This window comes from Labrenzia sp. CP4, assembly GCF_001579905.1.
In the GTDB taxonomy this organism is placed as follows: domain Bacteria; phylum Pseudomonadota; class Alphaproteobacteria; order Rhizobiales; family Stappiaceae; genus Roseibium; species Roseibium algicola.
Genome location: NZ_CP011927.1, coordinates 2,597,303 through 2,826,262, shown reverse-complemented (window position 1 = coordinate 2,826,262; position 228,960 = coordinate 2,597,303). Strand labels below are relative to the sequence as shown.

224 protein-coding genes, 5 tRNA genes, 3 pseudogenes and 1 riboswitch (1 of these 233 running past the window's edge) are annotated in these 228,960 nt (G+C 57.7%); of the genes and pseudogenes, 79 read left to right on the top strand and 153 right to left on the bottom strand.

Going from position 1 to position 228,960, the window contains the following annotated elements:
* The first annotated feature begins 63 nt into the window (after positions 1-63).
* Together ACP90_RS13230 and ACP90_RS28000 are read left to right on the top strand one after the other, a co-directional pair.
* Positions 64-606, top strand: coding sequence for a hypothetical protein (locus ACP90_RS13230; protein ID WP_145915768.1), 543 nt, complete (start codon positions 64-66; stop codon positions 604-606).
* 519 nt (positions 607-1,125) lie between these two features.
* Positions 1,126-1,881, top strand: a complete 756-nt coding sequence (locus ACP90_RS28000) for a DUF599 family protein (protein ID WP_075282964.1) — start codon at positions 1,126-1,128, stop codon at positions 1,879-1,881.
* Here ACP90_RS28000 and ACP90_RS13215 read toward each other — a convergent pair.
* Positions 1,767-3,014 (bottom strand): adenylate/guanylate cyclase domain-containing protein, encoded by a 1,248-nt coding sequence (locus ACP90_RS13215; RefSeq protein ID WP_062488605.1) that lies wholly within the window; start codon positions 3,012-3,014, stop codon positions 1,767-1,769. The two genes, ACP90_RS28000 and ACP90_RS13215, sit on opposite strands and share 115 nt — an antisense overlap.
* A gap of 112 nt (positions 3,015-3,126) precedes the next feature.
* The gene (locus tag ACP90_RS13210) at positions 3,127-3,924 is read right to left on the bottom strand and encodes a YdcF family protein (RefSeq protein WP_062488604.1); all 798 of its coding nucleotides are present in this window, start codon (positions 3,922-3,924) and stop codon (positions 3,127-3,129) included.
* A gap of 310 nt (positions 3,925-4,234) precedes the next feature.
* Here ACP90_RS13210 and ACP90_RS13205 point away from each other — a divergent pair, with 310 nt between their 5' ends.
* The 3 genes from ACP90_RS13205 (at position 4,235) to ACP90_RS13195 (ending at position 6,548) form a co-directional block, all read left to right on the top strand.
* Positions 4,235-4,780: a methanogen output domain 1-containing protein gene (locus ACP90_RS13205; protein ID WP_062488603.1), complete on the top strand. Its 546-nt coding sequence runs from the start codon at positions 4,235-4,237 to the stop codon at positions 4,778-4,780.
* A 2-nt stretch (positions 4,781-4,782) separates the two neighbouring features.
* Positions 4,783-5,778, top strand: coding sequence for a sensor domain-containing diguanylate cyclase (locus ACP90_RS13200; RefSeq protein ID WP_062488602.1), 996 nt, complete (start codon positions 4,783-4,785; stop codon positions 5,776-5,778).
* A 365-nt stretch (positions 5,779-6,143) separates the two neighbouring features.
* The gene (locus ACP90_RS13195) at positions 6,144-6,548 is read left to right on the top strand and encodes a Clp protease ClpP (protein WP_062491596.1); all 405 of its coding nucleotides are present in this window, start codon (positions 6,144-6,146) and stop codon (positions 6,546-6,548) included.
* Positions 6,549-6,615: 67 nt separating this feature from the next.
* Here ACP90_RS13195 and ACP90_RS13190 read toward each other — a convergent pair whose 3' ends face one another.
* The 16 genes from ACP90_RS13190 to ACP90_RS13110 form a co-directional block, all read right to left on the bottom strand.
* Positions 6,616-7,230, bottom strand: coding sequence for an ATP-dependent Clp protease proteolytic subunit (locus ACP90_RS13190; protein ID WP_022998310.1), 615 nt, complete (start codon positions 7,228-7,230; stop codon positions 6,616-6,618).
* Positions 7,231-7,413: 183 nt separating this feature from the next.
* Complete coding sequence (locus ACP90_RS13185) at positions 7,414-8,238, bottom strand: adenylate/guanylate cyclase domain-containing protein (protein WP_286145757.1); 825 nt, start codon at positions 8,236-8,238, stop codon at positions 7,414-7,416.
* Between the two features lie 147 nt (positions 8,239-8,385).
* Positions 8,386-8,790, bottom strand: a complete 405-nt coding sequence (locus tag ACP90_RS13180) for an ACT domain-containing protein (protein ID WP_022998308.1) — start codon at positions 8,788-8,790, stop codon at positions 8,386-8,388.
* A gap of 13 nt (positions 8,791-8,803) precedes the next feature.
* Positions 8,804-9,394 (bottom strand): GNAT family N-acetyltransferase, encoded by a 591-nt coding sequence (locus ACP90_RS13175; protein ID WP_062488600.1) that lies wholly within the window; start codon positions 9,392-9,394, stop codon positions 8,804-8,806.
* A gap of 172 nt (positions 9,395-9,566) precedes the next feature.
* A complete protein-coding gene (locus tag ACP90_RS28770; protein WP_286145756.1) occupies positions 9,567-10,529 on the bottom strand; it encodes a VOC family protein in 963 nt (320 codons plus the stop codon).
* Positions 10,526-11,161 carry a TetR/AcrR family transcriptional regulator gene (locus tag ACP90_RS13160; RefSeq protein WP_062488599.1) on the bottom strand — a complete coding sequence of 212 codons (636 nt, stop codon included), beginning with the start codon at positions 11,159-11,161 and terminating at the stop codon, positions 10,526-10,528. The genes ACP90_RS28770 and ACP90_RS13160 overlap by 4 nt, the downstream gene beginning before the upstream one ends.
* A gap of 225 nt (positions 11,162-11,386) precedes the next feature.
* A complete protein-coding gene (locus ACP90_RS13155) occupies positions 11,387-12,076 on the bottom strand; it encodes an SDR family NAD(P)-dependent oxidoreductase (protein ID WP_062488598.1) in 690 nt (229 codons plus the stop codon).
* Positions 12,077-12,146: 70 nt separating this feature from the next.
* Entirely contained in the window at positions 12,147-12,539 is a 393-nt protein-coding gene (locus tag ACP90_RS13150; RefSeq protein ID WP_062488597.1) for a cupin domain-containing protein, read from the bottom strand.
* A 21-nt stretch (positions 12,540-12,560) separates the two neighbouring features.
* Complete coding sequence (locus ACP90_RS13145; protein WP_062488596.1) at positions 12,561-13,733, bottom strand: isovaleryl-CoA dehydrogenase; 1,173 nt, start codon at positions 13,731-13,733, stop codon at positions 12,561-12,563.
* Positions 13,734-13,754: 21 nt separating this feature from the next.
* Positions 13,755-14,201 carry a GNAT family N-acetyltransferase gene (locus ACP90_RS13140; protein WP_062488595.1) on the bottom strand — a complete coding sequence of 149 codons (447 nt, stop codon included), beginning with the start codon at positions 14,199-14,201 and terminating at the stop codon, positions 13,755-13,757.
* Between the two features lie 3 nt (positions 14,202-14,204).
* Positions 14,205-14,648 (bottom strand): PaaI family thioesterase, encoded by a 444-nt coding sequence (locus tag ACP90_RS13135; RefSeq protein WP_062488594.1) that lies wholly within the window; start codon positions 14,646-14,648, stop codon positions 14,205-14,207.
* Positions 14,648-15,073: a MerR family DNA-binding transcriptional regulator gene (locus ACP90_RS13130; protein WP_055654646.1), complete on the bottom strand. Its 426-nt coding sequence runs from the start codon at positions 15,071-15,073 to the stop codon at positions 14,648-14,650. Before ACP90_RS13130 ends, ACP90_RS13135 begins: the two co-directional genes overlap by 1 nt.
* An 89-nt stretch (positions 15,074-15,162) precedes the next feature.
* A complete protein-coding gene (locus ACP90_RS13125) occupies positions 15,163-15,873 on the bottom strand; it encodes a GH25 family lysozyme (protein WP_022998298.1) in 711 nt (236 codons plus the stop codon).
* A 56-nt stretch (positions 15,874-15,929) separates the two neighbouring features.
* Positions 15,930-16,352 (bottom strand): VOC family protein, encoded by a 423-nt coding sequence (locus tag ACP90_RS13120; protein WP_062488593.1) that lies wholly within the window; start codon positions 16,350-16,352, stop codon positions 15,930-15,932.
* Positions 16,353-16,509: 157 nt separating this feature from the next.
* Positions 16,510-16,794: a YciI family protein gene (locus ACP90_RS13115; protein WP_062491591.1), complete on the bottom strand. Its 285-nt coding sequence runs from the start codon at positions 16,792-16,794 to the stop codon at positions 16,510-16,512.
* A 76-nt stretch (positions 16,795-16,870) separates the two neighbouring features.
* Positions 16,871-17,296 carry an organic hydroperoxide resistance protein gene (locus ACP90_RS13110; protein WP_055654655.1) on the bottom strand — a complete coding sequence of 142 codons (426 nt, stop codon included), beginning with the start codon at positions 17,294-17,296 and terminating at the stop codon, positions 16,871-16,873.
* A 149-nt stretch (positions 17,297-17,445) separates the two neighbouring features.
* Between ACP90_RS13110 and ACP90_RS28765 the strand changes: the two genes are divergently transcribed.
* A complete protein-coding gene (locus ACP90_RS28765; protein WP_082809737.1) occupies positions 17,446-18,249 on the top strand; it encodes a MarR family transcriptional regulator in 804 nt (267 codons plus the stop codon).
* Between the two features lie 315 nt (positions 18,250-18,564).
* Here the strand turns inward: ACP90_RS28765 and ACP90_RS13100 are convergent, their stop codons facing one another.
* On the bottom strand, positions 18,565-19,158 hold the full coding sequence (locus tag ACP90_RS13100; RefSeq protein WP_158514177.1) for a TetR/AcrR family transcriptional regulator: 594 nt from the start codon (positions 19,156-19,158) through the stop codon (positions 18,565-18,567).
* Between the two features lie 49 nt (positions 19,159-19,207).
* Here ACP90_RS13100 and ACP90_RS13095 point away from each other — a divergent pair, with 49 nt between their 5' ends.
* The gene (locus ACP90_RS13095; RefSeq protein WP_062488591.1) at positions 19,208-19,648 is read left to right on the top strand and encodes a DUF1330 domain-containing protein; all 441 of its coding nucleotides are present in this window, start codon (positions 19,208-19,210) and stop codon (positions 19,646-19,648) included.
* A 28-nt stretch (positions 19,649-19,676) separates the two neighbouring features.
* Here the strand turns inward: ACP90_RS13095 and mgtE (ACP90_RS13090) are convergent, their stop codons facing one another.
* The 4 genes from mgtE (ACP90_RS13090) to ACP90_RS13075 all read right to left on the bottom strand — a co-directional run bounded on the left by mgtE (ACP90_RS13090) (position 19,677) and on the right by ACP90_RS13075 (position 22,827).
* Positions 19,677-21,092, bottom strand: a complete 1,416-nt coding sequence (gene mgtE / locus ACP90_RS13090) for a magnesium transporter (protein WP_062488590.1) — start codon at positions 21,090-21,092, stop codon at positions 19,677-19,679.
* 174 nt (positions 21,093-21,266) lie between these two features.
* A complete protein-coding gene (locus ACP90_RS13085) occupies positions 21,267-21,635 on the bottom strand; it encodes a hypothetical protein (protein ID WP_062488589.1) in 369 nt (122 codons plus the stop codon).
* Positions 21,628-22,116 carry a hypothetical protein gene (locus ACP90_RS13080; RefSeq protein WP_062488588.1) on the bottom strand — a complete coding sequence of 163 codons (489 nt, stop codon included), beginning with the start codon at positions 22,114-22,116 and terminating at the stop codon, positions 21,628-21,630. Before ACP90_RS13080 ends, ACP90_RS13085 begins: the two co-directional genes overlap by 8 nt.
* 111 nt (positions 22,117-22,227) lie before the next feature.
* Positions 22,228-22,827: a hypothetical protein gene (locus ACP90_RS13075; RefSeq protein WP_145915766.1), complete on the bottom strand. Its 600-nt coding sequence runs from the start codon at positions 22,825-22,827 to the stop codon at positions 22,228-22,230.
* A gap of 412 nt (positions 22,828-23,239) precedes the next feature.
* Here ACP90_RS13075 and ACP90_RS13070 point away from each other — a divergent pair, with 412 nt between their 5' ends.
* The 6 genes from ACP90_RS13070 to ACP90_RS13045 all read left to right on the top strand — a co-directional run bounded on the left by ACP90_RS13070 (position 23,240) and on the right by ACP90_RS13045 (position 27,995).
* Positions 23,240-23,584: a hypothetical protein gene (locus tag ACP90_RS13070; protein WP_208993522.1), complete on the top strand. Its 345-nt coding sequence runs from the start codon at positions 23,240-23,242 to the stop codon at positions 23,582-23,584.
* Between the two features lie 4 nt (positions 23,585-23,588).
* The gene (locus tag ACP90_RS13065) at positions 23,589-24,872 is read left to right on the top strand and encodes a relaxase/mobilization nuclease domain-containing protein (RefSeq protein ID WP_062488585.1); all 1,284 of its coding nucleotides are present in this window, start codon (positions 23,589-23,591) and stop codon (positions 24,870-24,872) included.
* Positions 24,873-24,901: 29 nt separating this feature from the next.
* Positions 24,902-26,749: a type IV secretory system conjugative DNA transfer family protein gene (locus ACP90_RS13060; RefSeq protein ID WP_062488584.1), complete on the top strand. Its 1,848-nt coding sequence runs from the start codon at positions 24,902-24,904 to the stop codon at positions 26,747-26,749.
* A 58-nt stretch (positions 26,750-26,807) separates the two neighbouring features.
* Positions 26,808-27,089, top strand: coding sequence for a hypothetical protein (locus tag ACP90_RS13055; RefSeq protein ID WP_145915765.1), 282 nt, complete (start codon positions 26,808-26,810; stop codon positions 27,087-27,089).
* Positions 27,086-27,628, top strand: a complete 543-nt coding sequence (locus tag ACP90_RS13050) for a hypothetical protein (RefSeq protein ID WP_062488582.1) — start codon at positions 27,086-27,088, stop codon at positions 27,626-27,628. Before ACP90_RS13055 ends, ACP90_RS13050 begins: the two co-directional genes overlap by 4 nt.
* Positions 27,629-27,758: 130 nt before the next feature.
* Entirely contained in the window at positions 27,759-27,995 is a 237-nt protein-coding gene (locus tag ACP90_RS13045) for a hypothetical protein (RefSeq protein ID WP_145915764.1), read from the top strand.
* 12 nt (positions 27,996-28,007) lie between these two features.
* Here ACP90_RS13045 and ACP90_RS13040 read toward each other — a convergent pair whose 3' ends face one another.
* The 13 genes from ACP90_RS13040 to ACP90_RS12985 form a co-directional block, all read right to left on the bottom strand.
* Positions 28,008-28,439 carry a hypothetical protein gene (locus ACP90_RS13040; RefSeq protein WP_145915763.1) on the bottom strand — a complete coding sequence of 144 codons (432 nt, stop codon included), beginning with the start codon at positions 28,437-28,439 and terminating at the stop codon, positions 28,008-28,010.
* Positions 28,440-28,450: 11 nt separating this feature from the next.
* A complete protein-coding gene (locus ACP90_RS13035; protein WP_145915762.1) occupies positions 28,451-28,933 on the bottom strand; it encodes an antirestriction protein ArdA in 483 nt (160 codons plus the stop codon).
* Entirely contained in the window at positions 28,909-30,459 is a 1,551-nt protein-coding gene (locus ACP90_RS13030) for an IS66 family transposase (protein ID WP_062488578.1), read from the bottom strand. The genes ACP90_RS13035 and ACP90_RS13030 overlap by 25 nt, the downstream gene beginning before the upstream one ends.
* A 54-nt stretch (positions 30,460-30,513) precedes the next feature.
* The gene (tnpB, locus tag ACP90_RS13025; protein ID WP_023001579.1) at positions 30,514-30,867 is read right to left on the bottom strand and encodes an IS66 family insertion sequence element accessory protein TnpB; all 354 of its coding nucleotides are present in this window, start codon (positions 30,865-30,867) and stop codon (positions 30,514-30,516) included.
* Complete coding sequence (locus ACP90_RS13020) at positions 30,864-31,247, bottom strand: transposase (protein ID WP_023014559.1); 384 nt, start codon at positions 31,245-31,247, stop codon at positions 30,864-30,866. The genes tnpB and ACP90_RS13020 overlap by 4 nt, the downstream gene beginning before the upstream one ends.
* A 553-nt stretch (positions 31,248-31,800) precedes the next feature.
* Positions 31,801-35,040 carry a DEAD/DEAH box helicase gene (locus tag ACP90_RS13015; RefSeq protein ID WP_062491587.1) on the bottom strand — a complete coding sequence of 1,080 codons (3,240 nt, stop codon included), beginning with the start codon at positions 35,038-35,040 and terminating at the stop codon, positions 31,801-31,803.
* Positions 35,033-35,914: a hypothetical protein gene (locus ACP90_RS13010; protein WP_201030467.1), complete on the bottom strand. Its 882-nt coding sequence runs from the start codon at positions 35,912-35,914 to the stop codon at positions 35,033-35,035. Before ACP90_RS13010 ends, ACP90_RS13015 begins: the two co-directional genes overlap by 8 nt.
* Positions 35,914-38,925 (bottom strand): type I restriction endonuclease, encoded by a 3,012-nt coding sequence (locus ACP90_RS13005; protein ID WP_062488577.1) that lies wholly within the window; start codon positions 38,923-38,925, stop codon positions 35,914-35,916. Before ACP90_RS13005 ends, ACP90_RS13010 begins: the two co-directional genes overlap by 1 nt.
* Complete coding sequence (locus ACP90_RS13000) at positions 38,922-40,769, bottom strand: DUF262 domain-containing protein (RefSeq protein WP_062488576.1); 1,848 nt, start codon at positions 40,767-40,769, stop codon at positions 38,922-38,924. Before ACP90_RS13000 ends, ACP90_RS13005 begins: the two co-directional genes overlap by 4 nt.
* Positions 40,766-42,037 carry a restriction endonuclease subunit S gene (locus ACP90_RS12995; protein ID WP_062488575.1) on the bottom strand — a complete coding sequence of 424 codons (1,272 nt, stop codon included), beginning with the start codon at positions 42,035-42,037 and terminating at the stop codon, positions 40,766-40,768. The genes ACP90_RS13000 and ACP90_RS12995 overlap by 4 nt, the downstream gene beginning before the upstream one ends.
* On the bottom strand, positions 42,034-43,893 hold the full coding sequence (locus ACP90_RS12990; protein WP_201030466.1) for a class I SAM-dependent DNA methyltransferase: 1,860 nt from the start codon (positions 43,891-43,893) through the stop codon (positions 42,034-42,036). Before ACP90_RS12990 ends, ACP90_RS12995 begins: the two co-directional genes overlap by 4 nt.
* On the bottom strand, positions 43,868-44,047 hold the full coding sequence (locus ACP90_RS27990) for a type I restriction-modification system subunit M N-terminal domain-containing protein (RefSeq protein WP_082809735.1): 180 nt from the start codon (positions 44,045-44,047) through the stop codon (positions 43,868-43,870). The genes ACP90_RS12990 and ACP90_RS27990 overlap by 26 nt, the downstream gene beginning before the upstream one ends.
* The gene (locus ACP90_RS12985) at positions 44,044-44,232 is read right to left on the bottom strand and encodes a hypothetical protein (protein ID WP_062488574.1); all 189 of its coding nucleotides are present in this window, start codon (positions 44,230-44,232) and stop codon (positions 44,044-44,046) included. Before ACP90_RS12985 ends, ACP90_RS27990 begins: the two co-directional genes overlap by 4 nt.
* Before the next feature lie 565 nt (positions 44,233-44,797).
* On the opposite strand from ACP90_RS12985, the gene ACP90_RS12980 reads away from it, so the two are divergent.
* From ACP90_RS12980 to ACP90_RS28905, 4 genes and pseudogenes are all read left to right on the top strand, one after another.
* On the top strand, positions 44,798-45,712 hold the full coding sequence (locus tag ACP90_RS12980; protein WP_062488573.1) for a hypothetical protein: 915 nt from the start codon (positions 44,798-44,800) through the stop codon (positions 45,710-45,712).
* 82 nt (positions 45,713-45,794) lie between these two features.
* Positions 45,795-45,923, top strand: coding sequence for a hypothetical protein (locus tag ACP90_RS28760; RefSeq protein ID WP_286145755.1), 129 nt, complete (start codon positions 45,795-45,797; stop codon positions 45,921-45,923).
* Positions 45,924-46,143: 220 nt separating this feature from the next.
* Complete coding sequence (locus ACP90_RS12975; RefSeq protein WP_145915761.1) at positions 46,144-46,413, top strand: hypothetical protein; 270 nt, start codon at positions 46,144-46,146, stop codon at positions 46,411-46,413.
* Positions 46,410-47,447: pseudogene (locus ACP90_RS28905) on the top strand (recombinase family protein); the annotation flags it as partial. The gene ACP90_RS12975 and the pseudogene ACP90_RS28905, both read left to right, overlap by 4 nt.
* 499 nt (positions 47,448-47,946) lie before the next feature.
* Here ACP90_RS28905 and ACP90_RS12960 read toward each other — a convergent pair.
* Positions 47,947-48,033, bottom strand: a tRNA-Leu gene (locus ACP90_RS12960).
* A 132-nt stretch (positions 48,034-48,165) separates the two neighbouring features.
* Entirely contained in the window at positions 48,166-48,432 is a 267-nt protein-coding gene (locus ACP90_RS12955; protein WP_022998287.1) for a FliM/FliN family flagellar motor switch protein, read from the bottom strand.
* A 98-nt stretch (positions 48,433-48,530) separates the two neighbouring features.
* Here ACP90_RS12955 and lipB point away from each other — a divergent pair, with 98 nt between their 5' ends.
* Positions 48,531-49,238, top strand: coding sequence for a lipoyl(octanoyl) transferase LipB (lipB, locus tag ACP90_RS12950; protein WP_022998286.1), 708 nt, complete (start codon positions 48,531-48,533; stop codon positions 49,236-49,238).
* Between the two features lie 291 nt (positions 49,239-49,529).
* Positions 49,530-51,452, top strand: a complete 1,923-nt coding sequence (locus ACP90_RS12945; RefSeq protein WP_158514176.1) for a methyl-accepting chemotaxis protein — start codon at positions 49,530-49,532, stop codon at positions 51,450-51,452.
* 91 nt (positions 51,453-51,543) lie between these two features.
* On the opposite strand, the gene ACP90_RS12940 is transcribed toward ACP90_RS12945, so the two are convergent.
* From ACP90_RS12940 to ACP90_RS12905, 8 genes are all read right to left on the bottom strand, one after another.
* Positions 51,544-52,428 carry an NAD-dependent epimerase/dehydratase family protein gene (locus tag ACP90_RS12940; protein WP_062491581.1) on the bottom strand — a complete coding sequence of 295 codons (885 nt, stop codon included), beginning with the start codon at positions 52,426-52,428 and terminating at the stop codon, positions 51,544-51,546.
* A complete protein-coding gene (locus tag ACP90_RS12935; protein WP_062488569.1) occupies positions 52,428-53,294 on the bottom strand; it encodes a glycosyltransferase in 867 nt (288 codons plus the stop codon). The genes ACP90_RS12940 and ACP90_RS12935 overlap by 1 nt, the downstream gene beginning before the upstream one ends.
* An 8-nt stretch (positions 53,295-53,302) precedes the next feature.
* Complete coding sequence (locus ACP90_RS12930; RefSeq protein ID WP_062488568.1) at positions 53,303-54,523, bottom strand: NAD-dependent epimerase/dehydratase family protein; 1,221 nt, start codon at positions 54,521-54,523, stop codon at positions 53,303-53,305.
* A gap of 144 nt (positions 54,524-54,667) precedes the next feature.
* Complete coding sequence (locus ACP90_RS12925; RefSeq protein ID WP_062488567.1) at positions 54,668-54,955, bottom strand: acylphosphatase; 288 nt, start codon at positions 54,953-54,955, stop codon at positions 54,668-54,670.
* Between the two features lie 73 nt (positions 54,956-55,028).
* Entirely contained in the window at positions 55,029-55,919 is an 891-nt protein-coding gene (locus ACP90_RS12920; RefSeq protein WP_055656600.1) for a DMT family transporter, read from the bottom strand.
* An 86-nt stretch (positions 55,920-56,005) separates the two neighbouring features.
* Positions 56,006-56,179, bottom strand: a riboswitch (FMN riboswitch).
* Between the two features lie 77 nt (positions 56,180-56,256).
* Positions 56,257-57,549 (bottom strand): diguanylate cyclase, encoded by a 1,293-nt coding sequence (locus tag ACP90_RS12915; RefSeq protein ID WP_208993521.1) that lies wholly within the window; start codon positions 57,547-57,549, stop codon positions 56,257-56,259.
* A 110-nt stretch (positions 57,550-57,659) separates the two neighbouring features.
* Positions 57,660-58,313, bottom strand: a complete 654-nt coding sequence (locus ACP90_RS12910) for an HAD family hydrolase (RefSeq protein ID WP_062491579.1) — start codon at positions 58,311-58,313, stop codon at positions 57,660-57,662.
* Between the two features lie 116 nt (positions 58,314-58,429).
* Positions 58,430-60,442, bottom strand: coding sequence for an acetyl/propionyl/methylcrotonyl-CoA carboxylase subunit alpha (locus ACP90_RS12905; protein WP_062488566.1), 2,013 nt, complete (start codon positions 60,440-60,442; stop codon positions 58,430-58,432).
* Between the two features lie 224 nt (positions 60,443-60,666).
* Here ACP90_RS12905 and ACP90_RS12900 point away from each other — a divergent pair, with 224 nt between their 5' ends.
* The 3 genes from ACP90_RS12900 (at position 60,667) to ACP90_RS12890 (ending at position 62,209) form a co-directional block, all read left to right on the top strand.
* Positions 60,667-61,143 (top strand): hypothetical protein, encoded by a 477-nt coding sequence (locus tag ACP90_RS12900; protein ID WP_022998276.1) that lies wholly within the window; start codon positions 60,667-60,669, stop codon positions 61,141-61,143.
* A gap of 120 nt (positions 61,144-61,263) precedes the next feature.
* Complete coding sequence (locus tag ACP90_RS12895; RefSeq protein WP_062488565.1) at positions 61,264-61,734, top strand: hypothetical protein; 471 nt, start codon at positions 61,264-61,266, stop codon at positions 61,732-61,734.
* A gap of 163 nt (positions 61,735-61,897) precedes the next feature.
* Positions 61,898-62,209, top strand: a complete 312-nt coding sequence (locus ACP90_RS12890) for a hypothetical protein (protein ID WP_022998274.1) — start codon at positions 61,898-61,900, stop codon at positions 62,207-62,209.
* 117 nt (positions 62,210-62,326) lie between these two features.
* Here ACP90_RS12890 and ACP90_RS12885 read toward each other — a convergent pair whose 3' ends face one another.
* Positions 62,327-63,859, bottom strand: coding sequence for an acyl-CoA carboxylase subunit beta (locus ACP90_RS12885; protein WP_062488564.1), 1,533 nt, complete (start codon positions 63,857-63,859; stop codon positions 62,327-62,329).
* Between the two features lie 308 nt (positions 63,860-64,167).
* Between ACP90_RS12885 and ACP90_RS12880 the strand changes: the two genes are divergently transcribed.
* From ACP90_RS12880 to mgtE (ACP90_RS12850), 6 genes are all read left to right on the top strand, one after another.
* Positions 64,168-65,118 carry an OmpA family protein gene (locus ACP90_RS12880; protein ID WP_062488563.1) on the top strand — a complete coding sequence of 317 codons (951 nt, stop codon included), beginning with the start codon at positions 64,168-64,170 and terminating at the stop codon, positions 65,116-65,118.
* 468 nt (positions 65,119-65,586) lie between these two features.
* Positions 65,587-67,011 carry a circularly permuted type 2 ATP-grasp protein gene (locus ACP90_RS12870; protein WP_062491577.1) on the top strand — a complete coding sequence of 475 codons (1,425 nt, stop codon included), beginning with the start codon at positions 65,587-65,589 and terminating at the stop codon, positions 67,009-67,011.
* Between the two features lie 9 nt (positions 67,012-67,020).
* On the top strand, positions 67,021-67,971 hold the full coding sequence (locus ACP90_RS12865; RefSeq protein WP_022998270.1) for an alpha-E domain-containing protein: 951 nt from the start codon (positions 67,021-67,023) through the stop codon (positions 67,969-67,971).
* Positions 67,972-67,999: 28 nt separating this feature from the next.
* Positions 68,000-68,818 carry a transglutaminase family protein gene (locus tag ACP90_RS12860; RefSeq protein ID WP_022998269.1) on the top strand — a complete coding sequence of 273 codons (819 nt, stop codon included), beginning with the start codon at positions 68,000-68,002 and terminating at the stop codon, positions 68,816-68,818.
* Between the two features lie 132 nt (positions 68,819-68,950).
* Positions 68,951-69,682, top strand: a complete 732-nt coding sequence (locus ACP90_RS12855; protein WP_022998268.1) for a proteasome-type protease — start codon at positions 68,951-68,953, stop codon at positions 69,680-69,682.
* Between the two features lie 77 nt (positions 69,683-69,759).
* Entirely contained in the window at positions 69,760-71,184 is a 1,425-nt protein-coding gene (gene mgtE / locus ACP90_RS12850) for a magnesium transporter (RefSeq protein ID WP_062488560.1), read from the top strand.
* 36 nt (positions 71,185-71,220) lie between these two features.
* On the opposite strand, the gene ACP90_RS12845 is transcribed toward mgtE (ACP90_RS12850), so the two are convergent.
* Positions 71,221-71,994 (bottom strand): ATP12 family protein, encoded by a 774-nt coding sequence (locus tag ACP90_RS12845; protein ID WP_062488558.1) that lies wholly within the window; start codon positions 71,992-71,994, stop codon positions 71,221-71,223.
* Positions 71,994-72,674, bottom strand: a complete 681-nt coding sequence (locus ACP90_RS12840; RefSeq protein WP_062488556.1) for an HAD-IA family hydrolase — start codon at positions 72,672-72,674, stop codon at positions 71,994-71,996. The genes ACP90_RS12845 and ACP90_RS12840 overlap by 1 nt, the downstream gene beginning before the upstream one ends.
* A gap of 401 nt (positions 72,675-73,075) precedes the next feature.
* Here ACP90_RS12840 and ACP90_RS12830 point away from each other — a divergent pair, with 401 nt between their 5' ends.
* From ACP90_RS12830 to ACP90_RS12825, 3 genes are all read left to right on the top strand, one after another.
* A complete protein-coding gene (locus ACP90_RS12830; protein ID WP_062488551.1) occupies positions 73,076-74,365 on the top strand; it encodes a DUF2778 domain-containing protein in 1,290 nt (429 codons plus the stop codon).
* Between the two features lie 162 nt (positions 74,366-74,527).
* Positions 74,528-74,698 carry a hypothetical protein gene (locus ACP90_RS28535; RefSeq protein ID WP_167579595.1) on the top strand — a complete coding sequence of 57 codons (171 nt, stop codon included), beginning with the start codon at positions 74,528-74,530 and terminating at the stop codon, positions 74,696-74,698.
* A 46-nt stretch (positions 74,699-74,744) separates the two neighbouring features.
* A complete protein-coding gene (locus ACP90_RS12825) occupies positions 74,745-75,251 on the top strand; it encodes an ATP-binding protein (RefSeq protein ID WP_062488549.1) in 507 nt (168 codons plus the stop codon).
* Between the two features lie 26 nt (positions 75,252-75,277).
* Here ACP90_RS12825 and ACP90_RS12820 read toward each other — a convergent pair whose 3' ends face one another.
* The 6 genes from ACP90_RS12820 to ACP90_RS12795 all read right to left on the bottom strand — a co-directional run bounded on the left by ACP90_RS12820 (position 75,278) and on the right by ACP90_RS12795 (position 81,812).
* Positions 75,278-76,297, bottom strand: a complete 1,020-nt coding sequence (locus tag ACP90_RS12820) for an RluA family pseudouridine synthase (RefSeq protein ID WP_035909367.1) — start codon at positions 76,295-76,297, stop codon at positions 75,278-75,280.
* Between the two features lie 123 nt (positions 76,298-76,420).
* Positions 76,421-76,804 (bottom strand): fluoride efflux transporter CrcB, encoded by a 384-nt coding sequence (gene crcB / locus ACP90_RS12815; RefSeq protein ID WP_055654707.1) that lies wholly within the window; start codon positions 76,802-76,804, stop codon positions 76,421-76,423.
* 102 nt (positions 76,805-76,906) lie between these two features.
* Positions 76,907-77,695 (bottom strand): sterol desaturase family protein, encoded by a 789-nt coding sequence (locus ACP90_RS12810; RefSeq protein WP_062488547.1) that lies wholly within the window; start codon positions 77,693-77,695, stop codon positions 76,907-76,909.
* A gap of 56 nt (positions 77,696-77,751) precedes the next feature.
* A complete protein-coding gene (locus tag ACP90_RS12805) occupies positions 77,752-78,534 on the bottom strand; it encodes a sterol desaturase family protein (protein WP_208993520.1) in 783 nt (260 codons plus the stop codon).
* The gene (locus tag ACP90_RS12800; RefSeq protein WP_055654709.1) at positions 78,531-79,316 is read right to left on the bottom strand and encodes a sterol desaturase family protein; all 786 of its coding nucleotides are present in this window, start codon (positions 79,314-79,316) and stop codon (positions 78,531-78,533) included. Before ACP90_RS12800 ends, ACP90_RS12805 begins: the two co-directional genes overlap by 4 nt.
* Before the next feature lie 102 nt (positions 79,317-79,418).
* Positions 79,419-81,812, bottom strand: a complete 2,394-nt coding sequence (locus ACP90_RS12795; RefSeq protein WP_062488543.1) for a patatin-like protein — start codon at positions 81,810-81,812, stop codon at positions 79,419-79,421.
* Between the two features lie 476 nt (positions 81,813-82,288).
* Between ACP90_RS12795 and ACP90_RS12790 the strand changes: the two are divergent.
* Positions 82,289-83,122: pseudogene (locus tag ACP90_RS12790) on the top strand (adenylate/guanylate cyclase domain-containing protein); the annotation flags it as partial.
* 18 nt (positions 83,123-83,140) lie between these two features.
* Here the strand turns inward: ACP90_RS12790 and ACP90_RS12785 are convergent.
* The 47 genes from ACP90_RS12785 to ACP90_RS12555 form a co-directional block, all read right to left on the bottom strand.
* Positions 83,141-84,382 (bottom strand): replication-associated recombination protein A, encoded by a 1,242-nt coding sequence (locus tag ACP90_RS12785; protein ID WP_208993578.1) that lies wholly within the window; start codon positions 84,380-84,382, stop codon positions 83,141-83,143.
* Positions 84,383-84,453: 71 nt separating this feature from the next.
* Complete coding sequence (locus tag ACP90_RS12780) at positions 84,454-85,905, bottom strand: DegQ family serine endoprotease (RefSeq protein WP_062491575.1); 1,452 nt, start codon at positions 85,903-85,905, stop codon at positions 84,454-84,456.
* 127 nt (positions 85,906-86,032) lie between these two features.
* Positions 86,033-88,135 carry a methyl-accepting chemotaxis protein gene (locus tag ACP90_RS12775; protein ID WP_022998252.1) on the bottom strand — a complete coding sequence of 701 codons (2,103 nt, stop codon included), beginning with the start codon at positions 88,133-88,135 and terminating at the stop codon, positions 86,033-86,035.
* Positions 88,136-88,396: 261 nt separating this feature from the next.
* Positions 88,397-88,822, bottom strand: a complete 426-nt coding sequence (rplQ, locus tag ACP90_RS12770) for a 50S ribosomal protein L17 (protein WP_055654713.1) — start codon at positions 88,820-88,822, stop codon at positions 88,397-88,399.
* An 81-nt stretch (positions 88,823-88,903) separates the two neighbouring features.
* The gene (locus tag ACP90_RS12765; RefSeq protein WP_006936426.1) at positions 88,904-89,926 is read right to left on the bottom strand and encodes a DNA-directed RNA polymerase subunit alpha; all 1,023 of its coding nucleotides are present in this window, start codon (positions 89,924-89,926) and stop codon (positions 88,904-88,906) included.
* A gap of 90 nt (positions 89,927-90,016) precedes the next feature.
* Complete coding sequence (gene rpsK, locus ACP90_RS12760) at positions 90,017-90,406, bottom strand: 30S ribosomal protein S11 (protein ID WP_006936427.1); 390 nt, start codon at positions 90,404-90,406, stop codon at positions 90,017-90,019.
* Between the two features lie 71 nt (positions 90,407-90,477).
* Positions 90,478-90,846, bottom strand: coding sequence for a 30S ribosomal protein S13 (gene rpsM / locus ACP90_RS12755; RefSeq protein WP_031268319.1), 369 nt, complete (start codon positions 90,844-90,846; stop codon positions 90,478-90,480).
* 179 nt (positions 90,847-91,025) lie between these two features.
* The gene (locus ACP90_RS12750; RefSeq protein WP_022998251.1) at positions 91,026-91,622 is read right to left on the bottom strand and encodes an adenylate kinase; all 597 of its coding nucleotides are present in this window, start codon (positions 91,620-91,622) and stop codon (positions 91,026-91,028) included.
* The gene (gene secY / locus ACP90_RS12745; RefSeq protein ID WP_022998250.1) at positions 91,619-92,950 is read right to left on the bottom strand and encodes a preprotein translocase subunit SecY; all 1,332 of its coding nucleotides are present in this window, start codon (positions 92,948-92,950) and stop codon (positions 91,619-91,621) included. The genes ACP90_RS12750 and secY overlap by 4 nt, the downstream gene beginning before the upstream one ends.
* A 47-nt stretch (positions 92,951-92,997) precedes the next feature.
* Positions 92,998-93,465, bottom strand: a complete 468-nt coding sequence (gene rplO / locus ACP90_RS12740) for a 50S ribosomal protein L15 (RefSeq protein WP_062488536.1) — start codon at positions 93,463-93,465, stop codon at positions 92,998-93,000.
* 23 nt (positions 93,466-93,488) lie between these two features.
* Positions 93,489-93,686 (bottom strand): 50S ribosomal protein L30, encoded by a 198-nt coding sequence (rpmD, locus tag ACP90_RS12735; protein ID WP_006936433.1) that lies wholly within the window; start codon positions 93,684-93,686, stop codon positions 93,489-93,491.
* A gap of 41 nt (positions 93,687-93,727) precedes the next feature.
* Positions 93,728-94,294 carry a 30S ribosomal protein S5 gene (gene rpsE / locus ACP90_RS12730; protein WP_006936434.1) on the bottom strand — a complete coding sequence of 189 codons (567 nt, stop codon included), beginning with the start codon at positions 94,292-94,294 and terminating at the stop codon, positions 93,728-93,730.
* Positions 94,295-94,335: 41 nt separating this feature from the next.
* Positions 94,336-94,698 (bottom strand): 50S ribosomal protein L18, encoded by a 363-nt coding sequence (rplR, locus tag ACP90_RS12725; RefSeq protein ID WP_022998248.1) that lies wholly within the window; start codon positions 94,696-94,698, stop codon positions 94,336-94,338.
* Between the two features lie 12 nt (positions 94,699-94,710).
* Positions 94,711-95,244, bottom strand: a complete 534-nt coding sequence (rplF, locus tag ACP90_RS12720; RefSeq protein WP_022998247.1) for a 50S ribosomal protein L6 — start codon at positions 95,242-95,244, stop codon at positions 94,711-94,713.
* 41 nt (positions 95,245-95,285) lie between these two features.
* The gene (gene rpsH, locus ACP90_RS12715) at positions 95,286-95,684 is read right to left on the bottom strand and encodes a 30S ribosomal protein S8 (RefSeq protein ID WP_006936438.1); all 399 of its coding nucleotides are present in this window, start codon (positions 95,682-95,684) and stop codon (positions 95,286-95,288) included.
* A 12-nt stretch (positions 95,685-95,696) separates the two neighbouring features.
* Entirely contained in the window at positions 95,697-96,002 is a 306-nt protein-coding gene (rpsN, locus tag ACP90_RS12710) for a 30S ribosomal protein S14 (RefSeq protein ID WP_006936439.1), read from the bottom strand.
* Between the two features lie 21 nt (positions 96,003-96,023).
* Positions 96,024-96,581 (bottom strand): 50S ribosomal protein L5, encoded by a 558-nt coding sequence (gene rplE / locus ACP90_RS12705; RefSeq protein ID WP_022998246.1) that lies wholly within the window; start codon positions 96,579-96,581, stop codon positions 96,024-96,026.
* The gene (gene rplX, locus ACP90_RS12700) at positions 96,574-96,891 is read right to left on the bottom strand and encodes a 50S ribosomal protein L24 (protein ID WP_006936441.1); all 318 of its coding nucleotides are present in this window, start codon (positions 96,889-96,891) and stop codon (positions 96,574-96,576) included. Before rplX ends, rplE begins: the two co-directional genes overlap by 8 nt.
* On the bottom strand, positions 96,891-97,259 hold the full coding sequence (gene rplN, locus ACP90_RS12695) for a 50S ribosomal protein L14 (RefSeq protein WP_006936443.1): 369 nt from the start codon (positions 97,257-97,259) through the stop codon (positions 96,891-96,893). The genes rplX and rplN overlap by 1 nt, the downstream gene beginning before the upstream one ends.
* Positions 97,260-97,328: 69 nt before the next feature.
* A complete protein-coding gene (gene rpsQ / locus ACP90_RS12690; RefSeq protein ID WP_022998245.1) occupies positions 97,329-97,559 on the bottom strand; it encodes a 30S ribosomal protein S17 in 231 nt (76 codons plus the stop codon).
* A gap of 10 nt (positions 97,560-97,569) precedes the next feature.
* On the bottom strand, positions 97,570-97,770 hold the full coding sequence (gene rpmC / locus ACP90_RS12685) for a 50S ribosomal protein L29 (RefSeq protein WP_006936445.1): 201 nt from the start codon (positions 97,768-97,770) through the stop codon (positions 97,570-97,572).
* A 21-nt stretch (positions 97,771-97,791) separates the two neighbouring features.
* Complete coding sequence (rplP, locus tag ACP90_RS12680; protein WP_022998244.1) at positions 97,792-98,205, bottom strand: 50S ribosomal protein L16; 414 nt, start codon at positions 98,203-98,205, stop codon at positions 97,792-97,794.
* A 47-nt stretch (positions 98,206-98,252) separates the two neighbouring features.
* The gene (gene rpsC, locus ACP90_RS12675; protein ID WP_006936448.1) at positions 98,253-98,981 is read right to left on the bottom strand and encodes a 30S ribosomal protein S3; all 729 of its coding nucleotides are present in this window, start codon (positions 98,979-98,981) and stop codon (positions 98,253-98,255) included.
* The gene (gene rplV, locus ACP90_RS12670; RefSeq protein ID WP_006936449.1) at positions 98,981-99,361 is read right to left on the bottom strand and encodes a 50S ribosomal protein L22; all 381 of its coding nucleotides are present in this window, start codon (positions 99,359-99,361) and stop codon (positions 98,981-98,983) included. The genes rpsC and rplV overlap by 1 nt, the downstream gene beginning before the upstream one ends.
* A 2-nt stretch (positions 99,362-99,363) precedes the next feature.
* A complete protein-coding gene (gene rpsS, locus ACP90_RS12665; protein ID WP_022998243.1) occupies positions 99,364-99,642 on the bottom strand; it encodes a 30S ribosomal protein S19 in 279 nt (92 codons plus the stop codon).
* A 12-nt stretch (positions 99,643-99,654) separates the two neighbouring features.
* Positions 99,655-100,485: a 50S ribosomal protein L2 gene (gene rplB, locus ACP90_RS12660; RefSeq protein ID WP_055654715.1), complete on the bottom strand. Its 831-nt coding sequence runs from the start codon at positions 100,483-100,485 to the stop codon at positions 99,655-99,657.
* An 18-nt stretch (positions 100,486-100,503) separates the two neighbouring features.
* A complete protein-coding gene (locus ACP90_RS12655) occupies positions 100,504-100,797 on the bottom strand; it encodes a 50S ribosomal protein L23 (RefSeq protein ID WP_006936452.1) in 294 nt (97 codons plus the stop codon).
* Positions 100,794-101,414, bottom strand: coding sequence for a 50S ribosomal protein L4 (rplD, locus tag ACP90_RS12650; RefSeq protein WP_055654717.1), 621 nt, complete (start codon positions 101,412-101,414; stop codon positions 100,794-100,796). The genes ACP90_RS12655 and rplD overlap by 4 nt, the downstream gene beginning before the upstream one ends.
* Entirely contained in the window at positions 101,414-102,124 is a 711-nt protein-coding gene (gene rplC / locus ACP90_RS12645; RefSeq protein ID WP_031268311.1) for a 50S ribosomal protein L3, read from the bottom strand. The genes rplD and rplC overlap by 1 nt, the downstream gene beginning before the upstream one ends.
* Positions 102,125-102,147: 23 nt before the next feature.
* On the bottom strand, positions 102,148-102,456 hold the full coding sequence (gene rpsJ, locus ACP90_RS12640) for a 30S ribosomal protein S10 (protein ID WP_006936455.1): 309 nt from the start codon (positions 102,454-102,456) through the stop codon (positions 102,148-102,150).
* Positions 102,457-102,529: 73 nt separating this feature from the next.
* Positions 102,530-103,720: an elongation factor Tu gene (tuf, locus tag ACP90_RS12635; protein WP_006936456.1), complete on the bottom strand. Its 1,191-nt coding sequence runs from the start codon at positions 103,718-103,720 to the stop codon at positions 102,530-102,532.
* A gap of 47 nt (positions 103,721-103,767) precedes the next feature.
* Positions 103,768-105,843, bottom strand: a complete 2,076-nt coding sequence (gene fusA, locus ACP90_RS12630; RefSeq protein ID WP_055654719.1) for an elongation factor G — start codon at positions 105,841-105,843, stop codon at positions 103,768-103,770.
* Between the two features lie 25 nt (positions 105,844-105,868).
* Positions 105,869-106,339, bottom strand: coding sequence for a 30S ribosomal protein S7 (gene rpsG, locus ACP90_RS12625; RefSeq protein WP_023001588.1), 471 nt, complete (start codon positions 106,337-106,339; stop codon positions 105,869-105,871).
* A 12-nt stretch (positions 106,340-106,351) separates the two neighbouring features.
* Entirely contained in the window at positions 106,352-106,723 is a 372-nt protein-coding gene (rpsL, locus tag ACP90_RS12620) for a 30S ribosomal protein S12 (protein WP_006936459.1), read from the bottom strand.
* Positions 106,724-107,400: 677 nt separating this feature from the next.
* Positions 107,401-107,694, bottom strand: coding sequence for a hypothetical protein (locus ACP90_RS12615; protein ID WP_023001587.1), 294 nt, complete (start codon positions 107,692-107,694; stop codon positions 107,401-107,403).
* Positions 107,695-107,772: 78 nt separating this feature from the next.
* Complete coding sequence (rpoC, locus tag ACP90_RS12610; protein WP_055654721.1) at positions 107,773-111,972, bottom strand: DNA-directed RNA polymerase subunit beta'; 4,200 nt, start codon at positions 111,970-111,972, stop codon at positions 107,773-107,775.
* Positions 111,973-112,064: 92 nt separating this feature from the next.
* On the bottom strand, positions 112,065-116,204 hold the full coding sequence (rpoB, locus tag ACP90_RS12605; protein ID WP_031269576.1) for a DNA-directed RNA polymerase subunit beta: 4,140 nt from the start codon (positions 116,202-116,204) through the stop codon (positions 112,065-112,067).
* Positions 116,205-116,493: 289 nt separating this feature from the next.
* Positions 116,494-116,871, bottom strand: coding sequence for a 50S ribosomal protein L7/L12 (gene rplL / locus ACP90_RS12600; protein ID WP_023001584.1), 378 nt, complete (start codon positions 116,869-116,871; stop codon positions 116,494-116,496).
* 60 nt (positions 116,872-116,931) lie between these two features.
* The gene (gene rplJ, locus ACP90_RS12595) at positions 116,932-117,450 is read right to left on the bottom strand and encodes a 50S ribosomal protein L10 (RefSeq protein ID WP_023001583.1); all 519 of its coding nucleotides are present in this window, start codon (positions 117,448-117,450) and stop codon (positions 116,932-116,934) included.
* 323 nt (positions 117,451-117,773) lie between these two features.
* Positions 117,774-118,472 carry a 50S ribosomal protein L1 gene (rplA, locus tag ACP90_RS12590; RefSeq protein ID WP_055654723.1) on the bottom strand — a complete coding sequence of 233 codons (699 nt, stop codon included), beginning with the start codon at positions 118,470-118,472 and terminating at the stop codon, positions 117,774-117,776.
* Positions 118,473-118,476: 4 nt separating this feature from the next.
* On the bottom strand, positions 118,477-118,905 hold the full coding sequence (gene rplK / locus ACP90_RS12585) for a 50S ribosomal protein L11 (protein WP_062488535.1): 429 nt from the start codon (positions 118,903-118,905) through the stop codon (positions 118,477-118,479).
* Positions 118,906-119,080: 175 nt separating this feature from the next.
* Entirely contained in the window at positions 119,081-119,611 is a 531-nt protein-coding gene (nusG, locus tag ACP90_RS12580) for a transcription termination/antitermination protein NusG (protein ID WP_006936469.1), read from the bottom strand.
* Between the two features lie 66 nt (positions 119,612-119,677).
* Positions 119,678-119,875, bottom strand: coding sequence for a preprotein translocase subunit SecE (gene secE, locus ACP90_RS12575; RefSeq protein WP_006936470.1), 198 nt, complete (start codon positions 119,873-119,875; stop codon positions 119,678-119,680).
* A gap of 103 nt (positions 119,876-119,978) precedes the next feature.
* Positions 119,979-120,054: transfer RNA gene (locus ACP90_RS12570), tRNA-Trp, on the bottom strand.
* Between the two features lie 108 nt (positions 120,055-120,162).
* Positions 120,163-121,353 carry an elongation factor Tu gene (tuf, locus tag ACP90_RS12565; RefSeq protein WP_006936456.1) on the bottom strand — a complete coding sequence of 397 codons (1,191 nt, stop codon included), beginning with the start codon at positions 121,351-121,353 and terminating at the stop codon, positions 120,163-120,165.
* A 170-nt stretch (positions 121,354-121,523) separates the two neighbouring features.
* Positions 121,524-121,597 (bottom strand) — tRNA-Gly (locus ACP90_RS12560).
* A gap of 22 nt (positions 121,598-121,619) precedes the next feature.
* Positions 121,620-121,704 (bottom strand) — tRNA-Tyr (locus ACP90_RS12555).
* Positions 121,705-122,230: 526 nt separating this feature from the next.
* Here ACP90_RS12555 and ACP90_RS12550 point away from each other — a divergent pair.
* The 3 genes from ACP90_RS12550 (at position 122,231) to ACP90_RS12540 (ending at position 124,041) form a co-directional block, all read left to right on the top strand.
* Positions 122,231-122,647, top strand: coding sequence for a MarR family winged helix-turn-helix transcriptional regulator (locus tag ACP90_RS12550; RefSeq protein ID WP_062488534.1), 417 nt, complete (start codon positions 122,231-122,233; stop codon positions 122,645-122,647).
* 2 nt (positions 122,648-122,649) lie between these two features.
* A complete protein-coding gene (locus tag ACP90_RS12545; protein ID WP_062488533.1) occupies positions 122,650-123,153 on the top strand; it encodes a PaaI family thioesterase in 504 nt (167 codons plus the stop codon).
* A 72-nt stretch (positions 123,154-123,225) separates the two neighbouring features.
* The gene (locus ACP90_RS12540; protein ID WP_062488532.1) at positions 123,226-124,041 is read left to right on the top strand and encodes an RNA methyltransferase; all 816 of its coding nucleotides are present in this window, start codon (positions 123,226-123,228) and stop codon (positions 124,039-124,041) included.
* A gap of 25 nt (positions 124,042-124,066) precedes the next feature.
* On the opposite strand, the gene ACP90_RS12535 is transcribed toward ACP90_RS12540, so the two are convergent.
* The gene (locus ACP90_RS12535) at positions 124,067-125,257 is read right to left on the bottom strand and encodes an MFS transporter (protein WP_062488531.1); all 1,191 of its coding nucleotides are present in this window, start codon (positions 125,255-125,257) and stop codon (positions 124,067-124,069) included.
* 680 nt (positions 125,258-125,937) lie between these two features.
* Between ACP90_RS12535 and ACP90_RS12530 the strand changes: the two genes are divergently transcribed.
* Positions 125,938-126,013, top strand: a tRNA-Thr gene (locus tag ACP90_RS12530).
* Between the two features lie 52 nt (positions 126,014-126,065).
* Here ACP90_RS12530 and ACP90_RS12525 read toward each other — a convergent pair.
* The 8 genes from ACP90_RS12525 to ACP90_RS12490 all read right to left on the bottom strand — a co-directional run bounded on the left by ACP90_RS12525 (position 126,066) and on the right by ACP90_RS12490 (position 134,024).
* Positions 126,066-127,058, bottom strand: coding sequence for a glycosyltransferase family A protein (locus ACP90_RS12525; protein ID WP_062488530.1), 993 nt, complete (start codon positions 127,056-127,058; stop codon positions 126,066-126,068).
* Positions 127,055-128,263 carry an FAD-dependent oxidoreductase gene (locus tag ACP90_RS12520; protein ID WP_062488529.1) on the bottom strand — a complete coding sequence of 403 codons (1,209 nt, stop codon included), beginning with the start codon at positions 128,261-128,263 and terminating at the stop codon, positions 127,055-127,057. Before ACP90_RS12520 ends, ACP90_RS12525 begins: the two co-directional genes overlap by 4 nt.
* 129 nt (positions 128,264-128,392) lie before the next feature.
* Positions 128,393-128,662 (bottom strand): hypothetical protein, encoded by a 270-nt coding sequence (locus tag ACP90_RS12515; RefSeq protein WP_062488528.1) that lies wholly within the window; start codon positions 128,660-128,662, stop codon positions 128,393-128,395.
* Between the two features lie 67 nt (positions 128,663-128,729).
* Entirely contained in the window at positions 128,730-129,035 is a 306-nt protein-coding gene (gene cyoD / locus ACP90_RS12510; protein ID WP_023001144.1) for a cytochrome o ubiquinol oxidase subunit IV, read from the bottom strand.
* 9 nt (positions 129,036-129,044) lie between these two features.
* Positions 129,045-129,638 (bottom strand): cytochrome o ubiquinol oxidase subunit III, encoded by a 594-nt coding sequence (gene cyoC / locus ACP90_RS12505; protein WP_062488527.1) that lies wholly within the window; start codon positions 129,636-129,638, stop codon positions 129,045-129,047.
* A gap of 11 nt (positions 129,639-129,649) precedes the next feature.
* The gene (cyoB, locus tag ACP90_RS12500; protein WP_062488526.1) at positions 129,650-131,689 is read right to left on the bottom strand and encodes a cytochrome o ubiquinol oxidase subunit I; all 2,040 of its coding nucleotides are present in this window, start codon (positions 131,687-131,689) and stop codon (positions 129,650-129,652) included.
* Positions 131,667-132,623 (bottom strand): ubiquinol oxidase subunit II, encoded by a 957-nt coding sequence (gene cyoA, locus ACP90_RS12495; protein ID WP_062488525.1) that lies wholly within the window; start codon positions 132,621-132,623, stop codon positions 131,667-131,669. Before cyoA ends, cyoB begins: the two co-directional genes overlap by 23 nt.
* 159 nt (positions 132,624-132,782) lie before the next feature.
* On the bottom strand, positions 132,783-134,024 hold the full coding sequence (locus tag ACP90_RS12490) for a Zn-dependent hydrolase (RefSeq protein WP_062488524.1): 1,242 nt from the start codon (positions 134,022-134,024) through the stop codon (positions 132,783-132,785).
* Between the two features lie 147 nt (positions 134,025-134,171).
* Here ACP90_RS12490 and ACP90_RS12485 point away from each other — a divergent pair, with 147 nt between their 5' ends.
* The 5 genes from ACP90_RS12485 (at position 134,172) to ACP90_RS12465 (ending at position 140,729) form a co-directional block, all read left to right on the top strand.
* Positions 134,172-135,731, top strand: a complete 1,560-nt coding sequence (locus ACP90_RS12485; protein ID WP_035908743.1) for an ABC transporter substrate-binding protein — start codon at positions 134,172-134,174, stop codon at positions 135,729-135,731.
* Positions 135,732-136,011: 280 nt separating this feature from the next.
* A complete protein-coding gene (locus ACP90_RS12480) occupies positions 136,012-136,956 on the top strand; it encodes an ABC transporter permease (protein WP_023001138.1) in 945 nt (314 codons plus the stop codon).
* Positions 136,956-138,893 carry a dipeptide/oligopeptide/nickel ABC transporter permease/ATP-binding protein gene (locus tag ACP90_RS12475; protein ID WP_062488523.1) on the top strand — a complete coding sequence of 646 codons (1,938 nt, stop codon included), beginning with the start codon at positions 136,956-136,958 and terminating at the stop codon, positions 138,891-138,893. Before ACP90_RS12480 ends, ACP90_RS12475 begins: the two co-directional genes overlap by 1 nt.
* Positions 138,890-139,897, top strand: coding sequence for an oligopeptide/dipeptide ABC transporter ATP-binding protein (locus ACP90_RS12470; RefSeq protein WP_062488522.1), 1,008 nt, complete (start codon positions 138,890-138,892; stop codon positions 139,895-139,897). Before ACP90_RS12475 ends, ACP90_RS12470 begins: the two co-directional genes overlap by 4 nt.
* A 37-nt stretch (positions 139,898-139,934) precedes the next feature.
* Positions 139,935-140,729, top strand: a complete 795-nt coding sequence (locus ACP90_RS12465) for an FCD domain-containing protein (protein WP_062488521.1) — start codon at positions 139,935-139,937, stop codon at positions 140,727-140,729.
* Here ACP90_RS12465 and ACP90_RS12460 read toward each other — a convergent pair.
* From ACP90_RS12460 to ACP90_RS12445, 4 genes are all read right to left on the bottom strand, one after another.
* Entirely contained in the window at positions 140,726-141,994 is a 1,269-nt protein-coding gene (locus ACP90_RS12460) for an amidohydrolase family protein (RefSeq protein WP_062488520.1), read from the bottom strand. The genes ACP90_RS12465 and ACP90_RS12460 overlap by 4 nt on opposite strands.
* Complete coding sequence (locus ACP90_RS12455; RefSeq protein WP_082809920.1) at positions 141,991-144,441, bottom strand: branched-chain amino acid ABC transporter ATP-binding protein/permease; 2,451 nt, start codon at positions 144,439-144,441, stop codon at positions 141,991-141,993. The genes ACP90_RS12460 and ACP90_RS12455 overlap by 4 nt, the downstream gene beginning before the upstream one ends.
* A gap of 78 nt (positions 144,442-144,519) precedes the next feature.
* The gene (locus ACP90_RS12450; protein WP_023001132.1) at positions 144,520-145,395 is read right to left on the bottom strand and encodes a branched-chain amino acid ABC transporter permease; all 876 of its coding nucleotides are present in this window, start codon (positions 145,393-145,395) and stop codon (positions 144,520-144,522) included.
* A gap of 85 nt (positions 145,396-145,480) precedes the next feature.
* A complete protein-coding gene (locus tag ACP90_RS12445) occupies positions 145,481-146,668 on the bottom strand; it encodes an ABC transporter substrate-binding protein (RefSeq protein ID WP_062491573.1) in 1,188 nt (395 codons plus the stop codon).
* 234 nt (positions 146,669-146,902) lie between these two features.
* Here ACP90_RS12445 and ACP90_RS12440 point away from each other — a divergent pair, with 234 nt between their 5' ends.
* Positions 146,903-147,316 carry a nuclear transport factor 2 family protein gene (locus ACP90_RS12440; RefSeq protein WP_055654780.1) on the top strand — a complete coding sequence of 138 codons (414 nt, stop codon included), beginning with the start codon at positions 146,903-146,905 and terminating at the stop codon, positions 147,314-147,316.
* Here the strand turns inward: ACP90_RS12440 and ACP90_RS12435 are convergent.
* The 13 genes from ACP90_RS12435 to ACP90_RS12375 form a co-directional block, all read right to left on the bottom strand.
* A complete protein-coding gene (locus tag ACP90_RS12435; protein WP_023001129.1) occupies positions 147,313-148,002 on the bottom strand; it encodes a GntR family transcriptional regulator in 690 nt (229 codons plus the stop codon). The two genes, ACP90_RS12440 and ACP90_RS12435, sit on opposite strands and share 4 nt — an antisense overlap.
* A 40-nt stretch (positions 148,003-148,042) precedes the next feature.
* Positions 148,043-149,587 carry a siroheme synthase CysG gene (gene cysG, locus ACP90_RS12430; protein WP_082809919.1) on the bottom strand — a complete coding sequence of 515 codons (1,545 nt, stop codon included), beginning with the start codon at positions 149,585-149,587 and terminating at the stop codon, positions 148,043-148,045.
* Positions 149,562-152,243, bottom strand: a complete 2,682-nt coding sequence (locus ACP90_RS12425) for a nitrate reductase (RefSeq protein ID WP_062488518.1) — start codon at positions 152,241-152,243, stop codon at positions 149,562-149,564. Before ACP90_RS12425 ends, cysG begins: the two co-directional genes overlap by 26 nt.
* A gap of 22 nt (positions 152,244-152,265) precedes the next feature.
* Entirely contained in the window at positions 152,266-152,715 is a 450-nt protein-coding gene (gene cynS / locus ACP90_RS12420; RefSeq protein WP_023001126.1) for a cyanase, read from the bottom strand.
* A 9-nt stretch (positions 152,716-152,724) separates the two neighbouring features.
* Entirely contained in the window at positions 152,725-154,458 is a 1,734-nt protein-coding gene (locus ACP90_RS12415; protein ID WP_062488517.1) for a bifunctional protein-serine/threonine kinase/phosphatase, read from the bottom strand.
* Positions 154,459-154,521: 63 nt separating this feature from the next.
* A complete protein-coding gene (locus tag ACP90_RS12410; protein WP_062488516.1) occupies positions 154,522-155,367 on the bottom strand; it encodes a formate/nitrite transporter family protein in 846 nt (281 codons plus the stop codon).
* Positions 155,368-155,398: 31 nt separating this feature from the next.
* The gene (gene nirD / locus ACP90_RS12405; protein WP_173013879.1) at positions 155,399-155,740 is read right to left on the bottom strand and encodes a nitrite reductase small subunit NirD; all 342 of its coding nucleotides are present in this window, start codon (positions 155,738-155,740) and stop codon (positions 155,399-155,401) included.
* Positions 155,737-158,190 carry a nitrite reductase large subunit NirB gene (gene nirB, locus ACP90_RS12400; protein ID WP_062491569.1) on the bottom strand — a complete coding sequence of 818 codons (2,454 nt, stop codon included), beginning with the start codon at positions 158,188-158,190 and terminating at the stop codon, positions 155,737-155,739. Before nirB ends, nirD begins: the two co-directional genes overlap by 4 nt.
* Before the next feature lie 17 nt (positions 158,191-158,207).
* Positions 158,208-159,968 carry a nitrate ABC transporter ATP-binding protein gene (locus tag ACP90_RS12395; protein WP_062488515.1) on the bottom strand — a complete coding sequence of 587 codons (1,761 nt, stop codon included), beginning with the start codon at positions 159,966-159,968 and terminating at the stop codon, positions 158,208-158,210.
* A gap of 10 nt (positions 159,969-159,978) precedes the next feature.
* Positions 159,979-161,061: an ABC transporter permease gene (locus tag ACP90_RS12390; RefSeq protein ID WP_023001120.1), complete on the bottom strand. Its 1,083-nt coding sequence runs from the start codon at positions 161,059-161,061 to the stop codon at positions 159,979-159,981.
* Between the two features lie 91 nt (positions 161,062-161,152).
* Entirely contained in the window at positions 161,153-162,553 is a 1,401-nt protein-coding gene (locus ACP90_RS12385; RefSeq protein ID WP_023001119.1) for a CmpA/NrtA family ABC transporter substrate-binding protein, read from the bottom strand.
* A 365-nt stretch (positions 162,554-162,918) separates the two neighbouring features.
* Positions 162,919-164,028: a CmpA/NrtA family ABC transporter substrate-binding protein gene (locus ACP90_RS12380; protein ID WP_062488514.1), complete on the bottom strand. Its 1,110-nt coding sequence runs from the start codon at positions 164,026-164,028 to the stop codon at positions 162,919-162,921.
* 60 nt (positions 164,029-164,088) lie between these two features.
* Positions 164,089-164,676, bottom strand: a complete 588-nt coding sequence (locus ACP90_RS12375) for an ANTAR domain-containing protein (protein WP_062488513.1) — start codon at positions 164,674-164,676, stop codon at positions 164,089-164,091.
* 206 nt (positions 164,677-164,882) lie between these two features.
* Here ACP90_RS12375 and ACP90_RS28235 point away from each other — a divergent pair, with 206 nt between their 5' ends.
* From ACP90_RS28235 to ACP90_RS12310, 13 genes are all read left to right on the top strand, one after another.
* Positions 164,883-165,068 (top strand): DUF4089 domain-containing protein, encoded by a 186-nt coding sequence (locus ACP90_RS28235; protein WP_200863770.1) that lies wholly within the window; start codon positions 164,883-164,885, stop codon positions 165,066-165,068.
* Positions 165,065-166,477 (top strand): AtzE family amidohydrolase, encoded by a 1,413-nt coding sequence (locus ACP90_RS12365; RefSeq protein ID WP_062488512.1) that lies wholly within the window; start codon positions 165,065-165,067, stop codon positions 166,475-166,477. Before ACP90_RS28235 ends, ACP90_RS12365 begins: the two co-directional genes overlap by 4 nt.
* Positions 166,478-166,483: 6 nt before the next feature.
* Positions 166,484-167,377 carry a LysR substrate-binding domain-containing protein gene (locus ACP90_RS12360; RefSeq protein ID WP_062488511.1) on the top strand — a complete coding sequence of 298 codons (894 nt, stop codon included), beginning with the start codon at positions 166,484-166,486 and terminating at the stop codon, positions 167,375-167,377.
* 191 nt (positions 167,378-167,568) lie between these two features.
* Positions 167,569-168,696, top strand: coding sequence for a TIGR03364 family FAD-dependent oxidoreductase (locus ACP90_RS12355; RefSeq protein WP_062488510.1), 1,128 nt, complete (start codon positions 167,569-167,571; stop codon positions 168,694-168,696).
* Between the two features lie 9 nt (positions 168,697-168,705).
* Positions 168,706-169,488, top strand: a complete 783-nt coding sequence (gene phnX / locus ACP90_RS12350) for a phosphonoacetaldehyde hydrolase (protein WP_062488509.1) — start codon at positions 168,706-168,708, stop codon at positions 169,486-169,488.
* The gene (locus ACP90_RS12345; RefSeq protein WP_062488508.1) at positions 169,485-170,981 is read left to right on the top strand and encodes a sulfatase-like hydrolase/transferase; all 1,497 of its coding nucleotides are present in this window, start codon (positions 169,485-169,487) and stop codon (positions 170,979-170,981) included. The genes phnX and ACP90_RS12345 overlap by 4 nt, the downstream gene beginning before the upstream one ends.
* Positions 170,982-171,122: 141 nt before the next feature.
* On the top strand, positions 171,123-171,887 hold the full coding sequence (locus ACP90_RS12340) for a trypsin-like serine protease (RefSeq protein WP_208993519.1): 765 nt from the start codon (positions 171,123-171,125) through the stop codon (positions 171,885-171,887).
* Positions 171,888-172,053: 166 nt separating this feature from the next.
* Positions 172,054-172,863 (top strand): NAD kinase, encoded by an 810-nt coding sequence (locus ACP90_RS12335; protein ID WP_031269325.1) that lies wholly within the window; start codon positions 172,054-172,056, stop codon positions 172,861-172,863.
* Positions 172,864-173,007: 144 nt separating this feature from the next.
* On the top strand, positions 173,008-173,532 hold the full coding sequence (locus ACP90_RS12330) for an Hpt domain-containing protein (protein ID WP_023001108.1): 525 nt from the start codon (positions 173,008-173,010) through the stop codon (positions 173,530-173,532).
* 107 nt (positions 173,533-173,639) lie between these two features.
* The gene (locus ACP90_RS12325; protein WP_208993518.1) at positions 173,640-175,394 is read left to right on the top strand and encodes a caspase domain-containing protein; all 1,755 of its coding nucleotides are present in this window, start codon (positions 173,640-173,642) and stop codon (positions 175,392-175,394) included.
* Positions 175,395-175,553: 159 nt separating this feature from the next.
* Positions 175,554-177,287, top strand: coding sequence for a caspase family protein (locus ACP90_RS12320; protein WP_062488505.1), 1,734 nt, complete (start codon positions 175,554-175,556; stop codon positions 177,285-177,287).
* Between the two features lie 161 nt (positions 177,288-177,448).
* Positions 177,449-179,203, top strand: coding sequence for a caspase domain-containing protein (locus tag ACP90_RS12315; protein ID WP_062488504.1), 1,755 nt, complete (start codon positions 177,449-177,451; stop codon positions 179,201-179,203).
* A 57-nt stretch (positions 179,204-179,260) separates the two neighbouring features.
* Entirely contained in the window at positions 179,261-181,120 is a 1,860-nt protein-coding gene (locus ACP90_RS12310; protein WP_062488503.1) for a caspase family protein, read from the top strand.
* Between the two features lie 33 nt (positions 181,121-181,153).
* Here the strand turns inward: ACP90_RS12310 and ACP90_RS12305 are convergent, their stop codons facing one another.
* From ACP90_RS12305 to ACP90_RS12290, 4 genes are all read right to left on the bottom strand, one after another.
* On the bottom strand, positions 181,154-182,308 hold the full coding sequence (locus ACP90_RS12305; protein ID WP_062488502.1) for a DUF2336 domain-containing protein: 1,155 nt from the start codon (positions 182,306-182,308) through the stop codon (positions 181,154-181,156).
* Between the two features lie 164 nt (positions 182,309-182,472).
* Positions 182,473-183,780, bottom strand: a complete 1,308-nt coding sequence (locus ACP90_RS12300) for a transglycosylase SLT domain-containing protein (protein WP_062488501.1) — start codon at positions 183,778-183,780, stop codon at positions 182,473-182,475.
* Between the two features lie 339 nt (positions 183,781-184,119).
* Positions 184,120-184,722: a flavin reductase family protein gene (locus tag ACP90_RS12295; protein WP_062488500.1), complete on the bottom strand. Its 603-nt coding sequence runs from the start codon at positions 184,720-184,722 to the stop codon at positions 184,120-184,122.
* Between the two features lie 3 nt (positions 184,723-184,725).
* On the bottom strand, positions 184,726-185,322 hold the full coding sequence (locus ACP90_RS12290) for a nitroreductase (RefSeq protein WP_062488499.1): 597 nt from the start codon (positions 185,320-185,322) through the stop codon (positions 184,726-184,728).
* A 413-nt stretch (positions 185,323-185,735) separates the two neighbouring features.
* Here ACP90_RS12290 and ACP90_RS12285 point away from each other — a divergent pair, with 413 nt between their 5' ends.
* Complete coding sequence (locus ACP90_RS12285) at positions 185,736-186,764, top strand: hypothetical protein (RefSeq protein ID WP_023001099.1); 1,029 nt, start codon at positions 185,736-185,738, stop codon at positions 186,762-186,764.
* Between the two features lie 48 nt (positions 186,765-186,812).
* Here the strand turns inward: ACP90_RS12285 and ACP90_RS12280 are convergent, their stop codons facing one another.
* The 5 genes from ACP90_RS12280 to ACP90_RS12260 form a co-directional block, all read right to left on the bottom strand.
* Positions 186,813-187,661, bottom strand: coding sequence for a lysophospholipid acyltransferase family protein (locus ACP90_RS12280; protein WP_023001098.1), 849 nt, complete (start codon positions 187,659-187,661; stop codon positions 186,813-186,815).
* Positions 187,662-187,804: 143 nt separating this feature from the next.
* Positions 187,805-189,775: a threonine--tRNA ligase gene (gene thrS, locus ACP90_RS12275; protein WP_062488498.1), complete on the bottom strand. Its 1,971-nt coding sequence runs from the start codon at positions 189,773-189,775 to the stop codon at positions 187,805-187,807.
* Positions 189,776-189,913: 138 nt separating this feature from the next.
* On the bottom strand, positions 189,914-191,380 hold the full coding sequence (locus ACP90_RS12270; RefSeq protein ID WP_023001096.1) for a RimK family protein: 1,467 nt from the start codon (positions 191,378-191,380) through the stop codon (positions 189,914-189,916).
* Between the two features lie 4 nt (positions 191,381-191,384).
* Positions 191,385-192,569, bottom strand: coding sequence for a peptidase C39 family protein (locus ACP90_RS12265; protein ID WP_208993517.1), 1,185 nt, complete (start codon positions 192,567-192,569; stop codon positions 191,385-191,387).
* A 147-nt stretch (positions 192,570-192,716) separates the two neighbouring features.
* Positions 192,717-193,169, bottom strand: a complete 453-nt coding sequence (locus ACP90_RS12260) for an Lrp/AsnC family transcriptional regulator (RefSeq protein ID WP_031269318.1) — start codon at positions 193,167-193,169, stop codon at positions 192,717-192,719.
* 135 nt (positions 193,170-193,304) lie between these two features.
* On the opposite strand from ACP90_RS12260, the gene ACP90_RS12255 reads away from it, so the two are divergent.
* On the top strand, positions 193,305-194,201 hold the full coding sequence (locus ACP90_RS12255; protein ID WP_062491565.1) for a DMT family transporter: 897 nt from the start codon (positions 193,305-193,307) through the stop codon (positions 194,199-194,201).
* Here the strand turns inward: ACP90_RS12255 and ACP90_RS12250 are convergent.
* From ACP90_RS12250 to ACP90_RS12245, 3 genes and pseudogenes are all read right to left on the bottom strand, one after another.
* Positions 194,196-195,987, bottom strand: a pseudogene (locus tag ACP90_RS12250) (radical SAM protein). The gene ACP90_RS12255 and the pseudogene ACP90_RS12250 overlap by 6 nt on opposite strands.
* A gap of 78 nt (positions 195,988-196,065) precedes the next feature.
* A complete protein-coding gene (yidD, locus tag ACP90_RS27980) occupies positions 196,066-196,416 on the bottom strand; it encodes a membrane protein insertion efficiency factor YidD (protein ID WP_208984189.1) in 351 nt (116 codons plus the stop codon).
* Between the two features lie 17 nt (positions 196,417-196,433).
* Complete coding sequence (locus tag ACP90_RS12245; protein WP_023001091.1) at positions 196,434-196,886, bottom strand: iron-sulfur cluster assembly scaffold protein; 453 nt, start codon at positions 196,884-196,886, stop codon at positions 196,434-196,436.
* A 288-nt stretch (positions 196,887-197,174) separates the two neighbouring features.
* On the opposite strand from ACP90_RS12245, the gene folE reads away from it, so the two are divergent.
* The 8 genes from folE (at position 197,175) to ACP90_RS12205 (ending at position 203,092) form a co-directional block, all read left to right on the top strand.
* A complete protein-coding gene (folE, locus tag ACP90_RS12240) occupies positions 197,175-197,810 on the top strand; it encodes a GTP cyclohydrolase I FolE (protein WP_023001090.1) in 636 nt (211 codons plus the stop codon).
* 45 nt (positions 197,811-197,855) lie between these two features.
* Positions 197,856-198,311, top strand: coding sequence for a phosphoribosyl-AMP cyclohydrolase (hisI, locus tag ACP90_RS12235; protein ID WP_031269315.1), 456 nt, complete (start codon positions 197,856-197,858; stop codon positions 198,309-198,311).
* A 206-nt stretch (positions 198,312-198,517) separates the two neighbouring features.
* The gene (gene napE / locus ACP90_RS12230) at positions 198,518-198,673 is read left to right on the top strand and encodes a periplasmic nitrate reductase, NapE protein (protein WP_023001088.1); all 156 of its coding nucleotides are present in this window, start codon (positions 198,518-198,520) and stop codon (positions 198,671-198,673) included.
* A 4-nt stretch (positions 198,674-198,677) separates the two neighbouring features.
* Positions 198,678-199,193, top strand: coding sequence for a ferredoxin-type protein NapF (gene napF / locus ACP90_RS27975; RefSeq protein ID WP_082809732.1), 516 nt, complete (start codon positions 198,678-198,680; stop codon positions 199,191-199,193).
* Positions 199,190-199,474 carry a chaperone NapD gene (locus ACP90_RS12220; protein WP_062488496.1) on the top strand — a complete coding sequence of 95 codons (285 nt, stop codon included), beginning with the start codon at positions 199,190-199,192 and terminating at the stop codon, positions 199,472-199,474. The genes napF and ACP90_RS12220 overlap by 4 nt, the downstream gene beginning before the upstream one ends.
* Positions 199,471-201,966: a periplasmic nitrate reductase subunit alpha gene (gene napA, locus ACP90_RS12215; RefSeq protein ID WP_062488495.1), complete on the top strand. Its 2,496-nt coding sequence runs from the start codon at positions 199,471-199,473 to the stop codon at positions 201,964-201,966. Before ACP90_RS12220 ends, napA begins: the two co-directional genes overlap by 4 nt.
* A gap of 8 nt (positions 201,967-201,974) precedes the next feature.
* Positions 201,975-202,445, top strand: coding sequence for a nitrate reductase cytochrome c-type subunit (locus ACP90_RS12210; RefSeq protein ID WP_023001084.1), 471 nt, complete (start codon positions 201,975-201,977; stop codon positions 202,443-202,445).
* Entirely contained in the window at positions 202,445-203,092 is a 648-nt protein-coding gene (locus ACP90_RS12205) for a cytochrome c3 family protein (RefSeq protein ID WP_062491563.1), read from the top strand. The genes ACP90_RS12210 and ACP90_RS12205 overlap by 1 nt, the downstream gene beginning before the upstream one ends.
* A gap of 52 nt (positions 203,093-203,144) precedes the next feature.
* On the opposite strand, the gene ACP90_RS12200 is transcribed toward ACP90_RS12205, so the two are convergent.
* Both ACP90_RS12200 and ACP90_RS12195 read right to left on the bottom strand, forming a co-directional pair.
* Positions 203,145-203,576: a CBS domain-containing protein gene (locus tag ACP90_RS12200; protein WP_023001082.1), complete on the bottom strand. Its 432-nt coding sequence runs from the start codon at positions 203,574-203,576 to the stop codon at positions 203,145-203,147.
* Positions 203,577-203,856: 280 nt separating this feature from the next.
* Positions 203,857-204,645, bottom strand: coding sequence for a rhomboid family intramembrane serine protease (locus tag ACP90_RS12195; protein ID WP_062488494.1), 789 nt, complete (start codon positions 204,643-204,645; stop codon positions 203,857-203,859).
* A 555-nt stretch (positions 204,646-205,200) separates the two neighbouring features.
* Between ACP90_RS12195 and ACP90_RS12190 the strand changes: the two genes are divergently transcribed.
* From ACP90_RS12190 to ACP90_RS12180, 3 genes are all read left to right on the top strand, one after another.
* Positions 205,201-205,848 (top strand): PAS domain-containing protein, encoded by a 648-nt coding sequence (locus tag ACP90_RS12190; protein WP_062491561.1) that lies wholly within the window; start codon positions 205,201-205,203, stop codon positions 205,846-205,848.
* A gap of 368 nt (positions 205,849-206,216) precedes the next feature.
* Positions 206,217-206,852, top strand: coding sequence for a PilZ domain-containing protein (locus ACP90_RS12185; RefSeq protein ID WP_055654833.1), 636 nt, complete (start codon positions 206,217-206,219; stop codon positions 206,850-206,852).
* A gap of 545 nt (positions 206,853-207,397) precedes the next feature.
* Positions 207,398-207,907, top strand: coding sequence for a transglutaminase-like cysteine peptidase (locus tag ACP90_RS12180; protein ID WP_208993515.1), 510 nt, complete (start codon positions 207,398-207,400; stop codon positions 207,905-207,907).
* Between the two features lie 175 nt (positions 207,908-208,082).
* Here the strand turns inward: ACP90_RS12180 and ACP90_RS12175 are convergent, their stop codons facing one another.
* Together ACP90_RS12175 and ACP90_RS12170 are read right to left on the bottom strand one after the other, a co-directional pair.
* Positions 208,083-208,610: a gamma carbonic anhydrase family protein gene (locus ACP90_RS12175; RefSeq protein WP_023001077.1), complete on the bottom strand. Its 528-nt coding sequence runs from the start codon at positions 208,608-208,610 to the stop codon at positions 208,083-208,085.
* 6 nt (positions 208,611-208,616) lie between these two features.
* On the bottom strand, positions 208,617-208,943 hold the full coding sequence (locus ACP90_RS12170; RefSeq protein WP_023001076.1) for a hypothetical protein: 327 nt from the start codon (positions 208,941-208,943) through the stop codon (positions 208,617-208,619).
* Positions 208,944-209,156: 213 nt separating this feature from the next.
* Here ACP90_RS12170 and ACP90_RS12165 point away from each other — a divergent pair, with 213 nt between their 5' ends.
* Positions 209,157-209,855 (top strand): hypothetical protein, encoded by a 699-nt coding sequence (locus ACP90_RS12165; RefSeq protein WP_145915760.1) that lies wholly within the window; start codon positions 209,157-209,159, stop codon positions 209,853-209,855.
* A gap of 86 nt (positions 209,856-209,941) precedes the next feature.
* On the opposite strand, the gene ACP90_RS12160 is transcribed toward ACP90_RS12165, so the two are convergent.
* Both ACP90_RS12160 and cysE read right to left on the bottom strand, forming a co-directional pair.
* The gene (locus ACP90_RS12160) at positions 209,942-210,157 is read right to left on the bottom strand and encodes a DUF3126 family protein (protein ID WP_006940479.1); all 216 of its coding nucleotides are present in this window, start codon (positions 210,155-210,157) and stop codon (positions 209,942-209,944) included.
* Between the two features lie 112 nt (positions 210,158-210,269).
* The gene (gene cysE / locus ACP90_RS12155) at positions 210,270-211,106 is read right to left on the bottom strand and encodes a serine O-acetyltransferase (protein WP_023001074.1); all 837 of its coding nucleotides are present in this window, start codon (positions 211,104-211,106) and stop codon (positions 210,270-210,272) included.
* Positions 211,107-211,272: 166 nt separating this feature from the next.
* Here cysE and ACP90_RS12150 point away from each other — a divergent pair, with 166 nt between their 5' ends.
* Complete coding sequence (locus ACP90_RS12150) at positions 211,273-212,085, top strand: enoyl-CoA hydratase (RefSeq protein WP_062488493.1); 813 nt, start codon at positions 211,273-211,275, stop codon at positions 212,083-212,085.
* Positions 212,086-212,215: 130 nt separating this feature from the next.
* Here ACP90_RS12150 and ACP90_RS12145 read toward each other — a convergent pair whose 3' ends face one another.
* Both ACP90_RS12145 and ACP90_RS12140 read right to left on the bottom strand, forming a co-directional pair.
* Positions 212,216-213,100 (bottom strand): alpha/beta hydrolase, encoded by an 885-nt coding sequence (locus tag ACP90_RS12145; RefSeq protein WP_062488492.1) that lies wholly within the window; start codon positions 213,098-213,100, stop codon positions 212,216-212,218.
* A 65-nt stretch (positions 213,101-213,165) separates the two neighbouring features.
* Positions 213,166-213,921, bottom strand: a complete 756-nt coding sequence (locus ACP90_RS12140; protein ID WP_055654839.1) for an alpha/beta hydrolase — start codon at positions 213,919-213,921, stop codon at positions 213,166-213,168.
* 214 nt (positions 213,922-214,135) lie between these two features.
* Here ACP90_RS12140 and ACP90_RS12135 point away from each other — a divergent pair, with 214 nt between their 5' ends.
* From ACP90_RS12135 to ACP90_RS12115, 5 genes are all read left to right on the top strand, one after another.
* Complete coding sequence (locus ACP90_RS12135; protein ID WP_023001070.1) at positions 214,136-214,381, top strand: zinc-finger domain-containing protein; 246 nt, start codon at positions 214,136-214,138, stop codon at positions 214,379-214,381.
* A 15-nt stretch (positions 214,382-214,396) separates the two neighbouring features.
* Positions 214,397-215,599 carry an FAD-dependent monooxygenase gene (locus ACP90_RS12130; RefSeq protein ID WP_062488491.1) on the top strand — a complete coding sequence of 401 codons (1,203 nt, stop codon included), beginning with the start codon at positions 214,397-214,399 and terminating at the stop codon, positions 215,597-215,599.
* A 73-nt stretch (positions 215,600-215,672) separates the two neighbouring features.
* Positions 215,673-216,416, top strand: coding sequence for a molybdopterin-binding protein (locus tag ACP90_RS12125; protein ID WP_023001068.1), 744 nt, complete (start codon positions 215,673-215,675; stop codon positions 216,414-216,416).
* Between the two features lie 15 nt (positions 216,417-216,431).
* Positions 216,432-216,941 carry a xanthine phosphoribosyltransferase gene (gene gpt, locus ACP90_RS12120; protein ID WP_023001067.1) on the top strand — a complete coding sequence of 170 codons (510 nt, stop codon included), beginning with the start codon at positions 216,432-216,434 and terminating at the stop codon, positions 216,939-216,941.
* 247 nt (positions 216,942-217,188) lie between these two features.
* A complete protein-coding gene (locus ACP90_RS12115; RefSeq protein WP_062488490.1) occupies positions 217,189-217,869 on the top strand; it encodes a L,D-transpeptidase in 681 nt (226 codons plus the stop codon).
* A gap of 65 nt (positions 217,870-217,934) precedes the next feature.
* Here the strand turns inward: ACP90_RS12115 and sfsA are convergent, their stop codons facing one another.
* Positions 217,935-218,639, bottom strand: a complete 705-nt coding sequence (sfsA, locus tag ACP90_RS12110; protein WP_062488489.1) for a DNA/RNA nuclease SfsA — start codon at positions 218,637-218,639, stop codon at positions 217,935-217,937.
* Between the two features lie 62 nt (positions 218,640-218,701).
* Positions 218,702-220,126 carry a TrkH family potassium uptake protein gene (locus ACP90_RS12105; RefSeq protein ID WP_023001064.1) on the bottom strand — a complete coding sequence of 475 codons (1,425 nt, stop codon included), beginning with the start codon at positions 220,124-220,126 and terminating at the stop codon, positions 218,702-218,704.
* A 452-nt stretch (positions 220,127-220,578) separates the two neighbouring features.
* Between ACP90_RS12105 and ACP90_RS12100 the strand changes: the two genes are divergently transcribed.
* Positions 220,579-222,720 carry an EAL domain-containing protein gene (locus ACP90_RS12100; protein WP_062488488.1) on the top strand — a complete coding sequence of 714 codons (2,142 nt, stop codon included), beginning with the start codon at positions 220,579-220,581 and terminating at the stop codon, positions 222,718-222,720.
* A gap of 14 nt (positions 222,721-222,734) precedes the next feature.
* Here ACP90_RS12100 and ACP90_RS12095 read toward each other — a convergent pair whose 3' ends face one another.
* Entirely contained in the window at positions 222,735-223,211 is a 477-nt protein-coding gene (locus ACP90_RS12095; protein ID WP_023001062.1) for a MarR family transcriptional regulator, read from the bottom strand.
* Positions 223,212-223,295: 84 nt separating this feature from the next.
* On the opposite strand from ACP90_RS12095, the gene ACP90_RS12090 reads away from it, so the two are divergent.
* The 3 genes from ACP90_RS12090 to ACP90_RS12080 are packed head-to-tail and all read left to right on the top strand — an operon-like array spanning position 223,296 to position 228,024.
* Positions 223,296-225,071: an N-acetylglutaminylglutamine amidotransferase gene (locus tag ACP90_RS12090; protein ID WP_062488487.1), complete on the top strand. Its 1,776-nt coding sequence runs from the start codon at positions 223,296-223,298 to the stop codon at positions 225,069-225,071.
* 2 nt (positions 225,072-225,073) lie between these two features.
* Complete coding sequence (ngg, locus tag ACP90_RS12085) at positions 225,074-226,855, top strand: N-acetylglutaminylglutamine synthetase (protein WP_062488486.1); 1,782 nt, start codon at positions 225,074-225,076, stop codon at positions 226,853-226,855.
* Positions 226,852-228,024, top strand: coding sequence for an osmoprotectant NAGGN system M42 family peptidase (locus tag ACP90_RS12080; RefSeq protein ID WP_055654850.1), 1,173 nt, complete (start codon positions 226,852-226,854; stop codon positions 228,022-228,024). The genes ngg and ACP90_RS12080 overlap by 4 nt, the downstream gene beginning before the upstream one ends.
* 24 nt (positions 228,025-228,048) lie before the next feature.
* Here the strand turns inward: ACP90_RS12080 and ACP90_RS12075 are convergent, their stop codons facing one another.
* Together ACP90_RS12075 and phnE are read right to left on the bottom strand one after the other, a co-directional pair.
* Entirely contained in the window at positions 228,049-228,723 is a 675-nt protein-coding gene (locus ACP90_RS12075; RefSeq protein WP_062488485.1) for a class I SAM-dependent methyltransferase, read from the bottom strand.
* Positions 228,720-228,960: the 3' portion of a phosphonate ABC transporter, permease protein PhnE gene (gene phnE / locus ACP90_RS12070; protein WP_062488484.1), read on the bottom strand. The gene runs 593 nt beyond the window's last position; 241 of the gene's 834 nt are visible here — the last part of the coding sequence; its start codon lies beyond the right edge, outside the window — the gene reads right to left on this strand; its stop codon occupies positions 228,720-228,722. The genes ACP90_RS12075 and phnE overlap by 4 nt, the downstream gene beginning before the upstream one ends.

Genomic DNA, 228,960 nt, shown 5'->3' with positions numbered 1-228,960 from the left:
CAAAGACTTTCTAAAGTTTTGAAGGTGTATGATCCGGACAAAAGCTCAATACAGGGTCCGGGCGTGTTACGTACACTCACATCGTTGCTGGTCTTTCTCGTTTCCGTTTTGCCACTTCAGGCGGAAAGCATCCCCGTTGGCATATTCAAGGTGGTAAACACAGAAGGGTTCGTTCAAAGCAACGGGGAGCGCATCGCGCTGGCAACCGACATGAACGAAGGCACGGCCCTAATCGAAAGGGATGCCACCAACCGTCTTGATGTCGAGATCAACGGCGCCAAACTCACCCTGTTTCCGCTGGAACAAGGCCTGGCCGCGCTGACCTGGGACGCCAATGGAACGTCCCTGCTTCATGGCATCGACATTCAGGCATTGTTCGGGAAAGACAATCCGGAAGATGTTCCGGCCTGGGGCGCGGAACTGGACTGGCCAGGATCCGGCACCGTTCAACTTGTACTGCTGCCTCTGGGTGAAAGAGCCTATACCGCATTCCTCATCAGCCATCCCGGCAACAGGACAGTGGTGCGGCAAATGGAATTCAGGCAGTCCTACGGGCCATCGGACAGACCCGAGATTTCGTTCTCAACCAGTTCTGCCGGAAACTGACACGCCCGAAGTTCGAGCGACGCCTTCTCAGCTCGGAGAATACCGAGCTCGCATAAAATGTCCGCTAAAACGACAAAAGGCGCAGCCTCACGCTGCGCCTTTGTTTTCCTTGCGTCCCGCTGGCTTATTTGGCGGCGGCGACGGCTTGTTGTGCACTTTCAACATCGTTGAACAGAAGTACCATCGTCAATGCGAGGCCCACTGCAGCGACAGTCCAGAGAGTGACGCTCCAACAAGATTTCTGCACGTTTTCGTCCATAAAAACCCTACATATTGTTGTGCGGCGCCGGGTCCCACCGACCTCAAATATGGCGCCATTGAGGCGAGGAGGTAAACGATCCATTACCATTTCGCAAGCGCAAAAAAAGAGCAGCTGATCCCGCATTTTTGCATTCCTCGTTTCGCATCAGAAAATTCAGCCACTTAGTCCTCTCGGTGCTGCCTGTTAGGGACCAGGAAAAAGTCTGGTAAGACAGACCATGGCCGGATTCGGCCACCGGAGAATCAAAAGGGATCAGGATGCACGCGCTCTCGAATATGGACCTGGCAGCAGCCGCCTGGTTTCTGTTTGCCTGGCTCGGTTTCAATTTGCTGATCGATGTCAGTCCGCTGCGTAAAAAGACATTGTCCAGCGCTATGGAAACCTACAGACGCGGCTGGATGCGTGCCATGAGCCTGCGGGAAGTCCGCATCATGGACACGTCTATCATGTCCGGTCTGCAACAAGGCACTGCGTTCTTCGCGTCAACGTCCCTACTGGCGATCGGCGGCGGCTTTGCGCTGCTGGATGCAACGGAACGCATCGTTCAGGTCGCCGGTGACCTGTCCATCCCGGTGGCCGACAGCCGCGCGCTCTGGGAAATCAAGGTGCTCGCCCTGATGCTGATCTTTGCCTATGGATTTTTCAAATTCGGCTGGGCATACCGGCTCTTCAATTATGCCAGCATCGTCATGGGCGCAGTCCCGCAACAAGGTCAGGCACCTGACGAAGTGATCGCGAAAATGGCTGCGCAGGCGGGGGAGCTGGGCGTTCTCGCAGGCCGCCATTTCAATCGCGGCCAGCGAGCGCTGTTCTTTTCGATCGGCTTCCTTGGGTGGTTCGCCGGGCCTTATGTATTTGCCGCAACCACCCTCGCCGTTCTCCTGGTCCTGCTACGTCGTCAGTTCGTTTCCAAGGCCAGAGCCGCCGTGCTCTTGGGGCAATATCCGAACTTGGGATCCGCGGACAAATCCGGCGAATACACCGATACGGGTTCATCAAACCCCTTCACCTGATAGCGGCCAAAAAGGCCCGACCGGCACCCCATGATATCGGCCAGGGCATCCGAGACCAGAAGCTGGCGCTGCAGATCCTTTGCAAGCTCTGCAATACGGGCCGCAAGATTGACCACTGGGCCGACGACCGTGAAGTCCAGCCGCGTTTCACTGCCGACATTGCCGTAGAAGACATCGCCCGCGTGAAGGGCAATTCCAACGCTCAGGTCAGGTGTGACCGAACAGGTTCGGGCCGTGTTGATCGCCTCGATCCGCGTCAGCGTTTCACGTGCTGCCATCAGCGCACGCACCGAGGCGTCCCTGGCTTCCTCTTCGGTTTCATACGGAAAGATCGCCATCACTTCATCGCCAATGAACTTCAGCACCTCGCCACCGTGGGCTTCGACAGCTGCTGTCATCGCTCCGAAATACTTGTTCAGAAACAATACGATCTTGTCCGCCGGAAGTGTGTTGGAAAGACGCGTGAACCCACGGATGTCGGCGAAGCTGACAACCGCCTTGATCCACTCGCCTTCTCCACGCCGCGTGGTGCCGTCCAGAACCTTCGATCCTGCCCGCGGGCCGACATAGGTGTCCAGAACGGTTTCTGCGGTGCGACGCAGTGTTTTTAATTCACACACGAGGGCAAGCGGCTGGATCAGCGATTCAAAAACGCCGATATGCGACCCTGAAAACCCGCCAGGTGTCTTGGTGGCGAAACTCGCAACCTTCACCGAGCCGTCGGAGAACCGCATGGGCAAAGCGATATAGTCGGTATAGCCTTCCTGGCGCAGCTCTGCGGTAATCGGAAATTCGTCGGCGACAGCCGGCTTCTTGCCGATTTCCACTCGAACGGCCTTCTGCGTTTCATGCACGCGCTTGATCGGACTTTTCTGGTACTCGTCCTGCGATTTGTTCTCCGCAGTGTGAAGACGCAATTCCGGTGCCTGGCCGTTGACCCAGATCGAGCTTTCCGCGCGCACGTTCGGATGCACCACCCAGATCCCTGTGGTGACACGATCGACCGGAACTTTTCCGGCGCGCAGACGTTTCGCCATCTCAGTGACGATTTCCAGCGTCCCCTTCAATTGGGGCGCATCGCTGTAGAGCCATTGTACGACGTCTGCCGCAACGATCGGCGCTTCGAGGACCATCAGCCCACGTCCTTTCAAATCCCTGATTGAGCCCAGTATATGGGAACACGCTCCGCACAGTAAAAGAGGTTCGATTTCAAAAGTCGCTGACAGTCGAAAGGGTTTTGCAAATTCATGGACCAGGGAAGAATTCCGTGCTCCTGCCAAGCATCCAGTAGACAGCCAGACCAACCCATTCCCGGTAGGCGATATCAAAGCGCCGCAGGCCTTTTGAAGCACCGTCGAAGCCGAGCGACTTGTCCTGCGGTCCACGCGTACGATAGTCGACCGGATATGCCGTCACCCCGGTCCAACCGGCCTTTTCAAACACTCCCATGGCGCGCGGCATGTGATAGGCCGAAGTGACAAGAAGCCACTGCTGTCCGGGCTGTGGTTGCACAATATCCTTTGCGTAGACTGCGTTTTGCCAGGTGTTCTGGGACTTGTCTTCCAGAATGACGCGATCGGCAGAGATGCCGAAATCTCGAAACAGTCGCGCAGCCCCTTCGGCTTCTGTTGCCTGGTCCGACACGATCATGCCCTGCCCACCGGTGTGGATGATCTTCGCCTCCGGCAGCGCTTTGGCCAGCCGCGCAGTGATGGTGATGCGCTCGGCGGACATTGTCAGGGCGGTGTCGCCCCGCACGCCGGTCACCACCGTGTCCACGGCACCACCCAGAACGATGATCCCGTCATAATTCTCCAAAGTGCCGGGACGCTGAAAACGGTCCTCGAGGGGCACAATCAACCAGTTGGCTGCCGGTGAGAAAGCGCAAACCACCAATCCAAGAAAACCGGCAAAAGTCAGAAACCGTCCACTGCGCCGCCACTTTGACGTAAGGCTGAGCACCAATCCCAAAGCCATCAGAACAACGAGAAAATTGGATGGCAGGATCAGAAATCCGCCGATCTTGGATAGGTAAACATACATCTGAAAAATCCGAATCGTTGCGGGCCCGATGCGTGACAAAGATACGGTGAAACCGACAATATTGAGACTTGAAGCTGAAGTGAGCACACATCCTGACAGCTTTGAGCCAAAATGGTTTTCACGGTCTTGGTCCGGATTTTCCAGTCGTTCTCCCGATCGACAATTTCGACAATATTCGAGAAACAGACGTCCGCCCACGCATTGTCACAAATCTCCAGGTTGCATCATTATTGTCTCTTTATTTCAACGATTTAATTGATTCGAAAGAAAATTCACCCAACGTTAGATTGCAACCCTAGGAGGATCGATCATGAGCCTGCCGATTGAAGTGGACCAGCAGCAGCCGGAAATCACCAAGGCTCAGATCCCTCTGGAGACAACCGACTTCTTCAATCAGATCATTCGAGAGCTTAGCGGAGCACTGCAGGAAATTGTCGGAGTGAACGAGGCGGAGGGGTTCATCGCACTGGTAGCCAACCGCATCGGTGAAAAGATCAATTCCGATTACAAGTCTGCCCTGCATCTTGAACAGATCCCTAGGCCTTTGCTCGCAGACGTCCTGGCTGACCTGAAACGACGGATCGGCGGCCAGTTCAGTGTCGAATATGAAGACGACAAGGTCTTGATCCTCAAGAACGCCCGCTGCCCGTTCGGAGATCGCGTCAAGGACCGCCCGTCCCTCTGCATGATGACGACAAACGTCTTCGGAAGAATTGCTGCAGATTGCCATGGCTACGCCAGGGTCCAGATCGACAGGTCAATTGCCCGCGGTGATACTGACTGTCGTGTTGTCGTCCATCTGGCTCCGACCGTAGAGAACGACGTCAACGGCAAAGAATTCTACAGGGTTCGATAGCCGTGCCCAGGTCCACTGCCATCATATCGGCCCTTGTGCAGACCATGCCCCAGCCTATTCTGCTGCTGGACGATTATGGCCGTGTGGTTCTCGCAAATAAGGCAGCCAAATCTCTTGCCGGAATTGGCGTGGGTGAACAACTTTCGGACAAGGTCAGGGATACAGCGCAGGTGGATGACTACCTGTCGATGTGCAGGTCTTCAACCACTCCCGTTCCGGTGCGCCTGAAACTTCTGTCCGGATATGAAAGCGTTGCCTTTGGCCACAGATTGTCTGTGCCGGGCACCGGAATTGATGGAGCCGTTCTTGTCCGCTTCGACGAGAACATGAACCTTTCCAGCAAGTTTGCCGCGCTCAACGCCGATATTTCGTCGCTCAACAACAAGATCTTGCATTTCGGCCAGGAGCGGACCGAACTTGAAAACCTGGCACTCACGGATCCGCTTACCGGTATCGCCAACCGCCGCGGGTTCGACCAGGAACTGGACAAGGAATACAACCGATCTGCTCGCTATGACCACGACTTCTGCATCTCCCTGATCGACCTGGACCATTTCAAGTCGATCAACGATGCCCATGGCCACCAGCTTGGAGATGAAATCCTCGTTCATTTTGCGCAAAGGTGTCTGGAACATCTTCGCCAGACGGATGTCGTTTGCCGTGTGGGTGGTGAAGAATTCGCGCTGATCCTGCCGGAAACAAATCTGGAGCAAGCAACGATTGTCGTCAGCCGCATGCTTGATCTGTTGAACGCGACACCAATGTTCGCGCGCGGCAAGAGATACGCCTATACCGCAAGCGCGGGCCTGGCGGAAAAAAGGTCAGAAGACACCCCTTCCTCGCTTTATGAACGGGCTGACAGAAATCTTTATTTGGCAAAGGAAACCGGCAGAGCCCGCCTCATCGCCGGGGAGGCCGTCCCCACGGCAGCGGCCATCGAGACCGGAAAATCCGGCGAATGCCGGAAGTCAGGGCGCATCGATTCGCAGCATTTCTGAAATTGATCCGAACTTTGGTTATTGCTGACAGGCTTCGATTTGGTCAGGCTTTTCGCCGATCCGACCACCGCGCGCATTCCTTAGTTGCCTCACTATTTTTAACAATGTGGACGCCGATGCCTCCGCGGGGCCTGACTGACCGCTGATTACGGGTCCTGTAACGCGCCTGTCACATTTTACCGACATCTTCCTGCTCAAACCGTTGAAAACGGCGACTTTGGGGCTGTTTTCACCGCACCAATTCGCCATTAGCGGGCACTGGTGATTTTGACAAAGGGTTTATCCGTGATCGGAGTCACAGGGCTGGCACGCTTTCTGAGTCATCTTGGCGACATCGAAATGAAGGATCAATGAGGGTTAGCCAGATGACACTCTATATGAAACTAGGCGGTCGCACGGCGATCATGCGGGCAATGCCTCGCCTCAAAGCGAGACTGGAACAGGACCCGTGTTTCGACGTGACCAGCTTTCTGCCGGAATTCGAACACTCGGACGATCTGACCGAGTTCCTGATCTTCCTTGCCGGTGGAGCGCCATTTTACGACGGCAAGCCCGTCTGTGAACTGCTGGCGCCGATCTGCACCTGCAACAACATCTACGAACGCTTCGTGGATCACCTTGTCGCAGTCATCTTCGACGGCGCCCCTGCCCCCGGAGACGAAGAGCACCTGCGTGAGCTCATGTCCCGACTTCGGCCGCATGTGCTCAACCCCAAGCCGGTTGCACCGGTAATGGTCTATTCCGTCGAACCCGAACCGATCTGCCTCTGATCGGTTCGGATAGAAAAAACGCCGGCATTTGCCGGCGTTTCTACGTTTGCAGTCAGGTCAGTCGGGATCAACCCAGTTCGTCCACGCTCGTGACGATCTTGCCGACCAGACCGTAGTCGATACCCTCTTCCGGGCTCATCCAGTAGTCGCGATCGGTGTCTTTTTCGATCCGTTCGATCGGCTGGCCTGTCGCCGCCGCGAAGATCTTGTTCAGTCGATCGCGCATCTTGATGATTTCCTTGGCCTGGATCTCGATATCCGTAGCCATGCCGCCGGCACCACCGGACGGTTGATGAAGCAGGAAGCGAGTGTTCGGCGTGCAGAAACGCTTGTCCTTGGGAACCGACACGTAGATCAGCGCACCGGCGCTGGCCACCCAGCCCATGCCGAGGATACGGACCTCGGGTGCAATGAACTTGATGGTGTCGTGAATCATGTCACCGGATTCGACATGACCGCCCGGAGACGAAACAATGACCGTGATCGGGTCGTTGGAAACCTGCGCCAGCGCCAGAAGCCGGGCGCACACGTCGCGGGCCATGTCCTGTGTCACCGGACCGGTGATCAGAACTGTGCGCGCTTCGAACAGATGCTTGTCGACCTGGATCGACGGCTGGCTCTTGGGCTTATCCTCGTCTTCATCGTCGAGGCGTGCAGGCACCGTGGTCGAATAGTTTTTCATGCGCAGGATTAAGCTCCCTTTGCTGTTGGGCCGGCCTGGCCGGCATTTTCGATGGGCTGACGGAATGTTTCGCCGCCCCGCGTTGGTCCATGTGTAAGCGAAGTCAGTTGCACTCGCAAATCATCAGACCCTGATTAGCGTGAAAAGAGTTATCAGATCGGCAACAGGTGACATTGCCCTTTCTCAATCACCCGGTCCTGTCGTCTCGCCGAAGCGCTTTTCCTGTCGCCCGACAAGCAAATACCAAACCAGCATGGCTGCGAAAGGCAGGGACGGCCAGACGAACCACAATGTGGACAAGCCAGAAGTCAGCAGGTTGATCATGAAAAACAGGCCGATCATGAAAACGCAGCTTCGCACCCGCTTTGGCTGAGCCCTCAACCAACGGCGCGCCTGTTCAAACCCGGAGGCGACCGCCTGGGTGTCCCGTTCCCATTCCGGTCTTGGAATTTCGGTCTGGCGTCGCTCTGCAGTTCCGTTCGTCTCCTGCCCGGACCGTTTTTCCTCCGGCGCATTGCGACCGCCAATACGCACGCAATAGGTTTCAACGGGATCGGTAACGTTCTTGACGTGCTGAGGGCCTAGCGGCTCAAAGCCCAGCGCCATCTTGGTCTTGACCTGGTCATAGACCGATTGGGAGAGCATGATCCCGCCCCTCGGTGCGATTTCCTGCAAACGGGCAGCAACATTCACACCGTCGCCGTAGATATCCTCGCCCTCGACCATGATGTCGCCGAGATTGATACCGATGCGAAACTCCATCCTGTTCAGGTCCGGAAGGTCCGCATTGCGAACGGAAAGCTCGTTCTGAATGTCGACGGCGCATTGAACGGCATCCATCACCGAGGCGAACTCGATGATGACAGCATCACCCCATGTGTTGACGATACGTCCATTGTGACGCTCGGTCAGCGCAGACATCACCAACCGATAGGCCTTGAGCCGGTCCAGCGTTCCGTCTTCATCCCGCTCCATGAGCTTGGAATATTGCGCAACGTCTGCGCACATAACTGCCGCCAGACGCCGCTTGACCCGTTGCATGCTCTTACCCCGCTTGCTCCCGCTTAGGAATGGGAAGGCAAACCGGAAATTGCAAGGGAAAATCCACCGAATTCGCCACCCAGCCCGAAGTTCGGCCAACCCGGAAAAGCACTGTCAGATGTCTCCGGCGAGTTTGCGCAGTGCTGCCAGGGCATCATCGGCGCGCTCTTCGGGCACAAAAACATGATCGTGAAAATAGGCTGCGACCACATTTGCCGAAATACCCTCAGCGGCCAATGCAGCCGAGATCGACGCCGTCAGACCCACGGCTTCAAGTGAGGAGTGCACCGTCAGGGTTATCCGGCGAAACCATTCGGCCTCGGCCAAACCCAGTTCGCGCGCACGCTCCACCGGCAGGATGGCTGTCAGGCCTTCCGTTTCCGCAAAAAGCCCGATCGGGTCGTATTCCGCTAGGTCCGTCATGGATTTCGAAGCGAAGGTGCAGAATACATAGGGCTCCGGATCCAGCATCGGACGCATCTGGGAGATCAAGGTGGCAAGGTCGGTTTCACCGGTCATTCGGATAATCCAATCAAAGAAGTTTGCGCATCAGCGGCCGCCGCGGGCTTCTGCGTGCGATTTCGACAAAACCGGCTCTACGGAAGACGTCTGCTATACCCACGAAGCCTTCTCCCCATTGAAGGGGCTTTTCCGATTCCATTGGACAAGCATCCAGTTGATGCGCTCCTTGCGCTTTGGCGTGGTCGATGCCTGCATCGAGCAACACGGACATCAACCCGGTTTTGCGATGTCCGTTTCTGATAAAGAAACAGGTGACGGCATATGTCGCCGCCAGCGCTTGTTCGCTGTCATCCGGCAGCGGCTGGGTGGTTTTTCCAAGCTGAAAACGCAGATACTGCATGCGTGGACCCAGTGCGATCCAGCCCACGGCCAGATCACCGCGATAGGCCAGAAGCCCTGGCACCGGACCCGCGTCCACTTTCTGCTGGAATGCATCGCGCCGTTCATCACGGGTCATCGCTTTCCAGTCTCTGCCCCGCAAGAACGGCCACATGCACCAGCAACCGCCAGACGCCCCCCTCTCCGGTCCGAACAGATCCACCAGATCTGCCCAGCGCTCCGGGGTTGCAAGCTGAATGTGGACGGGATCGTTATGTGTCATATCCACTCCTCCGGATTGCAAAGTTGCACGGAAAGAACGGGGACGGCAATCCCGGTGAAAGTGTCTGTTCCACAAAAGCAAAACGCCGCACAACAGGCGGCGTTTCGGATTTTCCTTCTTCGCTCAAGCCTCGTTGGGCTCTCAAGACAACGGGCTGCGTGAAAGCTCCAATTCAGGCAGCGGCTTCCAGCCCGGCAATGTCGATCTTCCTCATCTTCATCAGGGCAGCACTGACACGGCCAGCCCGTTCCGGATTGCTAGCATGCATCAGCCGAGGCAACGCCTTCGGTACGATCTGCCAGTGAACACCGTAGCGGTCTTTCAACCAGCCGCACTGCCCTTCTTCCCCGCCATCGGCAAGGAGCGCCTGCCAAAGCCTGTCCGTTTCCGCCTGATCTTCCGTCAGTATGGAAATCGAGGTCAGATAACTTGGCTGCATATCCGGGTTGCCGTTCAGTATCATGAAAGGTGAGCCCGCCAGGGTGAACTCGGCAACAAGCACAGGTCCATTCGGATCCGGCCGGAAGACCGAACCCATCACACTATCCGGCAATAGGGACGTATAGTATTTGGCGGCTTCTTCGCCCTTCTCACTGAAGAACAGGCAAGTGCGTACCTTGGCGGAAAACGCAGGAGTTGTTTGCAAGCCCTCAATGGCAATCGACCTAGCAAGCTCATCAAGCTGAGTGGAAGCGGCCTTCCAGCCTTCCTCAAAACCCATTTCCAGGTGCTTTTTCCTGTCTGCTTCCGAAGTGTGGCGAGCCCCCCATGTGAAGCGCGTACCAACACCCGGTACATCTGCCAGCTCCACATACCCGGTCATGAACGCGTTTTCTCGCGGCACATATCCTTCCGAATAGGCATCCGTGAACGTTAGCTTCTCACCGTCGACAACTTCCAGAAACATTCCGACCTTCTCGAACAGCTCCCCTTCCGGACCGGCCATCACTGTATTGAAACGCCCTCCCGGACGGACGTCCATATCGGCCTTCGGTACGAACCAGGGCTTCGGGCAAAACCACTGCTTCAATAATTCAGGATTGGTCCAGCATTGCCAGACCGCCTCACGCGGCGCGGCAATGACGCGGCTGAGTTCCAGTGTCAGACCTTCCTTGCGAATTTCGACTTCACTCATTGCGCTCTCCCGTTTCTAGACCGGCCGAACAACAGTTCGACGTAACGTTTCAGATGATCGATGCTGTCAATTGCTATCGACGGCGCATTGCCTGCCTTTGCCAGCACGAATGCCCCCTGGATCACGACCTGTGTGTGAAGCGCCAGACTTTCCGCACCACCTGGAACTTCAACGCCCCGGGCTTCAGCTGCTTCTGCGATATCGGAAACCAGCGTTGCGGCGTGCCCCGTTATGCTGCGGTTGCAGGCATCGCGGATGGAGGGGTTCGTGTCATAGACTTCCTGGACCATGGTTCCGACCAGACAAGTGAACTCCGGCACATCGCCCTGCACCAGTGCCTTGCGGAAATCGAGATAGCCGAGCACCCGGTCCAACGGATCTTCGGGATCGTGATACGTCGCCTTCTCGAACAGAGCCCCGGTCGTTTCAGACCAATAGTCAGCAGCGGCTACTGCCAGATCGTCCTTCGAACGAAAGTGGTGGAAGAAGGCCCCCTTGGTAACCCCCGCCTCCCGGCACAAATCATCGACGGTGGTGGCCGTGTAGCCCTTCATACGGATCACACGCAGTGCCGAATCCAGCAGCTTGCTCCGCGCATCCGGCCGTTTGGTCTTTTGAGGTTTCTCTGTCATGCGCTATTCATACCGACCAGTTGGTATGCTGTCAATCAACTTGCTTTACGACCGTGCTGCAACTCCCTGTCACCGGCTAGCAAGGATGCGCCAAATGCGCTTGAGCGAGCAGGGTTTCTGAAATTGAGGCATTGAAAAACGAAAGGGTCCCTGCCAACACCTGAATTGAGCGGACGAAGAACGCTTGGTGATCGCAACACGCCGGGATTTAAGCCCACGCCAAGCCTACCAGGGGATCGGCCTGCCGGTTTGATCGAAAAATCCACCGGTGTCTGCAGGCGTAAGACTGGTCAGCACATTGACAAGACGCTCTGCTGCAACAGCCGGTTCCTGTACGTCGAGCCCGGTTTTCGCAAAGTTCTCGGTCAAGGGTGTTTTCACCGTGCCGGGATGAAGCGCAATACAGATAGCAGCGGGATTTTTGCGTGCCAGCTCGATAGACGCCGTACGGACCAGTTGATTGAGCCCAGCCTTCGCGGCCCGGTAAGCAAACCATCCGCCCAGACCGTTGTCGCCGATCGAACCGACCCGGGCCGAAAGCGTCGCAAAGACGCTTCTGCCCTCTTTCGGGAGCAGCGGCAAAAAGTGCTTCATCAGCAGTGCCGGTCCAATGGCGTTGATCGCGTATGAACGGGCAAGGACCTCAGGATCTAGTTCGCGCAGGCTCTTCTCCGGACGGGCACTGCCCAAGGTGAGAGCTCCGGTGGCATCGAACAGCAATCGAACATCCCCCTCCTCCTCCCTAACCCTGTCGGCACAGGCCTGGATCATGCGTTCGTTGAGCAGGTCGAGAGGTGGTGACGACGTTCGATGGAGGGCGATGACCTTGTCATAGCCGCTGCCCGCTTCAAGGTGGTCTCTCATGGCTGAGCCAATTCCGCCGCTGGCCCCAAAGATTACCGCAATTGACGTCATTCGCTGCCTCACTTTCGTCGTGACAGCGATACGCAGAAAAAGCCAGATCGGTTCGGTAGCAGGATTGGTCTCAGGTGCTGCCGAGCGTCGCTTCCCAGGGCCCGTCAACAAATTCGGCTTCGTCATCCCCTGGCCAGGGAGGCATGGAGATACAGATGAACTGCAGAACGCTTTCACCGGTGTTGCGGTACTGGAAAGCTGTTCCAGCCGGGATATCGATTGAGACACCGGCTTCCAGGTCGACAACGCGCTGGCTGGAATCGTCGGACCTCCAGATCTGTCCATGGCCGGAAAGCACATGCCAGAACTCGTGCACGGTCCTGTGCCGTGTTGCGCGGTTGGTCTGGCCGACAGGAACAGTCGAATGAATCATGTTTCCTGTCGGCCCATCCATGATGAAACGGATATCGGCCCCCGCCGGAGATTTCGCGTCGGGCTTTTCGGGAAGCCGGGTCTGTTTCATGCCATACTCCGAATTCGGTGATCAGGCGGTCTTGTTAAAGATCTCACGACCGATCAGCATCCGCCGAATTTCGGAAGTTCCCGCACCAATCTCGTACAGCTTGGCGTCACGCAGCAAACGCCCGGTCGGATATTCGTTGATGTAGCCATTGCCACCAAGCAGCTGTATTGCATCAAGTGCCAGTTTGGTTGCATTTTCGGCAGCGTAGAGGATTGCACCAGCGGCGTCTTCGCGCGTGGTCTCGCCCCGGTCGCACGCCTTGGCAACCGCATAGACATAGGACTTGGTGGCGTTCATGGTCACATACATGTCCGCGACCTTGCCCTGAACAAGCTGGAACGTGCCGATCGGTTGGCCGAACTGCTCGCGCTCGTGGACATAGGGAATGACCACGTCCATGGCTGCCTGCATGATGCCGACGGCCCCTGCAGCCAGAACGGCGCGCTCGTAGTCCAGACCCGACATCAGTACGTTGACGCCCTTGCCAACCTGGCCGAGAACGTTTTCTTCCGGCACTTCGCAATCCTGGAACACCAGTTCACCGGTTTCGGACCCGCGCATGCCGAGCTTGTCGAGTTTCTGCGCGACGGAAAAACCTGGGAAGCTCTTCTCGACCAGAAACGCGGTAATGCCCTTCGGCCCGGCTTCCGGATCGGTCTTGGCATAGATGATCATCGTATCGGCGGACGGACCGTTGGTGATCCACATCTTGGAACCGTTGAGGACGTACCGATCGCCCTTCTTTTCCGCCTTCAGTTTCATGGAAACGACGTCTGAGCCAGCGCCCGGTTCCGACATGGCCAGCGCGCCCAGATGTTCACCGGTCACGAGCTTGTTCAGATAGCGCTTCTTCTGGTCGTCACTTCCCCAGCGGCGAAGCTGGTTGACACACAGGTTTGAATGGGCGCCATAGCTGAGGCCGATGGATGCGGACGCCCGGCTGACCTCTTCCATGGCAATGCAGTGCTCCAGGTAGCCCAGACCCGAACCGCCCCATTCTTCCTCCACTGTGATCCCGTGAAGGCCAAGGTCTCCCATTTCCGGCCAGAGCTCCCGCGGGAACCAGTCCTCGCGGTCGATCTTTTCTGCCAGTGGCGCAATCCGGTCCTGACTGTAGGACCGAACGGTGTCGCGCAGCATGTCGGCGGTTTCGCCGAGATCGAAATTGAAACCCGGAAAATCGTTACGGATCATCTTGATTACCTCCCAGAGTTCTTAAGGCCTGTCGTATCGGACAAAATCGCTCAAAACGCCGATCCGGTCGTAAAGCTGCCGGGCGCGTGTATTGTGATCATGTGTGTGCCAGTAGACTTTGCCGCTGGCAGACGGTTCTTCGGTCGCGGCCCTGTAGACCGCCTCGATCAGCTTGCGGCCGGCTCCGCCGCCACGAAGCTTCTCGCTGACATACAGATCTTCCAGATAGCAGGTGGACGAACTGGCCCAGGTGCTATCGTGAAAAAGGTAATGGACCAGTCCAACCAGCTCATTCTCCTGAACTGCCACGAACGCGCGGTGGCCTGCATCGGAATGCAGTCGCTCAAAGAGGGTTTCCGTCACTCCCGGCGCCAGATCCTGCTCGTAGAATGCAAGATAGGCCTTCCAGAGTTTGAGCCAGCCCGGCTTGTCGGTTCGTTCCAGCGGCCTGATGGTGATATCGGTCATTCTTCAGTCCTTGACGCCGGCAACGCTCATGAGCGTGAACAGCCCCGTTGCGACATGCACCTGTTCGCCGTCATCCAGTCCGTAGACATCCGCCTTGGCTATGGTCAGCGTTCGTCCCGGTTTGACGACCCGGCCACGCGCAAGAAGCACCGGCTGTTTCGCCGGATTGAGCAGGTTGATCTTGTATTCGCTGGTCAACACCCCGAAGCCGGCGGAAAACAGCGTCAGAGCTGCATAGCCTGCCGCACTGTCCGCAATAGAAGACGTCGCACCGGCATGAAAAAAGCCGTGTTGCTGTGTCAGTTCCGGAAGCATCGTCAATTCCAGATCGACCGCGCCGGGCGAGACGTGAACCATCTTCGCCCCCAGATGGGTCATGAATTTCTGCGCGGCAAAACTGGCCCGGACACGGGGTTCCCAGTTTTCGTCGCGAGGCGAAAGATCCATCACTTGTCCTCCGAGGTCGTAACGGCGCCAGACAGTTGGTCCGGGCCTGTTTCAAGCTCGACCATGCGCGCCTTTGCACCGGCCTCGACATCGTCGAGCTCGACCAGGGTCAATTCGATATCGCGCTGTTTTTCGAGAAGTTCTGCCCGGCGGGCGGCGATCCTGTCGAGGAGCAGCCGCAGCTGGCCGGTTTCACCGGGCGCACTGCCGTACATCTCGATCATTTCCTTGATTTCGTTCAGGGAAAATCCGAGACGCTTGCCACGAAGGATCAGTTTGATGCGGGTACGATCACCAGGTGTGTAAAGGCGTTGACGCCCCCGGCGCGTCGGCGACACCAGCCCCTGCGCTTCGTAGAACCGCAGGGTTCGGGTGGTAATGTCGAACTCCTGCGTCAGCTGGGTGATGGTGTAATAACGCTGCATGCCCACTCCTTGTTGGGCGCACAGTTCCGTCTTTTTACGTTAAAGTCAACACGTCAATTTTAAGGCTTATATTTCATACACTTGATCAATCAGGATTTCAGGTTATCCAAGCTCTTCTCTGGATGAAGGACATTCAGATCAACATCGCCGGAAATGCCTTTGATCGTGCCCCGGTCATGGTACTGCCAGAGCGACCAGTCTGACACATAGCCGGGGGAATGCCAGATCGACTGCGTCCAGAGACGGCGGTTCAGGCCCTTGCCTTTCAGATAGTCCAGATAGAAATCCTCCGGCACATAAAGGATGACCTGCTTGCCGCGCCCCTGCTCGACCAGAGCAACGAAATCACTGATTTCCTGCAGCACTTCCTCGGCCGGCGGACGGCGCGCGCAGTTCCCGGTGAATTCCAGATCCACCACCGGTGCCAGCATGTCGCTGTCCTGCGGCAGAACCGACAGGAAGTTTTGCGCCTGCTCGCGGCCGGATTTGCACAAACTGAAGAAATGATAGGCACCACGCGCCAGACCCGCGCCTCCTGCTCCGGCCCAGTTGCGGGCAAAGGCGCGGTCCTTGAAGTCTCCGCCCTCGGTTGCCTTCATGTAGACGAAGGCAATATCGTCCGCCGCCACCTGCGCCCAGTCGATATCACCCTGGTGGTGCGAAATATCGATGCCGCGGATCGTGTATTGGTTCCGGTCAGGCTCCCAGTTCATGAAGAAAAACGCCGCTCCGACAATCGAAATCACCCCGCCGACGGCAACGTAGAACAATGTCCGCAGGACCGCTTGCAAGAAATTCATTGCGCCACCTGTTATGACTTTCAAACGCCGTCACCCTGCCGCAAAACTGTTAAGAATCACGATAGGTAATTCGGCCAGAGCGGGGCTGCCGCCAGCTCCAGGACATTGCCGTCCGGGTCGTTGAAATAAAGGCTGGTGCCACCTGCCGGCCATACGACCTCGCTGACAATTTCCACGCCCATCTCGCCCAGGTAAGCCCGCCAGGGTTCCAGTTGGTCGGACCCAACGCGAAACGCGAAATGACTGTGCCCCGACGTATCGTGCCCGGGAACGACACCTCCCGGCGTCTCAACGTCCTCCCCGGTATGGCCGCGATGAAACACCAGAAGCGTCTGCGCGGGGCCGGCATCATAGGCAAACAGCCTTTCTCCAGCGACCATGCGCCTCAATCCCAGGATTTCGGAATAAAAGGAGTGAGCCGTCTCCATGTCGTCGACATAAACGGCGGTTTCCAGGATGCCATCAAGCTTCGGCCGCATGTTCTTAATTCTCCGCGTGAGACAGGTCGGACCTTCTTAACACCCATCCGCTGGGAATTTCAGGTTACCCGGCAAGGTTTTCTTTCAAATCGCCATCGCCAATTGGAATTCTCGTTGGCGGCTGCATTCCGCACAGAGGTGATCGCCCGTGATTGCGTCAAATCGGGAAGTTCCGTGGGTGCATGACCGGCTTGAATTCCGTAACGGTATATTCCGCAACGCCCGCCGACTTGAACGGGTCCTCGTTGATCGCCAGGTCAACTTCGACACGGTCTGCTGCGCGCGCCAGGATCACACCACCGGTTCGCGGCAGTTTCGGACCGGATGCCAGGAGCAGGCTGGCCTCATACTGATCCCGCAGGTAGGACCTGTGTTCTTCCGCCAGAGCGTCTATTTCCCGCAGATCAGCAGTGTAGTGAAGATCGATAACAAAGAGGCTCACGAAAGCTCCTTTCCACCAACAGAAGCCCAAAAAGAGGTCCGGCTCGACCACAAAAGGTCGAACCGGACAATCTGTGTCAGACGACAGTCAGCTTGACGTCAATGTTGTTCCGGGTGGCGTTTGAATAGGGGCAAACCTGGTGTGCCTTGGCAACGAGGTCTTCAGCTACAGCCTTGTCCAGACCCGGCAGGGACACTTCCAGCGCGACCGCCAGACCGAACCCGCCTTCAGAACGCGGACCGATGCCAACCGTCGAGGTGATGGACGTATCAGCCGGGACTGCAATCTTTTCCTGCCCGCCGACGAATTTCATCGCGCCAATAAAGCAGGCTGCATATCCGGCTGCGAACAGCTCTTCCGGGTTATTGCCTTCGCCGCCTGCGCCGCCGAGTTCTTTCGGCGTCGCCAGCTTGACCTTGAAGGATCCGCTCAACGTTTCCGCCGCACCATCGCGGCCGCCGGTGGCCTTTGCCTTGGTTTCATATTTCACATCAACAGCCATCTGCAGGCTCCTTTTTCTCAAATAACAAGTCATTCAGCCATATATATCTCATACGTTTTAATCGTACACGATATAAATTACCCACATATACACACGCTTCCAATTCGTCAACAGTTGCGACCATATCGCGCGCGATTTATAAGAGGCGAATGAGCGAGACCACAAACCAGATGTCCCTGCTGGACGCGATTGGATTTTCCGCGCCGGAAGCGACTGAAAAACAAAAAAAAGACAAGCCGGCAAAAGCCGAAAAGTCTGAGAAGAAACAGCGCAAGAAGGCCGCTGCCAAGCCTGAGGCGGAAACGGCTTCCGGCGCTGAAAGCAATGACGCACGCGAAGCGGAAGTTGCCGTCGCCGAAACGCCTTCCAGCCAGGAGATAGCTGATACCGGGCAGACGCCTGACGTTTCTGCGGAAACGCAGGCTGGCGAAGATACCGGCACCGAGCAGGCCGCATCTGCATCCGCTGCCAATGACCTTGCCAGCGACCAGGACGACGACAGTCAGAAAATCCATGATGGCAGCTTGCCGCTCGACCGGCACTTGTGTTTTGCGCTGTATTCCGCCAACCACGCGATGCACGGCGTCTACAAGGCGTTGCTCAAGGAAGTCGGGCTCACCTACCCGCAGTTCCTGGCCATGACGGTGCTCTGGGAAACAAACAACGTTCCGGTCGGTGCAATCACGTCCAAGCTGCAGCTCGACACCAACACGCTGACGCCACTGTTAAAGCGGCTTGAGGCCATGGGGCATGTAACGCGCACGCGCAACATCAAGGACGAGCGCCAGGTTATCCTGAAACTGACCCGCAAGGGCCGCGCCTTGCAGAAGAAAACGGAACATTTCAGCACCTGCATCATGTCTTCGACCGGACTGAAACTGGAAGAAGTCATCGACCTTCAGGCAAAGGTCATGACGCTTCGGGACAATTTGCGTAAAGCTGGCCTGGAGTGATACCTGGCATTGATCGGCGGGCAAAATGAGTAGCCATCAAACAGGCTCCGGGAGATTGCTGAACCAGCACAAATCTCGGGGCCTTTTGCTTTGGCAATAATGGGTCTGCGTGACCTTTTGCAGCGCAGCTCAAGTCTTGGTCGACCGGCATCCGCCTCCATGGCGTCGTGTTTGTTGAATTCGACAACAAAACTTTCGACAGGAAGCAGCCATAGCCCAGGCATGGCCTGCCCGCCGAACCTTTGAACCAGGGCTATTCCACTCCGCGTCAGGTGTGTTTGCTTTTAGTGACCCACATTCACGACCTCCGCGGCATCATTTTTCCGTCAGCAATGCTTGCCGCAGTGTTCTCGTCAGGACAGCTTCCGCCTCGCCCTCATCCCAGCCGCAGTCCTGTGTCAACAGACCCCAGGCCTGCACACTGAACGACGCCCAGAGAAATTCTGAAGCCGACTTCGCTGTCCAGACGGATTGCAGCGCACCGTCGCGTTCCAGCGATCCGGTCAACACAAGCAACCATTGCCTCAGCTCCGACATCCGGTCTTCCCACGCCGCCGATGCGTCCGCATCGGTGGTTCGCAGGCGGATAAGATCCGAGGCAACCGGGTAGATTTCCTTCACGAAACCGATCCAGACGGCAACAGTAGCATTCAGCCGTTCATGCGGCTGTGGCCTGTCAAAGGCTGCAAACAGTTTCGCCCGTATGTCGAGACGTTCATCAGCCCGCCGGACGAGCGCCAGAATCAGCCCCCCACGCGAACCAAAGTGATCGTAGACGGACTGCCGGCTGATTTTTGCGGCCTTGGCGATTTCCGCCAGCGACACGTCCGCTCCCCGCTGCGAGATGAGCGTCCAGGCACTATCGAGAATTTCCGCGCGCGTGCGTTGCACCCTAGCTTGACTTGACACGTGTAAACTTTCCTGCAATTTGACACGTGTAAAGTTATGGAGAAGCCTCATGGACGTCAAGCAACAGTCAGCCCAATTCGTAACCTGGTACGGCCCGGGAACCGACGGCACCAGCCCGACGGAAAGCCAATGGACGCAGATCCTCAGCCGGGCGAACGACAAACCCGTAACCCTGATCAATTTCTTCAAGCTGAATGCCGCCGCGAAATATGCGGACGGAACGACGGGCCAGACGGGCCAGGAAGCCTTTGCCAGTTATGCGGCTGCAAGCATGCCGGCCATGGAGCGGGCTGGTGGACGGTTCCTTTATGTCGGACCGTTTCAGGGCATGTTCCTGGGGCAGGACGAGGATTGGGATCTGGTCGCTATCGGCGCCTATCCCGATTTAACCGCGTTGGTCGCACTCTATTCGGACAGCGCCTATCGCGAGGCCTTCCATCACCGCACGGCCGCGTGTCTGCGACAGAAGGTTCTGGTATGCGGTGACTGACCTTTAAACGAGGCCTGCCGATTGGAGGCTAGAACGGCAGGCCGAACCAAAGCGCTGCGATGCCGAGAAAGGCGAAGAAACCGACCACATCTGTTACCGTCGTCACGAAGACGCTCGAGGCGATCGCCGGATCGACGTTCATCTTGTCGAGCGCGATCGGGATCAAAAGGCCGGAGAGACCCGCGAACAGCAGATTGATCACGATCGCACCACCAATCACTACGCCGAGCCCCGGACTGCCAAACCACATCCAGGCAGTCACCCCGATGAGGATGGCCAGGGCAACACCGTTGAACACACTCACCAGAATTTCGCGGTTGAGAACGCGCAAAAGATTGCGTGCACCCAGTTCCTGGGTGGCAATACCACGCACGGCAACGGTCATCGTCTGGGTGCCGGCGTTGCCCCCCATGGAAGCGACGATCGGCATCAGCACCGCCAGCGCCACCATGGCCTCGATCGTGTCCTCGAACAGCGCAATCACCACCGAGGCAAGCACGGCAGTGCCAAGGTTGACGACCAGCCAGGTCAGCCGCGAGCGCGCAATGGTCATCACATTATCGGAAATCTCTTCGTCACCGACACCGGCCAGGGCACGCAGGTCTTCTTCCGCTTCTTCCTGGATGACGTCGACGATGTCATCAACCGTCAGAACACCGACCAGGCGGTCGTTCTCGTCCACAACAGCGGAGGAAACGAGGTTGTAGCGCTCAAACCGGCGGGCGACCTCTTCCTGATCTTCCGTCGCGAGCACCGCCTGGCGAGTCTCCTCCATGATGGAAGTGACCTTCTCGTCCCGCTTGGTGCGCAGGATCTTGTCCAGGTGAACGGATCCGAGCAGTTTGAACGTCGGATCGACCACGTAGATTTCGTAGAAGCTGTCCGGAAGGTCGCGGGCCTCGCGCATGTAGTCGATTGTCTGACCGATGGTCCAGAACGGGGCAACCGCAATGAATTCGGTCTGCATGCGCCGGCCGGCGCTTTCTTCCGGGTAATCCAGAGCCTTTTGCAGCTGGGCCCTGTCCGCATAAGGCAGCTCTTCCAGAATAGCAGCCTGGTCGTCCTCATCGAGGTCTTCCAGAATGTAGACCGCATCATCCGAATCGAGATCGCCCAGACCTTCGGCGATGACTTCCGTCGGCAGGTCTTCCAGAACCTGCAGACGCACTGCCTCATCGATCTCGGTCAGCGCGGTATAGTCGAAGTCCTCGCCCAGAAGCCGGATAAAGGACGCCCGATCCTCCGGATCCAGCGTCTCGAGAAGGTCACCGGTGTCGGCTTCGTGAAGATCGGCGGCAAGGTGTCTCAGGCCATCCTGATCGTTCGCCTCGATTGCCGCTTCAACAGCCGCAATGAATTCGCGATTGAGATGCTCATCCTCGTCGCGCACCGGAATGTCAGGAACGGGAGAGGCGGTGACATCAAGCTCGGATGCTTCACTCATCTGGCGCCTCCCCTCAAAACGCAACGAACTCTTCCGGCGAAAGGCACCGGACACTCCTCACCAGATCTAGCGTTTGCGGCGGCAAAGCGCCACCGGAAAAGCGAAACCGGTCCACAGACTTAACTCGGAAATGCCGCTCTGGTTCAAATGCCTGCCAACTTTCCTTGAAGCCCTTCAGCGCCTCTCGGGGCCGCTGCACCCCTTGTCCGCTGCAACGCTTCGCAAGTGATCGAGATAGTCACGGGTGTCCTGTGGCAGAATGGCCTCGTCATCGGATATGCATCGCTCCGCACGGCGGAACGCGCGGCGCGCTCTCTCGCTGGCAAGACACACTCTGCCCGCAGCCAGCACCTCCTGCTCGACATACCAAAGCTGCTGGCACGTCATCGCGCCAAACCTGCCTGGGTCAACGGCAGGATAAACGGAAAGCGACTGCGCAAATGCCGCGGGCGACACAAATGCAATCGCCAGCCACACGAGAACGAACCTAGTCCGGAGGGCTTTCAGTCGCTCCGCAATGCCCTGTCTCACACCTTCACGCATGGGCGGGAAGCTGCCGATTGGTTGGCGCTGTGTCCGACGTGAGCGCGAGTGCATAGAGCAGCGCAAGCGTGACGCCATAGCGGAACGATGAATAGAGACTGCCAGCCAAGACCATGAGCAGCGTGCTGTTCGGCATTGCGGGAAGGACGTAGGTAAAAAACAGGATTGCCGAGACGGCAGTCAAGGCGACGCAGACCAGATACGCTTTCCAGGCAATCAGCGGACGAAACACCACAAGAAACAGCACGACGATCATCGCAGCACCTTCCGCGCTCGTCACGAGAAGTTTCCAGAGCCCCGGCTCGCTCAAGAGACGCGACAAGAAGCTGCCCCATAAGGCGCCACTCGGCACAGTGACAAGCCAGAAATCCTTTACGGCGTAAATTTCGGGGAAGAGCTGTATCAGCAACAGGCAGATGACGAGCGTCAGAATCATGCCGCGGATCACCCAGCGCCAATCCGGCCTTGCGATATCGGACATGTCATCCCTCCCGTGTTTTCTCAATGACGGACAACAACACGACAAAGCGTCATCAAGAGCCCTTCAGAACCGCTTCTACAGCCAGTGCGGACACTCGCCGCAAAGGCCGCATCACTCGACCTCGCACTCCGGCGGCCGCGTATCCATGGTCCAATCCTGTACAGGCAGGGCACCGAGTGAAGTCTTGAAGTTCTTCCCGTTCAGGACTCCCTTGCCCGTCAGAAGGTTGACGTCACACTGCCCGTTCGCATCCGGATCCAGCGTATCGTAGTAGGAATAGGTGTATCCGGCGACCCGGAAGACGCCGTTACGATAGGCAATGGTCAGGACCTGTTCCCAACGGTTGCGTCCGACAGCCGAATTTTCCGAATAGATTTTCAACGAACCGTGTTCGGTTGCCTCCATCCAGGGCTCCTGGCCATACATGCCGCCACGCCACACAATGTCTTTCGCATGGGCAACCTGTTTCCAGCCCTCTCCTGCGTCCGTAAAGACGTAGAGATCGGCGCCTTCTTCCGTTTCAACGAGGATTGCACGAAAGCGATTGATATCGCCGTCGACGGGAGACGTCACAGCACCGGCAATGGCGCTGGCCGGGACCATTGCCTCCTGCACTTTCTCTTGCTCTTGCGCCTGAAGCGGACCTGCCAGCAAGCTCAGGGTCATCATTGCGGCACAGGACGAAGTATTGATGGAACGGAAATTGAACACGTGCGGCTTCCTTCGATTTCGCATGAATGTGCCGGACCGGTTTTTGCCAGTAGCCCGCTGAGGCTGTTCAATGCAGAAAAGCACATCGCAACAAACCCAAAAAGCCGGTATCTGAATTTTCCCAGAGCAATCAGGTATTTTGCAGGCAATGCGGAAAAGCAAAAAGGCCGCCCGGAGGGGCAGCCTTTTGAGGAAGCATCGGTAGAAATGCTTCGAATATGGTGCGCCTCGAAAGACAAACCTTCGAGGAATGTTGCACCGTTTTAGAAGACTGGCATGAGTGCCTAAAGCCCTATGCCAATGAGTTGCGAGGGCCTCGGCCATGAGCAACTCAGCCAATTCCAAAACCCAAACTTTTGGGATTCGCCTGACAGCAGATGAACGTTCGGAACTGCAACGCCGCGCGGGCGCGATGGCTGTTGGGGCGTATATCAAAACTGTCCTGTTTGCCGATGGCGAGAAGAACCGGCATCGCGGTGCCCGTGCTCCTGTCAAAGACCACACGGCTCTGGCTCAGGTTCTCGCCTGCCTTGGATCAAGTGGTCTGGTCGAAAGCCTGGATCGACTGGCGAAGGCCGCCGAAACCGGTGTTCTGCAATGGGATGCTGATGCTCCCGCCGCTGTACGGAAAGCCTGCGAAGAAATTGTGACCATGCGCCTGCTTTTGATGCGGGCTCTTGGTTTTCAGATCGATGAGGCTGAGCTGGCGCAGTCCTTGCGACAGACCTTCGCCCAAGCCGTTGCCTGCGAGGATTGATCCCATGATCCTCAAGGGCTCTCAGCGCAGCGGTGCAAAGAACCTCGCAGATCACCTGATGAATGATCAGGATAACGATCATGTCACGCTTTTCGAGGTGCGTGGCTTTGTGGCGCGTGACCTGCACGGGGCGCTGGCCGAGGCCTATGCAATTTCCAAGGGCACAAAGTGCGAGCAGTTCCTGTTCTCACTCTCCCTCAATCCACCGCAAGAGATCGTCGCCTCCGAGCAGGATTTGAAAGATGCCGCTGACCGTGCCGAACAGGCACTCGGTCTGGACGGCCAACCGCGCGCCATTGTCTTTCACGAAAAGGAAGGCAGACGGCATGCCCATGTGGTGTGGTCGCGGATTGATGCCGCCACCATGACGGCGATCAACCTCCCCCACTTCAAGAACAGGCTGATGAGCCTCGCCCGCGAGCTGTATCTCGATCACGGCTGGGAGATGCCAGACGGCTTACGCCGTGATGGCGGAAAATCGCCCCTCAACTTCACCCTGGCCGAATGGCAGCAGGCCAAACGCCTGAAGCTCGACCCCCGCGAGATCAAACAGAGCTTTCAGGATGCGTGGAACAGGTCGGATAGCGCCAAAGCCTTCAAGCATGCCTTGGAGGATAAAGGCTACTTTCTCGCTCGTGGTGACCGGCGCGGCTTCGTCGCCATCGATATCCACGGCGAAGTCTTTTCCGTCCCGCGTATGCTGGGGATCAAGACCAAAGAGGTGAAAGCCAAGCTTGGTCATCCCTCGGCATTCGACTCCGTCGATCAAACAAAACAGATCATCGCGAACAAACTGACCAATCATATCCAGACCTATATCGGCCAGGTCGATGCCAAGCATGATCAGGACATGGCTCCACTTGCCGAAGAACGGCAACGGATGAAGCAGGCGCATCGCGCCGAACGTCTCTCCCTCAAGTCCAAACAAAGACAACGCGAGCGGGAAGAAACACGCGCGCGCAATGCCCGCATGACGAAAGGGCTACGCGGTCTCTGGGATCGCGTGTCGGGTAATCGTCTCAAGGTTCAACGTCAGAACGAAAAAGAAGCCTGGGACGCCGCCATGCGTGACCAGTGGCAACGGGACGAGCTGGTCAAAGCGCAGATGATCGAGCGTCGCAAACTCCAAGCCGACATTCAAAAGCTTCGTCGCAAGCACATCAAAGATCGCCAAATCCTCACCCGCGATATCGCTCAGGCCATGCGCATGAGCGAGCAGATTGAGCGGATGCAGGACCAGACACGGCAGCAAACCCGAAGCCGGTCTGATCTCAACCTCACCCTCTAACCACCAAGCAATCCTGGAAAGGATCGATTATGACGAAACAAGTTTCCACTCCACCCGCTGGCAACAGCTGGGTTGCTGTCGAGGAGTTCTTCGCCAGCAAAACCGGACTGTTTTTGGGCGGGGCTGTCCTCGGCCTTCTTGGTATGGCAATGGCCGGACAGGCGTCGGTCTTTGACTACTGGCTCTATCTTGAGCCACCACGATACTCACCCAATCTGGCTCTCTATCGCATCGGCTTTGCCGTCGCGCCGGGGCTGTTCGGATTTGTTCTGGGATGGTTTTTCTCACGCAATAACAGCACGGCACGCATGGTGATCACTGGCGTTCTCGTCAGCATGATGGGATACCTGATCGCCTTCGATCATGGCCCTGTGGGCTGGGGAACCGCAACCTTTGTTGCGTTCTTCTCCTTCTTTGCTGGCCTTGGCTACTGGTTCCGCGGTGTGGTCGAGCGGATCACAGAACGTCCAACCACCTTTGGCTCTGCTTGTTGGGCGACAACCCGCGAGATGATGCTGGCAGGCATCGTCACCGCTCAAGGCTTCCGTCTGGGTTTTACGTCCACAAGTGCAAACGGTCTTGAACCGCTCTCCTACGTCGATGACCGGCATATGCTCACCGTTGCGCCGAACCGCTCGGGCAAAGGCACCTGCACGATCATTCCGAACCTGCTCACGCGTGAAAGTTCCGTCGTGGTCATCGATCCCAAAGGAGAAAACTCTATGATCACAGCAGGGCACCGCAAGGAAATGGGGCAAGAGGTTTTTGTCTTTGACCCATGGGGCATCACTGGCCTTGAGACGGCATGCTTCAACCCGCTTGATTGGCTAGAGCCAGGTGACGTCGATATCGGCGAGAACTCTCTCCTGCTGGCTGATGCCATCATCATGATGGAAAGCAAGAGCGAGCCCTTCTTCGACAATTCATCCAAGGCGACACTGGACGGCCTGATCCTCTATGTCGCAACCGATCCTGCGGAAGACGGTCAGCGGAATCTCGGTCGTGTGCGCGACCTGTTGATGCTCGATGGCGACGATCTGCAAGCACTCTTCAAGCGGATGCTCAAATCACCGCATCACAAGGTGCGGGCAACGGGTGCCTCCATGTTGCAAAAAGACCCGAAGCTCCTCTCCAACATCCTTGCCTCAATGCAAGCCCAGACCGCGTTTCTGGATTCGGCACGCGTGCGGGAAAGCCTGTCGCGCTCGGACTTCAGCTTCGCTGATCTGAAGACCAAGCCGATGACCATCTATTTGGTTCTCCCATCTGACCGGCTCGAAGCCTATGGGCGGCTGTTGCGCCTGTTGATCCAACAGGCATTGACGGTCAATGCGCGGAACATCGAGCAGAAGCCCGACAAGTCAGTCCTGTTCATTCTGGACGAGATGCCTGCTCTTGGCCGGCTCTCGATGGTCGAACAGGCCTTCGGGCTCATGGCAGGGTACGGAATCCAGATCCATGGCATCGCCCAGGATCTCAGCCAGGTACGTAGGAATTACGGCGATGGCTGGGAGACCTTCGTCGCCAATGCCGGTGTGCTGCAATATTTCGGGTCAAGAGACAGCTTCACGGCTGAGTATTTCTCGAAGCTGTGTGGTGAGACCACGGTCTGGAATTTCTCGACGGCGATTGCCCGCGCATTCGGCATCACACGTGGCAAAGAAATCTCAGAGTCCGATACCACCACAACCACGGACACGGCCACCGGAACACAGCGCAAGCTCGCCTATCCGGATGAGCTGATGCGCATGCCGTCAGATCGCCAGTTGCTTCTGATCGGGAACATGAACCCGATCATGGCGAACAAGGTGCCGTGGTTTGAAGACCCCGAGCTGAAAGACCGTGGCGTCAATCTCTACGCCAAGGACAACGCCTGAGACCTCGCGAGGGGCACATGCCCCTCGTTCCCCTTTCCAATCCATCTTGGAGATGATCATGCGTCAACGCGATCACCGTGAAATCCTGAACATCGAACTCGACCTTCCCACCTTGTGCCGCGCCGCCCGCCTTGGCGGTCTGCCCATCGCACTTGATGACACCGCCATCCGTGAGACCGACGGGTCAATGGATTTAGTGCGCTTCTTTGCAAGGCGGGGCATCACCAACGCCATCCATGGCCTGTTCGATCTGCGCTATCCGCCCCGCTATCCCGACGATCTGCATGGCAAAGACAATCACACGACCATTGCAGGCCTGTTGAGAGGACCGAACACATGACTGAGCACCCGAAAAAGCCGTTCAACGACGGCGTAGCAAACAAAGCCAAAGAAGGTAGCGAAAAGGCCCAGAAGCTGGATAACATCCACGATAAAGGCGACACGGGCCATGCCCCCAAACCACCGCAATACGCGCTAGGAGGTACGAGCAATACCGCGCCTCGCGGTACAAGTGGAACCAAGGTTGGTCTCACGACACCCGAAAGCCAGAAGTCCATGCCTGACCTGATAAAAGATCATCCCGAGCAGGAAGGCTGGACGCATGGCGGGATCGTCACCATGCGGGGCTATCAGTTCTCGGTGAAGCTCTCGGACTTGCCGTCCGAACGCAATCTGGAGCATGGCAAGATCGAGCGTCTGGTGATGTATAGGGACAAAACGCCTGTTGCCAACTTCGACCGTGGCTGGAATGTCGAGCCTAAAAATGCGCGTGACAAGCAGGCCGTTGAGAAGGTGCGCGAGGTGTTTGATCCGCCTGGACGGGAGTTCAAACCCCTCATCACACAATCGCCCGAGAAGGATCAGGGGCACGAGCGGTAGACGGCTTTAGGAATATGTTCAAATAGCAGGGCGAGCCATCGTCCTGCTATTCTGCCCTATGGATCAATATAATTTCGAAAAATACCTAGACCAACAACCAAAATTAAGCGGAACCGAGTCCGAAGGACGGATGGTCAAAAACGCCTTCGACGTTGAAGAGCGTGTCGTTCTGCCCGCCAGCTATTGGCGTTACGTCGATTGGGTCGCGAATGATCAGGGAGAAGACATGGAAGCATGGATCAAGAAATGCGACATGTACCGTGAAGATAAGACCCTCTCAGAGAACCTGATGGAATGGCTGTATTGGGATATGACGGAGCGTGAAAAAAACAATCACCCGTTGCCTAACTGGCTCAAGATCATTTAAGGCCAATTGGCGCTAGCCTTTCCCAAACAAATCTCCCTGCCTGTTCAGCAGATCGTCAATCGTGATCAGATGGGCAAAATCATTGACCAGATGATTATGCTTGAGACTGATGGCCGTATGCACATCGGAACTGCTGAGGGCATCGACGGAGACTGGATTATCTCTCCGATAGCGATGCAGGCGCAAGGCTGACCGCCGATAGCCGGACAGATCGCTACGCAAGTCCTGCACGGCCTTTGAGCGTAGTGTGCGCAAGGCCATGCTTCGTGCGGGTTCTGCTTTGCTGTCAGCATCGGCGATTTCATCGCGCAGATAGCCTTTGTAGCCTGACGCCTTGGTCATCGCTTTGATGACCTTCGGACGGAGGACGGAACCGCCAAGGAAATAATACCAAGGGTGACCAGTGCCATAATCGCGGTATGAGAGTTGGGATCGCTGTTTCATCGCATCCTCCCTCACGCCAGCCGATAAACATAGTGGTCACCGCAAATGCAGGTCTCGGCATAATCATGACCAAGATCGCGAGCGATAGCCTGATAATCCAGATAGAAGGACAGCCGTTCAGGAATCTCGCCAAACAGCCCTTCATCGACAAACTGATAGGCCAAATCCTCCAGCGTCATATCGCTGTAGAGATCAATCTCGATATCATCGGGATCATCGGCCATGATGTCGAATGACGCCCCGCCTTCACCAACGGCGATGATCACTTTCAGCTTTTGCTCTTCTGTCCATGTCTCCATGGCTTCCATCATGGCAATGATGTTGCACTGGCTCGGCTCGATGGCACGGGCAAGCTTGCTGTCCAGCACAAAGCCGTTGATGAACTGAATCTCGAACTCCTCCACTGGCTGGCCATAGGCATTGACCCTGCCTGTGATGTTCGTAAGCGCCGTCTGCGGCCCACCGGGTTTCATCTTGACGGGGTGAAGTTCCACGGCAGGAGTTCGTCGATCCTGCTTTTCGGATGACCGCCAGCAATGGCTTCGAGGGTGGCCTTGAGATAGGCGAAGGGTTCGACGTTGTTGATTTTCGCGGTCTCGATGAGCGATGCGATGCGGCCCCAGGTGCGGCCGCCCTCGTCATGGCCGGCGAACAATGCATTTTTCCTGTTCAATGCAATTGGCCGGATCAAATTCTCGACACTGTTGCTATCAATCTCGACACGGCCGTCGTGGAGGAAGGTCTGCAAACCGTCCCAGTGACGATGGATGTAGGCAAGCTTCTCGCCGAGACGGGACTTGGCGGAGACCCGGCGGCGTTGCTCTTGCAGCCATTCGCCAAAGGCGGCGACCAGAGGCGCGGTGCGGGCCTGCCGGGCCGAGAGCCGCTGCCCGGGCGCCGTTCCGCGGATATCGGCCTCGACCCTGTAGAAGTCGGCGATCCGGCGCAAGCCTTCGGCGGCGATCTCGGAGCCGTCTCTATCGAACACCTCCTTCAGTTTCCGCCGTGCGTGCGCCCAGCAATGGGCCACGCGGATCGGATCGCCACCCTTGCGGGACGGGCGCGTCAGGCAGTTGTAGCCCTGGTAGCCGTCGAGTTGCAGGACCCCGTCGAAGCCACGAAGGATTTTCTCCGCGTTCTCTCCGCGGCGGTCAGGCGCATAGAAGAAGACCACGCCGGGTGGATCGTCCCCGCCCCAGGCCCGGTCGTCTCGGGCCAAGGCCCATAGATATCCGGTTTTCGTCTTGCCGCGGCCCGGATCCAGCACCGGCGCCGTGGTCTCGTCCATGAACAGCTTGGTCGACACCTTCAGATGCTCGGCCAGCCGGTCGAACACCGGGGCGAGGTGGAACGCGGCGGTGCCGACCCAATCCGCCAGCGTGCTGCGATGGATATCGATGCCCGACCGGGCAAGGATCTGGCTCTGCCGGTGCAAGGGCAAATGGTCTGCGTACTTGGCAACCAGAACATGCGCAATGGCGCCTTCCGTCGGCAGACCGCCTTCGATGAGATGCGCCGGTGCCGGCATCTGGGTGACGCCGTCGGTACAGGCGCGGCAGGCGTATTTGGGGCGGACGGTGACGATCACGCGCAGCTGTGCGGGCACGATGTCGAGCCGCTCCGTGCGATCCTCGCCAATCTTGTGCATCTCACCACAGCCGCAGGGACATTGCAGGTTGTCGGGCTCGATCACACGCTCGATGCGCGGTAGGTCCTTCGGCAGGTTGCCCCGGTTGCGACGGGCCGGACGGCGGGTTTTGCCCTCGGAAGGGATCTGCGTGTCCTGGCTTTCCTCAACCTCGGCGATGGCAGTCTCGAGGTCTTCGAAAGCCAATTGCCGTTCATCTTCGCTGAGTTTCTCCGACCTTTTGCCGTGAACCGCGTGGTTCAACTCCGCGACCAGGTGCTCCAGGCGCCTGTTGATCTCCTTGAGCGCATCCCTTTCGCGCAAGAGCGCGGCGACAGCATCACGCTGGTCGGCGGGGATCGCGGAAAGGTCGATGGCGACAGTGGAAGGCATGGGCCGAGAATAGCCCGAGGCGGCTGCGGATGCCCGCCATTTCCGGCACCTGATTCATTCTGCCGCAGCCGGAGAACGAGCCTCCAATGCCTTCACCTTGCGCCAGTCCAGGCCCGAGAACAGTGCCTCGAACTGAGCATGGTTCAGCGACATCATACCATCCCGAACGGCGGGCCAGGTGAAGGTCGTATCTTCCAGCCGCTTGTAAGCCATGACCAGGCCGGTGCCGTCAAAATACAGGAGCTTCAAGCGGTCGGCTCGCCTGGACCGGAACACAAAAACCGTGCCGGTGAACGGGTCCTTGCGCAAAACGGACTGGACCAGGGCGCTTAGCCCATCATGTCCTTTTCTGAAGTCGACTGGCTTTGTCGCCACCAGGATACGCACCCGGTTCGAGGGGAAAATCATGATCCACGCCCAAGGGCGCACACGATATCGGCAATCCTGTCCGGGCTCACGGAAGCGTCCAGCCGGATTGTGGTTCCGCCGTGAATGATCTCCACCGCGGCCAGCGGCTTCGCATCCTCTTCAATGGACACAGGGGGCGGTTCCAGAACGGCCGGTACAAACTCGGCTCCCGGAAGATCCGGCACCACAAGTTTGCCCTCCCGTGCCAAACGCCGCCATGCCGAGAGATGGTTGGGCTTCATGCCGACACGCCGGGCGACCTCGTTCACTGTCACCCCGGGAAGATAGGTCTCCGCGACAAGCTGCCCCTTCACTTCATTGGGCCAACGGCGCATTCCCGTGTCGCGCGGCAAAATCTCATAACCGCATACGGACTCCATATGGAGCTCTCTATGGACTCCCAAACCCGCCTCCATTCCCAAATCAACAATGGGTATGGATTCCTGCATCACGACGGAAGTGAATAGGTGGGGGACAGCCGCCGCTTACTGATGTTCTCGCGGTAGCTTTGTTGGTTTGTAAAATAGAACCCTGTCGCACTGATATCGTAGGGCTGGGCGTAAAAGGTCACTGTCATTTTGTCCTCCTTTGAAAGTGGGTTGCGCTCCTGCAACCCTGCTTCCGGCCGAGGACGGAGATGGGAGGGGTAAAGGACAATCAATGCCGAGTGGTGCGGGCGCAATGCAATGAGCCACGGTCGGTGTTTATTGTCCTTTCGGGGAGATAAGAGGCAGAGCCTCTTAGGCTTCCCCGATCAACGGGAAAGGGCTGTAAGACAGCTCAATATGCCCTGCGCTAGGGATGGAAGCCGAATGGCCGAGACTGCAGGCTCGGTTCACGACAGCCCAACCCATTTACGCACCTTTCGCAGAAATATTCATTGAATTCCAAAAACTTAAAATAATGACTCATAATACAAAATCTTAAACTCTTCTATGTCGCGCCAAAGAGCTCTTGCCCGCGATTTTTCCAAGCTTCATGGATCTGAACCCGACAAATTAAGTCTTTTTTCTCCGAGGCAAAAAACAGCATCGCAACTTCATTGAGCCCTTTTCTCACAGCTGTACCAAGACACTCAATCAACTGGCGGTCGAGATCCTCTTGTTTGTCGAAAGGGTCCACATCCTCAAGCATGTGCGCAATCAGCCCTACGGCAAAAGAAATACCTCGCGGGACAATCGTGCCCACGAGCTCACGTGCTCGCGGGCATATTTTCTTAGTAGGTGTAGCACTATCGGGCTCCCCTCCAAGAATTGCCTCAATCTCCCGAAGTGACTTTCCTTCAACCCAAGCTATCAGCGCAGCTAAAAGAAGGTCGAGATGTTCTTTTGTTAGTTCGGCATTCTTGGCTTCGCCGCATGCAGATAAGATGCTTCCGCTTATATCTCCGAGAAGCGCTGACCGGGCGTCCTCATGCTCTTGCAGCCATTTGATCATCCATTCCAACCAACCGCTAACATTCGTTGGAAGCGAACCAATATCGGCTATGATCCGGCCCCTTAGATCAACTAGCAATTTTGCAGGCAAACCGCTCTGTGAGGACAGAACCGCAACATTGTGATCTACCTCTTCGACCTCTTCGCTTGTGACGACTTTCCTTAAAGCTTCAATCTTGTCGTCAAACTCTTTTTCTTCTTCTCTTCGTTTTGCTGCAAAAGAGCCCAAGGACTTACGCAGATCAAATAGGTGAGTAGCTTCGCTGGATTCATCCACACTCCGAAGGATCGCCATCCGATTAATTGTGTAATTGACATCGGGATCGGTAGCTTGACCTTGGATTAGGCGATCAAGAACGATTTCAAGAGGATCGGTAACTGTCACACAATGATCATCTTCGGGCAAAATGGCTTGAAGTTTGTCGACTACATCATTTTCCAGCGGCTCTTCTTTCTTAAAGGTGATGATCGGCTCAGGAATAAGGAGCACTAGTCCATTCGCGAGATGCCCCGCGCGCCCAGCTCTAGCCGCCGCATTTAGGATTTCATGGGCTTCGAGATTTTCACGACCACCTTTAACAGGGTCAGCACGCTTGTCTCCGGCCAAAACTGCGAGTTGGGCCGGCAAGTTTAGGCCCTGAGCCAAAGTTGGCGTGGCGACAATTACTTGGGCGCCGTCAGAACGCTTAAACATTCGTTCGGCGATATCACGCTCAAGTCTGAGCATTGCTGAGTTATGTGGTACCGCAGTAGCTGGCCCAGAGAGAAGAGAATGGTCTAAACTGCCAAGTTCTAATTCAAGTGCATCCCAACGCACCTGCTCGATTGGAGTTATTTCGACCTCTTGTGACAGCAAGCTTGATATTTGTTTTGCAACCGAAACCGCGTCCCGCTTAGTGTTGACGAAGACAATAGTCTTGAGACCTTGCTTGGCAGCAGCTGCAGCAAGTTCGACAGCTACGTGATTAGCGTTGGGCGTGAGCTGAAGTCGGCCAAATCTAATATTCCCGGTAAGCGTAACTTGATCTTCAAGTAGTTGTGTTGTGACGCAATGCGCTATCGATTCCTCTTGGGATAGCCAATTGTGCTGAAGCCCCCAGATTGCATAGGGGGTTGCCGTTAGCTGCCTTGCAGCCGGTGCTCGCAAATTCCTCGCCACGCTATTATTTTTCTTGTCTTCTGCGATCTGAACTTCAAGAGCTTGAGTGCTGGCTCTATTGAGTTGGTCGTCTTCATAAATGATTACACCGCGAGCCTGACGACTTGGTTTCCACAGCAGGTCAACGGCTATGGATTTTCGGCCTGTGAGCTCTTGGAGCCATTGTGCCAACTCATCGCCGTTTTTTAGCATGGCGGACAGGAAGAGGAAATCAGCTTCCGGCGCGACGTGGCTGAACCCCAAAACGCACAGCATAGCATCGAGGGCACGGCGTATTTTTCCACTCTCGGGGCTAAGCAGATGGCACTCGTCAAAAACAAGCAAGCCTACATCTTTGAACGCATCCGGCGCAAACGAGAGCATGGCCAAACACCGTTCAGGTGTCATGACCTCGATGTCACGAAAGACAGCAGCATCCTGCATGAGAAGGTCGAAATCGCTTGAAACGACTGATCCAAGCAATTCGCTCGGAAACATTTCTTGCAGGTCTTCGGTTAGCTGATCAACGAGTGCGTGAGTGGGAGCGAGAAAGGCAACTTTCTTGCCCCGAGCAAGGACGCCAGCAATCTTCAGAGAGGAAACGGTCGTCTTCCCAGCACCCGTGGGGAGAACCACAACTGAGGAAACGCCGGTTTGATGGAATTCGTTGGCGATTGCCTCGCGGTGATTAGACCAAACATATGGGAACTTTGCGGCGCGAAACCGGAGCCATCTCTCCCAGACTTCGGCGTTTGAATCGAATGGCGCTGGAGTATTAAGCAGACTAGCCTCAGAGATCGAGTTCGCCACAGCGAGCAAAAGGGACGCGAGATGGTACGGACCGGCGTATAAAATGTTGAGCCCTTGAGGGGCACCGATTGCGATGTCATAATTGGATGAAGAAAGTTCGAGTACGCGTTGGAAGGCTTGCTGAGGTCCAACAAATCGAGTGCCAGTCTGTTCGGGAGCGTCCACCCGAAGCATTTGTGCGGCCAGCATTTCGATACCGGTGGAAAGTGCCTCAAGCAGCGCTGCAAGCGCGCGAATGTCTAAGTCAATGTAATCAATAGGCCGACGCCATCTTGCGGCCCGCTTCAGGATTTGATTTAGCCGTCCCTTTGCAAGATCTTGGATATGCTCTGAGAGAATCGTGGCCTCATAGAGTTGTCCTGCTCGATTTGTCTCGATATTAACCGCAGCCTCATTGGCATCGGCATACTGTTCTGACGCAAGAAATAGGATCGCTGCCGCCACACTAGGATCAAGCCGATCCCGGTCAATGTTGGGTGGTAACTCGTCTCCATCATTCGCAGTAAGTTGCCTTCTGGCGAGGATTTGCTGGGCCGTTCCGGCAACAAACGCAGCTGCAGCGCGTGCCGAACTCTCAGGTTGCAGCGAAACGGCAAGTTCATATGAGTCTGCGATTCGTTCGAGGCTCCAATCGCCCTCTTCGCTACTGGATTCCACTTCAGCACCCCTAAGACGCATTGATGCTAATTCCGCATAATGGGAGGTGAGAATGGCAGGCAGCTCACTGGGATCTAGACCTGGTAGCTCCGGCGCTGACCGCAATAGACTGGCTGTCGCTGCATCAAACATCAACGGCTCCATCGTCGAGAGCATCGATATACGCGACCGCTTGTTCCGCCAACTGATCGAACCAGCCTCTCAGCTCAGGGGGAACGACCAAGCATGCTCCTAATCTCTGGACTTTATCGATACCGCTGATTTCATTGTAACCGGCGAAGAGCGCTTTTCGTCCGTCATCACTGTCGAGTTTGGTTGTTACTGCAAATGCAGCACGGTAACGCCGTTTAGCTCGATCAGTGACCGCCGCAGCAAGCTTAGCTGCCATGCCATCATCAATGCCAGCCTTTCCAAGTAAAGCGGTCGCAGCAGCGATTATCTCCGCGCTTCTCTTATTTTCGTGCCTATCACGGAAAGCTGGAATCACTTTATTTTTGAAAGTCGCAACTGGATCGTCGCTGCACTTGTCTTCAAAGACAGTGGTTCTATCGATTTGTGTTTTATCGCTCGACAACTCCAGCATCAGTCCATCAAGCCCTTGTGAAGTTGCGCTAACATGAGGGTCTTTCATATAAGCAGTTTCTCCATGGGTCTGACGTGCTGCAATCCACGAGATTGCTTCGAAAATAAATCCATCACGCTGCCAGCAAGGATAGCCCGTTCGCGGCGTTTGCTTCTCTTCTTGAACAGTGAGCCTAATTTTGGCCTCAGCTTTGAGTTCGGGAATAGTAAAGGCTGGCTTTGCCGGGATGAGCTCGGAAAGAATATGGCTTGCCTGGGCAGCCTGTCCCATCGCAATAATTGCGATTAAACGTGCAAGTTGGTCGCTATCCTGAACCTGCCATCGTTCTCCGGTACAGTTGTCGTCAATTGGGCAAGACATTGCTGCAAGTGGAAGCGCTGACGCCTGATTATCATTCTCGGCAGCAGCCTCTTGCTCGCTCATCAGCTTCTCGCTTCCCTGAGAGCACGATTGAAGAAGTGCCGTGTTGCTTTGTCTCGGGCTTCCGCATCAGTGAGCACGATATTCTTCATCTCGTTGTCACGCTGGAACATACGGATTGCGCCTTGGAAGAAGGCGTCACGAAACGCGGCATAGACAACATCGGGTGGGTTGTTGCGCAGCATCTCGGTCATGTCCTCATCCATGATATCGCGGTTGACCTGTTCGAAGCGGATCATGTCGGCTTCTGAGAAGTCTGTGCCGTGACGGTCATTGAACGCCTGAACGATCTCGGAAAGCTCTTTCTTTTCATCCTCTGTGTACGGCTTAGCGCCAAACTCGCTAATAGCCTTCAACGCTTCAGTATCGCCAGCACCGAGCGATGCGCTGCCCGCCTCTTTCTTCACGACTTTAAAAGCCTGTAGACGCAGCATGTCGTCGGTGATTTCGATCTCGGGCGGCACTTCACGGTTGGGCAGAAGTCGCGAGAGCCAGTTGCCGTAGGTCGCAAGCTTCTCAAGGCTCGTGTCTTCAAGACGCATGATCTGCGCTATAAAACTGTAGAAACGCCCGTAGCTCTTCAAAAGTTGCCGGAACTCTTCCTGCCGCCCCTCATCGTCATCCGCTTCAAAGCGCGCTACCGCGTGTTTTACGAGACCTTCGAGCTGCGCACGGTCAGCGCCGCTAAGTGGTCCTTTGAAGTATGTCCGCGCGAAGCGTTCGATCTCTTCCTTGTCAAGATAACCAAAGCGATAGAGACGTCCTTCAAGGTCATAGACCATGTTCGGATCAGACATTGCTTCCACGGATGTGACTTCGAAGAAGGGTTTGAACGCAGTCTGAATGTCCTCAATTGTGTTTTGAAAATCGAGGATGAACGTTTTGTCTTTGCCTGCGCGAGTTCGGTTTAATCGAGAGAGTGTCTGAACCGCCTGAAGGCCTGCAAGCTTGCGGTCTACGTACATCGCGCAAAGCTTGGGCTGATCGAAGCCGGTCTGATACTTCTCGGCGACAATCAGGATTTGGTATTTCTCAGGGTAAGGCGTACCGTCCGGTTTGAAGCCGTCGAAGCGGCCCGGCAGTTCTGTCTCGGAGAAATCATTCAAGTCAGCTTCTGTATAGGTTTCTCCATCAAGTTCTAGGTCACCGGAAAAAGCAACAAGCGCTTTTAGATCATCGTATCTTTGTTCCCGGATATACTTCTTCACCCCGAAATAATATCGCAGGGCATGCTCGCGGCTTTGTGTGACAATCATGGCCTTGGCCTGACCATCCAGCATGTCCATGACATGGCGGCGGTAATGCTCGACAATGATCTCGACCTTTTGGCCGATAGCCGTCGCGTGAAGGTTCGCATACCGAGCGACTTTGCGTTGGCCACGCCGCCCGCTCAGCTCGGGATCATCGTCGATAGTTTTCTCAAGTTGATAATAGGCCTTGTAGGTCATGTAGTTCTGGAGCACGTCCAGAATAAAACCCTCTTCGATAGCCTGCCGCATCGAATACAGATGGAACGGATGGGGTAGACCGTTGGGGCCTTTCATCCCGAACCGCTCAAGCGTGACATTGCGAGGGGTAGCCGTGAAGGCGAAGAAGCTTATGTTGGATTGTGGCCCGCGAGCCTTCTGATATTCTGCAATCAAGTCCTCAATGTCGTCACTCGACGAAGCTTCACGCGTAAGCGCATCTGTCATTGACTGCGCAGCCTTGCCAGACTGGCTTGAATGGGCTTCGTCGATGATGACAGCAAAGTTTCGCTTGCTCTGACCCGAGAGAGCCTTGAGGTGATCGGTCGAAAACTTCTGGATGGTCGTGACGATGATCCGCGCACCTTTGGCGATAGCGTCCTTGAGCTGACGGGATGTACCGTCGATCTTCTTCACGACGCCTTGCGTCTGTTCGAACTGCGAGACCGTGCTTTGAAGCTGGCGGTCGAGAACGATGCGATCCGTGACAATGATCGCTGTGTGGAACACCTGGGCGTCATCTACATCGTGCAGATTGATCGCATGGTGAGCGAGCCAGCCAATCGTGTTGGACTTACCGGAACCCGCCGAGTGCTGAACAAGATAGTTCTGCCCTGCGCCGTTCGCACGGGCATGAACCATGATTTTCCTAACCGCGTCGAGCTGCTGAAAGCGCGGGAAGATCATCACTTCGTTCTTGCCGCTCACCTCCAACGTCATGAACTGGCCGATGATGTCGATTAGGACCGAGCGGGAGAAGATGGCCGAACCCCAATCGCCATCGGCATAGAGATAGGCGATGCGGTGTTCTCCCTCCACATCGGGATTGCCTGCGCCACCGTTGCGGCCCCGATTGAACGGAAGAAAACGAGTCTTGCCGTTTTGCAGACGCGTGGTCATCGACACGTTGTCTTCATCGATGGCGAAGTGAACGAGTGCGCCCCGCTTGAACGTCAGCAACGGCTCATTCGCAGGCGAGCGATCAGTGCGATATTGCTTTTCTGCATGCCTGAACGTCGTGCCTGTCAGAAGGTTTTTGGTCTCAATCGTTGCAACGGGCAGCCCGTTTAGGCAAAGTACGACATCAATTCGGTTGCCGTGTTTCTGACTGTAGACGACCTCATCCATAACGCTGAGGATGTTCGCCTCATATTCGGCTATGCGTTTGGGTTCCAAGCCGCTCGCTGGACGGAAAAAGCAGAACACGAACGGAATGCCGGGGACGATCTTTAGGCCCTGACGGAGCACATCCAGCAGACCGCGATCCTTAAGCGCCTTGTCGAGCTGTTTGAACAGAACATCTTCGGCTAAACCCGAATAATGCTGCTCAAGCTTTTCCCATGATTCCGCCTGCGTATCTTTCAGAAACAGAACGACAAGTTCACGGTCCATCGCCAGCGGCTTGTCGAAGTGGATTTCACCTACATAGCCACGGCTTTTCTCGGAACCGATGCGACGAAGATAGCCTTGGGTTGAAACAAGGCATTCGATTAAATGCTCTTGAAGTACGTCTTCTTTATGAACGTTCGATGCAGTATGTTGGATCATTGGGACACCTCCTCCAGCAAGCTGGCCGGGTTCCAAACACACTTTGCAATCTGGCGGTAAAGTTCCCCCCGAGCATCAATGCTCGCCTTCTTAAATTCAGTTATTGGTTCAAATGGTAGTTCGCGTTCGCCGACAAAACGCACAAAGCCGGGATTATGCTTGTAGCAATTGGGATTAAGTGATTTCGCCAAAAGGTTCTGCGAGAAATAGTGCCCCAGCTTGTCTACATAGGGTTTGTCGCCGTAGCTGGCATTAAAAGACTTTGGCAGGAGTAGCAGGCCGCCAATCCGGTTCCGATGTTCGGCAAAATCAGCGGGGTGTTCAAACTCATCCGTATGGCGCTCAAAATGGTCCGCCCAGATATGCTCGACTTCATAAGTAACCCCACCACCTCCGACATATTCTTCGAAGCGTGAAGCCATGCCAGATTCCACTTCGATGTAGTCGATCATTCTGGCGAGTATCCGGTGGAGAACTTTCCGGTTCTGTTGATGCAAATAGAGGCCGATCCCTTGGCGATGGTATTCACTATTCGCGTCAAAGTTCTCTTCTTCGGCCTGCAGCTTCTCGTAAAGCAGCTTAGCAAGCGCTGCTGAATCCAGCCCTCGAATATCGCGCATGACGAGGAACATTGCATACTGCATTGTCGAGTAGGCAATGCTCCGGAAATTCCACAGTCGCCAAGTGAGCAGAATATCGAGAAATTTCGCGGTGATGCGGATTTTGCGGTCAATCTCTGCTGTCGTATCGGTCGGTCTTAGTGGTGCCAGCAGAATCTGATACTGCTGAGTGAAGCCGTTTCTAGCATTGTAGCAAACGTGCTCAAGCCCAGGCGTTGTCTTGGCAGAAGCATTCAACAAGCGAAGATACTGTTTCGAATAGAAATCGAAATCGGTGTTCACGAACCTCAGAAAGTCAGACGGTTTTTCTAAGCCTACCTGACGGCGTGAATCCCTCAGCCAGCGGTGATACTCTGTACCAATCCGGTCGAAATCCTCTTGCTTTGCGCCCTTTTTGCGCTCGCGAATTTTCGTCGCGTATTGGCTGCGAAGCCATGCCTTAAAAAAGTCGGCATCACCTTCCTTGTCCCAATCGACAAGATTGCGAATCCGGGCCTTCCAGCGGCTATTCACATCAACGCGAGCATCCTCATCGATATTCGCCAGCAAGTAACCTTTCAACATGTCAGTCGGGCTAAGAGAAAGGCCCCGATCATTCATTGTCTCGAATATTGTATAGGCATCGTCATCAGAGTAAGCGGTGATCTCGACCAAGTGGACGTTTTCTAGCATCCAATCGATAAAATAGGGCAAGGCCTTGTCGCGCAGTTCTTCGGGGAACGCCGCATCAATGTCCTGATACCGGTCATAGAGATTTTGGACAGACTCCAGCGCGTCAGTGGTGTCGAACGCCTCTCCTTCAAATAATGCTTCCATGCATGGCGACCGCTCAGCAACATCGAGATTGAAGGATTTTTCGCCAAAGCGTTCTGAAAAAATGAGTTCGTCGATCTGAACTTTGTCTTCACGACCACGCTGGAGGTTGTGCAGTAAGATTAGAAATAGGGAAAGGCTCGTTAACCGCTGTTGGCCATCAACAATATAGTTCGCGCTCTCTTTCTTGCTGATGATGATTGAGCCAAGGAAATAGTGGGGATAATCAGCAACTTTCTTTCTTTCGTGCGAATCGTCGTAATCTTCAAGGAATTTTGTGACGAGGTCATTCACAAGCTCAGCGGCTTGTTTTTCACCCCATTTGTACTCTCGCTGATAATAATCAATCGAATATTTAACGCCCTTCAACAGCTCACGAACGGTCTTCGCTTTTCCGAGAATTTCTCTCATGCGCGCACCTCCCGAAGAGCCATATCCTCTTCAATCTGATCTAGTCGGCGGTCGGTGTGGCCAGACTTTCCCCAGGTAGCGACGTCGATCTCGCCAGACACCGCATTTTTTATCAGGGCGGTGCGAAATTCTTTGAGGCGATCAATAGATAATTGATTTTTCTTTTGAAGCTCGTTTATCTGCTTGGTGCGGACTTCAACATAGCGAGATATTTCTCTTTGCTCTTCAAATTCAGGGACGGCAACTCGTATTCTTCCGAAATTGTCTGAATTAAGCCTCATAAAACCTGAGTGACCTGTTCCCAATCCTTTCGAAAGCAATCGAAATGCAGCTTTCATCGGTTCAGTCTTAAACAAGCGAAGAAAGTATCCAGCATGTGCTGAGGCGCCAACATCGAAAATTGAGTAGTCAGGGCTTACGATGCCTTCAAAGTCCGAAAGGCCAAAAAGACCAATTGCCGCTCGCATACGGTTCATGACGATCTGCCCAGGGAACACTTTTTTGTAACCAATCAAATCACTGGGTAGAAGTTCCTTGTCAGAAACATCATTATGAGGAACCAGCCCTTCCTTCATCCTTAAGGAGAGAAGCATTTCTTCGCCATTGGCGCTGTACTGCGTTTTTTCACTGAAAAAATATTTTAGCCGAACAATCTTCCAGTGTTTTGGTCGGGAAACTGTCCATTCTAACTCGCTTGATGGCACAAGCTCTGCACTACCATCAATACCAAGTGTAACGGCGTTTAGAGTTTCATCTGCGAGTTTCTCATCAAGAATTCCAGAAAGGCGCTGCTTCTTTTCAATCATCTGATCGAGGAGGGAAATTTCTCGATCCAAGAAATCGACGACACTTTTTTGGGTATCAAGATCAGGTATCCATACTTTGTTTGACAAGCTTTCCTTTTTAATGTGACGCATGGTGCTTCCGTGTGCATCGTCGTCTGCCCACCTCGGAGCGTGCGCTTTGATCACGTAATATAAGTACTTCTTCAAAGCATTCTTCTTCGGTAAAACCTTGAAGATGTGCTGGTTCAAAATCGCGTCGCCGCGATCCCAAATAAAGGCATCGATGGTAGCAGACCAAGAAAACAATAGATCGCCGTTACAAATGAGATGACCTCTGTTTATCGATCCGTCAAAATAGTTATCGAACTCTCCGCCAGTTAACTGAGCGATTCGTAGTATCGGAAGACCAGCGTCTCCCCAATCTGATGGCTTGAATGCTGCTCCGTTTAGAAATGTGGCCGCATGTTTGATGGGCATCATCATGCCGCGACCTCCTTTAGCAGACCGGCGATCTCAGTTTCGAGTTCTCGTAACTCCGCATCGATTTCCTCAAGCGGGCGCGGCGGTGTATACTGGTAAAAATAGCGATTGAAGTTAATCTCGTACCCGACACGGCCAACCTTCTTGTCGCTTGTGTCTGCGTAGCTCTCATCGACCCAAGCATCGGGCACGAACGGCAAAACCTCACGCCTCACATATTCGCGCCAATCTTCCGTCAGTGGCACAAGCTCATGGTCTCTCAGATCAGTATCTGGCTCTGGCTTGCCGTTCTTGTCGGTACAGATGTCGGCGTATTCGTCACGCTCCGATAGCGCCGCTAAGATTGCTTTCTTGATAGCTGCACCAATCTTTAACCCAGTCGCCTTTAACGCCTTGGACAGTGCTTTCTCGAAGGCATCACGATTGGTGAATAGCTGCTCACCAATTGTCTGAAGTGCGGCCTCGATAGTGGCCCTTTCAGATTCATCCAGACGTGCAAATGGCTTTTGCACTGCCAAACGAGCCAGTCGTTCATCGGACACTTGAAAACCTAATTTCAATGGACGCTCGACGCGAATCTCTCGGTAGCCAAAGTCGGTGGTATCAAAAATCTTGGAAACATCGTCCTGACCACTCTCGCCGTTGAGGAAATCTGCATAGAGGCGGACGATCTCTGCTCGGGCTTCATCAGTAATTTCGCGGCGCTTAGAGCCGAGGGATTTTCTCATAGATTTCCAGAAGCGCTCGCCTGATGCATCGATCAGCTGAACCTTACCCTGACGGTTTTTAGGCTTCCGGTTGGTGAGCAACCAAACATAGGTTTGGATTCCCGTATTGTAGAAAAGGTCTGTCGGCAGAGCGACAATTGCTTCGACCCAATCGTTTTCGAGCATCCAACGGCGGATTTCGCTTTCGCCAGACTGCGCGCCGCCTGTGAAGAGCGGCGAACCGTTCATGACTATGCCGATGCGCGAACCGTCTTCGTCATCGCGCATCTTGGAAATCATGTGCTGAAGGAAGAGAAGTTGCCCGTCCGAGATACGGGGCGTGCCAGCTCCGAAGCGACCTTCCATTCCCATGTTCTCGGCTTCCGCCTTAATCGGGTCCTGATACTTCTTCCAGTCCACGCCATAGGGTGGATTAGATAGCATGTAGTGGAACTTCTTGCCCGCATGCGCATCCTGCGTGAGCGTGTTGCCAAAGGCGATTTGCTCAGGGTCGTGACCTGTAACCAGCATGTCGGATTTGCAGATACCAAAGGATTCGTCGTTCAGCTCTTGCCCAAACAGCTCAACGCGGATCGACGGGTTAAATTCGTTCAGCGCTTCCTCGGTCAGCGCCAGCATGCCGCCCGTTCCACAGGCGGGGTCGTAGACCTGACGGATGATACCTCGCCCCGTTAGCTTCACATCGTCATTGGCAATGAGCAGATCGACGATCAGTCTGATAACTTCACGAGGGGTGAAGTGCTCTCCCGCTGTCTCATTTGATATTTCCGAGAAACGACGGATCAGTTCCTCAAAGAGATACCCCATCTCAAGATTCGAGATTATCTCGGGGTGCAGATCGACTTCGCAAAAACGCTCGAATACGTTCCATAGGATGCCGCCATCTTTTAGGCGCTTAAGCTGATCGGAGAACCGGAACTTATCAAGAAAAATATCGCGGACGTTCGGAGAGAACTTAGTAATGTAGTCGATAAGGTTCTGGTGGAGCTGACCAGGGTCCTGCCCCTTCAGGCTCTCAAAGGTGAAACGCGAAAGATTATAGACCTTCACGTTGCCGCCGACTGCACCAAAAAGGATCATGTCGCGGGTTGCTTCATCGGCATTTTCAGGGAGCGTTTTTTTCTGCCTCAAGAACGGCCAGCTTACTGCTCTCTAAGAGGCAATCAAGGCGACGCAGGACGACGAACGGCAGCACAACCTTGCCGTATTCGGATTGCTTAAAATCACCTCTTAGAATTTCCGCAATTGACCAAACAAAACCGCCTAGACTCTTAATGTCGCTCACGAATTACCTTTCTTCCTTTTTGTCGCGCCTACATCGTTCGCAACAGTATTTTCTTCAATATACAGCCTCATGAAGTCACGAATGACCTGCGCGGCGGGACGGTCTTTCGCCCGACACATCTCGATAAATTTTTCTCGAAGGTCGCGCTCCACTCGGATGCGAAACCCGGCGTCCTTACCCGTCATGACCTAAGTGTATCCAATGTGATCACAAAGGGAAAGAATAAACCCAAGATTGTTGAAGGCAAAGTCATCAACTTAACAATCTAAAGACGGGTTCTTGGTCGTATCCAAACGTGAAAGTTTGGACGTAGGTATAGGGTTTCGAAAAACCTGATCGGCATTAAATCGGCGCACGGTTTGTCAGGGCTCCAAGGGGCAGAAGGCTCATTGGTCGATGGGATGGTTCCAAGGAAGGGCAGGAACGCCCTCCAAGTCGATGGGTGCAGGGAAAGCGAAGTCTCCCGCGAGTGGTCAAACGACGATACGTTTGTATGGCGCTGATTGGCTCAATGCCGGATCAGTGCCACAGGCCGGCGGGGATGCAACGGGGACGCGCAGCGGGTCCCCTTGCCAAGATGTGCTGTGCAACAGCACACATCTTGCATTCCATTTTAAAAGTCAGTGCGGAGCGCCAACCTCCAACAAAGTCTCGACCGACAGCCTCATAGGTGTTGAATCGAAAACTGGTTATTGCCTAACAGAAGGACTAAATTTGCGTTGGAACGAATTGGCACTGTAGGAATAGCTGATGGCATCAGGCCGCAAAACTTCGAATGACGATGCAGAGAAAGCTCTGCTTGAAGCACTAATCGATGAGTTGTCGGACAAGCAACTTTCTTCGCGCGATCTGGACGACGTTATTAATCAGCATCTTCTTGGAGCGCCCCCAGAGCCTGAACACACCTCCCCCGACCAGGAAAATCAAGAGCAAGATAGCCGCCCTTTGATAGCGGACATCATCGCTCGCAGGCGACCAAAACTCATTAAATCGCCGTCAGGAAGGGTCATAAAAAACCCCGATATTAGTGCGTCTTCAAAAATGGGAGATGCTACGCGAACAATCAATCCTTTGAAGCTCAAGGCAAAGGTATTGGCGCTAGCAACTGCAGAGCTTTCCAAAATTAAATCTACAAAACTGTTGCAAGAAATCGGAGAAATATTAGAAGATAAAGACTTGGGAAGGAAATTAGACGCATTAACAAAACAACACATAAGGGAACAGATATCTGAACTGTTCTCTACAGCGTCTAAATCTATATTCACATCAGAAGCTGAGTTCCATGACTTCGTCCGGGAAATAGCTAGCGAATTCCTCGCCCCAATGGGGAGGGCTGAATTGCCTACTGAAGCACCTGCGTTGTGGGCTGACCGAACCACAGGTCGAGAGGTGACACCCGTCGATTTCATCAAGGAATATTACGGCAAGTTTGTCGCTGCCGATCTCCCCCAGCAACATCGACTGCCCCGCCCACTCCTGCGCGAATTAGATATGCCACTCTACAACGCCTACGCAGCATGGATTAAAAGACATCCTGAGGATGACTTGCACCTCCCTACCCGCTCTCAGCTAGTCGATCTCGAGCTATCAAATCTTGATGAGGCTACCCTCAGACGGGCGGGCCGTCTTAAGTCGACCGCATATCGGCGGAAAAATGATTTGTAAATTTTAAGTCTCAAACATTGACAATTTATGTCTCGTTCACTATGTTTATCTTGTCAAACGGATGAACAGAGAGGACTAGTTCATGACTTTGAGCACAGAGCAAGAGAACCGTATCGCCGAGATCGCACGCAAAGGTGGCACTATCCCGACAACTGGGTTGCCATCGAAAACTAAAGAAAAGATCGACGCCATCGTCAACAAAAACAAGTAGTCACGGACGTTCGAGCGAAAATCTCTGACCCGGCGACCTCTGTTGCCGGGCTTTTCGTTTTTAAATCAGTAAAACGAAAGAAAATTACGTCGTTTTTACTTGGGGCTATAGGATTTTTGTCCTAACATACTTGTTCTTGTTTTGTTCTTATTCTTTGAAAGAGACAAAAAAGAGAAGCCCAAGCAACAAAAGGCTCAGGAGGGCCGAGGAGAAAAAGACATTGACCGGCACGTCACACGACTATGAAATCGACAAGGAAGGCATGCCCACCTTGTCTATCGATTGGGAGCTCTATGCAGAACTCCTCAGCGAATCCGACCTTACGGACGAAGAGAAGCGCGAATTCATCGAGACCTTGTGGTCTCTGGTCATAAGCTTCGTTGACCTGGGCTTTGGGATCAGCTCGGAAAGCCGGATCACGAACCTATTGCCCGATGGCGTGCCTGAGATGTTGAACACCCACATAAACGACGAAAGGAGGTCGCCATGAACAAGTACCTACGCAATCAAAATCCCGTCAAACTAGATAAGGCCATTATCTATTGCCGCGTATCTAGCCCTAAACAAGTACGCGAGGGTCATGGCCTTGACTCCCAGGAGCGGCGATGCCGCGAATACGCGTCCTTTCGTGCGTATGAAGTGGTGGACGTTTTTCGAGATGACATGACAGGTGGAGAAGAAAAACGCCCTGGCATGGACAGTCTGATCGCCTTTCTCAGAAAGCATAGAACTAAAGAGCAACACGTCGTGCTGATCGACGATATTTCGAGATTCGCAAGGGGCATGGAAGCACATGTGGACTTGAGAAAAATTCTCCGAGAAGCGGGCGGCAAACTGGAAAGCCCGACGCTGGAGTTTAACGATGATGCAGATTCCATCCTTGTTGAACACCTGCTCGCCTCTGTTGCTCAGCACCAACGCGAGAAGAACGCCGAACAGACATTCAATCGGATGCGCGCGCGCATGATGAACGGTTACTGGGTGTTCCAAGCCCCTGTCGGCTATCGCTACGAGCGCCAAGGTCATCACGGTAAGTTACTGGTGCCCGACCAACCTGTCGCCGGCATATTAAAAGAAGCGCTGGAGGGCTATGCTGCGGGGCGCTTTGATAGCCAGGCGGAAATTCGCCAATTTCTTGAAAGCCAGCCCCTCTACCCAAAAAACAAGCAGGGTAAGGTCGTCCAACAACGCGTGACCGATATTCTCGACCAGCCGCTTTACGCGGGCCACATTACGAAAGCCGATTGGAAGTTGAAATTGATAGAAGGCAAGCATGAACCGATAGTGTCGCTTGAGACCTGGTTCAAGATTCAAGCTCGCCGCAACGGGGCTTTAAAGGCCCCTACACGCAGAGACATTAGCGCGGACTTCCCTCTACGCGGTTTCGTCCTTTGCGCCGACTGTGGCAAGCCTTACACGGCCTGCTGGTCACATGGGATGACGAAGCAGTATCCTTATTATCTTTGCGACACAAAAGGCTGCCCGAGCTACCGCAAGTCGATCAAACGCACTGCCCTCGAAGGAGCGTTTGAAGAGATTGTGCAGAACCTCCAGCCAGGAGAGAAACTCTTCGCTCTGGTACGCGCGATGTTCACCGACGCATGGAAGCAAAGACAAGCTCAAGCAAGCTCGCTTACGGACGGCTTGAAGCGGGAACTCACGAAGCTGGAAAATCAGATTGATGGCTTTCTAAATCGCATCGTCGATGCGTCGAGCCCATCAGTCATCACTGCCTATGAAAAGAAGATCGAATCTTTGGAAACGCAGAAGCTTTTAATCGAAGATAAGCTGCAAAATGGATCACAGCCTCGCTACACCTTCGACGAGCTTATCGAACTCACCTGTGATTTTTTGGCAAGCCCTTGGAATCTATGGCGTTCTGGCCAACTGCACCTGCGTAGACTGGTGCTAAAACTGGCCTTTGCCGAACGCATGATCTACTGCCGTAAAAACGGTTATCGAACTGCAAAATTATCTTTGCCGTTCAAGGTGTTAGACCAGATTCAAAACCATCCGGAAGGGATGGTGCGGTCGAGAAGACTCGAACTTCCACGGGTTTTACCCCACAGCGACCTCAACGCTGCGCGTCTACCAATTCCGCCACGACCGCATATTCGATTGTTCCCGGCGCCTCTCAGCGTCGAGGCGCTCCATGTAGCAAAAGGAATTTGGGGGCGCAAGAGGCCTTTTTGCATTAATTCACAGGCACGCGATTTTTCTTATGCAGAAATGCTTTAGTCCCTCACAGAGGGCCATCGGTGCGCATCGGCCGGATGTCCGGCGGACGCATCAGAACTTCCGTGATCGAGATGCCTATCCGCTCGCCGAGCAAAACCACCTGCCCCTTGGCGACCAGCGTATTGTTGGCATAGATCTTCACATCGTCGTCTTCGGCCACATCAAGGTCGATAACGGCGCCACGCCCCATGCGGAGCAACTGGTGGACAGGCATCTCGTTCTCCCCGAGAACGACGGAAATATCGACTTTGATTTCATCGAAGGTAGTCATCGGACGCCTTGATCCTTAAATAGGGCTACTGACCCGCCAGCGCTTAACCATACCACGGCATGGCAAGCCAGCTCAAAAAACAATGAAGTGTCATCCACATGTCACCCGCCGATAGAGACGCTCTTTCCCTTAGTTTTCTGCCAGTTTCCGGCTCGCGGCCGGTCGAATGGCGGATTTCCGACGAACTGGTCGATTATGAGACCGCTCTTCGGGAAATGGATGAAAGGGTCCAGAGAATCATTGCCGGCGAAGCCGACGAACAGGTCTGGCTGCTGGAGCATCCCCCTCTCTACACCGCCGGCACCAGTGCCAAGGACAGCGATCTTGTCGCTCCCGACCGCTTTCCGGTCTACCGGACAGGGCGCGGTGGACAGCACACCTACCATGGGCCCGGGCAACGCGTAGCCTATGTCATGCTCGATCTGAAGCGGCGTCAGCAGGATGTGCGGGCTTTTGTTTCCGCACTTGAAGCCTGGCTCATCAGCACGCTCTGGCACTATCACATTCGCGGCGAACGCCGGGAAGACCGCGTCGGCGTCTGGGTGCGCCGGCCAGACCGCGGGGCGACGGTCGAGGACAAGATCGCCGCAATCGGCATCCGCCTGCGCAAATGGGTCACGTTCCACGGCATCAGCTTCAACGTGGAGCCTGAACTGGATCATTTTGACGGCATCGTGCCCTGCGGCATTACCGAACATGGCGTGACCAGTCTCGTGGATCTCGGCCTGCCCGTTACCATGGCCGAAAACGACAGCGTCCTTCGGGCCGAATTTGAAAAGATATTTGGCCCCACGGTTTCCGTGTGAAGCCACTCGCGCGGTGGAGGCTTCAAACAGGCGCATTGAACTCTAGGTAATATCGAGTTCAAACTTGAGTTGTGCCAAAAACCAAAAAGCAACCTCAAGAAATTCCATTGTTATTTTTGCGAGTAACATTCAAAATCGCATGAAGTTTTCATTTTTTTAGTTCAAAGACGGCTTGGAAACCGGTCGGATTTAGTATTCCTTCATTCAGATGAGCGAATACAGACACAAACCTTCTCAACTATGGGAATGAAGTTTGTGACCCAGGCTCTCTCAGTTCGCTCCCGCCGGAGCGTGATCACCAAAATCCTGCTGGCAGCCGCCGGCGTCATTGTTCTGATCTTCGCCGGCTTCGGCCTCTTCAACGACACCCTTCAGCGCAACGCAAAGACGGACGAAGTTCGCGACTACATGACCGGTGTCGGCCAGTCGGAAGTCAATATCGTCACAAACTGGTTCGAAGCGCGCATGCTGCTCATCGAGGCGTTGTCCGAACGCATTGCCAAGCAGCCCGAGGTAACGCCCGAGTTCTTCGACCTCAAGACCCTAACCAGCAATTTCAGCGCGACCTATTTTGGTGTGGAAGCAGACGGCGCCTTCAACATGTGGCCGCCGGCAGATCTACCCGAAGGCTACGATCCGCGCGTGCGCCCCTGGTACAAGGATGCCGTCGCGAAAGGCGGACCCGTGATCACCGCCCCCTATCAGGACGCCTCAACCGGCAATCTCATCGTGACGGCTGCAACACCGGTAAAAACCGGTGGCACCCTTTCCGGTGTGGTCGGTGGTGACTTTGACATCACCACCCTGGCGAACATGCTCGCCTCGTCGAACATGAGCGGCCTCGGATACGTCTTTGTGGCAGACTCCAAGGGCACCATCCTGGTGCACCCGGACAGCAACATGATTTCCAAGCCGCTCAGTGAGCTGTTTCCCAACGAGCCGGTCAAGGTCAGTGCAGAACCGCAATACGCGTCCAGTGTGAATGGCGACCGTATCGTCCAGTTCGTTCCGGTCACCGGTTTGCCGGTCGACTGGCAGATTGGCCTCTCCGTTGATCGAAACGCCGCTTTTGCGAGCCTGACGAGCTTTCGATATTCGGCACTCTTTGCGACTGTGATCGCAACCGTGCTGATGCTTGCCATCCTCGGTACCCTGTTCCAGACACTGCTGGCCCGTCCGCTCGCGTCCGTGACCAGTTCAATGGCCCAGATTGCGGAAGGCGATCTGGAAACCCCGGTCCTGGGCCTGGAGCGGAACGACGAGATCGGCTCTATCGCCAATGCCGTGGAGGTGTTCAAGACCAACGGCAAGGAACAGCGTCGCCTGGAAGCCGAACGCGCTACCGAGCAGGAAGCAAAGCATCGCAGGGCAGCAACCGTCGACCAGTTGCTTGGAGGTTTCAACCAGGAAATCCGCAGCGTTCTGGAAACCGTTTCCAACGCCACAGAAGAACTGGAACGCACTGCCCGCGAGTTGGCTCAAACTTCCGAACAAAGCTCGACCGATGCGGAATCGGCTGCCCGGACCACCGGCGATACTGCCGCCAATGTCCGTTCGGTTGCCGCAGCATCCGAGGAACTGACGTCCTCTATCGCCGAAATCGCCCGGCGTGTCGAAGAGCAGGCCGGCATTTCCGAACGGGCCTCCAGCGCGGCTTCACAGACGGATCAGACCGTACAGAGCCTGGTGGCGACCACCGACCGGATTAGCCAGATCGTCAGTCTGATCAACGACATTGCCGCCCAGACCAACCTTCTGGCGCTGAATGCCACCATTGAGGCGGCCCGCGCCGGTGAAGCCGGCAAAGGCTTTGCGGTTGTTGCATCGGAGGTGAAATCCCTGGCCAACCAGACTGCACAGGCGACAGAGGAAATCGCAACGCAGATCCAGGCGATGCAGACCGTTTCGAACCGCGCTGCTGAAGCCATCCGCGATATCAGCAACGTCATTGCGGAAATGTCCGAGATCTCCAAGGATATCTCTGTGTCGGTCGAACAGCAGAGCCTGGCGACCAACGAGATTTCGCGAAACGTCAACGAAGTCTCTACGGGTACGGACGCCATCTCCGAGACGATTATCCAGGTCTCCAGCGGCGCTCAGTCAACCGGCCGAAACGCTGCGGATGTTCTGTCTACAGCAGAGGCACTGACTAGCGAATCCGCCAACCTCAGCTCGAAAGTCGACCGCTTCTTCGACGACATCCGCGCTGCCTGATCTGGCACAAAGGCAACTGGAAAAGGCGGGCCATTGAGCCCGCCTTTTTTGTTGCCATACCGGCAAACAAAGCTCGCTCAAAAGCTGAGGGTCAGGTGCCGGCCGCACCGCGCCCGGCTATTGAGCGCAGAAACACTTTCAGCTTTTCAGTTCCACCCGGCGACCACCCAAGTTCCCGCAGCCGGTCTGTCGTCATTTCGCCTGGCGCCTGGTCCGATGCTGCCGGCACCTCAAGGTTCAAACCTGCTTCGGCCGCATAAAGTGCCAGAAGGTCCTGGCGGTCGAGCAGAAGATCCGAGACGTTGTAGATCAGAAATGCTTCTTCATTTACCCGTCGCTCTTCCAGAACCAGGGCAACGGCAGCAGCAAGGTCGTCCCCGTGAACTTCCGTTCCCCTGCGCGGGGCAATCGGAATACCGGCTGCAAAATCCCTGAAAAGCCCCGACCATTTGTGGTCTGCCGAGCCTGACCCAGGGCCGTAAACACCGGTCGCGCGCAAAACGATGCCACGCATTCTCTGGCCGCAAAAAACCTTGAGTGCCCTCTCCCCTGCAAGCTTCACGTCGCCATAAAGCGTATCGGGTGCTGGTGCATCCGTTTCCGTAAGCTTTTCGCCTTTTCGGTGATCACCGTAAATAGCCCTGCTGGAGAGGAAAACGACTGTCCGGCAGCCCGCCTTCGCGGCCGCTTCAAAAAGACGTCGGGTACCGTCGACATTCAGCTTCCTGAACCGCTCTGGATCGTCCCCCTCACCGCCCCGGAACTTGCCGGGCTCGTGGACCAGCGCACAATGAACGAGTGCATCGGCTTGCGGGAGTTGAGGATCCGGGTCAGCAAGGTCATAGGTTCGAAAGGCCGCTGCGACGCCTTCAACCGGACGTCTGCCAAGAACCGTGACCGTGCAGCCATCGTCAAGCAGCCGCTTCAGGATGAACCGGCCAACTACCCCGCTTGCCCCCGTCAGAAGAACATGCATCAGGATGCCTGCTTTGCCACCCACTCCAGAGGACCGGGCAGACCGGTCACATCGTCCGGAATGTCGACACCGGTCGCAAAAGCCTGCCAGAGATCGATCAGAGGACGCAACTTGGCGGTCTTTTCATGCCCCTCCTGCCAGGGCTTTTCATACTGGTAATGCAGCACATGGATCTGCTTCCAGTTCCAGAGTTCCGGCAGGTTGAACCAGACATACTGGAGCGTGTTGAAGAGCACCGGCAACCCGTGCCAGTCGGGAAAATAGTCTTCCAGAAACGTCTGGTCCGTGCGCCGCCAGAAGGCCTCCGGCCTGTCCAGACGCGCCAGCATGGCCTCGAACGTGGCCATATTTGGCCGGGCGGTAAAGACACCGCTGTTCAACCGATGAAAATCCTGCAGGCTTTCGTAGACATTGGGCGCTGCGCAGAACTCGGGATAGTCAAATAGCTTGTCGCAGTTCTGCAGCACAATGGCATCAGCATCGATGAAGATGACCCGGTCATATTCCTCGAGTTGCCACAGCCGCAGCTTGACGAAGTTGTCCAGAGGCGTGTGAAAGACCGGCTTGCCGCCCTTTGTGAACGGGGCCGCCTTGTGAATGCGGCCGCGTTCATGGCGCGCGTTGAAGCTTTCGCTCGTTGGCAGGCGCTCACAACGGCCAAGCCGCGGACCGAATTCCGCAAGGGCGGCAAGATCCGCCTCACCGACCCCGGGCGTGTAGAGGACCACGAGGTCGGCTTCGGTTCCCGAATGCCGGAGCGAGCGCAGAAGCGCCGTCGCCCCGAGCACATAGTCCCGGTTCGTCACCAGTGTCACATAGGCAAATGTGCTTCCAGGTGCCCTGTCGAACTGAGGAGCGTCTTGCATTCCCGGCCTCAGGAGACGGACTTCAGACGCGGATGTTCCGGATCCCGCTCGATCTCGTCGGCAATTTCCTTGGTCCAGGCGGACACTGCCGGTACTCGGCTGCGGTCGACGCGGTAAGCGAAGTTCTTCGCGACGTCCACCACCTCGCTCAACAGGCCTTCTTCCAGCGTGATCGGATTGAGGCCCAGTTCCAAGAACTGCTTGTTCTCGACGACCAGATCGTTTTCTGCCGCTTCCTTCCGCGGGTTTGGCAGATAGGCAACCTTCGCGCCGGTAAGGCGGGAGATCAGCTCTGCCAGATCCCGCACCCGGTGGGTCTCGGTCATCTGGTTGAACACCTTGACGCGGTCGCCCTTTTTCGGCGGGTTCTTCAATGCCAGTTCAATGCAGCGAACCGAATCCTGGATATGGATGAAAGCCCGTGTCTGGCCACCGGTGCCATGAACCGTCAGCGGATAGCCGATGGCTGCCTGGATCAGGAACCGGTTCAGAACCGTGCCATAGTCACCGTCATAGTCGAACCGGTTGATCAGCTGTTTGTGGCGAAGGGTCTGTTCGGTATGCGTACCCCAGACGATCCCCTGGTGCAGGTCGGTGACCTTTAGCCCGTCGTTCTTTGCGTAGAACTGGAACAACAGCTGATCCAGGCACTTGGTCATGTGATAGATCGAGCCGGGGTTGGCCGGATAAAGGATTTCCTGAGCCGCTTTGGAGCCGTTCAGGGTCTCGACGTCAACCGACAGATAGCCTTCCGGAATTGCCGCGCCGACACTGGAATAGCCGTAGACGCCCATGGTGCCGAGGTGGACAAGATGCGCATCAAGATCCAGTTCCACCATCGCGTTGAGCAGATGGTGCGTGGCGTTGACGTTGTTGTTGACAGTGTAGTTCTTGTGCTGATCCGATTTCATCGAATAGGGCGCAGCGCGCTGTTCGGCGAAGTGAATGATGGCATCCGGCCGGTTGTCTGCAAGCCAGGCCTTGAACACTTCGTAGTCGCGGGCAATATCGATCAGGTGGAACCGGATTGTATTGCCGGTTTCCTGCTTCCAGATCCGGGTGCGTTCCTGGATCGAATCCATGGGTGTCAGCGATTGCACGCCTAGTTCGGCATCGATCCAGCGACGGCTCAGATTGTCGATGATATGAACTTCATGGCCCTGATCCGACAAATGCAAGGATGTGGGCCAGCCGACAAAACCATCACCGCCAAGTATCGCAATCTTCACTGAAAATCTCCCGGTTTCACGTTTCGGCACCGACCGTGTGGCACCGATTGCTTCATCTGAAAGATCAGATCATTGCGATATTTCCGTGACAACTCAACTTCGAATGTCGCGATTGATATAGAAACGACGATTGGCCACAGCCGGTTAAGCCGTATCGCGCACCTCAAAGGCACCCGAGCAGGGCTCTACCGGCTCAAGGTCCTTGACCAGGTTTACCCTTGCGAGGGACGGCCCATGCCAGAGCACATCCAGCATGTCGACAACGGTATCGGACGGGCCTGAAAACACGGCTTCGACCCCACCGGCGCTGAGATTGCGCACCCAGCCGGCCAGTGCCCTGTCTTCAGCTTCACCCGCACACCAGGCGCGGTACCCAACACCCTGGACCCTGCCCTCAATCAGCACGTGAACGGTCAATGGATCGGCGGTCATTCAGGTCTCCGAAGTTCGCGATGCTGCAAAAGCTTAGTGCAAACCTGCCTGTTCGCAAACGCCTGCTTGTGCTTCAGGCTGTGGACACTTGCGTGTCGCGCTTTTGCTCGTCAAGCATGACCAGCAGCGACGCACCGACAATCACCAGCGCTCCCGGCCAGAATGCACCGCTCGGGGCAAAGCCGAAAGCGAAGAAGCCGACCGCGATATTCAGCGGAAGCTTCAGGTGGTCGAAAGGCTGCACGAAGGCCGCATCGGCCTTCTGATAGGCAAGGGTCAACAGGTAGTTCGCCAGCACCGTCAGGGCGCCGGCACCCACGAGCAGCCACAGCGCCGGACCGGTTGGCACGATACCGCCCTCTCCCAGCGCAAGCAGTGCATTGACCGGTGTCAGGAGCAGCAGCAGGTAGATGGTGATGGAATCAGCATCTTCAGTTGCAGTCAGCTTTTTGGTGACGAGCGAAGTTCCTGCCCAGAATGCAGCTGCCCCGACCGGCAAAAGTGCTGCCAGGCTGAAGCCTTCCGTCCAGGGCTCCAGAATCACCATGCCGCCGGAAAAGCCCGCCAACGTCGCGAGCCACCGGATCAGACCAACCCGTTCCCTGAAGAACAGCTTGGCGCCAATGATAACGAAAAACGGCGAAGTCATCACCAAGGCGATTGCCTGCCAGATCTCGACCCGCGCGAGACCGGCGACCCACAACTGGATCCCGATCACCGCAAGAACACCCCGCGCCAGATGCCATCCGATCTGATGTGTCTTCAAGGCGGAAAAGCCGCGCCGCAGGACGAATGGCAGGCCAACGAGAAGGCCCAGTGCATATTGCCAGAAGGCCGCGGACGTTGACGGCACGCCCAGTTGCATGGTCGAGGCCTGCAGGGCGCCGTTCACGATGGCAAACGAAGCCCCTGCCCCGATCATGGCAAGCGCGGCAAATATGGGCTTCTTCGAATTGTTTGACATGGGCGTCCTATCTGCGATCCGTTCCGTCATCGTTCAGAACAGTCTCAAAAGACACACGCCCACCGGCCATCATCAAATGGCGGCGGTCAAGTTCTCTCTCATCCGGACTTTCGGGCGGCTTCGCTTGACGCCACCTCAACCGTCGGCTCCGGCATCTCACCGGATCTGCTGACCTTCGAACATTTTATCCGAAGCGCTCGCGGGCTCCGGGTTTCCCCGATACCGCCGGTGGGGAATTTCACCCCGCCCCGAGAACTGCTCTCCAAGAGCTTTCAGTATCCCTGAAATAGACAGGATGCAATAGTGGAAGCATGCCGAAAGGCACGTCAACGGCACATCAGGCCACGCAAACCCGATTTCTGCCAGCTTGCTTGGCGCTGTATAGCGCTTCATCAGCCCTGGCGATGGTCTGGCTGATTTTCTCGCCGTCACGAACGGTGGCAGCCCCTATGCTGACCCGCATCGAGATGAGCTGCTGATCGTGCAAGTGGGGCACGGTTTCGACGGCCTTTCGAATGCGCTCGGCGATTTCGAACGCTTCATTGAGGTCGCACCCTTCCAGCAGGCAATAGAACTCCTCACCGCCTGCCCTTGCAAAGATATGCGGCTCTTGAAGTTCACGTTTCAGCAGGCCGACAAGATGATTGAGCGCTGCGTCGCCGCAAGCATGGCCGTATCGATCGTTGATAAGTTTGAAATGGTCGACGTCCAGCACAAGGATGGACAGGCTGGCTGACGTCTTTTGTGCCCGTTCCTTTGCTGCAGCTGCCAGCTCGAAAAACCTGCGACGGTTGTAGGCCTCTGTCAGGGCATCGCGCTCTGCTGCCCACTTGAGCTGCTCTTCCAGACGTTTGCGTTCAGTGATGTCGAGCATGGATCCAGCAAGGCCGTTCACTTCGCCGGAGACCCGGTCACGGGTAACAGCCTTATGGAAGGTCACCGTTCGGCGCTCACCATCAGCATAGCAAACGTCCGCCTCATAGATCTGAACACCCCCCTGCTGCATCAGCTCTTCGTCGGCCGCTTCATAGACCTTTGCCAATTCAGCTGGTGCCACGTCATAAACACTGGCGCCGTTCACCTTGCTGGCCGGCAATCCGATAAACGCTTCAAAAGCCTTGTTGCAGCCGCTGTAAATGCCGGCCCGGTTCTTGAAGAAGATCGGAGAAGGCAGGTTGTCGATTGCTGACTGAAGGTTATCCCTCTCAATGGCGAGATCGCGGCATTTGCGGAATAGCCCACCCTGCCGCGCGATCACGAGTTCCGCGCGTTTAAGGGCAAGCAGCAGAAGGTCCGTGTCGTCGGCGTCGACAACATCATCCACACCGCCTTCCAGCAATGTCAGCTGAGTTTTTGCTGCCAGTTCTCCCGACGAACAAGCGATGATGAGGGTCGTATCCCGTATTCTGTGAAAATCGCAGGTCGGCAATTCCCCCGTCGCCCCGACATCCAGAAGACAGACCTGAAACGGGCAAGAGGATAGCGGCTGGACAGTCACCTGGTGCAGCACGTAACCGGCTGGAAGCGACGGCGGCGGTCTGTTGGCAGGCGAATAATACCCGACGTCAACCGCCTTTTCAGACGGTACCGACGTATTTTGGGTATCCGTTGCATGCATCCGTTCTGCCAAGGCGCACTCCTTTGAGCTTAACCTACGGGAAAATCGATAAATTCGGAGTTAAGAAAGTTTGCCGGCAACAAGAAGCCACTCTCATTGCCACCATGTCGGAATGGACGCCATTAGCGGGTCGCGAAATACGCGGCTATGTCTTGAGGTCTATCTGCTATCAATACCGGATTTTCGGCGGCCAATTCTTCACGGCTACCGTAGCCCCACAAAACGCCAATGCCTGCCACTGCGTTGGCGTTTGCCCCGACAAGGTCATGCTTGCGATCACCAACCATGACCGTCTCCGACGCCTGGATGTTTTCCTCGCTCAGGACATGCGCGATCAGCTCGGCCTTCGCGGACCGCGTACCGTCCAACTCCGCACCGTAGACCTTTCCGAAAAAGTCCATCAGGCCGAAATGCTCAACGATCCGACCTGCGTAACTATGGGGTTTTGAGGTACAGACGTGAAGAAGAAACCCGTCTTTCCTGAGTGTTGTCAGCAGTTCGGGAATACCCTCGATCAGCGAATTCTCGAACAGTCCCGTTACCGTGTAGCGCTCGCGATAAAAGGCTACGGCCTGATCCAGCACAGCCTTGTCTTCCGATCCCAGAAGAACCTTGAAGCTGTCCCAGAGCGGCGGCCCGATGCACCAGCGCAGCTCTTCCACATCAGGTGCCTGCCCACCCATCTTTTCAACCGCATACCCGATTGAACGGGTGATGCCTTCAAAGGGGTCAGTCAGGGTTCCGTCCAGATCGAACAGAATGGTCGAAGTCGTCATGATGCCCCGCAACGTATTGAAAAAGAAAGCGGCCTGGACCGGATGGTCGCAGGCCGCTGAATATCGGCAGTATCCGATGCCTGTCAATCAGGCTGCGTTAGGCGCATCACCCCGGATCAGGAAAACTCCATGATCACGGCGTCAACGGCAAGGCTGTCACCGGGCGTTGCCTTGATGGCGCTCACGACGCAGTCGCGCTCCGCTCTCAGCACGTTTTCCATCTTCATGGCCTCAACGACGGCAAGCTGCTCACCTGCCTTGACTTCCTGTCCTTCGGCCACCGCGATGGACACCACCAGACCAGGCATCGGGCACAGCAGCATCTTCGACGTGTCCGGCGGCAGCTTCTCCGGCATCAGGGCATCCAGCTCGGCAATCCGCGGTGTCATCACTTTCGCGACCACGGAATAGCCCTGCCAGTCGAGGCGGTAGCCACCGCGCAGGGTCCGGACCTGTACAGTCACATCCTTCGTGCCGACTTTTCCGGACCAGAGCGGATCACCTGGCGCCCAGTCAGCTTCCACATTGACAACGGGGCCATCGCCGATCGCGACATCAATTTCGACGGGCGTCCCCGGATACCCGGCAGCAAGCCGGATCGGAACATAGGTCTTGTCGAGCTTGATCACCCAATCTTCGCGGATGGCACCGGAATGGGCCCGCAACCGCCCGGGCAGGTGGTCCAGACGCTCGCGCTGCAACGCCCCCATGGACAGGGCAACGGCTGCAAGAACCGCATAGGCCTCGTCATCGGGAACCGCCGGCTCGAAGCCGTCCGGGTATTCGTCTGCGATGAAACTGGTAGCCAACTCGCCCGACCGCCAGCGCGGATGGTTCATCAGCGCAGTCAGAAACGGCACATTGTGCTGAATACCGTCGACGTAAAACGCATCCAGAGCTGAACTCATCGCATCGATCGCCTCCGCCCGTGTCGGCGCATGGGTGATCAGCTTTGCGATCATCGGGTCGTAGAACATCGAAATTTCCGAGCCCTCGACAACGCCGGTATCGTTACGGACGGTAATCCCGTTGCTGGCTTCTTCCGCCGGCGGCCGGTAACGCACAAGCCGGCCAATGGACGGCAGGAAATTGCGGTAGGGATCTTCCGCATAAATTCGGCTTTCGACCGCCCAGCCGTTCAGCTTGACGTCTTCCTGGGCAAGGTCCAGTTTTTCACCGGCGGCAACGCGGATCATCTGCTCGACGAGATCGATGCCGGTGATCAATTCGGTCACCGGGTGCTCAACCTGCAGACGCGTGTTCATTTCCAGGAAGAAGAAACTCTTGTCCTGCCCGGCGACGAACTCGACCGTGCCGGCGCTGTCGTAGTCGACGGCCTTTGCAAGCGCGACGGCCTGCTCACCCATCTTGCGGCGCGTTTCCTCATCGAGCAGAGGCGACGGCGCCTCTTCGATGACCTTCTGGTTGCGCCGCTGGATCGAGCATTCACGCTCGCCCAGGTAAATCGCATTGCCGTGCTTGTCGCCCAGGACCTGGATTTCAATATGGCGCGGGTTTTCGATGAATTTCTCGATGAAAACCCGATCGTCGCCGAAGGAAGATGCCGCCTCGGATTTCGAGCGGGTGTAGCCATCCCGCACCTCGTCCGCATTCCAGGCGATGCGCATGCCCTTGCCGCCACCACCCGCGGACGCCTTGATCATGACCGGGTAGCCAATGTCCGCTGCAATTTCGACGGCCTGCTCCGGGCTTTCTATGACGCCAAGATAACCCGGCACCGTGCTGACCTTCGCCTCATTGGCGAATTTCTTGGATTCGATCTTGTCGCCCATCGCCATGATGGCGCGCGGGTTCGGGCCGATCCAGACAATGCCTTCCTTCGCCAGCGCTTCGGGAAAGCTGGCGCGTTCGGACAGGAAGCCATAGCCCGGATGCACGGCTTCAGCCCCGGTCTCCTTGCAGGCCGCGATGATCTTGTCGGCGATCAGATAGGATTCCGACGCCGCCGCGGGACCGATGTGAACCGCTTCGTCTGCCATTTCCACATGAAGGGCATCGCGATCGGCATCGGAATAGACCGCAACTGTCTTTATGCCCATGCGGCGGGCCGTCTTGATGACGCGACAGGCAATCTCACCACGGTTGGCGACTAGTATTTTGGAGAACATGAATTTCCACCCAGCTGGACGATTTTCCATTTTGTAGGCTGCGCCACTTTGGCACGCAACTTATCCAAAGGGCGAGACGTGATTTTGCGGATAGTTGCCCAAACACTCAAAAACCGCATGCCGCGACAAGGACCGGCCAAAGGTAGTTCCGCGGAAAAGCGTCTATTTATCCGAATTTTAATAAACTTATTGCAGGAATTACCAAGGCAATGGGGAACAAATAAATGAAACGCATCCTTTCAGCGGCAATCATTGCGAGTGCTTTACTACCAACTTCCGCACTGGCGGAGACCGCAGGCAAGTGGAAGAGCGGCGAAATCAATGGCTTTACACGTTATTGGACCACCAACAACCTTGGCGCGAACTTCGTAGTCTGGTGTCATCCGAAACGCCGGATCAACGGCACCCTGCTTCATATTGATATCGACGGAAAAATGCCGCCACCACGCAGCAGGATCAAATTGATCATGGACCGCGAGATCCTGGAGCTGCCAATCAACGAGCAGGGATACGTGGAAACGGGTTGCGCCGCGTGTTCCGACAGCTTCGGCTATGTCTGGCACCGTTTGCGGTCATCCCATTCCCTTGCGGTGAAATTCCAGGACGACAGCTACGCTGGATTTTCCCTGCGCGGCGCCCAGAAAATCATTCCCGGAAACGTTTGCCCGACCGACTGGCAGAAGCAACACCCCAGGTCCTGAGGCATGGCGGCCTGGCCAAGACCTTGTGGCACGCCAGGCCGCTAGATTGCTTTCTTGATTGAAGGGCTTTTAACAGGGCACCTGTAATTTTCGTCGGTGACAGATTACGGAAACGGCTCGATGCGCACCGCCCTCTTTTCTTTTTTCTACCTGACACTTGCCACGAGCTTGCCGGCAATCGCAGCCGATTACGGCAAGTGGCATACCGACACGGCGTATGGCTACGAGCGCTACTGGACCGAAAGCTCATCAGGAGCACGGTTCACGATCTGGTGCCCGCCCAATCATGCCGTCAGGAACACCCTTATCGGCGTGCGCATCAAGGGTCGCAGGCCGGACCCCGGATCAACTGTCCTGGTCGAACTGGATCACAAGCTTATCAAGTTCAGGGCCGGAAACGACGGTTACATTTACAACGATTGCCCGGCCTGTTCCGACAACATGACCTATTTCTGGCACCGGTTGCGCTCTTCGGTAAAATTCGCGGTGCAACTGGAAGACAGACGCTATTCAGGCTTTTCCTTGAACGGCGTGCGAGAAGCCATGGCGGGGTCTGTCTGCTCAAGCCAGATGGCCCAGAATACGCGGTAAATTCCCGGTAGAGTTCTGACCGATGCGATTTATGTGCTCGCAATCACATTTGCGCGCCACAAGTTGGTGCACACTTCTCCTGTCACCAACTTTCCGGACCGTTCTGTTAGACTAAACCTTCAGAGCGTTCTTTCCGGTGGCAACGGCACGTCAGGAGACTTTCATGCGGAAAATGCTTCTTTGCGCAGCAGCGCTTGCCCTTCCCGGCCTTGTCATGTCGACGGCGGCCGAGGCACGTCCAGACCTTCGCAAGATGACCTGTGCCCAGGCGCAGAACATGGTGCGCCAACACGGTGCCGTGGTCTTCACCACGGGGCAGTACACCTATTCGATGTTTGTTTCGAACCGTAGCTACTGCGACCGTAACCAGGTCCTGTTCACGCAGTTCGGCCAGACGCGGGATACACCACGTTGCCCTGTCGCGTTCGAATGCAAGGAACCGCTGTTCCCGCGCGGTCTTTCGCGTTGGGACTGACCTGACAGACAGCAAACAGGCCGGAAAATCCGGCCTGATACAATCTCGTGTGTCACTGCTGCGGACCAGCGATCGTCTTCCGGAACCGAGCGAATGTATGCAAATCGGCTCTTCTTGCTAGAGCGGAATATTGTCGTGCTTTTTCCACGGCATATCCGCCTGCTTGGACCTGAGCAGGGCCAGAGCCTTGGACACACGCCGGCGAGTGGAATGCGGACGAATGACATCATCTATATAGCCGCGTTCCGCAGCGACGAACGGGTTGGCGAAACGGTCTTCGTAATCCTTCGTCCGCTTGGCGATCTTCTCCTTGTCGCCGAGTTCGGATCTGTAGAGGATTTCGACCGCCCCTTTTGCACCCATCACCGCGATTTCAGCAGACGGCCAGGCGTAGTTGATGTCGCCGCGGATGTGCTTGGAGCTCATCACGTCATAAGCACCGCCGTAGGCCTTGCGGGTGATGACGGTGATCTTCGGCACCGTAGCTTCCGCGTAGGCAAACAGCAGCTTGGCGCCGTGCTTGATCAGGCCGCCATATTCTTGCGACGTGCCGGGCAGGAAGCCTGGAACATCGACGAAGGTCACGATCGGAATGCTGAAACAGTCACAGAAGCGGACAAACCTTGCAGCCTTGCGGCTGGCGTCGGAATCCAGCACGCCGGCCAGAACCATCGGCTGGTTGGCAACGATGCCGACAGTGCGACCCTCGATCCGTCCGAAACCGGTAATGATGTTACCCGCGAAACTGCCCTGAATTTCGAAGAAGTCGCCCTCGTCGACTGTCTTCAGAACAAGTTCCTTCATGTCGTAGGGCTTGTTCGGATTGTCCGGAATGAGCGTGTCGAGGCTGGTGTCGATCCGCTCCGGGTCGTCATAGTTCGTCAGCTCCGGCAGGTCCGCACGATTGTTCATCGGCAGATAGTCGATCAGTCGGCGCATTTCCTGCAGGGCTTCGACGTCGTTGTCGAAGGCACCGTCCGCAATCGAAGACTTGATGGTGTGGATCGACGCGCCGCCCAGTTCCTCGGCCGTCACCGTCTCGTTCGTCACGGTCTTCACCACGTCTGGTCCGGTGACGAACATGTACGACGTGTCACGCACCATGAAGATGAAGTCCGTCATGGCCGGGGAATAGACGTCGCCTCCGGCACAAGGACCCATGATGAGCGAAATCTGCGGAATGACACCGGATGCCAGAACGTTGCGCTGGAACACTTCGCCGTAACCGCCAAGGGCCGCGACACCTTCCTGAATGCGGGCGCCACCTGCGTCGAACAGGCCGATGATCGGTGCCCGGTTCTGCAGGGCCATGTCCTGGAGCTTGGTGATCTTTTCCGCATGCGTTTCGGAAAGAGACCCGCCGAAGACCGTGAAATCCTTGGAGAACACGTAAACGGTCCGACCGTTGACCGTTCCCCAGCCGGTGATCACGCCGTCGCCGGGGATATGCTGCTCTTCCATGCCGAAATCGGTACAGCGGTGCTGTTTGAACATGTCGAACTCTTCAAAGGACCCTTCGTCCAGAAGAATTTCAATACGTTCACGCGCAGTCAGTTTGCCCTTGGCATGCTGCGCATCGATGCGGCGTTGCCCGCCGCCCAGCCGCGCGGTTTCGCGGCGTTGTTCCAATTCGGCCAGAACTTCTTTCATCCGGTCCTCCCAAAACTTGAGCTTGGATCACGCCGTAGCATGATCCCCCGACAGAGCCTAGTCAGCACATGGGCTTATGGGGAAACTACGCCCCATGAACCTTCCCTGCCAAACGCCCACAGAAGCTGGACGAATGTCAGGCAAAAGCCTTTATGGCCACGCTTTGCCCGATCCCAAACCTGCCCTGCCGTTTCCGCGCGCCGGGACAGACCAGGATCACTTCAATACGTGCCCTTTTTCGAAGCACGATTTTCAAACTCGAGAAATCTCATTTCAGGTCCAGGACCCATTCTTAACGGAGTACATTAATGTCAGGAAATTATGTTGTTGATCATCGTGACGGCGTCATCACGCTCGCGCGCCTGCAATATTTCGACGTCAGCCAGGCGAACCTCAAGGAAGATCACAAGAACTGGCTTCGCAGAAACGTCGTACCGCTGCTGAAGGGCAACGGCAGCATCAGTATCGTCGGACTTTCCAGCCGCAGCGGCAAGGCAGCCTTCAACAAGGCCCTGTCGATGAAGCGGGCAAATGCCGTTAAATCATTTCTGGAAGAATGCCTTCTGTCCAGCTTCCCATTCGATCTGGTCGACGGCCTTGGCGAATCCCTGGCTGAAGAAATGGGTCAGGAAGACGGCGTTGAAGACGGACAGTTCCGTGCCGTGATGATTTACGTGCATTCCCTGCCAACGCCGCCCAATCCGAAGGTCATCAAAACCCCGAAAAAGATGAAGCCCAAACCAAAGGCGGCTTCCACATTGTGGGTCGGCATCGGTGAAAGCCATTCAGGCGACCTTGTTGCCGTCGGGCGGTACAACTGGAATGGACGCCTTTACCGGGCCAGCGCCGATGACAACGGCTATGTCGATTACGTTGACCTTATGGCGGACGGCTGGAAAATCGGCGGCGGCCTGGGGGGCAGTGTCGGCGGCATCGTCATCGTGGCGCATGGTGTCAAGACGCCTAGCGAGTTCAACAAGAAGGGCGAATGGTCTGATTGGGACCTCGACCTGGCGATTGCCGGAAAGCTGGGGGACGTGCTCAAAGGCATCAAGGGCATCGGCAAGATCGTCAATACGATGGAGAAATACGAGGAACTGAGCCATGCCGCGATCGAACTCACCAAGAACAAGGGGTTCGTCAAGAAAGGTCTCTACACAATTCCGATGCTTGGCGTCGGTGCAGGCCTCCACGTTTGGACCGGGCGCAAATACGGCGACGTCTCGGTGATCTCGGTCGGCAGGACACTCATGCGCTAGCACCCTGTCTCCGGCCACCCATCCGCACACGCATCGGGCAGCAAATCAGATTTCGATCATGCTGCCCGACCTGCTCATCGACTGTGCATATTGGATTGAACACAGCTTCTGCCTGACTGAACAAGCAGATGTTACCACTCCGGTCTGGCAGGTTTTGACGGGCAGCAGACGCCCCCGATCCGTCCCCTCGTCTTTCCCGGTGAAGCCAGGCAGCAGGGATGCCGTTACGTTCATTTGAACCCGTCATTTTGGCGAAATTTGCACGCGCAAGCGGCGAAAAACACCGCCTTCAAATCCTTTTTCAGTGGTCGAAAAAAATATATTCAACCTGAGGGAACCTCAGGATTTTTCGATGAATTTCAGCTCGTTGCCTAATTTGCAGGCACTGTCGCCGCGACATTGAACTTTGACACCTTTCAGAATTTTGCCATGATTGCCCAAGAACGAAGCATCGGCAAAGGGGAGGCAATGGCGGACGAACGCACTTTCTTCAATGAAATGCTCGACGAGGCCAACAAGCCGCGCCAGCCATACGTCCGGCTCGCCAAATGGCTGGAAGATAAACCAGCCAACTTTCTGACCAAGAAGGGCCGCGACGCTGAAACCATTTTCCGCAGACTTGGCATCACCTTCGCGGTTTATGGAGCGGAAGAAGCTACCGAACGGCTGATCCCGTTTGATCCCATCCCGCGCATCATCTCGGCTCCGGAGTGGCGGCGCCTGTCTGCCGGCATCGACCAGCGTGTGCGGGCTCTGAACGCCTTCTTGCACGACATCTACCATCGCCAGGAAATCCTGCGCGCAGGCAGGATCCCGGCGGAGCTCGTACTGCAGAACGAGGCATTCCTGCCTGAAATGGCCGGGTTCACCCCTGCCCGCAAGGTCTATGCCCACATCATCGGAACCGATCTGGTCCGCGTGTCGGAAAACGAATTCTACGTGCTGGAAGACAACACGCGCACGCCTTCAGGTGTCTCCTACATGATGGAGAACCGGGAGACGATGATGCGTCTCTTCCCCGAGCTCTTTCAGAGTCACCGGGTCGCCGCCGTGGAGCAATATCCCGAGAACCTCCTGCAGACGCTGGAAAGCGTCGCACCGGATCCCTCGAAGTCTTCGCAGACGATCGTTGTCCTGACCCCGGGCATCTATAACTCCGCCTATTTCGAACACGCTTTCCTGGCTGATTCCATGGGCGTGGAACTGGTGGAAGGCCGGGATCTTTTCGTGGATGCCGGACATGTCTACATGCGCACAACGCGCGAACCGAAGCAGGTCGACGTCATCTATCGGCGTATCGACGATGCCTTCCTCGATCCGTTGACCTTCAATCCGGGCAGCATGCTCGGAGTGCCGGGCCTCTTCGATGCCTATCGCGCCGGCAACGTCACCATCTGCAATGCGCCGGGAACGGGTATTGCCGACGACAAGGCGATCTATGCCTATGTCCCGGACATCATCGAGTTCTACACGGGCCAGAAACCGATCCTGAACAACGTTCCGACGTGGAACTGCTCACGGCCGAATGACCTCGCCTATGTTCTGGATAATCTTGAGGACATTGTCGTCAAGGAGGTCCATGGTTCGGGCGGCTACGGCATGCTGATCGGTCCGACCGCATCGAAGCGGGAAATCGCGGAATTCCGGAAAGTCCTGGAAACCAACCCTTCCAACTATATTGCCCAGCCGACCCTGGCGCTGTCGGCCTGCCCGACGCACGTCGCTTCGGGTGTCGCCCCGCGTCACGTCGATCTGCGCCCCTACGTGCTGATCGGTGATCAGGTCCGCATCACGCCAGGTGGCCTGACACGGGTTGCCCTCAAGAAAGGCTCGCTCGTCGTCAACTCCAGCCAGGGTGGCGGCACAAAAGACACCTGGGTACTTGAGGACTGAGAGAACCAGATGCTCGGAAGAACCGCCTCTTCGCTGTTTTGGATGTCGCGCTACCATGAGCGTGCCCAGAATGTTTCCCGTCTCCTTGAGGTCGCCTGTCGTGGCGCCATCATCTCCCATTCGGGTCAGGAGGACGGAACCCACTGGACCTTCGCCCTCGCCTGCTCGGGGTGCGAGACCGGGTACAAGCAGAAATACGAGGAACTGAACGGCCGCAACGTGGCGGCCCACATGATCTTTTCCAAGGAAAACACCTCAAGCGTCCGCAGCTGCCTGGAACTTGCCAGGAACAACGCTCGTGCCGTTCGAACAGGCATCACGGCTGAACTCTGGGAAGCCATCAACACCACATGGATCGAGTTCACTGACGTGAACCCGCAATCCATCACCCAGGAAAAACTGCCGGACTTTCTTGCCTGGGTTAATCAGCGGGCGCACCTGTTCCGGGGCGCGCTGCTGAACACGATCCTGCGCGACGACGGTTATTTCTTCAGCCAGATGGGCAATTTCGTGGAACGGTCGGACAACACGGCCCGCATCCTCGACACCTACTACTGGACCCTGCTGCCGGACAGCGACATCATCGATGACGGCTCTCTGGAGCACTATCAGTGGTCCGCGATCCTGCGTGCCCTGTCCGGGCGGAGAAGCTACCGGTTTGCGTATCCGAATGCCCGACTGAAAGCGTTCAACATTGCCGAGTTTCTGATCCTCAGAACGGAAATGCCCCGGTCCCTTGCCCATTGCTACGACTGGATGGCCGATACCGCGGAAGACCTGGCCCAGTTCTATGGTTCGCGCGAACCAAGCCTGGACATGGCAGCGGACATGGCAAAAGACCTGGCTGAAAAGCAGATGCATGAAATCTATCAGCAGGGACTGCATGATTTCCTCTCGGATTTCATCAACAAAAACAATCTTTTCGCCCATCAGCTTTGCGAAGACTACAATTTCGCCTGACCCTGGAACCCCGCAGAACCGGTGCAGCATGCGACTGACTGTCAGACACACGACCCGATACCGTTACGAGACGCCACTCGCCAACGCCATGCAGCAGTTGCGCCTGACGCCCGAGGATGGCCCGAGCCAGAGAGTTGTCGAATGGTCCATCGAAGCACCCGGCATTGAACGGGCGACGACCTACAAGGACGCCTTCGGCAACCAGGTTCACATGGTTTCGCGCAGCGAGCCGATCGAGGACGTCGAGATCACCGCCAGCGGTATTGTCGAGACGACGGACACCAACGGAATTCTCGGCCACGAACCGGATGCCGGCATCCCACCGCGGATCTACACAAGGGTTACTCCGCTTACGCAATCCAACCAGGCGATCCGCAGATTGGCGGCCAATGCGGAGGGACATGACAAGATTGCCGGTTTCCATGCTCTGATGCATGCCATCCGCGACAAGGTCGACTACAAGGTGGGCGTCACCGAGACGCACGCTCCGGCCACTGCCGTGCTGGCCGCCGGAGAAGGCGTCTGCCAGGATCACGCGCATATTTTCATCGCCGCCGCACGTTCCATCGGCGTTCCGGCAAGGTACGTTTCCGGCTATCTGCTGCTGGAAGACGAACAGGCTTCGGAAGCCCATCATGCCTGGGCCGAAGTGATGATAAACGGTCTTGGCTGGACCGGATTCGACATATCCAACGCAATGTGTCCGACCGATCGCTATATCCGCTTGACGGTGGGCCTGGATTCCCGTTCAGCTGCCCCTATCAGGGGGATCCGTTTTGGCGGGCTTGAGGAAAACCTGCATGTTGAGGTCGATGTGGCCCAGGCCGCGTTCCAGCAACAGCAGTAAGTGTCCTTTCAAACCGCCCGAACAGGCTCACTCCAGCAAAAGATATTAAAGGGCAACCTGCGCCCTGCCTGATGGATGCTTGCCCTTTGGGGGCTCCAGCAACGGGTCTTGGCGCAGTCTGAGGGCTTGGGAATGACCTATTGCGTTGGCTTGAAACTGGATCGCGGGCTGGTGTTCGCCGCGGACACACGCACCAACGCCGGTGTCGACAACATTGCCACCTTCAAGAAACTCCACGTATGGGAAGAGCCAGGCGAGCGGGTGATCACCCTGCTCTCTGCCGGCAACCTTGCCGTCACCCAGGCCGTCGTATCGCTTTTGAGTGAGCACATCACGTCCGCGGAAAGCGACCGGGCGACGCTGATGACCGCAAAAACCATGTTCCAGGTTGCCCGCCTCGTCGGCAGTGCGGTTCGTGAGGTCAAGGCGATCGACGGCGAAGCCCTTGCAACAAGTGCGGAAAACTTCTTCGTCACCTTCATTCTGGGCGGCCAGATCAAGGGTGAGGAACCGCGCATGTTCCAGATCTATGCGGCCGGCAACTTCATCGAGGTTTGTGAAGACACGCCCTATCTGCAGATCGGCGAGCACAAATACGGCAAGCCGATCCTGGACCGGGTCACGCGTGCGGACATGCGCCTCGGTGAAGCGGCCAAGCTGGTGCTGCTGTCCTTTGACAGCACGCTGAGGTCGAACCTGTCTGTCGGCATGCCCATCGACATGTTGCTCTACAACACCGACAGCTTTTCCACCGACCGTCAGGTGCGCATCCAGCAGGACGACCCGTATTTCCAGAAACTGTCCCGGGGCTGGTCAGACAAGCTGCGGCAGGCCTTTGCCGATATTGAGGAATTTGAGGTCTGATCCCGCAGGAAACTGTCAGGCGGACGTCACAATCGATCAGTAGAAGCGGACCGGACCCTTCCGGAAAGTGAGTATCCATGTGCAATTCCAGCGACGTCGCCGAGCTTGATCCAACCGCATGGACCAGGGAGCCGGCTAACGAACCGCTGGAAATCAATGATGCTGCGCTCAGGGCCGTGCGCGAGATGATCAAGTCGGGCCAGCGCACGCAGCTGGTCGAACTGCTCAAGCGCTGGGACCCCGTCGACGTCATGCAATTGTTGACGCGGCTGCGCCTGAAACAAGCCCGCAAATTGTTCCAGTGGTTGCCGGCCAACCCGTCGATCAAGGTCATTGCCGAGCTTCGACCGGAATTCCGTTCGATTCTGATGGAAGAATCCACCCTTGAGCAGTTTCGGGATATTCTCGCCGGTCTCGATCCGGAAGACGCCATCGAAATTCTCAACGAGTTTCCGGACGATGTAGCGGACGAACTGATCGCCCGCTTGCCGGATGTGGAAGACATCGCAACGCGCGGTTCCTATGCCGACGACACGGCGGGCCGCGTGATGGCCCGCAAGTTCGTCGCCCTTCCCGAAACCTGCACCGCCGGCGAAGCCGTCGCGCAGATGCGCGCGGAAGCCAGCCGCATTCGCAAGGTCTTTACCGTTTATGTGACCGATGCCGACGGCAAGCTGACCGGAACTGTGGAAGTCGGCAAGCTTCTGCTCGCGCCGGCGGACGCCCCCTTATCCAGCTTCATGAACCGCGACGTCATTGCCGTGTCCACGGACACCGACCAGGAAGAAGTGCTGCGGCTCGCCCGAAAACGCGACATGCGCACCGTGCCGGTCGTCAGCGGAGAAGGCCACCTGATCGGCCGGATCACGCCCAAGCAGTTGACACGCATCGCCTCGGACGAAGCCAACGAAGACATGCTGCTGATGAGCGGCGTTTCCTCAGAAGCCAGGTCGGATGACACGGTGCTGCGTATAGTACGCGGCCGCCTCCCCTGGCTGCTCGCCGGTCTGGTGGGGGCCAGCGTTGCTGCAACGGTGGTCGGTTCCTATGAAGACCAGTTGGCGGAAGCCGCCATCCTGGCCGCTTTCATTCCCGTCACCATGTCGATGGCCGGAAACGCGGGCCTGCAGGCCTCCGCTGTGGCGGTACAAGGCATTGCGACCGGAGCCTTGTGGTCCGGCGATATCTTCTACCGCCTGCTGAAGGAACTGGTGGCGGCGCTCTTCAATGGCGCTATCGCCGGCACGATCCTAGGCTGTCTCGTGCTCGTGGCTTCGCTGATCGTGCCGCTGGAAGACCCGCTGCACCTTGCCCTAGCCACATCGCTGTCACTGCTGTGCGTCACCACGCTCGCGGCCATGGTAGGCGCCACCATACCAATCATTCTGGACAAGATCGGCATCGACCCGGCCATGGCCATCGGTGTCTTCATCACCTCGTCCAACGATGTCCTCGGCGTGCTCATTTTCTTTCTGATGGCAACGACGTTCTACTTGGGGTGAAGCCAATACGCTCCACACCATATCGCAGAGAAATTGTTACGCTTCTTGCAGGATCAGAACCGCCGCGTCGAATTCCTTGCGCTTGTAGGCCCGGACGAGAGCAGCTTCCGCGTCTTCGCCCCAGCGCTCGATGTTGAAGTCCTCTTCCACATGAGCGGCCGTCCAGGCGGCATCGGCGTCGAGGTAGTCTTCCAGCAGACCAAGCCCCAGGAGCGCGGAGCCTGTCAGGCTGGTGATCGTATGGAGCGCTGCGAGGCGCATCGGCGTCAGGTCGGAAAGTCGGGCCCGATAGGCGACAAGCAGCGGTTCCGGCTGGGCAGCGTGAATGACACTTTCGATCAGCACGAAACGGCCGCCGAGCAACCCGCCTGCCCAGTCCACGACCGGATCCCACAAGCGCCTTTGGGTGTCGATAAGGCTTTGCGGATCGTCCGCGCGGTAGCACAGCGCATCATTGCCGGCAAACCGGGTGATATCGTCAGCCACTTCGCCAAACCGGATGCTGACTGCATCAAGCGCTGAATTGGAAATCCGGGTCAACGGCATGGTGGCCGGATTGATTTCCTTCTGCTGTGCCTGCCATTCGGCGGCAACCGCTGCAGCAAGCGCCTCACTCGGCAGCAACAAGGCCGCCTTGCCCGGTGTCTTGACGGGCCTTCCGTCCAGATGGATCGCGAAACCGCCGTCCACGGCAACATGGCTTGCTTCCTTGTAGAAACGCTTAGGCAATTCGCGCCGGGAGAGTTCGCGCGCCCGCTGCTCCGGATCCTTGGCCGCATCTTCCTGCAAGGTTTCAAGAAAGTCGCGCATCACATTGTTTCCTTGTCGAAATCCAGAAGTTCACCAAGTGCCAAATCCAGCTCGGCATAGATCTGGATGATCTTGTCTGCACCATCAGCACTCAGCCGGTCATGATCATGATAACCCCAGGCTACGCCCAAGGCATGTGTGCCGGCGGCCTTGGCCATCGCCATGTCAAAACCGGTATCACCGATCATGATGGTTCGTGTCCTGTCCGCTCCGGTCTCCGCCATTGCCCGCAGCACCATGTCCGGATGAGGCTTGGAGGGCGAGGTATCAGCTGTCTGGACGGTCACGAAGCGACCATGCAGATCATGGGTATCCAGCATGTGCGTGACCCCACGCATTGCTTTGCCGGTGGCAATTCCAAGAAGGACATCGTCACGCGCATTCAACCGGATGATAGCCTCGCGAGCACCCGGATAAAGCGGGTCGAGATCCAGCCCTTCCCTCCTGCGGGACCACTTGGCCTGTTTATAGGCGTTGGACATCACCGGGATCTTGTCCTGGTGTTCAGGTCCAACGAGATCCAGAAAAGCCTCGTCCAGCGACCGTCCGACGATTGAGAGCGCCGTTTCCCGGTCAGGCATGGGCAGGCCCACAGCCTCGAAACCGACCTGCAGCCCCTGCAAAATGGTTTTCTGACTGTCCACCAGCGTGCCGTCGACGTCGAAGATGATCAGATACATGGGCATCCTGTGCCAAGCGAACGGAAAGTAGCCCGCATGTGCCGGGTTTTCCCCCGGGGGTCAAGAGCACATTTGACACTGCCCCGGACTGGAAGTTTTACCGACATCTACGTCATTGATTGGTAAATTCAACAATAGGCAAAGACTTCCACAATCTGCGGCAAATTGACGTTCAATCTTTGGATATCGCCATTTTTGAAAAACCGCCCGAAAATTGCCTCTTTAGAGTGATTACCGGTCTCTTGGCCGCTTGCATATTTATCGTAAAGAACTTGGTTACCATGATCGACGATACTGCTGCAGGCGGGTGGGCATGAACGTTTGGGGCAAGATTGTCACCAAAGGATACGAATTTGGAGCGCGGTCGAACAAGACCGGCGTAACAGAGTGGTTTTGTCTGAATGATTCAGAAGAAACAAAAGGTCGGCCTGAAGGGGCAAGCAACATCCCGGAAGACCAGCCGGACTTTTTATACGATCCTCGCGGGGGCAACTTTGGTGATATCCGGCTTGGCCGGAACCGCCACTTATCTTGGAACCTCGATCGCCCAGTCTCAATTTGTCGCTGCCGGCACTGAGCCGCAGGAGAAATTGACGCTTGCGCAGACAACCCCTGCCACAGCTTCTCTTGGTCTGGCCCCGATTGCGCTGACAACGAAAAAACGACAAAGCGCCGAAGCGGAAGCCGCTCTTGCAGCGGAAAAAGCCGCTGAACAGGCAGCAGCAATAGCTGAGAAAGCAGAAGCTGCCCTCAAGGCGGAAGCGGCGGCACTCGAGGCCGAGGCTAAAAAGGCTGCGAAGGTGGCCCTTGCCGCCAAGCTCGCAAGGCTGAAACTCGCCCAGACACTTCTGGCCCATCAAGCTGCTTCAGAAACCACAAGTGTTGCCGCGCTCGATGTACCGGCAGCCGATGACACTGCGCCGAATGTCGAGGTCGCAGCGTTACAAAGCGTCGGCACCACGGCTGAAGCAGAGACAAATGTTGCTGCAAAACCTGAACAGACGGCCGTGAACATTACCATGGCTGCAGGTAATCCGGCCAAACCCGGCGCCATTCTGCCGCCGACCCCGGACATGAAACCCGAACCGCCGCGCCGCAGCGCGCCTGTGGTTGCAGAAAACCGTCCTGAAGGCAGGGAAAAGCCTGAACAAGCTTCTCCCGTTCTGGCCTATGCAACGCCAGGAAATCCCGAAGAAGATGAAAACGGAGTGTTCGGCGGTCTCGGCAAATTGTTCGGCAGCGCCAAGCCCGGACTTCCCGGTGCAGGCAGCAAGATCGCCGTCTATGACATCAGCGCCGCAACCGTTCACATGCCGGACGGCACCAAGCTGGAGGCTCATTCCGGCATTGGACACCGGATGGACAATCCGAAGTTTTCGCACGTGAAGATGCTCGGCCCGACGCCGCCCAACATCTACAACTTGAGAATGCGCGAGCGGCGCTTCCATGGCGTGGAGGCCATTCGCATGCTGCCGCAGGACCGTGCTGCCATGAAAGGCCGTGACGGCATGCTGACCCATACGCGTCTGCTGCGCCGCTCCATCGGGTCCCATGGCTGTGTTGCCTTCAAGGACTACAACAAGTTCCTGAACGCATTCAAACGCGGCCACGTAAAGACCTTGATCGTCGTTCCGTCGATGGAAAAGCTGCCGACCTACATGGCAAAACTTCAGCGGAGCACCGGAGCCTGACCTTGCAGGCAACTGCCGGATTGGATATGCCTTCTAAACATCCCGTTTTCAGTCGAAAGCGGGATGTTTCATCGTTTTGAGGCCGCCAGCACATTCTGGTCTGACGGCCTCAATCAGGCAACTGCCGTTGTAGCATAGCGCCCTGCCCGCCCGGAGCTTTTCTTGACCAAGATCATCCTGTTGCTGCTGTTCATGATTGCCGCGATCCAGGTGATCAAACCGCTTGGCTGGCCTGGTCTCAAGAAACGCTCGGATGCCTGGAAACTGGTGGCGGGAGTTGTGTGCATCACCTTTGCGTCGGTGATCCTGGGTGCACTGTTTCAGGGCGTTTGATTACGTCCACCAGGTTTGCAAACATCCGACAGTGAGCTCCCATCAAATGCTACGATCTGACGACGCTCCAACTCTACATCTGTTTTGCGGCAAGGTTGCTTCCGGCAAGTCGACATTGGCGGATCGCTTTGCCGAGCGTCCCGGCAACATTCTCCTGCGGGAAGACGTCTGGCTATCCGGTCTCTACGCTGACCAGATGTCCAGCCTCGCAGATTTTGTCCGCTGTTCGTCACTCTTGAGAAAAACGATAACGCCGCATGTGGCTGCCCTGCTGGAAAGCGGTCTTTCCGTGGTACTGGACTTTCATGCCAACACGAAAGAAAGCCGGCAATGGATGCGCGCCATTGCCGACAAGGTCGAGTGCAAGCATCAGCTTCATTTTCTCAATGTGCCGGATGAAGTCTGCAAGGAACGGCTTCGCCAGCGCAATGCCGCAGGCAAGCACGAGTTCTCGGTGTCCGAGGCCGAGTTCGACCTGATCTCAAGCCACTTTCAGCCACCGGCGGAAGATGAGAACTTCAATCTGAAGATCTATCCCGCAGCCGGCACCTAGGCTTCTGGCAAAGCAGAGAAGCGCTATCAGCGCTTGTTGAGCGCGTCGTCCGGATCATCCACTTCCGGATCATAGTCCGTTGCATCAAATCCGAGCAGATTCCAGGTCTGCTGCATGTGTGGCGGCAGCGGTGCCGAAACATCGATCGTGCCATGGCCCGACGGATGCGGGATCACGATCCGGCGCGCCAGCAGATGCAGGCGGTTCTGGATACCACCCGGCAGCTCCCAGTTCTCGATATTGAAATACTTGTCGTCACCGATGATCGGATGGCCGATATGAGCCGCATGTGCGCGCAACTGGTGCGTTCGGCCCGTCACCGGCTTCATCGTCACCCAGGAAAGCTTCTGGCCGGACTTTTCGAAGACGGAATAGAGCGACACGGCGTGCTGTGCCTCATCGTCGCCCTGACGCACGATCTGCATGCGTTCTTCGCCGTCATTTCTGGCCAGGAAGGTGGAAATGCGGCCCTGAAACGGCTTCGGAACACCCGCCAGGATTGCCCAGTAGATCTTCTGGGTATTCCGGTGACGGAAGGCCTTTGTCAGTTCCTGCGCGGCCTGACGCGTACGGGCAACCAGAATGATGCCGGAGGTCTCACGGTCAAGACGGTGCACCAGACGCGGCTTGTTGCCCTTGCGGTCGGTATAGGCGTCCAGCATGCCATCCAGATGGCGCTTGAGGCCTGAACCGCCCTGAACAGCAAGACCTGCCGGCTTGTTGAGCACCATTACCTGGCTGTCTTCAAACAGCAGCATGTCCTCAATGGCCTTGCGGTCGTCAGCAATCAGCTTGGTGGATTTCGGCTTGGCATTCTTCTTGTCGTCCGCCGGAAGTTCCACCCCGAGAGGTGGAATACGGATCATCTGCCCCTTGGCGATACGGGTGTTGGTCTCGGCACGCTTGCCGTCGACGCGGACCTGCCCCGTACGCAGCAGTTTCTGCAGATGACCAAATCCAAGGCCCGGGTAATGGGACTTGAACCAACGGTCGAGGCGCATGCCCGCCTCATCAGCGGACACTTGTTTCTGTTCAATCGCGGACATGTTTTTCTCAAATTCGGCATCCGGCCTGCCGCCGTGACGCGCATCCATCATCCCTGCATCAAGGCGGGGGGAAAATTCGTTCCGCAGCGTATAGGCGGAATCGGCCCGAAAGGGAAGGAATTCTTAAGTTGCGACCTGACGCATGATCATCAGTCCGGCAAACACGGCAAGAATGGACAAGGCGACAGAGGCAAGAACATACATGAGAGCCAGATGCGTGTCGCCGCGCTCCCACAGCACTGAGGTGTCGAGCGAAAACGCTGAGAACGTCGTGAAGCCACCGAGGAAGCCGGTCGCCACGAAATAGCGCAATGACTGCAGGTTGCCGGTCTCATGGCGAACCAGCCAACCGATGAAAAGCCCCATGGCCAGTGAGCCGACGACATTGACAGTAAGAGTTCCGACAGGAAAACCCGGCCCAAACAAACGGAGCGTCGCAAGCGACACCAGATGCCGTCCGCCCGCACCCAGACCACCGCCCAGCATCACCAGCAAAAGATGTTTCAAACCATCGCCCCGCTTCTAACTGGTCCCAGCCGTCCCTGAATACGCCGGGTTCAATCCATGCATGGGTGAACCATCACGGAATCTGCCGGGCCAGGGAAAGCCCTATTCGCCGGGAGCCGCCGGCTTTGCAGCCGATTTTTCGCCCATCTGTTCAAACACCTTGACCTGTTCATCGTACTTCGGGTCGATGGTGCCGCAGACACGGTCCCAGAACGAAAAGAAATTGGCGTAATTGTAGCGGAAGCGCGAATGGTGCTGATCGTGGAAAGTCACGCAGACCATCGGCGAAGGCATGCGTGACATCGGCGACGCCCAGAATTCGAAACCGGAATGGCCGATTGTACCGTTGAAATGGTCCCACAGCCGGTGAACGATCAGCACGGGGATCGGGATCGGCAGGAAGATGACCGCCCACAGATAATAGCTCTGCATGACAAAGGCATCGACCAGATCGTCGGAATAGGTGCTCCAGACAGTCGGCGCGACCGAGCGGTGATGCTCGGCATGAAAGCGGTACATCGCCTTCGTATGCATGAACCGGTGGCCCCAGTAGAACCAGGTGTCGAAGGCAAGGATGGAAACGACAAACATCAGGATTGCCGACCACCAGGTCAGCTCCAGCGGCGCGACCAGGGTCCAGCCCTTCATCGAAAGGAAGATGCCGCCGGCAAGACAGCCCGCGGTCACGGTCAACGAATAGACGCTGGCCCGGATTTCCTTCCACATGCGCTTTTCACCACGCCGGTTCTGCTGAATACGCCGCTCCGGGTGCCGGTTCTGTATCTTCACCAGCACCCAGCCGGTCGCAAAATACAGGAACACGTTCACAGCGTAGCACGCTGCGTAAATCGGCAGGAATTCAAGCAATATCGTCAGCGCCTGATCGAGCATATCTCTTCATACATCCATTTGGTCGGTTGGCTGACACATGTGAGTACTGTGCGGGCTTACCCGGTTGCCTTGACTTTCGTTTCTTCCGAATCCGGAATTTCGCCGGTCTCTTCCATGGAACGCACCAGCACATCGTACTTCGGATGCACCGTTCCGCAGATCCGGTCCCAGAACGAGAAGAAGTTACCGTAATTGTAGTGAAACTGCGAATGATGCAGATCATGGAACGTCGTGCAAATCAGCGGCGAAGGGAATCGCGACGACTTGGACGCGAAATATTCAAAGCCCGAATGGCCGACCATGCCTGAAATCTGGTCGAACAACCGCAGGGCAAAAACGCTCAAGGCCGGCACCGGCAGCACGAACCAGACCAGAAAATAGAAAAAATGCTCGATCAGGGTGTCGACCGTGGTCGAGCTGTCGTTGCTCCAGACCGTCGGTGCAATCGAGCGGTGATGAGGCACATGGAACTTGTAGAGCGACGGCCAGTGAAGAATCCGGTGCCCCCAATAGAACCAGGCATCAAACAGGACGAAGCAAACGGCGAACATCAGCGGAAACGACCACCAGCTGAGTTCCAGCGGAGCGAACAGTGTCCAGCCCTGGGTCTGAGCGAAATATCCGGACGACAGCAGGACGGAAGATGTCGCCAACGCCTTCATGGAGGCGCGGATTTCCTCCGCCTGGCGCTTCATGCCGTCACGGTGTTTCTGGATCCGCCGGTCAGGATGACGGGCATTTATCGCGATCATTGTGAACCCGGTCGCGAAATAGACCGCCACCATGGCCGCGTAGGTGAGCACCAGAACGATGAGGTAATCGACAAGAAGCCCCATCATGATTTTTCCTGTTTGCCGGTGCCGGCATAAAGCGCCTCAAACCCTTCCACCCGTTCGTCATAGGTCGGATGGATGGTGCCGCAGAACCGGTCCCAGAAGGAAAAGTAGTTGGCGTAGTTGTAGACGAAATACTGGTGATGCTGGTCGTGGTAGAGCGTGCACAGCAGTGGCCAGGGTTTGCGTGCGCTCGGGCTTGCGAAATGTTCATAGCCGCAATGGCCAATGGCGGCCGACACCTGGTCGAACAACCGATGGCCCAGGAAAACCAGCGGCGGAATTGGCACAACGAATAGCACAAGCGCATAATAGGAATGGGCGAACAGCGTATCCACACTGGAGCCTGCATCATTGGACCACACTGTCGGTGTCACCGTCATGTGGTGCGGCTTGTGGAACCGGTAGAACATCTTGGTGTGCAGGATCCGGTGCCCCCAGTAGAACCAGGTATCGTGCAGGGCCAACGAGATGACGAAGAACAACGGCACAGACCACCAGGACAACGCGACGGGGTCGAACAGCGTCCAGCCACGCAGCTGGGCATAAAGGCCGATGGAAAGGCAGCAGCTCGTGATCGACAGCTGCCCCATGGAAGATTTGATATCGCGCAGGGCATCGTGGGTCGGCTGGCGCTTCTGGATCTTGCGGTCAGGGTGACGCCTGTTCATCACCGTCATGGTCAGGCCGGTCGTGAACAGCACGATCAAGCTGGAAGCGTAAAGCACCAGAAAGAACCCCAGAAACACCTCCGGGCCGGTCCCAAAATGTTCGGCAATAAAAGTCATCAACTCAAATATCCACATGCAATTCCCTAGCCACTTTTGTGCGTAGCGAAAGAGCGGACCTCACGTCAAGGAATGACTTGCCAAATTATGAATATTACCCGGTCAGACGCTTTCCGTCACATGAGCGAAATCGGGATAGATCGACCGGACCAGCTTGTCGACCCGGTCTATTTCCTCTGGAATATCAGAAAGTTTGCCACGTTCTTCTTCCAGAACCGCCAGAAAGATCCGTGCGCGTGCCTGGTTTACCTGGATCTGCGGCAAAGTGCCCTCACCTGCCGCAGACAGAACGATGCTGACCAGCCTGTCGGCAGCGTTGAGACGTCCCCACAGATAATCATGTTCCCGCCAGCCGCGATTGAAGAAGGCACCGAACGTATTCAGGGACTTGCCCTTTAGGTCGAAACCTTCCGTATAAAGGCTTGCGGCGTCGGTCGGGCTGATGCGGTCGACCAGGATTTCCGTCACCTCCGAGAAGTCGTTGCGCTGCAACACGGGAAAGGTGATCAGATCGAAAAAACCGAACCCGATATAGGTTCCCATCAGGGATGTGTGACGGCTCTTGTCGAGTAGATTTCGGGCCGTCTCGGCAAAGAGTTCGTCCTGAAGCCTGTCCAGATCGGCAAGCCCCATCATCTGTGTCAGGGATTTCAGCATTGGCTGGACATGCTCGGCAGCGTCCGGACCACCCGCCTCCGCTGCCCGAACGAACGTTTCGGCGAGTTCCCGGCTGCGGCCACCGAAAAACCGGTCATTCCAGCGCCAACCCAGATGATCGATCTGCTCGTAGAGCAATCCCTTCATCTGATCGAGCGCCTCGAAATTGGGCGGCGGTAAGTCGGAGCCCGGACGATAGTGATAGAAGCCGTTGAGCTTGCGCACCGCAAAGCGAAGCCGGCGTATCCGGTAGTCGACATCCAGCCCGCGCAACAAGGCAACAACATGCGGGTCCGTGCGCCCCAGGATGTCCTTGCTCTCGGCTGTCAGGCGGCTGGTATGACGCGAGTACAGTCCCAGAAGGGCTTCTTCCTGGCCACGTGCACTGTCCAGCCCACTGAGCCGCGCCGTCAGACCAGCCAACCGCTCAGCCAGGGAATGAAGTTTCAGGGACTGATAATTGAGAAAGGCGAACCCTGCCTGCTCGAATGCGGCCACGGTTGCCTGCTTGCGGCATAACGAAAGAATGTCAGGTGTCACCCGGCGCCGCTTTGGCAAAATGCCCGCCACCGCCTTTTCCACCATAGGCCCCGCATCATCGATCAGTTGCGAGAGCCAGCGGCTGCGCCGGTTGTTCTGTTCAAGCTCTTTCAGATCATCGCCGATGGGCTCATTGCGCGGAATATGAGCGAGCGAAGCCAGGATCACGCGGAAGAACCCGGGCAGCTCCGAAACGGTGCTATCCGTTTCGACCGAAACCACTGGTGACGGATCCACATAGATCAGCCGCCGGGCAACTTCGCGCACCGCCGGCCGATCCTGAATAACGTCAATCACCGGCGCAAAGGGCTTGTTCATGACGACGCTGCCATCGACAAAACAATGCTGACCGGCTGTTTCGGACGTCAGGTTCAGTCCTCTTGCAAGAAACGCATCCCGGTTGTGCCACGTCAGGTCGTGATCGACCAGCACCCGCTCCATTTCCGCAACCGTTGCAGGAGGGAACGCCCCTGGAAACGAGGACGTCGCACGAGCCGCAAAGACAATTTCCGGAATGCTGTCGGCATCGAACTGGCTTTCGATATCTCCTGGCATTCTGTGCGCGGCATGGAAACTCAGGATCCGGCGATGATCCCACTCCTCGACATAGTCCGGATCGTCCAGGTGAATGCGTCGCTTGATGCCGTTGTAATCGGTGATCGTCACGAACAGGTCGAGCGTCTGACCACGCGGGATCAGACTGCGGCCGGGCACGGCACCGTCCTCCATCTTCTGGCAGGCATCCAGCATCCAGCTGATGAACCGTTCACCGGAAAATGGCGGTGTGAACCAACGAGCCTGCATGAACAGTCGCAGCTTCTCGCGCGTTTCCGCGCTTTCTATCTGCTTTGTCAGCCGTGTGGAAATCAGCTGATCCAGCACCGGCGAAATGGAAATCTTCAGGTACCGGGACAAACCGGCCTGTGGCCGGGCCAAACGGGTAACATCGGCATTTTCCAGCCACATCTCGCTGTGGCTGTCGAGCGGCAGGTCGTGGGTGATGGCCCGTGCAAGCATGATGCCGTTGACGCCACCTGCAGACGCACCGGCAATTGCGTCAACCACCACCCGGATGTCGGCAACGGAGGACAACAGATCGAGCAGATCCTTGTAGGCGCTTTGAACCGGCGGAAGCTCCTGAACGGGTACTTCCTGGGCAGAACCGTTCGATTTGCGGTCGAGGCGAACGCTCGACGCCCGAACAAGATTGAGGATTTCCCGGCTTACGCCATGCATGTAGATGGCAAGCGAAACGCCGCCATAAAACACCAGCGCCAATCTGAGTTCGATTTCCTTCATGAGGTCACCGTGGGGAACATATTGAAGTCCTAACACGAAAGAATGGCTACTATCTTTATGCGGCGGACCTTTCCATTCGCCAATCAAGACATGGCGGAACTTTGCTCTCGCCCGATCACTTCTGTGCAAACATGGTTTGACGACGAGGCTTGCCGGGAACTTGGCGCTCTGAAGCCTGCTACGATTTTCCCCCGCCTGACCTGTATATTCCGCTAAGATAGTTCATGGATCCGACAGTGATTCTTTAAAGTTCAGCATTATAAAACAGACAATGAGACCAGACCTTTTCGACGCGGAATGAAATGGCCAAGAGTGTAGATACAGCTGCCCAAAGCTCCGATGAAACCGGGCAAGCCGACCAGACGACCTCGCTGCAATCCCTGCAGGAAGAGAACGACTATCTGCGATCCGAGTTGGAAGATCTGCGCCTCCTGTACGAGGCGACCATCGAGCATGGCGAAGCGGTCGAGGACCAGCTGGCGGATCAATCCACCAAGCTCGAGGCACTTTCGCGGCAGCTCGCCAAATACCTTTCGCCTCAGGTCTATCAATCCATTTTCGAAGGCCGACAGGAAGTCAAGATTGCGTCCACACGCAAGAAACTGACGGTTTTCTTCTCCGATATCGCCGACTTCACCGAAACGGCAGACCGGCTTGAATCAGAAGAACTCACGGCAATCCTCAACCAGTATCTGACGGAGATGTCGAATATCGCGCTGCGCTACGGCGCGACCATCGACAAATACGTCGGCGACGCCATCCTGATCTTTTTCGGTGACCCGGAAACACGTGGTGTGACCGAGGACGCGCTTGCCTGCGTACGCATGGCCATCGACATGCAGGACCGGATGAAGGCGCTCCAGGGTGCCTGGCGGGAAGCCGGTATCTCCAAACCGATGAAATGCCGCATGGGGATCCATACGGACTATTGCACCGTGGGCAATTTCGGCAGCGAAGATCGGTTGGACTACACCATCATCGGACGTGGCGTGAACACGGCCTCCCGCCTGGAAAGCCTTGCCACACCGGGCTCTATCCTGATCTCCTTCGAAACCTATTCGCAGGTGAAAGAGCAGATCAAATGCGCTGAAAATGGTGAAGTCAACGTCAAGGGGATTGCCTATCCGGTCTCCACCTACGAGGTAATCGGCCTGAAGGAACCCGTTCCGGTCAAGGATGATCTGGAGGTCGACCTGGTGTCCCGCCAGCTGGACAAGATTTCCGACACGATGGCACCGGAAGACCGGGACAGGCTGATCGCCACACTCAAGAGCGCCCTCGATCGTCTGACATCCACCGAAACCGCCTGATCTTTCAGGCTACTCGGATCAGCCTCGTTCCTTGCGCCGCTTGTCCCAGAACTCCAGACGTTTTCTCAGTTCCCGCTCAAACCCTCTCTGGGGTGGGTCGTAATAGGTCTTGCGGCCCAACTGCTCTGGAAAATAATCCTGACCGGAAAAGCCGTCGGGAGCATCGTGATCGTATTGATAGCCGTCGCCGTACCCTTCCTGCTTCATCAGCTTGGTGGGCGCGTTGAGGATATGCTTGGGCGGCAGTAGAGAGCCGCTGGATTTGGCATCCCGCATCGCCGCCTTGTAGGCCACGTAAGCACCGTTCGATTTCGGCGCCGTTGCAAGATAGATCACCGACTGCGCAAGCGCCAATTCCCCTTCGGGCGACCCTAACATCTGGTAAGCGTCACGGGCTGCGTTGGCTTGCACCAGTGCATTAGGGTCGGCCAGCCCGATGTCCTCAACCGCCATGCGGATAAGACGCCGGGCAAGATAGAGCGGGTCCTCCCCGCCATCCAGCATCCGGCAGAACCAGTAGAGGGCGGCATCGGGATCGGAACCCCGCACGGACTTGTGCAGTGCGGAAATCAGATTGTAATGGCCGTCGGCACTCTTGTCGTAGATCGGCGCCCGCCTCTGGACAATTTCCTGCAGGCGCTCAGCATCGAAGACCCCGTCCTCTCCTGCGGCGCGCCAGACATCCTCGGCCAGGGTCAGAGAAGAGCGGCCGTCGCCATCGGCCATGCGGATCAGCACCCGTCGGGCTTCCTCGTCAAGCGGCAGCTTACGCTCTTCCACCTCCTCTGCCCGCGCCAGCAGTTTTTCGATGGCGTCCGCGGAAAGGGAATGGAACGTCATGACGTGAGAGCGCGACAGCAAGGCCGCGTTAAGCTCAAAGGACGGGTTTTCCGTGGTCGCACCAACCAGCGTGATCGTGCCGTCCTCCATCACCGGAAGGAAGCTGTCCTGCTGCGCCCGGTTGAACCGATGGATCTCGTCTACGAAGAGCAGCGTTGCCCTGCCGCTCATGCGCCGGGCGCGAGCCGTTTCGAACACCTTCTTCAGGTCCGAAACACCGGAAAAGATCGCCGAGATCTGTTCGAACGCAAGGTCCGTTTCATTGGCCAGCAACCGGGCAATGGTTGTCTTGCCGGTACCCGGTGGCCCCCAGAAGATCAACGAACCAAGCGTCCGCGTCTTCAGCATGCGCGACAGCGTGCCTTCCGGCCCGAGCAGGTGATCCTGCCCAACCACATCCGCAAGTTTGGTCGGTCGCATCCGGTCCGCCAGTGGCCGCGGGCCGGACTGGCTTAGTCCGGAAGCTTCGAACAGATCGCTCACACTGTCTCCTAACCGCGCAGGATGAGCTGTGAAACCTTGCCGTCCCGCTCGATATCGAGCTGCCAAACACGCGGTGGCTTCTTGGTGATACCTTCCAGCATTTCGGTGGTCTCGACGGTTTGCCGGTTGATGCCCCGGATGATGTCGCCCGGGCGAAGCCCCACACGGTCCGCGGTGCTGCCGCGCTTCACTTCGGCAATCACGACACCGTCGAAAATCCCTTCCATTCCCAGTTCCTCGGAAACGGCAGGCGAAAGGTTCATGACCGTCGCGCCTTCGAAGGGCGAATAGTCGACAAGTTCACGCGTATCCCGTGGAATGGTTTCGGGAGCCGGCTGCAGTGACACGGTCACATGCTGTTCCGCACCGTCCCTCAGGACAACAAAATCGGTCTGTTCGCCAATCATCTTTGTTGCAAAACGATAGCCGAAGGAATTGGGATCGGTCACTTCCTTGCCGTCAACCGCAATCACCAGATCGCTGACCCGAAGCCCGGCCTCAAAGGCAGGTGACCCATCAAAGACTGCCGTCACAAGCACACCGCGTGGCCGGTCGAGAGACAGTGCTTCAGCGATTTCGGCATTTACCAGCTGCACGGTCGCGCCCAGCCAGGGCCGCTGCACCTTGCCGCCATGATCGGCAGCTTTCGCAACGAAACGCGCCATATGCGCCGGAATGGCAAAGCCGATACCGTTGGAGCCGCCGGAGCGAGAATAGATGGCCGAGTTGATGCCAACCAGCTTGCCGGTCATATCGACAAGCGCACCGCCCGAGTTGCCCGGGTTGATTGCAGCGTCGGTCTGGATGAAGAACTGAAAGTCCGTCACGCCGACCTGCGTGCGAGCCGTGGCCGAGACAATGCCCTGGGTAACCGTCTGGCCGACACCGAACGGGTTACCGATGGCAAGCACGATGTCGCCGACTTCAAGGCTGTCGGAATCCGCAAAGTCGATGCTTTCGAAAGGTCCATCACCCCGGATCTTCAGCACCGCGAGGTCGGTACGTTCGTCCATGAGAACGATATCGGCATCGAATTCACGACGGTCGTTCAGGGCTACACGAACGTCGTCCGCGTCCTTGATCACATGATGGTTGGTGATCACCGTACCATCACTCGAAATGATGACGCCGGATCCAAGGGACGATTCAACCCGCTGCCGTGGCCTGTCGTTCCCGCCGGGCTGGCCGAAGAACCGGCGAAAGAAGGGATCGTCCATGAAGGGCGACACTTGCCGACGCTGGACCACCTTACGGCTGGCATAGACGTTGACCACCGCCGGCGCGACCTTTTTCACGATTGGCGCGAAGGAGAGTTTGATCTGCGCATCGCTTTGCGGAACAAGCCGAAGATCGGCCGGAGACGGCTGCACAGTCTGCGAAAGCGCAGCAGACATACCCATCAGGCCGATCAGGCCCGCTATGACAAGGGAACGCGTAAAGCTGGTCAGAACCAGGCGCATGGCGGGTGCCTCTTTTTCGAATCTTCTCATATCCATCGCGATACATGGCAGATAGGGAGGAAAAGAGGCAAATACAAAAGGGGCCGCCGGATTTCCGGCGGCCCCTTTTTCATCATGCAGGCTTACTTCAGGCCGAACGAACCTGCGCAAGGAAGCTGCGCACTTCGTGATCCAGTTCTTCAGCTTTCGATGCCATGTCCGCTGCTTCTTCGGAGAAGTTCTGTGCAGCCATGTTGGTATCATTCGATAGAGATGAAACGTTGCGGATGTCCTCGGTAACCTTGGAGGTTCCACCGGCGGCCCGCTGAGTGTTCTCTGCAATGCCCTGCGTCGCATAGCTCTGCTCGGTAACGGCTGCTGCAACTTCGCTCACCGACTTTGTAATCTCGTCGATGGTCTTCTGGATGTCGCCGATGGCATCAACCGCATCGTCGGTCGCCCCGCGGATGGCATCGATCTGTTGCTGGATTTCGCCGGTTGCCTTGCCGGTCTGGGACGCAAGATCCTTGACCTCGGAGGCAACCACCGCGAAGCCCTTGCCGGCTTCACCGGCACGTGCGGCTTCGATGGTGGCGTTAAGGGCCAGAAGGTTGGTCTGGTCGGCGATATCGGAAATCAACGTGACGACTTCTCCGATCCGGTTGGCAGCTTCCGCAAGCGAGCGCACCGTATCGTTGGTCGTTTCCGCACGTTTGGTTGCTTCGGCAGCAACGCTGGAAGAGCGTTCGATCAGCGTCGAGATTTCCTGGATCGAACTGGAAAGCTGATCGGAAGCTGCTGCGATCGATTCCACTTCGGCCAGAGTTTCTTCCGACATAGTGGCCGCATTGGCAGATGTTTCGCCTGCCATGTCGGTCATGCTGCGCATCTTGTTGGCCGATTCGCGCAAGGTTGCAGCGGTATGGGCAACCTTGTCCACGACGGTGCCGACGGTCGCTTCGAAGTCGCCGGCAAGGCTTGCCAGCATTTCCTGGCGCTGTTCGGCCTGACGTCTCGCATCATCGGCTTCCTCGGCTGCACGACGCTCGTTTTCTTCAGCCGCGTTCTGGCGGATCTGAAGAACGGCCCGGCCGATGTCGCCGATTTCGTCCTTGCGGTTCGCAGCCTTGATCTCCGCGCCAAGATCACCGGAGGCAATCGCGTTGAGAGCCCCTACAAGCGTGGTGAGAGGACGGGTGATCGACTGGGAGAAGAACAGGGCAATGACGGCTGCAACGGCAATTGTTGCAAGCGACCAGAGGAACATCTGATCGCGCATGCGAATGACGGCAGACAGCGTTTCTTCAACGCTCTTCTCCGCAACGATGGCCCAGTTCTGCCCCTGGAAGGCTAGCGGACGGGCAACGACAAGATCATCAACGCCATCAGCCCCCTGAACGATACCGGCTGAAGCGGTGCCTGCGGCAGCTTCAATCGCCGGTCCGCTGGAAACGCTGGTGCTGAGCGCGGTTGGCGCACCTGCAAGCGGCATGTCGCTGAGCGCGAGGCCGTCCTGGTTGATTACGTAAACCTGACCGGTTTCCCCGAGGTCTTCACGGTTCGCGACAACTTCACTCAGGAAATCGGAATCGATCCGCATGACGGCAACACCGCTGAGGCTGATCGTACCAAACGAATTCATGAACACGGGCGATGCCAGGAACAGAGAGCCCTTGCCTCCGGCAGGGGTATAGGGTGCAAAGACACTGGCAGCAATCTCCCCCTCACCCAGCTCCTTGGCGGCATTATAGACCATCTCCAGGCCGGTCCCTTCGGCAACACTGCCTTCACCAAGCTTGGACAGGAATTCGTCACCCTTGGTGACCGAATAAAGAATGAGACCGGCGTTATCGAGCAGATAAAGATCTGCGAATCCGCCGTTCTTCCAGACATTGTAGAACGCCGGGTGCGCCTCGGTGTGGCGCCAGGCATACATTGTCTTCTGTTCCTTGCCTGTGACCGCTGCACGTTCTTCAGGGCTCTGCGGCGCCTGGAACAGGCCGAGAATTTCGTCCTTTTCCTTGGCAAGGTTCATGGTCGCGTTGCCGAGGTTGCTCAACGGATCCGACACGCTGGACGCAAGGTTCACGATCTGGGATTCAGCTGCGTGCAGGCGCGACTGCAGGAGCGCGTTACGCGCTGTGATGACCATGCCAAGTTCGGCTTCTGCCGCTTGTTGCAATCCGTCGCGACCGGTCATGTAGCCGATGACACCCACCGCCGCACATGCGGCGACTGTAATCACGATCATCAGAGCCGGAATAACAAAAGAAAGTCGAAGAGAAGGCGACCTCTTCTTAGAAGCGGAATTCGTTTTGGCTATCACAGTAAATCTCCCCAGCCTCTCCCACTAGTCCAGGAGGCATGGCTAGAAGCTAGGCAGTTTTCCTTAAATCATTGATAATTGCGGTCTCATTATTCGAAACGAATACGTTTGGGTGCACAGTCACGAAGACAACAAAAAAAGGCGGGCAAATCTGCCCGCCTTTCCCGATTGCCATCGAGGCAATTATTACGCTGCGTTTTCAGCTGCTTCTTCAGCTTCAACGCGAGCACGGTCTTCAGCACCGCGTGCTTCCGGATCACGGTCAACCAGCTCGATGACAGCCATCGGAGCGTTGTCGCCATAGCGGAAGCCGGCTTTCAGCACGCGGGAGTAACCGCCGCTGCGGTCCTTGTAACGCTCACCGAGCGTTTCGAACAGCTTGGCAACCATTGCCGCATCGCGAATCTGCGAAATGGCCTGGCGGCGTGCATGCAGGTCACCGCGCTTGCCCAGGGTGATGAGCTTGTCGATGATCGGCTTCATTTCTTTAGCCTTCGGCAGGGTCGTTACGATCTGTTCGTGCTTGATCAGCGACGCTGCCATGTTCGCGAACATAGCCTTACGGTGGCTAGAGGTCCGGTTGAGCTTGCGGCCGGATTTACCGTGGCGCATGGCCCTCTCCTTTTTCTTTCAGGCAGTCAGTTCTTCTGGTTGAACTCTTGCCCGGTTGATCCTCACAGGACGCGTACGCCCTTAGTACTGATGGTCTTCGTAGCGCTTGGCGAGATCATCGATGTTCTCAGGCGGCCAGTTGGCAACTTCCATGCCGAGATGGAGACCCATCTGGGCGAGAACTTCCTTGATTTCGTTCAGCGACTTGCGGCCGAAATTCGGGGTCCGCAGCATTTCCGCTTCGGTCTTCTGAATGAGATCGCCAATATACACGATATTGTCGTTCTTCAGGCAGTTTGCAGACCGTACAGACAGTTCCAGCTCGTCGACCTTCTTCAGAAGCGCAGGGTTGAAAGCCAGTTCCGGGACGCTGTCCTCGGCGACTTCACGCTGCGGCTCTTCGAAGTTGACGAAGATGGAGAGCTGATCCTGCAGAATGCGTGCAGCGAATGCCACGGCGTCTTCCGGCTTGACGGAACCATCGGTTTCGACAGTCAGGGTCAGCTTGTCATAGTCAAGAACCTGGCCTTCACGGGTGTTTTCCACCTTGTAGGAGACCTTCTTGACCGGAGAGTAGAGGCTGTCGACCGGGATCAGGCCAATCGGCGCATCTTCCGGACGGTTCCGATCGGAAGAATGGTAGCCCTTGCCGGTGTTGACGGTGAATTCCATGCGGATTTCAGCGCCTTCATCCAGCGTGCAGAGCACCAGTTCCGGATTGAGAACCTCGACGTCGCCAACAGTCTGAATATCGCCGGCGGTGACAACACCCGGACCCTGTTTGCGCACGACCATGCGCTTGGGACCCTCGCCTTCCATGCGGATGGCGATTTCCTTGATATTCAGCACGATGTCGGTGACATCTTCCCGGACACCCGGGATCGACGAGAACTCATGCAGAACGCCATCGATCTGAACGGCAGTCACGGCGGCACCCTGCAGAGAAGACAGCAGGATACGGCGCAGCGCGTTGCCAAGGGTCAGACCGTAGCCACGCTCGAGCGGCTCGGCAACGACGGTTGCCAAGAAGCGCGGGTCTTCACCCGGCTTGATCTCGAGTTTGGTCGGCTTGATCAGTTCTTGCCAGTTTTTTTGAATGGTCACGTTTTCGTCCCTTCGGCTATCCCGCCCGGCGGATCAGCGCCAGGCCATTCTTTGCCATTTGGAGAAACAAGTACCTAAAGCTGGGAAGCCTTAGACGCGGCGACGCTTGCGCGGACGGCAGCCGTTGTGCGGAATCGGCGTCACGTCACGGATGGACGTGATCAGGAAACCGGCGGCCTGCAGGGCACGCAGAGCAGATTCACGACCGGAACCCGGACCGCGCACTTCCACTTCCAGGGTGCGCATGCCGTGCTCGGCAGCTTTTTTCGCAGCGTCTTCCGCAGCAACCTGGGCAGCATACGGAGTGGACTTACGGGAACCTTTGAAACCGAGTGCACCGGCGGACGACCAGGAGATCGCGTTGCCCTGTGCGTCGGTGATCGTGATCATGGTGTTGTTGAACGTGGAGTTCACATGCGCGACGCCAGAAGAGATGTTCTTGCGTTCGCGGCGACGCACGCGCGTCGTGTCTTTAGCCATTCTCTTATCCTTGTTTTGATCTCGTCACTGCCGTAATGCCGGCAGCTCCACCACCAATCGAGGCAGGGTAATTATTTCTTCTTACCAGCGATCGGTTTAGCCGGACCCTTGCGGGTACGTGCGTTCGTGTGCGTCCGCTGACCGCGAACCGGCAGGCCGCGACGGTGACGCAGGCCGCGGTAGCAGCCAAGGTCCATCAGACGCTTGATGTTCATCGCGGTCTCACGACGCAGGTCACCTTCAACGAGGTAATCGCGGTCAATGGTTTCGCGGATGGACAGAACTTCTGCGTCGGAAAGCTCGTTCACACGGCGGGCAGCATCGATGTTGTTCTTTTCGATGATTTCCTGCGCGAACTTCGCGCCGATGCCGTGAATGTACTGAAGCGCGATGACAACGCGCTTGTTCGTCGGGATGTTAACGCCAGCAATACGTGCCACGTTCGTCTCCATGATTACGCAGCGAGACCATGGTCTTGCCGCAGGTTGTAATGCCCGCGTCCGGTGGAGTCCGGCCCTTGCGGGTACGAAAATGCCGGGGTAACCCCGGCACAGAGAATGCCGGCCCCACTTACATGGAACCGGCTTAACTGTAAGGTAGAGCGGGTCGTTTAACGGCTCTAAACCTTTTCGTCAAGTCCTTGAAGAACGGAATCTATTGAAGCCGTCACTTCATCAATGGACTGCATGCCGTCAATCACGGAAAGAAGACCTGTCTTCTCGTAATACGGCACAACAACTGCGGTATCGCGGTTGTAGGCTTCAAGGCGTTGCTTGAAGACTTCCGGATCATCGTCCTTGCGCACCGGCTGACCCGCAGCCTGTGCATCAGCAGCGCGCTTGATGATCCGATCGACCAGCTTCGACTGGTCAACACGCAGTTCGATAACGGCGTTCAGCTTGAGGCTGTTTGCTTCCAGCATCTCGTCAAGCGCTTCGGCCTGGGCGAGCGTGCGGGGAAAACCATCAAGAATGAATCCGTTCCTGGCATCTTCTTCGGCGATCCGGTCGCGGATGATACCGACAACGATCTCATCCGACACGAGCCCACCTGCGTCCATGACTTCCTTGGCTTTAACGCCTACCGGGGTCTGGGCGGCCACTGCGGCCCGCAGCATGTCTCCGGTGGAGAGCTGCGGGATCGCGTATTTCGCAACGAGGTGCGCGGCCTGTGTCCCCTTCCCCGCTCCTGGCGGTCCAACCAGAATAAGCCTCATCGACGCCTCCCACTTAATTTCGCTTTTTTCACCAGACCCTCATATTGGTGCGCAAGCAAATGCCCCTGGATCTGTGACACGGTATCCATCGTCACGCTTACGACAATCAACAAAGAGGTGCCACCGAAATAGAACGGAACGCCTGTCGCCGAAATAAGGAATTCGGGTAATAGACAAACGACGGTGATGTAAATTGCACCGACCACCGTAATGCGCGTCAGAACGTAGTCAATATACTGCGCTGTACGCTCGCCGGGACGGATCCCGGGAATGAAACCGCCGTGTTTCTTCAGGTTGTCCGCAGTGTCGCTCGGATTGAAAACGATCGCGGTATAGAAGAAACAGAAGAACACGATCATCGCTGCGTAGAACACCATGAACAACGGCTGGCCGTGACCAAGCGCCGCAGTGATATAAGTCAGCCACTCATTGCCCGAACCCTGACTGAAGCCGCCGATGGTGGCAGGAACCAGCAAGAGGGAAGAAGCGAAGATCGGCGGAATCACACCGGCAGTGTTGAGCTTGAGCGGCAGGAACGAGGTGTTGCCCTCGAACATGCGGTTGCCCATCTGGCGCTTAGGATACTGAATCAGCAGTCTGCGCTGAGCCCGTTCCATGAACACGATCAGTGCGATCACCACGACAGCCAGTATCAGGATGCCGAGAATCAGGATCGTCGACATCGAACCCTGGCGGCCGAGTTCAAGCACGTTGACCAGCGCGACCGGCAGACCGGCGACAATGCCGGCAAAGATGATCAGCGAAATACCGTTACCGATACCGCGCGATGTGATCTGCTCACCGAGCCACATCAGGAACATGGTTCCGCCGACAAGCGTCAGGACAGTTGACGCGCGGAAGAACCAGCCCGGATCGGCGACCACATTGGTCGCTCCTTCCAGACCGACTGCAATACCGTAAGCCTGGAAAGCCGCCAGGATAACAGTGCCGTAGCGCGTGTACTGATTGATGACCTTGCGGCCCTGCTCGCCTTCCTTCTTCATCTGCTCGAGCGTCGGTACGACGGTCGTCATGAGCTGCATGATAATGGAGGCGGAAATATACGGCATAATGCCGAGAGCGAAGATCGCCATGCGCTCGACAGCACCGCCGGCAAACATGTTGAACATGCCGATGATGCCGGACTGGGCCTGATTGAAGGCCTGCGCAAAGGCGTCCGGATTGATGCCGGGCAAGGGAATGTAAGTGCCCAGTCGATAAACCAAAAGCGCCCCCAGTGTGAACCAGATGCGCTTTTTGAGTTCTTCAGCCTTGGCGAAAGCTGAGAAATTGAGATTTGACGCCAGTTGCTCGGCGGCCGATGCCATGCCCTACTCCGGAATGCTTGCCCAAGAAATGGGTGAAGCCCAGGCTGTTAAGCCTGAGCTCCCAGAACGGCAACCTTGCCGCCTGCTTTTTCGATCGCTGCAACAGCGCCCTTGGAGGCACCGGCAACTTCAAAGGTCACTGCAGCGGTGAGTTCACCGTTGGCAACGATGCGCACACCGTCACGGACCCGCTTGACAACGCCTGCTGCCTTCAGCGCTTCGACGGTTACCGTCTCGGACACATTCAGCTTGCCTGCATCAATCGCCTTCTGAACACGGCCAACGGACACAGTGTTGTAGTCCTTGGCAAAAATGTTCGTAAAGCCGCGCTTCGGCAGACGGCGGTGAAGCGGCATCTGACCGCCTTCAAAGCCTTTGATGGCAACGCCGGAACGGGACTTCTGACCTTTGACACCACGGCCACCAGTCTTGCCCTTGCCGGACCCGATGCCGCGAGCCACACGCATGCGGTCTTTTACGGCACCTTCGTTGTCACGAAGTTCATTGAGCTTCATGTTCGTTTCTCCTCACCCCGTTCTTACGCGTTGTCTTCGACGACGCGAACGAGATGCTGGACCTTATTGATCATGCCGCGTACTTCAGGAGTATCCTTCAGCGTGGAACGGCGGTGCATCTTGTTCAGGCCGAGACCGACGAGCGTCGCGCGCTGGTCCTTAGGACGGCGCAGCGGGCTGCCGATCTGTTCGACCGTGACAGTCTTTTCGGTGTTCGCCATGGAACATACCCTCTCTCAGCTGGGGACCGGAGCCGCTAAGGTCAAGCCTCAGCGGCAGCCGAAGCCGCCTCATCGTTGTTGTCACGACGGCGGGACTGCAGCACAGAGACCTTCAGGCCACGGCGGGCAGCGACGGAACGCGGGCTGTCTTCCTTGGTCAGCGCAGCAAAAGTTGCACGCACCATGTTGTAGGGGTTGGAAGTCCCCAGAGACTTGGCCACAACGTCCTGGACGCCGAGCGTTTCGAAAACGGCACGCATCGGGCCGCCAGCGATGATACCGGTACCGGCCGGAGCTGCACGAAGCAGAACCTTGCCAGCGCCGTGACGGCCTTCCACATCGTGGTGGAGGGTCCGGCCTTCGCGAAGCGGTACACGGATCATCGTGCGCTTTGCTGCTTCAGTTGCCTTACGGATGGCTTCCGGCACTTCACGCGCCTTGCCATGACCGAAGCCGACGCGGCCCTTCTGGTCACCAACCACAACGAGTGCTGCGAAGCCGAAACGACGGCCACCCTTGACCACTTTCGCAACGCGGTTGATGTGAACGAGCTTGTCGACGAATTCGCTGTCTCGCTCGTCGCGATCGCGATTTTCTTGTCTCGCCATATTATACGTCTTCCGTTCTTAAGAGCGCCAACGGGCGCTGGTCAGAATTCAAGTCCACCTTCACGGGCTGCATCAGCAAGCGCTTTTACGCGCCCATGATACTGGTACCCGCCACGGTCGAACACGACCTGCTTTACGCCAGCGGCAGCAGCACGCTCGGCGACAAGCTTGCCAACGGCTGCGGCTGCAGCGACGTCGGCGCCCGTTTTCAGGCTGCTCTTGAGATCTGTTTCGATCGTTGAAGCAGAGACAATCGTATGTCCCTTCGCATCGTCGATGATCTGGGCGTAGATCTGCTTCGACGAGCGGAAGACAGAAAGGCGCGGACGACCGTTCGCGGCTTTCTGAATCGAACGGCGCACGCGATCGCGGCGGCGCTCGAAAGCTTGTTTGCTGTTCGCCATGATCTGGGTCCGTTACTTCTTCTTGCCTTCTTTGCGGACGATGAACTCGCCTGCATAACGAACGCCTTTGCCCTTGTAGGGCTCCGGCGGGCGGAATTCACGAATTTCAGCAGCAACCTGACCGACGCGCTGTTTGTCGGTACCGGTGATGTTGATTTCCGTGGGTTTCGGGCACACGATATCGATACCATCCGGGATCGGATAGACAACGTCATGAGAGAAACCGAGCGCCAGCTGAAGGTTCTTGCCCTGGACCTGAGCGCGATAACCGACACCGGTGATGGCGAGGTCTTTCTTGAAGCCCTCGGTTACGCCAGTGATCAGGTTCGCGACCATGGTGCGGCTCATACCCCACATGGAGCGAGCCGGCTTGGAGCTGTTGCACGGATCGATTTTGATCCCATCATCCGTCATTTCGGCCAGAACAAGATCATTGAGCACGAAAGACTTTTCGCCTTTCGGGCCCTTGATCGTAACCGTCTGACCGTCGATCGATGCCGTTACCCCGCTTGGCACGGGGACTGGCTTTTTGCCAATACGAGACATATGACCAACCTTGTCGTTGTTTTAAAAGTGAGGATGCCGCATCAGAAGACGCGGCAAAGAACCTCACCACCTACGTTTTCGTCCCGCGCCTGATGGTCGCTCATGACACCACGCGGAGTCGAAATGATCGACACGCCCAGGCCATTAGAGACATGCGGGATGTTTTTCACCGACGAGTACACGCGGCGGCCCGGCTTGGACACACGTTCGATCGTGCGGATAACCGGTTCACCGTCGAAATACTTCAGTTCGATTTCCAACTCGGACTTACCGCCCTCGTATTCAACCGTGGTGTAGCCACGGATGTACCCCTCTTTTGCGAGCACATCAAGTACATGTGCGCGCAATTTGGAATTTGGTGAACTGACCTTGTTCTTGCGACGCATCTGCGCGTTGCGAATGCGGGTCAGCATATCCCCCAACGGATCAGAAATTGCCATCGGAGTTTCTCCTTACCAGCTCGACTTGACCAGGCCCGGGATCTTACCCAGGGAGCCCAGTTCACGAAGCGCAATACGCGACATCTTCAGCTTGCGGTAAAAACCGCGCGGACGGCCGGACACTTCGCAACGGTTGCGAACGCGGTTCGGCGCGGAATTCCGCGGCAATTTTGCCAGCTTCAGGCGTGCGTTGTACCGCTCTTCCAGGGACAGGCTTTCATCTTTAGCCAGTGCCTTCAGGGCAGCGCGCTTCTCAGCGTATTTCTTTACAAGCTTCTCGCGGCGCTTGTTCTTCTCGATTGCGCTTTTCTTCGCCATCGTCGATCCCTTCCTTGCCCGTTACTTCGTGAACGGGAAGTTGAACGCGCGCAGAAGCTCGCGTGCTTCATCGTCATTCGGCGCCGTGGTGCAGATGATCACGTCCATGCCCCAGATCTGGTCGACCTTGTCGTACTCGATTTCCGGGAACACGATGTGTTCTTTGATGCCCATGGCGTAGTTGCCGCGACCGTCGAAGCTCTTCGGGTTCAGACCACGGAAGTCACGTACGCGCGGCAGCGCGATGGTGATCAGACGGTCCAGGAATTCGAACATCTGCTGGCGGCGCAGGGTAACCTTTGCACCAAGCGGCATGCCTTCGCGAACCTTGAAGGTTGCGATCGACTTTTTCGCCTTGGTGATCACCGGCTTCTGACCGGCAATCAGTGCCAGGTCGTCAGCTGCGATACGCGCCTTCTTGGAATCGCTGACCGCTTCGCCGACACCGACGTTGAGGACAATCTTTTCCAGCTGCGGAACCTGCATGACGTTCTTGTACTGGAACTTCTCCAGAAGCTGCTTGCGCACAACTTCGTCATAATGCGTCTTGAGACGCGGCACGTTAGTGGTCTCAGCCATCGATCAGGTCTCCCGAACGCTTGGCCACACGGACCTTGGTGCCATCGTCCTGCACTTTGAAGCCGACGCGGGTCGCCTTGCCGTCCTTCGGATCGGCCAGTGCAACGTTGGATAGGTGAATCGGGGCTTCCTTGGCCACGATGCCTGCTTCCTGCGTCTGGGTCTGCTTCTGGTGGCGGCGAACCATGTTGATGCCGCGGACCAGGGCCTTGTTGTCAGCCGGCAGCATCTGGATGACTTCGCCGGACTTACCCTTGTCACGGCCGGTCAGCACAACCACCGTGTCGCCTTTTTTAATTTTCGCAGCCATCAGAGCACCTCCGGCGCGAGCGAAATGATTTTCATATGGTTCTTTGCACGGAGTTCACGCGGTACCGGTCCGAAGATACGGGTGCCGATCGGCTCCTTGTTGTTGTTGACCAGCACGGCCGCATTGCGGTCGAACCGGATCACGCTGCCATCGGGACGGCGGATATCCTTTGCCGTGCGCACGACGACAGCCTTCATCACGTCGCCCTTCTTAACGCGGCCCCGCGGAATTGCCTCTTTCACGGAGACGACGATGATGTCGCCTACCTGGGCATATTTACGCTTGGAGCCGCCGAGCACTTTGATGCACATGACACGACGAGCGCCGGAATTATCCGCGACGTCGAGGTTTGTTTGCATCTGAATCATGACTGGCTGCCTTGTTCTTCTGATGGCGCTCGGGTCACGGGCGCCTGATGCTCACTGAATGGAGCGCGGTCACTGAGCGACCACGGTCCAACGCTTGTTTTTAGAGATCGGCGCGCATTCTTCGATCTGAACAATGTCGCCAACCTTGTACTGGTTGGTTTCGTCGTGTGCGCGGTACTTCTTGGTCCGGCGCACAGTCTTCTTCAGCAGCGGGTGCGTGAAGCGACGCTCCACATTCACCGTCACCGTCTTGTCATTGGCGTCGCTGACAACGGTGCCCTGCAGGATACGCTTCGGCATGGCCGTCTCCTTACGCGTTCGCCGACACGCGCTTTTCGCGCATGATCGTCTGGATACGCGCGATATCACGGCGGATCTGCCGGACACGCGCAGTGTTTTCAAGCTGACCCGTAGCCCGCTGGAAGCGCAGGTTGAACTGCTCTTTCTTCAAGCCTTCAAGCTCACTACGGAGCTCGTCGAGGGTCTTAGCCCGTACATCGGTAGCCTTCATGGCTCTAACTCCTCGCCTGCCCTACTCGCCGATACGCTGAACGAAGCGGCACTTGATCGGCAGTTTGGCTGCAGCAAGACGCATGGCTTCACGCGCAATGTCTTCCGGCACACCGTCGATTTCGAACATGATCCGGCCTGGCTTGACACGGCAAGCCCAGTAATCCGGAGAACCCTTACCTTTACCCATGCGGACTTCAGCAGGTTTCGAGGAAACCGGGACGTCCGGGAAGATGCGGATCCAAACACGACCCGCACGCTTCATGTGGCGGGTCATAGCACGGCGGGCCGCTTCGATCTGACGTGCCGTAACACGCTCCGGCTCAATCGCCTTCAGACCGAATGCGCCGAAGTTGAGGTCAGTGCCTCCCTTCGACAAGCCGTGGATGCGGCCCTTGTGCTGCTTGCGGAACTTTGTGCGCTTCGGTTGCAGCATCGTTCTTCTCTCGTCTTTCTTAAGTTACGAGCGGCAGGCAGCTTGAATTAAGCTGCGCGCTCGCGGCCCCGATCCCGGCGTCCGCCGCGATCACCCTGGTTGCCTTCGGAAGCAGCGGTCGCACGGCGCTCAGACGCCATCGGATCGTGTTCCAGAATTTCACCCTTGAAGATCCAGACCTTCACACCGCACACGCCGTAAGCCGTGTGAGCGCTTGCAACACCGTAGTCGATGTCTGCACGCAGCGTGTGAAGCGGGACGCGGCCTTCGCGGTACCATTCGATACGCGCAATTTCCGCACCGCCGAGACGGCCACCGCAGTTGATACGGATGCCCTGTGCACCGAGACGCATGGCGGACTGAACGGCCCGCTTCATGGCGCGACGGAAAGCAACGCGGCGTTCCAGCTGCTGGGCAATCGACTGGGCGACCAGGGTCGCGTCGATTTCCGGCTTGCGCACTTCAACGATGTTGAGATGCACTTCGGAATTGGTGATGTCGGCGATCTTCTTGCGAAGACGCTCGATATCGGCACCCTTTTTACCGATGACCACACCCGGACGACCGGAGTGAATGGACACACGGCACTTCTTGTGCGGGCGTTCGATAACAACCTTGGACACGGCAGCCTGCTTCAGTTCCTTCAGCAGGAGCTCACGGATGCGGAAATCTTCGTGCAGAAGATCGCCGTATTCGTTCTTGTTCGCGTACCAGCGGCTGTCCCAGGTGCGGTTGATCCCGAGGCGCATGCCGATCGGGTTTGTCTTATGTCCCATCAGGCAGTCTCCTCAACTTCGCGCACGACGATGGTCAGGTTCGAGAACGGCTTCTCGATCCGGCCAACACGACCGCGTGCACGTGCCTGGAACCGCTTGATCACAAATGCCTTGCCGACATGTGCTTCAGCAACCACCAGGTTGTCGATGTCCAGGTCATGGTTGTTTTCCGCGTTGGCAATGGCCGACATCAAGGTTTTCTTGACGTCCTGCGCAATGCGCTTGCGGGAGAATGTCAGGTCCGCGATCGCGGAACCGACTTTTTTGCCACGGATCGAAGCCGCAACGAGGTTCAGCTTGCGCGGGGAAACGCGCAGCATGCGGGTCATTGCCCGGGCCTCATTGTCAGCGAGCGTCCGCTCACGCTTCGGCTTGCCCATCGTTACTTCCTCTTCGCCTTCTTGTCGGCGCCGTGTCCATAATAGGTCCGGCTCGGCGAGAACTCACCGAACTTGTGACCGATCATTTCCTCAGACACCAGCACCGGAACGTGCTTTTGACCGTTATAGACGCCGAAGGTCAAACCGACGAACTGCGGCAGGATGGTAGAGCGGCGGCTCCAGGTCTTGATGACCTCGTTCCGGCCGGACTCACGGACCTTGTCCGCTTTCTTCAGCAGATACCCGTCGACAAACGGACCTTTCCAGATCGAACGTGCCACGATCCTTGCCCTTTACTTCTTCGCGTGACGGCTGCGGACGATAAACTTATCAGTCTGCTTATTGCGCCGCGTACGCTTACCTTTGGTCGGTTTACCCCAAGGAGTAACCGGATGACGACCGCCGGAGGTCCTGCCTTCACCACCACCGTGCGGGTGGTCGATCGGGTTCATGGCAACACCGCGAGTATGCGGACGAATGCCAAGCCAGCGGGAACGGCCTGCTTTACCCAGGTTAACGTTGGCGTGGTCCGGGTTGGACACGGCGCCAATGGAAGCCATGCAGGTTCCGAGCACACGGCGCTGCTCGCCAGACATCAGGCGCAGCGTGGTGTAGCCCTGGTCGCGGCCGACGATCTGAACGAACGCACCTGCCGAACGAGCGATCTGGGCGCCTTTGCCCGGCTTCAGCTCGACATTGTGCACGATCGTACCAACCGGAATGCGAGCCAGCGGCGCGGCATTGCCCGGTTTCACGTCGACGGATTCACCGGCGATGACGGTATCGCCAGCAGCCAGGCGCTGCGGCGCCAGGATGTAGCTCAGTTCACCGTCTTCGTAACGGATGAGTGCAATGAATGCGGTCCGGTTCGGATCGTATTCAAGGCGCTCGACCGTTGCCGGAACGTCCCATTTACGGCGCTTGAAGTCGACAAGACGGTAAGACCGCTTGTGACCGCCACCGCGGTTCGGAGACGTCAGGCGGCCGGCGTTGTTGCGGCCACCGGACTTGGACAGGCCTTCGGTCAGGGTCTTGACCGGCTTGCCTTTCCACAGACCAGAGCGATCAACTTGAACCAGCTGACGGCGGCCTGGGGACGTCGGGTTGAATGTCTTAAGTGCCATTTTTCTTAAGTCCCCGTCTTAGAGCCCGGTGGTCACGTCGATTGCGTGACCTTCCTGCAGCGTAACGACGGCCTTCTTGTAGTCGGACTGACGGCCGATGCGACCGCGGAAGCGCTTGACCTTGCCCTTGCGGACCAGGGTGTTCACTGCCGTGACCTTTACACCGAACAGCGCTTCGACTGCGGCCTTGATTTCCGGCTTCGTTGCATCGTTAGCAACTTTGAAGACAACCTTGTTCTCTTCGGAAGCCATCGTCGACTTTTCGGTGATTACCGGGCCGACGATTTTGTCGTAGTGAGGAAGTTTGCTCATTTAAAGCGCTCCTCAAGTGCGGACACCGCAGCCTTCGTCAACACCAGGGTGTTGGCACGCAGGATGTCGTAAACGTTGATGCCCTGAACCGGCAGCACATCCAGATGCGGAATGTTGCGGGACGCCAGAGCGAAGTTTGCATCGACCTCGGCGCCGTCAATGATCAGGGCGCTGGTCAGGCCGAGCTTGGTCAGCTGTGCCTTGAGCGCCTTGGTCTTTGCTTCGGCTGCCTTTGCGTCTTCGACAATAACGATGCTGTCTGTCTTGGCTTTCGCCGACAGGGCATGCTTCAGGCCGAGGGCGCGAACCTTCTTCGGCAGGTCATGGCTGTGATCGCGAACGATCGGGCCGAATGCCTTACCACCACCGCGGAACTGCGGGGCCTTCTTGTTGCCGTGACGTGCACCGCCGGAACCTTTCTGACGGACGAATTTCTTCGTCGTGCCGGAAACTTCCGAACGGCCCAGTGCCTTGTGGGTACCTGCCTGGCGCTTGGCCAGCTGCCAACGCACCACACGGTGGATCAAATCGGTGCGCGGCTCGAGACCGAAGATCTCGTCAGACACCGTGATCGAACCGGCCGCCCCACCTTCGAGGGTCTTGACCTGGAGTTCCATCACTCACTCTCCTTCCCGGCGGCCGCAGTCGCTTCGGTTGCTTTGAAAGCACCCGGAACCGGAACGTTTTCCGGCAGCGCCTTTTTGATCGCGTCGCGGACCAGGATCCAGCCGCCCTTGGCGCCCGGAACAGAGCCCTCGACCATGATCAGGCCACGCTCAACATCAGTGCGCACAACCTTCAGGTTCTGCGTGGTCACGCGGGCATCACCCATGTGACCGGCCATTTTCTTGCCCTTGAACACGCGGCCCGGGTCCTGACACTGACCGGTAGAACCGTGCGAACGGTGCGAGATCGAGTTACCGTGCGACGCACGGCCACCACCGAAGTTGTGACGCTTCATGGCACCGGCAAAACCCTTACCGATAGAAGTGCCGGTCACGTCGACAAACTGGCCTTCGACGTAGTGGTCAGCGGTCAGTTCCGCGCCAACGTCGATCAGGTTTTCCGCGGAAACGCGGAATTCGGCCACGGTCCGCTTCGGCTCAACCTTCGCAACAGCAAAGTGGCCACGCAGTGCCTTCGGCGTATTTTTTACTTTACGGGTACCTGCACCGAGCTGCAGCGCAGTGTAACCATTTTTTTCGTCAGTGCGGTGGGCAACCACCTGGCAATTTTCCAGCCGCAGAACGGTGACCGGAACATGCTCGCCTGCATCGTTATAGATGCGGGTCATGCCCACTTTCTGAGCGATCACTCCAGAACGCATGGATGTGTCCCCTTCGACCCGGCTTAGAGCTTGATCTCGACGTCGACACCAGCGGCGAGGTCGAGCTTCATGAGCGCGTCCACCGTCTGGGGCGTCGGATCAACGATATCGAGAAGGCGCTTATGCGTACGCATCTCGAACTGATCGCGGCTTTTCTTATCGATATGCGGCCCGCGAAGCACCGTGTACTTCTCGATCCGCGTCGGCAGCGGCACGGGACCCCGTACCTGAGCACCGGTCCGCTTGGCCGTATTGACGATCTCCTTGGTGGAGGCGTCGAGAATACGGTGGTCAAACGCCTTCAGGCGGATCCGGATATTCTGACCGTTCATTGTTGTTGTTCCCAATAAGACTGCGGGCCTGCCCGCGTTTCACTTGAAAGTCACCGGCAGGCCCGGCTGTCGATTATTCGATGATGGATGCGACGACGCCAGCGCCGACGGTACGGCCACCTTCGCGGATAGCGAAGCGCAGGCCTTCTTCCATGGCGATCGGCACGATCAGCTCAACCTCGACGGAGACGTTGTCGCCCGGCATCACCATTTCCGTGCCTTCCGGCAGGGACACCACACCGGTCACGTCCGTCGTACGGAAGTAGAACTGCGGGCGGTAGTTGGTGAAGAACGGGGTGTGACGACCACCTTCTTCCTTGGTGAGGATGTAAGCCTCGGCCTTGAACTTCGTGTGCGGGGTAACAGTACCCGGCTTGCAAAGAACCTGGCCACGCTCAACGTCTTCACGTGCAATACCGCGGATCAGCGCGCCGATGTTGTCGCCTGCTTCGCCGCTGTCCAGCAGCTTGCGGAACATTTCAACGCCGGTGACCGTGGTCTTCTGCGTGTCCTTGATGCCGACGATTTCGACTTCTTCGCCAACCTTCACGATACCGCGCTCAACACGACCGGTCACAACCGTACCACGGCCGGAGATCGAGAAGACGTCTTCGATCGGCATCAGGAACGGAAGGTCCTTCGGACGCTCCGGGGTCGGGATGTACGCGTCGACCTGAGCCATCAGCTCACGGATCGCATCGCGGCCGATGGCCGGATCGCGGTTTTCAACGGCTGCCAGTGCAGAACCCTTGACGATCGGAATGTCGTCGCCCGGGAATTCGTAGGAAGACAGCAGTTCGCGGATTTCCATTTCGACGAGCTCGAGAAGCTCTTCGTCGTCGACCTGGTCAACCTTGTTCATGAACACGACCAGAGCCGGAACACCAACCTGGCGAGCCAGGAGGATGTGTTCACGGGTCTGCGGCATCGGGCCGTCAGCGGCAGAACAGACCAGGATCGCGCCGTCCATCTGCGCTGCACCGGTGATCATGTTCTTGACGTAGTCGGCGTGACCAGGGCAGTCGACGTGTGCGTAGTGACGGTTTTCCGTCTCATACTCAACGTGTGCCGTGGAGATGGTGATGCCGCGAGCCTTTTCTTCAGGCGCGCCGTCGATTTCGTCGTAAGCTTTTGCAGTCGCACCGCCGGTTTCAGCCAGCGTCATGGTGATTGCTGCGGTCAGCGTCGTCTTGCCGTGGTCAACGTGGCCAATCGTGCCAATGTTAACGTGCGGCTTGTTGCGCTCAAATTTTTCTTTCGCCATCGGATTACTCCGTTTCTCTAGTTCTTCTTGACGTTAAGAGGATGGGCTCAGGCGTATTTCGCCTGAACCTCTTCGGCGACAGCCTGCGGCACCTGCTCGTAGTGATCGAACACCATCGAGTACTGTGCGCGGCCCTGAGACATGGAACGCAGGTTGTTCACGTAACCAAACATGTTGGCCAGCGGGACCATTGCGGTGATGACAGTAACGACGCCCCGGTTCTCCGTACCTGCGATCTGGCCGCGGCGGGAGTTCAGGTCACCAATCACGTCACCCATGTAGTCTTCCGGTGTGACAACCTCGACCTTCATGATCGGCTCGAGCAGTTTCGGGCCGGCCTTGGCAATACCTTCGCGGAAACCGGCACGGCCGGCGATTTCGAAGGCGAGAACCGAGGAGTCAACGTCGTGGTAGGCACCATCGATCAGGGTTGCCTTGATATCGAGCATCGGGAAGCCTGCCAGCGGACCGGAAGACATGACGCTTTCGATACCTTTGGTAACGCCCGGGATGTATTCCTTCGGAATGGACCCGCCGACGATCTTGCTTTCGAAGACGTAGCCTTCGTTCGGCTCGGCCGGCTCGATGACCAGCTTGACGCGAGCGAACTGACCGGAACCACCAGACTGCTTCTTGTGGGTGTAATCCACTTCAGAAACCTTGGTGATGGTTTCGCGGTAAGCCACCTGCGGCGCACCGATGTTGGCTTCGACCTTGAATTCGCGCTTCATGCGGTCGACGATAATGTCCAGGTGCAGCTCGCCCATGCCGGCGATGATGGTCTGACCGGATTCTTCGTCGGTTTTGACGCGGAAGGACGGATCTTCAGCAGCCAGGCGGTTGAGCGCGAGGCCCATCTTTTCCTGGTCGCCCTTGGTCTTCGGCTCGACAGCGATTTCGATGACCGGCTCCGGAAATTCCATGCGCTCCAGGATCACCGGCTTCAGCGGATCACACAGGGTGTCGCCAGTCGTGGTGTCCTTCAGGCCTGCGATAGCAACGATATCGCCTGCATAGGCTACATCGATGTCTTCGCGGGAGTTGGAGTGCATCTGCATCATCCGGCCGACGCGCTCACGCTTGTCTTTCACGGTGTTCAGCAGGGACACGCCCTTGTTCAGAACGCCGGAATAGATGCGGCAGAACGTCAGGGAACCAACAAACGGGTCGTTGGCGATCTTGAACGCCAGCAGGCCGAGCGGCTCTTCGTCGGAAGACTTGCGAATGATTTCGCTTTCGGTCTTCGGGTCGATACCCTTGATGTCCGGAACTTCAACCGGGCTCGGCAGGTAGTCGACAACTGCGTCGAGAAGCGGCTGAACGCCTTTGTTCTTGAACGCGGAACCGCAGAAGACCGGAACGAATTCGGTGCTGATCGTACCCTTGCGGATAAGCTTCTTGAGCGTCTCGATGGAGGGCTCTTCGCCTTCCAGATAAGCTTCCATGACAGCTTCGTCGACTTCGACAACAGTCTCGATCAGAGCGTCGCGAGCTTCCTGAGCGCGATCTACGAGATCGGCCGGGATGTCGACAACGTCCCAGGCAGCGCCAAGGTTTTCGGACTGCCAGATCAGAGCCTTCATTTCCAGAAGGTCGATACAGCCAGCGAATTCGCTTTCAGCGCCAACCGGAAGCTGCATGACCAGCGGAGTTGCGCCGAGGCGTTCCTTGATCATCTTGACGCAGCGATCGAAATCGGCGCCCAGCTTGTCCATCTTGTTGACGAAGATCATCCGCGGGACATGATACTTGTCGGCCTGGCGCCAAACAGTTTCAGTCTGCGGCTCAACGCCAGCGTTTGCATCCAGAAGGGCGACGGCACCGTCGAGCACGCGCAGGGAACGTTCAACTTCAATGGTGAAGTCAACGTGGCCTGGGGTGTCGATAATGTTCAGACGCTTTTCTTTCCAGAAAGCGGTGGTTGCAGCAGAGGTGATCGTGATGCCACGCTCCTGCTCCTGCTCCATCCAGTCCATGGTGGCTGCGCCGTCATGAACTTCGCCGATCTTGTGGCTCTTACCAGTGTAGAAGAGGATCCGCTCAGTCGTAGTGGTCTTTCCAGCATCGATGTGAGCCATGATGCCGAAGTTGCGGTAGTCCTCGATTTTATGCGTGCGCGCCATTGCGTCAGCCCTTCGAAGTCACAAATTACCAGCGATAGTGCGAGAATGCGCGGTTGGCGTCTGCCATCCGGTGCGTGTCTTCGCGCTTCTTGACTGCGGTACCACGGTTGTTTGCTGCGTCGAGCAGCTCGCCGGAAAGACGGTCAACCATCGTGGTTTCGTTACGATTGCGAGCCGCAGTGATCAGCCAGCGAATTGCCAGCGCCTGACGGCGGTCGGTACGAACCTCGACCGGGACCTGGTAGGTCGCACCACCAACACGGCGGGAGCGAACTTCCACTTGCGGCATAACGTTTTCAAGAGCAGCGTGGAACACTTCGATCGGGTTCTCGCGGGTCTTGTTTTCGACGACGTCGAAAGCACCGTAAACGATGCGCTCGGCAGTCGACTTCTTACCGTCGTACATGATGGAGTTCATGAACTTCGTTACGACGATATCCCCGAACTTCGGATCCGGGTTAATTTCGCGTTTTTCAGCGCGGTGACGACGGGACATCTGATGTGCTCCTTACTTCGGCCGCTTCGCGCCGTACTTCGAACGGCGCTGCTTACGATCCTTGACGCCCTGGGTATCGAGCACACCACGGATGATGTGGTAGCGCACACCCGGCAAGTCCTTTACGCGACCGCCGCGGATCATAACCACCGAGTGCTCCTGAAGGTTGTGACCTTCACCCGGGATGTAGCCAATGACTTCGAAGCCGTTGGTCAGGCGGATTTTGGCCACCTTACGCAGAGCCGAGTTCGGCTTCTTCGGCGTCGTCGTGTAAACGCGGGTGCAAACACCACGCTTCTGGGGGCAGGCCTCCATGGCCGGCACCTTGTTCCGCTTCGGCGGATCTTTCCGCGGCTTGCGGATCAACTGGTTGATGGTCGGCATTCTTTGCCCTTTACCTTGTCCATCCAAAAATTCGTATGCAACTGCAGTCCCCCGCTGACCTTGACCCCTCCTCGGCCTGAGCCGTGAAGACATGCAAAATCGCGCCCGCGCGCTCAATGAAGAGCGGCCGGCGCTGCGAAAAACCAGAGGACCACGAGTTACCCCGCGGTCATGCAATCGACGCGTATTCGCCTATATAACCCGGCAGCGTTTAAGTGGACTGGGTCCTGCGCCTTGGTGGCGCTGGACGGGTTCGCACTTACCGCCTGCCCTTGGGATGCGCGGAAACTACTCATATGCACCCATTGCGTCAAGTGCTTTGTCGAAAAAAACAGCGTTTGTGCGGGTTACAGATCCGCCATCTGAATTTCCGACATGATTTCCGCTACTTACCAGCGCCAAACGATAGTTTTCAGCACCTTTTCGGTAATATTATTGCGCTGGCGGATTCCGCATTCCGGCGGAATTCTGAATCAACTCTAACCGGAATGACTCAAATCAGGTCAGATGGGTGGCGTTTGCCAGGTGATCGGGCAACGCAGGCCCTTGATTCATGGGACCGATTCCAGACGGACCCGCCATAAACGCATTCCGGATTCGCCGGCAATAGCCCCTCACCCGCCGATATGCGCCTGATGCACGGCAGGTATTTGCGGGCGAGTGTTCTTCCAGCCTCCTCAGGCCGTGAAAGTCACGATTGCAACGTTTCCGGCAAGCGCATCCTGGTAGGCACCTTCGTAAACCGGATCATCCGGTTCGCCATCCATCACGCCGATCTGGTCGAGCTCGGCTTCCGCAAACCCCTGAGCAGAGAGCGATTCAAGCGTCTTGCGAACCGCGTCGTCGTCATCCGGCGCTGTCAGCAGCGCGTGAATGGTGATGGCGTCATCCGGCGAAGCGTCTTCGTTTTCCCAGACCCTGCCAATGACGATGTAGACCACCGGGTCCAGTTCAAGTTCATTGTCGTTCATATCATCAGGCCTCTTTTGCCTCATTATACAAGAAAGGCCGCCCGAGGGCGGCCTTTCGACAGTTCGACGGGAAACCGATTACTCGGCTGCACCGGTCATATCTTCCAGAAGGCCTTCCGCTGCACTGTCCGAAGACTGCTGACGTTGAGCTTCCTGGATCAGGTCGTCGCGATGCGTCGCGATCTGACGGATCCGCTTCATCACCCCACCGGTACCGGCCGGGATCAGACGGCCGACGATGACGTTCTCCTTGAGGCCGACCAACGGGTCGGTCTTGCCGTTGACAGCCGCATCGGTAAGGACGCGGGTCGTCTCCTGGAAGGAGGCGGCGGAGAAGAACGAACGCGTCTGCAGCGATGCCTTGGTGATGCCGAGCAGAACCGGCACCCCCTTGGCAGGATCGCGTGCATTGTCGATCGCCCGGCGGTTGGCTTCCTCGAAGTCGATCTTGTCGATCTGTTCGCCGGAGAAGAACTCCGTATCGCCCGGATCGGTGATCTCGACCTTCTGCAGCATCTGGCGGACAATCACTTCAATGTGCTTGTCGTTGATGGTCACGCCCTGCAGGCGGTAGACTTCCTGGATCTCGTTGACGAGGTAAGCCGCAAGAGCCTCCACGCCTTTAACTGCCAGGATGTCGTGTGGAGCCGGGTTGCCGTCGAGGATGTACTCACCCTTTTCAATGGCATCGCCTTCCTGAAGATGGAAGTGCTTGCCTTTCGGGATGAGGTATTCGACGGGCTCGACACCTTCTTCCGCCGGCTCGATGATGACGCGACGCTTGTTCTTGTAATCGCGACCGAAGCGGATCGTACCATCGATTTCGGCGATGATCGCATGATCCTTCGGACGGCGAGCCTCGAACAGTTCCGCAACACGCGGCAGACCACCGGTGATGTCCTTGGTCTTGGCACTTTCCAGCGGAATACGGGCCAGAACGTCACCAGCCTTGACCGAAGCTCCCGGCTGAACGGACAAAACCGCGTCAACGGAAAGCATCAGACGGGCATCGGAGCCACGATCGGTCTTGGAAATGCTGCCTTTTTCGTCCTTGACGACGATAGCCGGCTTGAGATCCTGACCACGCTGCGAAGAACGCCAGTCAATGACGACACGCTTGGTGATGCCGGTCGCTTCGTCGGCCGTTTCCTGAACGGACGCACCATCGACCAGATCCTCGAAGTCCACGATACCATCGACTTCAGCAAGCATCGGACGGGTATACGGATCCCATTCGGCAATCCGCTGACCGCGCTTGACCGCATCGCCTTCATCGACATGCAGCTTGGAACCGTAGGCCACACGATGCACGGCACGCTCGTTGCCGTCGCTGTCGATGACAACGATGGACATGTTGCGAACCATGGCAATCAGGTTGCCGTCGCTGTCGCGATTGACCGAACGGTTCCGGATCTTGATCGTGCCGTCGACGTTGGACTCGATGAACGAGCTGTCGACAACCTGTGCGGTACCACCAATGTGGAAGGTACGCATGGTCAGCTGCGTGCCAGGCTCACCGATCGACTGTGCGGCGATGACGCCGACAGCTTCACCCATGTTCACGGGCGTACCGCGAGCAAGGTCACGACCATAGCAGGTCGCGCAGACGCCGGTTTCGGTTTCACAGGTAAGAACCGAGCGGATCTTGATCTGCTGAACCTTGGCAGCCTCGATGGCATCAACATCCTTCTCGTCGATCAGCGTGCCCTTGGGGACAAGCAGTTCGCCGGTCTGGTTGTTGTAGACATCTTCCGCAGTCGTACGGCCCAGAACGCGCATGCCGAGCGAAGCGATGACGTTACCGGCATCGACGATCGGAGCAACGGTGATGCCGCGTGTTGATCCGCAATCCGGTTCCAGGATGATGGAATCCTGGGCGACGTCCACCAGGCGGCGGGTCAGGTAACCGGAGTTTGCGGTCTTCAGAGCGGTATCGGCCAGACCCTTACGGGCACCGTGGGTGGAGTTGAAGTACTCCAGAACCGACAGGCCTTCCTTGAAGTTCGAGATGATCGGGTTCTCGATGATGGAACCGTCCGGCTTGGCCATCAGGCCGCGCATGCCGGCCAGCTGCTTCATCTGCTGGGGCGAACCACGAGCACCGGAGTGCGACATCATGTAGACCGAGTTCATCGGCTTCTGACGACCGGTTTCCTCATCGATCTGGACCGCCTTGATGCGAGCCATCATCTCGTCAGCAATCTTGTCGGTACATTTCGCCCAGGCGTCGACAACCTTGTTGTACTTTTCGCCCTGGGTGATCAGACCGTCGTTGTACTGCTGCTCGTATTCGGTCGCGAGCGACGAGGTTTCGGCCACCAGCTTGTGCTTGGTGTCCGGAATGACCATGTCGTCCATGCCGAAGGAGATGCCGGCGTTACAGGCGTTCTTGAAACCAAGCTGCATGATCCGGTCACAGAAGATAACCGTCTCCTTCTGACCGCAGGCACGGTAAACCGTGTCGATCATCTTGGAGATGTCCTTCTTGGTCATCAGCTTGTTGCAGACCTCGAACGGCACTTCGTGGTGCTTCGGCAGAAGCTCCGCGATGAGCATGCGGCCCGGAGTGGTCTCGATGATTTCGGAAGTCGGATTGCCTTCCGCATCGATGGACCGATACCGGCCTTTCACCTTGGTGTGCAGCGTGATGACCTTGTTGGCCAGCGCATGATGGATCTCACCAGTGTTGCCGAAGACCATGCCTTCGCCCGGCTCACCTTCTGCCATGATGGACAGATAGTAGAGACCCAGAACGATATCCTGCGAAGGAACGATGATCGGGCCACCGTTTGCCGGATGCAGAATGTTGTTGGTCGACATCATCAGCGTACGCGCTTCGAGCTGGGCTTCCAGAGAAAGCGGTACGTGAACAGCCATCTGGTCACCGTCGAAGTCGGCGTTGAAGGCCGAGCAGACGAGCGGATGCAGCTGGATGGCCTTGCCTTCGATCAGGGTCGGTTCGAAGGCCTGGATACCAAGACGGTGCAGCGTCGGCGCGCGGTTCAGGAGAACCGGGTGCTCACGGATGACTTCGTCGAGGATGTCCCAGACTTCCGGACGTTCCTTTTCAACCAGCTTCTTGGCCTGCTTGACGGTCGAGGAGAAACCCTTGGCGTCGAGGCGCGAATAGATGAACGGCTTGAACAGCTCGAGCGCCATCTTCTTCGGCAGGCCGCACTGGTGCAGCTTCAGTTCCGGACCCACGGTAATAACCGAACGACCGGAATAGTCGACGCGCTTGCCGAGCAGGTTCTGACGGAATCGGCCCTGCTTGCCCTTCAGCATGTCGGACAGCGACTTCAGCGGACGCTTGTTGGCGCCGGTGATGACGCGGCCGCGGCGGCCGTTGTCGAACAGGGCGTCAACGGACTCCTGAAGCATGCGCTTTTCGTTCCGGATGATGATATCCGGAGCACGCAGTTCCATCAGGCGGCGCAGACGGTTGTTACGGTTGATCACGCGGCGGTAGAGATCGTTCAGATCGGACGTCGCGAAACGGCCACCGTCAAGCGGTACCAGCGGGCGCAGATCCGGCGGGATAACCGGAACCACGGTCATGATCATCCACTCCGGGCGGTTGCCCGATTCCATGAATGCTTCGATGACCTTCAGGCGCTTGGCAAGCTTCTTCGGCTTCAGTTCGGTGGTCGCCTCGGCGATTTCCTGACGCAGCTTCTCGCTCTCGCGCTCCAGATCCATGCTCATCAGGATCTCGCGGATCGCCTCGGCACCGATCATGGCGGTGAAGGCATCTTCGCCATACTCGTCCTGAGCGGCGATGAAGTCTTCTTCCGACAGAAGCTGGTGCTGCTTGAGCGGGGTCAGGCCCGGCTCGAGAACAACATAGTTCTCGAAATACAGAACGCGTTCCAGGTCCTTCAGCGTCATGTCGAGCAGAAGGCCGATACGGCTCGGCAGGGACTTCAGGAACCAGATGTGCGCAACAGGCGCAGCCAGTTCGATGTGGCCCATGCGTTCACGGCGAACCCGCGACAGGGTGACTTCAACGCCACACTTTTCGCAGATGACGCCTTTGTATTTCATGCGCTTGTATTTGCCGCAAAGACATTCGTAGTCCTTGATCGGGCCAAAGATACGCGCGCAGAACAGACCGTCGCGCTCAGGCTTGAACGTACGGTAGTTGATGGTCTCCGGCTTTTTGATTTCGCCGAAAGACCAGGACAAGATCTTTTCCGGGCTCGCAAGCGAAATCCGGATATTGTCGAAGGTCTGTGCGGGAGCCTGCTGATTGAACAGGTTCATGACCTCATGATTCATGATCCATCTCCTTCGATGCGCGGTGGGGGAGCGAGCTCTTGCGCCCCTCCCCGCAACCGGCATTCCAAGTCATTTGTGGTCCGTAGGCGGGGTTATTCTGCGGCGTCCGCAGTTTCTTCCTCGCCGATCACGGGGACATCGGTTCGTTGCAGTTCAACGTTGAGACCCAGGGACCGCATTTCCTTCACAAGCACGTTGAAGCTTTCCGGAATGCCTGCCTCGAAGGTGTCGTCGCCACGAACGATGGCCTCATAGACCTTCGTACGGCCGGCAACGTCATCCGACTTGACGGTGAGCATTTCCTGCAGCGTGTAGGCTGCACCGTAAGCTTCAAGCGCCCAGACCTCCATTTCCCCGAAGCGCTGGCCACCGAACTGTGCCTTACCACCGAGCGGCTGCTGGGTGACGAGCGAGTACGGGCCAATGGAACGGGCATGGATCTTGTCGTCGACAAGGTGGTGGAGCTTCAGCATGTAGATGTAGCCCACGGTTACCTTGCGGTCGAACTCTTCACCGGTCCGGCCATCGTACAGAACGGACTGGCCGCTCGGGTCGTAGCCGGCAATGTTGAGCGCCTCGACGACATCGGGTTCACGAGCACCGTCGAAGACCGGCGTCGCGATGCTGACGCCTTTCTTCAGCTGCTCCGCCAGGCGTACGATACCTTCGTCATCGTATTCCTTGACGTTGTCGCCCTTCATGTTGTCGCCGTAGATCTCGACAATCTTGCCGCGCAATTCGCCGATCTCACCTGACTTCCTGTACTCGTCGTACATTTCGCCGATCCGGTTACCCATGCCGCGGCAGGCCCAACCCAGGTGGGTTTCAAGGATCTGACCGACGTTCATGCGCGACGGAACGCCGAGCGGGTTCAGCACGATATCGACATGCGTGCCGTCTTCAAGGAACGGCATGTCTTCGCACGGGTTGATCTTGGAGACGACGCCCTTGTTGCCGTGACGGCCGGCCATCTTGTCGCCCGGCTGAAGCTTGCGCTTCACGGCAACGAAGACCTTGACCATCTTCATGACGCCCGGCGGCAGTTCGTCACCGCGCTGCAGTTTCTCGACCTTGTCGATGAAACGCTGCTCGAGACGCTTGCGGCTGTCGTCATACTGACCACGCAGAGCTTCGATTTCGGACATGAACTTCTCGTCGTCGGTGGCAAACTGCCACCACTGCGAGCGCGGGAAGTCGTTGAGAACGTCCCCGGTCAGTACGGTGTCCTTCTTGGAGCCCTTCGGGCCGGCAATGGCGGTCTTGTCCATCAGCATCTCGGCCAGACGGCCATAGACGTTGCGGTCGAGGATCGCCTGTTCGTCGTCGCGGTCCTTTGCGAGACGCTCGATTTCCTCGCGCTCGATCGCCATTGCGCGTTCGTCTTTTTCAACGCCGTGGCGGTTGAAGACGCGCACTTCGACAACAGTACCGGAAACCCCCGGCGGCAGGCGCAGGGAAGTATCGCGAACGTCGGATGCCTTTTCACCGAAGATGGCGCGCAGAAGCTTTTCTTCCGGCGTCATCGGGCTTTCGCCCTTCGGAGTGATCTTGCCGACCAGGATGTCGCCCGGGTTCAGTTCGGCACCGATGTAGACGATACCGGCTTCGTCGAGGTTCTTCAGCGCTTCTTCCGAAACGTTCGGAATGTCGCGGGTGATTTCTTCCGGCCCAAGCTTGGTGTCACGCGCCATCACTTCGAATTCCTCGAGGTGGATGGAGGTGAACACGTCATCGGAGACGATGCGTTCGGACAGGAGGATGGAATCCTCGAAGTTGTAGCCGTTCCAGGGCATGAACGCGACGAGCACGTTCCGGCCGAGCGCCAGATCACCGAGATCGGTCGACGGACCGTCGGCAATGATGTCGCCCTTGTGGATCCGATCACCGACACGCACCAGCGGACGCTGGTTGATGCAGGTGTTCTGGTTGGACCGCTGGAACTTCTGCAGCCGGTAGATATCGACGCCGGACTTGCCCGGATCGAGGTCTTCGGTCGCACGGATAACGATACGGGTCGCATCCACCTGGTCGACAACGCCAGCGCGGCGGGCACCGATGGCAGCACCGGAATCGCGTGCCACGATCGGCTCCATGCCTGTACCGACGAACGGTGCTTCGGCACGAACCAGCGGAACGGCCTGACGCTGCATGTTCGAGCCCATCAGTGCGCGGTTGGCGTCATCGTTCTCAAGGAACGGAATGAGCGCGGCCGCGACGGACACGAGCTGTTTCGGCGAAACGTCCATGAGGTCGACCTTGTCGGACGGAACCATCATGTTTTCACCGGCGTGACGGCAGGTGATCAGCTCTTCCGTGAACCGGCCCTCGTCGTCGTAGACGGCGTTGGACTGGGCCACGTAGTGCTTGGCTTCTTCCATGGCGGAAAGATAAACGACTTCGTTGGTAACGGCGCCGTCTTTCACTTTCCGGTACGGGCTTTCGATGAAGCCGTACTTGTTCACACGGGCAAAGGTTGCCAGCGAGTTGATCAGACCGATGTTCGGGCCTTCCGGCGTTTCAATCGGGCAGATACGGCCGTAGTGCGTCGGGTGAACGTCGCGGACTTCGAAGCCTGCGCGTTCGCGGGTCAGACCGCCCGGGCCAAGCGCCGACAGGCGGCGTTTGTGGGTGACTTCCGACAGCGGGTTGGTCTGGTCCATGAACTGCGACAGCTGCGAGGAGCCGAAGAATTCACGAACGGCAGCAGCAGCCGGCTTCGCGTTGATCAGGTCCTGAGGCATGACCGTGTCGATTTCGACAGAGCTCATGCGTTCCTTGATCGCGCGTTCCATGCGCAGCAGACCGACGCGGTACTGATTTTCCATCAGCTCGCCGACAGAACGAACACGGCGGTTGCCGAGGTTGTCGATGTCGTCGATTTCGCCCTTGCCATCGCGCAGTTCAAGAAGAACCCGGATGACTTCCAGGATGTCGTCCTTGCGCAGCGTGCGAACGGTGTCGGCACACTCCACGTCGAGACGCATGTTCATCTTCACGCGGCCAACGGCGGACAGGTCATAGCGCTCTTCGTCGAAGAACAGCGACTGGAACATCGCCTCGGCGGTATCAATGGTGGGCGGCTCGCCCGGACGCATCACGCGGTAGATGTCAAACAGAGCATCTTCGCGAGACTCGTTCTTGTCGACCGACAGGGTGTTGCGGATATACGGACCGGTGTTGACATGATCGATGTCGAGCATCGGCAGCTCGTGGTAACCACGATCGACCAGTTCTTCCAGCAGCTTGCCGGAAATCTCGTCGCCTGCTTCAGCGTAGATTTCACCGCTCTTCATGTCGACGATGTCTTCAGCCAGGTACTGGCCATGAAGGTCTTCGTCGGTCACTTTCAGGGCGGTGACGCCTTTTTCCTCAAGCTGCTTGATGGTGCGCTGAGTGATCTTGCGTCCACCCTCGATCACCACTTCGCCGCTGTCGGCGTCGATCAGGTCGTAGGACGCCTTGGTGCCCTTCAGACGATTGCCGTCAAACGGCATGCGCCAGGAGCCGTCCTTCTGACGGGTGTAATCGATACGCTTGTAGAACGTGTTGAGGATTTCCTCACCATCGAGACCAAGCGCCATCAGAAGGGACGTAACCGGGATCTTGCGGCGACGGTCGATGCGCGCATGCACGATGTCCTTGGCGTCGAATTCGATATCGAGCCAGGAACCGCGATACGGGATCACGCGTGCTGCGAACAGCAACTTGCCGGAAGAATGGGTCTTGCCCTTGTCATGGTCGAAGAACACACCCGGAGAACGGTGCATCTGGGAAACGATGACGCGCTCGGTGCCGTTGACGATGAAAGTGCCGTTGTCGGTCATGAACGGCATGTCGCCCATGTAGACATCTTGTTCCTTGATGTCTTTCACGGACTTCGCGCCGGTGTCTTCATCGACATCGAACACGATCAGGCGCAGGGTAACCTTCAGCGGAGCCGCGAAGGTCATGTCGCGCTGGCGGCACTCATCGACGTCGTATTTGGGAGCTTCAAATTCGAAGGAAACAAATTCCAGAAGGGAAGTGCCCGCAAAATCGGAGATCGGAAATACGGACTGGAAGACCGCTTCAAGGCCTTCATTCTTGCGGCCACCGCCCGGCATCTCGTCGACCTGCAGAAACTGGTCGTAGGATGCTTTTTGAACCTCGATGAGATTAGGCATAGCCGCGACATCGCGGATCGATCCGAAATATTTACGGACCTTTTTGCGACCGTTGAACGTTTGGGTCATTGTCGCTCCTCGTATCGGCCGGGTAACGGCTTCCCGAAACGCCCCTTTTCCAATCGGGCGAGCGCCCGGGCGCTTCGGAAAACCGTCCCCCCTGGATCAACCTGCTTCAGGTGCCCTCACCTGAAACCAGACAAGTTGACCGGTCTTAGGGGCCTAGAACATCTTCATCTGCCGTCTTGCGAAAGCAGGATGCCCTAGTGGTACGTTTGCCCCGGAAACGGGAAAATCCCGCCGGGGCTAGGTACGGTCCCGGTTTCCCGGGACCGTTCAAAAGGCCGGTAGGCCTTTATTATTTCAGCTCGACAGATGCGCCAGCTTCTTCGAGCTTCTTCTTCAGCTCTTCTGCTTCGTCTTTGCCAACGCCTTCCTTGACCGGCTTCGGAGCGCCTTCGACGAGCTCCTTAGCTTCTTTCAGGCCAAGACCGGTGATTGCGCGGACTTCCTTGATGACGTTGATTTTCTTGTCGCCGGCAGAAGCCAGGATAACGTCAAATTCGGTCTTTTCTTCAGCAGCAGCTGCATCGCCACCACCAGCAGCAACAGCAGCAACTGCGACCGGAGCAGCAGCAGAAACGCCCCACTTTTCTTCCAGAAGCTTGCTGAGTTCAGCAGCTTCCATAACGGTCAGTGCGGACAGTTCTTCAACGAGCTTTTCAAGATCAGCCATTTTTCAGTACCTTAAGTTCGAACCAGTTTTGGTTACGTGAGACAGTGTGTTTTGGACGCCTTATGCGGCCTCGTCCTTCTTGGCGTAAGCGCCGAAGACGCGGGCAAGCTGCCCGGCCGGAGCGTTGACAACCTGTGCAATCCGGGAAGCCGGGGTCTGGATCATGCCAACCAGTTTCGCACGCAGCTCATCGAGCGACGGCATGGTTGCCAGAGACTTGACCCCATCCGGGTTCAGGTTGGTCGAGCCAAGAGCACCACCAAGGATCGCAAACTTTTCGTTTGCCTTGGCGAAATCGACGGCTGCTTTCGGAGCGGCTACCGGATCGTCGGAATGGACGATAACGGTCGGGCCCTGAAACAGGTCGGAGATGTGCTCAAGGTCGGTGCCTTGAAGGGCGAGTTTGACAAGGCGGTTTTTTGCGACTTTTACAGTGCCGCCGGCTTCGCGCACGGATGCCCGCAGTGCGGTCATCTGAGCTACCGAAAGGCCTGCATAGTGCGCGACGACGACAACACCGGTGTTACCCAGCTCGGCGTTGAGGGCCGACACGAACTCGTGCTTTTCCGCTCTTTCCACTTGCCTTCTCCATTTGGCGGCTGTGACGCCGCCGGTTTACCTTGCCGCCTGGCAGATGGTCCCGAACCCGGTACCGCCTAACCTGGCGACGCTCAGGGTCCTGTCCCCTCACCTTCGCGCTAGAAGCGCTCGGCAAGGTCTGGTTCGAACCAGGTTTTCCACCGGATCGGTGGGAAATTCGGTTCTCACCCATCTATGCAGGCCTTGTTTGGCTTAAGCCGGTTTCCCGGCACCTGCAGTCTCGGACAGGGCAACCCGGCAGCAAGCCGCCGGGTCTATTCGGCCTTTCAGCCGAAATCTCGTATCAATCCGGAAAGACCGGATTATTCGCCAGCAACGGTGGCGAGATCGACCTTTACGCCCGGGCCCATCGTGGAGGACACGGCGATGCGCTTCAGGTAGGTGCCTTTTGCGCCAGTCGGTTTGGCTTTCTGAACGGCGTCCAGCAGAGCCTTGACGTTCTGGGTGATCGCCTCTTCAGAAAAGGACACCTTGCCAACGCCAGCGTGAACGATACCGGCCTTTTCGACGCGGAACTGAACAGCGCCGCCCTTGGCGTCGTTGACGGCGGACTTGACGTCCGGGGTCACGGTACCAACCTTCGGGTTCGGCATCAGGCCGCGCGGGCCGAGAACCTTACCGAGACGACCGACGAGCGGCATCATGTCCGGAGTTGCAATGCAGCGATCGAAGTCGATCTTGCCGCCCTGAACTTCCTGAACCAGCTCTTCTGCACCGACGATATCGGCACCAGCAGCCTTGGCTTCTTCGGCCTTGTCGCCGCGAGCAAACACAGCAACGCGAACAGTCTTGCCGGTGCCGTTCGGCAGGATGCACACGCCACGGACCATCTGGTCTGCGTGACGCGGATCAACGCCGAGATTGATCGCAACTTCAACGGTTTCGTCGAACTTGGTCTTGGAACGGTCCTTCACGAGGCCGATGGCTTCGTTCAGGGAATACAGCTTGTTGCGGTCGATACCTTCACGAGCTGCCTGGATGCGCTTTCCAACCTTCGCCATGATCTTACTCCGTTACCTCGAGGCCCATGGAGCGGGCGGAGCCTTCGACCATCAGCATCGCAGCTTCGATGTCGTTGGCGTTCAGGTCCTTCATCTTGGCTTCGGCGATTTCCTTCACCTGCGCCTTGGTTACAGAACCAACCGTGCCACGGCCCGGGGTCTGGGAGCCCTTCGGCAGCTTGGCAGCTTTCTTCAGGAAGAAGCTGACCGGAGCCGTCTTCACTTCGAACGTGAAGGACTTGTCGGAGTAGTAGGTGATCACGGTCGGGCACGGTGCGCCCTTTTCAGCATCCTGCGTGGCGGCGTTGAAGGCCTTGCAGAATTCCATGATGTTCAGACCACGCTGACCGAGCGCCGGACCAATGGGCGGCGACGGAGTAGCGGAACCTGCCGGCACCTGAAGCTTCAGGAAACCTTCGATTTTTTTCGCCATGTTTCTCTCCAGTCATTAACAGCTGAATGGCTCTTCAGCTGATTGGGAGTTGGTGGTTCGGCCCTGTTGGAACCCGGCGAAGAGTTCCGGAACCTTCCACCCTTTCATCCCGGATGCCGCATCCTTGTGGACACTGCGACCGGGCTCTCAAGCCACCCCTCGGGGCAGCAAACGATCAGAGCTTGTCGACCTGACCGAATTCCAGTTCCACCGGCGTTGCACGGCCGAAGATGGACACGGCCACCTTCAAACGCGCACGCTCGTCATCCACTTCCTCGACAAGGCCGGAGAAGGACGCGAACGGACCGTCGGAAACACGCACCTGCTCGCCAACCTCGAAAGTCACGGACGGCTTCGGCCGGTCCACGCCTTCCTGCACCTGGTTGATGATGCGCATTGCTTCTTTTTCCGGGATCGGCATCGGCTTCTGATCCGCGCCCAGGAACCCGGTTACCTTCGGCGTATCCTTGATGAGGTGGAAAGCCTCGTTGGTCATTTCCATCTTCACCAGGACGTAGCCCGGGAAGAACTTGCGCTCTGCATCGACCTTGCGGCCACGGCGCACTTCAACGACCTTTTCCATCGGAACGAGAATCTCTTCGAACAGGTCGGACAGACCCTTCTGCTCGGCCTTTTCGCGGATGGACTCGGCGACCTTCTTCTCGAAATTGGAGTAGGCGTGCACAATGTACCAGCGCTTGGCCATGGATCTCAGTTCCGTTTCTTGTTCTTTGTCTTCAAACCGGACAGTCGCCCGGGCGGCTGACTGAAATTAGCCGCCGACACCCAGAAGATAGCCGATCCCGAAGCCCATCAACTGATCTGCCACGAGAAAAAAGATCGCCGCGATCACAACCATGATGAAAACCATGACAGTGGTCACTGCTGTTTCTTTGCGCGTCGGCCAAGTTACCTTGGACGTTTCCGCGCGTACTTCCTGGATGAATTTAAAGGGATTGGTCTTCGCCATTCCGATTCCGGTCTGTTAAATACGAGTGGGCGCGCGAAAAACTTCGCGCGCCTCACTCGAGGAAACTCTTTAAGCCCTCGAGGCAGATTAATCAAGAGCAAATTGGCAGGGGCAGCAGGGTTCGAACCCGCGACCTACGGTTTTGGAGACCGTCGCTCTACCAGCTGAGCTATACCCCTTCAGAAGTCCGCCTAGGCGAACTTGCTCCTGATACCCTCTGAAGCCGCACATCGCAAGACTTAAGAGGCGGGACTGCCGGGCACAAGGCCCGGCAGCCCGAAATCATCTTATTCGATGATGGATGCGACGACGCCAGCGCCGACGGTACGGCCACCTTCGCGGATAGCGAAGCGCAGGCCTTCTTCCATGGCGATCGGCACGATCAGCTCAACCTCGACGGAGACGTTGTCGCCCGGCATCACCATTTCCGTGCCTTCCGGCAGGGACACCACACCGGTCACGTCCGTCGTACGGAAGTAGAACTGCGGGCGGTAGTTGGTGAAGAACGGGGTGTGACGACCACCTTCTTCCTTGGTGAGGATGTAAGCCTCGGCCTTGAACTTCGTGTGCGGGGTAACAGTACCCGGCTTGCAAAGAACCTGGCCACGCTCAACGTCTTCACGTGCAATACCGCGGATCAGCGCGCCGATGTTGTCGCCTGCTTCGCCGCTATCCAGCAGCTTGCGGAACATTTCAACGCCGGTGACCGTGGTCTTCTGCGTGTCCTTGATGCCGACGATTTCGACTTCTTCGCCAACCTTCACGATGCCGCGCTCAACACGACCGGTCACAACCGTACCACGGCCGGAGATCGAGAAGACGTCTTCGATCGGCATCAGGAACGGAAGGTCCTTCGGACGCTCCGGGGTCGGGATGTACGCGTCGACCTGAGCCATCAGCTCACGGATCGCATCGCGGCCGATGGCCGGATCGCGGTTTTCAACGGCTGCCAGTGCAGAACCCTTGACGATCGGAATGTCGTCGCCCGGGAATTCGTAGGAAGACAGCAGTTCGCGGATTTCCATTTCGACGAGCTCGAGAAGCTCTTCGTCGTCGACCTGGTCAACCTTGTTCATGAACACGACCAGAGCCGGAACACCAACCTGGCGAGCCAGGAGGATGTGTTCGCGGGTCTGCGGCATCGGGCCGTCAGCGGCAGAACAGACCAGGATCGCGCCGTCCATCTGCGCTGCACCGGTGATCATGTTCTTGACGTAGTCGGCGTGACCAGGGCAGTCGACGTGTGCGTAGTGACGGTTTTCCGTCTCGTACTCAACGTGTGCCGTGGAGATGGTGATGCCGCGAGCCTTTTCTTCAGGCGCGCCGTCGATTTCGTCGTAAGCTTTTGCAGTCGCACCGCCGGTTTCAGCCAGCGTCATGGTGATTGCTGCGGTCAGCGTCGTCTTGCCGTGGTCAACGTGGCCAATCGTGCCAATGTTAACGTGCGGCTTGTTGCGCTCAAATTTTTCCTTCGCCATCGGCGTCGCTCTCTGTCCAATACTCGGTTCGGTCGAATTAGGTCGAGGCGGGACGCGTTCCGGCGCCTTGGACAGATCCGCGAGCGACGAATTGCTTCCCGTTGAACTTCTTGTCAGGATTTCCGGGCGAAAGAGCCTTCCGTTCCGGACACTCCGATCAGCACCCATGATGGAGCGGGTGAAGGGAATCGAACCCTCGTCGTCAGCTTGGAAGGCTGCTGCTCTACCATTGAGCTACACCCGCACAACGAGAGAACCAGGAACGATGGTGGAGGAGGTTGGATTCGAACCAACGTAGGCATAGCCAACGGATTTACAGTCCGTCCCCTTTAGCCACTCGGGCACTCCTCCATCTCGTCCTGCTTCACGCCGAAGCGATCAGGATGGCTTACCGAAGAGCCCGCCCGGAAGGGGCGAGCAATCCCGTGGCGCGTGTTATGCAGATAGGGCCCCGCCCTGTCAACGTCGATTTTGCAAAGAATTGAACAAAATCAGCAGGACGCTCGAAACAGACGCTTCGAACGTGAGCTATTGCCAAGGCCGACGGCACCACCAGATTGCCGCAGCACAGCTGTGATGTCACGGTTCCCCTGCGTTTTGCTGAAAATCCGGCATCACGCGACCCCAGCCTGTGGACAACTTTCATCAACGCGCCCGTTCCTTTGACGAGGCCATTTGTGCCAATGCCTGCACCTGCTGCTCTTTTGAAAAACCAGTCGGACACGACTGCACCCTTGAGCAGATTCTCATGTTGTTGTATCTACAACAAATGCCATCTTCTCTCAAAGATATCGATTTCCAGCACATGGGCCGAACCTGCCTCGGTCACGCTGCCCGGCGCACCGCCAATCTTCTTACCCGTCATTATAATAGGCACATGGCAGTTCTCGGCCTTGAACTGACCCAGGCCCAGCTTTTGGCTGCCATAGCCGACGGATCTGCAAGTTCGGCGGCAGAGATCGCCCGTTTCCTCGGCATAGACCGATCCACGCTGGCCCGAAACCTCAAGCCTTTGGAAGTTGCCGGTCTTGTAACCCGGCAAGATGGCAAAGGCCGAAAGGTTCTTCCAGTGCTGACACAACTGGGCGAGGCAAAGGTGATTGAGATCCACCGCACCTGGCTCAAGGCACAAGAAGAGATCAGCACATTGCTTGGCCCGGACGGCGCTGATGCTGTTCGCACCCAGATGTCCACGTTGCGCAAGGCGGTTCACATTCTGGAAAGCCAGGAAAAAGCCGCCGCAGACACCGCCTCCCAATCAGACCCCGACGAGACCACCTTTTCAGGACACTAATCATGAGCGATCCCCATTCCCTGACCGAAAACGGCAAGACCCACACTCTTGGTGCGCTTCCAAAGACAGCCTTTGCCAGCATGACCGGGCTTGATATCTTCGAGCGCATGATGGCAGGCGATTTGCCAGCCCCGCCGATCATGGTGCATTCCAATATAAGGATGAAGGAATTCTCCGAAGGCCGGGCCGTCTTCACCGGCCTGCCGGCACGCGAGTTCCTGAACCCGCTTGGTACGGTCCATGGTGGCTGGATTTCGACGCTGATCGACACGGCGCTGAGCTGCGCGGTACACACCACGCTGCAGCCCGGCGAATTCTACACCACCACATCGCTCAACGTGAACATGGTTCGCCCGCTGCTTGAAACCAGCGGCGAAGTGGTTTGCGAGGGACGGATCGTCCACCGCGGCACCCGCCTGGCGACCTCCGAAGGTGATCTGCGGGACGCGAACGGCAAACTGATCGCCCATGGCACCGTCAGCTGCATGATCCTGAAGCCCTCTTGAGGCAATGGATATGGAACAGTCGTACTGTCTTTCCCTCTTTTCCTGACGTGGAAATCCCGGTAGAGCTGCGCCATGAGTGACGACAAGAAACCTTCGCGCCCAGCCGGCAAGCCGGGCTTTCGCGGCAACAAGAAATTCGCTGGCAAACCTGCGCCGCGCCGTCCGGGTCTTCCCCCGGAAGGCCCGGTACTGCTTTACGGCCTTCACACCGTTGAAGCGGCCTTTGCCAACAAGGACCGCAAGCGGCTGAAGCTGTTCGCAACGGACAATGCCGTTCGCCGCCTCGAAGAACGCGGCGTGACAATCGATGTCCCTGTCGAATCCATGATGCCCCGCGCACTGGACCGGATGGTGACGAAGGATGCTGTCCATCAGGGCATGATTCTGGAAGCCGATCCCCTGCCCGCTTATGGCGCCGAGCATCTGAAAGGTGCTCGGCTCGTGCTGGCACTTGACCAGGTCACGGATCCGCACAATGTCGGCGCAATTCTGCGCTCGGCTGTCGCGCTTGATGCCGATGCGGTGGTAACAACCGAACGCCATGCACCGGAAGAAGGCTCCGTTCTGGCGAAATCCGCTTCCGGTGCACTCGACATGATCAAACATGTCCGGGTGAAAAACATGGCCCGCTTCATCGCCGAGATGAAGGACGAAGGCTTTTCCTGCATTGCCCTCGACAGCGATGGCCCGGCAAGTCTTGAAGAGACACCGTTCAGCGACAGGACAGTTCTGGTACTGGGCTCGGAGGGCAAAGGCGTGCGACAGGGTGTGCGCGAAGCCTGCGGCCTGACAGCCCGCCTCGACATGCCGGGCGCGATTCGCTCGCTCAACGTTTCAAATGCTGCTGTATTGTCACTCTATGTGGCGCGGATGAAAATGGGGCTGTAAGGCCCCTCTCCTTTCATCATCCGTTTCAAAGCGCCTCTCCGCGCGCCGCAGTCACGGAGCTGGTAGCAGTTCTGTTCGCCCGCGCCGCCTCCGACCGGGTCAGGCAAGGCGCCAGCAGCAGACTGATACCGATCATCGGTGCCAGCACCATGAGCGCCGCCCGAATACCGAAGGCATCGGCGAGCGGCCCGATGGTGAGCGGCCCGACCAGAAAGCCAAGCAGAGCCACAAAGGAAAGCACGGCGACATTGGACGCCGCACTTCCTCCTGGCGCTGCGGATGCCGCGGTCACTCCAAGAGGAAACGCGAGCGCTGCTCCCGACCCCAGAACTCCCAGACCGAGAAGTGCAATCGGCGCGTTCGGTGCAAGCCATATCAGGCTCAGACCAATCAGTCCGATGAGCGCAAGCACCTGCCCCAGGCGTCCTGGCGCCGCAACCTGGCGCAAGCGGTCTCCCATGAGCCGGGTCGAAGCCAGACACAGCGAAAAGATCGATATGCCCAGCCCGGCGAGGCCCGGATTGGCGGCAAAGGCATCCCGGAGATAGACCGCAGCCCAATCCGCAACGGCCCCTTCCACCAAGGTCGTTCCGAAAGTGAAAAAACAGACGCCAAGCAAAACCGGATGTGGCAACCGGAAACCGCGCTGCTCGGGTTTGGCCGACTGCCCTTCGGGCGGTAAAGGCAACCGCAGGATTACAGGCAGCACCAGGGCCTGAACCAGGATCGCGATCGCGATGCCGGCCAGAAGGGGCGACAGGGCAAGACCCGCCACAGCCGAGCCAATCAGCGTTCCAGACAGAAGTCCGAAGCTCCAGCAACCATGCGCTCTGCTCATGATCTTGTGGTGGGTGTGCGTCTCGTAATCGTCAGCCAGAACGTTGAGCCCGAGTTCCAGGATGGACATCGATCCGCCGACAAGGGCGAGTGCGGCCATCAAAAGCCACTGGGTTGTCGCCATGAAGGGCAACAGCATGGCGAGAAGAAAGACCGGATAAAACACCAGCGTGATCCACTTGGCGCCGATCCAGCCTGCAATGCGCCCCGCGATCATCAAGGTTGTCAAAGTGCCGACCGGCGCCCCGACGAGCGCAATCGCCAACTCGCTATTGGTCAGTCCGAGCGTGGTCTGGACACCTGGAATATGCGGCAGCCAAGCCCCGAGTGCGATCGGCTGCAGATAGAAAATGAGGCAGATGCGCTGCGCTTCAGTCATTTAAATCGATCCAATTGGCACACATGATTTCGAGCAGAACCACGTGTGGCAGGGCAGATTTTCCACTGAGGGTGAAACGGAACTGATGACAGGACCGAACAGTGTTTGGTCAATCCAGCCTGCCTTCCGGTAAAACCAGGGGAACCCGCGCAGAATGCGACAGGCTGATATTCAGAGTGCGCATTTATGGGTGCAAATCCCGGTTCATGCAAGGTGTTGAGCCCCCTCTTCGCAGAGCCCCTTCAGCGCTTGCGAAAGCTGAATTGTCGGATGCCGCGGTTAGAAAGTCGCCTGTGTCCACCTTGTTCTGTCTCTCAATCGGCGATGCGGGTCAGTGCTTGATGTGCTGCGCGAGCATATTATGCCAAGGCAAGGAAATGATTCCGTTCCAGGGAACTTGCAAGATGGCCGCGCGCTGTCCCGCTGACCGAACTCAATGCCTCTTGATTGCACCGAAAGCACAACTGCTTCCGTCAATTCGCAGGAATGACATTGGAATCGAGATGTCGCGATACAGAATTTCTGCATCGCCGAGCCTCTGCGCACGCGAGACTTTCCACAGAGGCCAACCAATTTTCGAAATTATCAGAGGGGTTTAGCTGGTTTTTCGGAATCAGAATCGAAAAATGCAAATCAGGGCATGGACAAGTGCGCCCAATCTGGTAGAAGCCATCCCCGGCGCCGGTATAGCTCAGCTGGTAGAGCACGTGATTTGTAATCTCGGGGTCGCGGGTTCGAATCCTGCTGCCGGCACCATTTCCCCCATTCAGCTTGAATCTCTATTGTGTCGCTCGCCGCTGGCACTTTGCTATCGCGTGCCTCGGGCGACGCGGACCATATGTTCTCGCCACGCGTTGCAGCCACCCTGGCGCTGCATCAATGAACGCCGCAGCATCTTCTTCATAACCTCCTGGCGCAGATCCAGTTCACTCTGGCTCCAGATCGCGTCGAATGCCGTGCCGACGGCTAGCGGTCTCAACTCGCTGTTTCTGGAAAAGACCCGCTCGCAGGCAAGATCGAATATGGCCTCGCGCTGGTACCCGTCAGCCACGGACCGTGCCGCATAGAGTGCCATTTGCTGGCAATAACGCATCCAGGCGGATGCAAGGGTTTTGGCCGGTGTTTCCAGCCAGCTCGTGTGAGTGTTGCCGCCGTGGTAGAGCTTCCTGTAGAGCGGCCGGTCGAGATAAAGCATTTCTCCCTGGATCGCCTGGCGCATGATCCAGGTACTGTCGGCGAACATGTTGTCGAACCGGTTTCCGGGAACGGTCAGATCACCAAGGTTTGGCGGTGTCCGGTTGACCGCCCGAAAACTGACGCCGGCATAACTCATCCCGAACACCTGCCTGACCCGCGCTTCCAGGTCTCCGCTCACGCTTTTGCTGCGGATGATGTGTTCATCCGGCCTGCCGACGGTCTGAATTGCGGTGCAAGCGCTTCCGGCAGCGGGTGTCTTTTCCAGAAGATCCAAAAGCGTGGCGTAATAGTCCGGCTCAATGGTGTCGTCTTGCGGCAGGATGGCAAAATACGGCGACCTCACCCTTCTGATCAGCCAATTGGCGTTTTCCACCCAGCCGAGTCGTCCTCGCTGATGGTAGATACCCACGTTTGCCATGCGCCGGAACGGTTCGAAGGTTTCCCGTTCGAAACCGCCATCATTGGAAATGACAATACGAAAGTCGCGAAAGCTCTGCTCCTGCACCGACGCAAGCACCCGTTCCAGAAACCCGTTCGGCCGGTAAGCAGGAATACAGATTGTCAGACGAGGCCGTTTCCATGGCCATATTGCAGGAAACTTCATGAGGCGATGACTTGATGAACCCGGCTTGAAGATGCCAGCGCGTCCGCCGCTTCAAGCGCGAACATCGGTGCGGTCGTGTATTTGCCCGGATCAAGGCTGCAATAACCATCGGCCAGGAGGCTGGGGCCTATTCTGCTGCGCTTGTGCAGATCGCTCACGCGATCATCGATATCACTTGCGCCTCTTGCATCGATAACTCCGCCGATCAACGGTGCTTCGTCCGTCTCGGGAAAGCGCAGGAACTCAGCTAACTTCGGATAGTAGGCTGCAAGTGCGGCAACGGAACAGCGCACAATTTCGGACTTTCGGGAAGAAGTGATCTCTGGGTGCGGAAGCAAAAGGTCGCGTGTGCTGGCGAGCATCATCGACGGGTACCAGGACAGATACACCCGGCCTGACCCATACCGTACGACATCCCCGTATCGCCCCAACATGAGCGTAACATTCGCCAGATCTTCAACAACATCCGGCAGCAGCACCGCCATCTTGTAGCGCAGGAACCACGAGGCATCATCAGCAAAGCCGCTGGAATGATCAAGAAAGCGGCGCTGCTCCCAGGCGGCGTTGAGCACCCGGTCGAATGGTCCGTCAGCGCGATGTTCACCAACCACTTGCCATCCGGACCGGCTTGTTTCGAAACGCGTTACCCTGTGATTGGACTGGAACTCGATTCGCGGGTGAGAAAGAACCGCTGCGCGCAGTGAAGCAGCAATGGCTCGCGTGTCGACAGATCGTTCCGGCGTTCCGAAGGCCGCCTCGATCTTGCCAGCTTCAGAGCCATAAGGATGGGAGGTCAGGCGCCGGAAGGCCGGCAGATCCGCTTCGCCGAGGTAGTCTGCATTTGGTGCCGCTAGCCGCTCGCGGAGGATATCCTGCACCAGCACGAAGTGCTGTTCTACCGCACCCGCAGAAAGCTGAGACCCCTCAGGAACGGCATAGTCGAATGGCTGCGTTACGGAAGAAGCGAAAAGGTGTTGCGCCATCCACCGGCACACGATGGACCGAAACTGCAGCGCGCCGTCGATCATGCGCCGTGCGGTCAGACCTGAGCGGTCCCCACCGTAAACGAACCCGAGATGGATCTTGCCTTCGTTGACCAGCGATGCCGCAGTCAGCGGTTCTGCTCCGGCATCGTAAAGCACGATGCGGTTACCGCGATCAGCAAGTTCCAGAGCTGCGATCGAGCCGGCAATGCCAGCCCCCACTATCGCTATGTCCCGGCACGATTTCATCCAAGAACGACCGAAATCATGTTTCCCCACACCTGTTCCGGAACGGGTTCTCTTACCTCAATCGCAGCCAACCGACCAGTGGAACAATCACGTTATCGGTCGTCATTCCACGTCGCCGATGTATTTTGCCTGGTTGATCAGCTCCTGGCATTTTGCTTCGTTGCCTGCGTGCCGTTCCTTGTTCGCTTCCTGGAGCAGTGCGCGCATCTTCTCTGCAACAGTGATGTCGATACCTTCCCTCTCGGAGTGGGTAACGGCATTTTCAACCTTGTCGATGTCCGCCTGACAGTCGGCCAGTGCACAGGTGGTCGCGACCAGCACCAGCCCTGCGGCCAGAAGACTTCCGGCAAGCGGATTGCGATTGCATCTCATGTCATTCTCCCTTTCGGACAGGCTGGTCGTCGATTGCGGCGAGACGCCCTCAATGGCTGCCAGGCATTCACTGCATGCGGTGGTGCAGATCCATCATGATCCAGAGACTGCCGCCGACCATGATGAAAATGAGCACCGCGGCAAAGGCCAGAAAGAACAGGTTCTCGACCGGTGTGGATTTCAGGTCGATGTGTAGAAAAAATACCAGGTGAACAATCACCTGCAGAACCGCGGCAACGGCGATGACGAAATATACGGCACTGCCTGTAAGCAGACCGCCCCAGACCAGGGCGAAGGGAATTGCCGTCAGCACAACTGCAAGCACAAACCCGGTGAGATAGGTAGACAGGCTGCGTTCAGCGGAATGGTTCATATGTGCCCCCTATAGAACGCCCGGCAGATAGACCGCCGAAAAGATCCCGATCCAGACAATATCGAGAAAATGCCAGAACAGCCCGAGCCGCATCAACCGGGAACGAACCGGTGGTGTCAGGCCCTTGACCATGATCTGGCCAATCATAACCACGATCCCGAGTGCCCCGAACGCAACGTGCAGTCCGTGTGTGCCCACCAGCGTGAAGAACGCGGACAGAAAGCCGCTTACTTGCGGACCCGCGCCCTTTTCGATCATGCCGGCAAATTCAGTCAGCTCCATTGCCAGAAACGCGAAGCCGAGCAGCAAGGTCACAAAGAGCCATTGGACCACGCGGCCCTTCTGGTCGTTCATCAACGCGATGCTCGCCATTCCGAAGGTCAGGCTGGAGACCAGCAGCAAGCCGGTTTCAATGGCAGTCCTGCTGAGATCGAAGAGCTCTTTTGACGTCGGTCCCGCTGCGGAGTTTTCCGACAGGACAGCGTAGGTCGCAAACAACAGCGCGAAGATGACCGCGTCGGTCATCAAATAGATCCAGAATCCGAACTCCCTGGAATGAAGGGAGTGCTTCTCTTCCTCTTCAAGGATGGTTGCAGCAGACATCGGCCCCTCCCTCAAACCGTTCCGGACAACGGTGCGCCGGAGGCGGCACCGCGCGGTACAAAATCGCGCATGTCATGCATGTCGGCCGGCGAGATCTGCCCAAGGCGTTCACGCTCGATCCGGGCGACTTCTGCTGCGGGCAACACGAATTCGCTGTTGTCGTCGGACGCCCGGATACCAACACATACGAGAGACAGCACGAAGCTCAGAGCGACGAGCCACCAGATGTACCAGACGAAGGCAAAACCGAGCACAAATGCCAGCGCGCCAAGCACCGGGCCGATCCAGGTGTTTTTCGGCATGACGATGTCTTCGTAATGCTGCGGCGGCTGATAGGCCTCCCCCCGGATCTTCATGTCGTGGAACGCGTCGATATCGGTCACCTCGGGAAGAACCGCGAAGTTATAGGCAGCTGGCGGTGAGGACGTCGCCCATTCCAGGGTACGACCGTTCCACGGGTCCCCCGTGATGTCCCTGGCGGATCCCCATTTCCTGGCCGAAACGTAAAGCTGGATGGCGATGCAGGCGATGCCGCACAGGACGAACAGAGCCCCGATCGCAGCGACGATCAGAAAGGGTTGCCAGGTGGGGTCGGCATAATGCTCCATCCGCCGGCTCATGCCCTTGAAGCCAAGGACGTAGAGCGGCATGAAGGCGAGATAGAAACCGATGATCCAGCACCAGAAGGACCGCATGCCCCATTTGGCGTCCAGCTTGAAACCGAAGGCTTTGGGGAACCAGTAGTTCATGCCGGCGAAATAACCGAAAAGAGCGCCCGGGATCAGCATGTTGTGGAAGTGCGCCACCAGGAAGGTGGAATTGTGCATCAGGTAGTCGGCGGGCGGCAGGGCCAGCAGCACACCGGTCACGCCACCGATGACGAAGGTCACCATGAAGCCGATGGTGTAGACCATGGACGTGTGAAACTCGATCCGGCCCTTGTACATGGTGAACAGCCAGTCGAAGATCTTCACCCCCGTCGGCACCGCGATGATCATCGTCGCGATGCCGAATATGGCATTCACATTGGCAGACGAGCCCATCGTGAAGAAGTGGTGCAGCCAGACTGTGAACGACAGCAGCGCGATACAGGCGGTCGCATAGACCAGTGAAGTGTAACCGAACAGTCGCTTGCGCGAGAATGTCGCCACCACTTCGGAAAAAATACCGAAGGCCGGCAAGATCAGGATGTAGACCTCCGGATGACCCCAGATCCACAGCAGGTTGGCAAACATCATCATGTTGCCGCCGTCACCGTTGGTGAAGAAATGGAAGCCGAGCGTGCGATCGAGTGTCAACTGACCGGCGACCACCGTCAGCGCCGGAAAGGCGAAGGCAATCAGGATGGAAATGCACAGTGTCGTCCAGGTGAACATCGGCATGCGCATGAAAGTCATGCCCGGGCAGCGGTTCTTGACGATGGTCACGATGAAGTTGATGCCTGAGAGCGTACTGCCCACCCCGCTGATGATCAGCGCCCATAGCCAGTAGTCGACCCCCACACCCGGACTGTATTCAGCCCCGGAATATGGAGGATATCCGGTCCAGCCGGCTTGCGAGAACTTGCCGACCACAAGCGATATCAGCACCAGAGCCGCACCGGCTGCCGTCATCCAGAGGCTGACGGAATTCAGGAACGGAAAGGCGACGTCCCGCGCGCCGATCTGTTGCGGCACGATGATGTTGATGAGCCCGGTCAGGAACGGCATGGCCACGAAAAAGATCATGATCGTGCCGTGGGAGGAGAAAATCTGCTCGAAATGCTCCGGCGGAAGGTAACCTTCGCTGTTCAGGGAAACCGCCTGTTGCGCGCGCATCATGAGGGCATCGACAAACCCGCGCACCAGCATCACCAGAGCCAGCACCACATACATGATGCCGATCTTCTTGTGATCGACGCTGGTCAGCCAGTCTGTCCAGAGAACTTTCCATGCGCGCAGCCAGGTGATCAGCAGGAAAACGGCAATGCCGCCGCCAACGGTTACTGCCGCCCCACCCATGGCCACCCAGGAATAGAACGGCAGGGCCTCAATCGTAAGACGTCCCAGCATCAAACAGCCCCCCCCGGCAGATGAGTTCGGCGGCCTTGCTTTCGTAAGGGCCGACAATCGGCGCGTATTTGCGCAGGATGATCGAAAAGAGATCCGTCTCGTAAGACGAATAATGCCGGACTGGATCGGCAACGCTCTGCTTGTGCAGGTCCACATACGTCTTGGCGTCCAGCACGTCAGCGGATCCTGTTGCCTTTTCCTTCCAGGCGGTGAAATCCGCTTCGTTCATGGCATGAGCCTTGAAGTGCTGGTCGGAAAAGCCGTCGCCGGAATACATTGTGTTGCGGCCGTTGAAGGTGCCTGGACCATCTGCGATCAGGTTGAGTTCGGAGCGCATGCCCGCCATGGCGTAGATCTGGCCACCGAGTGCGGGGATCATCAGTGAGTTCATGACTGTGTCGGAGGTGATCTCTATGGTCAGCGGCCTGTCTGCGGGAAAGGCCAGTTCATTCACGCTGGCCGTGCCGAGTTCCGGGTACAAAAACAGCCATTTCCAGTCGAGTGCGACGGCCTGCACCTTGAAAGCCGGCTTGTCGGACGCCAGGGCCTTGTAAGGGTCGAGCCTGTGGGTCGCATCCCAGACAATGGTTCCGATGACAATCACGATCGCAGCTGGAACCAGCCAGACCACGGCTTCAATGCCCCAGGAACCATCCCACTCGGGCGCATAATCCGCGGTGTTGCCATTACGCTTGCGATATCGCCAGGCGAACAGCAGCGTTAGCATGATCGCGGGAATGGCGACGATCATCATGATGCCGAATGCCGTGAACAGCAGATCCCGTTCCGCCAACGCGATAGGCCCTTTCGGGAAGAGCACCGGCGCATCGGAAAGCGCACAACCTTGTAACAACGGGAAAAGGCATACGAGGCCGACCGTCGCGGCAGACCTCAAGGCAATACGGACCCTTAGTCCGGCAATCCGATCAACCATGGCACCCCCGTTGAAAAATGGATAGGGACTGTCTGTTTGCAACACTTGTGGCGGCGCGCCCGCCAGGAACGATATGCTTTACTTTTGAAAAGCCTAGCCGAGCCCGCGCGGCATTGAAAGAGCGAAAGTTGCAGAAGCCGGCAGACACCAGCAAACAGGTTAGCCGGACAAGTCGAGCAACGCTTGCAGCATGAGGTTCGCCCCCTTCTCGATATCCGACCAGTCGCTGTGTTCTTCGGGAGCATGGCTTATGCCGGCCCGGCTGGGAACGAAGATCAGCCCGGAAGGGCAGAAAGACTGCATTGTCTGGGCATCGTGACCGGCTCCGGAAGGCATACGCCGCGCCGGTAATTCGTTGCGTTCGGCAAGGTCGGCGAGCTTGTCGGCAAGCTCGCTATCCAGCGAAACCGGTGACAACCAGCTCCTCTCGGTCTTGTTCAATTTCAGTCGGTGCCGGTTGGCGACAATGTCGGCGCTTTCCAGAAAACGCGATTTCAGCCCCACCATTATCTCTTCCGACGTGTCACGCAGAATCACCGAAAAGACTGCACGACCTGGAATCGTGTGGGGATGGTTCGGCGAAAGTTCGACATGACCAATGGTAAACCGGCTCTGGTCGGTGCCGTGCATCTGGATCAGATCCGGAATTGTCCCGGCAAGCTCGGAAAGCCCGGCAAATGCATCCGCCCGCAGATGCATGGGTGTTGTCCCGGAATGATTGGCGATTCCCGTCAGTTCCAACTCCAGATAACAGACACCGGAAACCTCCTCGGCGATGCCGATAGGAAATTCTTCGGCTTCAAGAACCGGCCCCTGCTCGATATGGAGTTCCAGAAAGGCATTTATCGAACCGGCCGGACGGGCTGCTTTCAGGATGTCCATCGGCTCGAGACCCAGACTGTTCATGGCATCGCGCAGCCGGACCCCGTCGGCATCAATCGCCTGCTCGATCCATGCCGGAGTGATCGCCCCGGCTATGGCCTGTGAGCCGAGCATGCCCCCGAAACGGCCCTCTTCTTCGGAAGTCGCGGCAACTTCGATCGCTGTCCGGGGCGTTATTCCGGCATCCTTCATCGTTCGCACGCATTCCAGCGCAACACAGGCGCCGAGCGCTCCGTCAAAAGCCCCGCCATTGACCACGGTGTCGAGATGCGATCCGGCCATGACGCACGGCCCGTCCTCAGGTCCATACCGGCCAAACAGGTTGAGTGCGCCGTCTCTCCACACCTGCAAATCGTCGGCCTTCATCTGTGCCTCGAACCAATCCCTGCACTCCAGATCGACCCGAGTGAAGCCTGGTCGCGTGTAGCCGCCGGTTTCAGGAACAAAGCCGAAGCGATTCACTCCGTTGAGAAGCGTTTTGAGACGCTCCGGGTCGATACGGATTGCGTGCTGCGGCATCCTTGTTTCCCCCTTATTTATCAGCGCTTAAGCGTTTATCTGGCATCGAGAGTACAACCCTCGAGCGAAAATAAATATGAAATAATTATTGCAGCATTGCAATTAATCATGATTAATTATTCGTCAGAAACAACGAGGGGAATGGTCATGAAAAGATTCCTAGCCGCGGCTTTCGCCTCGGCCTTCCTCGCCTTTGCACCCCAGGTGCAGGCGCAAACTCCGCCCAATGTTCTGGTTGTCGGCCAGATCGCGGAACCCAAGTCACTCGACCCGCACGCCGTCACCGCGGTGAACGATTTCCGCATTCTGGTGAACTTGTATGACGGACTTGTGCGCTACAAGGACGGCACCCTGGAAGTCGAACCGTCCCTTGCCGAAAGCTGGACCATTTCGGAAGACGGCAAGACCTACACGTTCAAGCTGCGTGAAGGCATCAAGTTCCACGACGGTTCCCCCTTCAACGCGGAAGCGGTGAAGTTCAACTTCGACCGTATGCTGAACGAGGAAAACCCTTATCACGATACGGGTCCCTTCCCGCTCGCGTTCTTCTTCTCCACCGTTGAGGACGTGGTCGTCGACAACGAAACCACCGTCACCTTCAACCTCAGTGCCCCTTACGCGCCGTTCCTGTCGAACCTTGCCTATCCGACGGGTCTGATTGTCTCGCCCGAGGCCGTCAAGCAATACGGCAAGGATTTCGGCCGCAATCCGTCCGGTACCGGCGCCTACAAGTTTGCCGAATGGGAAGCCAACGCCAAGGTGGTTGCCGTCAAGAACGAAGACTACTGGGATGGCGCTCCGGACCTGGAAGCGCTGATCTACCGTCCGATCACCGACGCCAACACCCGGATCGCCGAAATGCTCTCCGGTGGACTGGACGTGATGGTTGAAGTCCCGCCGGACAGCCTGCAGCAGTTCAAGGACGATTCAACGTTCAAGGTGCTGGAACAGGCCGGACCTCACGTCTGGTTCCTAATCCTGAACACCCGCGAAGCACCGTTTGACGTCAAGGCTGCACGCCAGGCCGCCAACTACGCCATCAACAAGAAGGCGCTGGTGGAAAACATCCTGCAAGGTACGGCCGACGTCGCAGCAGGGCCGACACCTCCTGCCTTTGCCTGGGCCTACAACGAGAGCCTGGAGCCCTATCCCTACGATCCGGAAAAAGCCAAGGAACTCCTGAAGGAAGCTGAATACGCCGGACAGGAAGTGACTTTCTATGTCACCGAAGGCGGCTCCGGCATGCTCGACCCGGTTGCCATGGGCACGGCCATCCAGGCCGATCTCCAGGCCGTCGGCATGAAGGTCAAGATCGAGACCTATGAATGGAACACCTTCCTCGGCAAGGTGAACCCGGGTCTGCAAGGCAAGGCTTCCATGGCGGAAATGGCCTGGATGACCAATGACCCGGACACGCTTCCGTTCCTGGCCCTGCGCACCGAAGCGATGCCCGAACAGGGTGGGTTCAACTCCGGCTACTATTCCAACGCCAAGGTGGACGAGCTTCTGGAAAATGCCCGCGAGGAAACCAACCAGGAAGAACGTGCAAGGCTCTACAAGGAAATGCAGGAAATCGTCCAGGAGGACGCCCCCTGGGTCTTCGTCGCCAACTGGAAACAGAATGCCGTCACCAAGGCATCGGTTGAAGACTTCAAGCTGCAACCGTCCTTCTTCCTGATGCTTCAGGACGTCAAGAAGCCTCAGTAAGACGACACGTCTCCCGGCGGACCTTGAACGGTTCGCCGGGATTTTCGTATTCGGACCTGCACGCAGCAAGTGCCGAAGGAAACGTAAAGGCGCACCCCGGCGACACAACACTCCCTCATCCTGAGGAAGCGCAAGGCGCTGTCTCGAAGGATGGGCCACTTGCTCCGGAGTGTGCCGCCCATCCTTCGAGACGCGCATAAATGCGCTCCTCAGGATGAGGTTGCGGAGGCGGCAAGGCTTCAGGAAATGGCCGGCCGCACTCAGAAAGAGGGAGAGACCATTGGCTTCCTATATCGCCAAGCGTCTGCTGGCTGCCATCCCGGTCCTTTTCGGGCTGACGATCATCGTGTTCCTGATCATGGCGATGATCCCGGGAGACCCGGCAACTGCCATTCTCGGCTCCTACGCGACACCGGAAAATGTCGCCAAGCTCAACCGCGATCTCGGCCTCGACAAAACCCTGTTCGAGCAATACGTCATCTGGATCGGCAACCTGTTCCAGGGTGATCTCGGCCGCTCCTACACGCTCAATCGTCCGGTGCTGGATGAAGTGATGGAGCGCTTTTCAGCGACCCTCATTCTGGCCGGAACCTCGCTCATCCTGTGCTCGATCTTCGGCCTTCTTGCCGGTATTGTCTCTGCCGTCCGTCAGTATGGTTGGGCGGACAAGATCATCACGCTGCTCGTTCTGATCGGTATCTCGACTCCGTCTTTCTGGCTCGGCCTGCTGCTGATCCTGGTCTTCGCCGTAAATCTGCGCCTGTTTCCGGCGTCCGGCATGTACGCGATCTATGGTGGCGGCGACTTGCCCGACCTGATCCATCACCTCACCCTGCCCGCGCTGACACTTTCGGTGGTCGCGACTGGTGTCATCGCCCGGTTGACACGCACCGCCATGCTGGAAGTGCTGCGTCAGGACTATATCCGCACCGCCCGCGCCAAGGGCCTGTCGGAACGCAAGGTCATCTACAAACACGCATTCAAGTCGGCCCTCGTCGGCGTGGTGCCGGTCATTGGCATCCAGGCCGGCTTCGTCATCGGCGGTGCTGTCTATATCGAGACGGTGTTCCAGTGGCCGGGCATCGGATCCATGCTCGTGACCGCCATTTCCACCCGCGATCTGCTGCTGGTCCAGGGCGGGGTTCTGGTGGTCGCCGCCGCCTATGTTCTCTTCAATCTGCTCGCAGACGTGGTGCAGACCATTCTTGATCCGAGGTTGCGCTGATGAGTGACACGACCATGAGCGCCCCTTCCAAGGAGAAGGCAAAATCCTCACGCCCGGGGACACTTGCGCTGCTGCTCAACAATTCGCTGGCAACCAGCGGCCTTGTCGTTCTGGTGCTGATCTGTCTTGTCGCTCTGGCAGCGCCGATCCTGCCGCTGGCGAACCCGGACGTTACCGCCCCGGCAGACCGACTTCTGCCGGTCCTTACCGAAGGACACCTGCTTGGCACCGATCACTTGGGCAGGGACATCCTTTCGCGGCTGATCTGGGGGACACGCATATCGCTTGCCGTCGGTCTGTCGGCAACAATAATCGCTGCTTTCTTCGGTTCGCTTCTGGGGCTGATCGCCGGATACGCAGGCGGGCGAACGGACACTCTGATCATGCGCGGCATCGATATGGTGATGGCGTTTCCCTACATTTTGTTGGCACTGGCCATTGTCGCCGTGCTCGGCCCTGGGCTGCTCAACGCGCTTTACGCCATCGCGCTCGTCAACATACCGTTCTTTGCCCGCAACATTCGCGGTATCACGCTCGGGCTATCCCGAAGAGAGTTTGTTGACGCGGCACGGCTATCCGGCAAGTCGCCGGTGCAGATCCTGTTTCTGGAAATTCTGCCTAACGTCTTGCCAGTCATCGTCATCACCATGTCGACGACCGTCGGTTGGATGATCCTGGAAACCGCCGGCCTGTCCTTCCTCGGCCTGGGGGCTCAGCCACCACAGGCAGACCTCGGTTCCATGCTGGGTGAGGGCCGCAAGATCCTCTTTACCGCGCCGCATGTCTCCATCATTCCGGGCCTGATGATCTTTGCGCTGGTCATGAGTATCAACCTCTTCGGCGACGGTGTGCGCGATATCCTCGACCCGCGCCTGCGTGCCGGGTCCCTCACCCGGCCGGTCTCACGAACAGCGGTGCATCGCAAGGCAGACGAGATCCCCGCGCCTTCGGAAAAGGGCGGTGTGCTGGACGTCCGTCAGATGCGCACCGAATTCCAGATCGGCAGCTCCGTTTACAAGGCTGTCGGCGGTGTTGATCTGAACCTGAAAGAGGGCGAGTGCCTGGGTGTGGTCGGAGAATCCGGCTCCGGCAAGTCGGTAACAGCCATGTCCATCATGGGCCTTGTGCCGACCCCCCCCGGCCGGATTGCCGGCGGTGCCGCCTATCTCGACGGCGAAGATCTTTTTGCGGCAAGCGACCGGCGTATCCGGGACCTCAGAGGCGGTTCGGTTGCCTATGTCTTCCAGGATCCGCTGTCGACGCTGCATCCGCTCTTCACCGTTGGCGATCAGTTGACGGAAGCGATCACCACCCACCAGCCCATGTCCGGCTCAAAAGCACGGGAGAAAGCCGTTGAACTGCTTTCGCTTGTGCGGATCCCGAATGCGAAGGAACGATTGTCCGCCTACCCGCACGAACTTTCCGGTGGCATGCGCCAAAGGGTCTGCATTGCCATGGCGCTCGCCAACGATGCCAAGGTGCTGATTGCGGACGAGCCGACCACCGCGCTCGACGTCACCGTGCAATCGCAAATCCTGACGCTGATGAACGGCCTGCGCCGCGAACGGAACGCTGCAATCCTTTTCATCACCCACGATTTCGGCGTTGTCTCCGCCCTTTGTGACCGTGTTGCGGTGATGTATGCGGGCCGTATCGTTGAAACAGGAACGACGGAAGAAGTTCTGGCGAACCCGCGTCATCCCTACACCGCCAAGCTGATCGAATGCGTGCCGGTTCTGGGCGAACCGGACCGTCGTCTGGATGCAATCGAGGGCCGCCCACCCGTGGTCAACAACCTGCCGGACGGTTGCGCCTTCGCCGAACGGTGTCCGCACGCACAGGCCTCCTGCAGGACCGGCGAGATCAACCTTGAGATGTCTTCGGAAACCCGCGGTGTGCGCTGCCTCTTTCCGCTGAATTCGGGAGCGACCGCATGAACGAGATAAGCCAGAACTACATGGACAGCGAGGCCCTTCTGACCATTCAGGATGTCGAGCGCATTTTCGGCGGCGGTCGGAAGCTCTTTGGCGGTCATCTTCCCGCCGTGCACGCGGTTCAGGGTCTCAGTCTCGATGTAAAGAAGGGAGAGACCCTGGGTGTTGTCGGAGAGTCCGGCTGCGGCAAGTCCACCCTCGCGCGCCTCGTCGTCGGTCTCGATCTGCCGACTTCCGGCTCGATCACCTTCAACGGTGAGGATCTTGCGGCCCTGGCAAAAAAGGACCGCAATGCTCTCGCCCGCAAGGTTCAATATGTCTTTCAGGATCCGGTTGCCTCGCTCAATCCGCGCAAGACCATCAGGACCATCCTGGAAGCGCCGCTCAAGCACCTGACAAACCTGAATGCTGATGGCCGCGAGAAGCGCCTTGCCGAGCTGCTGCAGGCGGTCAACCTGGCGCCGGAGTTCCTGGAACGCTACCCCCATGAATTCTCCGGCGGCCAGGCGCAGCGGATCGGCATTGCGCGGGCCCTTGCGGCCGGGCCGGAGCTGATCGTGCTTGATGAGCCCGTGTCTGCCCTCGATGTGTCGGTGCAAGCCCAGGTGTTGAACCTGCTGGACAAGCTGAAGGACGACTTCGGCCTCACCTACATCTTCATCAGCCACGATCTTTCGGTGGTGGAAAGTGTCAGCGACCGCGTGGCGGTGATGTACTTCGGCCGGATGGCCGAACTGGGTCCTGCCAGAGAAATCTTCCGCAAGCCGCTACATCCCTATACGGATCTGCTAATGCGCTCCGCGCCCGCCCCCGGGCGGCATGACCTGATGTCGGAAGACGCCTCTGCCGAATTGCCGGATCCCTACAATCCTCCTGAAGGCTGCGCCTTTGCCGCACGCTGTGCGCACCGCACGGATATCTGCGTTGCCGGCAAACCGTCACCAGAAGAGGCCAAAGGCGGCAACAATCACGTTGCGGCTTGCTATCACCCACTCGGGAAGGCATAGGCTCCCCAAAAAACAAGGCAATGCAGATTAACCGGCCATGAGAATTCCCGAAGGAGCGACAGATCCCAAGACACGGAAACGCCTGCGGCGGCCCGACATGGTTGCCCAGCAGATCCGCGAACAGATCGTCGAAGCCGGTCTGCGCCCCGGTGACAGGATCCCCGCCGAATGGCTTCAGCCGGAAACGGTCAGGGTGTCACGTGGTTCACTGCGTGAGGCTTTGAAGGTACTGGAGTTCCAGGGGTTGATTTCAACGCGCAGCGGTCCGGGCGGCGGTGTCTTCGTCGCATCGGTGGAGCCAGGTGAAGCCATCCGCATGCTGGACAATCTGTTCCTGTTCGACCAGCCGACGATTGCCGACATCTACACGCTCCGGAAACAGCTCGAGCCGGAACTTGCCGCCTCGGTTGCCGGAACACTGACAGACGAAGGTTTTCAGGCCTTGCAAGGCTGCATCCGGCTTTACGAGGACGAGCCGAAGACGGCGGAAGAAGAATATTCGCAGCGCCTGGCCGAGCTTGATTTTCACGAAGAACTGGCCCGACACTGCAAGAACCCGATCCTGGCCTTCACATGTTCCTTCCTGCTCAGCCTGCTACGCGACATGACGGTCTGCCGCTCGATCTACAAGGAACCGAACCCTGCCCTGCGCGAAACGGGATTGCACTATCAGGTGAAGTTGCTGCGGGCGATAAAATCAGGTGATGCCGAGCTCTGCCGCATGATCATGCGTGGTCATATGATCGAGGCGGAAAAATACATGAAGGAACGTGCCGCCATGCGCACACGCGGCAGCACAACGGCGCAAGTGATCTCGTCCACGAGCAGCTAGGGAACAAGAGCCGCTCGCCTTTCCACGGTCCGACCTTGCGCTTCCAATGGTCCCAATAACCTGGCCGGAGCTTGCTCGAACGTAAATTTTCCATTCTTCATCCCCCAGACCGGCCGGATGATTTCCGAAACGATCTGATGTCCGCTCATGGCCGGCAGCGCCACGAAGGTGGCCGCTTCGCCGACTTCGACCCTGTGTGCCTTGTTGATCAGCCGCCGTGGTGCAGCCGTTACCATGTCAAAACAGGCTTTCAGGTCTTCCGCTGATCCGAGCTGGTGAACATTGGCATAAAGATTGGCCATGCGCGGCAAGGAGCAGTCGCCATAGGGCGTGAAGGGATTGAGCACGTTGTTTGTTGCGACCGTGCAGCACACGCCGTGTTCATGAAAAACATGTGCCGGCGCGACACCGCGCGGCACCAGGCTTTCGCTGCCACGTCCCATCAGAAACAGATCTGTCGACGGCAGAACGGTAAGCGCGATTTCAGCACTTTTCAGAATTCGCACCGCCTCCAGAAGGTCCTTTCGGGAAAGGGCCGACAGCTTGGTGACATGGCCGATCGCGACCCTTCCCTGCCAGCCGAAGGCGACTGTCTGTCGGGCGATTTCGTCAAGATGACGCCAGGATGGATCGAGATCGAAATCCAGATGGAAATCGAGATCGACATCGTGGCGCTCGGCCATATCGAACAGGCAGGCAATCTGGCCATTCGGATCGCTGTCCGTATAGGGACACCCCCCCAGCAGGTCCGCTCCGGCGGTGAGCGCCTCTTCCAGCAATTCGGCAGTACCCGGGTTGTTGATCAGCCCTTCTTGCGGAAAGACACATATCTGCAGATCCAGCGCCCAGGCGAAATCCTGCTTCAGCCGCTGAATGGCGTGAAACCCCGTCAGGCCGATGCCCGGATCGATCTCCACATGCGTCCGGATGGCGTTGGTGCCCTGGGTAATGGCCTTTTCGAGAACCTTTCGACCACGGTCGTAGACGTCTTCTTCAGAAAACCCTTTCTTTGCCTCCGCAACTGACGAGATCGCTCCTTCCAGCGTGCCTGTCTCGTTCCGACAGCGGTCGAGAATGCAGGCCTTGTCGAGATGAAGATGGCTCTCGACAAATCCCGGCACCAGGAGAACGCCGTTGCCATTCAATTCTTCCACACTCGTGGGCAGGTCGGCTCCTATCGCCGAAATCTTTCCGGCCCTAACAGCAATATCGACAGCCGCATCAGCGCCCTCCAGCAGGACGTTCCGGATTACTAGCCCGCTCATACCCTCGCCTCCATGCGAGTTTCCTGTTCATTGGCGGCGCCGAGATAGGCCGCCGTCAGCCGCGGGTCCGAAGCCAGATCCGCAGCCTTGCCTTCAATCACGATACGGCCTTGCTCCAATACGTAGGCGTAATCTGCAACGGCGAGAGCAAGCGTCGCCATCTGGTCGACAAGCAGAATGGTGATGCCTTCGTCCCGCAACTCACCAAGGATCGCATAAAGCTCCTCAACCATCGCCGGAGCCAATCCAAGCGAAGGTTCGTCCAGGAGCAGGATCTTGGGTTTTGCCATGAGACCGCGGGCAATTGCCATCATCTGCTGCTCACCGCCCGAAAGAAGCCCTGCGCGGCTGTGCAACCTGTCACGCAGGCGCGGAAACCGCTTCAGATGAGCTTCCAGTTCCGAGCTGTTGACATCCGAATGTCTCTTGTAGGCACCCAGTTCGATATTCTCGCGCACTGTCAGTTCCGGAAACACCTGGCGACCTTCGGGAACCAGCACAAGACCACGCCCGACGAGTTCATGCGGCTGCATGGCCTGTGTCTGCTCGTCATTCAGGATTATGCTTCCGGTGACCGGCCTGTGCAGACCCGAAACGGCAGAAAGAAACGTCGATTTTCCTGCACCATTCGCCCCGAGCAGAGCCACCATTTCACCTGGCCGCACCTTGAGTGATACCTCTTTCAACACCGGAGCCGCGCCATATCCTGCAGTCAGCTTCTGTGTCGAAAGAACAGGCGTTTCTTCCGTATGCAGCGGTTTTATGCGCGGGAAGGCCGTGGCGCCACCGGTGCCGAGGTAGGCTGCAATCACTGTTTCGTTTGCCTGGATCTCTGCCGGGGTGCCAAAGGCAATAGGCTTGCCGGCGTCAACTGCCTGGATCCGGTCCGAAATCCCCATGACCAGCTCCATGTCATGTTCGACGAGCACAACTGCAGGCCCCAGGTCGGCAATATCCCGCAGCAGCATGGCGAGCTTGTCCTTGTCGGCACGCATCAGTCCGGCTGCCGGTTCATCCAGAAGAAGGATGTCAGGTTTCAGGGCAAGCGCACGTGCGATCTCCACCAGCCTGCGGTCGACATGCGGCAGATCACCGGCACGCTTGTCGAAGTCCCCTTCATAGCCGCAGTATCGCAACAGTCCTGCCGCCAGCGACAAACGATCTGGCGACTGAATGTCGGACCACGGGTCGCCGAGGGCACCGCGCCCCAGCCCGGAGACGACATTTGCAAGCACCGTCAGATTCTCGAAAAGTTTGGTCGTCTGGTAGGTCCTGGCAATCCCCGATCGGGCAACCGCATGGGCCGGCAGCCCGGCAAGGTCCCGGCTTCCAAGCAGGATCTTGCCCTGCGTTGGACGGTAGAACCCGCCTATCATGTTGAGGACGGTGGTCTTGCCCGCACCGTTCGGACCGATGATGGATGTTACTTCGCCGGGCTCGATCCGGAAGCTGACACCATCGACTGCCCGAACACCGCCGAATGAAATGCCGAGGTCTTCAATTTTCAGTGCACTCGAGGTAAGCCCGCCCTTGAGGAACTGCTCGATGTCTGCGGAAGAAACCGGTGCCACGCTTCGGCTCGACCTCGGAATGTAAGACGCCACCGTGCCAACCAGCCCGCGAGGCGCAATCAGCAGCACGCCCACCAGCAAACCGCCAAAGAACAGCAGCCGGTATTCTGCAAGATCTGAAAGGAACTCCGGCAGCAGGACGGTTACCAGCGCACCGGCGAGTGGCCCCAGCACGGTGCCGGCGCCGCCGATCAGGATCGCGAAGAGAAACAGGATCGACTGCGAGAACGGGAAATTGCTCGGCGCGATGAACATCATCAACGGTGCAAACAGACCGCCCGCAAGCCCGGCCATCGCCGCCGCAATGGCAAACGCGGCCGCCTTCACCGCGAAGGGCCGATATCCAAGCGAGGCGGCTGCGGTTTCAGCATCGCGTACGCCCGTCATTGCCATGCCCCAGCCGCTTTCGGCCAATCGGCGAAACAGGTAGAGAGACAATCCGGCAAGCAGGATGGCCAGCACCACCAGTTCCCGCTCGGTGAACACGAAGCCCAGGATCTCCGGCATTGGAAAGCCCATGAGGCCATTCTGACCGCCGGTCAGGGAACGCCATTCCACCGCGCCGTGTTCGACAATGAACGCGAAGGCAATCGTGACCATTGCCAGGAACGGCCCCGCCATACGGACGGCAGGCACCGCCAGCAGAACGCCCGCGATCCCCGCCACGAGCGCGGACAAGGGCAGTGCCAGCCAGAAGCTCAGGCCAGACAGGGTCATCACCGCCACACCATAAGCGCCGATGGCAAAGAAACCCACCTGACCAAGGGAGACCAGACCAGTCAAACCATAAAGAACGTTGAGACCGGTCCCCAGGATGGTCGTGATTGCAACAAGACCGATGACGAACTGCGTGTAGCCACCGCTTGTCACGGCCATCGCACAGGCTGCAACAGTCAGAACGAGCAACGCGCTATCGAGAAGAATTCGCTGGTTCAGAAAGGGCACGGCTCTTCCTCAGACTTTCTTTACGGCGGGACGACCGAAGAGACCATCCGGCTTCAATGTCAGTGCAAGGATGATCAGCGCAAAGACAACGATGTAGGTGGAAGATGAGCCCAGGTAGGCCGTAACCAGGGCTTCCGTCACCCCATAGAGAAAGCCTGCCAGCATCACTCCGGCTGCCGATGTCATGCCGCCCAGTATTGCCACTGCGAAGGCCTTGAGCCCAAAGAGCGTTCCCATGTCCGAATGCACGGAAAACAGCGGCGCGATCAAAAGACCGGCACATCCGGCAAGCATCGCCGAAATCGCAAAGGAACCGGACACCATCATGGTTGTGTTGATCCCCATGAGCCGTGCTGCCTGATTGTTCTGGACGACGGCAAGCAGCGCCCTGCCCTGCAAGGTCTTGCGGAACAGGAAGTGCAACGCCAGAGCAACACCGATGGCGGCAATCGGAATAAGCAGTTGCTGCGGATAGATGCCCGTGCCGGCGAACTGCCAGGTGGTCTGCGCCAAAGGCGAAAACAATGTCCGCGGTTCGTTGCCGAAGCTGAAGAGAACGGCGTTATCGAGAAAGATACCGCCCGCGACGGTCGCCATCAGCCAGGCTTCCGAATTGCGTTCCACGAAGGGACGAACCAGAAGTATTTCAACAAGCACACCAAAAAGGCCACAGCAGGCGATCGCAAGCGGATAGGCGATCAGCCAGTTCAAGCCGAGCCGTTCGGTAAAGACAAAGCCCAGAACCGCGCCCAGCATGACAACGCTGCCCTGCGCGAAATTGACGGTGGAAGAAACGGAATAGGTGATCTGAAAGCCGAGCGCGATCAGCCCGTACATGCTTCCAAGGCCAATGCCGGTGACAAGGGCGGCGATCAAGAGGGTCATGGGTGGGTCCTGGCGGGTGAAACTGGATCAGGGCTAATTCAAAGGAAAGAAACCTCCCGCGGGCCTGCCGCGGGAGGTGACATCATCAATCTTCAATCGGGATGATTTCGCCTTCGACGAACTGCGCGAAGACATAGTCTTCAGGCGCGATCGCATCCTGGTCTTCCGGCGAGAACGGGTCGGTGTAGGTCTTAATCAGGCCTTCGATGTTCTCGATGTCGTACATCGCCTGTCGGATAGCCGGACCATCGGTGGAACCGGCCTTCTCGATGGCAGCAGCCAGCAGAAGCATGGCGTCATAGGCATTGGCGATACCGGTTGCGGGTGTCACATCGGCCATGGTCTTGATTTCGGGAAAGCTTTCCTGGAGCTTCGAGAACATGGCCTCGCCCTTCGCATCGCCCTCCCGGAACAGGTAGGTCTGGATGAAGTGGAGCTTCTCGCCGCTCTTGCCGGCCAGTTCCGTGAACCGTCCGCCTGCCGGGCCCCAGTGCGATGCCATGGCAACATCCCAGCCCATCCGGTCGAGTGATTTCACCACCTGTGCGGTCGGGGCAACGTTTGCCACCACAAACAGGCCATCCGCGCCGTTTTCCTTGAGGCGCGTGAGCTGCGGTACGACATCGACGTCATTGGACTCGAACTTCTCGATACCCGCATGCTCCATGCCGCGCTTCTCGAGCGCTTTCAAAAGCCCCTTCTCGTTGGACTCGCCCCATGGGTTGTTGATGAGGATCATGCCCGGTTTCTTGGAGCCGTATTTGGTGACCAGATACTCGGTGATCGCTTCATCGACATATTCATCAACGGCGGAAACGCGGAAGATGTAGTTCTCTTCAGCACCATTCTTGGTGATGCCGGTGCCTGCAGCCCACGGGCCGACAAAAGGCACGTTTGACTGGTTTGCAAAGGGAACGATTGCAAAGGAGACCGGCGTGTCCAGACCGCCGATCAGAGCCGCAACGCCTTCGCGCTGGACAAGCTCACGTGCGGCGACAAGCCCCTTGCCCGGGTTGCTTTCGTCATCGCGGCTTACAAGTTCAAGCGGTTTGCCAAGGACACCGCCCTTCTCGTTGATCTCATCAATCGCGATGGTCAGGCCACGTGTAATTGCCTGTCCGGACTTGGCGGACTGACCGCTTAGCGCGGCAACAAGGCCGATCTTGATTGTATCGGCGGCGAAGGCCGGCAGGCTGGTGGCCAGGGCGAGGCCGACAGCACCTGACATCAGGACGCGGCGTGTCACCTTCGGAAATTTGCAAGCGGATTTCATGAACGGCTCCTCTGGTTTTCCGGACGACACGTCCGAACGCCACATCAAGAGCAAGTCAGATGCCAGTTTACTGATCTCTATACATTTCAATTACTTATCTAATTTCGGCCTTTACAAACCTTCGATGACATCAGAATTTCGCTTAAATTGCATGCAATCTTTGCATACAAAACTTGCATGCAAAAAACCGGACAGGATTTATGCTCCGGAAGGCCATTTTGAAAAGGACGACCCATGCAGGACGAAAACAAGGACACTCTTCCCGAGGAAGCGCAGATCGTCAGGGAATATCTCGACGCTTCCATGAAACCCGATCCGGATCTCGCTGCGACATACGTTGCCGACGATGTGACGATCACGTTTACGGGCGGACGGGTATTCAACCATCCGTCAGGTCCGACCGGCTTTAACGCGAAGCGGTACAACTGGGTGAAGAAGAAGATGGACCGTTTCGACGTTGCCCGCGGGGCGGACGGTGTTGTCGTCTACTCTGTCGGGACGCTTTACGGTGAATGGCCGGACGGAACCGCCTTCGAAGGCAACCGGTATGTCGACCGGTTCGAAGTGCATGACGGCAAGATCACAAAGATGGATGTCTGGAACGACAGCGCGGAGCGAATTCTCACCCGCATGGGCATTGAAGCCTAGTCGTCTCCTCGAACGGCCCGAACGTAAGGTTCCAGGGCATCAAGATAGATGCCTTGCCCCTTGTTTTCGGGCTTGATCAGCGCCCGGTCAGCCACGGCCCCCAGGTGGTGTCGCATGAGATCCCTGGCCCGATCCTCATCGCCCTTGGAAAGAGCATCAATAATTTCCCGGTGCTCCTGGATCCCGCAATCAGTGGAATGCGGCCGTGAGTAAAGCGCCAGCGTCAACCCGCATCTATAGCCGACGTCTTCCACATAGCGGATCAGAACCGGGCTTTCCGTGAGCTGCGCCATGAGAATGTGGAATTCCGTGGCAAGCCGGATGGAGACAGGCTCAGGTCCCTTTTCAGCGGCGATTTCCTTGTCGAGATGCGCATTCAGCGCATCAAGGTGCTTCTGGGAAAATTCAGCGCTCAGCCGGGACACCACGAGGTCTTCGATCTGGCATCGCAGATCAAACAGATCCCGCGCCTCTTCCAGGCTGGGGGTTGCGACAACGGCTCCCCTGTTCCGCCGCAGTTCGACAAGGCCTTCCGCTGCGAGCCGTTCCAGTGCCTGGCGCACGATCGTCCGGCTCGACCCGAAACGCTCACCCAGCGAATCTTCCGGCAATTTCATGCCCGGTAACAGGGCACGCTCAAGGATGGCACTGCGCAGGGCTGCGCAAATTTGTTCGGAACGATTCATCAGTGCTTCGGATCACCAGCTGATTTGCCGCTCAAACAAATCAAATAGCTGCAGATTTGCCAAGTGTCCGAATGCCTCGATTTTCAGCTCCGGCTATTTCCCCTCGCACAGAGAAGACCTGATGGAATTCAAATCCTTCACCTTGCTCGATCTGACGGCCTGTTGCCCGAAAGACCTGCCCCACTCCGATGAGGACCGGACCTTCCAGTCCGAGCAAATCGACACCGCGTTCAAGTTCGTCCAGCGTTCCCGACCAACGCTTTTCGTCGGTGCGGGATATTCCCGAAACGGCAACGACGGGGGTCGCAGCTGACAAGCCTTCGGCAACAAGCCGGTCTCTGATACGGCCGGCCATGCGCGCTCCCATGTAGAAAACGGTCGTGGTGGCCGGGTCGGTGAGCGCAGGCCAATCTACGGTTTCCGGCAAGTCTCCCTTGCGCGAGTGGCCGGTGACAAACCTGACCGACTGAGCATGGTCGCGGTGCGTCAGGGAAACGCCGAGGCGTGCCGCCATGGCAGAAGCCGCTGTGATGCCGGGAACAACGGTTGCCGGGATGCCTTCGGCAGCAAGACGGTCGAGTTCCTCTCCGCCACGGCCGAAGATCATCGGATCTCCGCATTTGAGCCGCACTACGTGTTTGCCCTGTTGTGCCAGCAAAACCATCATGTCGTTGATGTCTTCCTGGCGGCAACTTTCCCGGCCACCTCTTTTTCCGACCAGCATCCGCCTGGCTTCTCGACGCGCAAGTTCGAGAACCGCGTCATCGACCAGATCATCGAAGAGAATGACATCAGCCGATTGCAGCGCACGCACGGCTTTCAGTGTCAGGTATTCGGCATCGCCCGGCCCTGCACCCACAAGGGTGACTTTGCCTGCGGCAGACGTCCTTGCATCCTCCAGAAGTGCTTCGGCGAGATGGTCTTCCTCTTCAGGCGCCGAACTGCCCGAGAAGGCAAGATCGGAGATCCGCTCCCAGAACCGGCGCCGCTGTGCCCCTGCGTCCAGCAGGGAAAGCGTCTTTTCCCGCAAACGGCTTGCCAGCTGCGCCCATCCTTGCAGACTTTCAGGCATCAGCGTCTCGATCCGCCGTCGGATCGCCTGGCCAAGGATCGGCGCGACCCCATTGGTCGAGATTCCGATCACGACCGGTGACCGGTTGACGATGGACCCAAACTGGAAGTCGCAATAGGCGGGGTTGTCGATCACATTGACCGGAACTCGCATGCGTCGCGCGGCCAAAACAAACGCTGCGGCTTCTTCGTCACTCTCTGCATTGGCAATCGCAAGGGCTGCGCCCTCGAAGTCTTGCTGCGACCAGCAGGACCGGTGATGTATGAAACGCCCCTTGATGCTGCCGGCCACAAGAAGTGCCTCGAAAGCCGGCTCCAGCTCCTGTGCATGAACATGCACGTCTGCCCCGGCAGCAGCCAGCAGCTCCGCCTTCCAGGCGGCAGCTTCCGTGCCACCTGCCAGCAGGACTTTTCTTCCTTCAAGCGGAAAGAACAGCGGCAGGCTGGCAAGAGCCCCCACGCGTGCCGGACGGCTCCGGCGCTTGACCTCAGCTGGCTTGCGCAATGTCGGCATCATCGAGGCTTTCCTTTGCAATTTCATCGAGAAGCGTCTGGATTTCCGAGCGGCAGGAGCCGCAATTTGTGCCGGCTTTCAGTGTTTCACCGATTGCACCGACACTCGTCGCACCGCAGCGTGCGGCTTCGGCAATCTGGTTGCAGCCGATCTGGAAGCAGGAGCACACAAGCGCTCCCGGATCCGGCCTGTCTGCCGGCACGCGTCCGGCAAGAACCCGTGCCCGCTCCTGCGGCGAAACGGGCCCCTCACCCAGCAGCCCGCAAGCCCATTGGCGCGAGACTTCCACCGGGGATGCGGAAAAGAAGAACGCTGCCTGCAGCACATCGTCCCGCCACTCAGCCAAACGTCTCCAGCCAGCGGCACCGTCAGATATATCGGTCGTCTCGTTGCTGGACGAGGTCAACGCAGCTGCGATTTCCGCGAAATCCGCATCGGCTTTCGCCGCGAACTCAAGCCGGTAACCGCCAGGAACAGGAGCAAGGGCCCAATAATCGGCAGCGATCTTCTCCGGTCGCTGGCGCAAGACGGCAAAACCGAACCAGGCCATTTTCGCTTTTGCCACCGCCACAGGCGTGAACTTGGATCCTGGCTGTCCGGAATGGGGGTCTGTCTCAGGCGCCATGACCGCATCGATGCGGGCTTTCGATGCAAGCTGGTCGGTCCAATGCATCGGCACGAAGACTTCTCCCGGGACGACCCGGTCTGTCAGCAGCGCCCGCACCACCACGGCCCCATAAGAGCTTTTGACCGTCACCAGATCTGCCGGGTCGATCCCGAGCTTTTCGGCATCGATCGGGTTGAGTTCGGCAAAAGGTTCGGCAAAATGCGCGGTCAGGCGCGGCGTCTTGCCGGTGCGCGTCATGGTGTGCCACTGATCGCGGATCCGGCCCGTGTTCAGGGAGAACGGATAGCGGCGCTCTGTTTGCCGCGGAGCCTTGAAAACGACAGGCACGAACTGCCCCTTGCCGCTTTCGGTGAAAAATCCTCCGCCAGCAAAGAACCTCGTATCAGCCGGTAGCATCCCCGCCGGTTGCGGCCACTGAAAGGGCTCCAGGGCATCGAAAGCGGCATTGGTCACGTCCCGATAAGCGCCGATATCGAAATCCCGGCTGCCTTCATTCCGATACCCAGAGAGTGCTGCATGCTCACGGAAAATCGCCGCTGGCCCTTCAAAGGAAAAGGCCCCGGCAAAGCCCATGCGCCTTGCGACTTCGCTCAGGTGCCACCAGTCGGGGCGAACCTCACCGGGAAGCTCCAGGAAGGCGCGCTGTCTTGAGATCCGGCGCTCGGAGTTGGTAACCGTACCGTCTTTTTCACCCCATGCGGCTGCAGGCAGCAACACGTTCGCATAGGGAACCGTGTCGGCTGCCCGCGTTACTTCCGAAACGACAACAAAGGGGCATGTTTCAAGGGCTTCTGCCACGCCATCTGCATCCGGCAGACTGTCTACCGGGCTTGTTGCCATGATCCAGAGCGCCTTGATCCGGCCTTCCCGCACGGCCTTGAAAAGCTCAACGGCTTTCAAGCCGGACCTATCAGCCACGACCGGGCTTTGCCAGAAGTCCTGCACGATCCCGCGGTGCTCGGCATTTTCCAAAGCCATGTGGCCGGCGAGCATATTGGCCAGTCCACCGACTTCCCGGCCGCCCATGGCGTTCGGCTGACCCGTGACGGAAAAAGGGCCCATGCCGGGCTTTCCAATCCGTCCAGTTGCCAGATGTGTGTTGACGATGGAATTGACCTTGTCAGTCCCGACGACTGACTGGTTGACACCCTGACTATAGACGGTGACCGTCTTTTCCGTCCGGGCAAACATCTTGTAGAAGAGTGCGATATCCTGACGTGACAGGCCGGTCTTTTCGGCTATCTGGCCGATTTCGCAGGGTCCTGCAGCCTCAACTGCCTTCTCAAGTCCTTGAGTGAAGCGATTGACATAGCTGTCATTCACGACAAACGCTTCCGCCAGAAAGGCGAGCAGCCCGTTAAAGAGGGCAACGTCCGTATCAGGTTTCAATTGCAGGTGCAGATCGGCGATGGCGCAGGTCGCTGTCTTGCGCGGGTCCACTACGACCACCCGCAACGCCGGGTTTGCAGCCTTGGCCGCTTCGAGACGCTGGAACAGGACCGGATGACACCAGGCGAGATTGGAGCCGACCAGCACAACAAGGTCTGCCAGTTCAAGATCTTCATAGGTTCCCGGAACCGTGTCCGAGCCGAATGCCCTCCGGTGCCCGGCAACCGAAGATGCCATGCAAAGGCGGGAATTGGTGTCGATATTCGCCGAACCGATGAACCCTTTCATCAGTTTGTTGGCGACGTAATAGTCTTCGGTCAGGATCTGGCCGGACACATAAAACGCAACGCTATCTGGTCCATGTTCCCGAATGGCATCCTGAAAGTTGCGCGCGACAAGATCGAGCGCGTCATTCCAGTTGGCGCGTTCGCCGTCGATTTCCGGATAGAGCAGTCTGTCATCCAGCGAAAGCGTTTCTCCAAGGGCCGAACCCTTGGAACACAGCCGGCCGAAATTGGATGGGTGCTTGGGGTCACCTGCAACAGTCACCGTCCCGTCCGGGTGCCGGGTCGCGAGGACGCCGCAGCCGACACCGCAATAGGGACAGGTGGTCCGGATTGTTTTTTCTTGTTCGGTCATGCCATCAATCCCGGTTGTTGATTTACCAGGCGTTGTAGCCAAGGTATTTGCCCGACATCTCGATCTTCACCCGGTCTCCCTTGGGGTTCTCAACACGGGTTACCGACATGTCGAAATCGATGGCCGACATGATGCCGTCGCCGAATTTCTCATGGATCAAAGCCTTGATTGTCGGGCCGTAGACACCGACGATCTCATAAAGACGGTAGATGCACGGATCCGTCGGCACGGTCTGCGACCAGATCTTTGTTGGGCTCTCCTGCAGTACCAGCGCCGCTTCCTGCGGCAGACCGAGTGTCTCCGTGATTGCCTTTGCCTTGTCTTCCGGCATGGCGTTCATGCCCATGGCCGCCGAATGGGTCCAGACAGGCGACATGCCGATCGCTTCGGCAATGCCTTCCCATGTGAGCCCCGCCTGGCGCTTCGCCGACAGGATCATGCTGGTAACGTCTTCACGGGTAAGAGCGGTCATGAAAATCTCCTATGAATTGCCGAAGAGTTGAAACAAGAGGATGGCGCAGAGCACCGCGAGAACAGCAGAGACGATCTGCCAGAAGCGGACCGGATCCCGTTCCGCCAGAGGGACAAAACGATCTGAACTGAAGGCCGGGTTCGGGCGACGAAGATCTTCCAGTAAGGCGCTCAGCGCTTCGTAGCGCTTGCCCGGCACAGGATGAACCGAGCGACAAAGCGCACCATCGACCCAGTCCGGAACACGTTCCGTGACAGCTGTCGCACTGCGATAGCGCAGGGCAGCCTGTGCCCGCTCACTCGTTGCCCTGGCAACGGCCGCACCATAGGGCAAACGCCCGGTCAGCATTTCATAGGCGATCACACCGAGCGAAAACTGGTCGCTGTACTCAGTCCCGAGGTAGCCGAGAAACACCTCTGGCGCGGTATATTGGTGGGTGCCGAGGATCTCCCCCTTGTCGAGCGAAGGAGCGGCTTCCATCACGCCGGCGATCCGCACCGACCCGAAATCGATTATTTTTACCGTGCCGGACGTGTCGATCATGATGTTTTCCGGCCGCAGGTCCTGATGGACCATTTCCTTGCGGTGGAAGGCCATCAATCCCCTGGCCACCTGCTCCAGAAGCCCGCGCACGGTCTCAAGGCTGGGGTGAGGATTGTCGATCATCCACTGGCGAAGCGTCTGGCCTTCGACAAATTCCGATGCCAGAAAAAGCGTCTGACGGCCCTGCGGATAGGTGGAAGCCTTCAACACATGCGGCGATGAAATCCGGCGTGCAACCCACTCCTCCAGCGCGAACCGGCGCAGATAGTCTTCCTCTCCGCGCAAATCGAGCGACGGAAACTTGAGCGCCACCGGTTCGCCGGTTTCTTCATTTTCCGCCAGATAGATGTGGCTGCGGCTGGTGGCGTGCAGGCCGCGCATCAAACGGAACCCCTCATGGGTGCCAGGCACCTTCGGCAGCGGCGCCGGTGGCAAGGTGCCTTCCCCGTTCAGGAGATCATCTGCACCGGGTTCCGCGATGTCGATCACCCGCACGATCTGAACGGTCAGATTATCGTTGCTGCCTGCAGCCAGCGCCTTTTCGACAAGTGTCCTGGCTGTCTGATCGAGAGCTTCGCCAGCCAGCAAGGCGTCGGCCATATCCTTAGCCCGCAAGAAACCATGGACACCATCCGTTGTGAGGACAAACAGATCGCCCGGACGAAGATCGAACACGGCATAATCGATATCGACAGATTGCCCGACCCCCAGAGCCCTGCCGAGATAACTCTCCTGTTCGGAAATCCGGACAGTGTGGTCTTCCGTCAGCTGTTCCAGGCTCTGGCCGGAAAGACGCCAGATGCGGCTGTCACCGACATGGAAGAGATGCGCCTTACGCCCCTTCAGCACCAGGGCAGAAAAGGTGCAGACATGGCCCCTGTCGAGATCGTCGACCTGTTTCGTCTGGCTGAAAAGCCAGGAATTGGCGGCAGAGATCACCCGGACGGCAGAGGTCTTCACTGTCCAGGCTTCAGAGGTGCAATAGTAATCGGAGAGAAAGGATTTGACGGCCGTTTCTGCTGCGACATGCGCAACCGGACTGGAGGAAATGCCGTCCGCGACAGCAAGTGCGATGCCCTTGTGCACCAGGGCCGGGCCGTCCGGCACCATGGCGCCATGAAAGTCCTGGTTCAGGGCTTTCCGTCCGGCAGACGAATACTGGCCGGTTTCGACGCTCAAGGTGGTATGGCGGACTTGCATCAGCACGGGAAAAGGCTCCTCGGGAAAAGACGCTCCGCCGCCAGTGACGGCGGAGCTTCACACTTATTCGGCAGGCGCTGCGACCGGCGCCTTTTCGTAGCCTGCCTTGCGGGATGGCGACGTCTTGTAGTGGGTGGCGTAGATCATGCCGCCGACGAAGGTCAGCCCGCCGACCAGATTGCCGACAACAACCGGAATTTCGTTGTAGGCAAAGTAGTCGAACCAGGTGAAATTGCCGCCGAGCATGATGCCCGAGGGGAACAGGAACATGTTCACGATGGAGTGCTCGAAGCCGAGATAGAAGAACACCAGGATCGGCATCCACATCGCCATGATCTTGCCGGAAACAGAGTTCGACATCATCGCGGCCACGACACCGGTCGAAACCATCCAGTTGCACATCACTGCGCGAATGAAGACCGTCAGCAGCCCCGCCCAGCCGGCGGCGGCATAGCCGAGCGTCCGGGTTTCACCGATCTGGCCAATCTTCTGGCCGACGGCGTTCGGCTCCTGGCTGAAACCCATGGTGAAGATGATCGCCATGAACACCGCCGTCGTCAGGGCTCCTGCAAAGTTGCCGGCAAAGACCAGACCCCAGTTCCGGAACACACCGCCCCAGGTGCAGCCCGGACGTTTAGCGATCACGGCCAGCGGCGCCAGCGTGAACACGCCCGTCAGAAGGTCGAAGCCCAGCAGATAGAGCATGCAGAAGCCGACCGGGAACAGGATCGAGGCGACCAGGAAATTGCCGGTATTGACGGCGATGGTCACGGCGAAGGCGGCTGCAAGGGCAAGGATGGCGCCTGCCATATAGGCCCGGATGAGCGTGTCCTTTGTGGACATGAAGATCTTCGCTTCACCGGCGTCGATCATCTTGGTGGCAAATTCCTGTGGCGTTACATATGACATCTGAATTCCTTTCGCGAGAGTGCTCGGCCGGTCAGACGGCTTCGTGGGAATAGGAAAGGTCGATAAGGATCCGGCCGTCCTCCAGCCGGACGGGGAAAGCTGCCGTGCGGCCTTCGTCAGCTCCTTGCGCGGCTCCCGTTTCCAGGGAGATCACCCAGTTGTGCAACGGGCAGGTCACACATCCGTCATGCACAATGCCCTGACTGAGAGGCCCGTTCTTGTGCGGGCACTTGTCTTCCAGCGCAAAGACGTCGTCCTTGGCGGTGCGGAAGATGGCGATGGTCATGTCGCCATTCTTCACGCACCGCGCTCCCTCCCTGGGAATGTCTTCAAGGGTGCCGATATGGACCCAGTTACGGATGTCGGCAGTCATTCGGCAGCCTCCTTCGTCAGAACAGCCATCGGCTTGAATTCATGCTTGTCCTTGCCGGAGACACGCTCCGACCATGGGTCGACCTGGGCGAATTTCTGGGAGAAGACGAAACGGTCGAAATACGCCATGCGCATCGGCTCATCGTCCATAATCTGGCGACGGATCTCATCCAGACCTATGCGTTTCGCCCACTTGTAGATCCGCTCCAGGTAGTGGCCCTGCTCGCGGTACATCTGGGTGAGCGCAGCAACATGCTCGATCGCCTCCTCCTCGGTCTTGACCAGGCCCAGAACTTCCGTGCCCTTGATGTCGAGACCGGCAGCTCCGGCGAAGTGAATCTCGTAACCGCTGTCGACGCAGATGATGCCGATATCCTTGCAAGTTGCTTCCGCGCAGTTTCGCGGGCAGCCGGAAACCGCCATCTTCAACTTCGCCGGGGTCCATGAGCCCCACATGAACTTTTCCAGCTTGATGCCGAGACCGGTGGAATCCTGCGTGCCGAACCGGCACCAGTCCGTTCCGACGCAGGTCTTCACCGTTCTCAGACCCTTGGCGTAGGCCTGCCCGGAAACGAACCCGGCCTTGCCGAGGTCCGCCCAGACTGCCGGCAGGTCTTCCTTCCTGATGCCAAGCATGTCGATGCGCTGGCCACCGGTGCATTTCACCGCCGGAATGTTGAACTTGTCGACCACATCGGCAATCGCCCGCAGTTCCTTGGACGAGGTCATCCCGCCCCACATGCGCGGGACCACCGAATAGGTGCCGTCCTTCTGGATGTTGGCGTGGACACGCTCGTTGATGAAACGGGACTGGTAATCATCCGCATATTCATCCGGCCAGTCGGAGACCAGATAGTAGTTGAGTGCCGGGCGGCACTTGGCACAGCCGCCGGAGGTGGTCCATTCGAGTTGCTGCATCACTGCCGGAATGGATTTCAGCTCCTTGGACTTGATCAGGCGGCGGACCTCGTCATGGCCCAGGTGCGTGCAACCACACATCGGCCTCACGGCCGCCGGGTTATAGGCATCGCCCAAGGTCACCTGCATCAGTTGCTCGACCAGCCCAGTGCAGGTACCGCAGGAGTTCGAGGCCTTTGTGTGGGCCCGAACACCGTCCAGGGTCGTCAGACCCTTCTCCTTGATCGTCGTAACGATCTTGCCCTTGCATACGCCGTTGCAGCCGCAGATTTCCGCATCATCCGGCAAGGCTGCAACGGCCGCCGTAGGGTCCAGCGGGGCCCCTCCCTGGTAAGCCTGGCCAAAGATCAGCGTCTCGCGCATGTCCGAGACGTCGGTACCTTTTTTGAGGAGGTCGAAGAACCACGGACCATCGGAGGTCTCACCGTAAAGGACGGCACCGACGATCTTGTTGTCTTTCAGGACGATGCGTTTATAGACGCCGGCCGACGCATCACGCAGCACGATCTCTTCCCGGTCGTCGCCTTCGGAAAAATCGCCTGCCGAATAGAGATCGACACCTGTCACCTTGAGCTTCGTCGCGGTGACCGAGCCCGTGTATTCGGAAGAAGCGCCAAGCAGATTGTCGGCAATCACACCCGCCATTTCATAAAGCGGCGCGACAAGCCCGTAACACATGCCACGGTGTTCGACGCATTCCCCGAGCGAGAAGATGTCCGCATCGCTGGTGCGCATGTCATCGCCAACCAGCACACCGCGATTGACGTCCAGCCCGACCTCCCTGGCAAGGTCGGCCGACGGGCGGATGCCCACGGCCATGACGATGATCGAGGCTTCGATCTCGGTGCCGTCGTCAAGGCGGATGCCCCTCACCTTGCCTGCATCATCACCCAGGATTTCATGACTGTTTGCCTTTGTGCGCACGTCGATGCCGCGGCGTTTGAATTCGGCTTCGAGCAGGAACCCCGCAGCCGGGTCGAGCTGGCGCTCCATCAGGGTCGGCATCAGGTGCAGAACGGTTACGTCCATGCCCTGCATCTTGAGACCGGCTGCCGCTTCAAGACCCAGGAGCCCACCGCCGATGACGACGGCACGTCCGCCCCGTTTGGCGGCATCCAGCATCTTTTCCACATCGTCCAGATCACGATAGGTCAGAACCCCGTCCAGGTCCTTGCCAGGAAGCGGAATGATGAAGGGGGAAGATCCCGTGGCGATCACCAGCTTGTCGTACTTGGCGGTGACGCCGTTTTCCGAGGTCACCGTTTTGGCGTCCCGGTCGATCTCGGCAACCCGGGCTCCCTTGTGAAGCGTCACGCCATGTTCGGCATACCAGTCGTCGCCATGGGTGATGATGTCCTCGTATGACTTCTCGCCTGACAGTACGGGCGACAGCATCAGCCTGTTGTAGTTGACCCGCGGCTCTGCATTGAAAATGGTGACGTCATAAGCATCCCTGTCTTTTTCGAACAGGTTTTCGAGCATCCGCCCGGGTGCCATGCCGTTGCCGACGATGACAAGTTTCTGTTTTGTCATGGCTTTTCTCCAGACTTTCATTCGGCTGCTTCGGCTGCCGCGGTTTGACGGGCCATCCGTGCGGCCCGCTTTTCCTGAATGGATTTCAACTGGTCTTCGCTCGGGTCCGCGCCGCCCTCATAGGCTTCCAGGAAGTCCAGAAGCTCCTCGCGGTAGGCGTAGTAATCCGGGTGGGCGAGCAGCTCCTTGCGCGACCTCGGCCGTGGCAGGTCCACTTCCATGATGTTGCCGATGCGGGCATTGGGCCCGTTCGACATCATCACCACCCGGTCGGCGAGCAGGATGGCCTCATCGACATCATGCGTGACGCAGACAGCCGTCACCTGGGTGCGTTTCCAGACATCCATCAGGACATCCTGCAGCTCCCACCGGGTCAGGCTGTCGAGCATGCCGAAGGGTTCGTCCAGCAGCAGGAGCTTCGGCGACAAGGCAAAGGCCCGTGCAATGCCGACGCGTTGCTTCATGCCGTTGGAAAGCTCCGAAGCAGCCTTTTGCATGGCGTCCGACAGACCGACCTTGCCGAGGTAGTATTCAATCACGTCCCGCTTTTCGGCCCTGGACGCATCCGGATAGACCTTGTCGACCCCAAGCTCGACATTCTCGTATGCTGTCAGCCACGGCATCAGGCTCGGCGCCTGGAAAACGACGGCACGGTCCGGACCGGCCTGCGTCACATGAGTGCCGTCCAAGACGATGGCACCTTCGGTGATCTTGTTGAGACCGGCCACCATGGACAGGACAGTCGACTTTCCGCATCCGGAATGGCCGATCAGGGTGATGAACTCGCCCTTCTTCATTTTCAGATCGAAACCGTCGACAACCGTCAGCGGCCCCTTCGGCGTCGGGTAGACCTTCTTCAGTTGAGAGAAGTCGAGATAACGGTCCTGAACCGCGGATTCCGATGCTCGCTCATAGGCCGCCGGAAGCTTGTCGGCAGGCTTCGGACGCTGGGTAATCGGAACGATGTCCGGCAGAACGATTTCCCGTTCCAGATCAGCGCCACGCTCGGCACCAGCCTCCATCAGGTATTCGGTGACTTCGGCACGCAGGCGAATGAAGTCGTCATCGTGATTGAGTTCACCGCGATCGCGCGGCCGCTGAAACGGCACCTTGAACTCCGGACCGAGCGTTGCCGGTGTGCCGGGCTTCAGGGGAATGATCCGGTCTGCGAGAAGGATTGCCTCATCGACATCGTTTGTGATGAGAATGATGGTCTTCTTCTCTTCGTCGCAGATCGCGGCGAATTCGTCCTGCAGCTTCGCGCGGGTCAAGGCATCAAGAGCGGACAGCGGCTCATCCAGCAACAGAAGCTCAGGCTGCATGGCGAGTGCCCGTGCCACGGCAACGCGCTGACGCATGCCACCGGAAAGTTCCGACGGCTTGCGGTCCCTGGCATGCCCCAGACCGACCATCTCGATGTACTTGTCGCAGATCGCCTTGCGCTCAGCCGCGCTCTTCTTCTTGAAAACGCTGTCGACGGCCAGCGCCACATTGCCGAACACCGACAACCACGGCATCAGTGAATAGGACTGGAACACGACGCCCCGATCCTGGTGCGGCCCGTCAATTTCCTTGTTCTTGAAGATGATGCCGCCCTTGTCCGGCTCGATGAGACCGGCCAGCAGGGAGATCAGCGTGGTCTTGCCGGTGCCGGAAAACCCGACGATGGCAATGAACTCGCCCTCTTCCACTTTCAAATTGATATCGTCCAGCACATCCGTCCGGGTGGCATTTTCGCCATAGGATTTGGAGACGCCGGAAATTTCCAGAAAGGACATATCCGTCTCCTTAGCGATTGGCCGAGAATGTGAAGGCGCGCTGCAGGGCAAACATCAGCCGGTCGAGCATGAAGCCGATGATGCCGATGGTCAGGACTGCGACCATGATCTTTGCGAGCGACTGGGAAGAACCGTTCTGGAATTCGTCCCAGACGAATTTTCCAAGCCCCGGGTTTTGCGCCAGCATTTCCGCCGCAATAAGCACCATCCAGCCCACACCCAGCGACAGGCGCAGCCCGGTGAAGATCAGCGGCAGAGAGGACGGCAGAACCAGCTTGGTAACGGTCTTCCAGGTCGGCAGCTGCAGAACACGGCCGACATTCATCAGGTCCTTGTCGACCGAGGCCACACCCAGCGCGGTGTTGATCAGGGTCGGCCACATGGAGCAGAGCGTCACGGTGACGGCGGAGATCAGCAGGGATTTAGACAGCCAGTCGACAGGATCGGCATAGGTTGCCGAAACAATCATCGTGACGATCGGCAACCATGCCAGCGGCGACACCGGCTTGAAGATCTGGATCAGCGGATTGATTGCGCCGTTGAAGGAGCGCGACAGACCGGAGGCGATGCCAAGCGGCACGGCAATCAGCGTTGCGATCAGGAAGCCGAGGCCGACGGTTTTCAGCGAGGTGCCGATCTGGTCGATATAGGTCGGCTTGCCGGTATAATCGCGCCACTTGATCTTGTCGGTCTTGCCTTCGGCTTCGTATTTGGCGTTGCGTTGTTCCTGGCGATCGTAGAAGGCAGCGGCCTTGTCCCGCTCGCGCTCATGATCGTCCCAGAGGTTGACCGCCTGGCTCCAGACGGCCGCCGGCCCGGGAACTGCGCCCAGGGATGTCTGCACCTGGGGCGCCAGCGCTCCCCAGAGGACGAGAAAGGCGATGATGCCCAGGAGAGGAATTACGAGAACGCGTTTGAGTTCTCCCAGCTGCTCCTTAGGGCTGTCGCCTGCGGCAATTTTCAGGAGCGGCACGGTCCAGGAAAGGCCGAGCGCATCCAGCCAGCCGGCGGCCTTGTTGATCCGTGTGAAGAGCTTTTCCCGGCGTGCGGCACGGGCAAGGTCCTGACTGCCTGCGGTATCGGCATTGGCCATGTCGTCAATCCTTGTTCGAATTCTGTCGGTTCGTGTCGAATGAGAAAAACGAGCGGCGGGGCTGCAGACCGCCGCTCAAGTTTGGGGAAGATCAGCCGCCCACGACCTGGTTGCCGTCGACCACCTGCTTGCCTTTCAGGCCGATCGGAAGGCTGTCGATGTAGGCGTTCGGCTGCTTGCCGTCGTAGGGAATGCCGTCGATGATGTCCGCCGACGGGGTCGGAGCGCGGTAGCCGTCCGTTTCCCAGGGGAAGTCTTCCTTGGCCACATGCCCTTCCTCGACCAGCATTTCTGCGGCTTTCAGATAGATGTCCGGGCGATAGACCGACCGCGCGACTTCGTCGTACCAGCTGTCGGGTTTGTACTCGGAAATCTGCCCCCAGCGGCGCATCTGGGTCAGGTACCAGACGGCGTCGGAATAGTAGGGATAGGTGGCGAAGTAGCGGTAGAAGACGTTGAAGTCGGGAACGTCTCGCTTGTCGCCCTTCTCATATTCGAAGGTGCCGGTCATGGAGTTGGCAATCACTTCAGCGTCCGCACCGACATACTCCGAGCGGGACAGGATCTCGACGGCTTCCATACGATTGGCATTGTCGTTCTCGTCCAGCCACTTGGCCGCGCGGATCAACGCCTTGGTAAGCGCAAGCGTGGTGTTCGGATATTCTTCGGTAAATTCCTGCGTCAGACCGAAGACCTTCTCCGGATTGTTCTTCCAGATCTCGTAATCGGTGATGACCGGAACACCGATGCCCTTGAAGACTGCCTGCTGGTTCCAGGGTTCGCCGACGCAATAGCCATAGATGGTGCCGGCTTCCAGCGTCGAAGGCATCTGCGGAGGCGGAGTGACCGACAGCAGAGCGTCTGCCTGGATCTGGCCGGAGATATCCGAACTGGAATAGAAGCCCGGGTTGATATCACCGGATGCCAGCCAGTAGCGCAGTTCGTAGTTATGGGTGGAGACGGGGAAGACCATGCCCATGTTGAAGGGCTTGCCTTCGGACTTGAACTTGTCGACGACCGGCTTCAAGGCGGTTGCCTTGATCGGGTGAACCGGCTTGCCGTCGTCCTGCATCTCCAGGTGCGGCTTCATCATCTCGAAGATCTCGTTGGAAACGGTGATGCCGTTGCCGTTGAGGTCCATGGAGAACGGCGTCACGATGTGTGCCTTCGTGCCGAAACCGATGGTGGCCGCCAGCGGTTGTCCGGCCAGCATGTGCGCCCCATCCAGTTCGCCCGTGATGACCCGGTCGAGCAGAACCTTCCAGTTGGCCTGCGGCTCCAGGGTTACGAAAAGGCCTTCTTCCTCGAAATAGCCGAGCTCATAGGCAACCGCGAGCGGAGCCATGTCCGTCAGCTTGATGAAGCCGAAGGTGAGTTCGTCCTTTTCGACATCCAGCATCTCGGCATAGGCGCTGGATGCGGACACAAGTGCCGTGGCTGCCATCAGGGCGCCAAATGCGGTCCGGCGGGTGATATTCAGGGTCTTTTTCATTGTCGCGTCCTGTCCCTCGTTCGTCCTGCGCCCTCTTCAGCCGGGCACAGGAGCAATAAAAAAGCCGCCGACCGAACCGCATGACGGGAGGAATTCCCATGCGGTTCAGATCGGCGGCTTTGCCTGTGCACCCGGCAGTGGGTGCGATATCTGGTAGGCCAGCGTCGGCCTCACCTGCTTAAAAGCACGAACTGTGCCAATTTGGAGAAATTGGCTTTTCTCTTTATTTACAGATACTTACTCTTTGTGAAAATTTTGACCATATGCTCAAGCTGCATATTTGATCATCGAAGCTTGCAGGCAACTGAACGAATTTTGTGCAACGCAACCAGACTGCCCCGGCGCAAGGCGAGCTGTCTCGGACGTCAAAAACGGGCGCCGTCAAACATTTCTATGGTCATGTCTGTCGCTTCTCCGATCAGCTCCAGAGCCTCCAGATAGGCGGTCGGAGAAAAGACCTTTTCAACTTCGCTTTCCGCCTCTCGCGAACGCTCCACCTGCCCCCAGCGAACCATCTGCTCGTAGAACCATTTGCCGTGAACCGGCATTGGCGCCGCCTTGAGCCCACCCGAGAAGGTCAGGAAGTCCGGAACGTTCTTCACCGAGACCGGGCCCAGCCTGATGCGGCCCGATAGCGCTGCAAGGCAGATTTCAGCGGGGCAAGCCAGAAGGTCCGGCCTTGCGAGCATGTCGGCCAGCTCGGCATTGTTCTTCGGATCGGCACACCAGTCGGCGGCTGCCGAAAAGGCACGCATCAGTGCGGCCAGCGTTTCCGGGTTGGCTTCGGCCCATTTGCGCGTCACGCCCAGCACTTTTTCCGGACTGTCCGGCCAGATGGCCTGTTTGTAGGTTGCAATGCGCCCCGTTCCCGCGTCGACCGCAGCCGTGTTCCAGGGCTCGCCAACGCAATATCCATCGAGCTGGCCGGCGGCCAGGGCATCCGCCATGACCTGCGGCGCCAGTACGGTAATCTCGACATCCCGGTCCGGATCAATTCCGGCGGCGGCGAGCCAATAGCGCAATTCATAGGCATGGCCTGAAAACGGGTGCACGACCCCGAAATGAAGCAGCGGCGCATCCGCCTCCTGCTGGTTGGCAATCACCCGCGCGAGCGCCGCACCGGTCGACGTCGGATCGCCTTCCGGATCGGCTCCGACAGCCGACATGTCTGCCCAGAGTGCGTTGGAAACCGTAATTGCGTTGCCACCTAGCCCCAGAAGCATGGGCGCCAGCATGGGCACGGCAAGACTGGTCAGGTTGAGGCTGGATGCAATCGGCATCGGAGCGAGCATATGGGCCACGTCGAAATGACCGACGGAAATCCTGTCTCGAATATTGGCCCAGGATGTTTCGCGGATCAGCTTCAGCGCGATGCCTTCCTGCTCGGCAAAACCGAGTTCGGCAGCCGCCACGACAACGGCACTGTCCAGAAGCGGAATAAATCCGGCAATGACAGGCTTCAAGTTCGTATCCATGATCCTCCAGTCCCCTGGTTGGCCGCTTCTCCCCACTCGGTGTTTTTTGTTGTCATCGCGTCAGTCTCCCAGAAGTCCGCTGGCGATCACCAGGCTCTGCGCCACATCAATGATCTTCCGGCTCTGGTTCATGGCCGTACGGCGCAACAGGTCATAGGCTTCCTGCTCGCTGAGTCCCTTCGACTTCATCAGGATGCCCTTGGCCCGATCGATGGTTTTCCGGTCTGCAAGTTCAGAGCGCATTTCCTCCAGCTCCTCTGTCAGCCTGGAAAACGCGCGAAAGCGGCTGATCGCCATATCAAGGATCGATTTGACCCGCTCCCGCTTGAGCCCGTCGACGATATAGGCCGACACCCCCGCATCGACGGCGGCCTCGATGGAATGGCTGTCCGACTTGTCGACGAACATGGCAATCGGTCGTCGCACCGCACGCGACACCTGAAACATGTGTTCCAACTGGTCGCGATTCGGGTTTTCCAGATCGATGACAATCACATCCGGATTGATGTCGGCGATCTGACGAACCAGTCCTTCCATCTGGTGAACAAGAATGACCTTATCGTGCCCGGCATCGCGCAATCCCTGCTCGATGATCGAGGCACGGATCTTGTTGTCATCTATAACCAGAATGGAAAGCCCGCCGCTCATGCCGCCATTATGCGCAGGGCTATTTTTTATGCAACAAAAATGCTGCGCCGCAACAATGCTGTCCTGTGGAGACGTTCTGAAGTGGTAATGAAGCGCTTGAAACCAGACTTGCGAATGACAGAAACCAAAAGAAGATTTCTCCTCTGGACAGAACCCCATAGCCTTTGAATGATGCACCGGGAAAATTCAGGATGAAGGAAAGCGGGATGGCGGACACGTTTGAACCCAAGGCGCATGTGGCCCACATGGAAAAGATGTTGGGGCTGACGATCGAAGAAGACTGGCGACCTGTTGTGGAAATGCATATCGCCGCGATCGAGAAAGCTGCCGAAGCCGTCCTGGATTTTCCGCTGGAAGACCACGCCGAAGCCGCACCGGTCTTTGTTCCATGAGCCAGGACAACAGCAAACTGAACACGCTCTCTGCGGCTCAGACAGCCACAGCCGTCAACAGCGGCGACATCAGGGCTCTGGAAGTTGCCTACGCATCTCTCGAGGCTGTTGAACGTCTCAATCCGACGGTCAACGCCTTTACCGACGTCCTGGGGGAGCGTGCACTTCTTGAAGCGCGCGCTGTCGATGACGCGATTGCAGAGGGCCGAACACTGCCACTCGCCGGTGTCCCATATGCGGTCAAGAACCTGTATGATGTCGAAGGCCTGACAACGCGCGCCGGCGCGAAGATCAATCGCGAAAACCCGCCTGCTTCTGCCGATGCGACTTTGGTCCGCAAGCTGAAAGACGCTGGCGCAGTTCTGGTCGGCGCGACCCACATGGGCGAATACGCCTATGATTTTACCGGCGAAAGCGCGCACGACGGCATCTGCCGCAATCCTCATGATACGGGTCATATGACCGGGGGGTCTTCCTCCGGATCTGCCGCCGCAACGGCTGCCGGCATGGTGCCGCTGGCAATGGGCTCCGATACCAATGGCTCCATCCGCGTGCCGGCCTCGTTCTGCGGCCTGTTCGGCTTGAAACCGACCTATGGCCGCCTCAGCCGTGCAGGCACATACCCGTTTGTCGGCAGTCTCGATCACCTAGGCCCACTCACACGATCGGCAGAAGATCTTGCCCTGATCTTTGACGTCCTGCAGGGCCACGACCCCGCGGACCCGGCCCAGGCAAACCATCCGGAAATCGAGACCCATAACCGGCTGCAGGAAGATATCGGCCCGCTGCGCATTGCCGTTGCAGGTGGCTATTTCCGCGACAAGGCCCTGCCGGATGCCTTGAATGCAGTGGATCTTGTCGCCAAGGCGCTTGGGGCAAGCCTTGAGATCGACATTCCGGAAGCTGCCCGGGCCCGCGCCGCGGCCTATGTCATCACGGCGGCCGAAGGCTCTACCCTGCATCTCGGCCGCATCCTGGAACGGCCGCAGGACTTTGACCCGGAAACGCGTGACCGCTTCCTGGCGGGAACCATGGTACCGGCAATCTGGGTCCAGCAGGCTCAGCGCTTCCGGAGCTGGTTTCGCGACCTCTTCCGCAAGATATTCGAGAATGTCGATGTTCTTCTGGCCCCGGCGACCCCCTTCCCGGCTCTGCCGTCAGGTACCAAGACCTTCACCATCGGCGGCGAGACCATGTCGGCCCGGCCCAACATCGGCCTGTTTACCCAGCCAATCTCCTTCATCGGCCTTCCCGCGGTGACGGTACCGGTCTGGCTGGAAGGGGCGACATTGCCGATCGGTGTTCAGGTGATCGCCCCTGCCTGGCGCGAGGATCTGGCGCTTCGTGTCGCTTACCACCTGGAACAGACAGGTATCTGCCGCGCTCCCGTCGCCAATTTGACGGCCTGAAGCCCGGTGAAAAGGGAACTGGCCCGCATCACAGGAAATCTCAGCCTGGCGCAGCTGCGAGCGCTGGAGGCTGTGGTACGCACCGGGAGCTTCACAGATGCCGCAAAGGAGATCGGCGTCTCCCAACCCTCCATCTCCAATCACATTCAGGGTCTGGAAAGCCGCTTCAAGACAAAACTGCTGGTAAAGTCCGGATATTCAGTTTCCGCGACGCCGGTTCTGGCCTCTCTATTGCCCCGCATCAGGGCCTTGCTGGCATTGGCAGGTGATCTGGAAACCGAGCTGTCTCACCACCGCGCCCTTGCGGCTGGTGAACTCAGGATCGGCTATTCAACCTATCAGCTCGCCATCCCGATCATCTCGTCCTTCATGGCGAAACACCCAACCATCTCGATCGAGGCCCGCGCCCTTGCAAGCCAGGACATCATCAACCTGATCGAAACAGGCTCTCTCGATATCGGCTTCATTACCGGACGCGAAATTCCGGCAGGTCTCGAAGGCGAACTGATCCTGAAGACACGCATTGTCCTGGCGGTTCCTCCCGATCACCCACTGGCGAAAAAGGAGAGCGCTTCCTGGAAAGACGTCGCCGAGCTCCCCCTCCTCCAACGCGAAGGAAGTTCCGGCACCCGCCGACTGTTCGAAGCCGCTGCCACGCTTGCCGGGACAAGACCCAAGACCGCACTCGCTCTTGGCTCGTGGGGATCAATCGCAACGCTGGTCAGGTCCGGCTCGGGTATCGGTGTCGCGCTGGAAGCGGAAATTACCGAGCGCGACGGTTGTGTCGGCGTCAGGATCGAAGACGCGAACCTCAACGCAAACCACTTTGCAGTCTGGCAAAAAGACATGGGTACGGTGGCAGCCATAGAGGCATTTCGAGCCGGGTTGCCCGCTTCATGACAAATTGAAGTCACCAGTCATTTGATAATTAAAACCTATACATTTTGATCTTTGATAGACCAAAAGACACTTCCGTGATTACTGGCGCCTGACGCTTTCAAAACCACTGCGCCAGAGTCGATTTCGTCGCCCGCGACAAAAGCGTGATACTGACTTCGAACGACTCCAGCACAATTCCAGAGACCGCCTGAATGAAACAGAGATCTTATGACCTTGCGATCGTCGGTGCCGGGATCGTTGGACTTGCGCACGCCCTCGCAGCAGTCAGGCGCGGCAAGAAAGTTGTCGTCATTGATCGCGACAGCCAGGCAAATGGAGCATCGATCCGCAACTTCGGCTTTGTGACCGTAACCGGCCAACAGGCAGGCGACTGCTGGCAGAAAGCATCGCGCAGCCGACAGGTGTGGGCAGAAGTTGCGAAAGCCGCCCGCATACCGCTGCTGCACGAGGGTCTGACCATGACCGCAAGGCTCCCGGAATCGGAATCTGTTATCGACGCGTTTCTGAAGACAGAAATGGGTGCGGAGTGTCGGCGCCTGACACCCGCTGAGGCCGCCCACAAGGTTCCCTGTTTGCGACAGGAGAAAATCACCTGCGCGCTCTATTCACCGCTGGAAGTGCGTGTGGAATCGAAAGATGCCCTGCCCCGGATCGCCGATTGGCTGAAAGAAGCCCATGCAGTCGACTTCCTCTGGCAGACAAGCGTCAATTCTGTCGAGGCGCCGAAGCTTCAGACCTCGCGCGGGACGGTGCACGCGGAGACCGTGATCATCTGCCCCGGCGACGATGGAACGACGCTTTTTGCTGACCGGATCGCCACTTACGAAGTCACGCGCTGTAAACTGCAGATGTTACGCGTCGCCCCTCGCAATCGTATCGACCTTGGCACCGCAGTCATGTCTGACCTCGGCCTTGCGCGATATCTTGGCTATGCCGAACTCCCCGAAGCAGAGCCTTTGAAAGCCCGGCTGGATCGGGAGATGGCTGTTCACCGGGAAAACGGCATTCACCTGATCGTTGTCCAGTCCGAAGACGGCAGTCTCGTTGTCGGCGACAGCCATCATTACAGCTCGACACCCGATCCGTTCATCGACAAGACCGTGAACGACCTGATCCTGGGCGAGATGGAGACGATCCTCGATCTTGGCCCCTATGACATTTCTGAAACCTGGATCGGCACCTACGCCTCTGCCCCGGACCGCTGGCGCTTCACCGATGCGCCGGACGATAGTACCCGCATTGTCGTCGTCACGGCCGGCTGCGGTGCCTCCACCGCCTTCGCCATCGGCGAGGAAACCATTGCCGATCTCTATGCATGAGGAAACAAGATGAGCAAATTCAAAGCCGTGGTCTTCGACTGGGCCGGCACCATGATCGACTTCGGTTCCTTTGCCCCGATGGGTGTCTTCGTAAAGGCCTTCGATACCTTCGGCATTACCGCAACCATCGACCAGGCACGCGGCCCGATGGGCAAACCGAAGTGGGACCACATCCGCTCCATGATGGATGATCCGGACATCTGCGCCCAATGGATCGCCAAATACGGCCAAGCACCAACTGATGCCGATGTGGACAAGGTCTACAAGGTCTTCGTTCCAATGAACGAGGAAGTCGTCGCCGATTTCTCCGATCTCGTTCCAGGTGCTGTCGAGGTTGTCAGATTGCTTCGCGCCAAGGGCATGAAAATCGGCTCGACCACCGGCTATACCCGCTCGATCATGGAACGCGTGCTGCCGAAAGCTGCCGAACAGGGTTATGAACCGGACAATCTCATCTGTGCCGACGACCTGCCGGAAGGCCGTCCCGGTCCGCTCGGCATGTATCAGTGCTTCGTCGATCTGGTGGCCTACCCGCCGAGCGCGGTCATCAAGGTGGACGACACTGAACCGGGCATTGCCGAGGGTGTTGCAGCCGGCTGCCTGACTGTTGGTCTTGCGCTGTCAGGCAACTATGCAGGCAAGACACCGGAGGAACTCGCTGCACTTTCGAAAGATCAGGTTGACGTCCTGCGCCAGCATGCAACGGTAGAGCTGAAAAAAGCCGGCGCCGACTACGTCATTGATACGGTCGCGGATCTGCCAGCCCTGATCGAGAAACTGGAAGCGGAATGACACGTCCGAATATCCTGCTGATCACCGCTGACCAGTGGCGGGGCGATTGTCTCGGCACAGTTGGACACCCTGTTGTCAGGACGCCGAACCTTGATGCCTTCGCCGCAACGGCAACAGTTTTCGAGCAGCATTATGCGGCAACGGCTCCGTGCTCTCCTGCACGGGCCTCGCTCTATACCGGACTTTACCAGATGAACCACCGGGTCGTGTGGAATGGCGCACCACTCGATGATCGGTTCGACAATATCGCCCGTGCTGCCCGCCGGGCCGGATATACGCCAACGTTGTTCGGCTACACCGATACCTCACCCGATCCGCGCCTGCATCACCCGAACGACCCCGTCCTGACTTCCTATGAAGGTGTTCTGCCCGGCTTCTGGGTACGCCAGCCGCTTGCCGAGGACGAAAAGCAGTGGCTTTCCTGGATGGTCTCACGCGGTCACGATCCCGCAGGTTTGCCTACCATCCATCACGTGGAACCCGAAGAAGGTGAAAAAGTCAGCCTCAAGGCAGCCAGGTATTCGAAGGACGAAACCCAGACAGCCTTCATGACGGATGCCTTCCTCACCTGGCTTGGAGAACAGGATGAAGACCGGCCATGGATGGCGCATGTTTCCTTCCTGCGACCGCATCCGCCGATTGCCGCTCCTGCCCCCTATAACACCCTCTACAATCCCGATGACGGGCCGGGTTTCTCCGGGGCACCAACTGCGGCGGAGGAAGCTGCGTTTCACCCCTTCATGGAAGCCCTGCAGGATTATCAGCAGCTGGCCTCCCATCTACCGGGGACCACTGACTTCGTTCGTGATCTGACGGAGCGCGATCTCAGGCGGTTGCGAGCACTTTATTACGGCATGATCACCGAAGTTGACGCACAGCTCGGCCGGATCTTCGAGGCGCTGGAACCACTCGAAAACACGTTGGTTGTTTTCACCTCCGATCATGCGGAGATGATGGGCGATCACTGGATGCTCGGCAAAAGCGGGTTCTACCGCGAGAGCTACCACATCCCCCTCATGATACGGGCACCGGGTGGCGGTGCAGCGAACCGGGTCTCCGCCTTCACGTCCTCGACCGATATCTTCCCGACACTCCTGGATCTGCTGGATATCGAACCCGAGCATGCCCCGGACGGAGCCAGCCTGCTGCCGTACCTCAGCGGACAAACGCCTCTGTCCTGGCGAGATGCTGCTCTCTGGGAGTTCGATTACCGGCAATTTCTGAAAAAATGGCCGGAGAAGTTCCCGGCATCTGCCCATGAAGGATCCTCCACAGCACTTTGCCGCCTCGGGCCGGAATGGCAGTTCGTGCATTTCTCCGGAATGCCCAACATTCTGATGAAGGCCACCTGCACGTCCACCGCGCCGGTCAACGAGGCGGCCAGTCACCCGGACCTGGTGATCGCCAACCTTGATGCCCTTGTGGCAACCCGGATGCGCCACAACGACGAGACCCTGGCCCGCACCCTGGTCTGGGACTACTATCGGGAATAGCGAGGACTTTCGCAGGTCCGCTTAGCGTCACGTTAAGCGTCGAACGACAGAATGAACCCTCCAATGGGACTCTGAAGAATGCGTCAGACTTTGCGGAAAAATCGGCTATTCACCGGGATTGGACGGAGTGTCCTCCGGACCATGGGGCTGGCTCTCGTCGCCCTGTTCTCGCACCAGCATGTGTCCGCGGCCCCGATTGAGCTCAAGGTCATTGACTCGGTCGATCCCCCCTGGCCGTCCATAGGACGGGTAAACGTTGCCGGCTTCAGGTCGACTGCCATGTGTACCGGCACCTTGATCGCACCCGATATCGTGCTCACAGCCGCCCATTGCCTCTACAACAAGACGACCCGCAAGCCCTTTCCGATCGAAGACCTTCTGTTCATGGCCGGTGTTCGGCGGGACGAATACTCCGCCCGCTTGGAACCTGCATGCACCATCACCGCTGCAGGATACGAGCCACGGCAGAAACCCAGGTTGCGGGAGGTACACAAGGATGTCGGGATCATTCTGCTGAAGGAACCCAGCACATTACCGCCCGTTCCGGTGCTTTCGCTGGATGAGGCAACAGTTCTGACCAAGGACACACGGTTTCAATCCGCAGGCTATCGCCGCAGCCGCCGTTTTCTGCCAACCGTCGTGCCCGCGTGCAGGGTCATGGGAACCGCCGAGGACAGCTGGGTAACGGATTGCGCATCGGAAGCCGGCGCATCGGGCGGTCCGCTCCTGGTGGAAACGCCGAACGGGCTCCGTGTTGCCGGCATCATGTCGGCCAAGATCGACGCCGTCCGCTCAGCCATCGTGCCTTTCCTGGAATGGCAGGACCTTTTGGCCAATCCGCGCTGCAGCGGTGACAGTGCTCCGGCAACCCCGCCACTCCGGTCATCGCTTGATACGGACAACTGACGACAATTCAGCCGACGGGCATAATCTGAACCGAAAGACAAATTTTCTCTGCACCAACGCCGGTTGCCCGGTTATGGTGCTATTCCCTGAATTCGGCCCGGAGCAGCTTCGCAACGCGTGCAGCTTTTTGGCCGGCAGACTGCCAGACGCAAAGACCCCTTGGCTCATGTACCAATCTGCGCCTCCTTCCAGTGCTGAACACTTCCGGCCGGTTTCCACCGACAAGCTTGCCTTTGTCGCCAGCGACACGGAGGAAGCACTCAAGGCTCAGGAAGACCTGTCCGCCCGCTACGGCAATGTTCCGGTGGCTGAAGCCGATGTCATCGTGGCTCTCGGCGGTGATGGCCTGATGCTGCAGACCCTTCACAAGCACATGGGCAGCAACAAGCCGATCTACGGCATGAACCGTGGTTCGGTCGGCTTCCTGATGAACGAATACCGGGAAAACGACCTGAAGGACCGGCTAGCGCTGGCCGACATTACGACGATCCGGCCTTTGGAAATGACGGCAACGACCTCTGAAGGCATCCATCACGCCCTTGCCATCAACGAGGTGTCACTCCTGCGCCAGACATCGCAGGCCGCCCGTTTGCGCATCTCAGTCGATGGACGCGTCCGGTTGGAAGAACTTGTGTGCGACGGCATCATTGTCGCGACACCGGCGGGGAGCACTGCCTACAATCTATCTGCGCATGGCCCGATCCTGCCAATCACCGCACAGCTGCTCGCGCTGACCCCCATCAGCGCCTTCCGGCCACGGCGCTGGCGCGGCGCGATCCTGCCAAATGGCGCAAAGGTCGATATCGAGATACTGGATCCCGGCAAACGTCCTGTCAGCGCGTCAGCCGACCACACTGAAATCCGTCACGTCACCCATGTTGCAGTCCGGGAGGCGGCCGAAGCGGAAGGCGTGATCATGTTTGATTCCGATCACGGCTGGGACGAACGCATCCTCACTGAAATGTTCCGCTATTAGTTTCGAAACATCCCGGCGGAAACACCCTGTTAAGTATGATTGCCGATACTGCCAGCCACAGGCTCCGGCCGAATGCCCGAAGGCTTTGCCATCGAGGTGTTCTGAAGTCAGGACCGAGCGAGGATAACGAGGACATTTGCCGTCATGGCCGACACTGCCAAGGACCAGGAATATGAAATCTTGTCCCCGCCTTCGGACCTGCGCAGCAAGGTGCGGGAACTGACACCTCGCGAGGCCAAGAAATTCGATCCGGTCAAGGCGGCTGAAGCAGCACTCGAACGCTTGTCCTCCCATTTCGGAACCTGGATGAACAACGAGAGCGCCACCCTGCTCCACGCCTGGGAAGCTGTTCGCGCACAGGGATTGAACGACGACACCCTCGCCGCCCTGTTTCAGGCTGCACACAATATCAAGGGACAGGCCCTGACACTTGGTTTTCCATTGGTTGGCGAAGTCGCCGCCAGCTTCTGTCACCTGATCGAAACCGTGCCGTCTCCCGACAAGTTGCCCCTGTCCCTCGTCGAACGCTACGTCGAAGCCATTCGCGCAATGGTCGCCGAAGGTGCAAAAGACGAAGCGAACAAGACCGGCGTCGAACTTCTGAAAACCCTGCAAGGCGTGACGGAAGAATATCTGGCACAATTTCCGCCGAAACCTGATGACGTCTGACGGACCAGTAGACCAATTGCCAACAAGGTTTATGCCGCGACGTCAAAGAGTTGATTGACTCAGGTTTCAAGCGCGCATAGCATTCGGCCTATTCATGGAGAATGGCCGTGAAACATTTTTTTTGTTTCTTTTTTCTTTTATTGCTGTCTTTGACTTCCGCACATGCCGAACGAAGGGTAGCTCTCGTAATAGGGAATTCCGGCTACGCGAATGTCGCGGAGCTGAAGAACCCCTACAATGATGCCAAGGGCATGTCGGACAAGCTGACGGACCTCGGGTTCGATGTTGTCACAGGTCTCGACCTGAGCTTGAGGGACATGCGCCAGACCGTGCGCGAGTTCATCAAGAAGCTCGATAACGCAGACCTTGCCCTGTTCTTCTATGCCGGCCATGGCATCCAGGTGAACGGCGAGAATTATCTCGTCCCGGTCGACGCCGAACTCAGCACCCATCTCGACCTTGATTTCGAGGCCCTGCCCGCAAATCTCGTGCTCAATGCCATGGAGCAGAGCACGAAGGTTAACCTTGTCTTTCTGGATGCCTGCCGGAACAACCCGTTTACGGAAAACCTTGCCCGTTCCATGGGGACGCGCTCAAGCGCAGTCGGTCGTGGCCTGGCAAAGATCGGCTCCGGTGTCGGCTCCCTGGTTTCCTTCGCCACCCAGCCGGGCAATGTCGCGCTTGACGGCGATGGCGAGAACAGCCCGTTTACAACTGCCCTGATCAAGCATCTCGGCACGCCCGGTCAAGATATCACCCGCGACCTGGTAATGGTGCGCCGGGACGTTCTGGAAGCCACCAAGGGTCAGCAGGTTCCCTGGGACAATTCCTCGCTGACTGGCGAAGTCATTCTCAAACAGCTTGAGATGGTGCAGCCCGTCGAACCGGAAAAGCCAGCGATCAACCCACAGATCGAACTCACCTATTGGGACTCGATCAAGTCGGGACAGAATGCGGCCTACTTCGAGACCTATCTGTCTCGCTACCCGGAAGGCCAGTTCGCAGACATCGCCCGGATCCGTCTGGACGAGATCAAGGCAAAGGCCGAAAGCGACAAGGCCAAGCAGGCGAAACCGGATGCCACGGCTGAAATCACTTACTGGCAGACGATCCAGAATTCGACCCGGCCGGAAATGTTCGAGAGTTATCTCGGCAGATACCCGAACGGGATCTATGCCGACCTTGCCCAGCTGAAAATCCAGTCTATCAAGAGCCAGGCGGAAGCAGATGCGCGCCGCAAGGCTCAGGCAGAGGCTGAAGCCCAAGCCATCGCTTCGGCAGCAGCGAATGCATCGCCAGAAAGAACGGCGGCCAAGCCTGCAGACGAAATCACCGTTGCCGCCCTGACGCCCGATCAGGCGCCGTCAACAACCTCGACATCCCCGGTATCGTTGCTATCGCCTGAAGAGCTTGCAACGGCTCTCCAGACAGAACTCAACCGGGTTGGCTGTTCGGTTGGCCGTGTTGACGGTGACTGGGGCAACAGAAGCCGGCAGGCACTGAGAACCTATGGCCGCGAAGCCGGGATCGATCTTGCCTCACTTGACCCGGATCCTTCCATTTTGGACCAGCTCAAGAAATCGACCGGACGCGTTTGCCCGCTCACCTGTGGACGGAACCAGGAACTGAAGAACGGTCGCTGTGTCGCAACCAGAAAGCCTGAACCTTCCGGCAACAGCACAAAACCGAGCACACAGACGAAGACTACGGACAGCTGCCCGAAAAACCCGTCTGCCTATGGAAACAAGGTAATTGGAAAATCTCATGGCCTCGGCCGCCAGACCCTTACTCACCCCTGCGGCAGGAAGCTTGCATGCAGAGGTTCTAGGGCCAGCTGGGTAAAGACTTGCACCTGGCTTTAGCCGTTCGGCTGAAGTCTGATTTATGAATGTTTGAAGTTGAATTTTTCTGGTGAGCCCGCGATCTGATTTCCGATCCCGAATCGCCGGATTACCCTTCGGGGGAGCAGCCGGTTTTTTACCCGATTGCTCCCGAGATCAGGTAGCTCTGGAGAATCGATTGTGAAGCAGATCCTCGTATCCCTTTTGCTTCTTGCGTTTGCCGCGACCGCGGCACATGCCGAACGCCGTGTGGCGCTCGTGATCGGTAATTCCGGTTATGAGCACGTCACTCAGCTCACCAATCCGGACAACGACGCCAAAGGCATGGCCGAAAAACTGGCCAGTCTGGATTTCGAGGTCGTGACCGGCACCAACCTGTCGCTTCGTGATATGCGAAAGACCGTTCGGGAGTTCATCGCCAAGCTCGAAGGTGCTGATATAGCCCTGTTCTTCTACGCAGGGCATGGCCTTCAGGTAAGTGGCGAGAACTATCTGGTACCGATTGATGCCGAGCTGAATTCCTACGTCGACCTTGAATTTGAAGCGATGCCGGCGAACCTTGTTCTCAATGCCATGGAGCATTCCACAAAGGTCAATCTGGTGTTTCTGGACGCCTGCCGGAACAATCCGCTTGCTGAAAACCTTGCGCGGTCCATGGGCACCCGTTCCGGTTCTGTTGGCCGGGGCCTTGCCAAGATCGGCTCCGGAGTTGGCTCCCTGATTTCCTTCGCCACCCAGCCTGGTAACGTCGCGCTTGATGGCGACGGCGAGAACAGCCCTTTCACGACTGCCCTTCTAAAACATCTCGGCACGCCCGGACAGGATATCACCCGGGATCTCGTCATGGTTCGCAGGGACGTTCTGGAAGCCACCAAGGGACAGCAGGTTCCCTGGGACAATTCCTCGCTCACTGGCGAAGTGATCCTCAAACAGCTCGAGATGGTGCAGCCTGTCGAACCGGAAAAACCCACGATCAACCCGCAAATCGAGCTGGCCTACTGGGATTCGATCAAGTCCGGCGAATCCATTGCCTATTTTGAAACCTACCTGAGCCGTTACCCCGACGGCCAGTTTGCCGACATCGCCCGGATCCGTATCGACGAAATCAAGGCAAAGGCCGAACGTGACAGTGCCCAGCAGAACAAGCCGGATGCAACGGCTGAGATCACCTACTGGCAAACAATCCAGAATTCGACCCGGCCGGAGATGTTCGAAAGTTACATTACCCGGTATCCAAAAGGGATCTACGCCGACCTTGCGCGGTTGAAGATCGAATCGATCAAACGCCAGGCCGAAGCAGAAGTCCGCCGCAAGGCCCAGGCCTCAGCGGCCGCGCCCAACCCGGTGCCTGAAAGAACCGCTACCAAACGTGACGAGGAAATCACCGTTTCCGCGCTGACACCTGACGAAACACCGGCAGGCGTCATACCTTCGCCAGTCACAACGCTCTCCGCTGAAGAACTGGCCACGGCTCTGCAGACTGAACTCAACCGCGTCGGCTGTTCGGTTGGCAGGGTTGATGGCGATTGGGGCAACAAGAGCCGTCGGGCACTGAGGACCTATGGACGCGAAGCGGGCATCGATCTTGCCTCACTCGACCCAAGTCCCGCTATTTTGGACCAGCTCAAGAAATCAACCGGACGCGTTTGCCCGCTCACCTGTGGACGGAATCAGGAACTGAAGAACGGTCGCTGTGTCGCAACCAGAAAACCTGAACCTTCCGGCAACGGCTCCAAGCCGAGCACCAAGTCCAAGACCGCCGACAGTTGCCCGAAAAACCCGACTATTTACGGCAACAAGATCATCGGCAGAGTGCCCGGTGTCGGACGACAGACGTTGACACACCCGTGCGGCAGGAAGCTCGCTTGCAAAGGTTCGAAGGCCAGCTGGATATTGAGCTGTAACTGGATTTAGCCACTCGGTTAAAGCCAGATTTAAGTACGTTTAAAGTTGAAGTGTGCCGGCGAGCCGCGATCTGAATTATGATCCCGGCCTGCCGGAGTGCCCTTCAGCAGAGTAACCGGAATAGTTTTGCACGGCAGCTCCCGAGAGCTGGTAGGTTTGGAGAACCGCCTGTGAAGCAGATAATCGCATGCCTGTTGCTACTTGTGTTTGCCGCAAGCGCGGCACATGCCGAACGCCGTGTGGCGCTCGTGATCGGTAATTCCGGCTACGCGAATGTCGCGGAGCTGAAGAACCCCTACAATGATGCCAAGGGCATGTCGGACAAGCTGACGGACCTCGGATTCGATGTTGTCACAGGTCTCGATCTGAGTTTGAGGGACATGCGCCAGACCGTGCGCGAGTTCATCAAGCAGCTCGACAACGCTGACCTTGCCCTGTTCTTCTATGCCGGCCATGGCATCCAGGTGAACGGCGAGAATTATCTCGTCCCGGTCGACGCCGAACTCAGCACCCATCTCGACCTTGATTTCGAGGCTCTGCCCGCAAATCTCGTGCTCAATGCCATGGAACAGAGCACGAAGGTCAACCTTGTCTTTCTGGATGCCTGCCGGAACAACCCGTTTACGGAAAACCTCGCCCGTTCCATGGGGACGCGTTCAAGCGCAGTCGGTCGTGGCCTTGCGAAGATCGGCTCCGGTGTCGGCTCCCTGGTTTCCTTCGCCACCCAGCCGGGCAATGTCGCGCTTGACGGTGATGGCGAGAACAGCCCGTTTACAACTGCCCTGATCAAGCATCTCGGCACGCCCGGCCAGGACATCACCCGCGACCTGGTAATGGTGCGCCGGGACGTTCTGGAAGCCACCAAGGGCCAGCAGGTTCCCTGGGACAATTCCTCGCTGACCGGCGAAGTCATTCTCAAACAGCTTGAGATGGTGCAGCCCGACGAACCGGAAAAGCCGGCGATCAACCCACAGATCGAACTCACCTATTGGGACTCGATCAAGTCGGGACAGAATGCGGCCTACTTCGAAACCTATCTGTCTCGCTACCCGGAAGGCCAATTCGCAGACATCGCCCGGATCCGTCTGGACGAGATCAAGGCAAAGGCCGAAAGCGACAAGGCCAAGCAGGCGAAACCGGATGCCACGGCTGAAATCACCTATTGGCAGACGATCCAGAATTCGACCCGGCCGGAAATGTTCGAGAGTTATCTCGGCAGATACCCGAACGGGATCTATGCCGACCTTGCCCAGTTGAAAATCCAGTCTATCAAGAGCCAGGCGGAAGCGGATGCGCGCCGCAAGGCTCAGGCAGAGGCTGAAGCCCAAGCCATCGCTTCGGCAGCAGCGAATGCATCGCCTGAAAGAACGACGGCCAAGCCTGCAGACGAAATCACCGTTGCCGCCTTGACGCCCGATCAGGCGCCGTCAACGACCTCGACATCCCCGGTATCGTTGCTATCGCCTGAAGAGCTTGCAACGGCTCTCCAGACAGAACTCAACCGGGTTGGCTGTTCGGTTGGCCGTGTTGACGGCGACTGGGGCAACAGAAGCCGTCAGGCGCTGAGAACCTATGGACGTGAAGCCGGGATCGATCTTGCCTCGCTCGACCCGGATCCTTCCATTCTGGAACAGCTCAAGAAATCGACCGGACGTGTCTGCCCGCTGACCTGTGGTCGGAACCAAGAATTGAAGAACGGCCGCTGTGTCGCGACCAGAAAGCCTGAACCTTCCGGCAACAGCACAAACCCGAGCACACAAACCAAGACAACTGCCAACTGCCCGAAAAACCCGAGCTCTTATGGCAACAAAGTAATCGGAATGGGACATGGTACGGGACGCCAGACATTGACCCATCCCTGTGGCAGAAAGCTTTCCTCTGTGGGCAACCATTCCAGTTGGGTTCTGACCTGTAACTGGCTTTAAGCACTTGGCTACGGCCTGAATTTTGAACTTTTGAAGTTGAGATGTTCCGGCGTATCCATGTTCAGAATGATGATCATTGCCTGCCGGAGCTCCCTGCAGCAGAGTACCCGGAACAGTTTCCCCCGGCAGCTCCCGAGGGCCGGTAGGTTTGGAGAACCGCCTGTGAAGCAGATACTTGCATGCCTGTTGCTTCTTGTGTTTGCCGCAAGTGCGGCACATGCTGAACCTCGTGTAGCACTCGTGATCGGTAATTCCGGTTATGAACATGTCACACAGCTCACCAATCCCGACAACGACGCCAAAGGCATGGCCGAAAAACTGACCAGTCTGGATTTCGAGGTCGTGACCGGCACCAACCTGTCACTTCGGGATATGCGAAAAACCGTGAGGGAGTTCATCGCCAAACTCGAAGGTGCGGATCTTGCCCTGTTCTTCTACGCTGGCCATGGCCTGCAAGTGAATGGCGAGAACTATCTGGTGCCGATCGACGCCGAGCTGAATTCCTACGTCGACCTTGAATTCGAGGCGATGCCGGCAAATCTCATTCTCAATGCCATGGAGCATTCCACCAAGGTTAATCTGGTGTTTCTGGACGCCTGCCGGAATAATCCGCTTGCTGAAAACCTCGCACGGTCCATGGGCACACGTTCAGGCTCTGTTGGCCGGGGCCTTGCCAAGATCGGCTCCGGGGTTGGTTCCCTGATTTCCTTCGCCACCCAGCCTGGTAACGTCGCGCTTGATGGTGACGGCGAGAACAGCCCGTTTACAACTGCCCTGATCAAGCATCTCGGCACGCCCGGTCAGGACATTACCCGGGATCTCGTCATGGTTCGCCGGGACGTTCTGGAGGCCACCAAGGGTCAGCAGGTTCCCTGGGACAATTCCTCGCTGACTGGTGAGGTGATCCTCAAACAGCTCGAGATGGTGCAGCCTGTCGAACCGGAAAAACCCGCGATCAACCCGCAAATCGAACTGGCCTACTGGGATTCCATCAAATCCGGCGAATCTATCGCCTATTTCGAAACCTACCTGAACCGTTACCCCGACGGCCAGTTTGCCGATATCGCCCGAATTCGAATCAATGAAATCAGAAACCGAAGCGAGGCAGAAGCTGCCCGCAACGCAAAACCCGACACCTCCGCTGAAATCGCTTTCTGGCAATCAATCCAGAATGCCACCCGTCCGGAAATGTATGAAACCTATCTGGAGCAATATCCGGACGGGATCTACGCCAAGCTGGCAAGGCTGAAGATTACGACGCTGCTACAGCAGGCCCAAGCGGAAGCTGCTGCCGCCGCTGCGGCAAAAGCAGCCAATGCTGTCGCAGCCTCTAAAACCGCTCCGTCTGGACCGGAAATAACGGTTGCTGCCCTGCCACAGCAAGAAACCGCATCACCCGCATCCGCATCGGCAGTCACACCTTCAAGCATAAGCCGTTCCCTTTCGCCTGAAGAACTTGCCACTGCAATGCAGACCGAATTGAACCGCCTTGGGTGTTCGGTTGGTCGTGTTGACGGTGACTGGGGCAACCGTAGCCGGCAGGCTTTGAGGACTTTCAGCCGCGAAGCAGGTGTCGATATTGCCTCGCTCGACCCGGACCCTTCAATTCTAGACCGCCTGAAGCAATCGACAGGCCGTGTATGCCCGCTGACATGTGGCCGAAATCAGGAACTGAAGAACGGCAAGTGCATCGCCGTTCGGCAGGAGGCCCCCTCCAAATCGAACGAGAAGTCAAACTCCACTAAGACAGTACAATCAAGTGGTGCTTGCCCCGCCAATCCGACGGCATCTTCCAGAAGGCTGGTTCATTTCAACAACCGGCAGATCACTGCGACCATCACACACCCTTGCGGTCGGCAAGTGACATGCAATCGCAACCTCAAATCAGGCACACAGCCGACTTGTTTCTGGAGGTAAGGTCGAGCTTTTGAAATGGAATCTGACAGCAGCTCAAGCAGCGGCTGTCACCTGAAGGCCGCTGTTCTTCACCAATAGCCGAGCCTCGAGACGTGCAACGTCGATGGCGAAACGGCGCAGGAATGCAGTCACGTCTTCGTCCGCTCCCAGGGCGCCGTCCTGCATTTCGGAAAGCAGTGTTTCCGTTAGCATGCGGGCTTGGTCCAGTGCCAGATCATAGGTGAAGTCGGCGTCCGCCTGCCGGGCAATGTCAATGGCCAGCAGAAAGGCCTGGTGAGCCCGTAGAGGCAAACCGGCCTTGCGGAGCATGGCCTGCAGCGCCGACCGGCGAACCGTCACCAGAAGCTTGCACAGCCTCGGCAACGGCACCTGGCCAAGGTTGGCAAGAGCGGCAGCGAAAAACCGCAAGCGTCCACAGCAGACCGCGCGCAGCAGCAGCCGGGTGGTCAGCTTGCCATTGACACGAAGATGCTCGACGAATTCCGGCAGATCGTCTGCACCGGCTTCGAGAGCCAGCCGCAACACGACCTTGTCTTCCGCATCGCTCAGGAAAGTATGACGCTGGTTTTCTGGAACGCGCTCCAGCACGATCGGATGATCGTCAAGGTTCTGCGCGAGCCGCATCAGCAACTGATAGCGCGTGGTCAGCGGCAGGTCCCGGGTTTTCAGAAGCTGGTCGCAGAGGTCCGGCCGGTCTTCGAATCTTTGCGCGATACGCAGGAGGGAGGACTGCAGGATGCGGGCGCTTCTGTTTTCCAGAAGCTGTCTGCAGGCCTGCTCGCAGCCAACCTCGCAGATGGCGGCGCAGACAGAAGCCGGCAATCCCTCACGAGAGGCGATGGCGCATTGAACTGCGTCGCTGCCTTCGGCAAGAAGGTCGACCAGTTCGACATCCGTCAATATGGGAGAGTGCTTGAGAACCGGCAAAGCCACTTCGTCGACATCACTTGCGAGGCAGCGGACGACGTGACCGGGAGCGTAGGCGCTTCGCGCAAGCAGGCTTGCTATCGCCTTGCGCACGGCGCGGCTGGGGTCGTCGAGAAGAATCGTCAAGGCTGCAGCCATGCTGGTCTGTTCCTGGCTGCCAGGTTCGGCTGCCAAATAACGTTCCGCGAATTCTTCCGCGGCCCGTATATCCAAGGTGCGCTCGTCAACTTCGTTCAGAGGGTGAAAGTCATGTGCGTTCATGGCGGTAAAACAATCTTCCCAAGAGTCGAGTGTGAGTCTGACATCAAAGGCTTAACGATCGGTTCACCATAATTTTGCCAGGTTCTCTGGCGAATGCCCGCCTTTCCCGATGGTGGCGGACATGAGACTTCAGGCTTTCAGCCGGGTCTTTCAACTGCCCATGCTCAAGCCGGTGGCAGCAGGTCCTTTTGTTCCTCTTCTGCCTTCAGACGCAGGAAACGCGTCAGGTCCAGCGGTCCGCCCTGATTCACCAGCGCCAGTTCCTGTGCCTGCACCTGGTTGGAGGCTCCGGACAGGGCGCTGACAAGGGCAGCTTCTTCCACAGCGGCGAAAGCCGACGCAAAGCGCGGGTTGACGCCTGCCTGGTTCGAAGCCGCGTCATTGCGGAACAGAGCCTCGAACGGATTGGCTGTTTCCGTCGCCTGGAAGGCCGACAGAACCCTGTTGCTTGCGTCGAAATCATCACCATCAATGGCTGCTTCGCGAGTGTTTTGCGGCACCGGACGGTCCGGGGTCACAGAGCCGACACTTTCTTCCAGAAAAGCTGCGCTTGCCGTTGTGGTTGCCCCCTGCTCTGCAGTGCGCTCAGGCAGCGGCACATCCATCTTTGCCAATTGAAACAGTTCGCCCTGAGGCAATTGAGGGCCTGTGTTGTCAGCTCTCGCGATCTGGCCCGGGCCTGCGGGTTTCGTCCGCATTGCGAAGGCGGCTGCCGGATCTCCTGCCAGATGATCGAAGGATTTCTGGTTGATCGTCGCAGCGCCGTCCGCAGGCTTTGCATTCGGCAGCGTCGCGACCTGCGTGAGTTCTCCCGATGTCCGCAGGTCCTTGTTGGTGCTGGCCTGCGCAATCATCGTGACGGCATCGTGCTTGGAAACGATAACCTCGTAAACTTCCTGCATCGAGCGGGCCTTGCCGTTCGAATGATAGAAGATCGGTTTGTTGGCGCGTGCCTGGGCGGAAAAAACCTTGTCGGCTCGCATGTCCGGGTTGGCGCCGGCCGCATCAATCAATCTGCTTGCGCCGTTGGCACCAAGAAAATGAGCCATATAGAGCTCGCCGTCGCTCGGTTCGCGCCCGATTCTGCGTTCAAGGTACTGGGAATTCTTCTGCGTGAGCGCCCCTGCCATCATGGACGAGATTTCCGGATCCTTCCGAAGGTCGAGAATCTCCCGCCGCATTTGCGGGTCGCTTACATAGAACTTTCCGCTCTTGGAGCGTTGAATCTGATCGGAGTATTTTTCAAGACCGTGTTTCGGACCAGCTTCCTTCATTGTCTCCAGCCAGGTGGATTCAATGAATTGGAACAACCCGGTGGCGCTGGATGTTCTGGCCTTTGCCGTTGGGTTGAATGACGATTCCCGCGCAGCTGTCTTCACCAGGTAGTCGAATGACGTCCCCGTTGAAGTACTCGCAGACTGAAACGCAAGCTCGATCCTAGACGCGATCGAGGCGGTGTCAGCAACTCGCATGACCCTGTCTCCTCGACGGAACCAAATTATCACTTCGTTAACTTTCAGCGTTAACTTTCACGCCCAAAAGGTTAACAAAACCTTAACAACACACAGGTGGGGATCTAAGCAACTACAGGCGAGTCTTTTTTCTTTTGTGCCTGGTCAGAACTACTTATGTCGAAAGCCGGTTATGTGGACAGACAAGAGGCTACCGGCCATTTCCTTTGGAAAAAACGCACCAGGAAAAACATCGACTACTGCATTCGAATAACGCCGTTTTCCATGAGTCGGCAAGTCACAATAAAAGGGCGCCGACTTTGCCGGCGCCCTTTTCGGTCATAATCGTTCGGATAATCGTTAAACTTTGGGCCGGCCCATCTGGAACACCTCGTTCACCACGGCGTAGTCCATGTAGCCAAGCCGGGATAGCGGCTTGTAGAGCGTAACATCCACCTTGCCGTCGACAATGACGCTTTCATCGATGTGGACACCGACAACCTGACCGAAAACGACGTAGCTGTCGGTGTCGTCTCCTGTCAGCGTCTTCAATCGCAGGGTTTGAAGGTGCTTGCACTCCAGCGCAGTGACGGCCTTTGCAACGCGAGGCGCTTTCACCAGTCTTGAGGCAGCCATCTCCAACCCTGCCAGATCGAACTCGGAGATCTCATGTGCGACGGAGGCGGAGGTCTGGTTCATCTCGTCCTTGAGGCCGAGGTTCGCCATGTTGCAGACGAACTCCCCTGTCGCGTCGATGTTGGAGACGCTGTCCTTGTACCCGGTGGAAGAGAACATCACGATCGGCGGTGTATCGCAGACCGCGTTGAAGAAACTGTAGGGTGCAAGGTTGGCCTTGCCGTCCTTGTCGAGTGTGGAGATCCAGCCAATCGGCCGGGGTGCGACAATAGCCTTGAACGGGTTATGCGGCAGGCCGTGGTCGTTTTTTTCCGTTTCGTAGAACATGGGTCAGTCGGTCTCTGTCCAGGTGGATACAATATCGGCAAGGTCGGGGCGCGGACGCTCGAAAGGTGGTTGTGTCGGGGTTCCGATATGTACGAACCCCGCAAACCGCTCTCCGTCTCGCGCGCCAAGGTAACGGGCTGCATCTTCATCGAAGGCAAACCATTCGGACAGCCACTGCGACGCGAAACCTGAAGCTGCCGCGGCTGTCAGCAGGTTCATGCAGACGGCACCGGCGGAAAGCTCCTGTTCCCAGACCGGAATTTTCGGATGCTCGGCTGCCTGGCTTAGAACACCGATCACCAATGGTGCACGGGTGAAGCGGGTCAGTTCCTTCTGGCGTTGCTCGCCGTCGAGCGGTCCGTTGAGTGCTTCATATCGGTCCGCCAGCCAGGAACCAATCGTGCGTCCCTGTTCCGGCCTGTAAAGAACGAAACGCCAGGGCGCCAGCTTGCCATGGTCTGGCACGCGCGCTGCAATGGTCAGAATGTCGTTGATCTGTTCTTCGTTCGGCCCCGGGGCTGTCATGGTAACAGAGGGGTGGGAGCGCCGCTGTCGCAGAAAGTCCAGAGTTGCCGGCGATCCGGCGCTGTTACTCGGCATGAAAAGATCCTGTCGGCCTGTTGCAATCGTACGATCCACCTAATTCATTGACCGTAATTGTCAACTTTGATCGCGGCGTCTTGAATTTGCCCAATTTCCGGGCGCATTAAGGGACAACGCTGCAGTGCGGTGAATCTCGGGAAAATCGTCCTTGGCCCGTGATCGGTCAGATTGCACCGAGAATTCCAAAAAACGTACTGGAAACAGAAACATAGTCGTTACCCTGCATCCGGTGCACTTGCACCAGGCAAACCGGACCGGATCTCCAAGGTCAGTTTCGGGTGACGAATGCCTCAAAAGACTGGTAAAAGTCTGCGAGTCAAAATGATAACGACGTAGGCATGGTGAATTCAGCCCCCCTCTTCGGCCAATCGGCTTTAAAGCGTGCAGTCAGATGCACTGCATTTTCGATAATGCTGAGCGCCGTCCTTTCGATGGGCCTTGCTCCTGCGACCTTGGCGCAGACATCTGACGTACCGCCGGCCCCTGCGGAAAAACCGGACCCGAACGCACCGTCTGCTGCCCCTGAAGAACCCATCATCAACCTGCTCGACCGCGAGCCGGAACCCCTCTTTTCCGATACGCTTGTCCCCTATGCGCCGGCCAGGGCATCATCCCCCGGTATCAAGGGCGGCTTGCGGCAAGGCGCTCTCTACCTGATGGCAAAGCTGACGCCCGACAGCCCTCCGCTGAACGAAGGGCTCATCTGGCGGATCTATTCGGAAACGACCAATGCCGACGGGCGCCTGCAACTTGTTGCAACGTCGCAAGGTGGTGATGCCGAATTCCGGCTCGACCCGGGCACCTACCTGATTCACACCGCCTACGGCTTCTCCCAGGCAACCAACCGCATCGTCATCGGCAAGGAAGTCCAGTCGAAGATGGTGACGCTCAATGCGGGCGGCATTAAATTCGGTGCGGCACTCAAGGATGGTGAAGACCTCGACGGGCGCGCCGTGGCCTTCGATCTTTATGGCATGGAATTCAATCAGCGCGGCGAACGCAACCTGATCGCCAGCAACGTCAAGCCGGGCTCCATTCTCCGTCTCAGCGCCAACACCTATCATGTTGTCAGCAAATACGGCGATGTGAACGCGGTCGTCCGGGCCGATATTCAGGTGCTGCCGGGCAAGCTCACTGAAGCGACAATCTTCCACAAGGCCGCCGGTATCACGCTCAAACTGGTCAACGAACGTGGCGGCGAAGCAATTGCCAACACGACGTGGTCCGTCCTGAGCCCGGGGGGGGACGTCGTGGTCGAAGCGACAGGTGCCTTCCCTGATTTCGTGCTGGCAGAAGGCGAATATGAAGCCCTCGCCCGCAACAATGGCCGCACCTACCTGCACACATTCCAGGTGGAACCGGGTGAAGACCGGGAAGTTGAAGTGGTCACTTCCATCAGCGAACTGGCCAGCCAGCAGCAGTCCAGCATCAACAACTGACCTGCGCCGTGTTCCCGGCGACTTTAAGATCTGACTGGGTAGCGACGTCTAACGCCGTCGGCCAAGCAAACGCCGGGTCCGTGTGGGCGGCGCCATCTCCATGACCTTGGTCTGCAGGAAATCCATGATCTCCTTCTGATCGCCAAATCCCGAAAGCGTTTCGAACGGGATTGCCCTGCCCGCGCGTGCGGTCATCACAGACCCGAGGATACGGCGGAACTCGCGCACAAGCAGCGCGAGACGAAGGGTCAGCGAGTATTTGCTGACCAGGTGGAACAGCCAGGAATTCTGCCCGTCGAAATAAAGCGGAAGGACGGTTGCTCTCGAAGACCGGATCATTTTTGCCGTGAAAGTCTTCCAAGGCAGTTCTTCCGCACGGCCGAATGGCTTGGCAGCCGTTGCCACGCCACCACCTGGAAAAACGATAATGGTCGTGCCTTCCTGCAGCAGGCGCAGCGCCTCCTTGCGAGTGGCCATATTGGTCTTGAGCGCTTCCTTGGTTTCCTCGAAATCGACCGGCAGCGAAAACGGCCGGACTTCCGGTACCTTCAGCAACTCGTTGTTGATCAGGATCTTGAACGGGCGGCCAAGCTGTTCCGCGAGTGCCAGGATCGCTAGACCATCGCCGATGCCGTAGGGATGATTGGCGATAAGCACCAGTGGACCTTCCGGCAGATCCTTCGGCGGCCATTCGCCATCTGCAACCGAAACGTTGAGGTTGATCAGGCCGAGAAGGTCGTTCCAGATATAGTCGGACGTGCCGACCATTGTTTCCTTCCACACCTCGTAGATGTTGACCAGCTTTCGCCGGCCGGAGAGACCTTCAATGGTGCGGATGGTCCAACGCTTTAGCGGTGGATGCTCAGGATTGGCATAACTGAATTCAGCGTAGTTCACGGCAGTCGTCTTGACCCTGATGAAACGGTGGCAAATCCGGAACCCAATACCAGACACCCTGTTTCATGATTGTGACAGCACATTGCCCTGATGCCAGGGCAATGTGCAAGCTGTCAGAATTTCCCTTAATGCCAGGGAAAACCTTACTTCAGGTCTGGCGGCGTCGCTTCTTCAACGAACGCTGCAATCGCCTCGTCGAGGCCCATCGGGGTCTGGTCCTTGGAACCGAGACGGCGAACGTTCACGGTCCGCTCCTCGGCTTCACGCATGCCGCACACGATGATCACCGGCACCTTGGCCAGCGAGTGTTCGCGGACCTTGTAGTTGATCTTCTCATTGCGGAAATCGGTCTCGACCTTGAGGCCTTTCGCCTTGAGCAGATCCGCCACTTCCTGGCCGTAATCGTCGGCTTCCGAAGTGATCGTTGCCACCACGATCTGCAGCGGCGCAAACCACAGCGGGAAGTGACCGGCGAAATTCTCGATCAGGATACCCAGGAACCGTTCCATGGACCCGCAGATCGCGCGGTGGATCATCACCGGTGTCTTCTTCTCGCCGTCCTTGTCGACGTAGAAGGCACCAAAGCGTTCCGGCAGGTTGAAGTCGACCTGCGTCGTGCCGCACTGCCATTCACGGCCGATGGCATCGCGCAGGGTATACTCGAACTTCGGACCGTAGAAAGCGCCCTCGCCCGGCAGGATGTCGGTCTTCACCCGGCCGCCCGACTGGGCTTCGATCTGCTTCAGCACATCGGACATGATCGCTTCGGCATGATCCCATGCCTCGTCGGTGCCGACGCGCTTTTCCGGACGGGTGGACAGTTTCACCACGATCTCGTCGAAGCCGAAGTCTTCATACACAGACAGGATCAAGTCGTTGATCTTGAGACACTCATCCGCCATCTGCTCTTCAGTACAGAAAACATGGGCATCGTCCTGGGTGAAGCCGCGCACGCGCATCAGACCATGAAGTGCACCAGACGGTTCGTAGCGGTGCACCGCACCGAACTCGGCAAGGCGCATCGGCAGATCGCGGTAGCTCTTCAGCCCGTGCTTGAAGATCTGTACGTGCCCGGGGCAGTTCATCGGCTTCAGCGCGAAGACACGCTCGTCCTCGGCTTCCGGATCGGCACACTGCACGGAGAACATGTTCTCCTTGTACCAGGTCCAGTGACCGGAGGTTTCCCAAAGCGACGTGTGCAGCACCTGCGGTGCGTTCACTTCCTTGTAGGTGTCCTTCAGAACCCGGCGCTTGTAGGCGATCAGGCTCTGGAACATGTCCCAGCCTTTCGGGTGCCAGAAGACAACACCCGGTCCTTCTTCCTGGAAATGGAACAGGTCCATTTCCCGGCCCAGTTTGCGGTGGTCGCGCTTTTCGGCCTCTTCCAGCATGTGAAGGTAGGCTTTGAGCTCCTTCTCGCTGTGCCACGCCGTTGCGTAGATGCGCGTCAGCATTTCGTTGTTGCTGTCGCCGCGCCAGTAGGCGCCGGCCACCTTCATCAGCTTGAAGGCATCGCCGATCTGCCGGGTGGAGACCATATGCGGACCCCGGCACAGGTCCAGCCACTGGCCCTGCTTGTAGATCTTGAGTTCCTGATCTTCCGGAATCGCATCAACGAGCTCGACCTTGTAGTCCTCGCCCTTGGCTGCGAAATAGCGCTTCGCTTCGTCGCGGCTCCACACTTCCTTGGTGAACTGCGCACCGCGGCCGATGATCTCGCGCATCTTCTTTTCGATAACCGGCAGCTCTTCCGGCGTGAATGGCCAGTCGGCGCCCGTGTCCGGGTGAACGCGCTTGAAGTCGTAGTAAAAGCCGTTTTCGATCACCGGACCGATGGTCACCTGGGTACCGGGCCAAAGTTCCTGCACGGCTTCGGCCATGACGTGGGCCGCATCGTGGCGGATCAGTTCAAGGGCGCGCGGGTCGTCGCGGGCGACAATCTCGATCTGGTGATTGCCGCTGATCGGGTCGGTGAGATCTTTCAGTTCCCCGTCGAGAGCCATTGCCACGGCCTTTTTGGCCAGCGACTTGGAAATGCCTTCGGCGACGGCAAGGCCTGTGGTGCCTGGCTCGTACTGGCGCACGGAATTGTCGGGGAAAGTAAGTTCAATCATCGGTTTTCTCCTGCTCACTCCTGCAGACAAGGCAGGTAAGCTGTTCAAAGGAAATGGAACGGGCCGGGCATACGGGATTCAAACTAATCCGGCAACCTTTTCCGAAGCATTTCCCTTGATTTGGCCGGCGGTGTTGCCCTAGCGCGCCTCCAGGCGGCGTACGAACCAGCGGATAAGCTGATCCCAGACAGCGTCCTTTTCCGCCAGATCTTCAACCCCGTGATCGAGGTTTGGATTGTCATTGATCTCGATGACCACCACCCGCTCGCCGATCACTTTCAGATCGACGCCGTAAAGACCATCACCGATAAGCCGCGCCGCCCGAACCGCGATATCGATCACTGCTGGCGGTGTTTCGGCCATGGAAACTGTCTTGAACCCGCCTTCGACGGCCTTCTTGCCGGTCTCGTGCCGCACGATCTGCCAGTGTTTCTTGGCCATCAGATACTGGCAGGCGAACAGCGGTTCTCCGTCCAGCACACCGATGCGCCAGTCGAAGTCCGTCGGGCAGTATTCCTGCGCAAGCAGGATGGCGCTTTCCTGGAAAAGCTCTTTCAGCTTCTCCTTGATGGGTTCAGCGCCCGTCACCCGGAACACGCCACGGCTGAAGGAGCCGTCAGGGATCTTCAGAACGATCGGAGAGCCGAGCTTGGCTTCCAGGTCACCCGCCTCCTTCAGGGAAGACAGGACGATGGTCTTGGGCGTCGCGATGCCATGACTTGCCAGAAGCTCGGTCAGATAGACCTTGTTGGTACAGCGGATCATCGACACCGGATCGTCGATCACCGGCATGCCTTCCTGCACGGCGCGCCGGGCAAAGCGGTAGGTGTGATTGTCGATGTTGGTGGTCTCGCGAATGAACAGCGCATCATACTGCGCCAGCTTGTCGAGATCACCCTTGCCGATCGGCACGACTTCAACCCCGTGGCGCGCCGCCACCTTGGCCATGTGCTTCAGAGAGGCGATGGAGGATGGCGGCAACTCTTCCTTGGGATCGGACAGAACAGCCATGGCGTACTTCATCAGGGCGCGCTGTTTCGGCGCCCGCCAGGGACGTGTCGTATAGCTTTCCACCGCTGCCAGAAATTGCGCGCGCTCTTCCGCCTCAAGGTCATTTACCGCCAGCACGCGGATGCGCTTGATGCTGCGCCATTCGCCCTCTTCCAGCAGTACCTCCAGCACAGGTGCGCGGAACCAGTCGAACAAGAGCCGCGCGAATGGTTCAAGTGCAGGGTCGCCAACCTGGCCGAGATAGATCAGCAGCCGAGAGACCGCACCAGCAGCCTCCGGTGCCATCTTGCGAAGGCAGCGGTTCAGCCGGTCTTCAAGCTCCGGCAAGGCATGCTGATAGAGTTGCTTGCGGGACAGTTCGATCATCGTCTCGACAACCGGCACCACGCGGTGCTGGCGTGCTTCAGCCAGAAGCGACGCGTAATAGCCTGCCCCCTGATAAGCGTAGGAGCGCGACAGGTTGAGAATGGTCGGCTTGGCACCGGTAAACAGTTTCGGGTGCGTCAGATACTCCCGCACGGTCATGACCTTGTGCGGCGTTTCCGTGTTGGAGAGGTCTTTGAGGTTGTCGACCAGAATGACCCAGGAAGACATTGGATCAGGCGTCCTTTCGTATCAGGATTTGGGCACGTACCGCGCTGCGGCCCCAGCGGGCCATGCGGTCGAATTCGGCAAAGGGAATGGGAAGGTTGGCAGCATCTGCCGGACTTTCATGGCCTTTGCGCTCAAGCCACGGGTCATGAATGATGAGGTGGCGATCGTCCGCGTCATGCACAAGCACCCAATGTGGCACTTTCTGACCGAACATGCGGTAGCCGGAAATGAGCACGATCGCGAGCGTACCGGCTGATATCTCGGTCGCCAGTGCAGTTGCTTCCAAGGGGTTTTCCGAACGGGCAACACCAAGCTGCGCGGCTTCCGAGCGGTAGCCTTCCTGTACCAGGGTCAGAACCTTGCGCTTTTCCGGGTTCCGAACCGAATTGAGAAACAGGAGCTCGTCGGGAAACAGCCTGACCTCGACCGAAAGCCCGCGCCGCGCAAGCGCATTGGCCAGGCCGAAGGGACCGCAGCCGCCATGACCGGAGGCGAGATAGATCGTCGTTGCCTCCCGCCAGAGCGTGAGTTCCGTCAAGGGCTCTGCCGGAACCGACCGGTCGAAATGCCGGGCCGCCATCAGTGCACAGGCCGGGCCGCAGGTGAATTCGGTTGTCTGCGAGTAATACGGCGCGTTGCCGGTACCCAGCACCGGACCATGGAGCAGCTTTTCCATGCGCAACGCTGCGCAGCCATCCTCGTAATAGGCCTCTACCCTGCCCAGCATCCGGTAGCCGCTGCGGTGATAGAGTGCGATGGCCGCCTCATTGTCTGCACGCACTTCAAGCCGCAGCACAATGCGATCGCTGTCGAAAGCGGCAACTTCGGACGCTTCCAGCAGCTTTGCACCAAGCCCCTGCCCCCGGCAGGCCGGATCCACAGCAAGCGAATAGAGCCGCGCCAGCGCGGTTGCCTGGCGCAAGAGCAGCAGCGCGTACCCAACCAGTCCGTCTGGACCGGTTGCGACCAAAAGGCGTGCGCGAGGGCTCTCCAGAAATCGCCTGAAGCTTCGCCGGGAAATGCGATCTCCGGCGAAGGCGGCGTTTTCAATGCGAAACAGCTCGGCGAGATCGCCGGGCTCGGCAGTGCGAATGAGAATATCCCCGGTTTCGGCCTGGGGCGAAGCCTTGTCCATGGTGCCTTGAAAGACCCAAAGTCCGGTGCGCCGCACCCGGTCTCCATCCAACATTGGCGACGGCCCTGAGGCAGTTTCGAGACTGCACGGACCGGTCGGCGGCATTTGCGGAATACACCGATTTGCAGGTGCTGTCTTTGAGAATTTTCGTCGCGGCAACACATTTTGCATTCAGGCCTTAACGGCCCGGAAACGCAGGCCTCAAGAGGCCTTCTCAGCCACAGCCAAGGGCGGCGGACGGCGGCGGATCGGCTGGGATTTGACAATCGAGGTGCTGGTTTCCGCCTTGTCCGAAATCCGGTCCAGAATTCCGTCGAGCTGATCGATGGAAGGAATGGCAAGTCGGGCGACGAAACAGTCTTCTCCCGTGACCTTGTCGCACTCGCAAAACTCGGGAATTTCCTGAATGAGTTGCTGCACGATATGCAGCTTTCCAGGCAGCGGTCGAATGCGCACGATCGCCTGCAGACTGTATCCAAGCACCTTCGGATCAATATCCACGGTAAAGCCGCGAATGACGCCGCGTTCCTGCAGACGGCGGATCCGCTCCGAAACACCGGGCGACGACAATCCCACGTGAGCGGCCAAGTCTTTCAACGACATGCGCGCGTCGTCAATCAAGGCTTCAACGATCTTGATATCCGTCTCATCCATCTTCATTTCGAAACACCAATCGGCAGATAAGCTTACATTTCACAAAACAATACCAGTTTCAGCTGATTTATCAAAAGTACTCGCTTCCATCTCCTTGGCAGAATGAAGGCCATCCTGAAACGCTTGGAGGCAAAAATGGACAAGACATTGCGCGGCGCCACCGAAATGACCGCCGCCATGACCATTCTGGGAACGATAGGACTTTTCGTGGTCCTTTCCGGCCAGGGCGCCATCGACGTTGTGTTCTGGCGCTGCGCCTTCGGTGCGTTCGCGCTACTTGTCATCTGTTCTGCCCAGGGCCTACTCCGCCGGCACCTGACCTGGAAGAAACTGGCCGTTGCCGCCATAGGGGGCGTTGCCATCGTGGTGAACTGGGCAATGCTCTTCACTGCCTATTCCGAGGCATCCATCGGCGTGGCAACCGCTGTCTACAATACCCAGCCGTTCATCCTGGTCGGTTTCGGCATTCTGTTTCTTGGAGAACGGATCACCGTCAACAAGCTCGGCTGGCTGGTCATTGCCTTTGCCGGTGTCCTGCTGATCGTCCAGGCAAAACCCGGCGCTGTCGAATATGCCGGTTCAAATTATGCACTCGGTATAGCACTCTCGCTCGGTGCGGCCTTTTTCTGGGCTGTCGCAGCCCTGCTGACCAAGAAGCTGACGGGAACGCCTCCACAGCTGATCGCGCTGGTACAGGTCTGTGTCGGCATCCTGATGCTTGCCCCCTTCGTCAGCTGGAACGCTCTGCCGGAAGGTACAATGGCCTGGGGCTCGCTTGTCACGCTTGGCGCCGTTCACACTGGGTTGATGTACATCCTCATGTATGGCGCTGTGCAGAAGCTGCCGACCTATCTGCAAGGTGCCTTTTCCTTCATTTATCCAGTGGTGGCGATCCTTGTCGATTATGTTGCCTTCGGCCATCAGCTGAAACCGCTGCAGCTTGTCGGAGCGGCTGCGATCATCATTGCCGCGATGGGCATGACCTTCGGCTGGCGACTGCTTCGGCGCAAGGCTACGGCCTCTCCATCATAGGGCCGAAGCTGCCTTCGCCCGGTCTTTTCCTGCCTTCGAAAGCGCGGCATCGCGAAGCTGTTTGGCAACCGCTTCCGCGCCGCCGCGTGTTTCCCGGATCATCGCCAGATCCTCTTCTTCGCTCCGGTCCATCGGGGCAATGGCAAGATCGGAATACGTCCGCCTGTCGGGCGATGCCTTGACCCTCCGGTAGATCCGGTAAACCCGCCAGACGGCAGATAGATAGACCCAATGTTTGGCGACGATTTCGGCAAGATACCGCGGATAGAACACCAGCGGATTTTCAAGCGGCAGCCCGCCGCGTCGGTCTGTGCGGCATTTCAGGCGGAAATAACCGCCCTCAAGCGGATGAACGCCTTCGCATTCGACCATCAGCTTGAACCACATCATCAGGAACAATTTGTTGCCCGGACGCCCCTTGCGATGCGCCGCGGCTCTGCGCAACACCGTTTCGATGTGGCCATCCGAATAGTAGCTTGCCCAGGCCTGCCGGTAAGCCTCCTCCCAATCCTCATCGCTCATTTTCGGGTGATGGCTCACCCGGTGATTGAGATCGTACTTGTTGAGGTCTGGATCCATCCAGATGCCTTTGCTTAACAGCACCTTGTGATCTTCGGATCCCGGAAGCGGCGTCAGATAAAAGAACTCGAGCAGATCGAGCGGAAGCTCCTTTTTGATGATCTCGACATCATGCAGGACCGACTCCTTGGTATCGCCCGGAAAACCGATGATGTAACCGGCATAGGTGGTTGCTCCGTGGGCCCGCCATTTCTGCAGCATCTCCCGGTATTCGGTGATCTTGTTCTGCCGCTTCTTTGCGGCCATGAGATTGTCCGGATTGATGTTTTCCAGCCCGATGAAGACCCGGTTGACCCCTGCCCGCGTCGCTTTCTCGATGAAACCGTCAATCCGGTGACAAAGCGTGTCCACCTGGATGATGAACTTGATGTCGAAACTCTCCTGCTCCCTAAGCTGGATCAAGCGGTCAAACAGCGGCTCCCATTCCCGGTTGCGGGCGAAATTGTCGTCGGTGATGAAAAAAACGGTCGATCCCCTGTGCAACGTTGTCGCGAATGATCTGCTCCAGATCGTCGGCGGAACGAAACCGGCTTTTGCGACCTTGCACGTTGATGATGGTGCAGAAGGAACACTGGAACGGGCAACCGCGGCCAAGATCGAAGCTGGAATGCGATCCGGCCGTGAAGCGAATGTGCCGGGTTGGCAGGATCGGGGTCGGCTCCCCCTCCAGCGACGGCAAGTCCGCCATGAAATTGTAAAGCGGCTTCAGATCGTCAGAAAAGGCATCGCGGAAGACATCGTCCAACCGCCCGTCCTCGGCCTCGCCGGCAAAATAGACGACACCTTCCTTTTGCAACCGAACCATCTCTTCCGGCATTTCATCCAGCATGGATATGCAGCCGGAGACATGAAATCCGCCGATGGCCACCGGCAGACCAAGACCTAGAAACCTGCGCGCAAGGTTGGTCGCCCGGGGAAACTGGTTGGACTGAACCCCGACCAGCGCGATCAGGGCCTTTCCGCCTGCTTTTCGGATATCCCGGGCAATCTTTTCCGGACGAACCCGCTTGTTGGTTTCATCAAAGGTATGAAGATGGATGCGGACATCCTTCCCAAGAACCTGACGGTTGCGGGCCGCTTCTGCGAGCCCGTTCAGGCTGGCGAGCGTGTTGGAAGGAATTGCAGAGCGAAGCCACTGGATCGGATAACCGTCGTCGTCGTAATGGGTCGGCTTGATCATCACGAAATGGAAGTCGCGTCCGCTCATTCTTCCCTCCGCCTTCTAGCATGAGAGGCAAGCGTTGCACCAACCTGACGTTGGGTCAACAACAGATCGGATGAGCGATTAGTCCAGACGATGTTCCGGCGGTATGTGCTTGCCGGTCCAATGACCGTAACGCCAGGGCAAAAACCAGTGCGCATCTGGCGGCAAGGTGTCTGGAACCGGGTCAAAACCGGAGGAGCCCCAGGGATTACACCGAAGAACTCGGGACAAGCCAACCCACCCCCCGGCCCAAAAACCGAAGCGGCGAATGGATTGCTCGGTGTAATCGGAGCAAGTCGGCGCGTAGCGGCAGGTGCGCCCCATGAAGAGCGACAGGGAATGGCGGTAAAGCCAGATAAGCCCTATCGCTGCATATCCGATTGGTGACAATCGGCCATCCGGCTTTCGCGGTTCGTTATGGCAAGAACACATGGGACGCAGAACTGCGGTCACGCGACCGCACTGTCTTCCTTGGCTTTCGCCTCGATCTGGTCGAGCGCATCGACAACGGCATCAAAGGTCAATAGCGTCGAGGCATGGCGCGCCTTGTATTCGCGGACCGGTTCCAGAAACTTCAGGTCTTCGAAGCGGCCTGTGGGGGCCTCGCCGCCTTCCTTCAACATGGCGCGCATGGTCTGTTGCACTTCGCGCAACTCATCTGCGCGCGCGCCGATGATATTTCGAGCCATGATTGACGAAGACGCCTGGCCAAGCGCGCAGGCTTTGACGTCGTGAGCAAAATCCGTGACGACGCCGTCCTTCATGGAAAGGTCGACAATGACGGTGGAGCCACACAATTTGGAATGAGCTTTTGCGCTTGCGTCCGGATGCTCGAGACGGCCGATCCGCGGGATATTTCCGGCGAATTCGAGGATCTTCGCGTTATAAATGTCGTCGAGCATAACTCGCCTCTTCGTGAATGCCTGTGATGCGCGACACATTGATGGCGCACTGCTTTCATATATATACATCAGACGCCACGGCAAATTCGCAAGGGGCAGAGTGGTCGCAGTTGGTCTTTCGCATGACGTTTGCACGCTAGAAACCGGCTCCTCCCGCTCAGAAACTGTGCGTTCGCTTTTTGCCTGGAGTATGATAAGGGTCCGCGGCTTGAAAAGCCCGAACCTTCTGATCTGTGCACCAGCGGGCGCCGTATGACGAGTGACAAGGGTAAAATTGCGAGGATCCCCATGGACGCTGTCCTCAAGCCGGTAGAAAAAACCTTCGAAAGAAAGTCCCCGGATCAGTTGCATCGGCCAAGCCGTGAAGAAGCGGAAGCTGCGGTGCGCACGCTTCTGGCCTGGACCGGCGACGACCCGGACCGCGAAGGTCTGGTGGAAACACCGAAGCGCGTGGTCAAGGCGCTGAGCCAGCTTTACAGTGGCTACTTCGAAGATCCGGCAGAGCATCTTGCAAGGACGTTCGAAGATGTTGGCGGCTACAAGGATATCGTCCTTGTGCGCGGCATCCCGTTCCATTCCCATTGCGAACACCACATGCTGCCTTTCATCGGCGAAGCTCATATCGCCTATTACCCCGCAGAAGGCGTCGTTGGTCTTTCCAAACTGGCACGCGTTGTCGACATCTACGCCAAGCGTCTGCAAACGCAGGAAAACTTGACTGCGCAGATCGCATCGGTCATTGACGACGCTCTGGCCCCGCGTGGCCTGGCCGTGATGCTGGAAGCCGAACACCAGTGCATGACCATGCGCGGTGTCCAGAAACCTGGTGTTTCCACGATCACCACCCAGTTTACCGGCGTATTCCAGGACGATCCCGCCGAACAGGCGAAATTCATGTCTCTGGTACGCGGCAAGGGTCTCTGAGTTTTCAGCCCTTGCGTTATCAATGACGACAAGGGCTTTCCTCCCATGTGCAATACCCACCTGACTGAGCGCGGCGACAAGGCAACGGTCGAAAACGGCGATCTGATGATGCCGAAGTTTGACCGGGACGGCCTGATTGTGGCTGTCGTCACCGATGTGGCGTCAGGCGAAGTGCTCATGGTTGGCTACATGAACGCCGAGGCCCTGAAGCGGACGATCGAGACCGGCGAGGCCTGGTACTGGAGCCGTTCTCGCCAGAGCTTCTGGAAGAAGGGCGAAACCTCCGGCCAGATCCAGACCGTGCACGAAATCCTGACCGATTGCGACCAGGATGCCCTGGTCCTGAAGGTTTCGGTTGCCGGCAATGGCGCAACCTGCCATGTGGGATATCGCTCTTGTTTTTATCGTAAAACCATCAAAGGTGACGATGGGTCTGTGCGTCTGGAGCGCGTGGAAACCGAGAGGGTCTATGATCCCGACGAAGTTTACGGCAAGGGTTGAGCCCGGCAGTAGAGCCACCAGCCTTGAGCGGGGCTTATCCGCAAGCCATTGAAACATATTAACTTTCGAATTCTTGAAACAAAATTTTAAGTAGTATCCCGTATATCTCCACCCTCTCTCTTGTGCCTAAGTTTCCACTAGGCGCGAACAACAAGATCAAAATCCCGTGCCTGATTCCCTATCGACCGCAAGCTGAGGGAGAGGCTATGGCGGACAACACTGTTCCAAGCAAACGGGACGAACGGATTGCGTTCATCCTGTTGGCCGTTTTGCTTGCCCCGGCGCTTTCCGTCGCAATTGTTGGCGGCTACGGCTTTATCATCTGGATGTCACAGCTGGTCCTTGGGCCGCCGACGGGCTGATGCCATGTCACCCGACCCTCATTTTTCGGCCAGCCGCAGAGCATTCCTGAAACTGCCCAGCCAACCGGAGATCCAGAGACTTCGCCCCCCCTGGACGGACGAAGCCCTGGTTGCTGCGCGTTGCACAAGCTGTAACGCCTGCAGCGAAGCTTGCCCCGAATCCATCTTGAGGCCGGACGACACCGGGAAGCCGGAAGTTGTCTTCGACGGCGGCGAATGTACTTTCTGCGGCAAATGCGCAGAAGCCTGCGCACAGGACGTCTTTGACACGAAGCGAACGCCGGCCTGGCCGATGAAGGCTGAATTTCAGCCGGGTTGCCTGCAGGATCATGGCATTGCCTGCCAGGTGTGCCGGGATATCTGCCCCACTTCGGCAATCCGCATAGATCTTACCAAACGCCCCTTTGGCCGGCTTCGCATCGAAACAGATGCCTGCACGGGCTGCGGAGCCTGTCTCCCAGTCTGTCCGCAGGATGCACTGGCCATTGTCCATCCCAAAGAGGATGCCCAGACAGCATGAGCAAAACAGTCCACATAGCCAGTCTTCTCGTTCATGCGCGGACCGAAGCGATATCCGATGTCGAGCGGGATGTTCTTGCACTCGGCGGCGCCGAGATCGCCCATTCCGATGATCAGGGACGCCTGATCGTGACACTGGAAACCGCGAACGAAGCGGAAATCGTACAGGCCCTCACGGATATCCAGCTGCTCACAGGCGTTGTGAGCGCATCCCTTGTTTACCACCAAACAGACGGTGCGCCCGAGGCGGCACCGACCTCCCTTCAAGGAGACACACAATGAGCGGAATTAGCAGACGTGATGTCATCAAGGCGCAGGCTGTGGCGGCCGCCGCCGCGGCAGCGGGACTCCCCGTGCCTGCGGCCGCACAGAACCTTGTTACCCATGCGCATCTGACCGACCTGAAGTGGTCCAAAGCAGCCTGCCGCTTCTGCGGCACCGGCTGCTCCATCATGGTCGCGACCAAGGCAGGACGCGTGGTTGCAACCCACGGCGACGCTGAAGCGGAGGTGAATCGGGGCCTCAACTGCGTCAAGGGCTACTTCCTGTCGAAGATCATGTACGGCAAGGACAGGCTGACGACACCGCTCCTGCGCAAGAAGAACGGCAAGTTCGACAAGGACGGAGACTTCGAACCGGTGTCCTGGGACGAAGCGTTCGACATCATGGCCGAGAAATGGAAGGCGACACTGAAGGCCAAGGGCCCGAAGGCTGTCGGCATGTTCGGCTCGGGCCAATGGACGGTCTGGGAGGGGTATGCGGCTTCCAAGCTGATGAAGGCCGGCTTCCGATCCAACAATATCGACCCCAACGCTCGCCACTGCATGGCGTCTGCGGTCGTCGGGTTCATCCGTGCCTTCGGCATTGACGAGCCCATGGGCTGCTACGACGACTTTGAAAACGCCGACGCCTTTGTGCTCTGGGGCTCCAACATGGCCGAGATGCACCCGATCCTGTGGACCAGGATCGCCGACCGGCGCCTCAGCCATCCCCATGTCAAGGTTGCCGTGCTTTCCACCTTCGAACATCGCAGCTTCGATCTGGCGGACATTCCCGGCGTATTCGTTCCCCAGACGGACCTGATCATCGCCAATTATATTGCGAACCACATCATCCAGTCCGGCGCGGTGAACGAGGAGTTCGTGTCAAACCACGTCAATTTCCGGAAGGGCGCACAGGACATCGGCTATGGCTTGCGACCGGAAAATCCGCTTGAAGCCGCTGCAGCGAATGCCGGCAGCGGCGATTCCGAGCCGATGTCTCTCGAGGAATTCGCCGAATTCGTGAAACCCTACACACTGGATTTCGCCGCGGAGAAGTCCGGCATTTCAAAGGAGCGGCTTCAGCAGATCGCCGAGCTTTACGCAGATCCGGACACCAAGGTGATGTCCCTTTGGACAATGGGTGTCAACCAGCATACCCGCGGTGTGTGGATGAACAACCTCATCTACAACATCCACCTGTTGACCGGTAAAATTGCCCAGCCCGGCAATTCCCCCTTCTCCCTGACCGGCCAGCCGTCTGCCTGCGGCACCGCCCGCGAAGTCGGCACCTTCGCTCACCGTCTGCCTGCCGACCTCGTGGTTTCAAATCCGGAGCACCGGGCAACAGCCGAAAAGATCTGGAAACTGCCGGCAGGAACCGTTCCTGAATGGATTGGTGCACATGCCGTTCTGCAGAACCGGAAACTCAAGGACGGCGAAATCAACTGCTACTGGGTGCAGGTCAACAACAACATGCAGGCCGCCCCGAACATGATGGAAGAAGGCCTGCCCGGATATCGCAATCCGGAAAACTTCATCGTCGTTTCCGATGCCTACCCGACTGTGACGGCGGAAGCCGCCGACCTTGTTCTGCCAACCGCAATGTGGGTTGAAAAGGAAGGTGCGTACGGCAACGCCGAGCGCCGCACCCAGTTCTGGCACCAGCTTGTCGACGCACCGGAAGGGGCAATGTCCGACCTGTGGCAGCTGGTTGAGTTTTCCAAACGTTTCACAACAGACGAAGTCTGGCCGCCCGAGCTTCTGGCCGACAATCCCGATTACGAGGGAAAGACGCTGTACGAAGTTCTGTTCGAAAACGGCAACGTCAACGCCTTCCCCAACAGCGAGCGGGCGGAAGACTACGAAAACCGCGAATCCGACGAGTTCGGCTTTTACATCCAGAAAGGCCTGTTTGAGGAATACGCCCAGTTCGGCCGCGGACACGGCCACGACCTGGCGGATTTCGACACCTACCACCAGGTGCGCGGGCTCCGTTGGCCCGTGGTGGACGGCAAGGAAACCCGCTGGCGCTACAACGGCAAATACGACCCATATGTGAAAGAGGGAGCGGCATTCGACTTTTACGGAAAACCGGACGGCAAGGCGGTCGCCTTCGCCCTGCCTTTTGAACCGCCCGCGGAAAGTCCGGATGAGGAGTATCCCTTCTGGCTGTCCACCGGCCGGGTTCTGGAGCACTGGCACTCCGGATCGATGACGCAGCGCGTGCCTGAACTCTACAAGGCCGTGCCCGATGCCCTCTGCTACATGCATCCGGACGATGCCGAGGCTCTAGGCCTGAGGCGCGGTGCGGAAGTGCGCATCAAATCCAGACGTGGGGAAATTCTCACCCGCGTCGAAACCAGAGGCCGCAACAAACCGCCCAAGGGGCTGATTTTCGTGCCCTGGTTCGATGCCCGCCAGTTGATCAACAAGGTCACGCTGGACGCGACCGATCCGCTGTCGAAGCAGACCGATTTCAAGAAATGCGCCGTGCGCGTAGAAGCAGTGTGAGGTGAGCCATGAAACGCTTTGCAATCGGCCTTGCCTGCGCCGCCCTGTTGGTTGCCGCAGCTGCCGCAGCCGCCCAGGAACACATCGCCACCATGCGCCCCGCAACGCCGTTGGCGGAAAACGGGACGCCTGCCCCCATGCCAAAGCCGGTGAACTCCGACATTCGCCAGGTGCGGAACTATCCCGAGCAGCCACCGCTGATCCCTCACACGATCGAGGGCTATCAGATCGACAAGAACTCCAACAAGTGCCTGAGCTGTCATTCCCGTACAGCCATTGAAGTCAGCCAGGCGCCAATGGTGTCGATCACGCATTTCATGAACCGGGACAACCAGTTCCTGGCGTCCGTCACACCCCGGCGGTACTTCTGCAATCAGTGCCACGTGCCGCAGACCGACGCCCGGCCTCTGGTCGAGAACGACTTTGTCGATGTCGATGAAGTGCTCGAATATGTGAAATCCAAAGAGGGGGCCAAATGATGCTGGCCTTCCTCAAAAGGCTCTGGACCACCATCCGCCGCCCGAGCGTGCACTACAGCCTCGGCTTTCTGACCCTCGGCGGCTTCATCATGGGCATAATTTTCTGGGGTGGTTTCAACACCGCGCTGGAGTTGACCAATACCGAGAAGTTCTGCACGGGCTGTCACGAGATGCGCGACAACGTCTTTGCCGAGCTTAAAACGACAATCCACTACTCCAACCGCTCGGGCGTGAGAGCCACGTGCCCGGATTGTCACGTCCCCCATGAATGGACAGACAAGATCGCCCGCAAGATGCAGGCCTCAAAAGAGGTCTGGGGCAAGATCTTCGGGACGATCAATACGCGGGAAAAGTTTCTGGAACACCGGCTTGAACTGGCCCAGCACGAATGGGCCCGGCTCAAGGCGAACAATTCGCTGGAATGCCGCAACTGCCATTCCGCCGATTCCATGGACATAACCCGTCAGAGCGGAAGGGCCTCGGAGGCGCACCAACGGTTCCTGTTCACGGGTGAAAAGACCTGCATCGATTGCCACAAGGGCATTGCACATCGCTTGCCGGACATGTCTCAGTCGGCATGGCACGGGGAAAAACCCGAGAAAATGCTGAAGGAAGCCACCGCGTTTCTGGCAAAACGGCAAGATTGATAAATCACACGTCGAAACAAAAAGGCTGGCCTACAAGCCAGCCTTTTTCACGTCAGGCCATCGTAATGTAGCTGCGCATCTGCTCGGCTTCGAGTTCAACCTGCGCAATCTTGAACTTCACGACGTCGCCGATGGAGATCACACCGGTCAGCTTTCCGTCCTTCACGACCGGCATATGGCGGAACCTGCCCTGTGTCATGCGAGCCATGACTTCATTGATGTTGTTCTCTTCGGAGCAGGTAACCACGTTTTTGGTCATGACACCGGAAACCGGTGTTTTCAGCGCCGACACGCCCTGCGTACCGACCACGCGAACGATGTCCCGCTCTGACACAATGCCGTCAACGGCACCCTCCTTGTCGGAAACGACCACGGCACCGATCTTGTGTTTTGCCAGGGTTTCACAAATTTCGCTGAGCAACGCGTCGCTGCGCGCTGTGATAATATCGTGGCCTTTCCCACTCAGGATAGCGGCTACGGTCATTCAATCACCTCCCATGGCATCAATCGGTCCGTTTTACCGGACCAGATCAACCGACGCTCAATCGGAAGCGATCAAACGTCAATAGTTGATCGACCTTAATGTAGTCTGCCAGCCGGTCTCCGGAAGGAGATGTTCCAGCTGCTCGACCACTTTCGCACCGACTGGGGCCGGACGTCCATTCGAATCCGACAGGACGACCTCCAGTCGTCAGGTATCATGGCAAAAAAATCAGATCGCGCAAACTGTTGACCTTGCGTCTTGAAGCCACTTTCGCTTCGCGTCAGGAATTACGCCGCTGCGGCACGGGGTCGAACAGCGGGAACAGGGCAAGTCCGGCGACAAATCCACCAATATGAGCTTGCCAGGCAACACTTGCCGGCTGTCCCGCAACGGGACCGCTCATCAGGCCGAAGAACAGGTTGAGCCCGAACCATACCGCAACAAAAACCAGAACCTGTTGATTGCGAAGGCATTCCGCAAACGGCTGCGCCGGCACGAAATAGGCCGTCGGATCGTTGCTGCGGATCGCTCCCAGCGGGCCACCACGCTCGAAAACGAAACGAATGGCCGCAGCCATCTGGCCGGAAATGGCGGCGGATGCGCCGATCATCGGCGCCCCTTCCCCCCAGTGGGTGGCAAGATGAGCCAGCGCCCCGCCAACGGAACAGGCCGCCGAAAACAGCAGAAATCGACCTACGCCAAACCGCCTGGCAACCGCACTGCCGAAAATCGCCATCCAGAGCAGGTTGAAGATGATGTGCATGGCGCCACCATGCAGCAGGCTGTAAGTGACGAAGGCCCAGAGGCTGGAGAGAAGATCAAAAGGCGGCAGACTGCCGAGATAGGCATATTTTACCGGCCAGAATGCAAAAAGTTCGATGATCAGATTGTCCAGGTTCGCCGGAAGGATCATCACACGCAGAACGTGGATCGCAATCAGGATACCGCCAAGCCAGACGATGATCCCGGGCAGATTGAACACGGGCGGACCGGACGGCCGCTGGGGAGGTTGTTCCTTCTGGGCTTTTTCGCGCCGGGCGCGTTCTTCATCAATGCGGTAAACGTTCATGGACCCTCTGCCTTTCCTGTCTTTCTTCTAAGCCAGATCGAAGACAAAACAAGAGTGGTTCGACCGCCAGAACAAGCGAAACCGGGAAATAGTGAATTCGACTTCTCCGGTCACAATCCCCAAAAAGCCTGAAAATACAAAGCGCCGGCCACCTAAAGGTGACCAGCGCTTTGCGATGCCCCCCAAAACCGGTCGCGTCCCCACGACGCCCGTTCAGGACAGTTGTTCACTCCGGCCGGCGCTTGTTTTACCGAGGCAGCTCTTGGCGGCTGTACCTATCGGCCCGCGGCCTGACCTGCAACAACAGGTTCCTCCCACCCGCTGTCTATATGAACTGAGTGTTAAGCTGACAGGCAACCGCCCCCAATACAAGCTTTACCGAAAATTAACCTTAATTTCTGACCGCCTCTCAAGCTTTCGCGCCAACAAGCACTTGGCACGCGCCCTGCTTTGTAAAGGTCAAAAACCAACAGGGAAGCATTTTCGTCCCGTTTTGAAACAAGAACTGTCTTGAGACGAAACACCGGGCGCAAGAATGGCAAAGAGGCGAACCAGATGAAACACGGCGTAACGCAAACTCTTTACAACTACTGGGACAATCTTCGCGGCGCCCGTCCTGCACCGAACCGCAGCGAAGTCGATCCGGGTGAGATCCGCGGCCTTCTTGGTGACACCTTCATTCTGGAAACCAATGGTTCCAGGGATGTGCGCTACCGCCTCGCCGGCACACGTCTGTGTTCTGCACATTGCCGGGAACTCAAGGGCCGCAACTTCCTGCGCGGCTGGAGCGTGAAAGACCGTGAAGCCCTGGAAAGCCTGATCGCCGCCATCACCGAAGATGCAGCCGCGGCCGTGATCGGCATCAACGGCCATACGGAACGCGGACAGATCCTGCAGATGGAAATGCTGCTGGTACCGCTGAATGTTCCAGGTGAAGGCAGGATCCGTGTCCTGGGAAGCTGTACCCCGATGGAAAAACCCTATTGGATCGGCCTGCATCCCATTTTGAGCCAGTCGATCAGCAGCCTGCGCCTGGTCTGGCCGGACGAGCGCCCCTATTTCGTGGATGCCCCTGCTTCCACGCTCAACCCGATCCTGCCGCGCTTCACCGCCGAGGGCATCGCCATGCCGACACCGCCCCTGCCGAGCGGTGCGGAGCGCAAGGTCGGACATCTGACCGTCTATTCCGGCGGTAAAACCTGATCCGCACAACATAGCAAGTCTGGTAACATCCCTGTTCACCTGCGAAATCGGGCCGGCCGAGAATCAGCTGGCCCGAATTCATGTCCGGTACCGGCTGTTTTGCAGCCTATATTCAGCTGAAAAGAAGTCCTTCCTTCCGGATTTTTACTCTCGCGTTATTGTGCTTTCTCGCCAGAGAACGCTCGAATTCCGAACATCACGGCCGTACCCGCATTTTTATCGATCACAAGTCTGGACCTGTGCGCCTTCTGAGCTACACTCTTACACATCGTTAACCCCAGCTACCTAAAGTGCTTTGAAAGACGTCTTTTGAATCGCATCTCAGCCGGGGACAATGCGATTTGCGCACCGTTTTGGATAGAACAGGCATGAGCGCCGGAGTGGCAACAGCAACCGAAGGAAGCAGATCGCTTCAAGTCACTGACCGCCGGCGCCATCAACGGGTCCAGGTCAATATACTGGGCCGCTTCATGCTTGAAGATCGGCGCGAATATCCTTGTCAGGTTATCGACATGTCGCCTGGCGGCATGGCCATGATTACACCGGTCACCGGCAGGGTCGGCGAACGCGTGATTGCCTATCTTGACCACCTGAGCCGCGTCGAAGGCAGGATTTCCCGCCTGATCGATGGTGGCTTTGCGGTTGAACTGCGCAATACGGTCCGCAAACGCGACAAGATCGCCAATGTTTTGACGTGGCTTGCGAACCGGGACGAACTCAATCTTCCCGAAGACCGCCGTCACGACCGCTTCGTGCCCAAAAACCCGATGACGAAGATGATCCTGCCGGACGGTTCGGAACATGTCTGCCGCATCATAGACGTATCCCTGTCCGGCGCGGCCATCGCCACGGACATCGTGCCGGAGATGGGCGACGCCATCACGCTCGGCAAGATGCATGCACGTGTCATTCGCCGCATCGAAGGTGGCATAGCCGTCGAATTTGCTGCCGTTCAAAGCCGCGAATTGCTGGAACATCACATATCGGCACCAGAGGAAAGCTGACTTTAGCTTTCTCATCAATCGCAAGTGCTTAGAACCATTCAGACAGGCCCGGCTTTTTGCCGGGTCTTTTCGTTTCTGCGCAATTTTCCGGGTAGTCGCGTTTCTTTTCTGGTGACCAGATCCAAAAAAATCAAAAAACTTTCATGCCCTTTTCTCACCCTTGAGGACGGGCACAAGGCCCGCTCCAGACCGAAAACCAGGCGATTGAAAACCGATTTCGCACCACTCAAAAAACACCAATTTCTCGCTAATTCAATGACTTCTGGAGGATGCATCAAATTTTACGAAAATTTTCTTCGAACTTGAATTAAAGTAAATTCAAATAACGATAAAAAGAAACTCAAACACTCGTAAAATACAAATACAGTTTTACTTTGGAGATTTTCTCCAAGTAAAAATCATTGAGTCATCGTTGCGTCAGCCTTGGGGAGGGCGTTACGATGAAATTACTTCACAGAACTCTACTCGCATCTGCAATGTTGCTGTCTTGCACCGTCATGGGATCGGTTGCACAGGCAGAACCCGGTCGCTTCATGGACATGCAAATGGTTGTCAAGGCACCCGTCGGCTATGACCAGTTCTGCCGTGACAACGTCTCGGCTTGTCCGAAGGAAACATACAAGCCGGTTGTCGTGAAGCTGGACGAAGCCCGCTGGAACGAACTCATTGCAATCAACAAGGAAGTCAATCGCCGGATTCATCCTATGACCGACCAGGACCTGTTCGGCCAGGAAGAATACTGGACCTATCCGGTAAACGGATATGGTGACTGCGAAGAATACGTTCTTGAAAAGCAGCGGGTCCTGATCGAAGCCGGCTGGCCGAAAAGCGCCCTTCTGATCACTGTTGCAAAAGATACCCAGAACTCGGGTCATGCCGTTCTGACGGTACGTACGGACCATGGCGACATGATCCTCGACAACCAGATCGAGGCGGTGCTGCCCTGGTATTCGACACCCTACCGTTACATCAAGCGTCAGTCCGCCAGCTCGCCCGTGCAGTGGACAGGTATTGCAGACACGCGCGTGACGACTGTCAGTAGCGTGTCCAACTAGGATTGGGATTGGTCCGGCTTCAGCCGGCCTCTAGGACGATCCGGTCGCGTCCCCACCCTCCCCATCCCTACCACGACCGGATCCAGGGAACCGGCCCGCCCCCCGCAGGCCGGTTCCCGCCTTTTCAGGCCCAGCTCATTCGGGATCAGGTCGAAGGGGTCAAGATCAAAGCCGGTCAGAGTTCCCGCAGGCCGGCCTTGAAGCGGCGCCAGTTGCGCACATATCCGTCGGCCGAGTTCGCAATCCCGTTCGCCGCTTCCAACGGCAACGTTTTCACGACCTTTCCTGGCACGCCCACCACAAGAGAATTGTCCGGAATTTCCTTGCCTTCGGCAATAAGGGCATTGGCACCAATGATACAGTTGGAGCCGATGACAGCTCCGTTCAGAATTGTCGCGCCCATCCCAACCAGCGAATTATCCTTGATCGTACAGCCATGCAGGATTGCCTTGTGGCCGATCGTGCAGTTGGCGCCGATGGTCAGCGGGTAACCCATGTCCGTATGAAAGACGCAGCCGTCCTGGACATTGGAGCGCATGCCGACGGTGATCGGCTCGTTGTCGCCACGCAGAACCGCGTTGAACCAGACGCTTGCAGCTTCCTGCAGAATGATATCGCCAATCAGCGTCGCATTCGGTGCGATCCAATATTCCCCGTTTTCCGGAAAAACGGGCGTACGTCCATCAAGAGCAAAGACCGGCATGAGACCTCAGGTGTAACCAATCATGATCAGGGCAACGTTGATCACCATAACACCGGAACACATGCTCCACATGCCGGCAATCGTTGAAGACGCGACTAGCCAGCCCAACGGCCGCTTTTCGATCCTGCGTCCGCGAATGGCATTGCGCATGATGATGAAGGGTCCAGCGAACACGCAGACAAAAACGCCGGCGATAAACGACAGGATGCCCTCTCCGTCAAAGGCGAACTTCGGCGGCTGCTTCGTGATTAGCTGATAAAGGCTGCCCAGCACACCGGACGCAACAAATCCGGCGCATGCGATATATCCAACGATTAGAAGATTGAACAGCACGCCCGTTAACCCCTTGTTAACTCTTTCGCACGGAAAGTGATTAAGAATTCGTAAAGGGTCAAGAGCAAAGACTGTGCCGGAACGGCAAATGAGCGAAATCCCCTCAATTGAGCCACTTCGAGCAGTGTCAACGCCTTCCCCAAGCGGGACACCTGTGCCGTTTCAGGACAACCTGTCCCATATATGTGCACAGCCAATCAAGGGACTGAAGTCGTGATACCTGTCTCCTTGCCAGGCCCGATCAGAACCGATCCCCGCCACTTCACCTGGCTGGCGTTGGCAATGTGTGTATTGGGCACGGCTCATGTTGGCGGGAAGATCTACTCCTGGTCATCCGGCTGGCCGATGGAGGCAGGCATCAGACAGGACCAGCCCGTCCGCTTTGCGGTTGGCACGACCCGCTTTGAGCTTCCCCTGAACCTGATCGCGACGGCTTCGCAGAAACGGCAGGCCCTTGGTTCCGAAGCCGCCTTTGAAACACTTCGCCTGAACCTGCACTGGTCTTCCAGCGCCACGAAAAACAGCGATACGGGATGGGACACCCCTGCGACGATCCAGGTTGACCTTGAGAGCAATCCCGGCCGGGAGAGCCTGCGGGCAAGGCTTGATCCGTTCTACAGGCGTCTGGCACGCGGCGGCGAGATGAAGGGGCCTTCTGGACTGAAGGTGCTGAAATTGTCGGCGCGTGGCGCGCCTGCGACGGATCTCATCGTCTACGATCCAACCGTTCAAAACGGCTTCATCGCACGATGCCGCAAAGACAGCACTTCCGGAAAAGCCGGTTGCCACCGCGCCATCGTGTTCGCCTCGGGTCTGGAGCTGCGCTACAGCTTCGATCAATCGCTTCTGCCGGACTGGCGCCGTCTCGACGGCGACATCGTTGCCAGCATCGAAGGTTACCGGATGCAATGACCTGACTTGAGCGAATGGCGGAGAAATGAAAAAGGCGGCTCACCAGAGGAGCCGCCTTTTCACTTTACGATCGAAAAGTCTGAAACTCAGACTTCGTCCAGATCAATTTCAAGGATTGCCATCTGGAAGTTCCAGCTCAGATCTTCATCCTCATCGTCCCGGAAGATGACACCGATGAATTCATCGCCGATGTAAACTTCAGCAGAGTCGTCCTTGCGCGGGCGGGCCTGCACCTTGATGGTCTTGTTCTCGAACTTCGAACGCAGATAGGCTTCGATCTTTCGGATTTCATCGGGTTTCACGGCGCTCTCCTGTTCTTTGCCTTCAGCATCAATCTGGCGCGGACCCTACAGGAGCCAACGGAAATGCCAAAGCCTTTCCGCAAGCTTTCCCCGTCTTCCTGAAACCGGAATTTCAATTCGTCTGGCCGGCGTCTTCACCGAGCAGCTGATTCATGCTGCGGGCCGGTTCTGCGCACCCTGCCTTGCCGACGATCTTGGCCGGAACCCCGGCAACCGTCGTGTTTGCAGGCACGTCCTGAAGGACCACGGACCCCGAGGCAATGCGCGAGCAATGTCCGATTTCCAGGTTGCCGAGCACCTTGGCTCCCGCCCCCAGCAAGACACCGCGGCGGATCTTCGGATGGCGGTCGCCATCTTCCTTGCCGGTGCCGCCAAGGGTGACGCCCTGCAGGATCGAGACATCGTCCTCGATCACCGCGGTTCCGCCAACCACAATGCCGGTACCGTGGTCGATGAAGATACCGCGCCCTACAGGAACTGCCGGATGGATGTCGATCTGAAAAACTTCCGAGCTGCGGCTTTGCAGATAAAGGGCAAAATCCTTCCGGCCACGGCGCCACAGCCAGTTTGCCAGCCGGTGCGTCTGCAGGCCATGGAAGCCCTTGAAGTAAAGGACCGGCTCCAGGAAACGGAAGCATGCCGGATCGCGGTCGAAGACGGCAACGATGTCGACCCTGAAAATCTTTGCCAGCTCCGGCTCGTCTGCCAGGGCTTCAAGATAGGTTTGCCGGATCAATGATGCGGAAACAATGTCCCGGCCCAGCCGGTCGCCAAGGCGATGAACGACGGCCTCTTCCAGGCTGTCATGGTTCAGAACAGTTTCGTAGACGAAGGACGACAGGGCCGGCTCTGCCGCGACCATCGCTTGTGCTTCATCCCTCAGTTGATGCCAGACCGGATCATGGGTCGGAACTTCTTTCAAACCGGTCTTGCTGATCGGTGCCGACATGGCCTGTCTCCTTTTCAAGCCGTCACGAGTGGTCCTTAAAATAGGACTGTCGTCTGATATTCCCAAATCAAACTTCCTGATATCAGATATGACCGTTTCGAATGAACCCCGATACCTGAAGATTTTCAGCATCTTGCTAACTGAAATCGCAATTTGAGGTTAAATCATGCCAACACAAACGTCCCAATCAGCCCCTTCCGGCAACCCGGTGGTGATCCGCAACGGTCAGATTGCAGAGCTTGTGTTGAATGCGCCCGACAGAAAAAACGCACTGCCTCTTGCCGCATGGCAGGCAATTCCCGGTCTTCTGGCAGAACTCGCACGGGATCCGGATCTGCGCGTCTGCATCGTGCGTGGTGCCGGTGGCAAGAGCTTTTGCGCAGGCGCTGACATATCGGAATTCGAAGCCATCCGCTCGACGCCGGAAGCCGCCAAGAGATACGACGACATAAATGTTGCCGCCTTCAAGGCGCTTAAGGCGCTGCCCGTCCCGGTCATTGCGGCAATTGAAGGCCCCTGCCTTGGCGGCGGCCTGGGCCTTGCGCTCGCCTGCGATCTGCGCATCGCCGCCCGTTCCGCCTTTTTCGCCATTCCTGCAGCTAGGCTCGGTCTTGCCTATCCGCCCGAAGCGCTCGGTGATCTGCTGGAGGCCGTTTCACCTTCCAACGCCAAGAGACTGCTGTTTTCGGCCGAGCGCCTGACGGCCGAAAAGGCGCTGGACATGGGCCTTGTCAATGAAGTGGTCGACGACACGGATCTGAACCAGCACATCAATGCGCTAAGCGAGACACTCTGCGCCAATGCGCCCTTGTCACTGAAGGCAGCCAAGCAAGCCATCAATCGCCTCGCCCAGCCCGGCAGTCAGACGGACGCAACGGCTGACCTTGCCAATGCGCAGGTCTGTATCGACAGTGCCGACTACCGCGAAGGCTGCAGGGCCTTTCTGGAAAAGAGATCGCCGGTGTTCACTGGCGTCTGACAGGATCGCAATCCAAGCCCGAAGCTGAATCAACATCTGAACCACTTCGGCCAGAAAGTTGAAACGACTCCCGTTTTCACTTCACAGCGAATATCCGAACGCGTCGCGACGACTTGTCGGCAATTCTATCTCATGCCATCGCGGCATCGGTTTTGAGTGCGATCAGGAAGTCCTCAACCGCTCCGGCAAAAACGTCATTGCGATCACCGGCAACCATGTGTCCGGCGTCGCGGATATCGGTGAATTTCGAGTGAGGCACCAGCGCCTGGAACTCGCGAACATGGTCCATGGACACCAATTCGGAGTTCTGCCCCCGGATCAGGAGAACAGGCACGGAAAGATTGCCCGCCGCAGCCAGCATGCGCTCTTGCGACTCCACCGCCCTGTCTTCGTCCTGATGATGCTTTGATTTCAGGAAAGCCGGGTCCCAGTGCCAGCGGTAGCGGCCATCTGCATGGAGGCGAAGGTTCTTTGAAAGACCGGACAGGTCCTTGGGCCGCGAGCGGTTGGGCAGATAGCGGGCGATCGCATCAGCGGCCTCCTCCACATCGGCAAAGCCGTCATCGACCCTGTCTCCCATGAAGCCCAGGATCTTGGCGACACCACCCATGTCAATCCGCGGCGTGATGTCCACCAGAACCAGCGCGGAAAGACCGCCCCTGTTTTCCTGTCCCTCCGCCAGCATACCGGCAATGCCGCCAAGCGACGCACCAACGACAACCGGGTTCGCCTTGTGCAAGGCCTCAACCTGACTGGTGACAGCCACGAGATCCCTGGCGAAATCGTCGAATGCATAGTTTCCTGAGGCAACCCAGTCGCTTTCGCCATGTCCGCGCTGATCCAGTGAATAGACCGGGTGCCCGAGATCCGCGATCCTGCGTGCAGCACCGTCCCAGGAATGCCGGGTCTGGCCGCCGCCGTGGAGCATGATCACAGGCAAGTCCCCTACCCCGTAGCGATCTGCCACCAGACCGTTCTTTTCCGCGCCCTGGAATTCAACACGCTTCGGACCCATGCAACCTCCCTCGATACCCGATCAGCACACCACAGCGCGGCTTGCGCCTCCGGTGGCGTCAGGCCTTACGCTTCAATGTTGTTCAGGAACGCCAGAACGCCCTGCTTGTGCACCTTGTCGCCCACCGCAACCATGTGATCTCGGCCAGGGATCTCCAGAACTTCCGCATGCGGAATCAAGGCCGCCAGCTTGTGCGGTGACCCGGCGATATCGTCCTTCGTTCCGACGGCAATCAACACCGGGCGTTCGATGCGCGCGACGTCTTCCTCGCTGATTTTCTGCCGCGAGGAGCGCATACAGGCCGCCAGCGCCCGGCGATCGGACCCTGTCTGCTCCGCAAAGGCCCTGAAGGCACGTCCGGTGCGATCGGAAATGTCCTGGATGCGGTCGGTCTCAAGGGCTGTCGCAATCGGCTCCGGATCTCCGATGCCGGAAATCATGCCGTAGCCCAGACCGCTGAAGATCGCGCGGCGCACCCTGCCCGGGTGGTTGAGGGTCAGGAATGCCGAGATTCTTGCGCCCATCGAGTAGCCCATGACATCGGCACGCTCGATATCAAGATGGTCGAGCAGGCGTTTGGCATCTTCCGCCATCACCGGTGCACCATAAGCTGCCGGGTCGTAGAACTTCTGACTGTCGCCGTGGCCGCGATTGTCGATGGTAATCACGCGCCTGCCGTCGCCGACCAGCAAATCGACCCAACCGGGATACTGCCAGTTCACCTGCTTGTTGGACGCGAACCCGTGGATCAGCAGGATCGGGTCCCCCTCACCTTTATCCTCATAGGCGATCCTAACACCATCGAACTCGAACTGAGGCATCTAAGACATTAACCCTTACGTAAACGGAAAACATAATTTCACGGTAGAGTAAGGGGTTTAGGCAGCGAAGGTAAAGCCCATTTCCGGCTCCAGGTGGAGCCTTGCTCCGGTTGTGGATCGCACATTCCGGGTCTACCCATATATTTTACAAATGGATATGGTCCGGAAAATTTGCTATCGGGGTCCAACCCTTTAGAGACAGAGGAATTTCAACATGGCGGATCATGTCGTCCCGCATTTCCAGAACTCCAGCGGACACGATTCGGTGGCGATCGGCGCACGGGAATTCATGTGCATCGGCGCAAATCCTCCGTTTGATCATCCCCATGTCTTCCTCGACATGGGTAGTGAGAACGAAGTGGTCTGCCCCTATTGCTCGACGCTCTACAAGTTCGACAAGACACTGCAGGCAACCGAATCCTCGCCTTCAGACTGCACCTGGACGCCTGTAGCGGCGTAACTTATTGGTCTGTCCATGAGCACGAATGGTGAGACCGGTCTTCCGATCATTATTGCCGGCGCAGGGATTGGCGGTCTAACGGCCGCCCTTTGCCTGCATGCTCAAGGGCACGAAATTGTCCTCATGGACAGGGCTCGGCAACTTTCGGAAGTTGGCGCCGGCCTTCAGCTCTCTCCCAACGCCTGCTCGGTACTCGATCAGCTTGGCTTGCTGGAAGACCTCACCCCACATGCCTACGCCCCGGATTTCGTGAAAATCTGCTCGGCAAAATCCGGCGAAGAGCTCGCCAGGGTGACGATGGGCACTTTCCTGAAGGAGCGACACGGCTATCCTTTCTGGGAAATCCACCGGGCAGATCTCCAGCGCGTGCTTCTGGAGAAGGTCCAGACCAGTGACGGTATCTCCCTCCGCCTTTCAAGCGAAGTTATCGATCTGGAATCCTCGCCCTACGAGCACCTGACCTGCGTGTTCCAGGACGATGAGATCTCGGGAAATCTTCATTGCAGGGCTCTCATTGGCGCTGATGGGGTCTGGTCCAGGACCAGGCGGCTCATTCCCGGACATGAAGACGCTCATTACAGTGGCCAGGTCGCCTACAGGGCCACGGTTCCGATCGATGCTGTGCCCGAGCGCTGGCGCCGCGATGCCGGCCTCTGGTTCCACAAGAGCGCCCATCTGGTGCATTACCCGGTTCGTGGCGGTCGGGAACTGAACATCGTCGGGCTGGTCGAAGAGGCCTGGGAGGACGAGACCTGGTCTGCAAAGGCCAACAAGGAAACCCTTCTGAAGATTTTCCGGGATTGGCCAACGGAAGTTCGCAATCTCCTGACGATCCCTGACACCTGGTTGAAATGGGCCCTGTGCAGCGTGGACGCTGGAGGCCCCTGGACCCATGGCAATATTGCGCTGATCGGTGATGCTGCCCATGCGATGCTGCCGTTCATGGCGCAGGGAGCGGCAATGTCCATCGAGGACGCGGCAATCCTGGCTGAGCATATGCCACAGGATGTCGAAAACATCCCCGCTGCCTTCAGGGCGTTTGAGCGGCAACGCAAACAACGGGTACAGCACATTCAGGGTATTTCTTTCAGAAATGCCCGCACATTCCACTATGGTGGCGCGATGGCCTTCGCCCGCGACACCGTTTTGCGCCTGTCGAAGCCAACCAGTCTGGCTGCCAGGTTTGACGATATTTATGGCTGGACTCCCGGGCAATAGGCCCGCTTTCGCTTGAGCCCGGCGTCAAGCTGGGATAAAGCCAATCCCCATCCATGTGTCAGGGAGTGTGAAGATGACCGGTCAGAGGGCAGATGACGTTGTAACCGCTGCGTTTCTGGTCATCGGGGATGAGATCCTGTCCGGCCGCACGAAGGACAAGAACATCGGCTTCCTCGCCGACTACCTGACCGCGCTTGGCATTGACCTCAAGGAAGTGCGCATTGTTCCGGACGAAAAGCCGGAAATCATCGGTGCCGTCAATGCGCTGCGGGCGCGCTACGACTACGTGTTTACGTCCGGCGGCATTGGCCCGACACACGACGACATCACGGCCGAAAGCATCGCCGACGCCTTTGGTGTTGCGCTGAACCTTGATCCGCGCGCTGTCGCAATCATGGAACCCCACTACCCGCCGGGACAATTCACTCCGGCTCGCCAGCGGATGGCACGAATCCCCGAAGGCGCGGACCTCATCGAAAACAAGGTTTCGAAGGCACCGGGCTTCCGGATCGAGAACGTCCACGTGATGGCAGGCGTTCCGTCGATCATGCAGGCGATGATGGACGCGCTTGCGCCCTCGCTGAAGACTGGCAAGAAGATGCTGTCGGAAACCGTTGCCGCAGACATGCCTGAAAGCCGCATCGCCGAGCGCCTCGCTGCCATTCAGGACGCGCATCCGCAAACCTTGATTGGCTCTTATCCGAGAGCGACGGACGGCAAGTTCACCACACAAATCGTGATCCGCTCGCGGGACGAGGCGATACTGATGGCCGCGGTCAGGGATGTCGCGGAAGCTGTCGCCGACCTGTCGGGATAATCTGAAGGACTAGAAATGGAAAACCCAGCCCAAGACAAAGCATTCCCCGTTTCCTGGGACATGTTTCACAGAGATTCCCGCGCACTAGCCTGGCGCCTTTCCAGCGAAGGCGAGTGGAAGGCGATCGTCTGCATCACCCGTGGCGGACTGGTACCGGCCGGGATCGTTGCGCGTGAGCTTGGCATCCGCACCATCGAAACCGTCTGCATTGCGTCCTATCACGACTACGACAGTCAAGGCTCGCTCAAGGTCATCAAGCCGATCGATCCGAAGGTCATCGACCTGGAAGACGGTGAAGGCAGCGGTGTTCTGGTGATCGACGATCTGGTCGACACCGGCAAGACCCTGAAAGTGGTTCGTGAAATGCTGCCGAAGGCACACTACGCGACTGTTTACGCAAAGCCGGTCGGCGTGCCCATGGTCGATACCTTCATCACCGAAGTATCGCAGGACACCTGGATCTATTTCCCCTGGGACATGGGCTGGCAGTTCCAGCCGCCGCTTTCGAAAGAAACCGCGGGCTGATCCAGACTTCGCGAACTTTTGAAGGTCCTGCCACGTTTCGGCTGGAACCCTGTTTGTAAATCGACAATCGACCGGTCAGACATGGCGTTTGGCCGGTCTTTTTGCGTCTGCCGTCAAGTCATTCCGGCCAGATCTCTCGGCTCGCCGAAACAAAAATTCGGCAAATCAGAACTTTGTCGCCTGTCATGCGTTTCCTTTCCGAAAACATGGTCGTTACACGCTACGAAAGCCTATTTCGGATAACGGAATGCTCAACAGACGTTTGTTCCTCGCCTCCGCTGCCGCCGCTCTTGTGACCGGCTGCGCATCCAGCCAAAGAACCGGACAACTTGCAGGACCTGGTTACCCAGCCGATGGTCTGGGAAGAGCTGTGCGCATCTCGCCCGAGTACCTTCAGATGTACCGGGCAATGCCGGAAGAGCCCTACCCTATACCGGCCGTGGATCTGACGAAGATCGATCCGGTCTACTACCGCCAACTGGTCACCTATGCCGCTCCCGAACCTGCGGGCACGATCATCGTCGATACGCCCAACCGGTTTCTCTACCTGACCATGGAGGGCGGCCAGGCAATGCGGTATGGCGTCGGGATCGGCCGGGAAGGATTCGCCTGGGGTGGCCGTGCACGCATCGCACGCAAGGCGGCCTGGCCCAAGTGGACGCCGCCGGCTGAAATGATCGACCGTCAGCCAGAACTGGAGAAATACAGGAACGGCATGCCGCCGGGTCTCGACAACCCGCTGGGTGCGCGAGCACTTTATATTTTTGAAGGCAATCGCGACACGCTCTACCGCCTGCACGGCACGTCGGAAACCTTGTCCATTGGCAAGGCCGTGTCGTCCGGCTGCGTGCGCCTGCTCCAACAGGACATTATCGATCTTTATAACCGTGTGCCAAACGGCACGCCGATTGTCGTGCGGCAGGCGTAACAGCTGCCGCACACTTTGGCTTGACTTGACTTGGCTTGGTTTGGCTTGGCTTGGCTTGGCTTGGCTCAGGCGATGATTTCGACCGGCTTGACTGCATCAATGCCGTCCAGCCGGACATCGCAGCCGATTGCAAAGGCTTCCACTCCGGCTCGTCTGGCCTCGGCAAAGGCGGCTGCATAGGCAGGGTCGATGTCGTCCGCAAGGCTCATCCGGCTGCAATCGGGCCGCTGGACCAGAAACACCATTGCCGCGCGGTGCCCCTCGGCCACCATGTCGCCCAGTTCCACAAGATGCTTGGCGCCGCGGGCAGTGACACTGTCCGGAAATTCAGCAAGTCCTGCTTCACGCATCAGGTGGACGTTCTTCACTTCCACATAGGTCTTCGCGCCGTCTGCACCTTCCAGCAGAATGTCGATACGTGAGTTCTTGCCGTATTTCACTTCACGGCGCAGCGTCTGGTAGCCTGTAAGTCCGGCAATACGCCCTGCCTCCAGCGCTTCTTCCACCAGCTTGTTGGGGTGTGCCGTGTTGATGCCGACCAGAGCCCCGTCGGCCTCGATCACTTCCCAGGAATACTTGAGCTTGCGTTTCGGGTTGTCCGAAGCCGACAGCCAGACACGAGATCCCGGCTCCTTCAAGCCGAGCATCGAGCCCGGGTTGGCGCAATGGGCCGTGATCGCACCGCCATTGTCGTCCAGAAGAACATCGGCAAGGAAACGCTTGTAGCGCTTGACCAGACGGCCACTGACAAGGGGCGCGGAAAACTTCATGGCAGATCTCTCTCGTGCAGATCAGGGCCGGACGGCCCCGTTCGTTCAGGTGAGCTTAAAGGTCACTTTGACCAGAAATCCGGATCAAGAAGAACCAGGATTGTGAACAGCTCAAGGCGGCCGACCAGCATGGCAAAGGACAACAGCCACTTGGCGCCATCCGGCAGCGGAGCAAAATGACCTGCCGGGCCGATGACCGGCCCCAGGCCCGGACCGACGTTGCCCACGGATGTTGCCGCGGCGGAGATGGCGGTAACCAGATCCAGGTCGAAGAAGGACAAGGCAACGGTGATGATGCCCACCGACCCCATGTAGACAACAAGGAAGGCCAGAACCGAGAAGGACAGTTCAGGTGTCAGTCTCGTTCCGCCATATTCTTCCGACATGATCCGGTGCGGACGCACCATGCGGCGCAGATGCGCGCGGACGGTACCGAAGAAGACCAGGAAGCGGAAAATCTTGATGCCGCCGGTCGTTGAACCGGTACACCCGCCAACGAACATCAGCAACAACGCGATCCCGACAACCGGCGCACCCCATTGCGAATAGTCGCCCAGCGCATATCCGGTTCCAGTAACGATGGAAACCACGTTGAAGGTGGCCCTCAACAGCGCTTCATCGAAGGGAAAGTGCATGTTGAGGCCGAGATAGACAGTCAGCGTCAAAGCCACGACAGCCAGAAACCCCAGCAACGCCCTCACCTGCGGATCGCGCCAGAGCTGCAGCGGATGACCGCGCAAGGCCTGGACGATCAGCACGAACGGCAAGGCACCGATGATCATGAAAACAATCGCAACCCAACCCGAGGCCGGATTGGTGAAATAGCCGAAGGATTGATCATGGGTGGAAAAACCGCCCGTCGCGATCGTGGTCAGGGCGTGATTGAAGGCATCGAACAGCTCAATCCCCGTAACCAGATAGGCGACGATGCACAGGAATGTCAGGAACAGGTAGGCAAGGCCGATCAACCGGATCAGTTCAACCGACCGGCTGACAATCTTCTCGGACCGGTCGGAGTTCTCGCTCTGGAAAAGCTGCATACCGCCGATCCTCAGGAACGGCAGCAGCACGATGGCCATAACGATGATACCGACGCCGCCCATCCACTGCATCAGCGACCGCCAGACCAGAAGGCCCGGCGGCAGACTGTCGATACCGGTCAGAACGGTGGACCCCGTGGTGGTGAAACCGGAAACCGCCTCGAACACCGCATCCGCGTAGCCGATGCCAAGCCACAAGAACGGCAGCGCGCCGAAGGCCGGCAACGTCGTCCACGCAAGCGTCGTGAGAACGAAGGTCTGCCGCGTATCCAGCCCCTCGCGCAGCGAACCGCCGACGGCAAGAGACAACAGCATGCCGATCATGCCGGTCAGAAGCGCGGAAAAGACAAAGGCCTGCCAATCGGCATTTTTCTGGGCAACGTCCACGATAGCGGGAATGAGCATGGCAGTTGCCAGGCCGACATACAGAAATCCGAGAACATTCAAAACTGGTCTGAGAGAAATCAAGTATCAGTCTTCCCGAAAAACGCTGTGTCGGTCGGCCGATCCGCGAATTGCCGCACCAACCACTCGTCCTAACGCCTTTCTGCCGATTTTCCAATGGCTTTGGCGCGCGTTCCCCGGAAGATGACGGGGATGACCATCCGGGTCTCGGCCAACAAAAGGCATGTCTCACACCGCCAATAGAGCTTGTCCTTCCATTTTGGAACCGCCTGGCGAAGTTGATTGGCGTCTGTGCACGGGCACGTTACGCAGGAACAGCGCGGGAAACTGCCAATTTTTTTAGCCCTGTTCAGGATTTCGTAGCGAATAAGAATTACTTTTACGTGCTAATTGCCAATCCAGCTTCCTATACGTGAAATTGACAAGGATTTGGTGCAATAGAACGGCTCGGACTACATTCGCTTGTATTCAGGATCAGCCTCACCCTGGTGGTGATGGTGCTTTGCAGCATCGGGCTGGTCTCAGGGCTTGCCTATCTCGATTTGTCCAGAAGCACTCAGGAAAATGCCACCATCAGGCTGGACCGGGCCGCACGTGCCGCTGCTTCAATGCTGCATTACGGCACGAATGAAAGCTTCAATCCGGTTTTCGCTGATAGTGGTGAGCCGATCGTCATTCGCGTTTCCGAAGCTTCTGCCAAAGAATTGCTCCAGCCGAGCGAAAAGCTGGACGGCTTGATCGAAACCATAGGCAAGACCAATCAGGGCGCGGCGAATTTGTTCAGCTGGTCGAGCGAGACCAGATCCTTCGACCGCTTCGCCACCACCGTCAGCCACCCCAAGGGTGAGCCCCCGCCGGCTTTTTCCATCAGTGAAGGACACCCCGCATTTGCCAGTCTTTCTGCAGGCCAGCCATATGCGGGCAATGTTCCGGTTCAGGGCAGGTTCCGCCTCGCCTATATGACGCCGATTGTCACTGATAGCGGTAAGCTTGTCGGTGCAATCGCAGTTGATGTCGGCTGGGCAGACGACCTGACATTGGCAGAAAACCGACTGAAGACACGCATGGCCTCTGCAGCCATTGTCATCCTGTTTGCTGTCATCCTCGTGGGTGGATTGTTCCTGCGTTTCGAATTGCGGCCACTGCGCCGCCTGGCAAAGACAGCGGATGAACTGGCCACCGGCACCCAACCAAAACGCATTCCCTTCACAGACCGGCGGGACGAGATCGGTGATCTGGCACATGGTCTGGAGAGGGTCACCGACCTGCAGGACAAACTTCACAAGCTTGCCTATACGGACCCCGTAACAACCGCAGGCAACCGTGCCAGATACTTCTCGGACCTGAGCGAAGCCTTGCAACGGGCAAGGTCCGGCACGTATTCGGCCTCACTGATCCATCTGGATTTCAATGGCTTTGCCAAGGTGAACGACACTTTCGGCCAGCAGGCAGGTAACCGGGTCCTGTTACAGGCCTACGCACGTCTTGCAAATATCTTCGGCCCGAGCGCGCAGATTGCTCGAATTTCGGCAGACGATTTCTGCATTCTCCTGCCCTTTGACAGCAAGGGCGCGATTGCAGAAGACTACGCGGTGCAGGCAATCGACATGCTGTCCGTCCCCTTCCAGCTGGAAGAAGGCGAAATCCGTGTAGAACCAAGCATCGGCATAGCCCTTTTGCCGCAAGATGCAGAGGACGCGGAAACGGCTCACCGTATGGCAGGACTTGCCTTGCGGGCAGCAAAGCGGAACGCAGGCGCACGATACGAATTCTTCTCTCCGCCCCTGAACGACCGCGTCCAGAGTGAAATGCTCACGGAGACGCTGCTGCGGGCCGCACTTCAGACCCGCCAGCTTGTCTTGCATTATCAGCCCCAGGTTTGCCCTGCCGACGGCCGTCTCATTGGCCTGGAAGCCCTGCTCCGTTGGCCACACGAAAAACGTGGCCTCATCCCGCCGGGAGAGTTCATTCCGATTGCGGAAAAGACCGGCCTTGTCCTGGACCTTGGCCAATACGTTCTGGAATCGGCGTGCAAGCAGGCCGCAGAGTGGCTGCAGGCCGGTTTCGAGTTCGGCCAGGTTTCCATCAACGTATCACCGCTTCAATTCCGCCAGTCCAATTTTGCCGACACGGTTCGCCAGACCCTGAACGACTATGGCCTGCCTGCAAGCTATCTGTGTCTTGAAGTGACGGAAAACGTCTTTGTCGACACCAGGGAACAGCTGGTTCTGAACATCCTTTCAGAACTTCAGCAGATTGGTGTCCAGCTTTCCCTGGACGATTTCGGCTCGGGTTACTCTTCCCTGAATTATCTGCACCGGCTGCCATTCCAGGAACTGAAGATCGACCGAGCCTTCATTTCCGGGGCGAATACGCACCCGCAACGCGAACAGCTGTTTGAGGCGATCGTTCGGCTTGGACGCAGCCTGGGCTTGCGTGTGATAGCGGAAGGTGCCGAGACTGCAGGAGAGTTCGCGCTGACAGTGACCCATCACTGCGACGGTCTTCAGGGTTATTATTGCTCCCCGGCCGTACCGGCAAACCTCATTCAATCTCAGCTGCAGAGCTTCAGGGCGACCTTGAAAGCGTCCGGCCTCACAAGCGGTTCCGACCAGTCCTCCAAGAAACGCGCTTGAAGTTCCCCGAAGATTTAACCCGAGAGCTTTCCCGTCATCAGGATGGGTGCCGCATCCAGCTTGTGCGCGTTCATCATTTCGGCAATCTGCTCGATTGAAGAAACGAGGTGCGTCCGGTCCTCGGCATTCAGATCATCGAACTTTCGCACGAACTCTTCATGCAGAAGGCCAGGCAGGTTTGAGGCAACCTCTTTTCCACTTTTCGTCAGCTTGGCATGGACGATTCGCCGGTCCGAGACGGATCTGTACCGCTCGACAAGACCCTTTTCTTCCAGCTTGTCGAGAATGGTTACCACGGTCGCCGAGCTCAGGTCAGCGTTGTCCGAAAGGGCTTTGGTCGTCACCTCACCCAGATCCCGAATCCCTTGCAAAACAACGATTTGCGGGATCGTGAGCCCGGTCAGTCTGGACACTTCTCTGGAGCGCAAGTCAATGGCCCGGACGATCTTCCGGATAGCCTTGACCACTTGCGATGCCTGCATCGCCTGCATTATTACACCTCTATTAATTTGAACTCTAATGATTAGACCTCTATATAGTGCACGTCCAGTTACAAAACGGAGATTTTTTTCAATATGTGCGGCATTTGCGGCGAAGTGGTTTTCAATGGCAGTCAGGCAGACGTTGTCCGGGTCAGCCGGATGGCGGACGCCATGGCGGCGCGCGGCCCCGACGGTATGGGTGTAACGCAGCGCGGCCGGGTCGCCTTTGGCCACAGGCGCCTGAAGATTATTGACCTAAGCGAACGTGGTACGCAGCCAATGACCGACATGGCGCTTGGCCTGTCCCTGGTCTTCAACGGCTGCATCTACAATTATCAGGAGCTGCGATCCGACCTGATTGGCCGCGGCTATTCGTTCTTCTCCACCAGCGACACCGAGGTCATCCTCAAGGCCTGGGCCGAGTGGGGCAAGGATTGCTTTTCCAGGTTCCACGGCATGTTCGCCATCGCCATTCACGAGCACGACAGCGGCCGCATTCACCTTGCCCGCGACAGGTTCGGCATCAAGCCGCTTTACCTGAGCGAAGCGAATGGGCGTCTTGCCTTTGCCTCCTCCCTGCCTGCACTTCTGGCAGGCGGTGGCATCGACAAGTCGATCGACCGGGTGGCGCTGCATCACTACATGAGCTGGCACGCTGTCGTTCCCGCGCCGCGCACGATCCTGAACGGCGTGCGCAAGCTGCCCGCGGCCACGGTGCGGACGCTTGAAGCTGATGGCACCTCTTCCGAGTACACCTATTGGGAACCGCGTTTTGAAAAGACGGCGGAAGACCTTGCCCGCAGCGCCGACGACTGGCGCGATGAAGTCCTGGAAAGCCTGCGCACAGCCGTTCGCCGCCGCATGGTGGCCGACGTACCTGTCGGCGTTCTCCTGTCCGGCGGTGTCGATTCCAGCCTGATCGTCGGTCTGCTGGCCGAGGAAGGCCAGAAGGGTCTTGCGACCTTCTCCATCGGCTTTGAAGAAGCACATGGCGAAAAGGGCGACGAATTCCAGTATTCGGACCTGATTGCCGAACACTACGGAACAAATCACCAGCAGATCTTCATCCCTTCCTCCGAGCTTCAGGAAAACCTGCCCGGAGCGATCAAGGCGATGTCCGAGCCGATGGTCTCCTATGACAATATCGGCTTCTATCTGCTGTCACGTGAGGTTTCCAAGCACATCACCGTGGTCCAGTCCGGCCAGGGTGCCGACGAAGTCTTTGCCGGTTACCACTGGTATCCGAAGCTCAGCGGCTCAAACAGTCCGGTTTCTGATTATGCCACGGCATTCTTCGACCGGACCGAAGCACAGATGACAGAGGCTGTTTCCCCCGCCTACCACTGTGCCAGGGATGAAAGCCTTGCCTTCGTCGAAGAGCATTTCGCCCGCTCCGGCGCTGCCGATCCGGTCGACAAGGCCCTGCGGCTCGATACCAACGTCATGTTGGTGGATGATCCCGTCAAGCGTGTCGACAACCACTCCATGGCCTGGGGCCTTGAGGCGCGCGTTCCGTTCCTCGATCACGAACTGGTCGAGCTCGCCGGACGCATTCCTGCCGAGTTCAAGCTCGCACAGGAAGGCAAGGGCGTCCTGAAGGAAGCTGCGCGCAAGGTCATTCCGAGTGCCGTCATCGACCGTCCGAAGGGCTATTTCCCGGTGCCCGCCCTGAAATACATCCAGGGTGACTACCTCGACATGGTGCGCGACACGCTTTCCAGTCAGGCCGCCAGGGAACGAGGCCTCTTCAACGAGGTTTACCTGCAGAAACTGTATGCCGACCCGACCAAATACATCACGCCTTTGCGTGGTTCCGAGCTTTGGCAGGTCGCGCTTCTGGAAATGTGGCTGCAGGCACAGGAGGTCTGAACATGGCCGAGAATGAACCTTCGCGACCGAAAGGTGCGTTTGACCACCGCCTGAAGCGCATGCGCCAGCATGGGCTCAAACCGGAATACCGGCTGGACGAGACGGAAGCCCAGAAGAACCGGTTCATCGATTGCGGCTGGGGACGGCTGGTTTTTGCCAACACCTATGGCGAAACCGAGAAACTGGTCGAGGTCCTGCGCAACGAGCGACCGGACAGACGCGACATCGCGTTCTATGTGCGTGATCCGCATGTACTGGTCGGCTCGGCCCCGCAGGAGCTGTTCCTTGACCCCTCGCACACGTTCCGCCTGGATCTCGCGACCTACCGGCCGGCGCGCAATCGTCGCAAGGGCTTCACGGTACGGCGTTTGTCTTCCCGCAGTGATGCGGAGGCGATCAACGAACTTTATCTCACTCGCGGCATGGTGCCGGTGCCGCCGGAGTTCTTCTGGTCGCAACTCGATCCGCGCACCATCACGGTACTCGTGGCGGAAGAAGACGAGACCGGGGTCATCGTCGGCACGGCAATGGGCGTCGATCACAGCCGGGCCACCAATGATGCCGATCTCGGCAGTTCGCTCTGGTGCCTTGCGGTTTCCCCACAGGCCCGGTTTCCGGGCATAGGGGAAGCCCTGGTCCGGCGCATGGCGGAGGTCTTCAAGGGCAAGGGCGCACCGCACATGGACCTGTCGGTGCTTCACGACAACGAACTTGCCATTGGCCTTTACGACAAACTCGGCTTCGAGCGGGTTCCCTATTTCACCATCAAGCGCAAGAACACCATCAACGAGGCCCTGTTCGCCGGCCCTGCCGTTGAAGACAAGCTCAACCCTTACGCCACCATTGTCGTGAACGAGGCACGGCGGCGCGGTATCCAGGCGGAGATCATCGACGCGGAAGGCGGTTTCTTCCGTCTGTCCTATGGTGGCCGCTCGGTCGCCTGCCGGGAGTCCTTGAGCGAATTCACCAGCGCCGTCGCCATGTCCATCTGCGACGACAAGGCCACCACGCGCCGGATCGTCCAAAGGGCCGGTGTAAACGTGCCTGACCAGATCCTGGCAGGATCCGCTGATGAGATCGCCGCGTTTCTGGACCAGCACGGTTCGGTTGTGGTCAAGCCGGCGCGCGGTGAACAGGGCAAGGGCATCGCCATCGGACTGACAACGACCGAAGACGTCATGGCTGCGGTCGAAGTCGCCCGTACCTACTCCAATGATGTTCTGGTGGAGGAATTCGTGACCGGTCAGGATCTGCGGCTTGTCGTGATCGACTACAAGGTAGTGGCGACCGCTCTGCGCAAACCGGCCGAGGTCACCGGAAACGGCAAGGCCACGATTGGAGAACTGATCGAAATACAGTCCCGCCGCCGATCTGCGGCAACAGGCGGGGAATCCAGGATCGAAGTGGACGACGAGGTTCTGCGCTGCCTCACAGCCAACGGCTTTCAGCTGGAAGATATCCTGCCCGAAGGCAAGACCTTGCCGGTCCGCCGTACGGCCAACCTCCATACCGGCGGCACCATTCATGATGTGACTGGCGAAACCCATCACACCCTGATCGAAGCCGCGATCAAGGCAGCGCGCGCAATTGAAATTCCGGTGACAGGCATTGACTTGATGGTCAAAGACCCGCGACAACCGGAGTACCGCTTTATCGAGGCGAACGAGCGGCCGGGGCTCGCCAACCACGAACCTCAGCCAACCGCAGAACGCTTCGTGGACTTCCTGTTTCCCCTGTCGGTGCCTCAACCCGTCAGGACGACCTTGAACCGGGCCGGAACATGACCTTGCTGAATATCGATATTTCCTATTTGAACGATCGACTGAAGGAACTTCTGAAAATCCCAAGCCCGACGGGCTATACGGACGAAATTGTCCGTCACGTTTCCAAGGAACTGGAGGCGCTGGGGGTATTTTACGAAATTACCCGCCGTGGCGGTGTTCGGGCGAGAGTGTCCGGCAAGTCGCGCCGCCCCGCGCGGGCCTTCGTATCGCATCTCGATACGCTTGGGGCTCAGGTAAAATCGTTGAAAGACAACGGTCGGCTGGAACTGGTGTCTATCGGCCACTGGTCCGCCCGCTTCGCGGAAGGAGCCCGCACGACGATCTTTTCCGAAAGCGGCGCCTACACCGGCACCATATTGCCGCTGAAGGCGTCGGGGCACACCTACAACACCGGCGTGGATGAACTTCCGGTCGGCTGGCCCTACGTCGAACTTCGCGTAGACGCCTATTCCAAGTCGGTAGACGACCTGCACCGGCTTGGTATCGACGTCGGCGACTTTGTCTCCATAGACCCGGCGCCGGAGTTCCTGGAAAACGGCTTCATCGTTTCCCGCCACCTGGACAACAAGGCAGGTGTTGCGGTGATGCTGGCAGCGATCAAGGCGCTGGTGGAATCCGACATCGAACCGACGGTCGACGTGTTCTGGCTGTTCACGATTGCAGAGGAAACCGGCCATGGCGCCCAGTCCATCCTGACGCCAGACATCGCGTCGCTGGTTGCCATCGACAATGGCACCACTGCCCCAGGGCAGAATTCGGACGAATTCGGCGTCACGATCGCCATGGCGGACCAGACCGGACCGTTCGACTATCATCTCACCCGCAAGATGGTCCAACTCTGCCGGGACAACGACATCAAGTTCCAGAAGGATGTCTTCCGCTTCTATCGCTCGGATGCGGCAACCGCCATCGAGGCGGGTGCGGACGTGCGCACGGCGCTGATCACATTTGGTGTTGATGCCAGCCACGGCTACGAGCGCATCCACATGCACGCGCTGCGCTCGCTCGCCGAACTGGCGACCGGCTATGCCCTCAGCCCGGTGGAAATCCAGCGGGACGCCCGCGAGTTTGCGGACCTCAAGGGCTTTACCCGTCAGCCGACTGCCGATGCCGACCAGACACTCAATCCGGAGACGGACGAACCGCTGCCGGAACCGGCGGGCGAATAACGCCCGCCGCCGAGACCGGCTCGTTCAGTGGTTGAGTTCCGCGATCATGTGCCAGTGCCACGAGCCGGGCTTCGAGTGCACCTTGTCTTCCAGGTAGCTCAGCTCAAACCGGTCGAACAGCGACACCAGCTCACTCGCATTGCAATAGAAATGCGGGTGATCCTTGTCGTCGTCCCCTTCACGAACCCACGTGTCCGCGGCAATTTCCGTCCCGATCCCGAAGTTCGCGTTGCGCTTTGACAGCATGGTTCCCTGGTAGATCCCGCCAGGTTTCAACACCCGGGCAATCTCCGAAATGGCTGTACGGACGATCGACGGATCACCGTGATAGATCACGTTGAAGGACAGGACATAGTCGAAACTGTCGTCCTCAAAGGGCAGCGACGTCATCGGCGCCAGATGCGTCGCGATCTGCATGCTTTCCAGTACCGCGCTCTTTTTCAGCTCACCCAGCCCGGCTTCGGAGAGATCCATCGCGTGGGTCTCGAACCCGGCGCGGGCAAAGGAAAGCGCATGTCGGCCAACCCCGCAGCCCAGATCCAGGGCCTTCACCGGCCCCTGCTTCTGAAGTCTTTCGATCAGACCGGCAACGTCAGCCTCCGGACGCAGCCAATCCGCTCGGCCTTCTTCTGTCTGCCAGCGCTTGTCCCACGCGAGATGGGCGGTATCGGTTTTTTCCAGAGTGTGCGTGTCGCTCATTGAGACGATCCTTCCAGTATCCGGCTGCGGGCGATTGTGCCAAGCCGCTCAACACAAAGAACCAGCACGAAGATCATCAGGATGATGGTCATCGCGAGCTGGTAGTCGAAAAAGTCCATGGCCACCTTGAGTTCGATGCCGATGCCCCCTGCCCCGACAAGACCGAGCACGACTGAGGAGCGGGTCGCCTTTTCAAGCGCGAACAGCGAGGTGGTGATGAAGGAGGGCATCGCGGCA

Bases quoted from the DNA above. Each gene is read 5' to 3' on its own strand.
- ACP90_RS28000 (WP_075282964.1), top strand. From the start codon at position 1,126: ATGCACGCGCTCTCGAATATGGACCTGGCAGCAGCCGCCTGGTTTCTG.
- ACP90_RS13215 (WP_062488605.1), bottom strand. From the start codon at position 3,014: ATGGTCCTCGAAGCGCCGATCGTTGCGGCAGACGTCGTACAATGGCTC.
- ACP90_RS13210 (WP_062488604.1), bottom strand. From the start codon at position 3,924: ATGTATGTTTACCTATCCAAGATCGGCGGATTTCTGATCCTGCCATCC.
- ACP90_RS13205 (WP_062488603.1), top strand. From the start codon at position 4,235: ATGAGCCTGCCGATTGAAGTGGACCAGCAGCAGCCGGAAATCACCAAG.
- ACP90_RS13195 (WP_062491596.1), top strand. From the start codon at position 6,144: ATGACACTCTATATGAAACTAGGCGGTCGCACGGCGATCATGCGGGCA.
- ACP90_RS13190 (WP_022998310.1), bottom strand. From the start codon at position 7,230: ATGAAAAACTATTCGACCACGGTGCCTGCACGCCTCGACGATGAAGAC.
- ACP90_RS13185 (WP_286145757.1), bottom strand. From the start codon at position 8,238: ATGTGCGCAGACGTTGCGCAATATTCCAAGCTCATGGAGCGGGATGAA.
- ACP90_RS13180 (WP_022998308.1), bottom strand. From the start codon at position 8,790: ATGACCGGTGAAACCGACCTTGCCACCTTGATCTCCCAGATGCGTCCG.
- ACP90_RS13175 (WP_062488600.1), bottom strand. From the start codon at position 9,394: ATGACACATAACGATCCCGTCCACATTCAGCTTGCAACCCCGGAGCGC.
- ACP90_RS28770 (WP_286145756.1), bottom strand. From the start codon at position 10,529: ATGAGTGAAGTCGAAATTCGCAAGGAAGGTCTGACACTGGAACTCAGC.
- ACP90_RS13160 (WP_062488599.1), bottom strand. From the start codon at position 11,161: ATGACAGAGAAACCTCAAAAGACCAAACGGCCGGATGCGCGGAGCAAG.
- ACP90_RS13155 (WP_062488598.1), bottom strand. From the start codon at position 12,076: ATGACGTCAATTGCGGTAATCTTTGGGGCCAGCGGCGGAATTGGCTCA.
- ACP90_RS13150 (WP_062488597.1), bottom strand. From the start codon at position 12,539: ATGAAACAGACCCGGCTTCCCGAAAAGCCCGACGCGAAATCTCCGGCG.
- ACP90_RS13145 (WP_062488596.1), bottom strand. From the start codon at position 13,733: ATGATCCGTAACGATTTTCCGGGTTTCAATTTCGATCTCGGCGAAACC.
- ACP90_RS13140 (WP_062488595.1), bottom strand. From the start codon at position 14,201: ATGACCGATATCACCATCAGGCCGCTGGAACGAACCGACAAGCCGGGC.
- ACP90_RS13135 (WP_062488594.1), bottom strand. From the start codon at position 14,648: ATGGATCTTTCGCCTCGCGACGAAAACTGGGAACCCCGTGTCCGGGCC.
- ACP90_RS13130 (WP_055654646.1), bottom strand. From the start codon at position 15,073: ATGCAGCGTTATTACACCATCACCCAGCTGACGCAGGAGTTCGACATT.
- ACP90_RS13125 (WP_022998298.1), bottom strand. From the start codon at position 15,873: ATGAATTTCTTGCAAGCGGTCCTGCGGACATTGTTCTACGTTGCCGTC.
- ACP90_RS13120 (WP_062488593.1), bottom strand. From the start codon at position 16,352: ATGCGGCCGAAGCTTGATGGCATCCTGGAAACCGCCGTTTATGTCGAC.
- ACP90_RS13110 (WP_055654655.1), bottom strand. From the start codon at position 17,296: ATGGCTGTTGATGTGAAATATGAAACCAAGGCAAAGGCCACCGGCGGC.
- ACP90_RS28765 (WP_082809737.1), top strand. From the start codon at position 17,446: ATGAGCGAGACCACAAACCAGATGTCCCTGCTGGACGCGATTGGATTT.
- ACP90_RS13095 (WP_062488591.1), top strand. From the start codon at position 19,208: ATGGACGTCAAGCAACAGTCAGCCCAATTCGTAACCTGGTACGGCCCG.
- mgtE (WP_062488590.1), bottom strand. From the start codon at position 21,092: ATGAGTGAAGCATCCGAGCTTGATGTCACCGCCTCTCCCGTTCCTGAC.
- ACP90_RS13085 (WP_062488589.1), bottom strand. From the start codon at position 21,635: ATGCGTGAAGGTGTGAGACAGGGCATTGCGGAGCGACTGAAAGCCCTC.
- ACP90_RS13080 (WP_062488588.1), bottom strand. From the start codon at position 22,116: ATGTCCGATATCGCAAGGCCGGATTGGCGCTGGGTGATCCGCGGCATG.
- ACP90_RS13070 (WP_208993522.1), top strand. From the start codon at position 23,240: ATGGCTGTTGGGGCGTATATCAAAACTGTCCTGTTTGCCGATGGCGAG.
- ACP90_RS13065 (WP_062488585.1), top strand. From the start codon at position 23,589: ATGATCCTCAAGGGCTCTCAGCGCAGCGGTGCAAAGAACCTCGCAGAT.
- ACP90_RS13060 (WP_062488584.1), top strand. From the start codon at position 24,902: ATGACGAAACAAGTTTCCACTCCACCCGCTGGCAACAGCTGGGTTGCT.
- ACP90_RS13055 (WP_145915765.1), top strand. From the start codon at position 26,808: ATGCGTCAACGCGATCACCGTGAAATCCTGAACATCGAACTCGACCTT.
- ACP90_RS13050 (WP_062488582.1), top strand. From the start codon at position 27,086: ATGACTGAGCACCCGAAAAAGCCGTTCAACGACGGCGTAGCAAACAAA.
- ACP90_RS13045 (WP_145915764.1), top strand. From the start codon at position 27,759: ATGGTCAAAAACGCCTTCGACGTTGAAGAGCGTGTCGTTCTGCCCGCC.
- ACP90_RS13040 (WP_145915763.1), bottom strand. From the start codon at position 28,439: ATGAAACAGCGATCCCAACTCTCATACCGCGATTATGGCACTGGTCAC.
- ACP90_RS13030 (WP_062488578.1), bottom strand. From the start codon at position 30,459: ATGCCTTCCACTGTCGCCATCGACCTTTCCGCGATCCCCGCCGACCAG.
- tnpB (WP_023001579.1), bottom strand. From the start codon at position 30,867: ATGATTTTCCCCTCGAACCGGGTGCGTATCCTGGTGGCGACAAAGCCA.
- ACP90_RS13020 (WP_023014559.1), bottom strand. From the start codon at position 31,247: ATGGAGTCCGTATGCGGTTATGAGATTTTGCCGCGCGACACGGGAATG.
- ACP90_RS13015 (WP_062491587.1), bottom strand. From the start codon at position 35,040: ATGTTTGATGCAGCGACAGCCAGTCTATTGCGGTCAGCGCCGGAGCTA.
- ACP90_RS13010 (WP_201030467.1), bottom strand. From the start codon at position 35,914: ATGAGCGAGCAAGAGGCTGCTGCCGAGAATGATAATCAGGCGTCAGCG.
- ACP90_RS13005 (WP_062488577.1), bottom strand. From the start codon at position 38,925: ATGATCCAACATACTGCATCGAACGTTCATAAAGAAGACGTACTTCAA.
- ACP90_RS13000 (WP_062488576.1), bottom strand. From the start codon at position 40,769: ATGAGAGAAATTCTCGGAAAAGCGAAGACCGTTCGTGAGCTGTTGAAG.
- ACP90_RS12995 (WP_062488575.1), bottom strand. From the start codon at position 42,037: ATGATGATGCCCATCAAACATGCGGCCACATTTCTAAACGGAGCAGCA.
- ACP90_RS12985 (WP_062488574.1), bottom strand. From the start codon at position 44,232: ATGACGGGTAAGGACGCCGGGTTTCGCATCCGAGTGGAGCGCGACCTT.
- ACP90_RS12980 (WP_062488573.1), top strand. From the start codon at position 44,798: ATGGCATCAGGCCGCAAAACTTCGAATGACGATGCAGAGAAAGCTCTG.
- ACP90_RS28760 (WP_286145755.1), top strand. From the start codon at position 45,795: ATGACTTTGAGCACAGAGCAAGAGAACCGTATCGCCGAGATCGCACGC.
- ACP90_RS12955 (WP_022998287.1), bottom strand. From the start codon at position 48,432: ATGACTACCTTCGATGAAATCAAAGTCGATATTTCCGTCGTTCTCGGG.
- lipB (WP_022998286.1), top strand. From the start codon at position 48,531: ATGTCACCCGCCGATAGAGACGCTCTTTCCCTTAGTTTTCTGCCAGTT.
- ACP90_RS12940 (WP_062491581.1), bottom strand. From the start codon at position 52,428: ATGCATGTTCTTCTGACGGGGGCAAGCGGGGTAGTTGGCCGGTTCATC.
- ACP90_RS12935 (WP_062488569.1), bottom strand. From the start codon at position 53,294: ATGCAAGACGCTCCTCAGTTCGACAGGGCACCTGGAAGCACATTTGCC.
- ACP90_RS12925 (WP_062488567.1), bottom strand. From the start codon at position 54,955: ATGACCGCCGATCCATTGACCGTTCACGTGCTGATTGAGGGCAGGGTC.
- ACP90_RS12920 (WP_055656600.1), bottom strand. From the start codon at position 55,919: ATGTCAAACAATTCGAAGAAGCCCATATTTGCCGCGCTTGCCATGATC.
- ACP90_RS12910 (WP_062491579.1), bottom strand. From the start codon at position 58,313: ATGACGACTTCGACCATTCTGTTCGATCTGGACGGAACCCTGACTGAC.
- ACP90_RS12905 (WP_062488566.1), bottom strand. From the start codon at position 60,442: ATGTTCTCCAAAATACTAGTCGCCAACCGTGGTGAGATTGCCTGTCGC.
- ACP90_RS12900 (WP_022998276.1), top strand. From the start codon at position 60,667: ATGAAACGCATCCTTTCAGCGGCAATCATTGCGAGTGCTTTACTACCA.
- ACP90_RS12895 (WP_062488565.1), top strand. From the start codon at position 61,264: ATGCGCACCGCCCTCTTTTCTTTTTTCTACCTGACACTTGCCACGAGC.
- ACP90_RS12890 (WP_022998274.1), top strand. From the start codon at position 61,898: ATGCGGAAAATGCTTCTTTGCGCAGCAGCGCTTGCCCTTCCCGGCCTT.
- ACP90_RS12885 (WP_062488564.1), bottom strand. From the start codon at position 63,859: ATGAAAGAAGTTCTGGCCGAATTGGAACAACGCCGCGAAACCGCGCGG.
- ACP90_RS12880 (WP_062488563.1), top strand. From the start codon at position 64,168: ATGTCAGGAAATTATGTTGTTGATCATCGTGACGGCGTCATCACGCTC.
- ACP90_RS12870 (WP_062491577.1), top strand. From the start codon at position 65,587: ATGGCGGACGAACGCACTTTCTTCAATGAAATGCTCGACGAGGCCAAC.
- ACP90_RS12865 (WP_022998270.1), top strand. From the start codon at position 67,021: ATGCTCGGAAGAACCGCCTCTTCGCTGTTTTGGATGTCGCGCTACCAT.
- ACP90_RS12860 (WP_022998269.1), top strand. From the start codon at position 68,000: ATGCGACTGACTGTCAGACACACGACCCGATACCGTTACGAGACGCCA.
- ACP90_RS12855 (WP_022998268.1), top strand. From the start codon at position 68,951: ATGACCTATTGCGTTGGCTTGAAACTGGATCGCGGGCTGGTGTTCGCC.
- mgtE (WP_062488560.1), top strand. From the start codon at position 69,760: ATGTGCAATTCCAGCGACGTCGCCGAGCTTGATCCAACCGCATGGACC.
- ACP90_RS12845 (WP_062488558.1), bottom strand. From the start codon at position 71,994: ATGCGCGACTTTCTTGAAACCTTGCAGGAAGATGCGGCCAAGGATCCG.
- ACP90_RS12840 (WP_062488556.1), bottom strand. From the start codon at position 72,674: ATGTATCTGATCATCTTCGACGTCGACGGCACGCTGGTGGACAGTCAG.
- ACP90_RS12830 (WP_062488551.1), top strand. From the start codon at position 73,076: ATGATTCAGAAGAAACAAAAGGTCGGCCTGAAGGGGCAAGCAACATCC.
- ACP90_RS12825 (WP_062488549.1), top strand. From the start codon at position 74,745: ATGCTACGATCTGACGACGCTCCAACTCTACATCTGTTTTGCGGCAAG.
- ACP90_RS12820 (WP_035909367.1), bottom strand. From the start codon at position 76,297: ATGTCCGCGATTGAACAGAAACAAGTGTCCGCTGATGAGGCGGGCATG.
- ACP90_RS12810 (WP_062488547.1), bottom strand. From the start codon at position 77,695: ATGCTCGATCAGGCGCTGACGATATTGCTTGAATTCCTGCCGATTTAC.
- ACP90_RS12805 (WP_208993520.1), bottom strand. From the start codon at position 78,534: ATGATGGGGCTTCTTGTCGATTACCTCATCGTTCTGGTGCTCACCTAC.
- ACP90_RS12800 (WP_055654709.1), bottom strand. From the start codon at position 79,316: ATGACTTTTATTGCCGAACATTTTGGGACCGGCCCGGAGGTGTTTCTG.
- ACP90_RS12795 (WP_062488543.1), bottom strand. From the start codon at position 81,812: ATGAAGGAAATCGAACTCAGATTGGCGCTGGTGTTTTATGGCGGCGTT.
- ACP90_RS12785 (WP_208993578.1), bottom strand. From the start codon at position 84,382: ATGCGACCGACCAAACTTGCGGATGTGGTTGGGCAGGATCACCTGCTC.
- ACP90_RS12780 (WP_062491575.1), bottom strand. From the start codon at position 85,905: ATGCGCCTGGTTCTGACCAGCTTTACGCGTTCCCTTGTCATAGCGGGC.
- ACP90_RS12775 (WP_022998252.1), bottom strand. From the start codon at position 88,135: ATGATCGTGATTACAGTCGCCGCATGTGCGGCGGTGGGTGTCATCGGC.
- rplQ (WP_055654713.1), bottom strand. From the start codon at position 88,822: ATGCGCCACGGTAAATCCGGCCGCAAGCTCAACCGGACCTCTAGCCAC.
- rpsK (WP_006936427.1), bottom strand. From the start codon at position 90,406: ATGGCTAAAGACACGACGCGCGTGCGTCGCCGCGAACGCAAGAACATC.
- ACP90_RS12750 (WP_022998251.1), bottom strand. From the start codon at position 91,622: ATGAGGCTTATTCTGGTTGGACCGCCAGGAGCGGGGAAGGGGACACAG.
- secY (WP_022998250.1), bottom strand. From the start codon at position 92,950: ATGGCATCGGCCGCCGAGCAACTGGCGTCAAATCTCAATTTCTCAGCT.
- rplO (WP_062488536.1), bottom strand. From the start codon at position 93,465: ATGAAGCTCAATGAACTTCGTGACAACGAAGGTGCCGTAAAAGACCGC.
- rpmD (WP_006936433.1), bottom strand. From the start codon at position 93,686: ATGGCGAACACCGAAAAGACTGTCACGGTCGAACAGATCGGCAGCCCG.
- rpsE (WP_006936434.1), bottom strand. From the start codon at position 94,294: ATGGCGAGACAAGAAAATCGCGATCGCGACGAGCGAGACAGCGAATTC.
- rplR (WP_022998248.1), bottom strand. From the start codon at position 94,698: ATGGCGAACAGCAAACAAGCTTTCGAGCGCCGCCGCGATCGCGTGCGC.
- rplF (WP_022998247.1), bottom strand. From the start codon at position 95,244: ATGTCTCGTATTGGCAAAAAGCCAGTCCCCGTGCCAAGCGGGGTAACG.
- rpsH (WP_006936438.1), bottom strand. From the start codon at position 95,684: ATGGCAATTTCTGATCCGTTGGGGGATATGCTGACCCGCATTCGCAAC.
- rpsN (WP_006936439.1), bottom strand. From the start codon at position 96,002: ATGGCGAAGAAAAGCGCAATCGAGAAGAACAAGCGCCGCGAGAAGCTT.
- rplE (WP_022998246.1), bottom strand. From the start codon at position 96,581: ATGGCTGAGACCACTAACGTGCCGCGTCTCAAGACGCATTATGACGAA.
- rplX (WP_006936441.1), bottom strand. From the start codon at position 96,891: ATGGCTGCGAAAATTAAAAAAGGCGACACGGTGGTTGTGCTGACCGGC.
- rplN (WP_006936443.1), bottom strand. From the start codon at position 97,259: ATGATTCAGATGCAAACAAACCTCGACGTCGCGGATAATTCCGGCGCT.
- rpsQ (WP_022998245.1), bottom strand. From the start codon at position 97,559: ATGCCGAAGCGTATCCTGCAGGGCACCGTTGTCAGCGACGCCAATGAC.
- rpmC (WP_006936445.1), bottom strand. From the start codon at position 97,770: ATGAAGGCTACCGATGTACGGGCTAAGACCCTCGACGAGCTCCGTAGT.
- rplP (WP_022998244.1), bottom strand. From the start codon at position 98,205: ATGCTGCAACCGAAGCGCACAAAGTTCCGCAAGCAGCACAAGGGCCGC.
- rpsC (WP_006936448.1), bottom strand. From the start codon at position 98,981: ATGGGACATAAGACAAACCCGATCGGCATGCGCCTCGGGATCAACCGC.
- rplV (WP_006936449.1), bottom strand. From the start codon at position 99,361: ATGGGCAAGCCGAAGCGTGAGCGGACGCTCGCTGACAATGAGGCCCGG.
- rplB (WP_055654715.1), bottom strand. From the start codon at position 100,485: ATGGCACTTAAGACATTCAACCCGACGTCCCCAGGCCGCCGTCAGCTG.
- ACP90_RS12655 (WP_006936452.1), bottom strand. From the start codon at position 100,797: ATGAGCAAACTTCCTCACTACGACAAAATCGTCGGCCCGGTAATCACC.
- rplD (WP_055654717.1), bottom strand. From the start codon at position 101,414: ATGGAACTCCAGGTCAAGACCCTCGAAGGTGGGGCGGCCGGTTCGATC.
- rplC (WP_031268311.1), bottom strand. From the start codon at position 102,124: ATGCGTTCTGGAGTGATCGCTCAGAAAGTGGGCATGACCCGCATCTAT.
- rpsJ (WP_006936455.1), bottom strand. From the start codon at position 102,456: ATGAACGGTCAGAATATCCGGATCCGCCTGAAGGCGTTTGACCACCGT.
- tuf (WP_006936456.1), bottom strand. From the start codon at position 103,720: ATGGCGAAAGAAAAATTTGAGCGCAACAAGCCGCACGTTAACATTGGC.
- fusA (WP_055654719.1), bottom strand. From the start codon at position 105,843: ATGGCGCGCACGCATAAAATCGAGGACTACCGCAACTTCGGCATCATG.
- rpsG (WP_023001588.1), bottom strand. From the start codon at position 106,339: ATGTCCCGTCGTCACCGCGCTGAAAAACGCGAAATTAACCCGGATCCG.
- rpsL (WP_006936459.1), bottom strand. From the start codon at position 106,723: ATGCCGACCATCAACCAGTTGATCCGCAAGCCGCGGAAAGATCCGCCG.
- ACP90_RS12615 (WP_023001587.1), bottom strand. From the start codon at position 107,694: ATGAACGACAATGAACTTGAACTGGACCCGGTGGTCTACATCGTCATT.
- rpoC (WP_055654721.1), bottom strand. From the start codon at position 111,972: ATGAATCATGAGGTCATGAACCTGTTCAATCAGCAGGCTCCCGCACAG.
- rpoB (WP_031269576.1), bottom strand. From the start codon at position 116,204: ATGACCCAAACGTTCAACGGTCGCAAAAAGGTCCGTAAATATTTCGGA.
- rplL (WP_023001584.1), bottom strand. From the start codon at position 116,871: ATGGCTGATCTTGAAAAGCTCGTTGAAGAACTGTCCGCACTGACCGTT.
- rplA (WP_055654723.1), bottom strand. From the start codon at position 118,472: ATGGCGAAGGTTGGAAAGCGCATCCAGGCAGCTCGTGAAGGTATCGAC.
- rplK (WP_062488535.1), bottom strand. From the start codon at position 118,905: ATGGCGAAAAAAATCGAAGGTTTCCTGAAGCTTCAGGTGCCGGCAGGT.
- nusG (WP_006936469.1), bottom strand. From the start codon at position 119,611: ATGGCCAAGCGCTGGTACATTGTGCACGCCTACTCCAATTTCGAGAAG.
- secE (WP_006936470.1), bottom strand. From the start codon at position 119,875: ATGGCGAAGACCAATCCCTTTAAATTCATCCAGGAAGTACGCGCGGAA.
- tuf (WP_006936456.1), bottom strand. From the start codon at position 121,353: ATGGCGAAGGAAAAATTTGAGCGCAACAAGCCGCACGTTAACATTGGC.
- ACP90_RS12550 (WP_062488534.1), top strand. From the start codon at position 122,231: ATGGCAGTTCTCGGCCTTGAACTGACCCAGGCCCAGCTTTTGGCTGCC.
- ACP90_RS12545 (WP_062488533.1), top strand. From the start codon at position 122,650: ATGAGCGATCCCCATTCCCTGACCGAAAACGGCAAGACCCACACTCTT.
- ACP90_RS12540 (WP_062488532.1), top strand. From the start codon at position 123,226: ATGAGTGACGACAAGAAACCTTCGCGCCCAGCCGGCAAGCCGGGCTTT.
- ACP90_RS12535 (WP_062488531.1), bottom strand. From the start codon at position 125,257: ATGACTGAAGCGCAGCGCATCTGCCTCATTTTCTATCTGCAGCCGATC.
- ACP90_RS12525 (WP_062488530.1), bottom strand. From the start codon at position 127,058: ATGAAGTTTCCTGCAATATGGCCATGGAAACGGCCTCGTCTGACAATC.
- ACP90_RS12515 (WP_062488528.1), bottom strand. From the start codon at position 128,662: ATGAGATGCAATCGCAATCCGCTTGCCGGAAGTCTTCTGGCCGCAGGG.
- cyoD (WP_023001144.1), bottom strand. From the start codon at position 129,035: ATGAACCATTCCGCTGAACGCAGCCTGTCTACCTATCTCACCGGGTTT.
- cyoC (WP_062488527.1), bottom strand. From the start codon at position 129,638: ATGTCTGCTGCAACCATCCTTGAAGAGGAAGAGAAGCACTCCCTTCAT.
- cyoB (WP_062488526.1), bottom strand. From the start codon at position 131,689: ATGCTGGGACGTCTTACGATTGAGGCCCTGCCGTTCTATTCCTGGGTG.
- cyoA (WP_062488525.1), bottom strand. From the start codon at position 132,623: ATGGTTGATCGGATTGCCGGACTAAGGGTCCGTATTGCCTTGAGGTCT.
- ACP90_RS12490 (WP_062488524.1), bottom strand. From the start codon at position 134,024: ATGCCGCAGCACGCAATCCGTATCGACCCGGAGCGTCTCAAAACGCTT.
- ACP90_RS12485 (WP_035908743.1), top strand. From the start codon at position 134,172: ATGAAAAGATTCCTAGCCGCGGCTTTCGCCTCGGCCTTCCTCGCCTTT.
- ACP90_RS12475 (WP_062488523.1), top strand. From the start codon at position 136,956: ATGAGTGACACGACCATGAGCGCCCCTTCCAAGGAGAAGGCAAAATCC.
- ACP90_RS12470 (WP_062488522.1), top strand. From the start codon at position 138,890: ATGAACGAGATAAGCCAGAACTACATGGACAGCGAGGCCCTTCTGACC.
- ACP90_RS12465 (WP_062488521.1), top strand. From the start codon at position 139,935: ATGAGAATTCCCGAAGGAGCGACAGATCCCAAGACACGGAAACGCCTG.
- ACP90_RS12460 (WP_062488520.1), bottom strand. From the start codon at position 141,994: ATGAGCGGGCTAGTAATCCGGAACGTCCTGCTGGAGGGCGCTGATGCG.
- ACP90_RS12455 (WP_082809920.1), bottom strand. From the start codon at position 144,441: ATGGCCGTGACAAGCGGTGGCTACACGCAGTTCGTCATCGGTCTTGTT.
- ACP90_RS12450 (WP_023001132.1), bottom strand. From the start codon at position 145,395: ATGACCCTCTTGATCGCCGCCCTTGTCACCGGCATTGGCCTTGGAAGC.
- ACP90_RS12445 (WP_062491573.1), bottom strand. From the start codon at position 146,668: ATGAAATCCGCTTGCAAATTTCCGAAGGTGACACGCCGCGTCCTGATG.
- ACP90_RS12440 (WP_055654780.1), top strand. From the start codon at position 146,903: ATGCAGGACGAAAACAAGGACACTCTTCCCGAGGAAGCGCAGATCGTC.
- ACP90_RS12435 (WP_023001129.1), bottom strand. From the start codon at position 148,002: ATGAATCGTTCCGAACAAATTTGCGCAGCCCTGCGCAGTGCCATCCTT.
- cysG (WP_082809919.1), bottom strand. From the start codon at position 149,587: ATGCCGACATTGCGCAAGCCAGCTGAGGTCAAGCGCCGGAGCCGTCCG.
- ACP90_RS12425 (WP_062488518.1), bottom strand. From the start codon at position 152,243: ATGACCGAACAAGAAAAAACAATCCGGACCACCTGTCCCTATTGCGGT.
- cynS (WP_023001126.1), bottom strand. From the start codon at position 152,715: ATGACCGCTCTTACCCGTGAAGACGTTACCAGCATGATCCTGTCGGCG.
- ACP90_RS12415 (WP_062488517.1), bottom strand. From the start codon at position 154,458: ATGCAAGTCCGCCATACCACCTTGAGCGTCGAAACCGGCCAGTATTCG.
- ACP90_RS12410 (WP_062488516.1), bottom strand. From the start codon at position 155,367: ATGTCATATGTAACGCCACAGGAATTTGCCACCAAGATGATCGACGCC.
- nirD (WP_173013879.1), bottom strand. From the start codon at position 155,740: ATGACTGCCGACATCCGTAACTGGGTCCATATCGGCACCCTTGAAGAC.
- nirB (WP_062491569.1), bottom strand. From the start codon at position 158,190: ATGACAAAACAGAAACTTGTCATCGTCGGCAACGGCATGGCACCCGGG.
- ACP90_RS12395 (WP_062488515.1), bottom strand. From the start codon at position 159,968: ATGTCCTTTCTGGAAATTTCCGGCGTCTCCAAATCCTATGGCGAAAAT.
- ACP90_RS12390 (WP_023001120.1), bottom strand. From the start codon at position 161,061: ATGGCCAATGCCGATACCGCAGGCAGTCAGGACCTTGCCCGTGCCGCA.
- ACP90_RS12385 (WP_023001119.1), bottom strand. From the start codon at position 162,553: ATGAAAAAGACCCTGAATATCACCCGCCGGACCGCATTTGGCGCCCTG.
- ACP90_RS12380 (WP_062488514.1), bottom strand. From the start codon at position 164,028: ATGGATACGAACTTGAAGCCTGTCATTGCCGGATTTATTCCGCTTCTG.
- ACP90_RS12375 (WP_062488513.1), bottom strand. From the start codon at position 164,676: ATGAGCGGCGGGCTTTCCATTCTGGTTATAGATGACAACAAGATCCGT.
- ACP90_RS28235 (WP_200863770.1), top strand. From the start codon at position 164,883: ATGGCGGACACGTTTGAACCCAAGGCGCATGTGGCCCACATGGAAAAG.
- ACP90_RS12365 (WP_062488512.1), top strand. From the start codon at position 165,065: ATGAGCCAGGACAACAGCAAACTGAACACGCTCTCTGCGGCTCAGACA.
- ACP90_RS12355 (WP_062488510.1), top strand. From the start codon at position 167,569: ATGAAACAGAGATCTTATGACCTTGCGATCGTCGGTGCCGGGATCGTT.
- phnX (WP_062488509.1), top strand. From the start codon at position 168,706: ATGAGCAAATTCAAAGCCGTGGTCTTCGACTGGGCCGGCACCATGATC.
- ACP90_RS12345 (WP_062488508.1), top strand. From the start codon at position 169,485: ATGACACGTCCGAATATCCTGCTGATCACCGCTGACCAGTGGCGGGGC.
- ACP90_RS12340 (WP_208993519.1), top strand. From the start codon at position 171,123: ATGGGGCTGGCTCTCGTCGCCCTGTTCTCGCACCAGCATGTGTCCGCG.
- ACP90_RS12335 (WP_031269325.1), top strand. From the start codon at position 172,054: ATGTACCAATCTGCGCCTCCTTCCAGTGCTGAACACTTCCGGCCGGTT.
- ACP90_RS12330 (WP_023001108.1), top strand. From the start codon at position 173,008: ATGGCCGACACTGCCAAGGACCAGGAATATGAAATCTTGTCCCCGCCT.
- ACP90_RS12310 (WP_062488503.1), top strand. From the start codon at position 179,261: ATGTTCAGAATGATGATCATTGCCTGCCGGAGCTCCCTGCAGCAGAGT.
- ACP90_RS12305 (WP_062488502.1), bottom strand. From the start codon at position 182,308: ATGAACGCACATGACTTTCACCCTCTGAACGAAGTTGACGAGCGCACC.
- ACP90_RS12300 (WP_062488501.1), bottom strand. From the start codon at position 183,780: ATGCGAGTTGCTGACACCGCCTCGATCGCGTCTAGGATCGAGCTTGCG.
- ACP90_RS12295 (WP_062488500.1), bottom strand. From the start codon at position 184,722: ATGTTCTACGAAACGGAAAAAAACGACCACGGCCTGCCGCATAACCCG.
- ACP90_RS12290 (WP_062488499.1), bottom strand. From the start codon at position 185,322: ATGCCGAGTAACAGCGCCGGATCGCCGGCAACTCTGGACTTTCTGCGA.
- ACP90_RS12285 (WP_023001099.1), top strand. From the start codon at position 185,736: ATGCTGAGCGCCGTCCTTTCGATGGGCCTTGCTCCTGCGACCTTGGCG.
- thrS (WP_062488498.1), bottom strand. From the start codon at position 189,775: ATGATTGAACTTACTTTCCCCGACAATTCCGTGCGCCAGTACGAGCCA.
- ACP90_RS12270 (WP_023001096.1), bottom strand. From the start codon at position 191,380: ATGTCTTCCTGGGTCATTCTGGTCGACAACCTCAAAGACCTCTCCAAC.
- ACP90_RS12265 (WP_208993517.1), bottom strand. From the start codon at position 192,569: ATGTTGGATGGAGACCGGGTGCGGCGCACCGGACTTTGGGTCTTTCAA.
- ACP90_RS12260 (WP_031269318.1), bottom strand. From the start codon at position 193,169: ATGGATGAGACGGATATCAAGATCGTTGAAGCCTTGATTGACGACGCG.
- ACP90_RS12255 (WP_062491565.1), top strand. From the start codon at position 193,305: ATGGACAAGACATTGCGCGGCGCCACCGAAATGACCGCCGCCATGACC.
- yidD (WP_208984189.1), bottom strand. From the start codon at position 196,416: ATGTGTTCTTGCCATAACGAACCGCGAAAGCCGGATGGCCGATTGTCA.
- ACP90_RS12245 (WP_023001091.1), bottom strand. From the start codon at position 196,886: ATGCTCGACGACATTTATAACGCGAAGATCCTCGAATTCGCCGGAAAT.
- folE (WP_023001090.1), top strand. From the start codon at position 197,175: ATGGACGCTGTCCTCAAGCCGGTAGAAAAAACCTTCGAAAGAAAGTCC.
- hisI (WP_031269315.1), top strand. From the start codon at position 197,856: ATGTGCAATACCCACCTGACTGAGCGCGGCGACAAGGCAACGGTCGAA.
- napE (WP_023001088.1), top strand. From the start codon at position 198,518: ATGGCGGACAACACTGTTCCAAGCAAACGGGACGAACGGATTGCGTTC.
- napF (WP_082809732.1), top strand. From the start codon at position 198,678: ATGTCACCCGACCCTCATTTTTCGGCCAGCCGCAGAGCATTCCTGAAA.
- ACP90_RS12220 (WP_062488496.1), top strand. From the start codon at position 199,190: ATGAGCAAAACAGTCCACATAGCCAGTCTTCTCGTTCATGCGCGGACC.
- napA (WP_062488495.1), top strand. From the start codon at position 199,471: ATGAGCGGAATTAGCAGACGTGATGTCATCAAGGCGCAGGCTGTGGCG.
- ACP90_RS12210 (WP_023001084.1), top strand. From the start codon at position 201,975: ATGAAACGCTTTGCAATCGGCCTTGCCTGCGCCGCCCTGTTGGTTGCC.
- ACP90_RS12205 (WP_062491563.1), top strand. From the start codon at position 202,445: ATGCTGGCCTTCCTCAAAAGGCTCTGGACCACCATCCGCCGCCCGAGC.
- ACP90_RS12200 (WP_023001082.1), bottom strand. From the start codon at position 203,576: ATGACCGTAGCCGCTATCCTGAGTGGGAAAGGCCACGATATTATCACA.
- ACP90_RS12195 (WP_062488494.1), bottom strand. From the start codon at position 204,645: ATGAACGTTTACCGCATTGATGAAGAACGCGCCCGGCGCGAAAAAGCC.
- ACP90_RS12190 (WP_062491561.1), top strand. From the start codon at position 205,201: ATGAAACACGGCGTAACGCAAACTCTTTACAACTACTGGGACAATCTT.
- ACP90_RS12185 (WP_055654833.1), top strand. From the start codon at position 206,217: ATGAGCGCCGGAGTGGCAACAGCAACCGAAGGAAGCAGATCGCTTCAA.
- ACP90_RS12180 (WP_208993515.1), top strand. From the start codon at position 207,398: ATGGTTGTCAAGGCACCCGTCGGCTATGACCAGTTCTGCCGTGACAAC.
- ACP90_RS12175 (WP_023001077.1), bottom strand. From the start codon at position 208,610: ATGCCGGTCTTTGCTCTTGATGGACGTACGCCCGTTTTTCCGGAAAAC.
- cysE (WP_023001074.1), bottom strand. From the start codon at position 211,106: ATGTCGGCACCGATCAGCAAGACCGGTTTGAAAGAAGTTCCGACCCAT.
- ACP90_RS12150 (WP_062488493.1), top strand. From the start codon at position 211,273: ATGCCAACACAAACGTCCCAATCAGCCCCTTCCGGCAACCCGGTGGTG.
- ACP90_RS12145 (WP_062488492.1), bottom strand. From the start codon at position 213,100: ATGGGTCCGAAGCGTGTTGAATTCCAGGGCGCGGAAAAGAACGGTCTG.
- ACP90_RS12140 (WP_055654839.1), bottom strand. From the start codon at position 213,921: ATGCCTCAGTTCGAGTTCGATGGTGTTAGGATCGCCTATGAGGATAAA.
- ACP90_RS12135 (WP_023001070.1), top strand. From the start codon at position 214,136: ATGGCGGATCATGTCGTCCCGCATTTCCAGAACTCCAGCGGACACGAT.
- ACP90_RS12130 (WP_062488491.1), top strand. From the start codon at position 214,397: ATGAGCACGAATGGTGAGACCGGTCTTCCGATCATTATTGCCGGCGCA.
- ACP90_RS12125 (WP_023001068.1), top strand. From the start codon at position 215,673: ATGACCGGTCAGAGGGCAGATGACGTTGTAACCGCTGCGTTTCTGGTC.
- gpt (WP_023001067.1), top strand. From the start codon at position 216,432: ATGGAAAACCCAGCCCAAGACAAAGCATTCCCCGTTTCCTGGGACATG.
- ACP90_RS12115 (WP_062488490.1), top strand. From the start codon at position 217,189: ATGCTCAACAGACGTTTGTTCCTCGCCTCCGCTGCCGCCGCTCTTGTG.
- sfsA (WP_062488489.1), bottom strand. From the start codon at position 218,639: ATGAAGTTTTCCGCGCCCCTTGTCAGTGGCCGTCTGGTCAAGCGCTAC.
- ACP90_RS12100 (WP_062488488.1), top strand. From the start codon at position 220,579: ATGGTGCTTTGCAGCATCGGGCTGGTCTCAGGGCTTGCCTATCTCGAT.
- ACP90_RS12095 (WP_023001062.1), bottom strand. From the start codon at position 223,211: ATGCAGGCGATGCAGGCATCGCAAGTGGTCAAGGCTATCCGGAAGATC.
- ACP90_RS12090 (WP_062488487.1), top strand. From the start codon at position 223,296: ATGTGCGGCATTTGCGGCGAAGTGGTTTTCAATGGCAGTCAGGCAGAC.
- ngg (WP_062488486.1), top strand. From the start codon at position 225,074: ATGGCCGAGAATGAACCTTCGCGACCGAAAGGTGCGTTTGACCACCGC.
- ACP90_RS12080 (WP_055654850.1), top strand. From the start codon at position 226,852: ATGACCTTGCTGAATATCGATATTTCCTATTTGAACGATCGACTGAAG.
- ACP90_RS12075 (WP_062488485.1), bottom strand. From the start codon at position 228,723: ATGAGCGACACGCACACTCTGGAAAAAACCGATACCGCCCATCTCGCG.